Raw genomic sequence first — 230,686 nt, 5'->3', positions numbered from 1 at the left:
TTAATAATGCTATTAGCTCAGGAATTGGAGCAGTTGCTGCTATCCTAAGTCTTGCTCTTCCAGCATTGGCACCAATAGTTAGTGTTGTTGCGGCGCTATTAATTGCGCAATGAAATATCTGACAAGTTCCTGAATATGATAATGGAAATGGTGTCGTTATTGGAATGGCCGGTTTCACACCAACATGAATCGTTCGAATTTCACCACAATAAATAATAATTAATTCAACTTAAAACAGGTCTTTTTAAGACCTGTTTTTTTAATTTTACTTAATTAAATTACATAATTAATATTTACTGGGGGCTGTTCATTTTCAATAATTTTCTTGGCATCTGCTAATTTAATAGCTACCATTTTCGTGATACCTTGATTTTGCATAGTAGTACCATATAAAACATCACAATTTTCCATCGTTCCTGGCCGATGAGTAACAATAATAAATTGTGTATGTTCAGAAAAACGGCGAACATATCTAGCAAAACGTTCTAAATTAGCTGGATCTAATGGTGCTTCAACCTCATCTAAGATCGTTAATGGTAATGGTTTTACCTTTAAAATAGCAAATAATACTGCTAATGCAACTAATGATTTTTCACCACCTGATAATAAATTTAAATTACTAATTCTTTTGCCAGGAGGATTTGCTAATACTTCAATACCAGTATTTAAAATATCATCAGGTGATGTATAACGTAAACTACAAGTACCACCACCAAATAATGTTTGAAATGTTTCAGGTAATACGATATTAATTGCTTTAATTGTTTCATCAAATTGTGTTACCATCACATTATCCATTTCATCAATAGCTGTCAATAATGTTTGTGATGCTGCTTGTAACTCATCATATTTCGTTTTTAAACGTAAATAACGTTCATTTTCATTTTCAAATTCTTCAATAGCATTAATATTAACAAAGCCTAAATCTTCAATTTCATTACGCAATTGTTGGACTAAAATACGTGCTTGTTGTTCATCTGTTAACGGTTCACGATAATGTTCTTTAGCATATTCATAAGTTAAATTATAAGTTTCAACTAAACGTCTTAAGTGTTGTTCTACTTTTGATTCTATTTTTACTTGTTCTAATTTTTGATTATTTAATTTATCACTAATCATAAAATGTTCTTGATTTCAACTATATAATTCATTTTCTAAATTTTGCATTTGTTCTAAAAATTGATGTTTTTGTTTACGAATTAATTGTAGTTCACTCTTGATTGATGTTTGTTCATATTTGGAATTTTCATATTGAATAAAAATATCATTTAATTGATTGGCTGCTTCAATGTCTATTTTTTTGCCAGTTAATGTTTGATATTCGGTAGTTAGTAATTGTGATTGATTAGTGATTTCACTAATTTCAGTAATCAATTTATTTATTGTTAATGTCGCTGTTAATTTTTGCTCTTGATAATTATTTAATTCACTTTCAATGCTTGTTTGCTGCACATTAATATTAACTAATTGCTGTTCTAATGATTTAATTTCTGATTTTAATTCAGAAACTATTACTTTTTCTTTAAAAACATTAATATTATTTTGTTGGTGATAACCCCCGATAATAGCACCACCAGCTTTAATTAGTTGACCATCTAAAGTTACACACTGATATTTGGCAGCAATTAATTGAGAAATATTTCTAGCACTTGCTAAATTTTCACAAACAATAGTCCGTCCTAAAAGAAAATCAACAACTGGTTGGACACTGCTATCAGATGCACTAACTAAATGATGAGCAAAATTCAAAAAACCCGGTTTACTATTAACAATAATTTTATCTTCTTTTGTTGCTGTTCGTACTTGAATTGAATTTAAAGGTAAAAAAGTAGCAATCCCTGCTTTATTTTGTTTTAAAAATTCAACGGCTTTTGTTGCATCTTTATTAGTAGCAATAACAATATTTTTTAAACTATTACCAATTACTTTGACAATTGCTTCACTATAAAGTTCAGGTACTGAAATTAAATCACTTACGATCCCAATAACACCATATAATTTATCTTTATTATCTAAAATTGTTTGGACACCCAAATATTTTTGATTTTGACGTTGCTGATAATTAATTACTGCTGCTAATTGTGCTTTTTTTTCACCTAAAGCACGATGAATATTATTTTGACCTAATATTAGATCTTGATGCTGAATCATTAGTTCTTCATACAAACTATTAATAGTATTAAAACTTGCTTGCTCCTTATTTTGTAAAAGAGTTTTTTGTTCAATAGTAGCAAGTAACATTGCAATTTCTTTTTTTAGTCTTTCAACTTCTGTTTGATCCTTAACTTTACTTTGTTTTACTTTCATTAATGATTTTTGTTGTTCTAAAATTTGTAATAAACTATTAACATTAGATAAATTCATTTCTAAACTATTAATATTTTTATCTAAATCATAACTTTTATTTTTCAAAAATTTTAATTGTTGTTCATTTTTACTAATATTTAAATTAAGTTGTTGCTGCGAAATTTCATTATCATTAATATCAGCAGTTATTAGTTGTAATTGCTGATGATAGGCCGTTACATCTTTAACAATAATTGTAATTTCATATTTTTTTAAACTATCACGTAATTCAACATAAGTTTTAGCTTTTTGTGCTTGTTTTGCTAATGGTTCAATTTTTCTAGTTATTTCACTAATAATATCATTAATTCGAATTAAATTTTCATTAGTACGCTCTAATTTACGTAATGATTCTTCTTTTCGTTTTTTATATTTTGAAACACCAGCTGCTTCTTCAAATAAAGTTCTACGATCTTCTGGTTTAGCATCAGCAAATCGTGAAACATTACCCTGACTAATAATAGCAAGCGAACCTTTAGTTAAACCAGTGCCCATAATAATTTCTTGCACATCTTTTAATCGAACACGAACTTTATTAATATAATACTCATTTTCTGAACTATTACGATAAGCTTTCCTAGCAATTTCTACTTCATTAAAATCTACTTTAAATATTTTATTACTATTATCAAAAACTAAAGTAACTTGCGCATTATTTAATGGCTGTTTATCCTTAGCACCATTAAAAATAATATCTTCATTATTTTCACCACGTAAGGATTTAACTGATTGTTCGCCTAAAACCCAACGGATAGCATCATTAATATTAGATTTTCCAGAACCATTAGGGCCAACAATACCAACAATATTAGTGTCAAATTCGATCGTTAAATGTTCTGCAAATGATTTAAAACCATATGCTTCAATTCTTTTCAAGAATGCCATTTTACCTCACCTATTTAAAAATACTTGTTTATATTTTACCATGAATTAATTTAAGATTTAGTCAAAGCTATTATATTATATTATTAATTTGTTTTTCTTTACTAGTAATTCTTTTATAACAAAATTTATTAATTGCTAAATAAAATAAGGTAGTAATAATAATAGTAGTGATAATTAATAGTCCTCCTAAAATCCTATTAATTCACAATGGAATGGCAATAATTGAATAATTAAAGTCAAGAATATTATAAGGATAAATAAAATTTTTAACATTATTTATCTGTAAAATTGCTACTCTAATATAAATATATATTAGATAAATAATTGGATAAATAACAACCAATGTAAACTGTTTTTTAACATTAATTTGAAATTTATTTTTCTTGAAAGTTAAGATTAAAAAAATAATCATCAATAATGGTGATATTAGATGATCTAAAAATGATAACGATAACGATAAAGTATTTAAGTTTCAAAATCAAGTAAGTCCTAAATTTAATTGAGAAATACTATCAATCAATGTTCCTAATCAAAAAATAAGAGCAGTAATAGTAATATATATTGTTACATTAATTTGCGTATAAATATTAGTAAATTTATTAAATTGTTCGCGTTGATGATAAATTAAAGATCATAAAAACCAAATATTAACAATAAATATTGTTTGTGAAGATCAAAATGATAACATAATATCAAAATTTTGTCATACTAAAGAAATATAAAAATTATCTTTATTACTATTAACATATCAAAAATCAATAAAAACAGAAAAAATAATTGTTAATATTGATAAAATAAAAATTGATATACAACTTAATAACTTATATATAAATCTTCAGTCTTTAATTTTTGATTGATATGATCATAACATAAATTATTCCTCACTAATCAAAAAATAAGCAAATTGATTCAACCAAAGAAGTAATATTTGCCCCACTAAGATGAACTGCAAAGTATATTACAGCCAACCAAAAAGCAGATTGATATTGAATCATTTAATAAATTCATTACTTATATTTCTATAAAATTTTTATTATATATGTTTAATTATAAATTAACTTAAAACATCTATTGATATCATTTTTTAGGACTTATTTTATTTGAATACGCTCTACTTAAATAATTAATTTTTATTTTTATAGTATTGACATTAATGTAAGATTTTATATAGTATTTTGTATTGGTCTTTCTTTTCTAACCTATCAATAATAGTACCATATTCACTAATTCTTTATCTGCAAATAATGAATTATTTTCTCTAACCAATAAAATAATACTAATGTCTTCATTACTTATCGGCAATACTTGTTTTCTACTTTTGAATTTGTAACTTTATCAAAAAATGAAATCAAAAACCCATTTATTTTAATAAAAATAAAACAATGGGTCTTAAAAACTTATTTTTTTCAAATTTTATCTTAAAATATATAAAAGAGTGATTCCCAAATAAATTCGTTAGCAACTCATTTGGGAACCTAATTAACAATTTCTAAAATCTCTTGTTAATTAATTAACAATACGTATAGTTTATAGCTAAATATTAGATATAAACTACTACTAAATACTAGCATTTATAAAATGGATTGCAAATAATATACAAAAAGCACACTTTATATAACATTATATTAATTTTATAAAAAAATTAACACTTTTTTTATGAAATAAATGATATTATGTCAACAAAATAATTTATAATAAAATACTATTTATATATGAAATTATTAATCAACCATGATAAATAGTACTTATCAAAGGAAGGAAAAAATAATGAAAAAATTATTACAAAATTGACACCAAAAAAGATGGTTTTTATATTTCAATTGAATCAATACCATATAAAAATACATGAATGATTTGATCACTTATGAAGATGATTAACAAAAAATTGTCAACCAACCCATGAAGTTTTTGCACAAATACAAATACTATTAATAACTATGAACCAGTAAAAATGATTATTAATGAAACTAACTGAGCTGATGCTCGCAAAATGTTAGATTCAAATATTGCATTAATTGACATTAAATACCAAGATAGTTGCGCATGCGATATGGCACCGATTTATTTAATTAATAAGATATTTATCTGAAAATCGAACATATCATAATATTGGCGCTGAGTATGATATGGTTAATACTGCTGCTTTACGAAATATTCGTTCAATTGAAGACATTTTAATAAAAAATAATAAGTTTAATAATTTAACAAATAAAAAAATATTTTTTAAAAAGAAGAATTAAAAAAACAAAATTTTGAAATTGATGTAACGGAAGTAAAAACAAAACGACCAAAATATAACCAAAAAGATTGATTTTCTGGTAAAAAATGAATGCATACTGTTAAGTTTCAAACCATAATTAATGCAAATACTGATGAAATTTTAAATACTTTTCCTGATATTGATAAAAATCATGATTTTAAAACTTTTAAGAATTCAAAATTAAAATTTTCACCAGAGACTATAATTCTTGCAGATAAAGGTTATCAAAGTTTACAAAAAATTCATGCTAAAACATTTTTACCCTTTACAGCTAGTAAAAATAATTCTAAAACAAATAAAACTAAAATCTTTAATAAGATTATTAATAAAACTCGCAACAAAATTGAACATGTTTTTGCATTTTTAAAATGTTTTAAAATTATTGGTTATAAATTTAGAAAAGGCAGAAAACAAATATTTTTAAGATTTAATTTAATTGCAGGAGTTTATAGTTTATTATTAACACTTAAAAACGTTATGAAGTAAATCTATTAAGCATATTAAAAATTAATTGCAAAAATATTGTAAAATTAATTTAGAAAAAACCAAGAGTTTACAAGATAGGGGTTATATTATATTATGTTTAAAGAAAAAGATAAGAAGAATAAAAAAATAATAAAAACTATTTTATTTATTTTTTTATTCATTTTTTTAATTGGTGGTGCTGTTGCAACTTATTTTTTGGTTAATTTTGAAGCAAAAGTAATAACAATTAAAACACAACAAGATACAATTTATATTGACAAGGAGGGTAAAACAACAACAACTAGTGAAAGAGATTTGTGAAATATAAATAGTAAAGAAGTTATTCAAATTGGATTTTATAAAAATGAAAATAATGAAGTTCAAGCAGTCAGAATGCCAAAAACAATTGAAAAAGTACCTGATCAATTACCACCAAAAATTACATCTTTAAAAAATATGTTTGAACAAGCTTCAAAATTTAATCAAGATATTTCACAATGAAATGTATCAAAGGTAATAAATATGGAAGGTATGTTTGCTGATGCTTCAGCATTTAATAAAGATATTTCACAATGAAATGTATCAAATGTAACAAATATGGTTGCCATTTTTAAAAAAGCTTCAAAATTTAATCAAGATATTTCACAATGAAATGTATCAAAGGTAATAAATATGGAAGGTATGTTTGCTGATGCTTCAGCATTTAATAAAGATATTTCACAATGAAATGTATCAAATGTAACAAATATGGTTGCCATTTTTAAAAAAGCTTCAGAATTTAATCAAGATATTTCACAATGAAATACATCAAAGGTAACAAATATGAGTAATATGTTTTTTTATGCTTCAGCATTTAATCAAGCCCTTTCACAATGAAATACATCAAAGGTAACAAATATGAGTCATATGTTTAATTCTGCAAAATCTTTTAATCAAGAGCTTTCAAAATGAGATACATCAAAGGTAACAAATATGAGTAATATGTTTTTTTATGCTTCAGCATTTAATCAAGCCCTTTCACAATGAAATACATCAAAGGTAACAGATATGAGTCATATGTTTTTTTATGCTTCAGCATTCAATCAGGACATTTCACAATGGGATACTGCCAATGTAACTGATATGGATCATATGTTTTATCGTGCATCATCATTTAATCAAAATTTATCAAGTTGAAATGTAGAAAAGGTAGCAAAACATAATGATTTTGCTAGTAATTCACTAATTGATATTCCTAATAAATTACCAAAATTTAACATTAAGGTAATGTCGGAAGAAACTGAGATTGATGTTAAAAATGAAAAAGTAAAATTCATTATTTAGGAAAACATTATGCAAATAAATCAAGCACAAAACTATGATATTTTTATGGCATTGATTTAACTAAATTGAATTTAGATTTAAGTGCAAATTACAAAGGGAATGGTGATAATACCGTTGGTGAAAAAGTTAACTAGTTATGCAGTAAGGCTAATGATGAAACTAGTAGCGATGTTGATAACTTACTACATATTATTGAGTCTGATCATGTTCTTTTAACATGAATTAATGTTAAAAATGAGCCACAATATAAACATAATTTAGAAGCATTAATTTTCTTAAACAAAGCACAAATGCAAAAGGTCGTAATAAAAATAACTAAATTACATCAGCTAACATCACTATTTATGACTAAATCAGAAGCAGAAAATCGTGAAAAGAGTCCTCGTTTTCCTAATCGTAATGAAAGATTTCGCATGCCAGCCAGCTAGTTATACTAATTTCTATATTGTGAAAGACACAATTATTCTACCAATTGGTAATGAACTTATTTGAAACAAAAAAATGTTAATTAATAGTTTTACAAAATTGTTTTGCTAATTAATACAATTTATTCATGTGAAGTATTATTGGTAATATTCATTGCATAACACAATAAGAATGATAAAACAATTAATAATTTAAAAAAACAATAACTTAAAGTAAGGTAAGATATTAATTCTCTTTCAAAATTGAAAGAAAGTTTTTGTTAAAAACAATGGATTTGAAAAAATTAACTTTTTAAATATTTTATTTTAAAATACACCAAAGAGTAACTATCGAAAAGAATTACTAATAACTCATTTGAAATCTCTTGTAAATTAATATATAAGATTTTTGATTTAGTAAATGAAATTTAAAATAATTATAAGTAAAAATTATACTTTTTAATTGATTTTGATTAAACATTAGTTTTTACGGCATTTATATTTTTTTCAAATAGAAACTTAAATTAAACAAAAAAATTTAATAAACATATTGATAAATTAAAAAAAATTTTGATAAATAAAAAAAGCAGATTTTGGTTATTTTATATGAAGAAAAAATGGAAATAATAACTAGAAAAAAATAAAAGATAACTTTCTTTCCAATTTGGAAAGAAAGTTATCTACTTTATTATTAACTAAATAATTAACATTATAAATACTGATAAAAGCATAAAAAATGATAATAAAATTATCATTAACTTAGTTCATTTTTAAACTCATAAATATGAATATCAGTTTTATCGACAACAAAACCAATAACATAAGAAATACCGCAAAGAAAATCAATAATTCTTCGGCGATCATGTTCAATAGTTGCTGTTAGATTAATTTTAACTGGTTTTTGTAAAATCATTGCATTAGCAATTGATTCAATCTCTTGATAACTTTTAGGTGTAAACTCTTGTGTTTCTTCTTGAAAACTATTTTTATAATTATTAATTTCATCATTTTCTTTATACTTTTTACTTTTTCATCCCATAATAGTTAAACTCCTTTTCGTCTTCGTAAAAATGATGGTAAATCATCATCTACTTCCATTACTGCTTCTTGAACTAAGTTTTGTTGCTTCTCTTCATTTTTCTTTACTTGTTCTTTCATTTCCTCACTTAAGTATTGAGTTTTATTAGTAATAAAATCACGATTATCAATTTTTGAACGATAAGTAAAGTTATTAGTTGTTACATCTTTTTCCTCAAAACCTGTGGCAATAACTGTCACAATCATTTCATCATTTAAATTTTCATTGACAGCAACACCAAAAATAATATTAACATCATTACCTGCAGCATCACGAACTAAATCAACAGCAATATTGGCATCAGTTAATGTCATTGTTGTTCCTCCGGTAACATTAACAATAGCATTTTTAGCACCTTTAATTGCGACATCATCAAGTAAAGGTGAAGAAATCGCCTTTGTTGCTGCTTGTTTAGCCTTATGTTCACCTTTTGACATACCAATACCAAATAAAGCATTACCTTTATTTTCAATAATGGTGCGAACATCAGCAAAATCTAAATTTATTAAAGCAGGAACAGCAATTAAATCAGTAATTGTTTGAACACCTTGTCGTAAAATATTATCTGCTTCTTTAAATGAGTCTTTAAGAGGGATATTACCAATTACTTGTAATAGTTTATCATTGGAAATAATTATCATCGCATCAACTTGTTTTTTTAAATTTTCAATACCAACTACTGCCTGAGCATTGCGATTGCGTCCTTCAAATTTAAATGGCTTAGTAACAATGGCCATTGTTAACGCACCATATTCTTTAGCAATTCTAGCGATAATTGGTGCAGCACCCGTACCAGTACCACCGCCCATACCAGCAGCGATGAAAACCATATCAGCACCATCTAAGGCACGTTTAATATCTGCTTCACTTTCAATAGCTGCTTGTTTACCAATTTCAGGATTAGCTCCTGCTCCAAGGCCTTTTGATAATTCTTTCCCTAAAATAATTTTATTTTCAGCAAGTGAAGCATTAATTACTTGGGCATCAGTATTAGCAACATAAAAATCAACACCTTGTACTTCTGCTTCAATCATTCTATTAACAGCATTGTTGCCAGCGCCACCAATGCCAATAACACGAATTGATGCTAATTGTTCAAATTGTGAATTATTATTAGAACTCATTTTTTCCTCCTAAAATAGTATTCTTCAATTATTTAACTATTTACTACCATCATTATACTGATAATTTGGCTGAAAAGGGGAATTATAATGTTTATTATCATGACTATTAGGTTGTGTATAATGATTTAATTTTGATACAATTTCTGGTTTATATATTGATGAAATATAATTATTATTAAAAACATTTACTAAGTGTTGATAATGAGTATTACCAATTAATGTAGTTCATTGATAACTATATGCACCAGGAGCTTGATTAAGCATATATTTTACTTCTTTTAATTTACTATACTTTTTAAAGTAATTAGCAAAACCACATAAGCCAATGGTAACTCCAGTAAAAATAATTTCCATATCTGAACTATTATTATCACTAACTTCATCAAGAAAATATTCAATACAAGCAATAATTTCATCAATTTGTTTTTTAACTGTTGTTTGTAAATCTGTTTTCGTTAACCGAACAACAGTTTTTGTTTGTTCATCAACATACTTGTCAACAACAACATCACATAAATAATTACTACTTATATTAATAATTTTTTGTAAATATTTTTCAGCTTTATCATAACCACAATGCATTTGTTTCATTAATGATTGAATTATTTGATTTCAACCAATTTTAATATTGGTTGTCGCAAATAATACTGAATTACTAAAAACACTAATTTTAGTACTATTAACATTTCAATCAATTAAAACTGTATTGCGATTAAAATCATTATTTTTGATATTGCATACTAATGCAAATTGATCTAAAGTAACAGTTAATAATTCTGTTTGGGCATTAGTTACTACTGCAAGATGAGAATTATATAAGATTTTCGGTAATGAATAAACTAAAGCTTCAACATGCACAACTTGTCCTTTCTTAGCAATTGGTAACTGTTCACTACCAATACCATGTTCTACTTTAAAGTTGTATGGTTTAGTTAAACAAATAATTTCATTACTATCAATAATAATATTTTTGGCCATCTCAATTACCTTACTACAATCTTCATTAGTAATAATGTGATTAGGATCTTTAAAATCAAGTAATGCTTGTGATTGATAAATTTTTAAGTTATTTGAAGGTAAAGTTAAAGCAATACGTTGCACTTTAATATTTAAAGTATTATTTATTTTATTAATAATTTGTCTTAATAAATGACCAGTAGCAAGTGGATTAATAATGACACCATTTTCCGAAAATTGTTCAGTATCAATAGTTTCTTTATATAAAATTTGAATTTGATTATTAACATAGTTATTAACCATAACTTTTAGACTAAAGTCTTCAATTTGACAAACAACATATAGCTCTTGAAAATTCATTTTGTTCACCTCCAAATAATTTTATAAATCAATATAAGTTATGACTCTTAGTTTTGCACTTCGTGCTCTTGGATTTTTAGCAATTTCATCAGCTTTTGGTACTAATGGTTTTTTAAGTATTAACTGATATTTTGTTTGTCAATTACTGTAAATTGGTAATTTTGCATATACTTGTGCCTGTGGATCAGTTATCGCATTATTGAAAGTTTGTTTAACAATTCTATCTTCTAAGGAGTGAAAAGTAATAACAACAATTCTACCATTAGTTTTTAATAATTGTAAAGATTGTTGTAAAGAAGATTTTAATGATGCTAGTTCATTGTTAACAGCAATTCTTAATGCTTGAAAAGTTTTTTTAGCGGGATGATGATGCTTATTTAATATCCTTACTGGTAATGATTTTTTAATAATTGCAACTAATTGCAAAGTAGTATCAATTGACTGATAAGTTCTTGCTTTAATAATATTTTTAGCAATCCTACTAGCAAATACTTCTTCACCATAATTCTTAATAATACTTTTTAATTGTTGATAACTATAATTATTAACAATCTCTCAAGCATTTAATTCTTGACTTTGATCCATACGCATATCTAACTTAGCATCTTTCATATAACTAAATCCTCTAGTATCATCATCAACTTGTGGTGATGAAACACCCAAATCATATAAAATACCATCAACTTTAGTAACATTTCTTTGTAAAAGTTCAGAACGAATACTAGCAAAATTACTTTTAATTATTTCATAATTATTTTTAAAATCTTTTAAAATAATATTACTATTATCGATAGCAGTTTGATCTTGATCAAAAGCATATAATTTGCCAGAAGTAAGTTTTGATAGTATAACTTTACTATGACCTGCTCTTCCTAATGTACAATCAACATAAATACCATCAGGTTTAATATTTAAAAAATTAATCGCTTCTGTTAGCATTACAGCAATATGTTTAGTATTAATATCATTCATATTTTTTATATCTCATCTAAGGCAGCAGCGGCTGATTCAAATTTATCTTTAGTATTTTGGTTAAAACTATTTCAATTAGTTTCTGATCAAATCTCAATTTTATTAGACAATCCTATCATAATTACTTTTTGTTTAATATCAGCTAATATCAATAATGACTGTGGAATATTAATGCGACCTTTGCTATCAATAGTCAACTCTTCTGAATTAGCAAACACTTGTCTTGCTAAAATTCTTGCTTCTTTTTGACCTTCTGATTGTAACAAAATTTTATTTTGCCATTTAGTAAATTCAATTTCATTTCGAATAACTAAACAACCGTCAAATCCTTTAGAAACAATAACAATTTCATCGTTATGAAAATAATTTCTAAATTTCGAGGGTATTATCATTCGTTTCTTTTCATCTAGCGTTGATACTGATTGTCCTAGTAGCATAATATCACCCACACTTTCCCACCATTACCCATATTATATAATTTTTATTAAATAATTGCAATTGATTACTTTGTATATATCATTAACAAACAAAATAATGAATACTAAATCACCAATATTATTAATTATAAACATCATCATATTAGCATATAAAATTATTTTTTTCCAACTTAATAATGTTAATAAAATAGCAAAAAAAACCTATTTAATTATTACTAAATAGGTTTAATAACTACTTAAATACCTCTTTTGCCTGTTAGTCTTAAATAATAACAAAATAGCAAAATTAATATTGTAATTAATTATAATTTTCTAACATAAATAAAGTTATTTTAAAATCTTTACTTGTTAAAAAATTATCATTTTTAAATATTATATCATAACTTTTATTATCCAAATTATTTTTAATCTGATAACTTAAAATTACACTAACACTACCATCATCATGAACAAACTTATTCATTACAATGTTATTTAAAGTAAAATAAGTACTATTATCAAGATCAAAATATTTACTATACATATCTTTGTATAAATTTTCTTGTTCTATTAACATATTATTAAGAATATCATTTTGTGTTTTATTAGCTATTATATTTAGTAAAGAATTTAAACTACTAGTAGGGGTCTTTAATCAATTAGATAAACTAGCAAGCACACTACCTTCTTTAAAGCTAGTTTCACCATCAAATTGAACACCTAACATTGCTAATATTTCTTTAGCCTTACTATTATTGTTTGTTGGGTGATCAATTATATATTTAAGATTGTTTAATGCTTTAATAAAATCGTTACTACCAAAAGTTAATTTTAAATATGTTGATAAATCTTGTAAATCAATAACTGGATTTATTGTTAAATATTTACTAGTAAAATCAAATATTTTATTAATTGTTTCATTAATTGGAACTTGTTTAATTGTTGTTTCTAGATTATTAACAACTTGTTTAGGAATATCACTAATAGCAGAAATAAAAGAAAACTTATCTTGAATTTCAGGTAGTGTTCAATAAGAATCAGTTCATGCCACAGTAACTTTTGTAATAATGTCTTCACCAAAAGGACCAGTCATTAAATTAGTTACCAGTTTAAGCAAATCAGCTTTTGATGATATTAACTTTTGAAAAACAGTTAATACTTCTTTTAATTGAATTGTATTATTTTTAATTAATGTTTTATCATCTCAAGTAATAGTATTAATACCAAGCGTTGGATTAGTTAATTTTAATACTTCACTTTTAAGGATAGGAATTATTGTTTTTATTAAATAAGGTCATGCTTCTGAATTTATTAAAATTTTATCAAGACTAGCACTAATTGTAGTATTAAAATTAGCAACATTAAAACCAGAAGGAATACCTAAAGTATAAGTAATATTGTCAGTAATCATTTCACCAATATACTTCCCTGATACTAACTTGAATAAATAATTAAAATTAGCACCCGCTATATATTGATAAAATTGATTTCAATTTCAATTACCTGCTCTATCTTTAACATAATATCACTTTTCATTTTTTGGAATATTTCAAGCTTGGGCAAATGTTGCCTTTTTTGCCATATAATCTTCCATTTTTTGTAAAGTAGTATTACCACCAGTAAAATTAGTTTCTTGATCTCAATCGGTCAATAATTGTTGAATAATAGTTGTCACAGCTGGAATATAATTAGCATAAGATAAATAATCATCAATATTTGGAACAATATCTTTAATATTTTTTAATAAATCAACAATATTATCATTCGATAAAAAAGAATTATTTAAGTAATTTTTAATCTGTGGCAAAATACTACAATAATTACGATAATTAGTAATGTTTGCATTAGTAGTGTTAACTATCGACTGATTAATACCATTACGTTGAAATAGAGATTGGATGGTATTAATACTATTACCATCAAGCTTATTAGTTCAGACGTTTATAAAGTCATTGCCAGTATTACCAGCAGTAAGATTATTAATATCAATAGCATGATTTTGACTATACATAATATTTAGTAAATCATTAGTATTAAAGCCTTTATTTTTACCAATTAATAATGCTTTACCAACAATGGAAGTTTCATTAGCATACTTAGTTGCTGTTTCAAGATCAACATTACCATTAGTAAAATTAGTACTAATATTATTTGTATCAATTATAAATGCTAAAACTGATGTACTGGAACTTAATAAAAAACTAGTTGTCAAAAATAAATTTAATTTTCTTCTCATATCTTACTCTCCATTAATAATTTGCTTTTAATATTATTATAAACTATTATCAAAACTTGTACAGAAAATTTTGTTATAACACCAAAAGTAAAAATTTAATAATAAATTTTTTATTTATTTATTTTCTGATAATTTATTAAATTTATAACTAATATCATTAGCTTTACTACATAACTACTTAATTTTTCATTTTTTTGTTATTATTAAAAATATTTAAGGAAAAGATTTATGACATATTTTGTATTAAAAGATAAACTTGATCAATATTTTCGTAAAATAGTGGGTATTAATAAATTAGTTTTTAATGAAATTTTAAATATTTTATTAAAAAACAAAAACTTAAAATTACTATTGGGGCAAACCATATAAAATGTCAATGGAAGATAGACTAGTAATAACTTTAAGATATTTATCTGAAAATCGAACATATCATAATATTGGCGCTGAGTATAATATGGTGTTGATACTGCAGCTTTACCAAATATTCGTTTAATTGAAGACATTTTAATAAAGAATAATAAGTTTAATAATTTAACAAATAAAAATATTTTTAAAAAAAAGAATTAAAAAATAAAACTTTGATAATTGATGTAACAGAAGTAAAAATAAAATGAGCAAAATATAACTAAAAAGATTGATTTTCTGGTAAAAATTAAATCCATGATGTTAAATTTCAAACTATAATTAATACAAATACTAATAAAATTTTAAATATTTTTGCTGATATCGATAAAAATCATGATTTTAATTCAAAGTTAAAATTTTTGCCAGAATTATAGTTTCTGGCAAAAAAAGGTTATCAAGGTTTACAAAATAGTAAAAATAATCCTAAAACAAATAAAAGTAAAATCTTTAGTAAGATTATTAATAAAACTCGCAGCAAAATCGAACATGTATTTGCATTTTTAAAATTAGAAAAGGCAGAAAACGAATATTTTTAAGATTTATTAATAGCAGAATTTTATAATTTATCATTAAAAATTAAAAACGTTATACAGTAAATCTAATTATTTTAAAATTTTTCTGTTGTAATCTTTCATAATTTTTGCCATTTGTTTTATTGATAATTTTTATTGTCGCTTCGTTCATTAATATTTCTTTTTCCTCTTTGTTTGTTGGTGTTAATGCTTGGATTTGATATGATTGCAATCATGAAATTTGTTCTGGTGTAAATGTTTGGATTTGTTGTGTTGTTAATGCTTTAATTTGTTTTGCTGTTAATGTTTGGATTTGTTGTGTTGTTAATGTTTGGATTTGTTGAGGTGTCAATCATGAAATTTGATTTAAAGTTAATGCTTTTATTTCTCATGGTCAAAATGCTTGGATTTGTTCTGTTGTTAGTTCTGAAATTTGTTCTGGTGTAAATGCTTGGATTTGTTGAGGTGTTAATGCTTGGCTTTGTTCTTTTGTTAATGTTTTGGTTTGTTTTGCTGTCAATCATGAAATTTGTTCTGATCAAAAACTTTGGATTTGTTGTATTGTTAAGGCTGCAATTTGTTGTATTGTTAAGGCTGTAATTTGTTCTGACTTTAATGCTTGGATTTGTTGTGGTGTAAATGCTTCGATTTGTTCTGGAGTCAATCATGTAATTTGATTTAAAGTTATTGCTTTTATTTCTCATGGTCAAAATGCTTGGATTTGTTCTGGTGTAAATGCTTGGATTTGTTCTTTTGTTAATGCTTGGATTTGTTGTGGTATAAATCATGAAATTTGTCATGGTAAAAATGTTTGGATTTGTTGCCTTGTTAATGTTTGAATTTGTTGTGGTGTAAATGCTTGGATTTGTTCTGGTGTAAATGTTTGGATTTGTTGTATTGTTAATGCTTTGATTTGTTCTGTTGTTAATTCTTTGATTTGTTGTGGTGTCAATCATGTAATTTGTTCTGCTGTTAATATTTGAATTTGTTGTGGTGTTAATGTTTGGATTTGTTGCCTTGTTAATGTTTGAATTTGTTGTGGTGTAAATGCTTGGATTTGTTCTGGTGTAAATGTTTGGATTTGTTGTGTTGTTAGTTCAGAGATTTGTTGTGTTGTTAATGCTTTAATTTGTTCTGCTGTAAATACTTGAATTTGTTCTATTGTTAAACCTGCAAGTTGTTGTATTGTTAATGCTTTCATTTGTTCTGCTTTCAAAGTTTTAATTTGTTCTTTTGTTAATGCTTTAATTTGTTGTGTTGTTAATGCTTTAATTTGTTTAGGTATCAAAACTTCGATTTGTTGTGGTGTAAGTTTTGAAATTTTTCATGGTCATAATGTTTGGATTTGTTCTGTTGTAAATGCTTGGATTTGTTGTGGTGTAAATGTTTGGATTTGTTCAGGTGTAAATACTTGGATTTGTTCTGGTGTTAATGCTTCGATTTGTTCTTTTGTTAATGCTTGGATTTGTTGTCTTGTTAATGTTTGAATTTGTTGTGGTATTAATGTTTTGATTTGTTTTTTTGTTAATGCTTGGATTTGTTGTCTTGTTAATGTTTGAATTTGTTGTGGTATTAATGTTTTGATTTGTTTTTTTGTTAATGTTTGGACTTGTTGTGGTCAAAATGCTTGGACTTGTTCTGGTGTAAATGTTTGGATTTGTTGTATTGTTAATGTTTGGACTTGTGCTGGTGTCAATCATGAAATTTGTCATGGTAAAATTGTTTGGACTTGTGCTGGTGTAAATGTTTGGATTTGTTCTGGTATCAATCATGAAATTTGTGCTTTTGTTAGTTCTGAAATTTGTTCTGGCTTTAATGTTTGGATTTGTGCTGCTGTTAATGTTTGAATTTGTTGTGGTGTAAATGCTGAAATTTGTTCTATTGTTAAAGCTGCAAGTTGTTGTATTGTTAATGCTTTGATTTGTTCTGCTGTCAAAGCTTGAATTTGTTGTGTTGTTAATGTTTGACTTTGTTTTGGTGTTAATGTTTGGACTTGTTCTGCTGTCAATCATGAAATTTGTCATGGTCAAAATGCTTCAATTTGTTCTGCTGTAATTTGTTCTGGCGTTAATGTTTGGATTTGTTCTGGTATCAATCATGAAATTTGTTCAGGTGTCAATCATGAAATTTGTTCAGGTGTTAATGCTTTAATTTGTTGCGTTGTTAGTTCAGAAATTTGTTGTGTTGTCAAAACTTTAATTTGTACTCGCGTCAAAACTTGAATTTGTTCTTTAGTCAATGTTTTAATTTGTTGTGTTGTTAATGTTTGAATTTGTTCTGATGTAAATGCTTGGATTTGTTGTGGCGTTAGTTCAGAGATTTGTTGCGTTGTTAATGTTTGGATTTGTTCTGTTGTTAAGGTTGCAATTTGTTGTATTGTTAATGCTTGGATTTGTTGTAGTGTAAATGCTGAAATTTGTATTGGTAAAATTGCTTGGATTTGTTCAATTTTCAAATCACTAATTTGATTTAAAGTTAATGCTGAAATTTGTCATGATAAAAATGCTTGGACTTGTTCTTTTGTTAATGCTTGGATTTGTTCTGCTGTCAATCATGAAATTTGTGCTGGTGTCAATCATGAAATTTGTTCAGGTGTAAATTCTTGGACTTGTGCTGTTGTTAATGTTTGGATTTGTTCTTTAATCAATGCTTTAATTTGTTCAGGTATCAAAACTTCGATTTGTTGTGGTGTTAGTTTTGAAATTTTTCACGGTCATAATGCTTTAATTTGTTCTGGTGTTAATGCTAGGATTTGTGCTGTTGTTAATGCTTTAATTTGTACTTGTGTCAAAGTTTGGATTTGTTCTGTTATAAATGTTTGAATTTGTTCAGGTATCAAAACTTCGATTTGTTGTGGTGTTAGTTTTGAAATTTTTCACGGTCATAATGCTTTAATTTGTTCTGGTGTTAATACTTCGATTTGTTGCGCTCAAAATGCTTTAATTTGTTGTGTTGTTAATGTTTGGATTTGTTCTGACTTTAATGCTTTGATTTGTTCTGCTGTTAATGCTTTAATTTGTCATGGTCAGAATGTTTGGATTTGTTCTGGTGTTAATGCTAGGATTTGTGCTGTTGTTAATGCTTTAATTTGTACTTGTGTCAAAGTTTGGATTTGTTCTGTTATAAATGTTTGAATTTGTTGTGGTGTCAATCATGAAATTTGTTCTGGTGTTAATGCTTGGATTTGTTGTAGTGTTAATGCTGAAATTTGTCATGGTGAAAATGCTTGGATTTGTGCTGTTGTTAATGCTTGAATTTGTCGCGGTGTCAATCATGAAATTTGTTTTGGTATAAACCATGAAATTTGCATTGGTAAAAATGCTTGGATTTGTTTTGCTGTCAAATCACTAATTTGATTTAAAGTAAATGCTGAAATTTGTCATGGTAAAAATGCTTGGATTTGTTCTGGTCAAAATGCTTGGATTTGTTCTGGAGTCAATCATGTAATTTGTTGTGGTGTTAATGCTTTAATTTGATTTATGGCAAATGCTGGAATTTGTGTTGCTAAAAATGATTTAAATTCTCCTACTGTCAATTCTTTGATTTGTTGTATTGTTAATGCTTTAATTTGTGCTGTTGTAAATAATGGCAATGGTATTTCTTTATTTTTTAAAATATAATCAGCATGCTCTTTATTAACATAATTTATTAGACAACATGTTTTAATAAATTTTTCAAATTCTGGTTTATTTTTTATTTTTCTTCTGGTTATATTTAATTGGTTACCTATGAAACTTAAAGAATCTTCATTGTCAGTTTTTAATTTTCTAGATTCAAATTCTTTTTCATAAGTATTACGATAGTTCTGCAAATCAGATGAATCCATAATTCTTAATTCCCCTATAATATATTTTAAAGGATTATTATCAAAAAATATGCTTTCAGCAGCGTATCCACCTAAATTAATTTGTAATAAAGTATATAAGTCATCATCACTTATATTTTTAATTTGATTTAAAGGTGGAAGTTCATTAAATACTGTCTGTCCCAAATATTTGGAATTTGAATTAAGAGATTCTAAACTTTCAAACTTATTTTTAAATTTAGAATCTAAAATAATTACTGTATGTCCTGCTTCATGGATACAAGAAACATCATGAAAACCAGATTGTGTACAACCAAAAATAGATATATTTTTAAGTTTTCAATCTCTTTCTTCATTAGCAATTGACTTAGCATTAATACTTTGAATTTTATATTGAAAAATTGGAATAGTTAGTACTCACAACTTGAATCAATAACTTGGATTAAAATATTTCATATTGAATACCCCTTTTTAAATATCAAAAAAATAATTAATTTATTAATCTATAACTATTTTTTAAAATTTTACAATTTTATTCTAATTTTTCTTCTTGTATTCGATGTTGTTGAAGCAAATACATTGTACTATTAAAGATACGACTTATTAATTTACAAAATTATTCTAAACTTTCTTGTTCATTTTGTTCAACTCAATAATTAATACTTTTTTCTTGACATTTTGTTAATTGCTTTTCTAACTCTTTTATTTTATCTTCTAATTTTTGCTAGAACTTGGTAGTAATTTAAATGTGTTATATCAATGCACTTTAATAATTTCTTTTATTTTTATCCCCTTTTAAAAAAACCTATTTACTAAAAATTAAAATCATAGGACAAAAAAAACATATTTTTGTTTATAAATATTATACTTATTTTTTTTGCAAACTAGTTTAAACCTAGAAAATTATTTTATTAATAATTCAAGTATTTTTGAACATGTAAAAGAGAAAATAAAAATGTTTAAATCTAAAAAAGAAAAAAATGCTAATTTACCTAAATATGATAATAATGAAGAAATTGAAATTGCTAATGCTAAACTACCAAGAAAGAAAAGTTTTTTAAAAGAATAAAAAAAATTGTTAATAATTTACCTATTGTTACTGCTAATGTCAGAACTATAGTAACATTAATAACTGTTTTGAGTAGATGGTTTTCACAGTGTAGTGATTTAATAATGCAACTGGAGTAGGTGTATCTAGTGCTATGGTGGATGGTATTGCTAAAGCAACAATTAAGGCAGAAAATGAAAAGAAAAATTTAGCACTCGAACTAGAAGAATAGATTTACTGCATAACTAATTAATTTTTCATTTTTTTATTATTAAAATAAAAGTTAAATAGTTAAGGATAAGATTTATGATATATTTTGTATTAAAAGATAAACCTGATCAATATTTTCGTAAAATAGTGGGTATTAATAAATTAGTTTTTAATAAAATTTTAAATATTTTATTAGAATAACAAAAACTTAAGACTACTATTGTTCATACAATAACAAAGGAGAGTGTTGGAATAATGACTCAATGATTATTTAATCTTACTATTTTAAATAGTAAAAATAATATCCAAAATATTAATCATATTGGTTTTTGATTAAAGGATTTTTGTAATTATTATAATAATAATTTAATTTATTAGTAGATTTTTAAAAATATTTAATTAGAAAAAGTTATTTCATTTTCAATAAAAATAAAAGATATTTGGTGATTTATTTTAGAAGATGATGATTGCATTTTTTTGATATCAATAAATTATTTTTTGGTGTTGAATCATTAATGATTATTTTATTAAAAACATTTATTGATTTAATTGCATTATTATTTTTATGTCTATCATTATCATAGTTTTGTTGAGGACATCTTTGATTATGACAATTATTAAATAAATAATTAATCAAATGTAAAGGATTTAATACATGATGATGGCATAAAATATCAATAATATTTACTAATAAATAATTATCATTGTTATTAGTTTGCAAGTGATATTGTATCGGTTTTTCTAAAATATTAAAAACATCAAAAGTAGCATTATTGTAGTTAACAATATCTTTTGTTTGTAAATACTTTAACATTTCTACTAATGCTTTATCTTTTGCAAAATTATTATCACTTACTTCAATATTATTAATATTAACATTGTTAATATTAGCAACAACTTGTTTTGCACAATAATATTTTACTTTTTTGACATTACTTATTTTCTTTCATAATTTGAATAAAGAAACAAATAATATAATAAAACTGACTAACAAAATAATAATCATAATAATAATTGAAATAATTACTAGTTTCATATAATACTTCCTAACTATGATTTAAAATCATATAACTTAATTTAATATTTTAAGTTTATAAAGTAAAATAAAATTTATTAAAAATAATAACGCTTAGTTGAACCTATTTTTTTTTCAACTAAACTAAATAAGCTAAAAATAAATATAAATCTTAAAACTTCAATACCAATTAAAATAAAAAATACAGGTGCGATATACTTAATAAAATTAGTAATACTTTCTTGATATTCATCAGGTCTTGCTAAATTAGGACTAAAATAAAGCACAACTAAAGTTAAAACAAAAGATAAAGTAGCAATAATAGCATTTAATGGTATTATCACTAATCCAGCACTTACTTTTTTAATAACATCTACTTTTAAATTTTCACCTTTATTACATAATTTAAAAAGATAATAATAAATAACATAAAAAGAAATAATAAATAATATATTAGCAATATCATCAAAGAAAATTTGAACTGGTGGGTGATCGCTATCAACTAAGAAATGCAATCAAGGTTCAATAATACCAATTGCCAATGTATAATATAATCCAATAACAGGCAAAGCAAAAGCAATAATTAATGAATCAAAAATTCTTAATGGTAAAATTACTCCCATAAACTGAATAGGTATTTCAATCAATGAAAAAGCAACAGCTAATCCTAATAAAATACCAGTTAAAGTAATATTAAAAATTTGTTGTTTTGAATTAATCTTTAATTTTTTCTTATTTTTGATATTGATTTGTTCTGGTGTTTTCTTAACACTTTTAACTCTCATTATATTTCTCCTTTTATAATATTTATTTATAAAATTAAATACTTATTTATAAAAATTATAAATTAACTTTTATCAAAATTCAAGTAATTTATCAAAATTTTATAAAAGTCGATACTTATTAAGCAAAAAGATAACTAATAATTTAAAATAAGAATATAATTCAAAAAATATTAATTGTTACTCATGAAGATAGATAATTTGCTATCATTATTAAAATTTAATATAAATATTTTATTTAGAACAACTGACAAAGCAAAATAAAAGAATTACCAATAATCAAAACTCAACAATCAAATAATAAATTTAATGAAATTAAAAACAATATTAGCATTAAAGATTAAAATGTTGAATTAAACTTTGTACTGGCCTAACTAATAGTAAATACAAAAATAAAACTGAAGTAAACTTAATTAAATTAAATGGAATAAATATAATTCAAATCTTATTTTTAAGATATCCTGCTCCATACATATCTAAAATAAAAGCTCAATTATAAAAAGTAATAATTAAGGATACTAAAACACAAGTCATAACAACGGTTGGTATTTCAACAAGCATTAATCGCTTTCAAGAATTACAAGGTTGCTCTTTTCAAAACGGTAATAGTTTAAATAACAATTTAAAGCTACTATACAATAATAATAAAGTAATAGTACTTAACATATAAGCAAATTCACCAATTGGTTCACCATTATTACCAGAAGGAAAATGAGGTAAAATCAAACTCAATCAGGGAACAATGATAGCAATTAATAAACTATAAGGAAGTTTAACAATTAATGTTGCAATTAAATTAATAGTATTACCAAAATCAATCTTTAAAAAATCCAAAAAAATTGGTGGTGTTTCTAATAAAGTCATTAACGTAGTAACTGCTAATAAGACACTAATTAATGCTATCTTATGAGTAGTTAATTTAAATGAATGATTAATATAACTTTTAAATTGTTGTCATTTTTGTTGATATTTTAAATTCATTTGTTACTCCTTAAATACATTATTATTTTAATTATATATAAAAAAAAGTTTATTTATTATATAATAAAATTAATTTTTAAAAGGAGATGAAACATTAATGAATAAAAATAAAAATAATATTATCCAAATGATTGTTGAAATTCCGAAAGGCACTAGTAATAAATATGAATACGATTGAAAAACAAAAACGATGATATTAGATCGTGTCCTTTATGGTGCTAATTTTTATCCTGCTGAATATGGATATATTGCTGAAACTTTAGATTATGATGGTGATCCATTAGATGTTATTAGTTTAATAACTTATCCAACTTTTACTGGCTGCTTAATAGAAGTTAGAATTTTAGGAATGATTAAAATGATTGATGGTGGTGAAGTTGATACTAAATTATTTGGCGTTGTTAATGCTGATCCACGCTTTGATGATTATCAAGAATTAACAGATGTCTCACAACATTTACGTGATGAAATTGTTAATTTCTTTTTACAGTATAAAGAATTACAAAAAAAGAAAGTTATCATTAACGGTTGAGGTGATTTAAAAGAAGCGTTAACTGAACTTACAATATGTAAAAATATGTTTAAACAATTTGAAAACGAAATGAATACTTTACCAAAAACAGAACTAGTAACACTATTAAATAAAAAGTAATAATTTAAAATTAAATTAAGACAACTAAATAAATAACTATTGATAAAAAAATTAAGTAATTTTAAGTTATCCCAATACTTATGATACTGTTGAATATTACATTGAATGATGGAAGTTAAAATTTTGAGAAGGGTAACTAGTAAAACAAATTTAAACGTAGTAGACCTATTTATTAATTTTTTAAAACTAATCTCTAGGTATAAATAAAGGTTAATAAATAATTACGCTATATTTAATAATATATAAATATGATGAAGGTGAGAAAATAATGAGTAAAGAAAAAATAATTTTAAGAAAAATAAATAAGATATATGAATAACGTATATAAAAATAAAAACCTAATTAAAATTTGACAAATAATTTTGATAAATTAGGATAATTAATATATAAAAAAGAAAAAAAGATTAAACTTAATAACAGCAATTAGTGTAATTGGTAGATCATCATTAACTATGATAGCCTGTGGTAGTTGCTAATGCTAATACTACAAACAATAAAGATACGAAAATGCCTGAATGAGACCGACATACCTGTATTACCTATTTCACCAAAATGAGCTAAATTAGAAGTTGATATCAAAAAGGTTTTGAAACATGATGAGAAAATGCTTCTAAATGACAAAAAGCAGTTTTTAAAGATGGTGTAAAACACGAGCAATTAAGTGATGTAGAATTTTATAAGAAAAAGGTTGATGAAAATTGAGGATGATTAACAGACAAGGGATAGTTATATTATTTTTAATTAATCTAAATGACTTGATAAAGGAATGTTAAATTTGAAAACAAAGAAAGTTGAGGATAAGTATGAGTAATCATATACAAAAACTAATTTGCATCTTAATTGTTCCTTTATATGCAGCACTAGTTTTTGCTTTATAAAGAAGCATTAGCAATATTACCAAATATTGAGGTGGTAACTTTTCTATTAGCATTTGCAGCACTAGTTTTTCCATTATATATGTCACTTACGATTCCTTTAATTTTTGCTTCTTTAGAAATCTTACTTTATGGTGCTAATACTTGAATATTTTTATATTTTAGTGCTTGACCAATATTAGTAATAATAATTTGAATATTTCGTCATTTAATTAAAAAGTATTGATGAATTTTTATCATTATTACCAGTTTATGAGGTTTTGCTTTTGGAACATTTGATTCTCTTATTCATTTAATATTATTTGGTAAATCTAGTTTTTATCTTTACTGATTATCTGGTTTAAATTTTGATGCCATTCATGGCATTGTTAATTTTATGTTTAGTAGTTTTTTATATAAACCAATTATAAGTATTTGAAATAAACACTTGCAATATTATATTATTATCAATAATAATCTTGCATAACCAAGTTTGTAGCGGTCCATCCCTTGCCACTTCGTCGCACACCTCCCAGAGAGTGGGTTTTACTCCACTCGGGGGTCTCTCTCGCCCCAACCAAGGTTCTGGTTGACACCAGCCACTAATATAGGTTTGCTCTATACTTTTTTATACTATTCAAAAATAAAACATCGCTAAAAACAGCAAATATAAGCGATGTAAAATGTTCTTTATTATCAATTTATTAATAAAGAATATGAATATAATGGATTATAAATATATGTTTATAATATTAGAAAATTATATTGTGAAAAAACACAAAAAAATAACTATATAGTTATTTTTTATACTATATATAGAAAATTAAAAGTGATTAATAAATAATTAATCACTTTTATAAACTCCATAATAGGAATTAGAAATATAAAATTTATTTTTTTGATCTGTAATTATTGTATTATTACCAAAAAAAAGTTGATTGTTAATCACATGAATATCTTTATTATTTGATAACATTTTATAAACACTAATACCATTATCAATAATATAAATATTATTATTTTTATCCAAAGTAAAATCAATAAAAGGTTTTTCTATTTCTGCAATTTTATTGAAAGTACTTTCTCCTGCTAAACATTTATAAATTTCACTATCTTGTTGAACAATTATACTTAAAAGAAAAATATTATTATTTTTATCAATAACTATTGATGAAATTAGTCTTTGAATATTTGTTACTTCACTAAAAATATTTTCTCCTGCTGAACATTTATATAATTTACCAGTACTAGAACCAGTATAAATATTATTATTTTTATCAACAGTAATACTTCAAATGGATTCATTAAAATTAAATATTTCTTGAAAACTTTCTTCTTTTGCTAAACATTTATAAATTTTTTGATTATTAATAATCAAAAAATTATCATCATTGTCAATCTTAATAATAGTCTTATTATATTCAGTTTCAATATTTATTGTAGCAAACTTCTTAAATTCATTTTCTCCTGTTAAACATTTATAAATATTTCCTTTTTTATCACTAGCATAAAGATTACCTTTAGTATCTACTGCTAAAGCAGTTGCTTCTTTTATTCTATCCATTAACTTAAATTTAACAGTATTTATTGTTGGTATCGGAACATTACTATTATTACATGCAATAATATTAGTACTTGTTGTTATAGTTAAAACTGTCATTGTAAAAATACTTAATAATTTTTTCATAATTTAATACCCCTTAATCTTTCAATTATTATTACTTAAAAATATTTTATAATATTTTTAAGTAATAATTTCAAATTGTTATAAATAACATTCAAACTTTGCTGAATTACATACTGTAATACTTTTTATTAAATAATTATTAAAATATAACTTACCTTAATAATTTTACAACAAAAAAATAATACAATAATAAAAAAAGTTTACTAAAAACAATATTAAAAACACTAACTGAAAATGTTACACCTTAATTATATTTTTCTTTTAATTTTTGTTTTTCTATCATGTTAACATCAATATTTACTTCTTCAACAAAATTCATAGCTTTAAAACTATTTAAAATGATATAAATTTACTTATTTTAAGAGTTACTAATTAATTATTGAAATTATACAATGATTTTAAATATATCAGCAATGGTCTCTTTTAATTTTGTTGAAAATAATTGATAGCATTAAATACTTTTACCATTATCAAATATAAACATTTGTAAAAACCAAAAAATTATGTAAAACTTTTACTTGTATGTAAAAATCAGATAGAAACCATAAATTAAATAAACATATTATTTAAGTAATATTGTTTTTGTTTTGCTAATAAACTTAACTGTTCTTTAACTAATTCTATTTTTTTATCAATAATAGTAAAAAAATGTGCCACTTTTGTTTGTTCATATATATTTGGAAATAAAACATTAATTTCACTTACATATGAAATATAATACCTTTTGTGATCACTAGAAAATAATTTTAAATTTTTTAATAAATTGAAAACATAAAATAAATTAATATTATTATTTTTAGATTTTAAAATCTTAATTGCTGATGATTTAATCATAAATTTAAAATTAACATATTTCATATCCATTGTAAAATCATCAAAAATTATAACTGGTATGTTTTCATAAATGTTTTTTTCATTTACATAACCCAGTACAAATGATTTATTAGCTGTTAATACTGGTATTTTTCCTTGATTTTCAATTTTATCTTTAATTATAAATTTTGTAGGTTGCTGATAATTTAATATTTCTCCTATTTTTTTACTTTCTCATTCATCATTAAATCCTTTAAATCTAATTTTGGGATAACTTTTTTCATTTGCAAACATATTATTTAAGTAATATTGTTTTTGTTTTGCTAATAAACTTAACTGTTCTTTAACTAATTCAATTTTCCTATCAATAATAGTAAAAAAATTACCAATTAAATTTTGTTGGATAATATTAGGAATTTTAACTTGTAAATTTAATAATAATTTTTTTGATAAATTATATCTAGTAAAACCATTAGCCATTTTAATAATTTTTTCCCTATATTGAATTGATAAAAGTAAAAAAAGTAAAAAAATTGAATTTATGACTCTTATATCAATTATTCTAAAACCAGAACAAAAACTATTTAAGTAAACATTGTCAGTATCTGAATTAAAAATAGAACAAAGTCCTACTTCATTATAAGTTTCTGAAGTCATCGTAAATAAAATATCACCTTTAACTAAATGATTTTGATTCTCATTTTTATTAATATTTACATATTTTAAAGAATCAATTTTTATAAACCTATTATTATAAATATTTGTATATGTAACATAGTAAAAATTAGAATTATTTATTTCAAAATCTGCTTTTGTTTTTTTATAAAGCCCACGAAAAAAAATTCCAATATCATTAAGCTTATATTTTTTTCATTCATCATCAAACCCTTTAAATCTAATTTTTGGCACCAGAGATTTATTCATTATTAATCACCAAATCTTTTAACATTAACTTAAATTCTTCATTTAATTCATTATTTTCTTTTCCATTTTTAAATCTTCCTATTAATTTTTATTATAAATATTTAATTAGTTATATTATATAATAAAAAATCAAATTTTTATTAAAGTAATAAAATTAAAATATTATTAGACTTCTTGCATAACCTAGTTAATTGTGGTCAATATTATTTTATATTTTAGAAAAATGTTTATTTTAAAGTTTAATTTGATTGGTGAAATTTTAATTTTCTATTATTTTTATTGGTTATGCAATAAGTTTATTATATTAAAATTGTTAGAGAAAGATAGAAAAATAAGCAATCTTGTTATACTATTTTCTTTTTTCTCTTTTATTTTAGTTCACATATTTTTATCATTCTCTTTCTAAACTACTCACCAAATCGTAACCTTTTTGCATAATCAGATTGATTTTAAAAACCATTTCATTAAATTCTTGTTCAATTAAACTCATATTTTAAAAATCTGCTATTATTGGGTTAGCAATAGTAGTTATAATTTTGTAGTATTTCATTTTTTTCTGCTAAATCTAAATATTTAGTTAATTGGTTTAAAAAATAATCAAACAATTATTTTAAGTGTTAAAATAGCAATTTGAAAAACAATGGATAGTGCTAAAAGACAAAGAGATATTAAGGATATGTATCCAAAAATTAAACATATCTAAGATGACAATCACAAATATTAATTAAACTAATTTAGTAATTACTAATACCATATTACTCCATAAATGACCATAGTTTATATTTTCTAAAGTTTAAAAATCAAGTAATAGCATAAGCAGCAATATAAACAAAAATATTAGTACCAAAAGCTAATAGAAAATATCACCAATGAAAAATAATTGGGTAAAGAATATTATTAAAAGTAAGTAATTGCTCTGCTAACATATTAATTAATAATGGTGTAATAAAAATACTAAAAATTGAAAAGATTAAAATAATAGGAATAATAATTATTATAAAATTATATGTTACTTCCATTGTATTATATCCTAATACTTTTAAAATATTAATTAATATTCAATTATCACGAATAAAAATATTAGTAATCAAAGTCATAATCATAAATGATAATATAATACTACAAATTGCAAAAAAACCAATAAGTAACTGAATAGTTACTTCTTTACTTTCTAATGCTACCTTCTCATTACCAATTGGCACAATACTACTTAAAGAACTAGTAAAACTACTATTAACAACATAATCAGTATTTAAAATTTTAGTTAAATCAATATGATAGTTATTTTTAGTATTAATGAAAGTTAGATAATGTTGTAACTCATTATCATTAAATCTACTCATTTTAGCATTATTAATTAATAATCCCGTTTTCTCATTAATAGCATTATTTAAAAGCAATTGTGATACTAATATTGTTGATGCATCTAAATTAGTAAAACCATCATAAACAATACCAATTAAATAGTTTTTATTACCATTAAAATTAAAATAGGGATATAAAATCACTTTACCAATGTTATTGCCATTACCAGTACTAACATTAGATGTTGGAGCATTAGATGCTACAATTGGTAAAAAAGTAACATTTGGTGCATTAGTACTAGTAATATGCAAGTACTTTTTTACGATATTAATATTTTTTGTAAACTCTTTATCTAGTCAAAAATTAGAATTACTAATATTTTCTAAATTTAAATTAATAAAATTTTCAAATTTACTATTAATTAAATGAGGTTTAATAAAATTACTGCTATTATTACCAATACCATATATATTTTGTCTAATTGTAACTCTATTAGTAAAACATGAAGTATTAAAAGTTTGCGTTATACTATCATAACTATTACCAATATTATTATTATGACTAAAATCTAAATCATAAGAATCTTCAATATCTATTTTAATAAATGGTAACTCATTTTGTTCTTGATACGGAATAGTAGCAAAACTAATTAATAAGTCCTTACTATCATTACCATTAGCATTTGTTAAGTAATTAATAACATTTATTTGCTTCATTCATTGTTTCTTAAATATTGGTGATAATAAATTTCATACTGTAGGTTTTTCAAGATTTTTGCGCATTTTTAATAATTCACTACCTAAAATATATTTATTACGAACATCACGAATAACAGGAGCAGGATTATTAGGATTTGTTAAATATGAATTAATTGCATCTTCTAAATCTTGTTGAAGTGATGTTCCTGATTCTACTTGTGAAATTGAATTCATGCTATAAACTAATTGTTTATTACTATTAATAAAATTCTTTCCAATTTTTTGATAATGATAATTACTTAAATAATTAAAATTAATTCCTTCAAAGCGAATTACCAACATATCATTAACTAATCCACTAGCAGCAACTGCAAATAACATTAATGTTGCTGCAAAAATACTAACAATACTAATAATAACTAATTTACTAAAACTACGCATACTAATCGTTGTTGCTAATTTGTTACGATAACTAATGTTACCAATAACTTGTAAACTAATGAAACTAAAAATTCTACTAATAGTTAAATGATGATGTTTTTTAAAAGTTCTACTACTAATTAAGTCAAGAGGTCTTTTTTGTAAAAATAAATAAACAATAATAAAACTAATTATTACTAACAATAATAAAGGAATCGTAACAATTATTATTGTCATTTCTGCATTTATATACCATCCATAATTAATTAATGCTAAATATAAATTATGACTATTAATAAGAATATGACTAATAAAGACTGATATTGCCACACCAATAATGGCAAAAATAAATAACGGTCAAATAATAGCTAATACTAAAGCTATGGTTAATTGTCAATTATGATAACCAAGTGCTTTTAAAACACCAATTAATTTATGATTATGATGAATCATTTTCCATACGACCATTAAAATAATAATACTAGTAACAATAAAAATTAAAGTTAAAAATATTGTACCAACATTTTGTGTTAATTTAATTCGTTCATTTAAGAAAAAAATAGCATTTTCATTATAAGGTCTTCATCAATAATCGTCATTTGTTAAAATACTAGCAACATAAGCAAAATTTATACCATTATTAAGATTTTGATAATGATGATCATATATTAATTGCTGATGTAAAATATTATACAATCATGAATTTAATCCACATTCAGGATAAACTGGATTAAAACTATTTTTTTGAGTATTGCTATCAATAAATTGCTTAAAATCATTATTAATATTGATCATCGTATTACTATTAACAAAAGCAACAGTTTTATTTTTTGGATCAATGATACCAGCAATATTATTACCAATAAAAGCACTATTACGACTAGTAACAAAACCTCTAATTGTAAAAGTATGATTAACAATATTATATTTATCACTAACTTTCAAATTATTATTATTAGCAAATTGTTCATAAATTAACATTTCATCATCTTGTAATGGTAATTGTTCTAAACTTTGTTGATAATTGCCAACTAACATTGGTGGGTCAATAACATTATTAGCAATCACTTGTGTAAAAAGAAAAGTTTTACCAGTTATTAATAAATCATTGACTAAAGTATATTGATTTCATTCAATATTTTGAAATAACATGCCATTAATAATTAAAAATATAACTGCGATTGTAAATTAATATCAGCAGCAGTATATTGATGATTAGCATATGGTAATTTATGATAAATTTCATCTTGATAAATTTTTAATGCGTTATTATTTAAAATAAAATAATTTACTTGATTAACATTACTTTTACCATCATAAACATAACTATTAATTAAATTGCGCATTGCATTCTTATACTGTTCAGGGTAATCATAACCTTGATGATAATCATTAGGAACTAGTAATTTAAAATCAACATAGTCATGATGATATTTGTGCGCTATATTATTACCAATTTGTAAAAAATTATTAGCATGTGGACTACTTTGTTCACTACTACCATTAAAAATAAAACGATAAGTATCAGTAAGTAGTACTATCAACTAAAATGATTTGAAAAGTTGCATTATGCAACTTTAAAGTATCAATACTATTATCTTGTTGATAGTAAGCCATATTTGCTAATCATAATCCCAAATCAACTTTATAATAATTATATTCTTTTTCAAAACTATTTTCTTCAATTGGCATTTCATTTAATTCTTGAAAATTAGTATTATGACTAATATCATTTAGGTATTGCTTTTGGACATAATCATCAGAAAATTGAATACTTAAAAAAGTTATGATCATAAGCATAACTAAAAACCCTAATCCTAAAACTTGAATTATATTTTTTCTTTGTTCACGCAAATAATTAAAAAATATTTTTACCATTTTCCTAATAACCCCAAATTAATATCTCGCATTAATTTTATCAAGTTAAAAATATTTTTTGAAATTAAAACATTTTAAGTATGCATATTTAGTTTTAATATTTAATAATTATTTAGTTAATGTCATTAACTCCTTATTATTAACATTTAATTTTCAAGTAATAATATATGAAATTAAATAAATGACAACATTAGCACTAATCATCAATGCAAAGTATCATCAACGAAAAACAATAGGAAATCCAATTTTAGCAAAAGTTGCTAATAAATTAGCAAGAATTGTCACTAAGGAAGGAACAATTAACACAGCAAACAGACTACTCATTATTAATGCTGGAATTATTACCAAAAAGAAATTATAAGAAACTTCTAATGAAGTATACCCTAAACTTCGTAAAATATTAATCAATATTAAATTATCCCGAACAGTAATATTAGTTACAATCACAATAATCATTAATGATAAAATAACACTAAACATGCCAAAAAAAGAAATTATTACTTGTAAACTATATTGATTATTTTGGGAGCTTAGCGAAGATGTCTATAACTAATATTTTTGTGTAAATATCTCCTTTCCTTTTTAAATCCTTAAATTAAAATAAATGACAAAAGACGAGAATAAAAATCTTGTCTTTTTTTGTAATTGTAAAATTTTAAAATTTTTATTATTAACACGCTTTAAATATCTACTACATGCAGTGACCAAGTAGGAGAAAGTTAATAATTAATAACCTTCTTTAACACTATTATCAACACGTGTTAGGGAACTAAAACAGTGAACTACACCACAGTTGTTAAAAATAGTAGCTAAAACATGTGGACTTGCATGGATAAATAAAAAGTGGAGTGATACCTAATAAATTATACTAACCATTAAATGGTAATTCTTGGGGGGGGAGCGAATTAGTAATTAGTATATATAGACCTGTTGTAGGGACCTATTATATTAATTCTATTTTTTATTTAACCAACCTTGCCACTCCCCTAGTGAGCGAGTGTTGGTTTTATTTTTTATTTTTTTTAAAATTTTTTGGGCGAGAAAATAAATTTAAAACTTGTAAAAAAAATTAAGCGGTGCCGGTTCAATTAAAATATTAATTTGTTAAACGCAAATTAAATAAATATTGAATCGAATGCCTTAATGTTTTTTAAAATTTTACAATTTATTTTTGAGCCCATTTTTCTAAGAAAAATAATATTAATAGTATTAATAAATAAAAAAAACAAAAATATATGCCATTTATGCTAAAAGCAAACAGGGCATATTTAAAGGATAAAATTAATTATGAAAACAAAAAATATTAAAACTCATGAAATAAAGAAAGAAAAATTTATTGATAAAATTTATAATAATAAATTTGCTTTAACTACTATTGTTGTAATATCTACAATAGTTTTAATGATAACTGTTGCTCTTTTAATTGCTGCATTTACTGTATGAAAATAATATTACTAAGAATATTTTAATTCATAATGAAAAAATATTTTTGTTGAACATGTAAACAATATAAATTAGATTATCTATTTTTTAATACTAATGATATTAAAACAAGAAAATATTTTTTAAGAGATAAAAACGGTAAAGCAATTTGTTATGACTGTATTTTAAATATTAGATTAAGTAGGGGATATAAAAAATAATGCAATATGAATTAATTATTGGTATTGACCCAGCAGGAATAGGTAGTAATGGAATTATTATATATTCAAATGAAACTAATAATATTATTTTTAATGAAACATTTAAAGCAGAAACTGTTTTAGAAAGTAAAAATTTGTTTAAAGAATACTTTTTAACGATTAAACAAGAGTTTAATAATAAAAAAATATTAGTTATTGTAGAAAATTTCTTTTTAAGTGCAAAACAATTATTAACTAATCCATTAGCAACTCCTAAAATTATTGGTGCATTAATGGTGTTAGTACAAGATGTTATGAATTGAGATTATTTAGAAAACCATCCAAAAAATAAAAACAAAATAGAAAATTATAAAGGAAATATAAAATTAACAAAACATGAAGAAGATGCATATAAACATATTCAATATTGTTTAAGGAATTTTAAAAATGAAAGATAAATCAAATTATGTGAAATTAACAGTAAAACTGAGTAACACTATTGAAGCAAAACATTATGAAAAAGGTAATAAAGAATTATATTATAGTGTTCGTGGACAATGAAATGGATTAAACTATGTTACTTTAATTTTTAATAACCCAAAATTTTATAAACGATGTATTTTATTAAACAAAAATGATGAAATTATAGTAAGTGGTCAAATCTTTAATACTTTAAATATTCCTAAAAATCGTGCATTTTGTTCAATTAATGTTAAATGATTTAAAAAATGAAAAGAGTAAAAATGAAGAAATGTAAATATTGTAATAAAAGAATTTGATTAAGTAAAAATTGATGTTTGAAATGTTTAGAAAAAATAGTTAATAATTTAACTAAAAATAAGGAGAATAATAATGAATAAAGAAAAATTAATTAACTATATTAAAAAATCACAAAAAGAATATGAGAATACATAAATAGACTTATTATTAGATATTTTAGTTCAAAAAATAAGAAGTGGTGAGTTTGATAATGAATAAAGACCAAAAAATTATTAATGAATATAATAAAAAACGTAATAAAGAGATAACAGAAGAACATTTGAATAATATAAAAAAAATAAGAGAAGAGTTTAAACAAAAAGTAATCAATAAATATAATGAAAAATTAATTATTTGGTTAAATAAACAAATTAGTATTTGTTTATGTGATTCATTAAAAGAAGCAGGTAAACTTACTGCTTATTATAAAGTAATTGAGTTTATAGAAAATGGAGAATTTCATTAATGATTATATTACCTACTTTATTTGGTGATAAAGATGAAATTGAAATATTATCACCATTTCCCAAAGCAATTCATACAAGTAATGATATTAGAGCAATTATTTTAAGACAATATCCTAATGTTAAATCAAAACACATCATTGTTTCTGACCCTGAAAGTGATGTTGCATTAATAGTTGGTGATAATGATGTTTATCAAGGTTGAATTAAAGTAACAATTAAAAAATTAGAAAATTAAAGGAGATTAAAATGCCAAATATAGAAAATCATTCAAATTATACTTTAACTAAATTAATAAGAACGTGAATTAGTCCTATTTGTGCAATGATTGGTACAAGTGCATATTATGGGCAAGTAATAGCAAATCCAATATTAGGAAGTATTAATTCTTTATTATTTGGTAAAAAATTAGGTTTAGATATCTGAAACTTGAACCAAAAACCAACTACTAAAACTAAATTAATTAATAGTAGTAAAAAAATATTATTAGGATTAGGAACAATGGGTTTAGCAAATTATAGTAAATGAACTGAAAATAATATTAATCCTATTATTCCAACAACACCAATTCCAACTACTACGGAAGGACCGCCATGATTATTATTAGATAAACAAGAAAATCAGTCATTAATTGATTGAGATACTTATATTTCATTAAATGCTTATGGTATCGCCAATGTTATTAATGGTTTAACTGAGTTAATACCTAATAAATTTGCAATGATACAAAAAATAGCAAATATGGCAACTGGTGGTTGTTTAATTAGTAGTGGTGTTGCGATGGGGATTAATAATGATTTTAATAATGCTTATGCAATACCTACTATTATTGCAGGAATAAGTGAAATTATTCATAATTTATTACCTATGGAAACAAATCATAGTATAGAAATGCAAGAAACTTCCTTTACAAATGAAACAACAAGATTAATTAATGATGATAGATTTACTATTAATAGTGAAACAAGTAGTCAATATGGCAGTCATAATTCTAATGTTTCATTAGATTGAGATGATACAGCTAATAATGCTTTACAACGTAGTAATAGTAATCTTACTTTATAAAAAAATGAAAGGAAAATATGGAAATGCAAGAATTTTTAAAAGCACTTGAAACAATTGGAATAAGTACAGGTATATTAATTTGTCGAGAAATTATTGTTTTATTAAAAAGATTTATTACAACTCCAAAACATGTTAGAGCAAATAATAAAATTATAAAACATCAAAAAAAATTAGCAAAACTTAATGAAAAAATTAATAAAGAAATTAAATAATGGGGTACTGTAAATGTTAGAAAATGAAAATAATGTTCAACAAGCAACTGAACCTTTAATTAAAAATAATGATTCTTCACAAGAAATAGAAAATAAAGTTAATGAAGCAGAAAATAAGTTAAATAAATTAAATAACGAAATTAAGGAAAAAGAAATAATTAATATATTTAAAAAATATCAAGTTAAAAGTGAATTTTATGATTATTTAAAATTTAAAACTAATAATATAGAAAATTCAAAAATAGAAGAAGCTATTAAAAAAATGATTAAAGAACAACCAGTATTTAAAGAAATAATAAATACAGGTGGTAAACAACAAACAATAATAACAAATCAACCAAGTTCAATAAAAAGTACTTTATTGGATTATAAAAAGAAAAATAATTTATAACAGAAAGGAAATGAAAAAATGTCAGTACCATTCAATCAAAATTTAGATAATACCGAAAAATTAGTAGAAGCACCAGAGTTTATAGAATTTTATAAACAATCAAATTCACCATGAGCAAGTTTTTTTCCTATTGAAATGGTTAATTCTACAAAAATTGAATTTATAGTTAAAAAACCAAAAAATTCAGAAATTAAAGTATTAAAATGAAATGATAAAAGTAAAGGATTAGATGTTAGTTATGCTGAAACTATTAAAATTTTAAAAGAAATTAAACAAGAAGCAGTTGCAGGTGAAATAATTGCTAATGTTGATTTAAACGCTGAAAATGGACAAAATTTATTAAATACAATGCAATATGAAGTAGCAAATGATTTAGCAGATTATTTAGCAAATAATGATACAACTGTAATTGCAAAATATGCAACTAGATTAGATATTACTGATACAATACCAGTAGGCTATTTAAAATCAATGTTATCTGCTTGAAATACTTTATTTCAATTAAGAAATAGTAATAATTGTCAATTTTTTATTACTAATAATTTATATGATAGTTTAGTTTATTTAGCTGATAATAAAGGTTTAATTACTGATAATCAAATAGCACAACAATTAAGATTAAATGGAACAAATTTATATATCAAAGGTGTATTATGTCAAATTGTAATGGATGACTATATGACTTTTACTGATAATAATGAAACTAAAATTATGTCTTTTGTCTTAGCAACACCAAGAGCAATGAAAAGATATATGTTACAAAATACAGTTGTATATGTACAAGACATAAATGATGGTAAAGTTGGAAGAAGATATTTAGTTGGTGGAGAATTAACTGGTGAAGCAATACCTTATATAACAGATGAAGAAAAAACTTCACGTTGAATGTTATGTGGAATTATTAATACTGATAAAATTGATTTAAAAACTAAAATTACAAGTTTAACAACAAATATTACTGCAAATGTTAATAAAAATAATAATGAATTAGATACAGAAATAAAAAGTACTAATGAACTTAAATCATTAAATCCAAATTTAATAAATCCAAATATTAAATATTTTAGTGATGTTCAAGGAAAAACTAATGTAAGTAATCAAAAACAAAAAGTAGGTGACTTGTATATAACTATTACTGCCAATGTTAATGATATAAATTATAAAGGGTCAACAAATCCAATTAAAATAACTCTTAAATAAAGGAAATTAATATCATGCCAATTGGTACAACTAGTACAGCAATACTTTTAAATATCAATAAACCAAAACATACTAGAATAAGTAAACAACAAGAAAATAAAAGTTTTTGATGAGAAATTTTAGAAATGATTGGTGTACAAGTAATAGCAGTAGCACTTGCTCCTTTTACTGGTGGATTAAGTGAAAGTATAGCACTTGGATTAGGTGCAAGTGATTTACTTGCTAGTATTAGTGCTGTTGGTGTAGAGTTTTTAACTGATTTTACTATTAATCAAGTTTATGATTATTTAAAAGGAAATGTAACACCATTAAATACTTTTTTTAATATCTTACCTGCATTTGCTGGACTTAATAAAATTAGTCGTGGTTATCGTACAACTAAATTTATTAAATTAGCACAAAAAACTAAAACATTAGAACAAATTGGTATTAAAGAAGCAAAAAACTTACAAGAAATTATTAGTCAAGTAAGTGGTAAAGAAATTTTAACAGATAAAATTATTGGTAATAAACGTTATTTATTTAATTATAGTTTTGCTCCTAATCGTGAGACAATAATCCAAAATTTAGGTTATGTTGCTGAAAGACAATATAAAAATAATTTTCAAAAATTAGAAGTACAAGAGTTAAAAGATTATTTATTATTACAAAATACATTAATAAAATTAAGTCCACAATTAACTCCAAAGTTTAAAATTAAAGATATTGAAAAAGCAAATAATTTTTTTAAAAAATATAATACTGATTTAAAAGAAGTATTAAAAATGAATCAACATGATTGATTAAATTTAGTTCATACAATACATACAGATAATAGATATGGTAAATCTTTAATTTTAGATTTACAAAAAATTCGTGCTAATGCTATTAAATTTAATTTTAAAAAGAGTTCAATTCATAAGGTTGTTTTAAAAGCAAATAAAATTTTTAAGTATTTTGATATTAGATTTTATTTAAAAAAAGGTTTAAATAAATTTTGAAAAGATACTCCATATTTTGAAAAATTACGAGAAAGTATATATAAATTACAAGAAAAATTTGAAAAGTTAGAAAAACAAGTATTTGAAAAAATTAATAAATTAAAAGAAAAAGCAACAGATTTATTTACTAGTGCAGAAAAGAAAGCAATTAAACATGCACAATTAATCCCATTAAATTCACCTGTATTTATGGGTTGCAAAATTCAACCTTTATCATTAAGTAAATGTGCAATTACTATTTATCATCGTAATCCTAAATATAAACCAATTATAGTTATTGATAGTATTCTTAAAGCAGAAACTTTTATCACTCAAATACATCCATTCCATTGATATCGCTGATATAGTGGTTGATACATTGGTTATGGAGTTAGTCGTAATAAATGATTAAAAGCAATTGCATTTGCTCCACCAGTTGTTCAACAAGTAATTAGAGATAGTTTTAAAGTTTATAGAGAAATATTTAGAATAGTAAGAACTTACCATAAAGTAGTTAATGTTATTAATAATCCTATTGAAAATATTAATAAATCATTTAAAAGTGTTGGTTTAAAATTTTCAGTTAATACATTATTTGGTACAGGATTATTACATCATTTAGAAAAATTTGTATATAGTCAAGTTGTAGCAAAAGGTAAAAAGAAATTACAAAAAGAAGTTATTCATATAGTGCATAGGAAAACTAAAACAAAAACTAAGCATTATAAAAAAGCATTTTTTAAGGAATGATAAATTATGATTAATAAACTTTGAACTGATGTCAGTTTAGAAAACTATAATAACTGATATCCATTAACTGGAAAAATTATAGAAACACCACAACAATATATAAATACATGACCTAATGTTAAGGATTGATTTACAACTTTTGCTATTCGTGCTCAAAATGATATTAATGCTTATCTTAATTTTATTTTATCTAAATTTCCTTTTGATAGTTTTAAAGATGAATTAATTAAAGAAACATTAAGAGATATGGTTTATGTTTGTGTTGAACATTGAGTATTTAATCGTACACCAATTGAGTTTAATGTTGATGCTACTATTCAATTTAATAATGGTACATCATTTAGTGCAAATAGTATTCCTAGTATTAATGTTTGAGATTTAGCACCTAGTAGAATGAAAATATGAGCAAGATTAACAGAATTAAAACAAATATTTTCAAGTTATAATAATGATGAAATAGATATTGAAAAAATTGATTTAAAAGCATTCTATACTAGAAATCAAGTTGATGAATTAATTAAAGAACAAAAAGCATTTACATTATCAAAGCAAATGAAATTATATGATGATTTAGTTGATGATAATGAAAATGAAATATATAGGGGTCCTGTTAGTAAGTTTGTTAATAAAGGTTATGTAGCAACTGAATATGATAAAGAAACTGAAACAATGATTTTAGATTGACCTGATGAAATTGGTACATTACCACCAGAAGCATTACAAAATAATCCACAAGTTGGTGATTTTACTCATGCTGCAACTGCTGACTTTTCTGCTAAACAACAAAAAAGAATTACTACCAATGAAAATAATATTAAATTATTAGAAAATAAAGTTGATATTAATAAACAAAATATTGATGATATTAAAAATAATTGATTTAATATTGCAACTAGTCCTTTATGAAAAAAAATGTCTTCTATTATTCCTAGTAATGAATTTGGAAAAATATATTTAGCAATATGGGGTTATAGTTACCAATCCACTACTAATCCAACTGATAATTATATATATAGTAATAAAAAAACTATATTTAGTTTAGGTGGAGAAGTTCAAAGAACAACACAAAAAAGTATTAAATTAGATGAATTAATTGTAAATGATAATGTTAAAATACAATTATTATTTACTCAGGAATGAAATGATATTACTGTAACTTCTAATGATGCTAATTATCAACCTATTTCTGTTGAATTATACCAATATATAGGAAAAGGGACACCAACTGAATTTATAGCAGAAGATAGTACAGAACATGATTATTATACAAAACAAGAAACTAATGAATTATTAGATAAAAAACAAAATATAAATGACGATAATTTACAAACAGTTGCTAAACAAATTGTTCCTGCAATTAATGAAAATAAAGTAAATATAGATAAAAAAATGGATGTAGAACAATTTCCATATGCTTTTGCTGTAAATGCTCTTGGTACTGAAAATCCTAATTTAGAAACTACTGATAAAACTATTGTTGGTGCTATTAATGAAATTAAAGCAAATGGTGGGAATATTGATGAAAATAGAATCTTCAATAATAAAGATGATAAAGATAGTACTACAAGATTAGTTAATGAAATTATTAAAACAAATGTTGGTGGTAAAACTTTAATTTATAGAAATAATCCTAATGTAACAGATGATAAAGATATTCCAGATAAAAAATATGTTGATGATGAAATTATAAAAATAAAAGATTTAATTAAAAAACTTGTTGTATGAAAAACAATAGGTGAGCGAATTGATGATAGAACTTGAAGTAATTTTTCACCTAGTTTAAATGCTCTTTATCGTGTATTTTTAATTACTGAAACAAGTATACCTTTACAAAATGGTTATAAAGAAGTTATCTTTTTTACACCTGCACAAGCAATTGGAACTGGTGCTTATCGTATTACTTCTAGAAAAATAGGTAATAGTGATGCTGTTTTAAATATGATTTATGATAATACAAAATGAACTTTAAAATTAGATGGTGGCGATACTGGTGGAGCAATATATAGGCTTGAAGAATTAAAAGCAGAGGATTTATATGAAATTAAAAGTAATACATTAGAAATAAAATCACCAGAAGTAATAGATATTGAAAAGCCTATAAAAATTGATTCAAAAACTTTATTAACAAAAGAAATTAGAGAAAATGAATGAGAAATAAATTTAAAAGAAAGTCCAGCACCAACACCTTATCCAAAATGAAAAGATGTAGCAATATCATTAAGTGGTAATTCTATTCATTCTTATCAATTAAAATCAAATACATTTTATAAAATATTTTATGATTTGAATCCTTTTAGTACGAGTACATTTGGCAAAACTCCAACACAAACAATAGAAATATTTTGACAACCACAAACATCATCAAATTGAGTATGTTTTCTTCCAAGTTTAAAAAGAATTTCATATATTAATATTGTAAATAATAAATTAATAAAATTAATAACTGATCAAGGTTATTTATGAAAATTACAAGAATTACAGGAATAAGATTATGTTTTTTAAAATTTTAAAAATTATTTTAGGTTTAATTGGTTTATTATTATCAGCAGCAACAGCAATTTTAGTTATATTTATTATTGTCAAAATTATGTTAAAAATTAATCAAATATTTTAGAAAGGTGGTGAATATTATGTTAAGTTTCTTTAAAAGAAAAGAAAAAACAAATATTACTGATAATCAAGGTGAAAAATTAAAGTTTTTAACTAATAAAAATAAAAGTACTCATGCTTCTATTTTAAGTTATTTTGGTTTTAATAATTTTAACCATGAAACTTATTTTACTGATTTTGTAGCAGAAAATAACGCTAATTTATATAATGCTCCATTAGATATTAATAATGAAACTATTAAACAATATTTAATTCAACAAGAATTTTATAGAAAAAATTGAAATTCTATTTTTAAATTAAGTAAATTAGGAATTAGTGGTTATTTAATTTATATTGCAAATGATAATTTATATTTTCAAGTAGTTGATATACAACAAAGAGTTTATGATATTACTGGTAAATTAATTCAATGTACTATTTTTTATGATAGTTATGAACAAAATTCACAAACTGTAAGATTATTTGAAGTTTATACATTAAATAATGAACAAGTAACAATTAATCGTGCAATTTATAGTATTAGTGATAATAAAAAACAATTTCCATTAGATTTTAAAACATATATTAATAATCCTAATTTAACACAAGAACAAACATTAAATATTAACTATATACCAATTACAATTATGCGAAATAAAGCAAATGAATTAGCAGATTGTAATAAAGTAATGGATAAAATTAAAGCATTAGATGTTATATTTGAACAAATTGTATTAGATACTATTTTAAACTCACCGAAGTTTATTTTTAGTCAAACTTATGGTAATGTTCAATCTTTAATGGAAGAAGCAGTAAGAACATTAGTTACTAAGAATTATATATTTAAAAGTGCTGGTGATAATAACGAACAAAACGAAAGTGTCAATATGACTAGTAGTAATTTTAAAGGTAAAAATTTAACTGATATATATGACTGATTGGTAAATGAAATATCTAAGCGCTGTGGTATTCATATACCAAGTCAAAAGAAATCTGCACAACAATCAGTACCTGAAAGTACAGCTGTAAATATTTCAACTATTAATTATATTGAACAAAAATTATGACAATTTAATATTGATATTCTTAAATTTATTAAATTGTTAGTAAATTTAGATAAAGATTTATTAAATAGTCAAACATTTAATATTGATGATGAACAAGAAATTAATAATTTAACTGTTAAATTAAAATTATTTAACCCTGAAAATAACCAATTAATAGGAGATAACAATGGAAAACAACAACAAACCACAAACCAAGTTTCCACAGAAACAAAAGCAAACTAAACTTAATCAAGCAGATGTAGAAAATGATTATTTAATTGATAATATTCCTTATGATTTTACTAATATGATGCGTGCTACTAGTGACCCTGATATTAATAGAGCATATGATGAATTTAAAAAAAGAACAATTTATATTTATGAAATTGAGCGTTTATTTAAAAATAATGAAAATAATAGTTTAAAATTTTCAGCAAATACTATTAAAATTGGTTTTATTGATATTGAAAAAGTTTTAAAAACTACTGCTGTTGAAACATCTGACTTTACTATGCAATTAAATCAAAGAGCAAGTACTAATATTAATGATAATACAATTGAATATAGTATGACTGATATTAAAAATTTAATTTTTCAAGAAATAAATTTATTAAATCAATTTAAGTTATATGCAGTTAGTATAAATGAACCATTAACTGAAAATAATATTGATAATTTATATATCATTAATAATTATTCTCAGCCTTATCAAAATCCAAAAACAAGAAGTACTAAAAGTATTACTATTATTAAAATTAAAGATTTTAAAACAAGAGATGGTTATCCAATCATTATTAAATTACAAAAACCATTAGATAAAGATACCAAAGTTATTGGTTTAAAAATTAAAGCACCTAGAAGCATGATTTTCGGCAATATAAAGGTACTTGGTGAAGTTGACAATATGGAAGTATACCCAAAGTTATTTGTTAAAGATAAGATAGCATTTCCGCTGTTATCAATGCCTATTGAAACTCAACCAAAAGTTAGAATATTACAACAATGATTTAGCGAACAAATATTACCTTGAAATTTAGCAAAGCAATTTATAGGACAAGAAAAATCAGTTTTAGATTTAATTGCTATTGGTGGTGGAACTGAAACAAGAAAAGAAATTATTAATAATGCAAGAGTTACATATACTAAATTAGGTTATAAAGTTACTAAGAGTGCACAATTATGACCATTAAATGAAGAAAAAGAATTAAAAGATAATGAAGTATGGCATTTGCCTTGAACAACAGCTGATTGAGTTTTAAATATTGCTACAACAAATAAATTTCATGATGTTGAAATAGAAATAAAAGATAGACCACCAATTGATAGTTTACAAAAAGTATTATTAGATATGTTAACTTATACATATACATATAATAGAAACTTTGATGGGGCAAGTTTAGACCCAACGAAAAAACCAAATGAATTAGATAAATTAAGAGCAAAATTTGAAGGACAAAAACCTGATGAAGTAATTACTAATTTATTCAAACAATGAAAATTAGATTATCCAAATTATATAAATTTACCACAAGTTCAGATTTTTAAACAACTAGTCATCATGTTATCAAGTAATATTTATTCAACAATGTCAATTAATAAAGGTTTAAATGATGATAATAAAATTTTATTACCCTATTATTTTGAATTAAAATCAAATCCTATACATAGTAATTCTGATGAAGTTTGAGAATTTAAAGATGCAAAAGTAATGTTAAAATCAGCATATTTTGACTTTACAGATATGAATAACATTAAACTAAAAAATAATGATATTAGTCAAAATGAATTATTTAAACTTGATGATAATCAATTCAACTGATTATCTATTACAAATGAATTAGAAAGTAACAATATACCGTCATTAATTCCTGCTGATTGAACATTAGGTAATGGTGAATATGGAAAATACTTTACAAAAGCAATTATTAGTAATAATAAAATTGAAAATGCATTAAATTTATATGGTTCAAATAAATCTCAATTACTTTCTAAATTAGAATTTTATAAAGAAATTTCACAAATTGATAATAATAGTGAATTTGAATTACAAATTAAAAATCCGATTAATAACTTAAATCGGATTGAAATTAGTGGTATATTTGGTTCTGGAAATTATGATTTAATTTTAATAACTGATAAACAAGAAATAAATCTAACTAATATTAATTTATTTGATAAATATAATGAAAATATTTCTTATATTAATTTAGAAATTTAATTATCAAAATATCCATAGGGATAATTACCATCTCATTTTTTATCATTCTTATTAGCTGGTTTAATTGCAAAATATAAATCTATTTTATAATGGTCACTTCTCGGACTTTGTCATATAGAAGCCCCCCCAATGCGCATTATAATCGTGGTCTAAAAAATAACTCAAATCATTAGTTTTATGATGTGATATTGAACCAATTATTAAACCTGTTACTCCACTTACTGCACCAATTAGTGCTAATGCTAATGTTATTTTACTTAAATTTGTTTTTATTCATGTTTTCATGATAAATTTCTCCTTTTTTATTTTGTTATTTTTTCTTAATTTTTCACAAGTTTTTAATCATTTTGGTAATAATTCATGTTCTAAATTAATTGTATGATTTTCACAAAGAAAAAGACTAAATGTTGTTGATTTTAATTCTAATAATATAATATTTGTTCATTTTTTATTACAATTTTTATTTTGGCAAATAACGTTCATTTTGTAAAATCTCTTTTAAAGATTTTAATTTATTCATAACTTTTAATTCTTTTTCTTTATTCATCATAATTTACTCCTTATTTCTTAACATCTTATTGTTTAATTGTACTTATTTTTTATTATTTTTACAAGTATACTTTTAAACGCAAAATAACGCCTAAATAAAAGGTGTTTATTTTGTGAGACCTATACTATTAATTTTATGTCACTTGTTTATTATATGGCAAATGTGAAGATGCTTTTTTTCACAGTAGCATTATTTTTACCACGAATTACGTTTTTATATGGATATAGTGCATAAAACAGAGCATCATAAGGATCTTGGTACATATTTTTATCTGGAATGTTAGTTTTTGTTTGGTCATATCTTAACTCTTCTAAACATTGAGTAGTTTTTGGTAAATCATCTTTATTTGCATAAAAGTTTCCATAACTCATAATATTTCTCATTCAAACTACGCGATTAGTTAATCCTGCTTCTTGATTTAGATTTGAAGCATGTTTAATAGCAGTTTGTGTTATTAAAATAGTATTATGTTCATCTATTAATTTTTGATTTAATCAATCCATTGCTGTTCGTGCTTTATCATCATAAAAGTAAACCGTTTGTTCAAAATTTTCAAAATTATCAATTAACCCTAAAATTTCATTAGCATAAGCATTAATCTTTTCATTTTCATTAATAAAGTCATTTGGTGTAACTACTAATTCACAAATAATATAAGCGTCATAATAACCAGTATTATTATATTCTTTAAATCCAACTACCATAAATACAGTATGGTCTTTATGACCAGTTGCTCAATCAATACCAATACTATAAAAATCAAATTTATATATATCTTTTTCTTGATTATAAAATTGTTTTAAATCATATGTTTGTCAATATTTTAATGTTTTTTGAAATGGGAAAATTGTAGCATCACTATCTAAAAATTCAAAACCATAAAAAACAGTATTAAATTCATCGGGATTACTTTTTTTCATTTCTATTAATGTTCTTTTTTGAATTTCTGGTAATTTATTTCAAAACGGTTGAATAGTAAATCTTAAAATAAATAAACCTAAACCACTAAACACTTCTTTATTTTCATAATAAACTTTACCAACTTTTTTAAGATTATCCATAGTTTTATCATTTAATGGTAAAAATGGTGTACAGTACTTTAAATAAAATGGGTGATATTTATCGTATGGATTACATGTAAAAGTAATAAAAAAACTTTTATAAAAATAACGAGTAATCTTTTGTCCAAAAGTAGAACTATATATATTTTTATCAATAAATGTTCAACTTCATTCTTTAATTGGTTCATTTGATACTTTAATACGATTACTTCTAAACATAGAATTTTGTAAGCGTTCATAGCGATATGTTAATTGCTTTTCTGTCAACGTTTCTTTTTCTTCTGCCATAATTATTTCATCTGTACGTGAACCTAAAAAACTTGACCCACCTGCTTCTTTTCCAAAAATTTTATTACCATTAGCATAACCAATAAAATCAATTTGTTGATTATTAGGAAAAATAATACACCCACCATCCTTAGTAATTTTTCATTTAATATCATGGGAATTATTAGGTAATAAATTAATATCATATATATCTAATAAAACTTGACAAACATTCATTAAAGCACCAATAGTGGTTTCACTATGAGTATTTTCATATCGTCTTACTTCTTGTACACTACTATCATTAAAATTACAGCATATAAATAAATCAAATGCTAAACAGTTTCAAGTTTTTCTTGTTCCCCGTGCTGTTGGTATAAAACGATAAAAACAATTAGTAGTAAAATATTCTGCTCATTCATCACCAACAAATGCTTTAAAAATATCTCAACTAAAACCATAATTATTATCACTAAAATTAAGGTCATATTTTTTATTTAATTGTGCATAACTACTAATGAATGGCATATTTACTCCTTAGTTAACATATATAAGTTAAAATTTAATTATTAATAAATTTAGAAAGGAAATAAAGAATGTTATTTTTTCAAAATCATTTTAATTGAGAACAACATTATTTTAATCAAGATGAATTAAATTTAAAACAAACACAAGAATTGTTTAAACAAATAGATGATAAATTATGAAATGAATGTGATAAATCTATATATAAACCATGTAAATTTAGAAAAAGAAAATTAAAAACAAAAAAAGGCCTATTAACTTATAAGCGACGTATTTGTACATATTATAACAAAAAAATACAAAAAATTGAATATGTGTCATTACTAGATATATATCTTGGTGTTAAAAAGTATAGTAAATTAGCACCCGATGTTATTAAACAAATTTTAAAATATTTTACTGACGGAAAAAGGTATCGTGATGTTTGTGATACTTTTATAGAAGACTTAATAAGTAATAGTGCTGTTTTTAGAACATATCAAAAATTTCAATTACAAAAAATAAAAATTCCTAAAATCAAATTAAAACCAAACCAAACTTTATATATAAATATTGATGATGGACATAGAAAATTTAAGTTTAATGATAACCATAATAGTAAAAAATGTAAAAAATGTTCTATGAGATTAATAATATTTTGCATTGGTAAAAAGAAAAATGGCAAATTAATTAATAAAAGAGCTGCATGTAAAATAAGATTATCAAAAACAAAAATTGGTGCATATAAAACTGCACAATTAATTCAAAAATATGGTAGATTATATTATGAAAATTTTGACCAAGCAAATTTAATAATTTGTGGTGATAGTGCAAAATGAATTAGAAAAACTGCTGAAATTTTAAATGCTAAATTTATTTTAGATAAATTTCATGCTTTTCATGTTTTATTTCTTGGAATTATGGCAGGAAGAAGAAAAAATAAAATTGCTAAACTACATTATGAATATGCACAAAATTTATTTTCAAAAGGTCAATATTATGAATTAATTGATTTTTTAAATTCATTAATATTAAAATATCCAAAATTAAAAGTTGGTTATTTCATTAATGCAAAAGATGGCGTATTAAATCAAGCATTAGTTGAAAATATTGGTTGTTTTACTGAAACTAATATTAAACAAATTTTAAAACATATGATTGGAAGTAGAACCTATAATATTGATATGTATTCAAAAATGGTTAATTTTAAATGCTATCAAATAAATACAGAAATACAGTTATTATAAAAAAATCCCTAATTAAAGGGATTTGCCTAAGAGACCACGTACTTAACATACGCTTAGTAATCAAAGGGTATACGGTTTATCTTAAAGGACTTTAATTTATTATAACATACTTAAAAACTTATTAAAAATTATTTTAATAAGAATTTTTGAATTATAAAACTAAGCATTATTGTTGACTTATGTTTTACAAGTGTTAAGATTAATATACAATTGCATATAAAGTCTAAATTATTCTCGTCTAACTTTATAATTTAAAGACAATTAATGAATATTATAGACAACATCGTTATGCTCCCATTATTCATAATATTACGTAAATTACTAATATCATATACCAATGATAAACCAGGACTAATACCTTTATTTTCTAAGTATCCTAATAATGGAATTTGTGCTAAATCAATATTATAATCATTTTTAGTACTAATAATTGGTAAATAATGTTTAAACTCATTATCACTAAATTTACTTAATTTACTATTAGCAAAGTTATTTATTAATAAATTATTTTTACTACCAAATAAAATATCATTTAGTCATGCTTTTGGCATTAATATTATTTTTGGATCTAGTTTACTAACATAATCATAAGCAATGCCAATTATGTACTTTGTTTGGTTATCTAAACCTTTATATGTATAGATAATACTATTATTAAGTGCTTCGCCACCATTATAAACATTACCAATTGAAGGTAAAACAGAAGTTGCCATTGGAATAAATTGAACAGCACTACTATCTGGATTTTTAATTCCTAATGTTGTAATTAAATTATTACGAGTACTAATAAATTTTTTATCTTGTCAATTACTAGAAATTTCCATATCTTTTAAATTTAATCTGCAAAAAGCAGAAAAAGAACTTACACTAAAATTTGGCGATAAAAATTCTCCTAAATTATCATCAATACCATAAGCAATTCTTGATGCAGCTCAATATTTAAAAGACTCTTCTGATAAAGTTTGACTATTATTATCAAAAACAGCACCAGGTTGATTAGGAAATAACTGATTAGCATCATTAAATGCTAATTGTGTATATGGTACTTCATTTTTTTCTTGATAAGGAATTAAACCAAAAGTTATCATTAAATCAGTATTATTTTTACCATCATTATTTGTTAAATAATTAATTAATATTTTATTTTTTGCTAAAAAAGCTTTAATTATTTCAGGAATTTTTTCTGGATTAGCATCAATTCATTGTTTTATTTTTAATAACTCACTACCCATAATATAACGATTTTGAACATTAATCATAATTGATTTATCAGGTTGTTGTGGATCAAATTGTTCAATTGCTGCTAATAATTCTGGATATAATGAAGCTTTGTCTTTAATATTACTAACACTATCAACTTGATACATTAATTTATTTTCTTTACTAATAAAATTATTTTTAATATTATTATCAAACTTATAACTATTTTGATAATTAAAATTAGTTCCAGCAAATTGTGAACCTAACATATTATTAACTAAACCACTAGCTGCTACTGCAAAAAATACTAATGTTGCAGCAAAAACACCAGTAAAACACATAATTAAGACTTTACCAAAACTACGAATTGAAGTGGTAATCGCTAACTTATTGCGATAATTAAAACTACCAATTACATACTTTTTAATAAAACTAAAAGTTAAACTAATATTTATTTTATATTTTTGCTTTGAACTACTATTAGTTATTAAAACTAGTGGTTTATTTCTTAATAAGAATAATACTAATAAAAAACTAATAAAAGTTAAACAAATCATTGGAATAACAAGCACTAATACAGATAAAACAATATTAAAATACCAACCATAACTAATTAAAGCCACAGTGCCAATATTAGTAATATAGATTAAAAAATGAGCAACTGGAATCGCAATTAAAACTCCAATAATAGCAAATATGATTAAAGGAACAATAATTGAAATTACTAATGACATACTCAACTGTCAACTTTTATATCCTGTTGCTTTTAAGACACCAATTAATTTTTTATTATGGTCAATCATCTTAAAAGTAATAATAAAAATAATAATGGTAGTTACAATAAAAATCAAAATTAAAAATAAACTAGAAATTTGAGTAATAATATTAATTCTATTATTAATAGTACTAAATGTTCACTCTTCTACACTAGAATACTGATAAAGAGTATTAATATTTAAAGGCGAAATTATTTTATTATAGTCAATGCCATTATTATAATATTTTGTACTTTTATTATTAGTAGGTGCTTTATAACTGGCATGCAAATAGTTATAAATTCATTCATTATTTATTTGTCAATCAATCTCTTTGGCATGATCAGGATTAAGACCTAAAAAAAAATCAGCAATAATACTACTAAACTGTTGCAAATCAGTTTTAATTTTACGCATTGTATTACCATTAGTAAAAGCAACAGTATTATTTTTTAAATCAAGTGAATTATTAAAATAACGTCCAACAAACGCTGCTAAAGAACTGGTAGCATAACCACGAATAATAAAAGATTGACCAGCAATGACATAAGTTTGGCCAAGATGTAAATTATTTAATTCAGCAAAGCGTTTATAAATTAAAATTTCATTATCTTGTAATGGTTTTTTCTGTTAAACTAGGCCCACCATCGTTAACAATAATTGCTTTATTAATAACATATTCAGATCCTGTTTCAATAAAAGCAAAATTTTTACTAGTAATTAATAAATCATTAACCATAATAGCATGTTGTCATTGAATATTTTGATATAACATTCCCATTGACATGATTTCATATAATTGGGCTTGATTAATAATATCGTTTTCATGATAAGTTCTTTTCGCATATGATAATTTATCTTTAAAATTATCATTATAAAACTGTAGCGCGGTCTCACTAGTAATCATGAAATTAGTTGCATTTGTTGGTTGTGATGAGTCATATAGATATTGATTAATAATATCAGTATATTGTTGTACCGTTGCTTGATGAGTATCATAGTTTGGATAATTAATAGGAATCTTAATTTTAAAATCAAGATAATCATGACCAGTAGCATTAAAAAGATCATCACCAATACCAAAATATTGTTCACTATTATCAGCACCACCATGAAAAGTAAAACGGTAAATATCAGGTCTTGCAAGATATGGTTTTGTTAATTGAAATGTAGCTTTTGCCATTTTTTCTTTATTAATAGTGTTATCTTTGCTGTAATAATTAATATTATTTAAAAAAGAAGCAATTTTACTATTGTCTTCACTATATTTTCCATTAAATTGAACATTTTCGATAGGTAAAAAATATGTATATTGATTAAATTCATTATGAACAATATCATTAACATATTGATTAAATAAATAATTATTAGAAAAATTTAATGATAAAAAAGAAATAATCATAATCATTACCAAAAATCCTAAACCAAACAATTGTAATAAATTATTTTTCTGTTCACGAATATAATTACGCAATAACTTAAACATGATTATCCCTTCTTTATACTGTCACTTACTAATAAATTAGATTTTGATAATTTTGCTAAAGCTGATTTTGCTGCTTCTTGTTCAGCTTTCTTTTTATTTGTCCCTACTCCTTTCCCCATTAATATTTTATTATCTAAATAAACATGAACAATAAAATAAGTAACATTATCTTTTTTAATTTGTTCAACAGTTTTATAATTAATAGGATCACGCTTTTCTGCTTGCACTAATTCTTGTAATTTAGTTTTATAATCAATAATAGTTTCCAATTGATTAGTCTTAATTAATTCAAATAATGTTAAATCTAAAATTTTTTTAACGGCACTATTTCCTAAATCAAGATATACTGCAGCAAGAAATGATTCAAAAACATCTGATAAAATACTTTCACGTTGTTGACCACCTGTATTTTTTTCACCATTTCCTAAAAATAAATAATCTTGTAAACCTAAGGCAATCGCTACTGCTGCCAATGTTTCCTGCCTCACTGCCTTACTACGTAAACTTGTTAATTGTCCTTCATCTTTATTTGGAAATAAATGTCAAATATAAGTTGAAATACTTTCGCCTAAAATTGAATCACCTAAAAATTCTAATCGTTCATATGAATAATCTAAATTATGTTCATTTGAAAAGGAACGATGAGTAAAAGCTTCACGATAATTACGATTAGATTTAATTTTTTCTAAAATAGTTGACTTTAAAATATGTTCAATATTAATCATATTTTTCTCCTTAGTACTTATTATAAATTATAATTCTTGAATTTGTTTAGCTATTTTATTAGTAACATCTTGCTCAATAGCACGAATTAAAAGTTTTAAAGTACTATAATAAGATTTTTTATCACTAGAACCATGCGCTTTAAAAGCAATGCCATTAATACCTATTAATTGAGCACCACCTGTATTTTTATAGTCAAATGTTTTTTTTATATTTTTAAAAATACCAACCGATATCAAAGCTAAGAACTTAGTTCACAAGTTTTTTTTATAACCATTTTTAATTAGTGTAAATAATAATGATGCCATACCTTCTACTGACTTTAAAACTAAATTTCCTGAATAACCATCACAAACAATAATATCAACTTCACCATTTAAAACATTTCGTGGTTCAATATTACCGTGAAAATTTAAAAAATTAAGTTTTTCATTTTTTTGTGTTAATTGTTTTAATTTAGCATATGTTGCTTTTGTAACTTCTGGACCTTTATTTTCTTCAATGCCAATATTCAATAAACCAATCTTAGGTCGTGAAATATTTTGAATAGTTTGAGAATAAATATGTCCCATTAATGCAAAATTTATTAATTCATCAACAGTATTTTCAATATTGGCTCCAACATCCAATAATACTACTTGCCGATCTTTTATTAAAGTAGGCATAATTGGCATAAATGCCGGACGTTTAATGCCTTTAATTTCACCTAATAAAAAATGACAAGCACCAAGATAAGCAGCAGTTGAACCAGAAGTCAAAATACCATCTGCTTTTTTATTTTTAACTAATTGAATTGCTTGACTCATAGAAGAATTACTCATCCTAATCCCAGCAAGTGGACCATCATTCATAGTTATTACTTGGCTTGTTGCTAATATTGTTATTCTTGGTGATAAAGGTTTATTTTTCAACAAAATTTGCAAGTTTCCATTAATTTCTTTTTCATTGCCAACTAAAAAAAATTCAACTTCTTTGAATTCTTTAATAACTTCTAACGCTGCAGCAATAGCAGGTAAACTACCATGATCTGAACCCATTACATCAAAAGCAATTTTCATAGTTCCTCCTAAAAACAAAAAAAATAATGTAAGAAACCTTAAAACTTATAATATTAATAATTTAATTATACGTTAATTTTTTAATAGGGTAAAAATTAATAATCCAACTAATAAGTTAAAATTATTTTTCATTACTCACTAACAAAAATAAAAAACAATTTTTCTATAATTATTTTTTATATTAATTTTCTAAAAAAATAATATAAATATTTAAATTAAATAATTTTATTAATTGTCTTTTAATATTTATATTAGTTTTCTACAAAGACAAAAATCTTTTTAGCAATAAAAAATACTTTAAAATGAAAAACTAATATAAATATTAAATATCTTATCATAGTTTTACTAAAATCAAAAGTAATGAAAGAATTAATAAACTATTAATACATTTATTAATGTTAATTTAGTTAAATAAAATATAAATTTTTAATGTATAAAATTTTCAAAAAATAAAATTTTAATTAAATATATTCTATTGTATTTTATTTAAAAAGTTCTAAGATATAATCGCTTCTTAAATTTTAAGAAGCGATTTGGGGAAAAATCAAAAAAATACGTAATAATACTATTTGCAATTATTAAGTAGTAATTTTTTATTGTCCTATTTTTAAACTCTTACAAATTAATAATATTTTTTAGAAGTATTTAATTCTATTAATAAAATATATTTTAAATTTTATTTTACTTGTAAAAGTAAAATTTTTATAACTGAAAGGAAAAAACAATGAAACATTTATAAAAGAAAAAATTACTAAATAATGTTGGACGATTTGGAGAAAAACAAAAGAATTAAAAGATAATGATAACAACTCATAATATGAAACTGAAATTAGAAATAATTCTCATGAATTACTTTCAAATATCAACAAATATTATATGAAAATAAAAAATAACAAATAATTGAATGTTGAACTAAGAGAACTACTTTTCCAGATAACACAATTATTTTTGAAATATTTTCAATTAAAACTGTTATAAAATTAAAATTATGCCAATAAAATTAATTTGTTACTAGTAAACCTATTAATAAAATTTACTAGTAACATTTTTCAAGATATTATAACTAACAAAATAAATATATTAAATTAAAATCATTAAAAATATTAAGTATAATAAAATTATGAAGTATTTAGGCATTGATTTAGGTAGTAAAACATTAGGACTTGCTTGTGGAGAAGGAAAGATTGCTTTTTCTTGAAAAACTATTCGTTTTCCTGAGCATGATTTTAAAAATGCGATTATGCAATTACAAAATGCAATTAAAGAATATCAACCGAATATTCTTGTTTTTGGTTACCCATTAAATATGGATGGTACTGAAGGTCTTAGTACAAAAATTGTTTTAAATTTTATTGATAATTTTAAATTAATTGAGAATAATGATAAACTAAGTATTATCTTACAAGATGAAAGAAGAACTACTTATTCTTCACAGCAAATACTAATTAAAAATAATGTTTCTAAGAAAAAAAGAAAACAAGTTAAAGATCAATTGGCAGCTGCTATTATTTTACAAGCATATTTTGATAAAATAAATTAATCTTATGTTTATAGGAGATAAGTATGAAAAATAAAAAAATTAATCTAATTGCTATTGCTGGTGGCAGTGCCTCTGGAAAAACAACGGTAGCGGAAAAAATTGCTGAAGCATGTAATAAAAAAAATGTTGTTTTTGTACAAATGGATAATTATTATCATGATCTTAGCATTCTAACACCTGAAGAAAGAAAAAAAACTAATTTTGATCATCCTAATGCGATTGATGTGAGATTATTAATTCATGATTTAAAACAATTATTACTTGGTAATACAATTGAAGAACCAATTTATGATTTTAAAATTAATAGTCGTAGTAAAAATACAGAAATTATTGGTCCTGGTGATGTTATTATTTTGGATGGCATTTTTGCTTTAGAAAATCCTATTATTCGTGAACTAGCTACTATTAAAATTTTTGTTGACACTGATAATGATACTAGATTACTAAGAAGAATCAATCGTGATGTTAAGTCTAGAAACCGTAGTCTTGATAGTGTTTTACAACAATATGCATTAACTGTTAAGCCGATGCATGATGCTTTTGTTGAGCCAACTAAACGTTATGCTGATATTATTATTCCCTTTGATTTTCATAATACAGTAGCTATTGATATTATTGTTACTAAAATTAAAGCAATCATTAAATAATTTATTAAATTTTTGTCCTTATTTTTAAACTGCTAACAAAATGCAATTTATATAATTAATTTTATTTTTGTTCAAAATTAATTGATAATTTTAATAAATATTATCTTATCTTTGTATCACTAAATATCTTACTAAGATTAAATTCTGATAATTAATGATATTTTGATGATAATTATTGCAGGCAATAATGCTTAATTATTAAGCAATTAAAGACACTAAAAAATATTAGTTATTTTTTTATGATAAACTTTTAATTATTCTTGATAAAATTAATTGAATATTATCTTTATAAATTTCTACTCTTGCTTCCATTAAAATCACTTTATTAACTTGCAAATACTCTTGATATATTTGATATAGCCTTTCAAAAACAGTTACTTCAATGACATTACTATCATTTTGGATTTCAAAAAAAGCCATTAATCTTTTATTTTTAGTTCTGATTACTCTAACAGTATTAATGATGCCATACACTCTAACATGCTGACCAACATAATTATTAATATATGCTAAATCAATAGCTTTATTATGAGGATCTAATTGCTCTTTTCATAATATTCTAGGATTAAATTTTAAATAAAGACCTAAAGCACGATGTTCATTAATGCTATTATTATTTCAATCATCTTCTCGCTGCAACATAATTGGTTTAGCAATTAAATTAAAATTCAATGTTATTTCATTACTATTTTCATCTTTTACTTGTACCATATGGGCATAATCTAACCCAGCATCTAAATTTAATAATAACATTGTGCGATTTGGTCCAATTTCATCTAAAGCACCAGCAGCAATTAAATGTTCAATATTTTTTCGGTTTAAACCAATAAATATTGCCCGAGCACAAAAATTAAAAAAATCTTGAAAAAATCCATTCTTGGTACGTTCTTTAATTAAATTACTACAAGTACCTTGACTCATTTGTCTAATTGCTTGCAAACTATAACGAATAGCTTTTTTAGAATTGTCAATTAAAAAATCAATACCAGAAAATTGAACTGATGGTGGCAAAATTTTAATTTGATATTTTTGACATTCATTTAAATATTGTAACATTTTTTGATCATTACCAATGACACTGCTTAATAATGAAACCATAAATGCTAATGGATAATTTGCCTTTAGATAAATCAAATAATAACTAATCAATGAATAGGCAACAGCATGAGAACGATTGAAACCATAGCCAGCAAATTTTTCAATATCTTCTCATATTTTTTTAATAATTTTTGGTGAATAACCTCGATTAATCCCACTCTTAATAAATGATACTGCTTGTTCTTTCATAATTACAGTATTTTTTTTGCTGATGGCACGACGAATTAAATCAGCTTTTCCTAATGAATAACCAGTAATTTTCTGTAAAATTAATAATATTTGTTCTTGATAAATAATAATGCCATAAGTTGATGATAAATAAGGTTTTAAATCTTCATGAAGATATGTAACTTTTTGTTTTTTTAATTTACGATTAATATATTCTTCAATATACTTTTGTGGTCCTGGACGAAATAATGAGGAAGTAGCAATAATATCTTCTAAATTATCAGCTTTCATTTGCATCAAAATTTGACGCATTCCTGAAGATTCTAACTGAAAAATACCGGTTGTATCACCATTCTTAATAATATTAAAAGCTTTTTCATCATTTAACGGTAATTGTGATAATTTTAAATTTAAAAAATAGTGTTCACTTACTTGTTGTAAAATATTTTGTAAAATTGTTAAATTACGTAATCCTAAAATATCCATTTTAATCAAACCAAGAACTTCTAATGTTTGCATTGGAAATTGAGTTTGATAAATACCTTGAAATCCTAATTGTAATGGAACAGTAGTAACTAATGGTGCTTTGGTAATAACAATTCCGGCAGCATGAGTACTAGTTTGACGCGGAAAACCAAGAATTTCTTTAGTTAAAGCAAATAATAATGGATACTTATTGGCATACCAAGCTAATTTTGGTGATTGTTTAACTGCGATATTAATATCAAAATTATATTCAATTGGTATTAATTTTGTTATTTCATTAATATCTTCAATATTAATTGCAAAAACTCTTCCTAAATCACGAATTGCCATTTTACTAGCGATTGTTTGAAAAGTAACAATATATGCAACATGTTCCTTACCATACTTTTGATGAATATAACTAATAACTTCATCTCTTCTAATATCTTCAAAATCAATATCAATATCTGGTAATGATATTCTTTCTGGATTTAAAAATCTCTCAAAAATTAGATTATAAATAATGGGATCAACATCAGTAATACCTAACACATAAGCTACTAAACTACCAGCAACACTACCTCTGCCAGGACCAACCATGATATTTTTACTCTTGGCAAATTTAACATAATCATTAACAATTAAAAAATAATCAGCAAAACCCATTTCATTAATTACTTGTAATTCATATAAAATTCTTTTAACATAAGTTTCAGGAATTTCACGACTTTGAAAACGTCATGCTAATCCTTGTTTACATAATTCTTGTAAATATGAAACACTAGTAAAATTAGCAGGACAAATAAATTTTGGTAAACTTAATTCACCATTATGTGGTTTATTTTTAGGATATTTTAAATTGCATAATCAAATAACTTTTTCAATGTTTTCAATAATATCATTAGGATAATATTTAGCTAATTCTTGTTTAGTTTTATATAAAAACTGATTACTCTTTACTAAATCTTCTGCTTTTAATGTTTTTTGCTCTTTAATAGTTTGCAAAATTTGATAAGTACTATGTTGTTTTTCATCTAAATATAAAACTAAATCAATTGGAACAATATTAGATGTAATTGATTTAAACAATGCAATATTTTCCATATCACTAGGTACTAAACCAAAATAGACTAATTCATGACTTGTTGAATTTAAAATATCATAAATATTTTTAATATATCTAACGTTTTTTTTATTAGCATGAATAATAACTAAAACTTCACGTGTTTCATTAAGATATTTTTTGACATCATTAGTACTAATAATATTATTATTAGTACTAATAGCAGTAGATAATGCCATTAATCGTTGATAACCAGCATATGATGTTGCCATAATTGTTAATTCAACTTTATCAGTAGCACTTTCTCAAATGCAGTTTAAACCAATTAATGGCCTAATGTCATTTTCTATACATAAATTACAAAATTCATAAGCACCATACATTACATTTTTGTCAACCAAAGATAGCACTTTTAAATTATTCTTTTTAGCAAATTCAATATAATCACTTATCTTAATAGTTGATGAAAGAAATGAATAATTAGAACGAACATTTAAATTAACTATATATTTCATATTATCCCCTACAATTCTTGAATGAGTTATATTACAAGTTAATTTTAACATCATTTTTTCTTACTGGCTTATTCTTAAATTATTATTTTTATTATTTAAATAATAAAACACTGAAAATAATTTTTTATTATTACTAATAATATTTTCAGTGTTTTATTAAAAAAATAAGTTTTTTTATTTTTACATGATACAATTTTTTCAAATTTAATTGAAAAACTTTAATGGTAAAATAAATGAGTTTTTAACTTAAAGGGGGAGAAAAATTATGAACAAAAAAAATGAACTTAAATTAATAAATGCTATTAAAAACCAAGATTTAAAAAAAATTAAGAAACTAATAAAAAATGGTGCTAATATAAATGGAATTTGAGATGGTAAAATTCCATTAATATATGCTGCTAAAATTGGTGATGAAGCAATAGTTAACTATTTAATAGCAAATGGTGCTAATGTTAATTATCTAGTTAAACATAATACTCATGATTTAATAGCAAACTTTGAATATTTTTTACAATTATCTGTCAAATATAACTTTTGAAATAAATATAGTCGTTATTTTGATATTATTGATTTTGTTACTAAAGAAGGTGACACACCGTTAACAATAGCTGCCGAAAATGGTTATCCAAAAATAGTTGAAAAATTAGCTTATACAATTTATGAACAAGAAAAATGAAAACGATATCAATGGCAATTACCTAATTTTATTAATATTTCTACTGATAAAAACGTTAAAACACTTCAAGAATTAGCTAATGATGTTCAAAAAACAATAACTGGTATTGATTTTAAAGACCCAAGCCCATATCAAACATTAGAAACAAATTTAAATCTTCTTAAATTAAAAATTAATAATGAAATATTAAATAAAATTAATGAAAGAGTAGAAAAGAAAAAATTTTCCTGAGTGAAAGAAGCAAATGCCATAGATTTCCAAAATGAAGGTGTTAGAAGTAACAAAAATAATTACTGTTCTATTTTATAGTCTTTTCTCAATTTCATTAAAAGTATTTATTAAAATTTGTTCTCAATCAATTAATTGTTTTAATTCATTTTCTAAAAGTTGACATTCCTTAATTTTTGGTTGGGTAACTGGATTTTTTGGCACAAATAATGAACAACAATCAGCAAATGGTAAAATTGATGTTTTATAAGTACCAATCTTTTTAGCAATATTTATAATATCAAATTTGTCTTCAGTAATTAAGCTACGCAAAATTGGTAACGTAGCAACAATGTTAATTGCATTAATACTTGCTAATGTTTGCGAGGCAACTTGACCAAGTGCTTCACCAGTTGCTAATGCTTGAATTTTATATTTTTCGGCAAATAAATTAGCAATTCTAATAAACATTCTACGCATTAAAATAATCCGATAATTTTCCTTTTTAAGATGCGTTAATTCATTTTGTAAATTTGTAAAATTACATATATATAAATTTTTACTACCAGCATTATAAGGCGCTAAAATTTGAACTAAAGTTTCTACTTTTTTTAATGCTGCTGGTAAAGTAAAAGGTGGAGTTGCAAAATGTAAATATTGAACTTGTAATCCTCGCTTCATTAATTTATAGGCAGCTACTGGTGAATCAATACCGCCACTTAATAATAATAATACTTTACCAGAACTACCTACGGGAAGACCACCGGCACCAGTAATTTTATTTGCAAATAAATAAATATCTTCCTTGTTAACTTTAATATTTATTTTTAAATCGGGATTAATAACATTAACTTTTAAATTAGTCCTTTTTAAAATCATTGCTGCAATAATTTTAATAATTTGCTCTGAATTTAAAGGAAAACTTTTATCACTACGACTAACGAAAAGTTTAAATGTTTTAGCATTTGTTAAATCTTGATTTAAAAATAATGACATTACTTTTTCTGATAATACTTCGATGTTTTTATCAATGCTAAAAGCAGGTGACAACGAACTAATACCAAATATTTTCACTAAAATATTAATAACATCATTCATTATCGCCAGAGATAAATTAGTTAATTCTATTCGATCATGAAAATGAATAATTTTTATTTCTTGATAATCACTAAGAGCATACTTAATATTTATTTTTAATTGCTTAATAAAATCAATACGATTTTTACTTTTAGTTGTTAATTCACCATAACGAATAATAATAATTGGTACCATTAGTTTTCCTCTTTTTTAAATTTATTCCATCAACTCTAATAATAATGTTAATGCTTTTTGATTATGATTATTATTAATATTGTTTTCAATTTCATTAAATTTATTATTTAGTTGTTCATTAATTGAACGATGACGATTAGCATAAATAAGAGTTAAATGTGATAATTTATGAATAATAATTTCTATTTTTAATTCAGTATAAAGATGAAAAATTTTATTTTGTAAATCATTAAATTTACTAAAAGCAATACTATCATAATCATTATTTTTAAAATTTAAAATAGTATCATTTATTAAATACTGTAAGTCATTAAATTTTTTTTGATAAACTTCATTTAAATAATAAAAATTAATATTATTTAAAATATTCTCAATTTGCAACATCATTGAATTAATTTTATCAACATAAGTTTTAAATTTAAGTTTTGATTTATTTTGTTCATTCAACAATTTATTATACTCTTTTAAACTATTAAAAACAACAATACTATGCTCAAATAATGCTGCTAATAGCAGCAATAAGGTTTCACAACTAGTAGTTTTTATTGCTTTTTGATGTTCAATAATTAATAAATTATCAAAATGATTAACACTAGTTAACTGTTTATTAACAGTATTCTCTAAATTAATTAGTTTAGCATCTGCTATTATCTTAGAATTAATTTTATTTGAAATAATAATTTCATTTTTAATATTTTGAAATATTTCATTAAAATTAAAATTCATGACCAAAAATTTTTCATAATTTTGTTTAAAAATACGATAGAATATTTGTTCTTTATCAATTTTATCATTAAAGCAAGCAATTAAGTTTAATATTTCTTGCGTTTTAACTTTCGCTTTCTTATATTGTAAATTATTAATTTGCTTATTAACAATATTTAATTTTTCATTAATGTTTGTTACTAATCGTTCATATTGTGAAAGTAAAATATTATTTATTTTTATGATCTGATATCTATTTTTTAATGAAATCATTTTTTGTTCAATATCATATGTAATAATATAACGAAGTGTTGGTAAATTATCTAAAATTTCTGCTAATGTTACAATAGCGATTGCAATTTCACTTAAAATAGTAATAATTTGACTAATATTAATAGCATTAATATTTGTCTCTAATTTTTTAAACATATCATTAATTATTTTAATAATTTCATCTAGTTGTTCTGGATTAAGATCATTTTGCAAATTAAGTTTAATGGTTTGATCTTGTAAATAATTAAAATTTTGTCTAAAAAATAATTGATATTCACGTAATAATTGGTCAATACTAATAAAATAATCGATTTCAATTGTTAATAATTGCAAATAATATTTTAAATTATTACTCTTATTATTGATTCTATATATTAACTTATATGCTTTTCAAAATTCTTTATTTTTTTGTAATTTCAAAACCTGCATATAATTTTTAAAAACTTTATCTAAATCTCTTTTTAAAAAAAGATTATAGCGACTAATTCAAATTCCTAAAACATTAGTATACTGTTGATTTACTTGTACAATCTGATTAATACGATTTAATCTTTCTTTAATATTAACATTTTGCATATATTGTAAATTTTTATAAATCATAAATTGTTTATTTTTATAAGAACTAAATATGACTAATAAACATGTCAAAAAAATAATAGTAAAAATTAATAAACTAATAACAGTCATTGTAATAATTTGGGCAATAGTCAATTGATAAACTTTTATCATTGTCAACATCTTTTATCTTCCTTTCCTGTTTGTAAACATACTAAAAAATTTAAGTTGCTTTCTTATTAGTTTCTAAAGTATTTACAATGGCAATTAAACCTAAAAATAACATTTGTGGTTCATAAATATAAGAAAAATCAAAATAAGATTTTAAAATTGGGACACTACCACCTGTTAAAATAACAGGTAAATTATTAATATTTATTTCATTATGAATTTTCATAACAATACCATTAATCATGGCACTGAATCCATAACCATAACCAATAGATAACGCATGATTAGTATTTTTCCCTAACATTGATTGATAATTTTTAATTTCAAAATTTGAAAGTAAGGCGGCATTGGCAATTAATGCATCCTTGCTCGTTCCAAATCCTGGTCCAATAATAATGCCAACTAAAACATTATTAATAATAATACTATAAGTGGTAGCAGTGCCTAAACTAACAACTATTGCATTATGATACTTAGTATAAGCAGCATATGATAATGCTATTAAATCACTACCTAGTTGCTGATTTTCTAAATTAAGTTGTAACGGCAAAGAAGTTAATAAATTAAAATCAATAATTAATGGTTTTAACTTATATGTGGTAATAATTAACTGCTTTATTATTATTAAAAACTTGGGTACAACACAACTGATAATCGCTGCTTCAAAATATAATTTTTGATTTAACTTAAATGCTCTTTTTAACTGCTCAATTGTATTTTTACTTTTGGTTTCAATTATTGGTCATTCTTTAATAATTTCACTATTGTTAATCATAGCAATCTTAATTAATGTATTACCAATATCTACTAATAATAAGTTTTTCATTATTATACTTCTTGCACCATTTCTTTAGTTGAAGCTAATTCATCATATAATGTACGAACAAGATTATTTAAATTTTCAACTTGTAAAAACTTACCACTACGAGCTATTGAAACTGAACCATTAGTTTCACTAATAACAACTGATACAGCATCAGTTTGTTCTGATATACCAATTGCAGCACGATGACGCGAACCAAATTGACTAGATATTTTTTTATTAGTTAATGGAAAATAAGTAGAAGCACATTCAATACGTCCTAAACGAATAATAACAGCACCATCATGCAATGGTGACCCTTTAATAAAGATAGATTGTAATAATTGTGACGTTACTTCACCATCTATTTTTACTCCTAAGTCAGTATATTCATTTAGTGAAACATTTCTTTCAATAGTAACTAGTGCTCCAATTTTTTCTTCTGCTAATTTAATTACTGCTTCTGCTAAAACACTTGCTAACATTCTCTTTTCTGAAGTTGCTAATAATTTCATATGAGATTTATTCCTTGTTGTTCATCAAACTTTTTTACCACGAATAAAAGTATTCATTACTACTAAAATAAGGATTGTCATTAATAAAGAGATGGTTATTCCAAATAAAATTGCTACTTCAGCAACTATTGTTCCGCTATCTGCTTGAATTATAGTTGAAATATTCCTTAAAAGTAATTCACTCATATTAAAACACCACCATTTTTCTATTTCCTTTTATTATTTAATTATAAAGTAAAAAAATAATTTATGACATTATTAGTATAACAACTAATCATAAATTACAAAATACTACTTTTAATTTTTTTTAAAAATAGTATTTTGCTTTTATATAACTTTATAAATAATATTTTCAAAGTTTTTGAATTTCACTTCAAAGCAGTAACAGCAGGATACTCAGCAACTATTTTATATTAAATGAAAATATTAAAAACTTATACTTAATAAATTAATTATTTTTTTAACTTTGAAATCGAAATAAAAAACTAATTAATATTATTTTTAATAATATCGGTTATTTCTTTAACAGCAATATCTAAATCATCATTAATAACAATATAGTCATATTCATGCTGAACTTTAAATTCTTCTTTTGCTTTATTTAATCTTTTTTCAATAATTTCTTCTGATTCACTAGCACGCATACGAATTCTTTGCGCTAATTCTTGATATGAAGGAGGCATAATAAAAATACTTATAATATCATCACGATATTCATAGTTTTTTAAAACTTGACTAGCACCATCAACCTCAATTTCTAAAATAACATTATAACCTTGATTTTGTAAATTTAAAACATAACGCTTACTAGTACCATAATAATTACCAATAAAATTAGTATATTCTAAAAAATCATTAAGTTTAATATGTTTTAAAAATGTTGAAACATCAACAAAAAAATAATTAATACCTTCTTGTTCTTTATTACGTGGCTTTCTAGTTGTCATTGAAACTGAATATGCTAAATTTAATGATTTATTAGTAAATAATTTACTAATAATTGCACCTTTACCAACACCACTTGGTCCAGAAAGAATAATTAATTTTCCTTTTTTTTGTGCCATTTAAATTCTACCTTCTACTATTCATCAAATTGAATTATTTTAATATATATTTTACCGTATTTTTTATTAGATACTACTTTAAAATGAAAATTTAATTGTAAATCTTCAAGTGGAACATTTGTTTCCAAAATAATTAAAGCATTATTATTAAGTAAATTATTTTTATAAAAAAAATCAATTATTCATTGTTGACAAATAATATTAGCAAAAGGTGGATCAATAAAAACAATATCACAAGGTTTTGTTAATGTTTTACTAAAAACTTGATAATCAAAATTACTTAATTTAACTTGTTTTTGCAAATTACAAGCAAAACAATTTTGGCTAATAATATCACAAGCAGCTTTGTTAATATCATTTGCAAAAGCAAACTTTGCTCCTCGTGATAAACTTTCGAAAATTAAGTTACCACTACCGGCAAATAAATCAACAACAATCTTGTCTTCAAAACAACAATAATTTGTCATTATATTAAAAATATTTTCTTTAATACGATTTAATGTCGGTCTTGTTGATAAACCTTCCAAGGTCATTATTTTTTTTCCTTTTAATTTTCCAGCAATAATTTTCATGTTTTCTCCAAAATTTAGTTTATAATAACTTTATCATTAAATTTAATAAAAGCAAATTTGTGTAATTTAAATTTACACAAACTTTATGAAAGGGCCTGGAATGTTAAAAAAATTACAAAATGAAATACCTGCAGCAAATTGAATTACTGAAGATACAGAACCAAGTTTACTAGAACCATGTGCCGATGTCATTTTACCATTAACACCAAAAGATGAAAAAATTATGAAACGAATGATTGATTGAGTAAAAGCATCACAAAATAAAGTTTTTAATGCTAACAATATTTTAACAGAAGCTATTGGTATTGCTGCCCCCCAAATTGGAGAAAATATAAAAATGTATTATATTTTATTACCAATACCTAATAAAGATGAAACCATTACTTACTATGAACATGCATTAATAAATCCCAAAATTATTGGTAGAAGTAAACAAATAGCTTATTTAAAAAAAGGTGAAGGTTGTTTAAGTGTCACTAATCACCCTCATGAAGGTTTAGTACCACGCAGTTATAAAATCAACGTTACAGGTTATGATTATTTAAAAAAGAAAAAAGAAAATTTAACCGTTAGAGGCTACGAAGCAATTGTTTTTCAACATGAGCAAGATCATTTAGAAGGCAAATTATTTTATCATCATATTAATAAAGATAATCCTTGACTTAATGATGAAAAATGGATTATGATATAAGATAGAATAATAAACTTAGGTTTTTAAGTTACTTTATTATGGTTAATTATAATTTAATAAAATAAGTAAAAATATATTACATTTTTTATGTTATGTTTTAATATTATTTATTTTTAATATTTTAAAATGAAAAAAGGAGAGAAAATATGATTGATACACCAACAAAAAATAATGTACCGATTAAAAAAATCGTTACTAAAGTTTTTGCTCTTGGCGGTCTAGAAGAAGTTGGCAAAAATACTTATGTAATTGAACAAGATAATGAAATTATTATTATTGATGCAGGAGTCAAATTTGCTGATGCTTCCATGCCTGGTATTGAAGCAGTAATTCCAGATTATAGTTATTTAAAAGAAAATAAACATAAAATTAAAGGTATATTTATTACTCATGGTCATGAGGATCACATTGGTGGTATCCCTTATTTATTAAAAGAAATTAGTGATATTCCAGTCATTTATGCTCCCAATTTAGCAGCAGCTTTAATTCGTCATAAAATCAAAGACAAGGGAATAAAATCAAAAATAAAAATAAATGTTGTTGATGGCAATAGTAAAATTAAAACTAACAAATTTATTATTAGTTTTTTTGCTGTTAATCACTCAATTCCTGATGCCTATGGAATTTGTATAGAAAACTCAAATGGCACTGTTGTTACAACAGGTGATTATAAATTTGATTGAACACCTTTAGGTCACAAAGCAGATATTGATAAAATGGCACAAATTGGTCAAAAAGGAGTGACATTATTTTTAGCAGATTCAACTAATGCCGAAGTACCAGGTTATACCATGACAGAAATGATTGTTGTTAAAAGAATTAGCGAAATATTCGCTAAAGCTAAAGGTAGAATTTTAATTTCTACTTTCGCATCTAATGTTCACCGTTTACAACAAATTATCGAAGTTGCAACAAAACATAATCGAAAAGTTATTGTCGTGGGACGAAGCTTAGAACGAATTGTTAATGTGATTCGACAAATGGGGCATTTAAAAGTTCGTGATAGTTCATTCATTAAAGTAGAAGAAGCTAAAAAATATGATAATGATAAAATTGTTATTATTTGTACCGGTTCACAAGGTGAACCAATGGCAGCATTATCAAGAATTGCTAATCGTGAGCATCGTCAAATAAAAATTATTGCTGGTGATACAGTAATATTTTCTTCATCAGCAATTCCTGGTAATCGTGCTGATGTGGAAAGAGTAGTTAATAAACTAACACGACTTAATGCTATTGTTGAAGAAAATTCACCACTAAACTGACTACATACTTCTGGTCACGCTTCACAAGAAGAACAGAAATTAATGTTAAACTTAATAAAACCATCATATTTTATGCCAATGCATGGTGACTATCGAATGTTAAAAGTTCATAAAGAAACAGCAGTTTCAATTGGAATACCTGAAGAAAAAGTATTTATTTGCGCTAATGGTGATCCAATTATTATCGATAGTGGTAAATGTTCTTTAAGTGATAAACGAATTGCTGCTGATCCTATCTATGTTGATGGTGGCAAAGATATGTCTGGAGTAACAACAGCAGCTGTCATCCGTGATCGACAAATTCTTTCCAAAGATGGTTTAATTGCAATTGTTGTTTCAATTGATTCACAAAATAATAAATTACTAGCACCACCAACATTTATTTCTCGTGGTTCTTTCTATGTTCGTGATGCAGCACCTTTGGTATCAGAAGCAATATCATTATTAACAAAAGCTATTAACGAAGTATTAAAAAGCGAAAGACCTACTTTTGCTACAATAAAAAATACTATTAAATCAACCTTAGCACCTTATATATTCAAAAAGAAAAGAAGAAATCCCTTAATTATTCCGGTTATATTAAATAAAAAATAAACTTTAATTTTATATAAAAGAAAAAAATTAGATGGTAATCTATAAAATGATTAAAGAAATAAATCATTAACTTAATAAAGAACAAATAAAATTAAAAGTATAAAATTACTACTGTAAAAATTTATCAAATAAAAATAATGAAAATATTTATAAAATTTGATGATTATTAATACTAATACTTGCTACAAGTTTACTATATGATGATTTTGAATTTATTTCATTTTTATTTTTAATTATTATTTTGAATTTTAAAGAAAAACTTGTAATTGTTTTCAAAAGAGTGATTAAAAGTTAATATTGCAAAGCAACTTCTTAAATTGAATGATATATTCCTGTACTTGTAGAACGTTGATTTTGTAAACCAATTTGATTTGTTGTTATATCACCAGAAAAACTTGAATTTATGTTTAATTTTAATAACTAGCAACTAAAGTATATACTTAAAAATTGAAAAAAAACTGCTCAATTTGAGCAGTTTTAAAATATTAATGCCATATTTCAACACCATTAATGAAAATAAAACAATAGATTAAAAACTATATTTAGTTTATAGAAATATTTAATTCATAATATTAATAAAATTAATATTAACTAATTTAATTGAAATATCAGCAGTTCCATCACCAGAACGAGTAAAAAATCATTTAAAATAAATATTTTCATTATCATGTCAAATATTTAAATCTAGATTTGCATAACCATCAACAGGATATTGACTGCTATCATGACCCATATAAATATTTAAATGATAAAGTGAATTAGTATTTCCAGAACCCTGATTATTTAAAATTTTGTTTGTATTACTATTATTAGAAAATGATTCTGATACATCTTCACTATGAGTTTGTGACCCACCTGATAAAGATAAAGATGATTGATTAAATTTAAAAGTTGGATAAATTTTTAAAAACTCATCTCAATTTTTAGAATATTCGGTTCATTTCAATAGTTTATATGTTCCGGAATTATCATTACTTCATGAATATGAGTCACTTCAATAATAATCTAAGTTATTTTCTATATTATTTTTATTTCATGTATTGTAATAAATATCAATTAGATTATTATTTTCATCAAAAATCCAATTTAATGAATAATTTTTCGCAGTTAGTTGCATTGGTGAATTATATAAAAAATTATAAATTTCTTGATTATTAATAATTAAGTTAACAATGGTAGTAGTTAATTTATCACTAATTTGTCCTTTTAAGCTAGATTGATTAATAAAATATTTGCTTAATTGTTCTGCAATGGATTTATCAATTTTATTATTTATTTCAGCTTTAGCAATATAATATAAACCTAGTGACTCACTTAAACTATTGCTATATTCCACTTTATTAGCACCTGCTTGTTGTGAAATATCAATATGTGTTTCAACTCCACCTTGTTGGATATACTGTCAATTATGATTATCACCACTAAAATATAAGTTAGAATATTCACTTTTACTATATAGATTATACTCATTTTTAATAGTAGTTACTTTTTTGTTGCTAATCATTTCTTGCATTGTATTTCCAATATCTACTTTATCCTTATCAGGAATAGTAATTGCTGGATTATAAACTAAACTACCGGTATTATTTACTAAAAAAATGTTTCGAGCATTGGCAAAACTATAATTTTTTAATGCAGATGTATCATAACTATAATATTTATTATCTATTATTGACTGATTAGTTATTATATCACTATCACTTAAATAACGATATTTATTATTAAATAATGCAGTTTGATTGTTATTATTATTTGTTTGTAAATTGTTAGTAACAGTAGTATTTTGATTAAAATTAGCAAATGTAATGCTTGAAATTGTTAAAGTTGTAATACTACTTAATAAAATTAAAAATTGTTTCATATTTTTAAACTCTTAAAATTAATTTATAATTTTAATAAAGATATAAAAAATATATCATCATTAAAATTATAACGATACTTAATTATATCGTTATGTAAAATTATATTATATTTAAATTATTTTGCAAGAAGTTTATTATATTTGAGCGCATTAACTTAATAGATAGATTTAAAAATAACAAGAACGATATAACTAAAATCGTTCTTTTTTTGTTAAAGAAAGAAATCTATATTTTGTTAAAAATTAAAACTTAATACACTGTCGTAGAAGTCTAATTGTGAGTACTTTATGTAAATACTTCTATATCAGAATAAAAGAGTAATTTATTAATTTTTATTGAATTGTTATTGTATGAAATTGAAATTAAGTTTATATAGAAATGCAATAATCATAAACCCTGTTCTTTAATTATTAATAAATTATTACATATAAAGGGGGTTATATATTATATACACACCTTACCAATTATATATTAACATAAAATAAATTAATTATTAAATATATATTTTTATTTACGTATATGTGCTTCACTTATCCAGAGTGAAAGCACAATATATTACATATACGAATTAATAAAAATATATATAAGCCTTTTATCACTGTGGTGATAAGGCTTATACGTAAAAAATACGTAATAGAAAGGAATATTATATGCCAAATATTAGTTTAGATTTAAAAAGTAAAATAGTAGAAACAAATAATGGTGGAATATTATTAGAAATTGGTGAATATGAAACATGATTTCCTAAACAATATACTACTATTGATGAAAAAAATAAAAAAATAGCATTAAAAATAATTGAAGATTTTAATTATAAATTAGGTAAAAAATCTATTAAAAATAATATTCAAAGTATTAAAGGTAGTGATATTTTAAAATATATTAAAAATATTCCAGATATTATTACAAATGAAAATGAATTAATATCTTGTGAATTTTATGAGCAATATAATGGTTATTATATTTTTATAAATGATAAAAATCAAAAATGTTTTAAATATAACATTACATGAGAAGAAAATAGAAAAAGTTTTAAAATAAATAATCCATATAATCATAATGATTTAGCAATAAATTATATTGTTACACCAATAAAAGATTTAGAAACTCATAATAATAAAATATTTTACTTAAATTATTAAAAAGGAAAAATAAAAATGAAAAAAATAATTAAAAAAATATATGAAAAGAAAACTACATTAATAATAATAAATATAATAGCAATAATACTAATAATAGTAATAACAATAGGATTAATATATGCATTTACAAGAAATTAAAAAAAGAAAGGAATAAATAATTATGTTTAATTTAAAAAAAATATATTTAAAAAATGAAATAAAAATATTTGGTTCATGTGATATTTGTCATAAAAATTCATCATTTACAAATAGAACTTGTAATAAATGTTTTTGAATATTAATAGGTAAAAAATAATGAAATGTAATATACATAATGAAATATATATATGAATTAGTGAAATAGATAATAGTTATTATTGTAATCAAGATATTAATGAATTAATTGAAAATGATATGTATTTAACAAGTGATAATTATGATAGATTATATAACTATTTTATTAATTTATTAGAATTAGAAAATTTTAAAGGAGCATAAATAATATGGATGATTATAATTTTATTTCAAGAGAAAAATTTATTAATTTTTTAGAAGAAAGTGAAAAAAATGGATATGAATTAATTAATATTAGATGATTAAAAAAAGAAATAGAAGATGGAGAGTTTATAGATTAATGAAAAAACAAAATATGCCAAAATGAGCAAATGATTTACAAATGTTTTTTAAAGATATTGAAAATGGTGTATATGGAGACAGTATTAAAAATGCATTTAAAAAAGAAAGTAGTGAATAAATAATGCCAGCACATAAGAAAAAAATAGAAGATTTAATTACTAAACAATTTATTATTAGACTGACTAAAATTGAGCATTATGAATTAAAAAAACTTTGTGTAAAAGAAGAAGTTACTATTAATAATTTTGTAAGAAATTTAATTAAAAATGAAATAACTAGAAAGAGTGATAAATAATGAATTTATATAAAAAAATACTTAAATTACAATTAGAAATTGGAAGTACACCAAAAAATGGTTTTAATAAATTTGGTAATTATAAATATTGATTATTAAGTGATATTTTTAATAAAGTTAAAGGATTATGTAAAGAATTTAATATTGTTATTATACATGAAGATATATTAACTATGGATAAAAAAATAAATTATTTAGATAAAAATGAAGTAGAAATATCTTATTTTAAAAGATATACAATTATAGATTTAGATAATGATAAAGAAAGTAAATATTTTGATATATTAGCATGTGCTAAAAATACAGATATAGCAAAAGCAAAAGGTAGTGCAGAAACTTATGCTTATAGATATTTTTTAATGAATTTATTATTATTAAGTGAAGATGAATTAGATCCAGATAATGATGATATTAATTTAATACAAAATAATAATAAATATCAAAATAATAATGTAAAAATACAAAATGAAAAATGAGAACCAAGTGAAAGACAATTAGATTATTTTGATAAATACATGATTACAAATACAGTTTTATTTGATGAATATATAAGAGAAGATATGGAAAAATTAAATCCAAATAATACTAAAGATTTTTTAATATTAATGGGTGAAAATTATTTAAAAACTTTATTTGATAAATTAAAAGAAATTAGAGAAAGATTTAAAAATTTAAAAAATAATAAAAGTGAATATAAAAATTATGAATAAATGTAAATATTGTCATAAGAGAATTTGATTAACTGAAAATTGATGTATGAAATGTTTAGAAAAAATAGTTAATAATTTAACTAAAAATAAGGAGAATAAAAATGACTAAACATGAATTTAATGAAAAATATAAGAAATACGGAATTAATATTGATAGAGACTTAGACTTATATGTTAATGATACATTTAAGTTTTCAAAAGTTGATATTTTAACAAAAGCAATTGAAGATTATAAGGATTTTATTAACTCTATACCAGTTGAATTAAGAAATTTTATAATTAATTAATGAAAGAAGGTATTATTAATGATTAATATTAAATCATATCATTGTTATTGTTGTTATATTAGAAAAACTTGTCACAAATCATATCTTCTACAAATAAAAATAATTGAAAAAATTAATAAAAGAATTTTACGAACTAAAATAAAATATCATGGAAAGAAGCATTAATAATGACTAATTATTTACTTTCAATTGATCCCTCAATAACAAATACTGGAATAACTTTATGAGAAAATAAAAAACCAATTTTAGTAACAAGTTATAGTTTTAAAAAATTTAATAATGATGAATGAAAAGAATTTAAACATGCAATATATAGAGACCATTTTTGAGAAACAAATTTAATTATAGAACGTGGAACTTTTAATTCAAAAAATGGTATTGGATATGAAACACAAGAACATCTTAGGGGATTTATTGCTGGTCAATTTAATAAATTATTAACAAAAAATATGTTAATAAGTCCTAGTGAATGACAAAATTGATATTTAAAATATGATAAATATGCTTATGGTATGGCATTTGCAAATGGTGTTAGTAATAAAAAAGAAAATTATTGAGATAAAAATAATTCATTAATAATAGGAAATAGATTAATTAAAGATAATAATTGAAATATAAAAGTTAATAATCATGATGAAGCAGATAGTTTATTAATTGGCTGATATTATTTAAATAAAGAAAATAAATAATGAGTAAAGCAAAAATAAAAGAATTACATACACAATCATTATGTGATAATTGAGGGAGAATAATAGTGAAAATTAAATGAAAGAAAATGGGTAAGAAAAAATTACATAAACATAAATTAAAAATTGAAAGAAATAAAAGAAAAGAGAATAAATAATGCAAAAACAAAAACAAGAAAAAGTATTACTTAAATGTATTGTTAAAGAATGTAATAGTAAAATATTAGTTACTTTAAAAACTTTAGATATAGAAAGTAGTGCAGAACAATTTTTTAATATGTGTTATTTTCATAAAAAACAATTTAAAAGTAAAGTTAAAGAAATAAAAGAATATTATAAAAAAGTTTAAACAAGTATAAAAAAAATAATGATGTATAATTTAACCAAACTTAATATAAGTTTTTAACTCATTGCTTTATTTAAAGTAAATGGGTTTTTATTTTTAAAATAAAGAGGTATAAAATTATGAAATATTTTAATCCAAGCTATTGATTTAAATTATGAGTATTATCTGCACCATTATTTAATTCTAAAAGTGAAGGTATATATGCTATGTCAATTGATAATAATCAAAAGATTAAAGATTGAGCTAGCAACAATACTACAAATTTAGATTTAATGAGTAAACAATTAAATTTATCAAATAACAATCAAACAAATTTTATTAATTATCAAAATTACTCAGATATCCAACAAAATAATAATTTAAACACAATTAGTCCATATAAACATCGCCATGAAAAAAGCAGAAATAAACATAAAAGAGGTATAAATGGTGGAAATGAAATAGAGGGAGGAGGATGAACAGGAAAATTATATTGTTCATTTAAACCTGATTGATGAGAAGAAGTAGTTAAAATAAAAATAAAAAATAGTAGAGAAGATTTTAAAGAAAAGTTTACAAATAAATGTTTTAATGGTGTTTGAATGGATAATAGAATAGATAGTGGGAATATAAAAAATTTAGGTAAATGTATATATGATAATTTTTGGACTATTGCTAATAAATTTATAGATAGTTCTAGAAGAGAACGCATAAGAATTGTTGTCTTAATGAAACATACTGGATGAGAAATTTGAAACCATGATGTAGGTATTAGAATAGATGATAGCAGCTATTATTCAAATAAATATCTTGATAATTTACAAAGAGATTTTCCTATTTGAAATTCATATGAAAAATTTAATTTAGGCATCATTATTAATGATGATGACAATGATTTTAAACAGGCAATAAAGCAAAAATATCCTAATTTTAATGTTAACGAAGTTTCAATATTAAATAAAACTGATTATTCACATTTTAATAATATTTTTTCAGCAAAAATATCTGTGAATATAGATAGTCAATATTCTTTTGGAAATTTAAGACCAACTTTTACTTACATAACCCAAACTAAACTTAATGAATTAAATAACAGCATAGCAAATAACGATAAATTTAAACAATGAATAAATCATATAAATGAATGAAATTCTACTTTGCCTCAAGCAATAGAAAATGCTAAAACATTTACTCCTCAAGCATTATATAATTGAAAAAGAAATGAAAAAGAAATAATTAAAGGTTATATAAGAGATTGAAGTTATATATCAACTTTAATTGAACATGAATGAAAAATAGATGAGTTAAACAAAAATGTACAAGGATTAAAAGTAGAATTTGATATTTTAAAAAATAAAGTTAATGATTTAGATAGAAGAGTACAAAATCTTGAAAATCGATCAAATTCAAATTGTGCTAATACAGTAGCAGTTGTAGGAGGTGCTAGTTCCTTAGTGCCTGTAATTGGACCAATAGCTGGTGCTTTTGCAACTGTTACTTCTGGTGTTTGTGCTATTGCTGGTGTATAATTTAAAAAATCTATTAATCATGAACAACATTTAGCTATTGATAATAAAACAAATTTTGTTACAAATAATATAACAAGTTTATAATTAAAATTTAAAAATATAAAAAGTTACCAATTAAGGTAACTTTTTTATTAGGTGCCAACCTAATAATGAAGAGTAAATAATACATATGTTTGGGAAATTATTATTTTATATACTTACACTAATGTAAGTTAATTTATTATATCCTATTTAATAAAAAAATACATTAATATTTAAGATTATGGGGAAATATTATTTTTGTTACTTATGTCTTTTATTTTACTTATTGCACTAAAAAAATTATTATAATTTAAACTAAATTTTTTAGTTAATCACGGAAATAAAGGAGTTATATCAAATTTAGGGTCTACTTCAAATAATAACTTATCATTTTGTAATTTTATTCTTGTTCAATGTTGTTTAACTTTTTTACTTTTAAGAAAAAAATAACCTAATTTTTCATCTGGTTTATTTATTAAATTAAAATCTATCTCTTTTAAGAGAATATTACATTTTCTATGTATTATTCCATTTTTTCAAATAATTGTTATTCATTTTTTCTTTTTTTTATTAAATTTAATCTTACTATGATTATCAATTTCATAATAAATTATATTGTTTTTTTTTCTTTTAAGATAACAAAAAATATTTTTCATAATAGTTAACAACTCCTTATTAGGGGATTATATCATAAAATAATATATTTTTATCTTGAATTTAATACAATTTTTGAAATTGTTAATGTATAATTTTCTACTTGTCTTATTATTCATTGTTCTTTGTATTCTGGAGATAATGGTTCATTAAAATATTCATGAAAAGTAGCATATAAATAAATTGGAAATATTTGTATTTTAAAATTTAATCTGCTATTATCTAAATTTTGAAAACCTAAATATGTTGTAGTAATATCACTAATACTATATTTATGAATAGTTGGATTTGGTTCATTGCTTGCTGTTACAGATGTAATAGCGGTATTATCAAATAAATTATATAATTGATTAATATTATTAACTTTTTTATTAATTGCAGCCAATGCATAATATTCCATAAAATTACCGGCTTGATATGGGTGTATTACATTATTACTTTTAATTTCTAAATATTTATTATCTTTATAATATCTTAAATCTTTTAAATCAAAAGGATACATTTGTGTATGATTTTTTAAAATAAAATCTTCTTTTGTATTTAAAAAATCTGCTTTTCCACCTTTATATTCGTTAGTTTTATAATCTCATGAAATATATAAATCTATTGACTTATAATATCTTTGTAAATCTTCAAAGCTATTAATTAATAATGTAGGGTCTAACTTAGATTTTATATCTAAATTAATTTCTAATGGTTTAATTTTTAAACCAACATTATTAATTCATTTGTCTTCATTATAAATTAATTGATTATTTTCATTTACAACAAATAAATTTTTTATTGGTAAATCAGCACTATATGTAGGATTATCTGGAATAATAATTATTGATTTTGCTATATTTTGTGGACTTGGTGGTAATATTTTTGCTGGATAACTAAAAGTAGTTTCTTCACTTTCACTATATTCATCATGATTTAATTTATACAAAGTTAATCAGTTAAACATGTTACTAGTAAATAATCCCATATTATTATAACGAAATTGAGCAACTGATATTTCATTATAATCACCTTGATAAGTAAAAGGATTATCACTATAAAATGTATGTCTTTCTTCACCTTGATGTAAACTTTGAGTTACTATTGTATCAATAATATAAGCATAATTTGAACCATCAATAACTCCATTACTTGTTGGATTTCATTGACAATCTTTATCTTCATTTGTAAAAGGACTTGCTATATCTAAAAATTCAGTATCTTCTGCTAAAATATAAACTTTATTATTTTTCTTTTGTGATAAATCAACAGTACTTATTTGCTCTTTTGTAGTTAATTTCTTCCCAGTAGTAGGGTCTCATGGATATACTGATACTCTATCACTTAATTTCATAGTCATAGCAGTTGTTGAAACATTAGCACCTAATAATTTACCAATAGTAAAATCATTATCATTTGTAAAAGCATTTAAAGGAATTAATCCACCATTACCAATAATACTTTCTAAATTAGAAGCAAAAAAAGCAGACATAAAACCATTAAAATATAACATTTTTTTATATTGTTGAGAATTTTGAGTAATAACTCAACTACTTCATATACCTAATGTTAAAGCATTTAATAATTTACCAATTAAAGGAATATCACTTAAAGCAAAAGGTAATCATTGATTACTATCATAAGGCATTTGTATTAATGGACTAAATACTACACTATTAAAATTTAATATTGCTGACATATATTTTTGACTGATTTTACTATAATCAACAGTTGGACTTCCTATAATTAAATGAGTATCTGGGTCTTTATATTTAAAATTACTTGACATATCAACATTATAATTACCAGAGATATTATTTATATTTCATTCACTATCTCAAAAGAATTTTGCTTCTCCTATTGCTGTACCATTACTTTTTATTGCTTTATCTTTATCAAAAGAAAGCATACCTTTAAAATCTTTTGTTACAAATAAATTATCTTGAAAATTTAATGAAGTTTTTAATCATTCTGTAAAATTTTTAAAATTAGTAAATCCAGTAGGTTTTGCATCCATAATATTATAAAATGTAGTTTCTGGATGACTACTTGTAGTTATTTTATCATTTATTCCAGCAAGTAAACCACCATTATTTTTAATATCAGTTGTAGAATGGTCATTATTACCAGCAATAAATAATCTTCTTGAAGCAAATACTTTACTTTCAAATATTTCATCATTATTTTGTTGTATTGGTTCTTGTCCTTGAATAATAGGTCTTCCATAATAATAACAACTTGTTAATAATTCTAATCCATAACTTTGTCTATGACTATAACGTACACCAATATCACACATTAAAGTACGATTTAATGTTACTTTTCCTTGTTGAATAGTAGGGAAAGCATAACCACTACCTGGTGAAGCATATTGTACAAAATCAAGTGTATTTTGACCACTACTTATTACTCTATCATTTAAACTACTAAAAGTTAATACTTGCATACTAAATGTACCATTATATGGACTATAATAATTTGTTACATTTGAAATATATAATAATTGTCTATCTTGATTTTTAGTACTATTACCACCTATATTTTCATTTTCATCATTAAATACAACAAAAAATTGTAAATAATCATCAATTGTAATATGTTCTTCAAACATAACTAATGTATATTGTCTTTTAGTTTGTACTGTTTTAAATATTTGATTATTTGGTAAATTACTAAAATCAACACCACTTGTATCATCAATTAAATAAGCATTTCAATAATCACCAATTTTATATTGTTTTGTATAAAATTCATCTTGTGAAGAAACTTTATGAGTATTTGGATTAATAATACCTTTATTTTTTTGATATATTTTTGTACTATTTTTTCAAATACATACAACTGGAGTATTACCAGTTAATATTAATTCATATTGACCAAAATCACTAATTTTACTATTAATTGGTTTATATCCAGTTTCAGTTAAAGGTATTGCACCATTATTTATAATAAATGGAAATATTTTTCAATGACTTTGTCTTTTAATTAATATTTGTTGCATCTTTAATCTCATGTGAGCGTGTTTCATTAGTTGTATTTGTTGATGTCTGCTCATTATTATTACCTCCTAAATCTTTATTTAATTTTTGATTTTCTTTAATAATATTTTCTAATTTATTTTTAGCCATAAGTTGATCAATATTATCATATTCACCAATTGCTTCAATTATTGTCATTGTGCCATTATTTAATCTTGAATTAATAATTTGGTCTTGTATTATTTGGTCTGTCATAGCAATTGGAATAAATTTAAAACTATAAGGTCTTTCACCAATTCCATTTCATTTATTTTCACTAATAAGTAATAAATCAAAAATACGATAAAAATAAGCACTATAAAATGCTATTTTTATTTCTGTTGTTTCCATATCAAATTTATTATTAAACATACTTTGTGTTTTATTAGTATAAACATCATTACCATGTTCATCATAATCATAACCAGCACCATTAAATATTGCTTTAGCAGTACCATTATAATCTAATCAATATTCATTAAATTTTGGGTCACCTTGAATAATTTGCATACCACCATTACCATTTTTATCATAACCAGCACTACCAACATTAACAAACATATCTTTTTTAGGATTTTCTGCAATATTACCATTTTCTTGCATTTCTTTAACTGTTTCATTATCTAATGCAGCAAATAAAGTAGTAACATTTAATTCACGTTCTAATCTTTTTTGTCTAATTACACGATTTAAATCTCAAATTAAATCTCATACTGGTGTACAATCTGGATAAGCATTTAAAGTAGTTGCATTACCATATAAATTTATTATTGGTAAATTAGTAATTTCAAAAATTGGTATATAATTAAATGGATTTTTAATTTCATAAGTTTTTAATGGAATAATATTAGGTTTTAACTTTGTTCTGGTAGAACCTAAAATAATATCTTTATTATTATCTTTATATGTTTCATATTTAACTTTTCCATTTTGTATTGTTACTCATGTTAAAGTTGCACTATCTGCTTGTTCATTAATAAAATAAAATTCTGCTGCTTGTTCTTGTTCATTATATTTAGCAACTCTACCACAAAAACTATTAGGTAATATTTTAAGTGATTTACTATTATCTTCATTAACTATAATCATTATAAATACTTTACCCATTAAACTATTTTGTAAACCAAATTTATAAAATTTTTCTAATCATTTATCTTTTAAATTCATTTCATTTAAATAATCTAATATTTCTTTTTTACTTGAATTAAATAAAAATCCTTTACCTAATCATAATTTAGTTGATTTTTGAGCAATAATCATAGGTATATCAATATATCAATTACTTTTATCACAACTTAAATATTCCATTGTATTTATCATAATTCATCACCATTAAAATTATTTTTATTAATTAATAATTTATTATTAATCCCATTAATTAATCATTTCATTTCATGCATTAAAGCATACATATCACTATCTCAAGTATCATCATGTAAATCTAACATTTTAAGAGTATTATTATTAGTATCTAATTTCTTTTTATCTAATCATTGCATTAAACTATATTGTCTTTTAGTTTCAATACATCTTTCTCAATTAAAACTAATAATATTTTTAAGCATACAAATTGTTGTAAAATCAATTCTATCATTTAAATATAAAGTTGATTTATCTACTGCTATAAATTTTAATCATGTTATATTACGTTTTTTAACTCAACTTTTTAAAACATCAATAAATACTAATCCACCATTACCATAATCAACATAACAAGTAAAGCCAAATAACATTGCTATATAACGTTTACTTTCATTAATATAATAATTAATAATATCATTTGCTAAAGTATCAGTATCTTTATATTGCATAATAGCATTACTATGATAAAATTCACTTTCTTTATGCGCTCTTCTACCATTTTCATTTTCACCAATAAATCATAATGAAGCAGCAGTTGGATGACCACTACTACTTGTTGCCATACCAATATCTAATCCACCAGTTAATCTTTGTACTTGAAAATCTAATTTAGTACCAACTTTATCAAGATATCTTGCAAATATAGCACCAGTAAGAATACTTGGTACACCATAATATCAACTTTGTGCTTTTATAGGGTCTAATACTTTTAATTCTTCTAAATCATTAATCATATCTAATGTAAGATTATGAGCATTTACTTTTCAATTTGAATAATGAAATAATTTAAAGATATTATTATCAAATACTGATTTAATTTGTTCATTTTTAGATTTCATAATTTCTAAATTAAATGGAATAATATTATTCATATAATTAATATAATATTGATAAATATTATCTGGATTACAACTTTTTATTTTAATTCTTTTTTTAGCATTACCTAATGCAAATGTTATTGCTTGAAATTCTTGTTGACTAAATTCATTTGCTTCTTCACATCATTCAATTGCTAAATTAAATCCTTTTATTTCACTACGAGAAAGACCTTTTAAAGGTATTCTATCATTTGAATTACTATATACACCCATTACTCTAATAAATGATTTAGTGCCTTTAAATCTAAAATCTGCTTGTTTATTTGGATATTTTAAAGTAAAATCTTTATAATCATTAAAATTAATTGTTATTAAAGCATTATATATTTCTTTAACTAAATCATTAATATCTTTATTTAATTTTCTAAAACAATATATAGCAATTGATTTATTCACTTTAATTGAAATAGCAATTAATATTGCTAATTCTTCTGCAATACTATATGTTTTACTAGAATATCTACTTCCACTTAAATTATATTCACTATGAGTAAAATCACTTTTATTTAATAATCAATAACTAATTTCATGTAAATAAGTAAATTCTTTATTCATAATCTTATTCCTGTAATTCTTGTAATTTTCATAAATAACCTTGATCAGTTATTAATTTTATTAATTTATTATTTACAATATTAATATATGAAATTCTTTTTAAACTTGGAAGAAAACATACTCAATTTGATGATGTTTGTGGTTGTCAAAATATTTCTATTGTTTGTGTTGGAGTTTTGCCAAATGTACTCAGACTAAAAGGATTCAAATCATAAAATATTTTATAAAATGTATTTGATTTTAATTGATAAGAAGAAATAGAATTACCACTTAATGATATTGCTACATCTTTTCATTTTGGATAAGGTGTTGGTGTTGGACTTTCTTTTAAATTTATTTCTCATTCATTTTCTCTAATTTCTTTTGTTAATAAAGTTTTTGAATCAATTTTTATAGGTTTCTCAATATCTACTATTTCTGGTGATTTTATTTCTAATGTAGTACTTTTAATTTCATACAAATCATCTGCTTTTAATTCTTCCAGCCTATATATTGCTCCCCCAGTATCTCCCCCATTTAATTTTAATGTTCATTTTGTATTATCATAAATCATATTTAATGAAGCATCACTATTACCTATTTTTCTAGAAGTAATACGATAAGTACCTGTACCAATAGCACTTGCTGATGTAAAAAAGATAACTTCTTTATAACCATTTTGTAAAGGGACACTTGTTTCACTAATTAAAAATACACGATAAAGAGCATGTAAACTAGGTGAAAAATTACTTCATGTTCTATCATCAATTCTTTCACCAATTGTTTTTCATACTACTAATTTTTTAATTAAATCTTTTACTTTTATAATTTCATCATCTACATATTTTTTATCTGGAATATCTAAATCATCAGTAACAAATGGGTTATTATAATATGTAGTTTTTGTAACTCCAATTTTAATGACATTATTAACTAAATTAGTTGCATTTTCTTTATCTGTTTTATTATTAAATATTCTATCTTCATCAACATTACCACCACCAGAAGCACTAATAATATTATCTTTAATAGTAATATTATTTCCAGCAGTTAATTTATATTGTAATTTATCATCTGCATATTTTTTAGGTAATAAAGTATAATCAGTATATTCATCAAAATGAAAATCATATTTATACTCAACATGTTTTCATTTATTATTTGGATTTAAAATATCTGCTAAGTGTTCAGTTATTTTTTTATTTAAAAAATTAGTAAATATTCTTTCTTCAATAATTTTATTACTAATATCACTATTAACTACATGATTTTCTTTATCATATTTAATATCAATAGTTTCTTTTGGGCTTTTAAATTCTGGTACTGTAGTACTTGTATTAATACCCCTAGTATCAATATTAACAATTGGTCTTAACATATTTTGTGGATGAGTAATAGTAATTTTAGTTCTAGAATCTAATGATTGTATATTAGTATATGGTATATATGCATTTAATGGACTATCTTCACCACAATTTGAAATAAATTTATTAAATCAATTATTTTTTTGTGGTTCTATACCTTTTAAATTAAAACCTTTAATATTTGGATATTCTTTAATTTTTCTTAAATAATTAAATACTTCTGGTGGTATAAAATAAGGGTCATCTGGATTAGTTTCACTATAAGTTAATCCACCTTGACTAATTGAACCTTGACCACGTAAATAATCAACATCTTTAGTTAATAAAAATCTAACATAATGAGTAGTTGCTGTTTGTATATTATCTGTAAAATCAGTTGGTGTTATTTCTGGTCATTTTTTTGAAATAGTAAAACCACTTAAATAATCAATATTACTACTTGCTACAGATATTGCAAATCAAATTTCATTATCTGGAGTAGTAACTTTATCAAATAATAATTCATTAAAATATTTAGAATTTTTAAATTCTTCAACTGTTATAAATAAAATTGGGTCTTTAATAGCCATAATAATTTACTCCTTAATGTAAAATAAAGGGTATTTAAACCCTTTAAATTTTAAATTTAGTTGCTTTTTGTTTATCTTTTTCTGATAATTCTTTCTTTTTAGATTTTTGTACTAAAACAAAATTGTCTACTTGTTCTTTATTTACATTAAAACTATCAAGTAATTTAGCAGTTGATGTAGTTTCTAATTGTAAATGATTATTTAATTGTTTAATATTTGCTGTAATAAATTCTAATTCTTTATTACGTTTTAATTCTTTTGCTAAATTAGATTGTTTTGATTTTTTAATTGATTTACCAAATAATAGAAATGCTACTGTGATAAATATACCACTAGCTACTGCTCCACCTATTATTGCTGATATTAATTCTATTGAAAAATTCATTTTTTTATTCCTCCAATTGTATTTTATTTGAATGTTGTTTACATAAATTACATTCTTTTTTATGTTTTTTAATATTTTTATATTGATATATTAAATATGGACTTGTAATAATAATTGGTATAGTTATTAATGCATATTTAATTAATTTTCCATAATTCCCTAATTTAGTAATAAGATTTAAACCAATATGACCAAACATAGGAAATAAAGTTAATATTAAATGGTCTGGTCAAGTAAAATTATATTGATTAGTATAATTACCTATTCCTATTGCTATTGGTATTTTAGGTATTAATCATGGTGTTATTGTAAAAAATAATGTTATTAATATACCTATAATATGACTAGTTATTTTTAAAATATTTGATATTAATATTTTTATTTTATCTATATGAGTACTATTTTTATTAAATCAAATCTTATTTAATCTTTTATATTCTTTATTATCTTTTGAAATTGGATTAATAGTATTTCATATCCCAATTGGTTTAATTGGTTTATCTAATTCAATAATAATTAGCACCTACTTTCATGTTTTATATTTACTTTTATTTTTATAAATTGAAATACCAATATTTTTATTTAAATTATTAGTTTTATGAAAAGTTAAATATTCTTTTCTTTCTACTTTTCATGCTCTACTACCTAATTCAGTTTTTGGTAAAGTTTTAAATTCTTTAAGTTTAAAAAATCCACGTTCTAATTTATTAATAAATGCAGTTGTTTTTAAAACATTAATATTTTTTGCTTGTAAAATATAATAACTTTTTCTTCCTTTAGTAATACTTTTCTGTTCTTTAAGTTGTTTCTTTACATATTTACGAATTTGACTTGGTAATCAACTTCTTAAAAAATATCTTCAAAATATTGTACCAGCACCATTACCATTTTTACCTTTTTGAACTTTCATTAAATTTCAAGTTTCTTCTGGTACATTTGGATAAGTATATACACCATATCAACGTTTATTTTTACTTGTATCACTTTGAAATAAACCTTGTAATATTCCTACTTTTAATGATTGATTAGATTTATAAAATAAACCTTTTTTAAATCATGAACTTGATAATATTACTCAACCTTTATCATCTTTATTATCTTTTTCTATATTTTTACCATTAATATCTTTTTTATCTTCTTTAAACAAATTATTAACTTTTTTTATAGGTTTAAATACTAATTTATCTAATTGAGTTTTTAATTCAGTTAATTCATTAGGTTTTAAAATTGATAAAAGTTTTTTAATAATATTTGGATTAAACGTTGAATATGGTTGTCCAAGTTCTTCTTCACTAACATTTTCACTATCTAAAACTGATTTTAAACTTTGATTTTTACTATATAACTTTAATAAACTAATAATTGCAGTTCTAATATCATTAGTTTCTAATGCAGAATAGATAATTCTAATAATTAAAGGTAACATAATTTAATTCTTATAAATGATAATAATTTTCATCAAATTCTAAATTTGCATTAATATTAACTTCACTCATATTATCACTACCATATTGACTAGTTGTTTCACTATTAATAGTAAATCTATTGTCATTATTTATTAATCTTGCTGTTTCATTTGTAAAACTAGTTTCTTGCATTTCTATACTATGATTTGTTTCCATAGGTAATAAATTATGAATAATTTCACTTATTCCAGCAACAATAGTAGGTACTGCATAAGCATTATTAAAATCATTATTAATCCCCATCGCAACTCCACTACTAATCAAGCAACCACCAGTTGCCATATTTGCTATTTTTCTAATAGTTTCAAATTTATTAGGTATTAATTCAGTAATTCCATTAATAAGGTTTGATATACCATAAGCATTTAAACTAATATATGTATCCCAATCCATAAAAGATTGTTTATCATTATTACTAAATAATAAATCTGGTGGAAAAGGGTCTACTGTTGTTGTAGTAATTGGATTTTCTGTTGGATTAGGATTAATGGAAGAGTTAGTAAATTTACTATAATTTGTTAAACCAATTGTTCCTAATCCTAATAATATTTTTTTACTACTATTAATTAATTTAGTTTTAGTGGTTGGTTTTTGATTCAAGTTTCAAATATCTAAACCTAATTTTTTACCAAATAATAAAGAATTAATACTACCTAACACTGGATTACCTATAAGTTGACCATAATATGCAGAAATACCTATCATACCAGATAATGGACTTATTGAAGAACGTATTATTTTTAATAAAGTATAATTATTTGATTGTGTATTCTCAACATGTGGCATTTTTAACATCCTTTAAATTAGTTTGTTTTTTAATTTGAATTCTAACTGTTCCTTGACAATGAATATTATCTCCTACACATATAGCATAATTATCATGTACATCACTGACAATAAAATAATCATTTCTTAATTTAGGATATTCATCTAATAAAATTGCTCTTATATCATTACTTGTAGTTAAATCTTCTGGTTTAGATGAATAAATAGTAATATGTGCTTTTTCATCAAAATATTTATAAATATATTCCATAATTATTTTTTAGTAAATTCTAATTTTACTGTTCCATAATAATCTTTATTATCACCAGTCATAGTAGCACTTGTTGATGTAATATTACTAAATGTTACTTTACCTTTTTCATAACCATTATTACCAATATTTACTATTACAGTTTCTAATTCATCATTAGTAGGAGTTGCACCAGCCATAGTAATTTTTCCTAAATTTTTATAATAAATAACATCTTGTAAATCTAAAATATTCATATTATCATAATCAGTACTTTGATAAGTAGCATTAATATTAGTTGCATCAACTTTATAATTTTTTGTTCTTGCTTCTTTAATTTCATCTACTGTTGGCATTTTTTCTTGAATTATATACATTAAATTAGGTCTTATTGCTGCAGGTAATGAATATAATGCTTTACCAATAATACGAATATTATCTGTAGCATTATCTAATTTATTTCTTACTTTTGTAAATGAAATAGGCATACCTCACATATATCTGTTATAAACTATTCCAAATAAATTTAATAATTTATAATCTTTTTCTAAATGCATACCAGAAACAGTATCATGAATAAAATCTTGTTCTAAATAAAAACTTTCATAAAATTCCATACCCATAATTTGATTTGTATATCTTTTACCAGTTGCTAAAGTATTTGCAGCAATTTGTCCATAATTTAATAATGTAAATGCTTTTGCTAAATTAAAACTACTATCAATACCACAAGCACCAGTTAAATCTGCTTTATTAATACCAACTGTAATATCATCTACTTTTTTAATTAATTTATTATTTCTTTCTCCAATTGTATAATAAGCATTTAATGCTTGTTCTTTAGTCATATTATTTAAATTTAAAGGTAATACTAATGATTTAGCAATTGCATAATCTTTTGTACCTTGTAAAAATATTAATTCAAAATTTTCTCTTAAATTTCTCATAAATGAACTTGTTCAATTTGAAACAATTTGTGTTGCTACATTTGCTGGTGAAGTCATAAATCTTTCAATATCAAATTCTGGAATATTAAAATCAATTGTTAATTCTTTATCAATAATTAATGTTGTTGTTTTAACTGTTCCTTTTTGTCTTTTAGTACCAGTAAATTCATCTCATATTGAACCTCATAAGACACGAACAGTTACTCTATATATTGCCATTGCTACACCACTAATATTTGCTATTTGGTCAGCAGTAACAGTATTTCTCATAAATAAAGTACTTAATTCAGCAGTTAATTCACCACGAACTTGTGCTTCAAGTACACTTAAAACAGCATTTTCAGTAGGAGAATTACCACCAATAATAAATGCTTTAGGTATTTGTGGAATTGCCATTTTATCCTCTTTCTATTTAATAGATTGAAGTGCATTTCCTCTTGCTAAATTTACAAGTTTTTCTAATTCGTTACGGTCAGTAATACCTGTAGTTTTTGCTTTTTCATTTAATTTTCTTTCTAATTCTTCTGGATTAATACTATTTATATGTAAATCTAAAAGAGTTTTAGGATTAAAATCATTTGAATTAGGTTTATTTTCTTGTTTAATAGGTTCTGTTTTATCAATTAAAAAATCTTTATAATCTTCATTTATTTTATTAAATGCTTCTTGTTTTGATAAAGATTTATAATTATCAGTACTCATTAAATTTTTAATTAAATTAACTTTTTTAGTATCTTTAATATTTGAAAATAATTGTTGCTCTTCAAAACTATTAATTTTATTTTCATATTCTTTTAATTTTGTTTCATATTCACTTAATTTAGTTAATTTAGGTTCAATATCTTTTTTACTTTCAGCATATACTACATTTCTATGTTGTTTTAGTAAATTTTTAACATCATCTAAACTATAATTCTCTTTTTCATCAAAAGTAAAATCACTCATACTTTTAATCTCCCTTTTGTTAAATTTTTATTATTTCACTTGGTTAATAGGTCACTTTTATATATGTTATTTAACATATTCACTTTATTAAATTATATCATTTTTCCCTTTAAAATAAAGAAAAAAACCTATATTTATTATAGATTTTTAATCATTATTTTCTATTTTTCTAGGTTCAGAAATATTAATAATTATATTACTATTATTTGTTTCTATAATTTGATTATCTATTAAATCATCAAACATATCTCTATGATTTGTTCTTAAATATAATCATTCATATTGTGCAACTTTAGTTACATTTTTTAATCTTGCTATTCCTATTTTAAGACATGCTTTATCATATTCTTTAATAAAATCTTTTTGTCATTTTGTCGCTCTTCTTCGGCAATCAAATATATATTTATTATCAACATTTAAAATATAATTTAATTCTTGTTTAGTACATTTTTTTAAATTATCTTTATTTTCTCTTAAATATTCTTGTATTTTTTCTTTATAATTTCCTAATTCTTTTCTTTGTTTTGGCATATTATCACCTTTTAAAATCATTATTAATAATAATATTATAACATTTAGATTATATAAAAAAGAAAAGATAACTAATAAAAGTTATCTTTAAACGTTGCAATAGATTTGCTAGTTATTTCAATCGTTCTTTAAAATTATACTTTAAATTAAACATTTTTTCAATAATAAATTAATAAATTTGTTAAAATAGTGAGATAAAAAATAAATAGAAAGGCGTTAAAAAATGTTTAATTATAAAAATAATTTAGAATATGAAATTAATAGAATTATAACAAATCATGTTAATAAAATCCATGATTTTAATGAATATTTTTTTCAAACTAGAAATAAAAATAGATATTTAGTTGCTAAAAAATGTAATCGTAGTATTATTTTTGAATTTGGTAAAATAATTTTTAATCAAAGAGTTTATTGAGATAAATTAAATAAAGAATATTATTATCCCGTTTATGAAGAGTTTAATATTGATAAAAGAGCAAAAATTATTAATTGATTAAAAGAAGAAATAATATCATATTTGGGAAAAAAGAAAAATTATCAAGATATACAAGATATTTTTAAATATACTTATGTTTCAAAAGTTACAATTAGTAAAATTCATAAAAATATAAAAATTAAAGAAATATTACCACAAGAAAAAATTAAGGTAAAAGATAATGAATATATTTATATTAATGTTGATGATTGTTTTGTACCAGTTTGAAATAAAAATAAAAAAAGAAAATTACAAAAAATTAGAAGTATTTCATATAATACTGGTAAAAAACAAATAAGTAAAAATCGTAATAAATTATTAAATAAAAAATATAATTTTATGTTTAATTATAAATCTAATCCTAGACAAGATTATTTTGAAGATAATCCTACTGTGGAAAGTACTTGAAAAGGATTAATAAAATATTATGATTTTTATAATCCAAAATTAGTGGTAGCAGGTGATGGTGCTGGATGAATTAAAAATTTAGCAAAATATTTAGGTGCTTATTATGTTTTTGATAAATATCATGCTTTAAAATATTTATGAAATGAATATAGACCTAATAATTTAGGTAGAAAATTAACATTAAATAAAGAAAAATATAATAATTATAAAATTGCTAAAAATTATTTTATTAATAGTCAATATGATGAATTAATAATATTTTTAATAAAAACTAAAGTTAATAAAAAAACTTTAAATATTTTTAAAAATAATAAACAAGGTATTATTAATCAATCTGCTAGTTGAAATATAGGTTGTAGTGCTGAAAGTGATATATTTCATTTAGTTAAATCTCAAACTAAAGGTGCAAAAACTTATAATTATAAAACATTAAATAATATGTTAATGGCAAAAGTTAATTATTTAAATAATAGAATTTAATTTTTTAAAATTTAATTTTTTTAAAAACTAATTTTAATAAATTAGAATTTTTATATTAATTAAATTAAATATGATTACATATTTTATTTTTTTATGATATAATTAAAGTAACAAATATTTAGATTTGCTAGTTTTATTGTTTGAAGTTAGAAAATCTATCCGTTATATTAATTCGTCTATTATAGAGCGCATTAACTTAATAGATAGATTTAAAAATAACAAGAACGATATAACTAAAATCGTTCTTTTTTTGTTAAAGAAAGAAATCTATATTTTGTTAAAAATTAAAACTTAATACACTGTCGTAGAAGTCTAATTGTGAGTACTTTATGTAAATACTTCTATATCAGAATAAAAGAGTAATTTATTAATTTTTATTGAATTGTTATTGTATGAAATTGAAATTAAGTTTATATAGAAATGCAATAATCATAAACCCTGTTCTTTAATTATTAATAAATTATTACATATAAAGGGGGTTATATATTATATACACACCTTACCAATTATATATTAACATAAAATAAATTAATTATTAAATATATATTTTTATTTACGTATATGTGCTTCACTTATCCAGAGTGAAAGCACAATATATTACATATACGAATTAATAAAAATATATATAAGCCTTTTATCACTGTGGTGATAAGGCTTATACGTAAAAAATACGTAATAGAAAGGAATATTATATGCCAAATATTAGTTTAGATTTAAAAAGTAAAATAGTAGAAACAAATAATGGTGGAATATTATTAGAAATTGGTGAATATGAAACATGATTTCCTAAACAATATACTACTATTGATGAAAAAAATAAAAAAATAGCATTAAAAATAATTGAAGATTTTAATTATAAATTAGGTAAAAAATCTATTAAAAATAATATTCAAAGTATTAAAGGTAGTGATATTTTAAAATATATTAAAAATATTCCAGATATTATTACAAATGAAAATGAATTAATATCTTGTGAATTTTATGAGCAATATAATGGTTATTATATTTTTATAAATGATAAAAATCAAAAATGTTTTAAATATAACATTACATGAGAAGAAAATAGAAAAAGTTTTAAAATAAATAATCCATATAATCATAATGATTTAGCAATAAATTATATTGTTACACCAATAAAAGATTTAGAAACTCATAATAATAAAATATTTTACTTAAATTATTAAAAAGGAAAAATAAAAATGAAAAAAATAATTAAAAAAATATATGAAAAGAAAACTACATTAATAATAATAAATATAATAGCAATAATACTAATAATAGTAATAACAATAGGATTAATATATGCATTTACAAGAAATTAAAAAAAGAAAGGAATAAATAATTATGTTTAATTTAAAAAAAATATATTTAAAAAATGAAATAAAAATATTTGGTTCATGTGATATTTGTCATAAAAATTCATCATTTACAAATAGAACTTGTAATAAATGTTTTTGAATATTAATAGGTAAAAAATAATGAAATGTAATATACATAATGAAATATATATATGAATTAGTGAAATAGATAATAGTTATTATTGTAATCAAGATATTAATGAATTAATTGAAAATGATATGTATTTAACAAGTGATAATTATGATAGATTATATAACTATTTTATTAATTTATTAGAATTAGAAAATTTTAAAGGAGCATAAATAATATGGATGATTATAATTTTATTTCAAGAGAAAAATTTATTAATTTTTTAGAAGAAAGTGAAAAAAATGGATATGAATTAATTAATATTAGATGATTAAAAAAAGAAATAGAAGATGGAGAGTTTATAGATTAATGAAAAAACAAAATATGCCAAAATGAGCAAATGATTTACAAATGTTTTTTAAAGATATTGAAAATGGTGTATATGGAGACAGTATTAAAAATGCATTTAAAAAAGAAAGTAGTGAATAAATAATGCCAGCACATAAGAAAAAAATAGAAGATTTAATTACTAAACAATTTATTATTAGACTGACTAAAATTGAGCATTATGAATTAAAAAAACTTTGTGTAAAAGAAGAAGTTACTATTAATAATTTTGTAAGAAATTTAATTAAAAATGAAATAACTAGAAAGAGTGATAAATAATGAATTTATATAAAAAAATACTTAAATTACAATTAGAAATTGGAAGTACACCAAAAAATGGTTTTAATAAATTTGGTAATTATAAATATTGATTATTAAGTGATATTTTTAATAAAGTTAAAGGATTATGTAAAGAATTTAATATTGTTATTATACATGAAGATATATTAACTATGGATAAAAAAATAAATTATTTAGATAAAAATGAAGTAGAAATATCTTATTTTAAAAGATATACAATTATAGATTTAGATAATGATAAAGAAAGTAAATATTTTGATATATTAGCATGTGCTAAAAATACAGATATAGCAAAAGCAAAAGGTAGTGCAGAAACTTATGCTTATAGATATTTTTTAATGAATTTATTATTATTAAGTGAAGATGAATTAGATCCAGATAATGATGATATTAATTTAATACAAAATAATAATAAATATCAAAATAATAATGTAAAAATACAAAATGAAAAATGAGAACCAAGTGAAAGACAATTAGATTATTTTGATAAATACATGATTACAAATACAGTTTTATTTGATGAATATATAAGAGAAGATATGGAAAAATTAAATCCAAATAATACTAAAGATTTTTTAATATTAATGGGTGAAAATTATTTAAAAACTTTATTTGATAAATTAAAAGAAATTAGAGAAAGATTTAAAAATTTAAAAAATAATAAAAGTGAATATAAAAATTATGAATAAATGTAAATATTGTCATAAGAGAATTTGATTAACTGAAAATTGATGTATGAAATGTTTAGAAAAAATAGTTAATAATTTAACTAAAAATAAGGAGAATAAAAATGACTAAACATGAATTTAATGAAAAATATAAGAAATACGGAATTAATATTGATAGAGACTTAGACTTATATGTTAATGATACATTTAAGTTTTCAAAAGTTGATATTTTAACAAAAGCAATTGAAGATTATAAGGATTTTATTAACTCTATACCAGTTGAATTAAGAAATTTTATAATTAATTAATGAAAGAAGGTATTATTAATGATTAATATTAAATCATATCATTGTTATTGTTGTTATATTAGAAAAACTTGTCACAAATCATATCTTCTACAAATAAAAATAATTGAAAAAATTAATAAAAGAATTTTACGAACTAAAATAAAATATCATGGAAAGAAGCATTAATAATGACTAATTATTTACTTTCAATTGATCCCTCAATAACAAATACTGGAATAACTTTATGAGAAAATAAAAAACCAATTTTAGTAACAAGTTATAGTTTTAAAAAATTTAATAATGATGAATGAAAAGAATTTAAACATGCAATATATAGAGACCATTTTTGAGAAACAAATTTAATTATAGAACGTGGAACTTTTAATTCAAAAAATGGTATTGGATATGAAACACAAGAACATCTTAGGGGATTTATTGCTGGTCAATTTAATAAATTATTAACAAAAAATATGTTAATAAGTCCTAGTGAATGACAAAATTGATATTTAAAATATGATAAATATGCTTATGGTATGGCATTTGCAAATGGTGTTAGTAATAAAAAAGAAAATTATTGAGATAAAAATAATTCATTAATAATAGGAAATAGATTAATTAAAGATAATAATTGAAATATAAAAGTTAATAATCATGATGAAGCAGATAGTTTATTAATTGGCTGATATTATTTAAATAAAGAAAATAAATAATGAGTAAAGCAAAAATAAAAGAATTACATACACAATCATTATGTGATAATTGAGGGAGAATAATAGTGAAAATTAAATGAAAGAAAATGGGTAAGAAAAAATTACATAAACATAAATTAAAAATTGAAAGAAATAAAAGAAAAGAGAATAAATAATGCAAAAACAAAAACAAGAAAAAGTATTACTTAAATGTATTGTTAAAGAATGTAATAGTAAAATATTAGTTACTTTAAAAACTTTAGATATAGAAAGTAGTGCAGAACAATTTTTTAATATGTGTTATTTTCATAAAAAACAATTTAAAAGTAAAGTTAAAGAAATAAAAGAATATTATAAAAAAGTTTAAACAAGTATAAAAAAAATAATGATGTATAATTTAACCAAACTTAATATAAGTTTTTAACTCATTGCTTTATTTAAAGTAAATGGGTTTTTATTTTTAAAATAAAGAGGTATAAAATTATGAAATATTTTAATCCAAGCTATTGATTTAAATTATGAGTATTATCTGCACCATTATTTAATTCTAAAAGTGAAGGTATATATGCTATGTCAATTGATAATAATCAAAAGATTAAAGATTGAGCTAGCAACAATACTACAAATTTAGATTTAATGAGTAAACAATTAAATTTATCAAATAACAATCAAACAAATTTTATTAATTATCAAAATTACTCAGATATCCAACAAAATAATAATTTAAACACAATTAGTCCATATAAACATCGCCATGAAAAAAGCAGAAATAAACATAAAAGAGGTATAAATGGTGGAAATGAAATAGAGGGAGGAGGATGAACAGGAAAATTATATTGTTCATTTAAACCTGATTGATGAGAAGAAGTAGTTAAAATAAAAATAAAAAATAGTAGAGAAGATTTTAAAGAAAAGTTTACAAATAAATGTTTTAATGGTGTTTGAATGGATAATAGAATAGATAGTGGGAATATAAAAAATTTAGGTAAATGTATATATGATAATTTTTGGACTATTGCTAATAAATTTATAGATAGTTCTAGAAGAGAACGCATAAGAATTGTTGTCTTAATGAAACATACTGGATGAGAAATTTGAAACCATGATGTAGGTATTAGAATAGATGATAGCAGCTATTATTCAAATAAATATCTTGATAATTTACAAAGAGATTTTCCTATTTGAAATTCATATGAAAAATTTAATTTAGGCATCATTATTAATGATGATGACAATGATTTTAAACAGGCAATAAAGCAAAAATATCCTAATTTTAATGTTAACGAAGTTTCAATATTAAATAAAACTGATTATTCACATTTTAATAATATTTTTTCAGCAAAAATATCTGTGAATATAGATAGTCAATATTCTTTTGGAAATTTAAGACCAACTTTTACTTACATAACCCAAACTAAACTTAATGAATTAAATAACAGCATAGCAAATAACGATAAATTTAAACAATGAATAAATCATATAAATGAATGAAATTCTACTTTGCCTCAAGCAATAGAAAATGCTAAAACATTTACTCCTCAAGCATTATATAATTGAAAAAGAAATGAAAAAGAAATAATTAAAGGTTATATAAGAGATTGAAGTTATATATCAACTTTAATTGAACATGAATGAAAAATAGATGAGTTAAACAAAAATGTACAAGGATTAAAAGTAGAATTTGATATTTTAAAAAATAAAGTTAATGATTTAGATAGAAGAGTACAAAATCTTGAAAATCGATCAAATTCAAATTGTGCTAATACAGTAGCAGTTGTAGGAGGTGCTAGTTCCTTAGTGCCTGTAATTGGACCAATAGCTGGTGCTTTTGCAACTGTTACTTCTGGTGTTTGTGCTATTGCTGGTGTATAATTTAAAAAATCTATTAATCATGAACAACATTTAGCTATTGATAATAAAACAAATTTTGTTACAAATAATATAACAAGTTTATAATTAAAATTTAAAAATATAAAAAGTTACCAATTAAGGTAACTTTTTTATTAGGTGCCAACCTAATAATGAAGAGTAAATAATACATATGTTTGGGAAATTATTATTTTATATACTTACACTAATGTAAGTTAATTTATTATATCCTATTTAATAAAAAAATACATTAATATTTAAGATTATGGGGAAATATTATTTTTGTTACTTATGTCTTTTATTTTACTTATTGCACTAAAAAAATTATTATAATTTAAACTAAATTTTTTAGTTAATCACGGAAATAAAGGAGTTATATCAAATTTAGGGTCTACTTCAAATAATAACTTATCATTTTGTAATTTTATTCTTGTTCAATGTTGTTTAACTTTTTTACTTTTAAGAAAAAAATAACCTAATTTTTCATCTGGTTTATTTATTAAATTAAAATCTATCTCTTTTAAGAGAATATTACATTTTCTATGTATTATTCCATTTTTTCAAATAATTGTTATTCATTTTTTCTTTTTTTTATTAAATTTAATCTTACTATGATTATCAATTTCATAATAAATTATATTGTTTTTTTTTCTTTTAAGATAACAAAAAATATTTTTCATAATAGTTAACAACTCCTTATTAGGGGATTATATCATAAAATAATATATTTTTATCTTGAATTTAATACAATTTTTGAAATTGTTAATGTATAATTTTCTACTTGTCTTATTATTCATTGTTCTTTGTATTCTGGAGATAATGGTTCATTAAAATATTCATGAAAAGTAGCATATAAATAAATTGGAAATATTTGTATTTTAAAATTTAATCTGCTATTATCTAAATTTTGAAAACCTAAATATGTTGTAGTAATATCACTAATACTATATTTATGAATAGTTGGATTTGGTTCATTGCTTGCTGTTACAGATGTAATAGCGGTATTATCAAATAAATTATATAATTGATTAATATTATTAACTTTTTTATTAATTGCAGCCAATGCATAATATTCCATAAAATTACCGGCTTGATATGGGTGTATTACATTATTACTTTTAATTTCTAAATATTTATTATCTTTATAATATCTTAAATCTTTTAAATCAAAAGGATACATTTGTGTATGATTTTTTAAAATAAAATCTTCTTTTGTATTTAAAAAATCTGCTTTTCCACCTTTATATTCGTTAGTTTTATAATCTCATGAAATATATAAATCTATTGACTTATAATATCTTTGTAAATCTTCAAAGCTATTAATTAATAATGTAGGGTCTAACTTAGATTTTATATCTAAATTAATTTCTAATGGTTTAATTTTTAAACCAACATTATTAATTCATTTGTCTTCATTATAAATTAATTGATTATTTTCATTTACAACAAATAAATTTTTTATTGGTAAATCAGCACTATATGTAGGATTATCTGGAATAATAATTATTGATTTTGCTATATTTTGTGGACTTGGTGGTAATATTTTTGCTGGATAACTAAAAGTAGTTTCTTCACTTTCACTATATTCATCATGATTTAATTTATACAAAGTTAATCAGTTAAACATGTTACTAGTAAATAATCCCATATTATTATAACGAAATTGAGCAACTGATATTTCATTATAATCACCTTGATAAGTAAAAGGATTATCACTATAAAATGTATGTCTTTCTTCACCTTGATGTAAACTTTGAGTTACTATTGTATCAATAATATAAGCATAATTTGAACCATCAATAACTCCATTACTTGTTGGATTTCATTGACAATCTTTATCTTCATTTGTAAAAGGACTTGCTATATCTAAAAATTCAGTATCTTCTGCTAAAATATAAACTTTATTATTTTTCTTTTGTGATAAATCAACAGTACTTATTTGCTCTTTTGTAGTTAATTTCTTCCCAGTAGTAGGGTCTCATGGATATACTGATACTCTATCACTTAATTTCATAGTCATAGCAGTTGTTGAAACATTAGCACCTAATAATTTACCAATAGTAAAATCATTATCATTTGTAAAAGCATTTAAAGGAATTAATCCACCATTACCAATAATACTTTCTAAATTAGAAGCAAAAAAAGCAGACATAAAACCATTAAAATATAACATTTTTTTATATTGTTGAGAATTTTGAGTAATAACTCAACTACTTCATATACCTAATGTTAAAGCATTTAATAATTTACCAATTAAAGGAATATCACTTAAAGCAAAAGGTAATCATTGATTACTATCATAAGGCATTTGTATTAATGGACTAAATACTACACTATTAAAATTTAATATTGCTGACATATATTTTTGACTGATTTTACTATAATCAACAGTTGGACTTCCTATAATTAAATGAGTATCTGGGTCTTTATATTTAAAATTACTTGACATATCAACATTATAATTACCAGAGATATTATTTATATTTCATTCACTATCTCAAAAGAATTTTGCTTCTCCTATTGCTGTACCATTACTTTTTATTGCTTTATCTTTATCAAAAGAAAGCATACCTTTAAAATCTTTTGTTACAAATAAATTATCTTGAAAATTTAATGAAGTTTTTAATCATTCTGTAAAATTTTTAAAATTAGTAAATCCAGTAGGTTTTGCATCCATAATATTATAAAATGTAGTTTCTGGATGACTACTTGTAGTTATTTTATCATTTATTCCAGCAAGTAAACCACCATTATTTTTAATATCAGTTGTAGAATGGTCATTATTACCAGCAATAAATAATCTTCTTGAAGCAAATACTTTACTTTCAAATATTTCATCATTATTTTGTTGTATTGGTTCTTGTCCTTGAATAATAGGTCTTCCATAATAATAACAACTTGTTAATAATTCTAATCCATAACTTTGTCTATGACTATAACGTACACCAATATCACACATTAAAGTACGATTTAATGTTACTTTTCCTTGTTGAATAGTAGGGAAAGCATAACCACTACCTGGTGAAGCATATTGTACAAAATCAAGTGTATTTTGACCACTACTTATTACTCTATCATTTAAACTACTAAAAGTTAATACTTGCATACTAAATGTACCATTATATGGACTATAATAATTTGTTACATTTGAAATATATAATAATTGTCTATCTTGATTTTTAGTACTATTACCACCTATATTTTCATTTTCATCATTAAATACAACAAAAAATTGTAAATAATCATCAATTGTAATATGTTCTTCAAACATAACTAATGTATATTGTCTTTTAGTTTGTACTGTTTTAAATATTTGATTATTTGGTAAATTACTAAAATCAACACCACTTGTATCATCAATTAAATAAGCATTTCAATAATCACCAATTTTATATTGTTTTGTATAAAATTCATCTTGTGAAGAAACTTTATGAGTATTTGGATTAATAATACCTTTATTTTTTTGATATATTTTTGTACTATTTTTTCAAATACATACAACTGGAGTATTACCAGTTAATATTAATTCATATTGACCAAAATCACTAATTTTACTATTAATTGGTTTATATCCAGTTTCAGTTAAAGGTATTGCACCATTATTTATAATAAATGGAAATATTTTTCAATGACTTTGTCTTTTAATTAATATTTGTTGCATCTTTAATCTCATGTGAGCGTGTTTCATTAGTTGTATTTGTTGATGTCTGCTCATTATTATTACCTCCTAAATCTTTATTTAATTTTTGATTTTCTTTAATAATATTTTCTAATTTATTTTTAGCCATAAGTTGATCAATATTATCATATTCACCAATTGCTTCAATTATTGTCATTGTGCCATTATTTAATCTTGAATTAATAATTTGGTCTTGTATTATTTGGTCTGTCATAGCAATTGGAATAAATTTAAAACTATAAGGTCTTTCACCAATTCCATTTCATTTATTTTCACTAATAAGTAATAAATCAAAAATACGATAAAAATAAGCACTATAAAATGCTATTTTTATTTCTGTTGTTTCCATATCAAATTTATTATTAAACATACTTTGTGTTTTATTAGTATAAACATCATTACCATGTTCATCATAATCATAACCAGCACCATTAAATATTGCTTTAGCAGTACCATTATAATCTAATCAATATTCATTAAATTTTGGGTCACCTTGAATAATTTGCATACCACCATTACCATTTTTATCATAACCAGCACTACCAACATTAACAAACATATCTTTTTTAGGATTTTCTGCAATATTACCATTTTCTTGCATTTCTTTAACTGTTTCATTATCTAATGCAGCAAATAAAGTAGTAACATTTAATTCACGTTCTAATCTTTTTTGTCTAATTACACGATTTAAATCTCAAATTAAATCTCATACTGGTGTACAATCTGGATAAGCATTTAAAGTAGTTGCATTACCATATAAATTTATTATTGGTAAATTAGTAATTTCAAAAATTGGTATATAATTAAATGGATTTTTAATTTCATAAGTTTTTAATGGAATAATATTAGGTTTTAACTTTGTTCTGGTAGAACCTAAAATAATATCTTTATTATTATCTTTATATGTTTCATATTTAACTTTTCCATTTTGTATTGTTACTCATGTTAAAGTTGCACTATCTGCTTGTTCATTAATAAAATAAAATTCTGCTGCTTGTTCTTGTTCATTATATTTAGCAACTCTACCACAAAAACTATTAGGTAATATTTTAAGTGATTTACTATTATCTTCATTAACTATAATCATTATAAATACTTTACCCATTAAACTATTTTGTAAACCAAATTTATAAAATTTTTCTAATCATTTATCTTTTAAATTCATTTCATTTAAATAATCTAATATTTCTTTTTTACTTGAATTAAATAAAAATCCTTTACCTAATCATAATTTAGTTGATTTTTGAGCAATAATCATAGGTATATCAATATATCAATTACTTTTATCACAACTTAAATATTCCATTGTATTTATCATAATTCATCACCATTAAAATTATTTTTATTAATTAATAATTTATTATTAATCCCATTAATTAATCATTTCATTTCATGCATTAAAGCATACATATCACTATCTCAAGTATCATCATGTAAATCTAACATTTTAAGAGTATTATTATTAGTATCTAATTTCTTTTTATCTAATCATTGCATTAAACTATATTGTCTTTTAGTTTCAATACATCTTTCTCAATTAAAACTAATAATATTTTTAAGCATACAAATTGTTGTAAAATCAATTCTATCATTTAAATATAAAGTTGATTTATCTACTGCTATAAATTTTAATCATGTTATATTACGTTTTTTAACTCAACTTTTTAAAACATCAATAAATACTAATCCACCATTACCATAATCAACATAACAAGTAAAGCCAAATAACATTGCTATATAACGTTTACTTTCATTAATATAATAATTAATAATATCATTTGCTAAAGTATCAGTATCTTTATATTGCATAATAGCATTACTATGATAAAATTCACTTTCTTTATGCGCTCTTCTACCATTTTCATTTTCACCAATAAATCATAATGAAGCAGCAGTTGGATGACCACTACTACTTGTTGCCATACCAATATCTAATCCACCAGTTAATCTTTGTACTTGAAAATCTAATTTAGTACCAACTTTATCAAGATATCTTGCAAATATAGCACCAGTAAGAATACTTGGTACACCATAATATCAACTTTGTGCTTTTATAGGGTCTAATACTTTTAATTCTTCTAAATCATTAATCATATCTAATGTAAGATTATGAGCATTTACTTTTCAATTTGAATAATGAAATAATTTAAAGATATTATTATCAAATACTGATTTAATTTGTTCATTTTTAGATTTCATAATTTCTAAATTAAATGGAATAATATTATTCATATAATTAATATAATATTGATAAATATTATCTGGATTACAACTTTTTATTTTAATTCTTTTTTTAGCATTACCTAATGCAAATGTTATTGCTTGAAATTCTTGTTGACTAAATTCATTTGCTTCTTCACATCATTCAATTGCTAAATTAAATCCTTTTATTTCACTACGAGAAAGACCTTTTAAAGGTATTCTATCATTTGAATTACTATATACACCCATTACTCTAATAAATGATTTAGTGCCTTTAAATCTAAAATCTGCTTGTTTATTTGGATATTTTAAAGTAAAATCTTTATAATCATTAAAATTAATTGTTATTAAAGCATTATATATTTCTTTAACTAAATCATTAATATCTTTATTTAATTTTCTAAAACAATATATAGCAATTGATTTATTCACTTTAATTGAAATAGCAATTAATATTGCTAATTCTTCTGCAATACTATATGTTTTACTAGAATATCTACTTCCACTTAAATTATATTCACTATGAGTAAAATCACTTTTATTTAATAATCAATAACTAATTTCATGTAAATAAGTAAATTCTTTATTCATAATCTTATTCCTGTAATTCTTGTAATTTTCATAAATAACCTTGATCAGTTATTAATTTTATTAATTTATTATTTACAATATTAATATATGAAATTCTTTTTAAACTTGGAAGAAAACATACTCAATTTGATGATGTTTGTGGTTGTCAAAATATTTCTATTGTTTGTGTTGGAGTTTTGCCAAATGTACTCAGACTAAAAGGATTCAAATCATAAAATATTTTATAAAATGTATTTGATTTTAATTGATAAGAAGAAATAGAATTACCACTTAATGATATTGCTACATCTTTTCATTTTGGATAAGGTGTTGGTGTTGGACTTTCTTTTAAATTTATTTCTCATTCATTTTCTCTAATTTCTTTTGTTAATAAAGTTTTTGAATCAATTTTTATAGGTTTCTCAATATCTACTATTTCTGGTGATTTTATTTCTAATGTAGTACTTTTAATTTCATACAAATCATCTGCTTTTAATTCTTCCAGCCTATATATTGCTCCCCCAGTATCTCCCCCATTTAATTTTAATGTTCATTTTGTATTATCATAAATCATATTTAATGAAGCATCACTATTACCTATTTTTCTAGAAGTAATACGATAAGTACCTGTACCAATAGCACTTGCTGATGTAAAAAAGATAACTTCTTTATAACCATTTTGTAAAGGGACACTTGTTTCACTAATTAAAAATACACGATAAAGAGCATGTAAACTAGGTGAAAAATTACTTCATGTTCTATCATCAATTCTTTCACCAATTGTTTTTCATACTACTAATTTTTTAATTAAATCTTTTACTTTTATAATTTCATCATCTACATATTTTTTATCTGGAATATCTAAATCATCAGTAACAAATGGGTTATTATAATATGTAGTTTTTGTAACTCCAATTTTAATGACATTATTAACTAAATTAGTTGCATTTTCTTTATCTGTTTTATTATTAAATATTCTATCTTCATCAACATTACCACCACCAGAAGCACTAATAATATTATCTTTAATAGTAATATTATTTCCAGCAGTTAATTTATATTGTAATTTATCATCTGCATATTTTTTAGGTAATAAAGTATAATCAGTATATTCATCAAAATGAAAATCATATTTATACTCAACATGTTTTCATTTATTATTTGGATTTAAAATATCTGCTAAGTGTTCAGTTATTTTTTTATTTAAAAAATTAGTAAATATTCTTTCTTCAATAATTTTATTACTAATATCACTATTAACTACATGATTTTCTTTATCATATTTAATATCAATAGTTTCTTTTGGGCTTTTAAATTCTGGTACTGTAGTACTTGTATTAATACCCCTAGTATCAATATTAACAATTGGTCTTAACATATTTTGTGGATGAGTAATAGTAATTTTAGTTCTAGAATCTAATGATTGTATATTAGTATATGGTATATATGCATTTAATGGACTATCTTCACCACAATTTGAAATAAATTTATTAAATCAATTATTTTTTTGTGGTTCTATACCTTTTAAATTAAAACCTTTAATATTTGGATATTCTTTAATTTTTCTTAAATAATTAAATACTTCTGGTGGTATAAAATAAGGGTCATCTGGATTAGTTTCACTATAAGTTAATCCACCTTGACTAATTGAACCTTGACCACGTAAATAATCAACATCTTTAGTTAATAAAAATCTAACATAATGAGTAGTTGCTGTTTGTATATTATCTGTAAAATCAGTTGGTGTTATTTCTGGTCATTTTTTTGAAATAGTAAAACCACTTAAATAATCAATATTACTACTTGCTACAGATATTGCAAATCAAATTTCATTATCTGGAGTAGTAACTTTATCAAATAATAATTCATTAAAATATTTAGAATTTTTAAATTCTTCAACTGTTATAAATAAAATTGGGTCTTTAATAGCCATAATAATTTACTCCTTAATGTAAAATAAAGGGTATTTAAACCCTTTAAATTTTAAATTTAGTTGCTTTTTGTTTATCTTTTTCTGATAATTCTTTCTTTTTAGATTTTTGTACTAAAACAAAATTGTCTACTTGTTCTTTATTTACATTAAAACTATCAAGTAATTTAGCAGTTGATGTAGTTTCTAATTGTAAATGATTATTTAATTGTTTAATATTTGCTGTAATAAATTCTAATTCTTTATTACGTTTTAATTCTTTTGCTAAATTAGATTGTTTTGATTTTTTAATTGATTTACCAAATAATAGAAATGCTACTGTGATAAATATACCACTAGCTACTGCTCCACCTATTATTGCTGATATTAATTCTATTGAAAAATTCATTTTTTTATTCCTCCAATTGTATTTTATTTGAATGTTGTTTACATAAATTACATTCTTTTTTATGTTTTTTAATATTTTTATATTGATATATTAAATATGGACTTGTAATAATAATTGGTATAGTTATTAATGCATATTTAATTAATTTTCCATAATTCCCTAATTTAGTAATAAGATTTAAACCAATATGACCAAACATAGGAAATAAAGTTAATATTAAATGGTCTGGTCAAGTAAAATTATATTGATTAGTATAATTACCTATTCCTATTGCTATTGGTATTTTAGGTATTAATCATGGTGTTATTGTAAAAAATAATGTTATTAATATACCTATAATATGACTAGTTATTTTTAAAATATTTGATATTAATATTTTTATTTTATCTATATGAGTACTATTTTTATTAAATCAAATCTTATTTAATCTTTTATATTCTTTATTATCTTTTGAAATTGGATTAATAGTATTTCATATCCCAATTGGTTTAATTGGTTTATCTAATTCAATAATAATTAGCACCTACTTTCATGTTTTATATTTACTTTTATTTTTATAAATTGAAATACCAATATTTTTATTTAAATTATTAGTTTTATGAAAAGTTAAATATTCTTTTCTTTCTACTTTTCATGCTCTACTACCTAATTCAGTTTTTGGTAAAGTTTTAAATTCTTTAAGTTTAAAAAATCCACGTTCTAATTTATTAATAAATGCAGTTGTTTTTAAAACATTAATATTTTTTGCTTGTAAAATATAATAACTTTTTCTTCCTTTAGTAATACTTTTCTGTTCTTTAAGTTGTTTCTTTACATATTTACGAATTTGACTTGGTAATCAACTTCTTAAAAAATATCTTCAAAATATTGTACCAGCACCATTACCATTTTTACCTTTTTGAACTTTCATTAAATTTCAAGTTTCTTCTGGTACATTTGGATAAGTATATACACCATATCAACGTTTATTTTTACTTGTATCACTTTGAAATAAACCTTGTAATATTCCTACTTTTAATGATTGATTAGATTTATAAAATAAACCTTTTTTAAATCATGAACTTGATAATATTACTCAACCTTTATCATCTTTATTATCTTTTTCTATATTTTTACCATTAATATCTTTTTTATCTTCTTTAAACAAATTATTAACTTTTTTTATAGGTTTAAATACTAATTTATCTAATTGAGTTTTTAATTCAGTTAATTCATTAGGTTTTAAAATTGATAAAAGTTTTTTAATAATATTTGGATTAAACGTTGAATATGGTTGTCCAAGTTCTTCTTCACTAACATTTTCACTATCTAAAACTGATTTTAAACTTTGATTTTTACTATATAACTTTAATAAACTAATAATTGCAGTTCTAATATCATTAGTTTCTAATGCAGAATAGATAATTCTAATAATTAAAGGTAACATAATTTAATTCTTATAAATGATAATAATTTTCATCAAATTCTAAATTTGCATTAATATTAACTTCACTCATATTATCACTACCATATTGACTAGTTGTTTCACTATTAATAGTAAATCTATTGTCATTATTTATTAATCTTGCTGTTTCATTTGTAAAACTAGTTTCTTGCATTTCTATACTATGATTTGTTTCCATAGGTAATAAATTATGAATAATTTCACTTATTCCAGCAACAATAGTAGGTACTGCATAAGCATTATTAAAATCATTATTAATCCCCATCGCAACTCCACTACTAATCAAGCAACCACCAGTTGCCATATTTGCTATTTTTCTAATAGTTTCAAATTTATTAGGTATTAATTCAGTAATTCCATTAATAAGGTTTGATATACCATAAGCATTTAAACTAATATATGTATCCCAATCCATAAAAGATTGTTTATCATTATTACTAAATAATAAATCTGGTGGAAAAGGGTCTACTGTTGTTGTAGTAATTGGATTTTCTGTTGGATTAGGATTAATGGAAGAGTTAGTAAATTTACTATAATTTGTTAAACCAATTGTTCCTAATCCTAATAATATTTTTTTACTACTATTAATTAATTTAGTTTTAGTGGTTGGTTTTTGATTCAAGTTTCAAATATCTAAACCTAATTTTTTACCAAATAATAAAGAATTAATACTACCTAACACTGGATTACCTATAAGTTGACCATAATATGCAGAAATACCTATCATACCAGATAATGGACTTATTGAAGAACGTATTATTTTTAATAAAGTATAATTATTTGATTGTGTATTCTCAACATGTGGCATTTTTAACATCCTTTAAATTAGTTTGTTTTTTAATTTGAATTCTAACTGTTCCTTGACAATGAATATTATCTCCTACACATATAGCATAATTATCATGTACATCACTGACAATAAAATAATCATTTCTTAATTTAGGATATTCATCTAATAAAATTGCTCTTATATCATTACTTGTAGTTAAATCTTCTGGTTTAGATGAATAAATAGTAATATGTGCTTTTTCATCAAAATATTTATAAATATATTCCATAATTATTTTTTAGTAAATTCTAATTTTACTGTTCCATAATAATCTTTATTATCACCAGTCATAGTAGCACTTGTTGATGTAATATTACTAAATGTTACTTTACCTTTTTCATAACCATTATTACCAATATTTACTATTACAGTTTCTAATTCATCATTAGTAGGAGTTGCACCAGCCATAGTAATTTTTCCTAAATTTTTATAATAAATAACATCTTGTAAATCTAAAATATTCATATTATCATAATCAGTACTTTGATAAGTAGCATTAATATTAGTTGCATCAACTTTATAATTTTTTGTTCTTGCTTCTTTAATTTCATCTACTGTTGGCATTTTTTCTTGAATTATATACATTAAATTAGGTCTTATTGCTGCAGGTAATGAATATAATGCTTTACCAATAATACGAATATTATCTGTAGCATTATCTAATTTATTTCTTACTTTTGTAAATGAAATAGGCATACCTCACATATATCTGTTATAAACTATTCCAAATAAATTTAATAATTTATAATCTTTTTCTAAATGCATACCAGAAACAGTATCATGAATAAAATCTTGTTCTAAATAAAAACTTTCATAAAATTCCATACCCATAATTTGATTTGTATATCTTTTACCAGTTGCTAAAGTATTTGCAGCAATTTGTCCATAATTTAATAATGTAAATGCTTTTGCTAAATTAAAACTACTATCAATACCACAAGCACCAGTTAAATCTGCTTTATTAATACCAACTGTAATATCATCTACTTTTTTAATTAATTTATTATTTCTTTCTCCAATTGTATAATAAGCATTTAATGCTTGTTCTTTAGTCATATTATTTAAATTTAAAGGTAATACTAATGATTTAGCAATTGCATAATCTTTTGTACCTTGTAAAAATATTAATTCAAAATTTTCTCTTAAATTTCTCATAAATGAACTTGTTCAATTTGAAACAATTTGTGTTGCTACATTTGCTGGTGAAGTCATAAATCTTTCAATATCAAATTCTGGAATATTAAAATCAATTGTTAATTCTTTATCAATAATTAATGTTGTTGTTTTAACTGTTCCTTTTTGTCTTTTAGTACCAGTAAATTCATCTCATATTGAACCTCATAAGACACGAACAGTTACTCTATATATTGCCATTGCTACACCACTAATATTTGCTATTTGGTCAGCAGTAACAGTATTTCTCATAAATAAAGTACTTAATTCAGCAGTTAATTCACCACGAACTTGTGCTTCAAGTACACTTAAAACAGCATTTTCAGTAGGAGAATTACCACCAATAATAAATGCTTTAGGTATTTGTGGAATTGCCATTTTATCCTCTTTCTATTTAATAGATTGAAGTGCATTTCCTCTTGCTAAATTTACAAGTTTTTCTAATTCGTTACGGTCAGTAATACCTGTAGTTTTTGCTTTTTCATTTAATTTTCTTTCTAATTCTTCTGGATTAATACTATTTATATGTAAATCTAAAAGAGTTTTAGGATTAAAATCATTTGAATTAGGTTTATTTTCTTGTTTAATAGGTTCTGTTTTATCAATTAAAAAATCTTTATAATCTTCATTTATTTTATTAAATGCTTCTTGTTTTGATAAAGATTTATAATTATCAGTACTCATTAAATTTTTAATTAAATTAACTTTTTTAGTATCTTTAATATTTGAAAATAATTGTTGCTCTTCAAAACTATTAATTTTATTTTCATATTCTTTTAATTTTGTTTCATATTCACTTAATTTAGTTAATTTAGGTTCAATATCTTTTTTACTTTCAGCATATACTACATTTCTATGTTGTTTTAGTAAATTTTTAACATCATCTAAACTATAATTCTCTTTTTCATCAAAAGTAAAATCACTCATACTTTTAATCTCCCTTTTGTTAAATTTTTATTATTTCACTTGGTTAATAGGTCACTTTTATATATGTTATTTAACATATTCACTTTATTAAATTATATCATTTTTCCCTTTAAAATAAAGAAAAAAACCTATATTTATTATAGATTTTTAATCATTATTTTCTATTTTTCTAGGTTCAGAAATATTAATAATTATATTACTATTATTTGTTTCTATAATTTGATTATCTATTAAATCATCAAACATATCTCTATGATTTGTTCTTAAATATAATCATTCATATTGTGCAACTTTAGTTACATTTTTTAATCTTGCTATTCCTATTTTAAGACATGCTTTATCATATTCTTTAATAAAATCTTTTTGTCATTTTGTCGCTCTTCTTCGGCAATCAAATATATATTTATTATCAACATTTAAAATATAATTTAATTCTTGTTTAGTACATTTTTTTAAATTATCTTTATTTTCTCTTAAATATTCTTGTATTTTTTCTTTATAATTTCCTAATTCTTTTCTTTGTTTTGGCATATTATCACCTTTTAAAATCATTATTAATAATAATATTATAACATTTAGATTATATAAAAAAGAAAAGATAACTAATAAAAGTTATCTTTAAACGTTGCAATAGATTTGCTAGTTATTTCAATCGTTCTTTAAAATTATACTTTAAATTAAACATTTTTTCAATAATAAATTAATAAATTTGTTAAAATAGTGAGATAAAAAATAAATAGAAAGGCGTTAAAAAATGTTTAATTATAAAAATAATTTAGAATATGAAATTAATAGAATTATAACAAATCATGTTAATAAAATCCATGATTTTAATGAATATTTTTTTCAAACTAGAAATAAAAATAGATATTTAGTTGCTAAAAAATGTAATCGTAGTATTATTTTTGAATTTGGTAAAATAATTTTTAATCAAAGAGTTTATTGAGATAAATTAAATAAAGAATATTATTATCCCGTTTATGAAGAGTTTAATATTGATAAAAGAGCAAAAATTATTAATTGATTAAAAGAAGAAATAATATCATATTTGGGAAAAAAGAAAAATTATCAAGATATACAAGATATTTTTAAATATACTTATGTTTCAAAAGTTACAATTAGTAAAATTCATAAAAATATAAAAATTAAAGAAATATTACCACAAGAAAAAATTAAGGTAAAAGATAATGAATATATTTATATTAATGTTGATGATTGTTTTGTACCAGTTTGAAATAAAAATAAAAAAAGAAAATTACAAAAAATTAGAAGTATTTCATATAATACTGGTAAAAAACAAATAAGTAAAAATCGTAATAAATTATTAAATAAAAAATATAATTTTATGTTTAATTATAAATCTAATCCTAGACAAGATTATTTTGAAGATAATCCTACTGTGGAAAGTACTTGAAAAGGATTAATAAAATATTATGATTTTTATAATCCAAAATTAGTGGTAGCAGGTGATGGTGCTGGATGAATTAAAAATTTAGCAAAATATTTAGGTGCTTATTATGTTTTTGATAAATATCATGCTTTAAAATATTTATGAAATGAATATAGACCTAATAATTTAGGTAGAAAATTAACATTAAATAAAGAAAAATATAATAATTATAAAATTGCTAAAAATTATTTTATTAATAGTCAATATGATGAATTAATAATATTTTTAATAAAAACTAAAGTTAATAAAAAAACTTTAAATATTTTTAAAAATAATAAACAAGGTATTATTAATCAATCTGCTAGTTGAAATATAGGTTGTAGTGCTGAAAGTGATATATTTCATTTAGTTAAATCTCAAACTAAAGGTGCAAAAACTTATAATTATAAAACATTAAATAATATGTTAATGGCAAAAGTTAATTATTTAAATAATAGAATTTAATTTTTTAAAATTTAATTTTTTTAAAAACTAATTTTAATAAATTAGAATTTTTATATTAATTAAATTAAATATGATTACATATTTTATTTTTTTATGATATAATTAAAGTAACAAATATTTAGATTTGCTAGTTTTATTGTTTGAAGTTAGAAAATCTATCCGTTATATTAATTCGTCTATTATATTTTTTTGTCATTATTTAGTGTTAATTTCCTATTAGTTATCGAGTGAAAATTTCCCAAAATAATTTATTTTTTTATTAAAATTAATTTTTAATTAATTACTTTAAACATAAAATAATGAAAATACTATATAACAAGGAATAAATGCTTTAGAATATTTTAATAACAAAACGAGATGCTTTAATTGTAATATCATCAAAAGGTGGTTTTATTGTTTTATTCTTTTTTCCAGACAAAATATAACCGTTTTTGCCATTACGATTTTATTCTCTTAATTCTTGATCAAGGTTTTCATCTTTTTCTTTTAATTTTTGTTTTTCTATCATGTTAACATCAATATTTACTTCTTCAACAAAATTTATAGCTTTAAAACTATTTAAAGTGATATAAATTTACTCCTTTTAAGTATTACTAACTTAATTATTGAAATTATATAATGATTTTAAATAGATGTCAGTAATTGTCTCTTTTAATTTTTGTAGAAAATAATTGATCATATTAAATACTTTTACCATTATCAAATATAAACATTTGCAAAAACCACAAAATTATGTAAAATTTTTACTTGTATGTAAAAATCAATTAGAAACCATAAATTAAATAAACATATTATTTAAGTAATATTGTTTTTGTTTTGCTAATAAACTTAACTGTTCTTTAACTAATTCAATTTTTTTATCAATAATAAATAAAAAAACCAAATTTTTATGTTGTAATAATATTTTAATTTTATTATATTAAAATTGTTAGCGAAAAATAGTGAAGTAAGCATTCTTCTTTCCTTTTTTCTTTTATTTTAAATTAGTATTTACATTTATTATTAATATTTCTTTAATTCAAACAAATAGATTTATCTCTTTTCGTTATTTTAAACAAAATAGTGGATTTAAAATATTATTTTTTCAAAAGTTATTTTCATTATATATTTTTTACATTTAAAAACAATTAATAAAATCAAGCATTAAATGTTAAAAAATAACTTTTAACATCCTATTATCACAAACTATTAAATAAAACTATCAAAGTAATTTTTAAATTTATATATTAATATTATATTTTTTTCTCCATTTTTATTAGATGCTTAATGCCAGCATCTAAAAATGGTACTGAACAAACTTGATAACCTAAACTTTTATAAAAATTTAATGCTTGGATTTGAACACAAAGAATTATAACTTTAAAGTTATTTTCGATTGCCAATTTTTCCATAAACTCCATTAACTTTTTACCAATATGAAATTTACGATACTCTGCTAACACACACACTCTTTCAATCTTTGCTTTACCAGCAACATTTCGCATTCTACTAGTAGCTATTGGTATATTATTATCACTAAAAACTAAAAATGAGTAGCCATTTCTTCAAATTCATCTATCTCTTCAGCAAGTGGAACGTTTTGCTCATCAACAAAAACTTTTTTTCTAATTAAAAATGCTTGTTCTAACATTGTAACATTATTAATAATTTTAATTTTCATCATTTTCTCCTTATATTTAATTATATCAATAATTAAATTATTTGTTTCTTTTGTTTTTAATTTGAAAAAATTTAATATCTTTATTATAATCATCTATTATCTTTTGCTTTAACTTTTCATCAAAATACAAAGGTGAAAAGCTTACAGTTCCATTCAATAAATTGATGACATATTTCTTTTTCAACAATTTTTCTAAATTCAATATTTAAAATATTATTTATATTTAATTCAGATTTTAAGCAATTAAGAAAATTAATATTTTTAATTAATTCGCTTTCAAATTCATTATTCTCTAAAATTTTATTTTTATTAATTAAAATTTTATATTCTGTTCAATTAATTCAAAAATTTCGTAAATCACTGCTTATAATATTTTTTAATTGCTTATCACCAATTATTATTTTCACATTTATTTTCCTCTTCATTTTCTAAAACAAAAAAACTTACATTAAGTTTTAATTAGAATATCATATTTTATTTTTTAAGTTTATTTTTTCTTTAAAATATTATTTAAGTTATCTAAATCAATAAACTTAATATCACTATAAGTCATATCAATACTATTTGCTACTTTAAGGTACTTCTTAGGTGATAATTCACTTTTAATAACTAAATTAATTATACAATTTTATAAAAAATTTAAAGTAATATTTGATAATTATTACCATTAATGAGTGTATTTTAATTAGTGCTATAATTTAAGTAACTAGTTTAATCGTTTATTTTAAGGAGGAATCAGTTTTGGAAAAGCAAAAAAATAAATTAACAGAAAAATTACGACCACGTAATTTTTTAGGAGCACAATATTTTGCCTTATTATTTTTTTGAATAATATTTATTGCATTATTAATGACAGCATTAATTTTATTTTTAAATGAAAGAATAACAATTAATAATGAAAAAGGAGTCGATAAAATCCTAAACGATATTGCTAATGCAACTAATGATGCAGAAAAAACTGCTTTATATAAAAATTTAATGGATATTTATTACCCATTAATTGATTTCTCATTAATGTTATTTGTTTTTTCACAAAACAATAATAATGTTGCAATAAGTGATTGAAAAGCAGCATGAACACAACGATCAAATAGTATTAATACTGCTTATTCATATATTTTTATTACCATTTTAATTGCTTTAATTGCTTTAATTTTTTACATTGTTATTATTATTAAACTTTATCGAAGAAGAGCTTTCCAAAAAAAATATGGTTTAACAACTCAATTTACTAATGATTATCCAATTTATGATATTAAAATGTATTTAGGTTTTATAGTTAACTTAGCAATTGTTTTTAGTTTTTTTAATTTTCTAACAACTCTTATTGTTTTAATTTATGGTGTAATCTTAGTATTAACTTCTTACTTTTTTTGATATATTTTAAAAATTAAAACAGAAATTTTAATTATGCATAAATGATGAAAAACACCAAATTTTGCTTTATTCTCATCAGTTATATTATTTCAAAATGGATATACTTTATTAAAATCAGTATTTGCCCAAAAATTTAACGTTAATTTAGATTTAATTTTATCAATTATCCTACCAATTGGCATAATTACCATTTTCATTACTTTATTAATTAAAAATATGCTAAATTCACAAGTGACAGCAGTAAAAACTGCCCTTAAAACAATTGATGCTAAAACTAGCGTTTTTCAAATTTTTTATTATGCACAACAAGAAAAAGCTTTAGAAGACTATACTTTTGTTAGTCAGTTGCCAACACTTATCCGTATACCATTACAAAATAATAGTATTGATACTAAACAAGCATTATTACTAATGACAACTATTGATGAAGCAATAATTTTTTTCAAAGATCATTTTCATAAACCCAAAGAATTAAACTATATGCTTTTTCACTTATTTAATAGAATAACTGATGTTAAAGAAATTGAAGAAATTAAAAGTAATACTCTTAAAATTGAACAACAATTTAACAAAAGTTAATAAAGCCAACCATCAAATATTTAATACAATAGAAAAAATAAAATTTGTTATAATTAAAGAAAGATAATTATGATAGTTGGAAAGGAAGTTATCTACATGTGACCATTTAAAAAAAAGGATAAAAATGGAGCGCCTAACGAACAAAAAAAATGTGATGGTTGTGATAAGATGAAAGATGCATCTGAGTTTACTAAAACAGCAGATAGTAAAACTTTATGCAAAGATTGCGCTAAATAAGTGTGTTAATTAACACACTTATTTAAATTAAAACCAGAAAGGATAAGCCAATGTGATTCAAAAAAAATAACAATAAAACTGATATTTTCTTAGCAAAAAATAAAAAATGTATGGATTGTGAAGATATGTTTACTCCTTTCGATATCCTTGTGACAAAAAAAGGAAAATCTTTATGCAATAATTGTTTTATTAAAGATGAAGAAAAATAAGTTAATGATGTGTTATTAAACACATTTTTTATTGTTTAAAATAAAAAAAATATTTATTTTTGCTTTAATTTATTATAATATTTATAATGAATTAAAATAATTAAAAGGAGAAAAAATGAACACTTTTACACTAATATTAGGATACATTGCAGCAATTTGTATTCCTTTAGCTTTCTTACCACAAACAATCAAAACTATTAAAACAAGAAAAACATCAGGACTTTCTATTTTTTCATATAGTATTTATCAAATTGGTGGTCTTACTTTTTTAGCATTTGGCATACTTCGCAATGATATTCCGATGATTACTTGCCAAACTATTACTGCAACATTAAATTTCATCATCATTGCTATCATTATTAACAATTTAATTAAACAAAAAACTAAGGAGGCAAAAAATGTCTAATATCGCAGTTGATATCGTTGGCTATATAGGTGCTATTTTTATTTCAATTGCCTTTTTACCACAAACAATTAAATTAATTAAAACTAAAAATACAAAGGGTTTATCACTAATGTCATATAGCATTTATCAAGTAGGATTAACATCATTCATAATTTATGCTAGTTTAATTAACAATATTCCATTATTAGCAGCTAACATTTTTGGAACAGTAATTAATATCATCTTATTAACACTAATAATTTTTAATTTATATTATAATAAGAACAGAGAAAAATAAAATTTGCTTACATAAATTTAAATTTTATTAATAAGTATTTACATAAGAATGGAGAAAACAATGGCACACATTAATTTATTAGGAACATTCATTTTTATTATTATTGGCTATTTAATTGGTTCAATCTCACCTTCCATTATTATTAGTAACCTAAAATTTAAAACTGATGTCAGAGAATACTATTCAAAAAATGCTGGTGCCACTAACTCAACACGAGTTATGGGTAGTAAGTGAGGAGCTGTTATTTTAATCCTTGATGGTGTTAAACCAACTATCCCGATCTTAATTGCATATGGTTTAACATTTATTAATATTACTAATCCTAATTATCAATTAATGTTTAGTCAAGCGTATATTTATCCAACTGGTCTTGCTGCAGTAATTGGTCACTGTTGACCAATATTTTATCATTTTCGTGGTGGCAAAGGAGCTGCTTCTTCATTAGGAGTATTATTAATGATTAACCCTATTTATTGTGTTGTTGCCATTGCTAGTTGATGATTTATTTTATATTTGAGTAGAATGTCATCTCTTGCTTCAATGTTAATGATGTTACTTGCTTTTATTTTATCATGAATACCAAAGATGCCACTCCATGATTTTCTTTCACAACAAGATACTCATTATTATGTTGTTAATATCATTATTGCTTTAATGTGAATATTAATTATTATTCGTCATTGAGATAATTGCAAAAGAATTATTAATCATACTGAACGTAAAGTAACAATTTTTGATAAAAAAAATAAAAATTTAGAAAATGAAAAAAAATAAAAGTTTAGAAAAGGAAAAAATAGCAATTATCTCTACGTCAAATATTTTTCAAAATACTTGTTTTAAACCTAAAATTAATGTACTATTATAATTGTGCTGACTTAACATTGTTAATATTCTCTCCGATATTAGCTTTGCTTAAGCCGAATGACATTAAAGGAGAGTTGCCAAAATATGGAACAAATTAAATATGACGAATTAATTAAAAAATTTCGTCTAAATGCTAAAGATACAGGTTCTTCGGCAGTACAAATTATTAATTCAACAAAAAGAATTTTAGAATTAACAACCCATCTACAAGTACAAAAAAAAGATATTACTGCGAAAAGAAGTTTATTAAAAATGGTAGCAAGAAGAAAACATTTCTTAAAATATTTTAAGATCCAAGATGTTACTACCTATCATAAATTATTAACAGCACTATCACTAAAAGATAACTAATAAAAATCAGTATTAATTAATACTGATTTTTTTATATATTTTTTAATTAAATTTAGCAATCAATATTAAAAAGCATTCTAAAATAATTTAAAAAAAATCAATAATACAATATATAATATTAATATACTTGGAAAAGGAAATTACATATGTTTTAAACATATTTTTAAAAATGCCATCGCAATAATTTCTTAAAGAAAGAACTATATAAATGAAAGATAAACCTAGTAAATTAAAAATAAAACATAAATACTGAAAGAATAATTGAATTTTATTTTCATTTGTGTTTCTATTTTAGGTTTTACATTACTTGATATTTATCATGATAGTTTTTCAATGTTTGTAAAAAATTGAAAAACTATAGTTATCTCATTCTTTTTTTTAATTTTATATTCTATATTTTTTTGTTGCTATATTTTTTACGAAAAAACTAAAGTTAAAACAAAATGAACAATGAAAAAAAAGAATGAAATAAAAGAACTCCAAGAAAAAAATAAAAAAGATGACTTTGTAAATTATAATCATGCAATTGAAGAAATAACATTAAAAATTAATGATTTGTTTAAACATCAAAACAATACAAGATATACAACAAATATTTTAATAATAAAAGGAGAATATGGAACTGGTAAAACTTTTATTATGTCTGAAGTTTTAAAAAAATTTGAAAAAAATGAACAATCACACAGTTATTATATCGACTTATCAACAATTGAAAGTCAATCAAGAACCGATTTTTCAAAATATTTATTTAATGAAATAAGTAAATGCATTTCTTATCAAAAATATTTACAAAAATTATTTAAGTTAAAATTTTTTAAAATATTTGCAAAAAAATTACCATTTAATTTTGTCGAAGAAGAAATCAAACTTAAAATTGATAACGATCATCAACAAATTTTAATAGTACTTGATGAAATAGATAGATGTGAACCTGATAATATCATTAGTACATTTACTATTTTAAAAAATCATTGTTTAAATATAACAAATGTAGTATTTATTATTATTTTAAATGAAAAAGTTATAAAACCAATTGTTGAAGATTATTTTAAAATTCCTAAAGAAAATATTGAACATTATCAATTATTTTTAGAAAAAATAACAAGTAACTCAATTGAAATTAGTAACTTTGTTAATTATCAATTTTATAATTTAAAAATTTTAAAAGATAATAAAATTTTACAATGTTCGAAAGATGAAACAAATAAATATATAAACAAGAAAATTAAAATTCGTAATCAAAGACATATTTTAAGAATTATTAATGATAAAGCATCTTGACAAAAAATACTTAAAGATAAATATTTATTAGAATTAGAAAAAGAAAATTCAAAAAAAATGACATCAGTTGATGCAGCATTATTTGAAATAATTCAATATTTTACTATGCTCTCAATATTATTAAACAAAATTCCAAATAAAATAAATGATTTAACACTATCAAATGTTTCTATAATTAATATCCCTCATCATAGATCACCTATTAGGGATAAATTATTAACTTTGCATTATTCAAATTTCTTTACCCTTAAAAATGAAAAAATTGAAGAAATGAATTTTTTAGATTTTTACTTTATTAAAAATACAAAAACATCTTTTAATTTACATTATATTGATATGAGAAATGTAAATAGCTACTCACAAGAAATTGAAATAGTAAAGCAAATTTTAAATAATATTTACCAAATTCATAAAAAATCAGGTTCAAAATCTAATATTGTATTAATTTTAGAGGACTATAATATTAAGAAATATAAAATAATTTTTGATTTACCAAAAAGTAATTTACTAAACTTTAATAATGATGAAGATATTTGAATAAAACTATCTGAAATTAAAACTTCCAATAAAATATTAGACCATTATGATGAAACTATTCATGATTATATTATTAATTTACTAAAAAATAATGATTGAGAAAACAATTATCAAAACTTAAAAACATATTTATCTAAAATAGAAAAAGAAATAGAAAACGTTGCTTAAAATATTTTAAGATCGAAGATGTTACTACCTATTATAAATTATTAGCACTATTACTAAAAATAAGTAATAGAAAATATCAGTATTTAATAAATACTGATATTTTCTATATATTAATAATTACTTAAAACTAAAGTTACTCTATTTTATTAGTAACATACATTATCGTTTCTTAGTAGTACTTTGTTGACGTTTCATTGCTTGCATTACTGATTTAATTTGTGATTCAGTAGGTTTACGTCCCATTTGTAAATACATTGCACGAATCATATTTTCATTAATAGGAGGATTTTTTTGTAATTGCTTTTCAAAAACTTTTTTAGTAACAATAAAGCCAACTAAACCACCAATTAAAGCACTAGCAATGCCAATGATTAATATTGCTCACCAAACCATCATTATTAATTTCTCCTTACTTACTATTTAAAAACTTATTAATTTTATCACACACTTGATTTGATGTAAAGCCATATTTTTCTAATACTACTTTATCAGGTGCTGAAGCACCAAAAGTATTTACGCCAATAATAAAACCATTACCAGCAATATATTTATATCAAGTATCAGGAAAACCCATTTCAATAACAACTTTGGTAACATTATTAGGTAATATCTTGCTTTGATATATTTTATCTTGTTTATCAAAAATAAAAGGAGAAGGCATGGAAATAACACGACCGTTAATTTTTTTATCACTTCATAACTGTTCTTGACTAGCAATTGCTAATGAAACTTCACTACCAGTAGCAATGATAATTAAATCTAAAGCTTTACTTTTATTTTCTTCACTAATAATATAAGCACCTTTTTGTAGTTGTTCAATATTACTATTTGCTAATTGTGGTAAATTTTGTCTAGTAATAATAATAGCATTAGGATGAGTTTTACTATTTAATGCCAATAAATAGGCACCAATTGTTTCTTTAGTATCAGCAGGACGGATTACATTAAAATTAGGTATTGTTCTTAACATCGCTAATTGCTCAATTGGTTCATGAGTAGGTCCATCTTCACCAACAGCAATACTATCATGACTAAAAATAAATAATGAAGGAATTGCCATTAAAGCTGCTAATCGTAATGCTGGTTTTAGATAATCACTAAACACAAGAAAAGTCGAACCAAAAGCAATTGTCCCTTGATGTAGCGTTATCCCATTAACGAGGGCACCCATAGCAAATTCTCGTACTCCATAATGAATGTGTCTTCCTGTATGATCAAGTGGTAAAAAATCTTTATCTGCCACTGCTGCTTTTGTTGAACCTGATAAATCAGCACTACCACCAATTAATGTTGGACAATGAGATGATAAAATTTTTAAAATATTACCAGAATCTATTCTCGTTGCTTGGGGATTAGTACCAATAATTGTAGTTCAATCAATTTTATTTAATTGATAGTCAGCATTAAAAATTTCATTGTTCAATGCTGATTTAATTTCAGCATATAATTTTGGATATAATTTTGCATACTTTTCAACTTTTTGCTTTCAATTTGCTTCTAATTGGCTACCTTGTTTCAATACTGCTGCAGTAAAATAATTAGTTACTGCAACTGGAACAGTAAATTCAGGATATTCTCATTTTAAATTTTTAGCAACTGTTTTAATATCATCCATTAATGGGGCACCGTGAACACTTGGTGTTCCTTGTTTACTAGCTCCATAACCGATTATTGTTTTAATTTCAATGAAAGTTGGTTTATCACTAGTTTTGGCTTTTGCAATTGCTGCTGCAATTGCTTTATCATCTTCACCAGCTACTACTTTTAAATAATTTCATTGTAATGATTCCATTCGCATTTTTAAGTTTTCTGAAGATACCAATTGCACAACTGAATCTAATTGAATATCATTTGAATCGTGCAAAACAATTAATTTCTTTAATTTAAAATGCCCAGCAAAACTTAGTGCTTCTTGGGCAATACCTTCTTGTAAATCTCCATCACCACAAATTACATATGTATAATGATCAATAATATTAAGGTCTTTTTGATTATATTTAGCACTAAGAAAACTTTCTGACAAAGCCATTCCGACACCATTAGCAAGACCTTGACCTAATGGTCCAGTAGCTGTTTCAACACCATAGTCTAAATGATATTCAGGATGACCTGGAGTATTACTACCTCATTGACGAAATTGTTTTAAATCATTAATTGTATACTGATAACCAGCATGATGTAAGATTGAATATAATAAAGCACTACCATGACCTGCTGATAAAATAAAACGATCACGATTAAATCATTTTGGATTTTCTGGATTAAAAGCTAAATGATTTTTAAATAAAGCAAATGCCATTGGTGCTGCACCTAAGACAATACCAGGATGACCACTTTTTGCAGTATTAACTGCTTGTACTCCTAACATACGAATTGAGTTAATAGTTAATTTATCTAAATTAATTTTGTTTTTCATAATTTCTCCTTAAATTGTTAATAGTTATTCTTTAATATAATATTAACAATTTTCTTAATAAAATAGATAATTTTAAAAAAATAATTAATTAATAATACTAGTTACCTTAATAAAAGCTAATACTACTTCTAAAGCAAATTAATTTTTATTTTTATAAGTAAAAATTAAAAAATAAAATAATCAATCTTTGCTAATTTCAAATAAAATGTTTATAATTAAAATAACACTTTTTATTAACTAAAGTGTAACTACAATTATTAATTTTTATTTTAAATAAAAATTTAAAATAAAAATCGAGGTATCAAATTATGAATAAACATTTAATTTTTTTGCATACAATTATTCCTTTAACATTTTTAGGAAATACAGTTAATACTTCTTTTCATAAAACTATCAATCATGAAAATACAATATTAATAAATGAGACAACTAAAAATAATGCTTCGTTCAATAATCAATTTAACTATTTAAGCACTAGTGATTGAATTACTAATCAATCAACAGTAGATCATAAATTTTACAGTTATAATACATCTGCATTAAAACATTATAGTTTTGCCAATGCAAGAAATGTATTTTTAGTCGATAATACAGGAACTTTAGTTTATAATTCTGGCGTTACTATTCCTGATAAAGATAAAGTAACTATTGCAAATACAAAGCAAGAAATGATTAAAAACAAAAAAGTAAATACTATTAACGATGATTATAATCCATATAGTAAAAGTGAATATTCTAATAAATATTTTAATGGTGACAATAATGATTGACAATATTTACAACAAGGCGATATTGAAAATCATATTGATATTTCACAACAAGTAGGTGGTAATAAAGTTGAATATAGTAATCTAAATGAAACATTAGGTTTATACTATATTGCCAAAGCAGCCCAGCAAAATAAAATTAGCCAAACAATTGCTAATAACTTAGCAATTTATTTTATTAATCAATCTAGCTTAAAAGGACAAATTAGTGATAAATTAACTACTACCATTGTTAACTTAATTATTAATAATCAAGAAATTTATAATTTTTTATATAATTCACCAATGCAACTAACTGCGAAAAATTATTCATTAAATTGAATTTTTGATAAAAATAATAATCTAATTGAGATTTATTATAATAAATGAAGTAATACTAATAATGCTCCTAATGATAAAATAAATTATTCTTTTTCCGACTGATATGCTGGTACATCAATTGCCACTGATAATTCTAATGCTTATAACATTCTTAAATGAAGTGATTATGCAAGAGATTGAAATACATTTGCTAACATGTATCCAACTTTTGCCTTTAGTAATTCATACTTTGAAGCATCAACATCAACAGGAATTAAAAGTAGTCCAACATTATCAAGTAATACTGCAAAAATTGAACAGTATAAAAATCCTGGTAATGCCAATGTCCTTTTTTTCGCATATATTAATACCAAAAATGGTGGATCATGAGGAACAGAAATAGCACTTAACTTAGATCTGTGACATGATAATAATAATATTTATTTTCAATGATATTGTTTTTTAAATTCATCATTTGGTCGTAATACATATGCTAATATCAAATTAAATAACATTAATTTTTATAACATCATGAATAATTAATAATCAAGACAAGATAATTCTTGTCTTGATTTATAACGATAAAACAATAAATTACTACAATACAACTATAACTTTGTAGGTAAATCAATTCTAAAAAATTTATCTAATTTTTCTCATCCAAGATCACGATTTGGTTCAGGAGTAACAATTCAACGAGTAAAAGCTTCAGCAAATAATTCTCAATTAGAAGATGAGGTACTTCTTCCATATAAACTTCTAACAACACCATAAGCTAAAAGTTTTTGATAGGCTTCATTAGTAATTTTTGTATCATTTGCTAATGATGAAATTAAATATTTTCTTGAATCAAAATGTTGATTTTGATTATTTAAAATTTGATTAATTAAAAAATCTAAGATATGACCATATTCATGAATCAACACTTCCATTCCATCCTTTACATTTCAAAAGTTATCAGTATCGAGAATAACTTTAGATTGACACATATTATTACTACAAGAGCCCGAAAATGCTTGTCCTGACAAATTTTTGAGGAGAATTTTCATAAAATTGTTGATCCAATTCAATTTTTTGTAACATTCTTAAAATATTATCTTTGCCATACACTTGTGCCAAAATATTATAAAAACGACACATTGCTGTTTTTAATTGATTAATCTTTGGATTTACATCTATTTGTTGATAATAATTAGTAATTGTGTTAACAAAATCATCTAAATTAATTTTACCATTAAATGAATTATGATGTTGATAAACTTGTTGTTTTAAATCTTCAAAATCTTTAAAATTATCATTATTATTTTCTATTCTTGTAAAAGCATTACTAGCTTCATTATTAGCCTTATATTTAACTTTTTCATTTAATTCATTAATAAAATTATTTACTTCTGGTAAATTTTTAAATTCATCATCACTTAAAATATCATTTTTTGCATTAATAATATCTTCATGATTTTGACAGTAATAACTAGCAACTTGCTGTTTTCTACTATGTAAATTAGGTACTAAATAATCTAAAGTTACAAAAGATGTATCAAGTTGATAGTTAAGGGTCACTGAACCAGTATAAATATGATTATTAAGCGAACTTATTACTGCTTGACTTTGACTACTATCAATTTTAATTGCTATCTCATTGACATCAATATTATATTTATTGCTAAGCATATCAGCAATTGCTGATATGCTTTTTCGCTGATCAACAACTGGCATTTGACCAATATAAACTTTACCTAAATTTCTTTGTCATATTGGTAATAATGTTGTTAAATCTTGACTATTATTTGCAATTTTAAAATACATTGTAATTAGCTTACCTTTGTATTTTGTTGAATTTGCAATTGGTTTAATACTAACCGTTGTATTTTCAATATTTATGATTTCTAGTTGTGATGTATCAATACCTTTTTTAGCAAGCTTCTCTTTAACTTGCCCAACAGTTGGTCTAGATCCATTAGTTGTAATAATTGTTCCCAAATTGTTTTGTGAACCTAACAATAGTGTTGTTAAATCTTGTCGTGAATCAACACTAAAAAACACTGTGATTGCATTACCTCTATATGCTACTGAATCAGCAATTGGGTTAATAATGGCCTTTGTACTTTCAATATTAATAATTTCTACTTGTGATGTATTAACTTGTAATTTAGCAAGTTCAGCTTTAATTTGTTCTGCTGTTGGTTTAACTGTACCATCTGTGATAAGTGTTCCTAAATTTCTTTGTCAATCTGATACTATTCATGATAAAAGTTGTCGATCATCAGAATTAAAATGAACTACAATTGGATTGCCACCATATATTGTTGAACCAACAAGTGGCTTAATAATAGCTGTTTTTAATCTAATTTTTATAACTTCTACTTGTGAGGTATCAATATTTTTTTTAATAAGATTATCTTCAATTTGTTTAACAACGAACTCATTTCCTTGATTTATAACAATATTTCCCAAGTTTCTTTGTGAATCTGGTAATATTGTTGCCAAATCTTGTTGACCATTAATAGAATTCCTTGCTATTGGTTGATTAATAGTTTTAATTGAAACTTTTCTTTTTTTCTCTTTTTCTTCTTTATTTTCTACTTCCATCTCAGAAGTACATAAAATACCAGCAGTAGCACCACTAACTAAAACGACTGAACTAGCAATACCAGCAATAATTTTTTTCTTGGTTTTTCTTTTAGCCATTAATATTTTCCTCCCATATTTTTATTTACAACAAGTTTTCATATATTTAATTTTGTTATTAATATCTTCAATTAGGATTATATTATGTTCTTATTTACTAAAATTTAAGGTAAAAATTATTTTAGGTTGCTAAAACAATTAGTAATTTTATTAACTATTATCATTAATTTTCTTACGACAATTTGGGCAATGATAAACTTTTCTTTTTTTCATCTCTTAGTCTCCTTTATCTTTTTTTAATAATGTTTAAAATTATAACATCATAAAAAAAATATTTTTTTTAATAAAATAGAATGATAATTATACCACTTATCAATTAAATTTTTTCCTAAAATTCACACTATATTATTATTTTTATTATTAATAGTAAAAATAAATTTTGAAATTTATGATAAAAAATTTAGTAATTATTTAATAAATAACTTAATATTATTTTATTTTTAATAAAATCTATAAAAAAAGTTGGAATATATATATTCCAACTTTTTAAATTATTAATAACTAATACTAAACTTATTTACTATTAAAAATTCATAATATAGAACCAAGGGCCATAATGATATGTGGTAAAGCATTAACATAAGTTCATGCTGATTTATAATCAACATCTTTACCAACAAATAAACCGATAACTATTATTAATGAAAGCAATGAAATAAATATTGCTCATAATTTTGCTCACCATCCAGGTTTAACTGAAAAAGGTATTAAAATATAGATTATACCAAATACAATTAAACCAAATCCATTTTCATTTCATCCATAGAAATTATATTTTATAACTCCTGTTGCATATAATAAACTAAAAATAATAATTCATGTTGCACCAGCTAGCATTAATATTTTAGGCAATGTTAATAACTTGACACTCTTCATTTTATCCTCCTTAACATTTTATTACATTAATTGCGATTTTAATATTTTTTTAAGATTAATAATATTATCAATTGTAACATTTTCTTTTGTTCTATTAATTAAAAAACCTTTTTCACGAATATATTTTGGTATGATATGAACATGATAATGAAATACTTCTTGGAATGCCTCGCTACCATTATTAGTTAAAATATTAAATCCTTTAATTTCAGGAATCGTTTTTATTAATAAATTAGCGATTTTATGAACTATCATTGTAACTTCACATGCTAACTTTGGTGGTGTTTCAATAAAATTAGCAAAATGTTTTTTTGGAATAACTAAAATGTGACCATTAGCTACCGGATTAATATCCATGAATGCTGCTGTATTGACATCTTCAAAAATCAAATTATTTGGATCTTTAATAATTGTACAAAAAATACATGATTTATTTGCCATATTTTTCACCTCAACTTATTTTATAAATATAACTTTTAAAATTAATCTAATATTTTAAAAACATATACTTAAGTATATGTTTTTAAAAGCTAAACTATTACTATGAATAATATTGTTTCACTTTACTTCAAAATCCCTCTTCATATATATTATTTTTTGGAATATATGTTGGAAATAAATTTTGAGCAGCAATATTAAAATTAGTAGCTGCTGGTGAATCTTTCTCATCAGGATTAGCAGAAATAGAATATAACATTTGTCAAAATATATTTCATTTTCTTTCTTGAGTAATATCACTTTGCTCTTTATCACCTTTTATATAATTAGAAAATGGTTGACCAATACTAACATTCCCGCTATTATTTCAGTCATGAATTAAATTACTAATTTCTGGAATTCATCCTTCGCTTTTACCTTTTAAAAAACTAAAATCTAAATTTTGAATAAGATTTAAAAAATAAATAGGAGTTGAATAAGTAAAAGTAGCAATATTATTATTGGTAGTATAATGTAAACCACCGTTAGTTACTCAGCGACCAATTTCTTGTTTATTATCAGTTTTATCATTTAAAAAACCATTAATACCAAAGTTAGGATCAATTTCTTTAATAGTTGCAGCACTACCAGTATTTGCTAATTGAGTAAAAAAATCAGGATTTAAACTTTGTACTCCCGAACCTTTATCTTTAACAATTGATTCTCATGTTGGAGGTTGCGAAGGACTAGCATTTCAATCTTTATCAATACTTTGCGCAGTTGCCAAATTAGTAGTAAAATTTCAAGTTATATTATAATTACTTAGTTGTGTCCCATTAGAATGAAAATTAGTACCTTGTAATTGGCTAATGTAAACATTATTTATTGGTGTTGAAATAATAGGTTTAGCTGATCCATTATTTTTAATATCGAGAATATTATCTAAAATGTAAGACATTGTAAATAAGGTTTGATTTAATTTTGGTAATATTTCATATTGGTAATATTGTTGATAACGAAAGCGTAGTCATCATTGGAAACGTTTTAAATATTTTGAATATTGAGGAATATTATTATTTGCAACTTGTTTTTGTGTATTATTAATACCAGCACTACTATTTCACTTCTTAGCATTGTTTGGCAATAAAGCAGTAAGATCAGTACTATAGTTAGCATCTGGATGTTTAGCGATATTAGCTAATTGTGCATCAAAAGCAGCATTTGCTTCATCACTACCATAATCTTGATATAAACTATCTGGAGTAAATATTTGATCAGGATTATTTTCTTTTTTAGTTCCAACATCAACTGTTTTATAAAAATCTACATTTTGATAAATAAATTTGCTTGTTCCATCTTGATGTCAACTTTGATTTTGAAATAATAATTCATTATTATCTGCTGCTGATATTTTATCCAGTGAATTAGCTGTATTAATACCACTTAAATATTTCTGAGTTAATAAATTTAAACCTAAATCATCTTTAAGTTTGATAAATGCCGCATTTACTTCACCAATTTTAATAACTTTGCCATCAGCATCTGTTGTATTCGCAGTATAATTTAACTTATTGTGAAAAAAATCATAGAATTTTTGTTGAGCAATCATTCCTTCAACATCTTGCAAAATAAAATCAAGTCCTTGGGAATAAGTATCTTTAAATTGAGCATCAATAGTTTTATTAAAATTTACACCTAGAAAACTAAACAAAACACGATTTTTATATTGATCAGGAATTTTACCATTAGGTAAATTATTCATATCACGTTCATTATCACAAGCAACTATTAATAATAGTGGACCAGATAACATCGTAAGTGAAGTTAATAATGGTAAAATTTTCTTTATCTTTGTCATTTTTACACCTCCTAACTAAGAACTAATGATACTTGGATCATATCATCATAGTGTTCGTTTTCCAATAACATCTAGATAATTAGCAATAGCAATATCCATACGAGCAACTGGGGCATCTTGTGTTAAAGCATCTCATGCTGCATTTTGCTTTATTACATTATCTTTAAAAGTTGCATTAATATTAATACCTTGTCTATTGTTTCAACGATTTTCTTTTGTTTTATCGAATCAACTTTTCATTTTTTCAGCAAAACTACTAATGTTTTTGTCAGTTGGATCAACTGGACTTGAACCAGTCATTGCTTGGATGTTTCAAGAAATTAAATTTGAATTTTCATTAAAATACAAATTATAATCTCATCAAGTGGCATCACCAATACTACCAGTACCACCCGCTCCACCAGTAAATGTCGTTAAAGCATCATTTAAATCAAAAGTAGGTTTTATATTTGGTGTATATTTTTGTAATAAAAAATCAGTTTGTAAATAATCAAGATAAGGAGAGTCAATTAATCCACCTGGACGTTCAGATAATGGTGCTAAATCGGCTCACTGGTAATTATCTTTTCTATGATTTTTAAAATCTTTAATTATATTATAAGTTGTTTTATTATTTGCTGGTTTGTCTTTTTGTTGATAGGTAATACCTGGTGTTTGAATAAAATGAATACCACCTTTGTCAATAAAAATACCAACACCAGGTCCATTATTAACTGCAGCATCAGGAAGTTGTGGTCCTTTTTTATCTTCCATATAAACTAAATCACTATACTGACTAGTACCATCTTGATTTTCTTTTTTAATATTATCACGATCAATATAAGGAATTAATTTTTCTAAACTTGTTTCAGTAAATTGTGTTAACTTATATGGCTGAATACCAGTAACATTTTTTCCAACACCTTGATAACTAGTAACATAACGATATAAATAATAATAAAAAGGACTATTATCTTGCGAAGATTTAGTAATATCCATTAGTCCTAAATCACCAGTTTTGTTAACATCAGTAGTTGCTTCACCTTTTTCTTCAGTAAATGTCTGATCAAAACCATTATTAGTAATATTGTTTAAAATTTCATTAATTTTAGTTTTATTTTGCGAAAATTGAGAATCGTTAATTTTTTCTTCTAATGGTTTAGCAGTTGAATCAAAAGGAATTACTATTTGTCGAGTTCATATTAATTCTTGATTTCTTAACATTACTTTTGCAATTTTAGATTGATTATCACTCAATAATCCATCAATGGTATTATATGAATCAATTTCATAATTACTATCATTATTATCATCAGTTGTTTTTACAACAGGAAGACTAATACTAACATTAGTTCATGTTGCAGCATTCATAACAGCATTATTTAATTTATCAAAAGTTTTAAGATCAGGATCTAAACTATTGGCATTAGCAACAATTCAAATTTTACTTGCATATTTACCTGGAACAGTAGAACCACCTAGTATACCTTTAACATAATCAAGGACACTTTCATAAATCCCAGTTGGATTATGATTACTGCGTACTTGTTGTCATAAGTCTTTTAATCAAATATTAATTTCATTTTGATTATAATATTTATAATCTTTATAGTTGCTTGTCACATAACTACGTTGAATAATACCTAACGCACTTTTTTTTAAAATATTATCAATGTAAGTATTAACATCATTATCACCTAATGCCTTTTTTCATTGCTTTTCTCATGAACGACCATATTTTGCTTGCAATGATTTTATTGTATTTTCCATTTCAGACTTAGCTGATATTAAAGCAGCAAGATAATCTTCCTTAAATTCGGGAGAGTTTTTTAAAATTGAAAGATTAATATATTGATTAATATCAGTATATAACGTGTTACCTCAACCACTATTAGGATTATTTAACAAATAATTAAAAAAGGTATCAGTAGTAGTATTTGTATCTTTAAAAGCACTACTTCAATCAAAAACATTGGTTGTACCTCTCTCATTTGAGTTATTACAAGCAATAACAGACATAGTTGATGTTGATGATAACGTGAAAGCTGCAATTAAAGCAAGTATATTGCGCACTTTATTCACTCCTTTTAATTTATAGCAAAAAAGAATTTGTATTTTATTTTACTAGAATATCTTAACATAAAATTTATATTTAATGGACAAAATTTTCCAATTAATTTAAAATGAAATAAACAATTTTAAGTTAATATCACTTCAAAAAATATAAAATATTAATTTTTTAATTATTACTAGTACATAATATTTAATAATATTTATTATCATTTTTTATTTTTAAGAAAACTAGCACAAATTTAAGTGTATAATCTATTAGTATAAGTATAATATATTTTGAAAAAATATATAGGAGTAACCATGAACAAAAAAAATACTAATAATAATTTTAAAACTGATTTTCCTTTTTTTAAAAACAACCCTGATTTAGTTTATTTAGATACAGCAGCTTCTTCATTAAAACCACAAGTAGTTATTGATGCTATTAAAGAATATTATGAACAATATTGTATTAATCCCCATAGTCAAGATTATCAACTTGCTATTAAAGGTAATGATATTTTTGAAGATACTAGAAAAATAATTAGTAAATTTATTAATAGTAACGAAAATGAAATAGTTTTCTGTCCCTCAGCAACTTTTGCTTTTAATCAAATTGCTTACGGTTTAGAAAAATATTTACAAGAAAATGATGAAATTTTATTAACTAATTTAGAACATAGTTCATTGCTATTACCATTTTATCGTTTAATCAAAACTAAAAAAATTAAAATAAAATTTTTTGAAACAAATAATCAAGGAGTTATTACTATTGAAAACTTAAAAAAAGTTCTAACGCCAAAAACTAGAATTGTTGCTTTTGCTAATATTAATAACTCGTTAGCAATTGAAAATAATACTGAAAAATTAACTAATTTTATCAAAGATTATGGTCAAAAATATCTGAAAAATAATGATTGAGTATTCAAAAATATTTTAGTTATTATTGATGGGACCCAATCAATAGCGCATACCAAAACTGATGTTAAAAAATGAAATATTGATTTTTTTGCTTTTTCAGGTCATAAAGTTTTTGGACCAACTGGCATTGGTGTCTTTTGGGGAAAAAATGAATGACTAAACATCCTAGAACCATTAATATTAGGTGGTGGCATGAATGATTGCATTGAAACAAATGGTAGATTTAGTTTATTAGCTAGTCCTACTCGCTTTGAAGGAGGAACGCAAAATATTGCTGGTGTCTTTGGTTTAGGAGCAGCTATTAAATATTTATTAAGTATTGGTATGGAAAATATTAAAAATCATCAGATTTCTTTAAAGAAATATGCACTGCAACAACTAACAAAGCATTTAAGTAATAACATTGAAATTTATAGTGATAACATTAATAGTAGTAATATAATATTTAATATTAAAAACGTGTTTGCCCAAGATGTTGCCAATTTTTTAGGAACACAAAACATCTGCGTACGAAGTGGCACCTATTGTGCTAAATTATTAAGTAATACACTTAATACTAGTGCTACTATTCGTGTTAGTTTATATATATACAATTGCAAAAAAGATATTGATTTGTTAGTAACAGCTTTGAAAAAAGGAATTAATGAAGGAGGCGACTTTTTAAATGAATTCTTTTAACAATAATCAAGATTACTATCGCAAACTAATTGTTGAGCACTATAGTAAACCAAAGAATAAAGGTTTTAAAAATCTACCAAATAGTTTAACATATCACCAAACTAGTGAATCATGTGTTGATAATTTTCATATTGAAATTTTTATTAAAAATAATATTATTACTAGTGCTCGATTTACAGGGGTTGGTTGTGCAATTTCAACTGCAGCAATTGATCTATTTTGTATTTTAATTGAAAGTAAGACAATACCACAAGTAAAAGAAATTATTAATAACTATCAAGCAATGTTGGCAGAAAAGGAATTTAATGATAAGATAATTGAAAATATGATTGCTTTTAAAAATGTGCCAAGACAACGCAATCGGATTAAATGTGCTCTGATTGGAATCAATGGCATTAATAAATTAATTGGGAGTGACTATGAAAAATACAGAAATGGAGACTAAAAATAAAAAAAATTTAAGAAAAATCTATTTAAAAACATTAAAAAATGTTTCTAAAAGTACTTACCAAAAATGAAGTAAAATTATTAGTCAAAAATTTAATGACTCACATTATTTTAAACAAAATAATGTATTTGCTGTTTATCATGCTTTGCCATATGAAGTAGCAACAAAAGAAATTATTGAAGTATTATGAAAAAATTTAAAACGAGTATGTTTACCAAGAATCAATAACGAACACTTAGAATTTTACTTTATTAATAGTTGAAATGATATTGTTTTCGATAATGAATTTGCAATTGGACAACCAAATTTAAATTGTCAAAAAGCTAATGGTAGTGAAATTGACTGTATGTTAGTACCTTTGATTGCTTTTGATAAAGATTATTATCGTATTGGTTATGGTAAAGGATTTTATGATCGTTATTTAAATGAAAACAAGTTTAATTTTAATAAACTAGGTCTTGCTTTTGCTATGCAAAAAATTCCCTATATCATTGATCATGATAGTTGAGATGTACCATTAGATTATATTTTTACTAATTAATTATATACACTATTATTGATATCTTAATTTGCTATGCGTTATAAACTTAAAACATTATTTCTCTTTCGGCAATTATATCTTGGTAAGTGACATTTAAAACAAAATTAAATTTAGTCAAAGTAATTTCATAAAAATATCATAATTTTGTATCTGAGTTATTTACATAATAATGTTTTATTTAAATAGTAAACTTTTTCAATACTTTTTTAGTTTTAAATACTTTATATTGATAAAATATCTTACTTTTAAATCAGTTTTAAAAATAAAAAATTATAACCAGCATAGGTGACAACTCCTTTATTTTTAATATTTTCTTACATGTAAGAAAAATTGAAATTATTCTGCTCGCAAATGAAAAAAATCTATTGGTCGAAACCTAAATTCAAAATGTATGCTTTATAATTGAATTTAAAAAATCTATTTTCTTATTCATATTTTTAATTTAACTTTATCAAAAATATCTTATAAAAAATTATTGTATATTTATTTTTTCAAAAGTAAACTTTAAGTGAGATTTAATTGAAAATAACTTTTAAAGTTTATTACTAATTTAGGATAAACTAAGGTTCATTAAAATTAAAACATTAATAGGATTATTAGTATCTGTTATTAATTTTTAATTTATAACATAAAATATTAGACAATAAAAAATTTTAACTAAAAAGATATTTTCAATAAATCTTATTAATAATTTTCCAAATTAAACTTATTTATTATACTATATAATAATTTGTTCAAAAAAAGCTTTATAAGGCTTTTTTATTTAAACCATATAAATTTTTAAAGCATTTGCATATGAGCAAATTAGGTAGCTTCTTATTGATTTTAAAATAGAAAAATTATTGCATAACTTATTCAACTTAAAAAGCACTCATTTAAGAGTGTTTTAAAATATTTTATGTTTTTATATTGTTGGTATATTTGTACTAGAAAAATTTGCTAAAGATTGATTTTGATAATTTATAGAATTTATTGTATTAATATCTAAATTAGGTATAGTAGTATTTATTGTTGAATATGCAAATTTTGCTAGATTAGGTACATGATTATTTTTTTCTAGTTCATCATTATATAATCTAATTCCATTACCAATACCCATAAATAAAGAACCACCATCATTTGCATATCCATTAGATATAACTTGTAAAAAATAATTATTATTTTCTCAGTATCAAGTTAAGCCCAAAGATTGACTTCACTCAAGTCAAGCATTATTTCATCATTTTGTTGTCTTGGGTTGTAATAAAATCGTAGTATAATCAGAAATTTTATCTTTATTTGTTTCATTAAACTTATAATTTTTAATTACTTCATGAAGACTTTTATTGTTAAAATCATTAATTTTTTTCTCACTATAATAAGGTACATTACCTCAGCTTACTCTTGATAATTTAAAATTTTCATCATTACCTAAAAATTCAATTTTATTATACTCAATTGGATTATTTCTTCCTAAATTAAAAGTTTTAATAATTTTATTACCAGTATGATTATAATATCAATCATGTGTATATGTAAAATCATGTTTTTTGTCAGTATCATTATAATATAAAATTAATTCTTTTTCTTTTTGAAAATTTCTATTTAAATTAACATCAATATCATCATTGTATAATCTAATTCCATTTCCCATTTTTATTCAGCAATCAAGCTATGCATATGAAGCTCATCAATTGCAATATTGTAATCCCAATACTTTTATATAATAGTTTTCATTTTTTCAATATCAAGTTAAACCAAATGTTTGCTTAACTAAAATATGAGCGCTTAGACATCAATCTTCGAACGATTGTAAATATTGTTTTTTGTTATTTGAGACCTTATCTTTTGTATTTTCAATAATATCATGAAATTTATTATTTCTATCGCCTCTATATTTCATAAAATAACTAAGATCACAAGTATTTTCTGGTTTATGATGTTCTGGTTTACCATCATAAATTCAAGAACCTCATTGTACTTTAACACCTCAATCATCACCAGCTACATCACCTAAAAATTCTAATTTTTCATAATTATCAATGGGATTAATTTTTTTTAAATTTAAAATTTTGTTCTCATAATTATTTTGTATACTAAAATCAGGTTTTAAATTCATGTTTCAATTATTATTATGATTATAATCATAATATAGCTTTATTTCTTTTTCTAAATTAGAACTTTCAGCATTTCATAATCTTTGTCCAATCAAATTACCATCATTTATAAATTTTGTATTTAAAAAATAAATTTCATTAGTATTTGTTGTAACATAAAAATTATCAAGTCCAAATTTTGTTATAGTTGTTACTTCATTATCAATATTTTCACCTTTAATAACAGCTCCAACAAAATGAACTAAATATAATCCCTTTGTAGTTCCAACAAAAATATCTTCTTTTTTTAAATTATTATTTTTCAAATCTTTATCTAAAATTGATAGTATTGTAATTTCTCCTTGAATTTTATCAATTTGTGGTTTTAAAGCACAAAACTTTTCTTTTCAAAAAATATTTGTTAAACTTCGTTTTAGTTTTTTACAATTTCAACTCCGTAAAGCAAAAGTACCTAATAAAATTCTAACATTACTATTTCCTAATATATTTGCAACTACATTTCTTGGTAAATTCACAATATTTGTTAATAATTGTCGTAAGTATTCTCTACTGTGTGGTCTTAAATATCTATTTACATTAATTGCTGATCTACTATTAAATGGATTTGAAATTCAATCTCTTGCAAGAGATTGAATGATAGATTCATCAGCTCAAGTAGTTAATAAATTATAATAAATATTATTGTTATTGCGTTCTAATATAATACTGCTATTATTATTGATTAATTTTTGAAAAATGTTAGCAGAAATTGATCAAAATCTTAATGCTTCTGCAGTTACAAAAATAACTTGCCCTAAAGATTGAGCTAGTTCCCCTAAAGGTTGCTCTTGACCAATACTTATATTATTAGTTAATCTTAAAAAAGAATTATAAACACTTTGTCAATTAATTTCATTATTATTTGTTGGTAAAAGATCTCTATAATCAGGACTAATATTAGTTAAAGTAATAGAGTTTACTCTTTCAATCTCTGTTAAAAGAGGAACTGAACCATCTCTAACAGCTATAGGTTGCATGTTCATATTAATATTTCTAAAATCAAAATGATAATATTCATAAGTTTCTCCTAGATGAGGAATATATCTAGGAATTATAAATCCTTGAAGATATAAATTATCTGTTCTAAAAACTAATTCTAAATTTCTAGAAAAACTTTGTTGAGTCTCTGCATCAATTCCTCTAATTTCAATTGGAAGTCGAAAATAACCATAATTTTCAGTATTTAAAGTAAAAATACTATTCTCTTCATCAAGATGAAACGGAGGATTAAACAATGAATTTAAGTCAATAGTTTGTCTTAAAATATTATTTCTAATTAATGATTGAATAATATCATGAAAACTATTTCTGTATTGTTGACGATTATTTAAATCAATAATTAATGTTTGATTTAATTTTAAAATTGTTTTACTTCTTGTTGGTTTTAATGTAGATTGTCTTTTATGTTTATTTTTATTTCTACCTTTTTCATGATGATGTTTATTATTAATTATTTCTAGTTTTGTTTGATAAAAGGGGTTAATATTTTGATTTATTTCATTTAAATTATATGGTTGATAATTAATATTTGAATTTATATAACTCATTTCTTGGTTTATTGATTGTAAATTAGTATTGTTACTAACTCAATCTTTAATCTTTTTATTATCAATTGACTTAGCATTAATACCTTGAGTTTTATCATTAAATAATGGTGCAGATAATACTCATAATTTAAATCAATACCTTGGACTAAAATATTTCATTTAAATACCTTTCAGTTTGAAATATAAAAAATCCATTATTTTAAAAATAAAATAATGGATTAAAAATTTTGTAAATTTTTATTTATTATTTTTCTAAACTCTTTAACTCTTTTTATCTGCTTACATTTTACTTTCTTCTAAATTAAAATACAATAAAAATAAAATTATATGCTATCTAATATTTGAGTTTTGAAAACTAGTAACTTTCAATTGAAATGATAACAATGAAATGTTATGTATTTGTATTTAGATTTAATTTAACATAGTTCATATCTTACAAATGAGATGGTAAGATATGGTTTTTTGTTTTTTCACAATATAATTACCTAATATTATAAACATATATTTATATTCATTATATATTCATTTTTACGAATTTTTGAAAAAGGCACATTAAAAATTATCAAAGCAAGTTTTATTGAAGAGTTACTTCAAAAAGCAGGATCATTACCAGCAGCTTAAACTAAAAATTCTTTCTAATTTTTTTTATAACTTAAATCTATAGTTTAAATTATCATTTTAAACTTATATCAACAAAATAATACTGTCATACAAAATATACTTATTTTTAAAAAAAATAAGCAAATTAATAACAAACTTAGTATTTTAATAATTTCTGAAATTAAAGAACAATAAAAATATATCACTTTAATGTGTAGAAATTCATGAAATTAATATTATTAATTTTAACTTCAAGATTAAATATAATGTTATAATGTTCTTATGTATTATTAAATTATACAAAGAAAGAGGAATTAACTTATTATGAGTACAATTATTAAAAATGAAGAAAATGAATCTAGTATTCAACAATTACAGGTTGGTGATGTTATTATGGTAACTCCAACTGGAATAAAGGAATTTGGAGTTTTTTGTAAGTGTCCAAATGGATTTTCTGGTTTAATTCACATTAGTCGTATTACTCCTAAATTTGTTAAAAATGTTAATGATTATTTTACAATTGGTACACCAGTTAAAGCAGAAATAACAGGTATTGATCATACTAAACAACAATTAAGTTTAAGTACAAAAGAACAAGGATTAGTTGCAAAAAATCAATCTTCAATTGAAGAAAATGGGAAAGGATTTGCACCAATAAGAGAAACTGTTGATAATTGATTCAAAAAAGAAGAAAATAATTAAAAACCTATTTTGTTTTAAAAATAAAAAATATTGTTATTAAATAGCAATATTTTTTTGTTTTTTCTTGCAATATTAGATTTTTATAACTATATTTTTATTATAAGTATTAAATAGTACTTATTATAAGTTAGTATTTTAGTCTAAAATAATAAAAAGGTGGTTATAAAATAATGATAAAAACTAATTTAAATTTTACAAATTTAAATGTAAAAGAATTATCAACGTTATATCAAAAAAAAGTGACAGATATTAATAATGAATTAGAAGCTAATGCCAAAAATGAAGATGGTTGATTAGGATGAATTAACTTTCCCTTTGCATACGAAGAAGATATTATTTTCCAAGATTCTTGAAAAAGAATGAAAGCACTAGCATTAAAACTACAAAAAGAAATTCAAGTCTTAGTAGTAGTTGGGATTGGTGGTTCATATTTAGGAGCGCGAGCAGCAATTGATATGATTCAAGGTTTATTTAATAGTACAGCGCCTGTTAAAATAATTTATATGGGTAATACTATGAGTTCCACTTATGTCCGACAAGTTTTATCATATTTAAAAGATAAAGAATTTGCTATTAATGTTATTTCTAAATCAGGAACTACTACTGAACCAGCAATTGCTTTTCGTTTATTAAAAGAACTACTAGTTAAACAAAAGCAAAACAAAACTGTTGTTAATAGTAGAATTATTGCAACAACTGATAAAACAAGAGGTGTTCTTCATGATCTAGCAATTGAAGAAGAATATGAAAGTTTTATCATTCCTGATAATATTGGTGGTCGATATTCTGTCCTAACTCCTGTTGGCATTTTCCCAATGATGGTAGCCGGTATTAATTGTGAAGAAATCATTGCTGGAGCGCAACTAGCTGCTAAAGCATGTAAGAGTGACAAAATTGATATTAATCAGGCATACTTATATGCAGTTACTCGCTATCACTTATATAAAACTAATAATAAAGCAGTTGAAATTTTAGTAAGTTATGAACTACAAATGCAAATGTTTTGTGAATGATGAAAACAATTATTTGGTGAATCAGAAGGTAAAGATGGTAAAGGTTTATTACCAACAAGTGTTATTTTTTCAACTGATTTACATTCAATGGGACAATTTATCCAAGAAGGTTCAAAAATGTTTTTTGAAACAGTAATCAAAGTTAAAAGACCTAATGAAGATATTAACATTCCAATTGATAAAAAAAATAACGATCAATTAAACTATTTAACAAAATATTCTTTACATGATATTAATAATATTGCTTTACAAGGAACTATTGAAGCTCATAGTGATGAAATAGTTGGAAAAACACCAAATATTTTATTAGAGTGAGATACTATGGATAGCAAAATGTTTGGATATGCTAGTTACTTTTTTATGAAAGCTTGTGCTGTTAGCGCCAAATTATTAGGTGTTGATCCATTTAATCAACCTGGCGTTGAAGTATATAAAAAGAAAATGTTTACATTATTAGGTAAAAAATAATTATCTACGCTATTGAAAAATAAAATCATAAAAAACCATTCTAAAAAGAATGGTTTTATTTATTAAAATTATTAATTTTAATAATTTCCTTAATTACTGAGTTTAAAATTCTTAATATTCACTTTTAAATGCTATTATTACTATCATTAAACAATATCTTTAACAACGGTAATACCATTTTTAATCATTGAATATCATGCATATTGATTTAAAATAGTAGCTGAATGTTCCTTTTCATCATAAGTATTTGTCATTGACATTGGTACAATAACATTTACTTCCTTATTATGTTGATTAAATCAAGTCTTACAACTAACAGCAAACTGATAAACACAAATATCAGTGCAGCAACCAACAATAATAATATTGTCTCATTGCAAATTTGGTTTAAAATCAAAAGCAAAAAAACCATTAGTACTATTTTTTTTTATAATTTTAATGTTATTAGATTGTAACTCTGCTACTAATTGTGATTCACTAGTATTTTCTAAACAATGACTAGGAAAAGTATGGAATTCAGGACTATGCTCATTATGAGCATCATTAAAAGCAATAACTTTAGTTTCATTAGTATTTACTTTTGCTAATAATCCCTTAATTGGTTTAATTAGTGATTTTATATTAGATGAAAATAAATTTCCATACTTAGCAAAACCATTAACCATATCAACAATAAATATAATATTATGACCCTTTAAATTTTTAAAATTTAAATTAATTGTGTTATCTAAAGTTTTATTTATTGTTTTGATAAATGTATTATTTCCTTTCATTATTCACCTCTATTTTTTAAAAATTAATCGTTTAATAACAAATCATATTATACTACAACCAGAACAAATGGGCATTAAGAAAATAGTAAAAATAATTCCTATTTTTAGAAAGAAAATATTTACTGTCATACCATAATTACTTTGATAAACTAAACTATTAATAACACCATTTCAATAAATAAAATTAAAACCATTAAAACTATTATCAATTTTAATCGTTGATAGCATAATTAATCCTAATAGTAAAAAAATAAATCCAAAAAAAAATAAAATAGTAATTATTTTTTCATCAAGCGGCAATTTTTTTCATCAACTTTTAGTTACCATTATTATCACCTATTTTCTTAATTATATCATTGTTATATTATCACGATAAATTAAATAAAAAATTAATAATTTTAAAACTACATTAATGATGATAGTATTTGAGTTTAGAACGAATATGTTTTTTATATTTTTTTATAAGTTATAAATTTAATATAATTGAATTTACTTTCTCTATTTTAAAAAGCATGCATTAAAATTAACTACAATAGATATTTTTTTGCTAAGAAATAACATTTATTAAAAAATAAATAAATATTAGCATAAAAAATGCTATTAATAAAAATAAAACTTAACAATAAAATGCTTATTATTTATTTTTATATTTAAAAAATAAATAATTTTACAATTATCTTTAAAAAATAATTGTAAATGCAAAAAATATCAATTATAATAATTAAGGTTTTTTAAGAATAAATAATTCTAATAAACAATAAATTAAGGAGTATTAGCTCAGCTGGGAGAGCAATTGCCTTACAAGCAATAGGTCGGCGGTTCAAGTCCGTCATACTCCACCATTTACCTGCTGATGTGGCTCAATCCGGCAGAGCAACGGTTTTGTAAACCGTAGGTTGCAGGTTCGATTCCTGTCATCAGCACCATTATTATTTTTTTAAACCAATTAATGGAGGGGTAGCAAAGTGGCCAACTGCACCTGGCTGTAAACCAGATCTCTCTCGAGTTCGGGGGTTCGACTCCCTCCCCCTCCACCATTATCTTATTGGGGTGTAGCCAAGCGGTAAGGCAACGGCCTTTGACGCCGTCATGCGTTGGTTCAAATCCAACCACCTCAGCCATATATATTTATTAATTTGTCCTCGTAGCTCAGCGGTAGAGCACTCGGCTTTTAACCGAGGTGTCGCAAGTTCGATCCTTGCCGGGGACACCATTTGATGCCCAGGTGGTGAAATGGTAGACACGTCGGGCTTAAGATCCGATGACTTTTACAGGTTGTGCGAGTTCGAGTCTCGCTCTGGGCACCATTTTATATATTTATTAATGACGAGGAACTACTCCTCATTTTTTATAAGTAAGTAATTGAATTGCCCAGATGGCGAAATGGCAGACGCAGTAGACTCAAAATCTACCGAGAAATCATGCGGGTTCGAGTCCCGCTCTGGGCACCATTCATTAATTAATAATAATTAGTATAAAAAGGTATTCTTAAAAGAATACCTTTTTATTATTTTATAATTTTTGTTTAAAATGAATGTCTAAGTGATATAGGTGCTCTAAATAATTGTTGATTATGTCAACATTCTTCTTCATGATTAACATCTTCTATTTCTTCATCATTAAATGGTTTACTATCAGGATGATTGTCAGTTGCTGAAGTTGATGCTAAGTATTGTTCATCACCATTAATATCTTCTTCACTAGAAGTTAAAGATGATGTTGATGATGAAGCAGAAATTATAATATAGTTATAGTTAGCAGCACCATTTTCTAAATCAAGCTCATCAGTTGTTGTATTTACACATCAATTTTTCCATTCATTTACAGTTTTTATAGATAAACCAAAAGCATCTACTGCTAAACCACCTATTGTTAAATAAAAAGCTGTTGATTCTTTATCAAAAAATGACTTATCATCATCGTTATTAGGATTACTTAGTTTATTATAAGCAAAAAAGCTAACACCAGTAATAGTACTAGCAATTGTAACTAGTGGCAATGAACTTGTTGCTATATTAACTATTTTCTGGCATAAAGTTGGTTGCTGATTTGCTGTATTTTCTTCATCATTATCTGATAAACAACAATCTTTAATCATTTGGGATGTTACGATAATAGTATTTAACCCTGAAGCTGCTGCTGCTGTAATAAAAGCATCTCTGACCGGCATTACCTCTGGTGATCAATTAATTAAAGGGATAGCAGTTGATAAAGATATTGTTGTTGCTAATGAACTTACCACTGCTGAGACAGCATTAACAATTTTATTATTTTTATTTTGATATCGTAATATTAAATTAGTAAGAGCAATTTTTGAATTAATTCCTCCATCAATTATAAAACATAATGCTGGTGCTAAAGGTAATAATCCAACTTTATTTAATAAATAATTACCAGTAGTTACCATTGAATTACCAGCGACGAATAATCCATCGCTTAGATAAGATACTATTTTACTTTTATTATCAGTACTATTTGTTAATATTTGTTCTGAAGAAGAACGACTTATTAATGGTGATGAATTCATACAGTTTCATCCTTTCTAAAATAGTTTAAAAAAGTAATAAAATTAATGCAAAAAAAGCCCATTTTAAGAATTACAATCCTTAATATGAGCTTAACTCCACTCTAGACTTATTACTGTTTGTATTATAACGCTATATTAAATAAATAAAAGTAATATCTATATCAAATCAATATTGATATTGCAAAATTTACAAATACTATTGATATTTTTTTATTTCTCTATTGTATTATTTATTAATAAAATAAAAGATAATAAATTATTTTTCACCAAAAAATATTATTAATTAAAACAATAGAAAAATTTTATTTACTCAAATTAGTTTTAATAAGATATTTTTTTTGTATAATTAAGAGTTATAAAGGAGGACATTATTAATTATGAAAAAACAACGTTTAAATATTTCAAAATTAGGCTTTTTATTATCAGTAACGGGAGCAGCAGTAGGATTGGGTGGTATTTGAGGATTTCCAACTCAAATGTATAAACATCATGGTAGCTTCCTAATTCCTTTTTTAATATGTATGATCATTTGTGCAATTCCTGTACTATTTATTGAGATGATAATTGGTAACAAATATCGTAAAAATCATATTGAATTTTTTAGTGAAATTGGAGGCAAAAAGGGTGCTTTTTTTTCCTGATTACATTCAACCACCGTTATTCTACTAAGTACTTATTATAGTGTTTTAGTAAGTTGAACGCTAATCAATATTATTATTAGCTTTACATCTAATTTAAATAATGGTTCTTATTTTTATCAAGAAATTTTGCATCAAACAAATAACCAAGATATTGGTAGTTTACATAGCTTAGGTAGCTTAAATTGAATGGTACTGCTAGCAACAATTGGTACATGAATTATTTTAGGTATTATTTTACTAGGTGGTGTTGGAAAAGGGATTGATATTGCAAATAAAATTATGATTCCTTTTTTATTTTTAATGATTATTATTTTAGCAATTTATACTAGCACTTTATCAGGTGCTAAATTTGGATTAAATGTCATGTTTGATTTAGATGTTAAACAATTATTAAATCCTGGATTATGAAAAGATGCTTTTGGGCAATCATTCTTTATGTTATCAACATGTACTGGCACTATCTATATCTATGCAGCTCATGCTCCTGAAAAACAAGATAGTACTAACCAAGCTTTTGTTGTCGCATTTGGTACTAGTGTTATTGGCATATTAACAGCAATCATTGTTTTTAGTTCAATGGGGGCTATTGCACAAGATCAAGGTAAAACTAACATTACAGATGTCTTTCAAGAAGGTCCTGCTTTAATTTTTCAAGTAATACCTCAACTCTTTGGCATTATTAATAATCAAGTTCCCATCTTAGGAAATGTCTTGGCAGTATTATTTTTTGTCACACTTTTCTTTGCTGGTATGACTTCGTTAATTGGTCAAGTTGAATCAATGGTAAATGGTTTAGAGTATGAAATTCATTTAAAACGAAAAACAGCACTTGCTTTATCATTAATAGGAGCAATGGTAGTATCAGTGTTATTTACTTTTGATAATTCACCAGCATTATTTAATGGATTAGCAATCTGAGTTGCCCAAATTTGATTATTAATAATTGGGTTTATTTTATTAATTGCGATTGGACCTTATGGTTGAAAATTATATGATACATTAAAGTTATATAATAATGAAAATTCATGAATGAAATGAAATCAAGGGTATAAAATAGTAATTTTAATTATTGCTCCAATTTTAATTTTAATTAATATTGGTACTGGCATCTATGATTTTATTATTAACGCTATCAATGCTACTTTTATCTATGTTACTATTGGATTAACGCTTGGTATCGGTTTAGTTTTAATATTAACATTTATCTTAACTTATCATAAAAATATTCATAATGGTTTTAATAAACTATTTAAAATAAAAACAAAAAGTGAAAGAGGTTAAAAATATGAATGTTGGAGCGATTATTTTAATGGTAATTTCTTTAGTTAGTATTATTGGTTTCTTTATTTTCTTTGTAATAATGGACTTTAAAAGTCATAATAAAAAACAAAAAAAAGCAAAAAGAGAAGAATCATAACTTCTAACTAACTACAACTTTTATTAAAATTAATTTATTTTACAAAGTATTTTAGTATACTTATATTAAAATAGTACAATTTGGTTTTTATCACTTGAAACTAAAGACAAATGATAAATAACTTTTATTAAATAGGTGGTGACAATGGAAAAAAATAAACTAAAACAAATTTTACTAATTAGTAAAATAATACTAACAATTGCTTCATTATTTTTATTTTTAGTTTGATTAATGTTTATGACTAATAATTTTTTTCCTAAATCACAAACTTCACTGGTTGCCAAAATTATGCATACTTCAATTGAAATTATGATTTGACCAATTACTAGTATCATTTTGTTTATTTTTATTATGCCAGTATGAGTCACTAATAAAAAACAAATTTTACTAGTATTTTTAATATTAGCGTTAATTATTACTATATTATCTACAACTTTTCTTTTTAGCTTAAATCTTAATAAATTTTGAATTATGTGATTAATTGCTCATTTTTTAACTATCAGTGCACTTATCTTTGTCATTATTTCTTATTTCTTTCTTGAAAAAAACTATTTTTTAAAAAGAAGAAAAATAAATAGTAACATCGATTAAAAATATTTATTTTTCAACTTGTTTCATAAAAATAGTTGACTTTGATTTTAATAATATGATATAAATACATGGTAACTAACATAACTGCGGGTGTCGTATAATGGTATTATTACAGCCTTCCAAGCTGAAGACGTGGGTTCGATTCCCATCACCCGCTCCATATAAAAAATAAAAGCCGTAATTAATACGCCTTTTTTTATTTTATAATATTTTATATTTTAGGACCCTTATTTTTTGGCACTGTTTTATCAATATTACCTTCACAATCACAATTATTAATTACTGATCATTTTATTGGACAACTTTCTAAAGACATGCCAACAGTTCTTTCTGCTAAAGCTGTTAAATATTCCAGTTTATTTTTTGTGCTTTCTTCTAAATTAATAGTTTTTTCTAAATTTTTTTTTGTCATTAGTTATCACCTACTTCTTTCAAAATTCTACTATTAAAAGCATCTGCTAAGAACTTATAAACTTTTACTTCAGAAATATTTTTTAAATCATAACAATTAATGATATCAGTTAATTTTAGAATCACATCATGATATTTTATAAAGTAAGTTTTATTTTCAACATTTGCTCATTTTTCTAAATTCATTGCATAATAAATTATTCCATCTCTATAAAATTGTGATTTCATATTTCTCACTCCTTTAAATGATATAATAAAACAAAAAACCTAATTTAAATATAAAAAATTTAAATGAGGCTTATAAAAAACCAAAATATTTTGTTCCAAAGTTCCTTTAAAACTTTAATACAATTGTAACTCATTTACAATAAATTCCAAGTAAAATCAATAAAATATTTAATAACTTTAAAATTCTTATATATTATTAAAAAATTATTTATTAACATTAACGTGGTATTTTTAAGTTATAGTATTTTTTTAATTTTTAAATTATAAAATTAAAAGATAAATAAAGATTGCATTTGCAATCTTTATTTATAATTATCATGAAATTATTTTTTTCTTTGAAAAATGATATTCATTGCTTGGAATTTCAGTTTCATTTATTAAATTAATTTCACTTTTGCTTCTATCTAAACTTCATAATACCAAGGAATTACACAAATATTTTCAATCATTTGCTAAATTCTAGCTAGTTTTTTATTTTTTTGTTTTATTTAATTCAATTTTCTTTAGGTATTTCTTTTAATTTTTTACCTTTTCTGTAAAATTTTTAATTTAATAAAAACCTAACATAGATAAATTTCTACATTAGGAATAAACAATTATTAAATTATAAGTAAATAATAACACAAAAAAAATAATATTTAATAAACATTATTTTTAACACTTAATATATTTTTATAAATAATTTTAATCAATATAATATTTCAAAAAAATATTTATGAAAATGATATTAAATTTGTTAATTTCGATAAATTGAATAATATTTGAAAAAATAAATTTACACTTTAAGGAAGTGCTTAAAATTAATATACAAACTTAATATAAGTTTTTAACTCATTATCTTATTTTAAAATAAAATAATGAATTTTCATCTTAGATAAAGGAAAGTGATGAAAATAATAATGAAAAAATAGTAATTGACAAGAGACAGTTAAAAACTGTTAGCAAAAACGATCTACCAAATTTTATAATTGATTAAGCAAAATATAAATAAAACGTTACTAAATAAATGTGAAATTTCAGAAGATGAATAAGATAAAATTCAATTAATTACAAATATTCAATAGTTGACTGCTTTAAAAGATGAAGTAAATACAAATAATATGTTAAATATTGACTTACTAGATATTTTTAATGATATTAGAAAAAAATGTTGAAAAGTAACATATTTTGGATATGATGATGGAATTGGTTATCGGCACTATTTTGATAAAAAATCAAAACAAAAAATACTAAATAAGTATAATAAAGATATTAAATTTTCAAATCAGAAACAAAAAGCACAAATAATTAGTAATCATTTTAAAACTAAACAAAAAAATAATAAAAAAGGAAAAAATTATTTTAAAAATATTAATCAAAAAAAATTAGTAATAGTATATAAAAAGCAACTAATGCTTTAGAATATTTTAAAAATAAAATAAATGATATTGATTTATATAATCAACCTGCAACAAGCCAATATAAATCAATTCTACCAAAAATATAAATAATTATAGTTGCAATAAACCTACTAAAACTATAACTTTAATAACAAGTAACATAATCTGATATACTTCAAATTAATATAAGTTTTTTATTCATTAAAACAAAAAGACTTTTATTTTAAAAGCAGATATTATACCTAATAATAAAAATTTAAAAAATATTATAACAACACCAATAAAACATAAAAAACCAGCATTACCAATAACTATTTCGCTTGCTGAAATATTAATGGAATAATTGCTAATAAAAACTATTAGCAATTAATAATAGTAAATCAGTTAAATTGAAATTTATAAATACGAAAATATTAAAACTAATAAATTATTTAAATTAATATTTGAATTATTTACTATTACCTCTTTTTTATTTTTTAGTTAAAGTTTTATCCTTATTAACTACTAAAATTTATTTTCTTTTTATTTTATAGTATCATTTACCTATAAACCTATTTTTTTTATTATAAAGGAGTTAATAATAATGAAGATATTAAACACATATCAAATTTGAAAACAAAAAAATTTACCAAAATATTTAAAAAAACAATTAATAACAATGTCTAAAAATGAAATTGATGAAGCTTTTGCTACAACTCTAGAATTTGGGACAGCTGGCATGCGTGGTATTATTGGAGTTGGTACTGGCAGAATTAATGAAATTACTATTATGAAAGCAACTGTTGCATTTATTCAACATTTAAAATCTGTTTTTTCTCAACAAGATTTACTTCGTGGCGTTGTTATCGCTCATGATAATCGTCATTTTTCAGCAGAATTTGCAATGTTAACAGCAAAAACGTTAGCTAAACATAAAATTCCTGCTTTTTTATTTAAAAATAACGAATTAAGACCAACTCCAATACTTTCATATAGTATTAGAAAAGTCAGTGCAATTGCTGGAATTGTTATTACTGCCAGTCATAATCCTCCAGAATATAATGGTTATAAAATTTATGATCAATATGGTTGTCAATTTCTTCCTAATGTTACTAATATAATTAGTGATAATATGAAACAATTATCTGATGATTTCCAATTAACATTCGATTATGATGCTGCCTTGATTAAAGAAGTCCCAACTACCATAGAAAATAATTATCGTAACGATATTAAAAGTTTACAATTTTATCCACAAGTTAAAAATCGTAACTTTAAAATTATCTTTTCTAATTTACATGGTACTAGTCGGCAATGAGTTAAACCAATTTTAGAAGAATGTGGTTATGAAGTTATTTTAGTAACGGAACAAGCTAATTATGACCCTGATTTTAAAGGCGTAGTATCACCTAATCCTGAAGTAAAAGCAACATTTGATTTAGCAATTAAATATGCCAAAAAACATGATGCACCATTAATTATTTTAAATGATCCTGATGCTGATCGCATTGGAATTGCTGTAAAACATAATAATAATAATAATTATGTTTTATTAACAGGTAATGAAACAGCACCAATACTATTAGAATATTTATTAAGTCATTATCAACGTAATAACACTATGCCAAAAAATCCAGTTATGTATAATACTTTTGTTACCTCAAATTTATCTGATATGATTGCTAAATCATATGGATGCCAAATCATTAAAACATTAACTGGCTTTAAATGAATTGGTGCAGAAATGTTAAAAGAAAAAACACGCAATATTAACTTTGTTTTTGGTTTTGAAGAAGCATATGGTTATGTTATTAAAGATATTACTCGTGATAAAGATGGTATTCAATCAGCAATAGTAGCAGCAGAGGCAGCTTGATATTACCAAAAGTCACAACAAACATTAGTGGATGTTTTAGAAACTATTTATCAAAAATTTGGATATTATTATTGTTATACTGTTAATCTTGTTTTAAAAGGAATAGAAGGAGAAGCAACAATTAATAATATGTTAGAAACATTAAGAACTAGTAAACTAACAACTCTTAATAATATTAATATTACTAAAGTTGAAGACTATCAAACTGGTTTACATGGTATGCCATCACAAAATTTATTAAAATTTTACTTTACTGATGGTTCATGATTTGCTGTTAGACCTAGCGGTACTGAGCCAAAAATTAAGTTTTATTTCGTTTGTATCGATAAAACTCTTGCTGCTGGACAATTAAAAATGAGAAATATGTATCAAGAATTAGCTACTAAATATTTAAATATCAAAGAGGTAAAATGATAGAAAGGAAGGAAAAATAATGACAGTAATTAAAGATATCAAACCTAATAATGTTTTAAGTTTAGTAGTAATTATTAATCGTGTAATTCAAGGTGTTGCTTCTAATAATACTAACTATTTAAATTTACAATTACAAGATAAAACGGGAACAATTTCAGCAAGAATTTGAGATGTAAATAAAGAAACCATCGCTCAATTAACAACAGGACAAGTTATTAAAATTGAAGCAAATAGCATTAATTATAATAATGAAATCCAACTAAAAATTAATAGTTGAAGTATTATTAATAATCCTAGTGAATATTATGATTTATTACTTACACAAGCACCAATTAACATTATTGAAGCATGAACTGAAATTAGTCAAACAATAAAGGAATTCAAAAACCCAATTTTAAAAAAAGTATTAATTCAATGTTTTAATAAAAAAAATATTGATGATTACAAAAAATGACCAGCAGCAGTTAAAATGCATCATGCTGTCCAAAGTGGTTTATTATGACACTCAGTAACAATGTTAAGAATGGCAAAACAAGTAATTGCACTTTATAATGATCGTAACATTAATAATGAATTATTATATGCGGGAATTATTATGCATGATTATGGAAAACTAATTGAATTAGATAATAATCCAATTAGCTCATATACATTATCAGGGAAAATGATTGGTCACATTTCGTTAGGTGCTATGCAAGTTACACTTGCTTGTAAAGAATTAGATATTAATTTAGAAGAAGAAATTATAGTTTTATTACAACATTTAATTTTAGCAAGTCATGGTAAATATGAATATGGCTCACCTGTTTTACCAAAAACAATTGAAGCTGAAATTTTACATCATCTAGATAATTTAGATGCAAAAATTTATGCAATTGATGAAGCATTAAATAATATTAATATTGGTGAAACAACTGCTCGTATTGCAAGCATTGAAAATAGAATATTTTATAAACATCAAAATTTTAAAGATAAAAAATAAAACAATTACCTTCATTACCAACCCCTTTAAACAACTCAATATTAAACATTCAATATAAATTTATAAGTTAAAACTCCCTTCTTAATTGAGGGGAGTTTTAACTTTAACTTATAACCTATTCTTTTTCATTAATTTTAGTTAATAATTAAGTTATATCTATTCAGATAGGAAAAAAATAACCCTTTTCTGTATTACCATAAAAAATTAATACGGTTGCTTCTTTTCTTGATGCTGGTTTTTCAAATCAATTATTAGCTACTAGTTGCTGATTTGTATCATAAATTTCATTTTCATTTCTAAGCTTAGTTAAATCAATTTTTTCTTGATATATACCACTTAAGATTGATTTAGTCATTGACTCATATTTTTTTTGAATTGCTTTTAAACTTCTTATAACATTGTCAACTGCTTGTTTTTTATCTTTTGTAGCATGAGTTGCAGGATTTTGTGGTATAAAATTCGCTAATGGTACCGTTACCTTAGCAAAATAATTTTGCATATCTTGATCGGTAATAATTGTTTGATTAGTTAAATCAATGTTAGTGGAACCTTGATAATTTTCATCATCAAAACTACTAGTTATTTTAACAATAATTTTAGATACATTTTCAAGTTCTTGTTTATCATTTGTTATATCCTTGTTATTTTCACTATAAAACTGAAGTTGATAACCAACAGCCAATGGCATTAACTTAAATTCATTAAAATTATTTATATTACTAATTAATTGCTTATAAGTTTTACTTGGATTAGCAATAATATCAATTCCACTTAATTTAGTAATAGTGTTTAAATTAATTTTAGTAGAGTTTTCTGTTAAATTTATTTTAATTGGCTTTGTTGAACCCTGATAACTTCCATCATTAACATCTGCAGAAATAATCGTATACAAATTACCTGTTTTTTGTGGCTGATTACTTATATCATTTTTGCATTGTTCATCATTAAAATACTTAATTTGAGGTTTTACTAAATTTGAACTTAAATTCAAATCTTTTATTGCCCTATTTATTAATCGATCTAATTCTTTATTTTTTTTATTAATTTTGGCAGGAATGTTTGTTGATAATTTTGAAACTTTATCATTTAATTTTTGAGTTAATATTTCTAAGTCTACTTTTTGTGTTTCTTTTTTATTATCACAACCAAAAATAGTTAATGGTATTGGGGATGATATTGCTAAAATTGATAATAATTTTATTAAACTCTTCATGTTTTATTTATCTCCTTTAAATACATCATTAATTCAAAATCAATAAAGATTTTAAGTTAATAATATATGAATTATAACTATTTTACAATACAAATTTAATAACAAATTTAATCTTTTTTTACGAAAATAAGTGTTAAAATATTGAATAAAAGTGTATAATTAAATTGTTCTTAATTTATTATTTATAGAACAAAAAAACAAATTAAAACAAATATAATTTAAAGAAAAACACTAATTCAAATCAAACCCTAAAAATCCCAATACGTAGTCCCTTTTAAATAGGGACTTTTTCTAAAATTATTTATATTGACAAAAAAATATTATTGAATTAGCAACTTATGAAACTTTATTAAAAAAATGAAATTAAAGAAAATATTAATTATGAAAAAGAATTAATTGAAAATGTTAAATTTTTCAATATTTTAAAAGAAGATTTAAAACCACAAATGAATAAAAGTCAAGAATTAATAGAGCTGACTTTATAAATATCAATTGAACATTTATTGATCATACTAGACGTTCTTTTAATCATCTATTTATAATAGCTATATCATTAATTTTTATAACTCCTATTATCATTTTGGTAATTTCTATTCCAGTAATACCGTGAATAATGATAACTACTCCCATTTTATCTTTTTTAGCAAAACCTATCTTTGCAACAATTAAAAATAAATTTAGAAAATGAAAAAATAAAAGAAGCAATAATAACAATAAGTTTTTAAAAAAATAATTAAAAAAATTTTTAACATTAAATAAAGTTAAAAGAAAAGAATATAGTGACTTTAAAAAAGAATATTTATTTAACATTTATCAGAAAATGAAAGATAATCAAATTGAAAATAGTAATAAATAAAATCAAAATAATTTTAATTCAGATATTGTTAATGCAAATAAATAAACTAATCAACCAGTGGCTATAAACCATTAAATTCACCAAAAAATATTACTTTTGTTTTAATTACAAAGTAATTAGAAAGCAAAGCCCTTATATATTTGTTTAATAAATTAACAGATTTTTATTTTAAAAGGAAGACAAAGAAACATGTTCAAAAAGAAAAACGATACAAAATATTAAAGATGATTTAAATATAGTTAAACTTTTATCTCCTAAAATTGAAATTTTGATATTATTAAATTATTATAACTAAGGATACTAAATAATTAAAAATCAAAGATATGATACTATTTTGTTAATAATAACTAAAGTTATCATTTTTGAAGATAAAATAAATTTTATTTTTTATCCATATGTTTTATTTTATTAATTATTTGATAATTAATTTGATTAGCAAAACTATTATTTTCATGAACACATTTTCCAACATGAATATCATTAATACCATTTGTTAATAAAATATTAATATTTTCTAAATTAACACCACCACCAGCAAGTATTCTTATTGGTAATTTTAATTTTTTTAACATTTTAAAATTATTAATATTATTGATAATATTGTTTTTACCACCACTAGTTAAAACTGTTGTCACACCTAATTTAACTAATTGTTGTAAGGCTTGTTTTTTATTAGTAATTTCATCAAAAACACGATGAAAAGTTACCTTTAATGGTTTTGCTATTTTAATAATTTCGCTCATTCTTTCAATATCAACACTATTATCTTCAGTTAAGATACCACAAACAATGCCAGATGCATGGGTTGTTTTAATAAACGCAATATCTTTTTTAAAAACTTCAAAATCACTATCAGTAACGTTAAACCTATTATTATTTCTAACCATAACCATTACTGGCTTTAATGAAAGTTTACATGCCTCAGCAATTAATTCATACCTTGGAGTATAACCACCAAATTCCATAGCAGTACAAAGTTCAACTTGATTAGCCTCAGACTTATTAATTTTTTCAATATCTTGCAAAGATGTAGCTATTACTTCTAAAAACATAAATATAACTCCTATCTTATTTCTTTGGTAAAAAATCTTTTAACAAACTAACTCTATCCAATTTCTCCCAAGGTAATTGTAAATCATTTCGACCAAAATGACCATAAGTTGCTAATTGTTGATAATTTTGTTTTAATAACTCTAGTTTATTAATCATCGCACTAGCAGCACAATCAAAAACTTGATAAATAATTTCTATTAATTTTGCTTCTGTTAAACCCGGAACAATAGTTTGATGAGTATTAACAAATATTGCAATTGGTTCAGGAGTACCAATAGCATATGCTAGTTGTACTTCACAAATCTTTGCTAAATTAGCAGCAACAATATTTTTAGCAATATATCTAGCATAATAAGCACCGGTTCTGTCAACTTTTGTCGGATCTTTTCCCGAAAAAGCACCGCCACCATGACAAGCAGCACCACCATAAGTATCAACCATTAATTTTCTTCCTGTTAACCCTGTATCACCAGCAGGTCCACCAATCACAAACTTACCAGTTGGATTAATTAAATATTTAAAATCAAGATTTAAACCATATTTACTAGCTACATATTGCATAATTTCCTCATGAATAAATTGTTTAAATTGTTTTTCATCATAATTTGCTTGATGTTGAATACTCATTAAAATAGTATGTATTTTTAAATTTTTAGCATCTTCTTGATCAATGGTAACCTGGGCTTTCATATCAAGCAAAGCATGTTTAAACTTTTTTTCTTGCCGTAATTTATTAGCTCTTTTAATTAAATCATGAGCTAAAACAATTGCTAATGGCATATATTCTGGTGTTTGTTGACATGCATAACCAAACATAATTCCTTGATCACCAGCACCAATTTGGTGATTTTTTAAATCAATTCCTTGTAAAATATCAGGTGATTGCTCATGAATTAAAACTTTAACTTCGCAAGTAAAGCCATTAAATCCAATTTCATCATTGATATAACCAATTTCAGTAATAACTTTTCGTGCAATATTTTGATAATCAACTTGGGCATGACTATGAACTTCACCACCAATTAAGACAAAGTTTGTTGTAATAAAAACTTCACAAGCTACTTTAGCATGTCGATCTTGTTTTAAAAAAGCATCTAAAATTGCATCAGCAATTTGATCACAAATTTTATCGGGATGGCCAGGAGCAACTGACTCACTAGTAAAGAGTGGATGAGTAAAATTAGGTATTAATTTCATATTTTTTAACCTTTCTCAAGTAAAATATTTTTAGTAATTCATGGCATAATTTGATTATTAAAGATATCTTTAATATTAGGTTCATTAATTAATGCATGTTTACCATCAAAAATAAAAACATAACTATGATGCTTTTTTCAATACTTTTTATTAATTTTAAGTTGATGAAAATCACTAAATACATCATCAGCACTTTGTAAAATTAAGGTTGCAAGTTTGGAATTACTAATTATCATAACACTCTTTTTATTAATTTTTTTAAATTGCATTAAAAAACGTAATGATCAATTTTGCCGATTACTATATCTTTGATTCATATTAGTAATATGAGCACTATTACTAGAAATATCTTTACTTTCAATATAAATTGGCATTTGAATATTACTATTAAAAATAAAAGCAAAACAAAAACGAATAATAAAATTTAGTGAAAATTGATAAAGATTTTTTTTGGTAACTAAATTACTAATGATTAATGCTGACACTTGATCATTATTATTGGTAGCATAACTAGCAATAGCAGCACCTAATGACTCACCACAAACAATAATTTTTTGATTGGGATATTTAGTTTTGACAGCACTTATCACATCTTTTAAGTCATTAATATCAACAGCTAATGACTTAAATTTTCAATCTTGTTCATTTTTACCAATACCCCTGCGATCATAACTAATTAAAGATAATTGCGATTTTTTACAAAAAGAGCTTAATAATTTAAAATCATCTTTTTGTCCTTGCAAACCATGAACACCAATAATAATCACTGTACTTTTGTCAATCATTTGTTTAAATAATTTTACTTGATAACCATCACGTAAAATAATTACTTTTTCTCGCATTTCAGCAGCCTGCTGAACATTAACGTTATCTTTAATTTTTGCTATTACCAAAAGTCTCAAAGTTAATAAAATTATTAATATACTAATACTAATTAAAATTGAATATAGACCATTATTATTAGTAAAAAAATTAAGGTTATTTCATATCATAGTAAAACTAATTCCTTCCTAATTATAACTATTGATAAATTTTAAAATTAGGCGCTTGTGGATGAATAAAAATACGTTCAATTTTTTTGGCTTTATTTGTTTCATCATCAATAGTTAATAAGACAGCTGAAAATTGACCTTCACCATCAGCTGGACTAAATTTTGCTGGCATACTTTTTTTATCACGAATAATAACTTCTTCGGCCTTAGCACCAATAATTGAATAAAATGGACCCGTCATGCCAATATCAGTAATAAAAGCAGTACCTTTTGGTAATAGTCGATTATCTGCGGTTTGCACATGAGTATGTGTTCCAACTACACAAGTAACTTGACCATCAAAATTTCAAGCAAAAGATAATTTTTCCGCTGTTGCTTCAGCATGAAAATCAATAATATGAATATCACTTTGTTCTTCTGTATTTTGTTTATCAAACTTAATAAGTTGTTCAAGAGCAAAATAGGGATTATCAGATTTATCCATGAAAGTGCGACCAATTAAATTTGTTACCCGTACTTTCTTATTACCAACCTTAATTAAAATTGTACCATGACCTGGATGATAAGGATTATAATTTAAAGGTCGTAATAAATCTGGTGTTACACTAATATATTTGGCAACATCAGGATGACCAAAAATATGATTACCAGTAGTAATAATGTCAATACCAATATTTTTTAATTCTTCATAATGTTTTTTACATAATGATTTACCATGAGTAGTATTTTCACCATTAGCAATAATTAAATCAATCTTAAATTCATTTTCATATTCTTTTTTTATTTTACTAATCCAATATTTAACCATTTGCCTGCCAACAATGCTGTAGATATCACCAATTATTAAAATTTTCATTAACTTCCACCTGCTTTATTTATTCTATTTTATCAATTTCTTGTAAAATTTTAATAAAATTATATTTTTCTGCATATTTTTCATATATTACTTTTCGTTGCTTATATTTTTGATAAAGATGTAACTTCTTTTCATATTCATTTAATAAACTAATAACTTTTTGTAAACTATCATGGATAGCTGTTCGTGATACTTTTTGTAAATCAGCAATTTCTTGTAAAGATAAGTTTTCAATAAAATAATTTGTAAAATATTGTTTTTGTTTTGTTGTTAATAAGGGATTATAAAAAGTAAATAAACTATAATATAAAACTTGTTTTTCTAAACTATTCATGTTCATGCTCCGTAAATAGATCACTTGTTAAACTAAAAATATACTTATCTAAATCAAATTCTTCTAAATCATTTATTCCTTCACCAAAACCCATTAATTTAACAGGAATATTTAACTCCTCTTTAATAGCAAGAATAATACCACCCTTAGCAGTGCCATCCATCTTTGTTAAGATAATACCAGTTAATGGCACAATTTTCATAAATTCTTGAGCCTGATTAATACCGTTTTGACCTGTTGTTCCATCAATTACTAACAATGTTTCATTAGCTTTATGTCCTAATTTTTGACTAATAATTTTATTATTTTTTTTTAACTCTTGCATTAAATTAACTTTATTTTCTAATCTACCTGCTGTATCAACAATAATAACATCACATTCTTGCGTTTTAGCAGCTTCAATTCCAGCATAAACAACACTAGCTGGGTCTTGCTTTGCTGTTCCTAAATGACAAGGAATATCAATTCTTTGTGCTCAAATTTGTAATTGTTCAACAGCACCAGCACGAAAAGTATCAGCAGCAATTAAAAATGGTTTTTTTCCCTGTTCTTTTAATTTAGCAGCTAATTTAGCAGCAGATGTTGTTTTACCATTACCATTAACACCAACAATTAAAAATAAACTAATATTATTTTTAGTAAAATTTAATCTTGTTGAAACTAATTGACCATCAGTATAAATGACAAACATTTTGTCAATAATAATATCATTAATATCTTTTGGTTTTGTTAATTTTTGAATTTTAGCTTCATGACGAATTTCATCTGTAATAGTTGCTGCCATTTTATAGCCAACATCAGCTAAAATTAATACTTCTGTTAATTCTTCAAAATATTCTTCATCAAGCTGATGATAACGTGCTGCTAATGCTTTAATTTTTGATGCGAATAATGTTCGTGACTTTTTAAGTCCTTGTTCATATTTAGTTGTCTTTTGACCAAATAATTTAGTTTTTAAATTTTTAAAAAATGTCATACTTTCACCTACATTAGTTATTATATCAATAAATAGTTAGTTATTTATAACATTAATGCTTTAATTTTAATAAAATTAAAATATGATTAATAATTTTTTCGTTAATTTTAACTAAGAAAAATATAATAAAAATAAACTTGTCATTATCAAATAAAAATTTTCCAAGTTAAAATTACTTTATAGTTTATAAAAATTGATTTAAAAAAATCTCTAATTAAAAATTTTTATTTTGTGAATACTATTTAAAAGCATATAAATTTTAAATAGTATTTATTCTTTGTTTGTTATTAACATTATCAGTTTTAACAGACACATCTGTTAAAATTTTAGCAAAATTATCAGTTTTAACAGACACATCTCTCGTTTCTTTAAATATTGTTTTATAATTTTCAATTATTTTAGTTTTTATTTGTGATTTCTTATCATCAAAATGATTAATTTGTCTCCTTAAATTACTAATTTCTTGATTAATTTTTTTCTTTTTAACGAAATTAAATAATCCAAAACTAATTATATTTCTAAAACTATATTTTTTAATTGCTAATTGTTTATTTAAAGCTAACTCTAATTTTTGATGTAAAGGTTTTATTTTTAAAACTATATTTTTTATTTCTTCATCTAATTTCATAATTTCATTTTCAAAAATTTCTATTTCTTGTTGTAAATCTTTTTTTGTATCTTTCATTTAATTATCCTTTCAAAATAAAAAACCCAGTTGCTTTTTATTAAAAAGCAATGAATTAAAAACCTATATTAAGTTTTTAAGTAAAGTATACATTTTTTTTATTAACTTGTTAATATAACAATAAATATTATTTTAGCAACACTTTTTATTGTGATGTTATTCATCAGATTTTAATAATTCAATTAAATTCATTTTATTTAACTCTTTATTATTAATAATAAAGGTTGAGATATAGATACCACCAATTATCGCAAAACTTACTGGTAATATTCATCATGTTATGGTAAATGGTAAGGCCACACCAACAAAATTAGTAAGAATAGTAATTAAACCATAAATAGCAAGGAATCCTAAAGTAACTCCAACAATATAACCAAGTAATGATCAAGGAGTAAAAATACCTAAAGTAAAAGAATTAATTTCTCAATTAGTATAACCTTCTGCTTTCATATGAGCCATAAAACGACGAAATTGATTAGTAAACAAATCAGTAATCATAATAACAATTAAGATTGAACAAATAATAGTTGTCACAATAAATAAAACACTAGCACTAAAAGCAATATCTGACATCTTATTAATCATTGCTTGTTGCCTTGATAATAAATCATTAGACTTTACCATTTCAATATTTTTATTACCACTTAAATTAGTAGTTGCATACATTGTATAATCATCTAAATTTGATTTAAAACTCTTTCTACCAATTAAATCAAAAACATTAGCATTAGCACTTAATTTACCATTAAATCATTGTAAGATATCAGTTCCTTGATAATAAGGATCATTGTTAACATAACTATAACCCATGATCTTATTAGCTCATTTTTGATCAATGTAAGCTTTTGGTTTATCATAAGAATCTTGAATTCCTATTACTTGATATTTATGAAGTGGATTAGAATCACCAGTAATATTTTGTCATCATGTTGGCATATTTTCTTTAATATCTGTTTGTAAAGTTTCAGCATTAATATTATTTTCTTTAGTTAAAATTCCATTATTAACCATACCCATAAATCATTCTGCGGGACGACTTAATAAAATACTTAATGGATCATTAGAATCAAATTCAGGATATGCAGGAACTAAATCATATGAAAAAGGTTTAATTCATTTTTTAGTTGGATCTGAAATATGTTGCAAATCAAAATCAATAGTTGAATTATTATCAGCTGTTGGAATTTTACCCTGCTTAGCATTAAGACTAATATCATCAGGTAATCTTAATCAAATATCATTAACATTATTTCAAGTACTAGGAATATCATTAATAATTGGCTTACCATTAGCATCATACATGCCATTATATCTAGTACCATGGATATCAGTATATTCATCATCAATAGCATTATTAGCATTATTAATAGCTGCTAACTTAATTTCTTGATCACCACGATAATTTCATTTTGTTCCATTTTTTGATCAAATACCACCATTTGCTGTAGTAGAAATAGTTGGTGGTGGAGTTTTACCATAATATCAATTTTCTTTTGGTAAAGGGACACTCTTACCAGCAGTATTCTTATAACTTAAAGTATTTACTTGTGGTACACCACTAAACTCAGAACCAACACGTAATCCAAACTTAGATTGGAAAGCGTGATTAATAACAATTGGAATAGTATTAGCAGTATCACTATACTTTAAATCATTTATTTCCTTATCTTTTAATATTAGCATGGCAGTATTAGGATTAATACCAATAACATCCATAAGTCCTTTTTTGGCAATTGCTTGATCTTCAACACCAACTTTAAATTGGGTTACTAATTCCTCATCTGAACCATTAATATCACCATTATTAACACTCTTAGGATTGAAAGCGATAGTATTGTGACCAATACTAAAATAATCATAAGGGTCTTCTTTTGGATTTTTTCTTGGTAAATTATCAATACTTTGACGAACAAAGCCAGGTAATACTTGTTTTAAAATTTCTTTGATTGCTTCTGGACCAGGTGGCACTCCTGGATTAGGAACTTGCAAAATATTAGGTAATTGACCACTGGCAAAATTAATAATATTATATGAAAACATTTTTCCTGATGTATTATCTTCTTTACTTAAATCAGTTATTAGTTGATTACTAAAAGCCTTACCACCAAGCCAACTGTATGATCAAACCAAATCATTAAGATCTAATGTTCCTGTTGCCTGTTTTTGATAATAAGCTGACATTTTTTTAAAAAAATCATCTTTTTGACTTTCAGCAAAAGTTGAATCAAAAATAAAGATTTTATCAAAATTATTATTAGTCTCATCAATTTTTTTAAAAAATAATGGATTATATCAACCAACTCGTGCATTAGCAGTCTTATCATAAATAATTTTATCTTCAGGTCATGGCATAGCACCATAACTTGGATAATATAGTTCACCATCTGGCCGATCGAAAAAAGTTCATGAATATAACCCATATTTACTCATCGGCATATTAGGCATTGGTGTTTGATATTCATAATAATTTTTATACTTTTGGGTTTTAAAATAATTAGTTTTTAAACTACTAATAGTAGCAGGAACTAATGTTGTTGCAACAATTGACAGTGAAGCTAAAGTAATCACTCCTGAAGTAACTAGAATTTTTTTTCAACTAGTTTTTGATAATGATAATAAAAAACGAAGACGAAAATTATTTTGTAAAAACTTACTACTTTTTTTACCCTTGACAACACCTAATGCTAAATCACTATCTTTTTTAATTAAAGATAACGGATCACTTTTTAAAAGACGAAATGCAGTTAATAAAGTAACAATTGTAATAAAACCAATAATTAAAGCAATTGAAATAAATAATGGCACAACATTAAAATTAAAAACATTATATGGTAAAACAAATAAAGTATTAAAAATTTCAGTTAAATAAACCTGAATTGCCAGTCCAACAATTCAACCGATTGGAATCGCAATTAATAAAGTTAATAATGGATAGGCTAAATAAGAAATCGTGATTTGTCATGTTTTATAACCGATTGATTTTAAAATTCCCATTGAAACTTGACCTTGTTGAATTGCTTTTTTAACAATTAGCGTAGTCATAAAAATCACAACTAATAATAAAAATATTACTCCTGCTATTACTGCATATAAAAAAGCATTTATTGATCAATCAAATATTGATTTTTTACTATTATAAATTTGAAATTGACTATTACTACTTGTCACTACAGGATTTGGATTAATCGTATATTCATAAGATTTTCCCAAATCTTTATCTGTATATTTATCAACCAAATACTTATCATAATCATATTGATATAAATCATTTTCTCCATTGGTACTAAATATTGTTTTTTGAAAAAAATCATTAAATAAATCAATATCAAACTCATGAATACTATTTTTAAGAACACTACTTCATGGGGTAAAATATATTAAAGTATTATCAGTTTTATCTGAACTTTGATATCAATTTTCACCATTTCATGCTGAAGGTGTAACATAAGCAATAAATTCAGTTCGTGTGTTAGGAATTGGATCGAAATCATTAATTGTTGGATAAATATCATAAGCATCACCACCAATACCACTAACAATAAAATCAGTACCATTAATGCTAATGTGATCACCAGGTCGATATGCTTTATTACCATTATTTTTTCTTGCATATTGTGGTGTAATAACTATTTCATTACTGCTTGTTGGTGCAACACCTTCAAATACTGTTAAATTAGTATGATTTAAAGCATTAGATAAGCCCATATTAACAACTTTAACATTAACTTTAACATTATTAACAATACCAGCACTAGCAACAAATTGATTACGAACATATAAATCACGCATTTGTAGTGCTGCTGCTGCTCTAATTAAATATATAGAAAATTGATCTCTTTCGGTACCATCACTAATTACATTATAATTAAAAGGCGAACTATAACCAATAGTACCATTAGTAAAATTAGTAAAAACATTACTATCAGTTTCTGATTGATCAAAATTACGATAAATTCTCATTCATTGACCATTCATACCAAAATCATTACTTAATCGTGGATCAAGATCAGTTATCTTAACTAATTTAGTAAAAAGATGGTTTCTTGCTGTTGTATCTTGTAAATTAACATCATCAGGAATTGTTTCATCATTAGTATCACTACTAAAATTTATTTTATTTTCTAAAATTCAAGTAGTAACTTTATCATTATCATGTTCTTTTAAAATACTATCTGTTAAATTTTTAGCAACTCATACTTTAATAAAAGTAGTAATTGATGTAAGAATATTAGGTGCTGTTTTTTTTAAAAAAATATCACGATATAAATCAGTAGCAGCAGCAATAAAATGATTTTTTAAATTTTGATTAGTAGCACTAGTTGCTTTTAATAATAATTGACCATAAAGGCTTGCTTTAACATTATTATTTTCTAAATTAAAAGTTAAAGGATTATTATCATTGGTCCAATTTATACTATTAACTCCAGTAATATTACCTGTTATGCTATCACGAATATAATCAATAATTATATCGTTTTTAGTAATTGGTAAAATTTCTTGTCTCTTACCAATTCTGGTATCATCAAAATAAAGTGCTTTAATACTTTTACTATCTTTAGTTTGTACATAAAATCTACCTAACCTTAAACTAAAAGCTTGATTAGCAATTTGTTTAATCCCTTGGGGAGCTGGTGAATAAGATAAAACAGAGTCAAACTTAAGATCATTTAATCCTAATTGATTACTACCTTCAATCATTCTAGTATAAGAAATTCAACTGCCAGTAACCATAGAAGTTGCAAAAGCAGTAAGTAATAATAAAATGACTAATTGTAATTTGCTTTTTCAAGTAGCAACTAAAGTTTGTTTTAATAATAAGGCATTTGCAAATAAACTCTTCTTTGGTTTCTGATTAGTAATTACTTTATTATTCGATTTTTTACGTTTATTTAACCTTGCCATTATAGATCTCCCTAATTTCTTAAATTAAAATTTTGCATTTAATTGTAATTATTAAGTTCCAATATTAATTAATAATATCACACCTATACAAAATTAATCATTGGATAATTTTAAAATAAATAATATATCATTGCTAAATTTAATACTGTAAAATGTAATCTTTTTTCTCTGCTTGATATATTATCATATTTAAACTATTTTAGTTAAATAAATTTTTAATTTAAAACAACTAATGATACAATTTTAGACAGCAAGTTTAATTATTTTTAAAGTTAAAAGTATTAAATTTAGTAAAATAAAACTAACGAAAATAACACTTTATTTCTGTAAGGAGAATTAATATGAAAAAGAATTTTACTAAATTGGGAATTGTTTTAATAGCTAGTGCTACTATTTTGCCTTTATCAGCTTGTACTTTTAATTTTTATATTAATCGGGTAACTAATAGTATTGCTAAAAGTTTTGCTGATCAAACATCAGCCTTGATTAAAAGTATGGTGATGTCAAAAGAATTAGATAGTGACACTAATAGTACTAATGATGATATTATGGGACAAATTAAAAATAGTAGTATTAATAATTTAACTAAAAATACTACTTTAGATAATTGAGGTGATTTGCAATCACGTTGGGGAGAAAATGGCAATATTGATATTAAAGGTTTTAATCCTGATGAATTTTTTAAAGCTTCAGGAACAGGACAATTAACTAAAGATATTAATAGTAAAAAGAATATTAATAACATTTTTTCTAATCTTAGTTATGTTTGAACAATATCAATTATGAGCAATCGAGAATTAGTAAATATCATAAAAGGTACTGGTTTCAATCCGATTTCTACTTTCTTAAAAACACTGCAGGGAGATTTAAGTGATAAACCAGCTGCCTTACAATTACTTATTAATCTAATTAATAATTATGGTCCTAACTTTTTAACACCACTTAATAATATTTTTAACAATTTAATTAATGGTAGTTGATCTGATAATCAAGTAACAACTCCAAATAATCTTGAAGAATTAACTACTTTTATGACTAATTGAAAAGATGATAGTGACCAGCCTTACAGTGCTTGAAATGATGGTACAACATGAAAACTAGATCCAAGTATCCTTGTTCCTAGCCACAAAGTAACAGAATGAAAAGCAAAAGAAGATTATGATTTATATCATGGTGGAACTTTAATTAACTATTTATTTTGAAAAATAAGTAAAGATCATGATATTGTTGGCGAAAAAAATAAAAATCCACGTTATTTAGGGGAAATTATTGAAGAACATATCAAAGGTACATACTTTGATGTTAAAGCATTTTTAGTTGATATTCTTCAATATGTTCCTTTCTTAACTACTAACCCACGTTACATCCTCATAATTGTTGAAGCGCTAATTCCAGTTATTAAAAAATGAATATTAGAGATGCCAGATATTACCGAAGGTGTTAAATATTTAACAATTGGCAATGGTTATCCTTCAAATCCAACGACAGGTAGTTACAATTTACTTAATATTACTAATACTATAAAATCTTTACTTAATAATCCAGATAAATTAAAAGAAATACTGAAAATAGCATTCGGTAGACCACCAACAGATAATCCTGGCTTTGATACATTTCTTTATGATGTTAAAGTAAAAATAACATATAATATACTTAGCATAACAACATCTATGGGTGCCCTTTTTGCTAACTTACTTTCTCCCGATCTTTTAATTAACCCAATTATAGAAGCTATTAATAACGATAGTGTTAAAAGTACTATTAATGATGTTGTTGATTTGCTAACTGAAATTTCAAAACAATATCCAAATAATGAAGGTATTAATATTGACTTGGAAAAATTAAAAACCTTCTTGCTTAATAATGAAACAGGTCTTTTAGTAATCCTCAAAAATGATACTATTGTTGTTTTAAAAAATATCATTAAACAATCTGATGTCACATCTTCTGATATTGACGAATTATATCAATCATTAGGAGGGCATGTTAATAAAGAGAATCCAGACTTTCCAATTTTTACTTCAGGGTCAATACTTGATATTTTACAAAAAACTATGTTACAACAAGACAGTGAACTAAATAAAATTTTAAATTTAATGCTTGGTACTACTGATGAAAATCGTAAATTAGGAATTGCTGATATTATTACTGCTAATAATAATAAATGAATTAAAGATAATTATAATGCTTATTTTGATGCTGATAATACAACAGGTATCAATAAAAAAATAGCTAATACCTATAATATTACTATGACTAAAAGTACTACTAATACTATTGAAACAGTTAATCTAAAATATGATTTTGTATACAAAATTAATAATAAAACATATCATTTTATTATTACTGCCATTAATATTGAAAACTTAATTGATTTTCAAGGTATTCGTACTTTTAAATTTAAAAGTATTAGTCTAGTAACATAATTTTACCGAAAATAATTAATTATATTTTTACTACTAATAAGAAAATATGTCACTATATACTATACAATTTTATTTTTAATGCTATACTTAATTGAGTGCTTATTAATTTTCATTATATCAGATATTATTATCCGATTTATCAATTAGGCGCCAGAAAGAAGAGGCATTGTTAATGGAAAACAATCAAACAATCGCAGCATTATTAGAGGAAATTAAAGTTTTAAAAGAAACAGTAATTACTATTAATGCAAGTTTAACAACACTTGTAAAAATCACAGAAGAACGTGAAAAACGTTTTGCCGAACGTGGAGCAAGAACACAAGGAGACAGAAATTCTTCTGACCGTGGACATTTTAGACCACGTTCTGACCGTGGTGATTCTGGTTGAGCAAACAGTGGTGGATTTAACAAACGTGACCGTGACGATCGTAATCGTAACAAAGGATAATCATATATAAATAAAAAAATACTTATAATTAAGTATTTTTTTATTTAACAATATTATAATATCTTCATTCCCTAATTGTTTTTTAATTATATTAATTAATCACTAATATTAGTCTATCTAAAATAATAAAAGGTTATTTGCAAATATTTAGCAAATTTTTTTTACTAATCAATTAATTTTTCAAAATCTAAAATACCATCAACTCAACTATTATTAAAATTAGTATCATGAGTTGTTAATAAAACTGTTCCTTCAAATTCTTGTAATGCTGTCAGTAAAGCTTCTTTAGCTAAAACATCAATATGATTAGTTGGTTCATCTAAAATTAATAAATTATAAGGTTTTAATGCTAATGCTGCTAATCTAACTTTTGTCTGCTCGCCCCCAGAAAGGAAAATCATTGGCTTCATTACTAAATTACTTCGTAACCCAAAACTGGCTAAAATTCTTCTAATTTCAAGATCGTTTAATTTAATATCTAACTCTTTTAAATAGTTAAAAGGAGTAATATTAGTCATTACTTCTGTTTGATGAAAATATGCTATTTGCATGCGATCACCTAAATTAATATTTCCAGCAAGTGCTGGAATGTTTCCAGCCAGTGTTTGCAAAAAAGTAGTTTTACCAATTCCATTATATCCTTTGACAACTCACTTACTACCAGCTTTAATAACAAAAGTAAGCGGTTTAATTAATGGTTTATGATAACCAATTTCAAGATCTTTAGCTTGCACCGCAATTGTGGCTGTTGTTTTATAATACTTAAAATGAAATTTTGGCGGTGTTTGAATTTGCTGTTTTTCTAAAACTTGAATTTTAACTAATTGTTTTCTTCTTGATTCAGCACTTTTAGCAGTAGCAGCACGTACTGCATTTTTACTAATATAAGTTTCTAATTTTTCAATTAATTTCTTCTGATTTGAATAAGCTGCTTGATATTGGCGATGATGTAAACTTTTTTGCTCTAAAAAACTTTCAAAATTACCAACATAACGAGTAATTGTATAATTATCAATGTCAAAAATAATATTACATGTTGTATTAATAAAATTACGATCATGTGATACTAATAAAAAGGCACTAGGGTAATTTTGTAAAAACTTAGCTAACCAATTAATTTGTTCAATATCTAAAAAGTTAGTTGGCTCATCAAGTAATAAGAAATCATCTTCATTTAACAGTAATTTTGCTAAAAGTACCTTTGCTCTTTGACCGCCACTTAAGCTATCTAAGGTTTGTGCTAAAAGTTCTAAATTAATTCCTAATCCATCTACTAACCGCCCAATTTTTTTACTAATAGTATCAAATCCTTGATGCGTTAATTCATCTTGAATTTTCATAGCTTTAGTTAATAATTCTTCACTATAATTTTCGGCCATTTGTGCATATAAGTTTTCCATTTGTTGATGACGTTCAAATAATTTTTGATAACTTTCACGTAAATATTGTAAAACTGTTAACTCTAAATTAACTTCTTGGTGTTGATCTAAATACCCAATTTTAATTTTAGGATGAATATTTAAATCAATATGATCAGCAGAAACCGTACCATTAATAATATTTAATAATGTTGTTTTACCAACACCATTCATACCAATTAATGCCACATGCTCACCTTTATTAACTTGCAAACTAACATTTTTATATAATGCTTTTCCACCATTAGCATGCGTTAAATTTTCAATTGTGACAATACTCATTTTCTACCTCATTAATATTTTTTTACTACTTAGTAATAATAACATGATTATTAAACTTAAAATAAAGAAAAAAGAAATAATAGTAATTTATAAATTTAAAAAAATCAATTAATAAAATACTAACTAATAATTAAGTATCTTTATTTTACACTAAATCATTTACTAATTTTTGGTTATAAAAAGGTAAAAATTTAGAATTACAATTTTAAATTTCCTAAAAAATAATGATAAAAGATAAAAAAGTTAGACAGAGCATAAATATATTTTTTTAAAAAACAATAAAAATACAAATTATTTCTAAAAATAATAACAAATTTCCTTGCATTTTAAAATTTATTTGGTAATATTTTTATAAGGATTTAGATAGCCTAGGTCCTTTAAAATTAAGGTAATATGTCAAAACATTATTCAATTATAATATTTTTAAATGTAAAAAATTTAAAATTAATCTAAAACCCCTAATTTAAACTCTATAACCCCCAATAACCTTAAGTTTTATTTATAAATAACCCCCTTTTTTTTTATAAATGACGTATTACCTTAGCAATAATTCTTGTGTAAACAAGAGCTGAAAAGCTCTTGTTTTTTATATTTTAAAAAAAAGAATATAAAATTAAAAGTTTGAATGTTATAATAATTATTAAGGATCTTATTCATAAAAATCCTTAATAACTTATAATTAAGTTGCAGAACCCTTAATCATTATAAATATAATAATTCTCTTAACATTAACCCTAAAACCTTATATTTATAATGTTTTCTACACAATTAACTCTGTAACTTAATTATTGTTGATAGCAAGAAAAAAATCTTGTTTTTTTTATATAGTAAATTTTTGTAATTTTATATGAAGTTATACTTAGTTATTGTTATAATATTTTTATGAAATTAGGTGAATAAATGAAAAAAGCATTAATAATTGATGGTAATAATTTACTATTTAAAGCATATTATGGAACTGCATATCAAGGAGTTAATCTCCATTCTTTACAAGGTATTCCAACTAATGCTGTCTATGCTTTCATTAGAATGTTAACTAAATACTTAAAATCTAATAACTATAACAGTGTTTTCGTTGCATTTGATGCTGGTCGTAAAACATTCCGTCATGAAATATTAGGGACATATAAAGGAAAACGAAGTGAAACACCAATTGAATTAATTGAACAATTTAAATTAGTCAAAATATATCTTGACATAGCACAAATTCCTTGAGGGCAAGTGACTAACTATGAAGCCGATGATATTATCGCGAGCATTGTTAAAAATAAAATTGCTACTAACTATCAAATTGATATTATGAGTAGTGATAAAGATTTATTACAATTACTAGATACTAATATTAAAATTCTTAATCCACAAAAAGGAATGAGTGATTTAAAAGTTATCACAACATCAACATTTGAAGTAGAATATCAATTATTACCCTATCAAGTTACCGATTTAAAAGGCTTAATGGGTGATAATTCTGATAATTTACCTGGCATTAAAGGTATTGGTCAAAAAACTGCTATTAGTTTATTAAAAGAATATGAGACATTAGAAAATATTATTGTTAATGTTGAAAAATTAAAACCAAATATTAGTAAATTAATTAAAGCTAATACTAATAATGGTATTATTTGTAAGCAACTATCACAACTTGATTTAAATACACCAATTACTGGTAATTTAGAAACTTTTAATTATAATATTGAAAATTTAAATAATGAACAATTGCAAAACTTTTATAAACAATATAATATGAATTCCTTATTAAGAGAAACTATTAAACCTAAAATTAGTAAAACTAATAAATCAGATATCCAAATTATAACTGCATGAAAACAAGAATGAAACTGTGCGACAAATTATTTATGATTAGAAGTTTTTGGTGAAAACTATAATCGCGACAATGTGATTGGTTTTGCCATTAAAAATGAAAAAGGAATATTTTATATTAATAGTGCTAATGCTATTAATTGCTCTAATTTTAAATATTTTCTTGCTAATGAAAAATTACAAAAAATAACTTGAGATTTAAAAAAAGTTATTATTGCTGGATTACGTTTAAATTTAAAAATAAATGGTATTATTTTTGATCATATGCTAGCTGCTTACCTGCTTTATGCTAATGAAAAAATATTACCAGAAAACATCGCTATTATTCTTAATATCAACATGAAAGATAATTTAAATGCTAATGATTTTTATGGTAAAGGTATTAAAAAAAATATTCCTGATAATGAAAAAGAAATTGCTATTTTCTTAGAAAAAAAAATAAGTTTTTTAACTGCTTCTCATCTTATTTTAATCAAAAAATTAAAAGACACTAATAATTGAAACTTATACCAAAAAATTGAATTACCTACTGCTTTTGTATTAGTTAATATGGAACAAAATGGTGTTAAGATTGATAAAAAACAATTACATTTATTAACTGACAAAACATTATTAAAAATCCAAGATTTGGAATTACAAATTAAAAAAGAAAGTAACAGTAACTTAAATCCTAATTCACCAAAACAAATTAGTGATTACTTATTTAAAGATTTAAAACTACCTAATTACAAAAAAGGCAGTACTGCCTTTGAAGTTTTAATTACTTTAAAAAATCAACATCCAATCATTAATATTCTTTTAGAATACCGTAAATTACAAAAATTATATTCTACATATTTACTTGGTCTACAAAAATATATTTTTCATGATGGCAAAATTCATAGTATTTATAACCAAGTAGAAACCAGTACTGGCAGGTTATCTTCATTAGATCCTAATATGCAAAATATTAGTATTCGCGATAAAGCACAAAGAGAGGTACGTAAAATTTTTATTCCCAGCAAACCTCACACTAAAATATTATCTTGTGATTATTCACAAATTGAATTAAGAATTCTAGCTCATATTAGTGAAGATGAAAATTTAATCAAGGCATTCCAACAAAAGCATGATATTCATCGTGAAACGGCAAGTAAAATATTAAATATTCCGCTAACAGCAGTTACTAGTGAACAAAGACAAAAAGCAAAAGCTATTAATTTTGGCATTGTTTATGGCATTTCTAGTTTTGGTTTGGCACAACAATTAGGAATTAAAGTTGAAGATGCCAAAATATTTATTGAAAAATATTTTTCTGTTTTTCCAAAAATTAAAATTTATATTAATACAATAATTGATTTTTGTGAAAAAAATGGATATGTGCAAACTATTTTTAATCGCCGACGAGAAGTAACAGAAATTAATAATAAAAATAAAGTAATACAAAATTTTGGTAAGCGAATAGCAATGAATATGCCAATTCAAGGTAGTGCTGCTGACATTTTAAAATTAGCAATGAATAAAATTTATCAAGAAATTAAAAAGCAAAATATTGATGGAATCTTAACTGCTCAAATTCATGATGAATTAATTTTTGAAGTTGAAGAAACTAAAGTTAATGATGTCATTGCTAAAATTACTAACATTATGAATAATATTACTAAGCTAAAAGTTCCGTTATTAGTTAATACTAGCATTGGTAATAATTGATTTGAATTAAAATAATTTTTTAATATTTAAAAAAAATAGTTTATGATATTTTATTGGAAGGAAAATTAAAATGCCAGAATTACCAGAAGTAGAAATTGTCCGTAAAACTTTACAACCACTTTTAATTAAACATAAAATTATTGGTGTTAGAATTTTTTTAAATAAAATTATCAAAGCACCAACTGTTCAACAATTTTCAAAACAGATTATTGGCCAAACGATAAATGATGTTCAAAGAATTGGCAAGTTATTAATTTTTATCTTAGATGACTATGTATTATTAAGTCATTTACGGATGGAAGGAAAATATTTTTTACAAAAAAATGATGAATTAATAGACTGAAAACATATTTTATTAGTATTAGAATTAAATAATAAATATGAACTACGATATCATGATACAAGGCAATTTGGAACCTTTCATTTACAAAAGATAAATGAATATCAAAAAATAAAACCTTACATTAATATTGGACCAGAACCTTTTGATCAAAAAGTAACTGCTGAATATTTAAAAAATAAATGAAAAAATAAAAATCAAAGCATTAAACCAACATTACTAGAACAAAATATTATGAGTGGTTTAGGTAATATTTATGTTGATGAAGTATTATTTTATGCTAGAATTCATCCTGAGAGTATCACCAAAAATTTAACAATTACACAATTACAAAATATTATCAATAATGCCAAATTTATCCTTAATAAATCAATAAAACTTGGTGGTTCATCAATTAATACTTACACATCAAGTCTTGGTGTCACAGGTTACTATCAACAAGAATTACAAGTTCATACTAGAGTAAATATGCCCTGCTTTAAATGTCATACTACCATTAAAAAAATAAAAGTAAATCTTCGTGGAACTTACTTTTGTAGTCACTGTCAAATTAAATATTAATTGTGGAAAACTTAAAAACATTATATTAATAAAGCATACTTTTAATAATTAATAGTGGATTAAATGTGGATAACTATGTGGTTTAATCATTTTGCTTTATTTATATTCTGGATGTGCATATAATTATCATACCATTAAAGAATGGATAGTAAAAAGAAAGTTAGGGAATTAATATGAACAGAACAATAAAAGATATTGATATTTTTAAGTTGAGCCAATTAGAGCATATCAATAGTGAGGATTATCAAATTTTATTTATGTTATATCAACCAATAATTGGTATTGAAGCAATAAATTTATATTTAACTTTAGTGCAAGAAAAATTACTAACAAAACGTATTAATCTAGATTTTAATCACGGTCGCATTAAATCTTTATTAAAACTAAGCTCGACACAATTGCTTGTTGCCTTTCAACAACTTGAAGCAGCCAATCTTATTAATACTTACTATTACTCTTTAAAATCTACTTATATTTATCAACTACGTTCACCACTATCTGCCGATGATTTTTTTGCTAATACTTATTTAAGTTCACAACTTCTTACACAATTAGGAAGTTTAAATTATGAAAGACAAAAATTTTATTTTTTAAAAAGTGATATTGAAATCACAGAAGATTATGTTAATATTACTCAGCAGGAAAATACAATCCCTCAACCCTTAACATTAAAAACAGCACTCAATAATATTTATTCTGTACAAGAACAAAGTGAAATTCCTAAACCAATTTATTCATTTCAAAATAAAATGCAAAGTCATATCATGAAAGTTAATTTAAGTACTTATGATAATAAAATTGTATCTAAAGATAATTCACAAATTATTAATACTACACTAAATTTAATGCAACAAAAATCACCTGAGGAATACTTAAAAAATTTAACAGGGAAAGCAATAATTAATGATAAAATAAAAACAACATTAGAAACTTTAACTAATAGTTTTCACTTAAATAATGCTGTCATTAACTGTTTAATTGAATATGTCTGATTTAAAAATAATAAACGCTTAGAACCAAACTATATTATTAAAATTGCCGAAACTTTTCAAGAAAATAAAATTAATAACATTGATGATGCTTTACGTCATTTAAAACTTGCTTATGCCCATAGTAAAAAGAATCCACAACAAAAATTTCAACAAGAATCATTATGAGCAGCAACAGAGCAAGCACCAGCAAATAATTTTAATAAAAATTTAATTAAAAACCATAAAGTTGATAATAATAAAAATATAATATTTACTGAAGAAGAAATAAATAATATTTTAAAGGAATTTGATGCTCACTAATTTAATTAACAAAAAAATTATTATTAAGTAAGGAAATGATAATCATGAAACTTAAAGCAACAACTATTTTAAAAGAAAACATTAATAATGCTGAATTTCATGATTTTATAAAAAAAAATAACTTAACTAATAGTAAATTAGAACCATATGTTGAACTATTAAAAAATTATATTAGTAGTTACAATTTATGTAAAAAACGAGAAAATCTTAACAAATGTGAGCAAAATGTTAAAGGATACCGTTATAAATTAGTAATGTTACCTAATAAAAAGATTAGTTTAGTACTAACTGATTGTCTTCACTCTATTAATCGTTCCATTCAAAAACAAGTACATAATAATTTTTTAATTAAATATTATGATGATAAACTTTTATCACTTTCATGGAGTAAAAATTTTAATGCTTCAACTAATGCTAGAAAACAAATAATTCAATATTTACATCATTCTTTAAAACATAAAAGTTATCAAGGTTTATACTTATATGGTGAGACAGGCAGTGGTAAAACTTTTATCTTTATCTTATTTGCAAATAAATTAATTCAAAAAAATCAAACTGTTTGTTTTATTGTATGACCAGAATTTGTTATGGATATTAAAAAAAGTTTTAAGAATGATACTGATAGTAATCAACAAATTGAGCAATTAAAAGCTTGTGATTTATTATTTATTGATGACTTAGGTGGAGAAACGATTAGTGCTTGAGAACGTGATGAACTACTATTTAGTATTCTTAATGCGCGAATTTTACCATTAAAAACTACTTTTATTAATTCTAACTATAGTATTAGTGAATTATATCAACATTATTATTTGCGAAATAATAAATCAGAAGAAATTAAAGTTAAACGGTTATTAGAACGTATTCAAACTTTAACAGTACCAATTGAATTAACTGTTGAAGAAGCAGAAAAAATAGGTGAAAAAAATAATATTAATATTGAAAATAGTAATGATGAAGAAAGAGAATATTCAATTGTAAATAACTAAAAATTTTAATAAAGAAAGATAAACTTTTGCCATATTTTCTTCATTAATAGTATTATTTTTTGCTAAAAGTTTATTGAATTCTATTTTTTTAAACTTATCTAAAAAATCTAATAATTTTACAAAAAGATAATATTAGTACTAATAATTATAGTGTAGGTAAAACCCAACAAGATACTAAATATATTGATAAATTTGATAAAAATAACAACTAATGAAACTAATTTATCAAATACAATTACCAAAAGAAATTACTCAAATTGGATTTTATCAAAATGAAAAAAACGAAATTTAAAGTATTAGCATGTCCGTTTTGTAAAAACCCCATTAAAAAAATATAAAACCATGATAACAATTTCATAATCAAAAATACTAATCATACAGCATATTAATATAAAATTAATACTTTTAATAAAATATTAAAAAAATAAAGAAAATAAATTGTTTATAATAACAAATGTTTTATAAATAAATCAATATTTTATAACAAATATTAACAATATTTGTTTATAATATACTTAGTCATTAATCAATATAAAAAACAAACACTTAAAAGGAGTGATTTAATAATGGCAATTAAAATTGCAATTAATGGATTTGGACGTATTGGTCGCCTTGCCTTTCGTCAATTATTTGACAAAAAAGAAATTGATATTGTTGCTATCAATGATTTAGGAAATGTCGAAGCGCTAGCATATTTACTACAATATGATTCAGCACACAGAACTTGAAAACACGGTAAAATTAAAGCAGATAAAACAAAAAATACTATTAGCGTTGATGGTAAAATAATTAAAGTTTGTCAAGAAAAAGACCCAAAAGCATTACCATGAAAAGCTAATGCTGTCGATATTGTAATTGAAGCAACTGGACGTTTTACAACAAAAGAATTAGCACAAGCACATATTGATGCTGGAGCTAAAAAAGTTGTAATTTCTGCACCTGCTAAAGGTGACCTAAAAACTATTGTTTATAATGTTAACCATGATATGCTAAAAAGCAATGATAATATTATTTCTGCTGCTTCATGTACTACTAATTGTCTTGCTCCTGTTATTCACACTTTAGAATCAGAATTTGGAATTATTAAAGGATGAATGACAACAGTTCATGCCGCAACTAATGATCAACGCTTGCTAGACCTAGAACACTCAGATTTCAGAAGAGGACGTAGTGCCATGTCTAATATTGTTCCTGCAGCAACTGGAGCAGCAGCAGCAATTGGTTTGGTTGTTCCTTCTGTTAAAGGAAAATTAGATGGTTCAGCAATGCGTGTTCCAATTATTACTGGTTCAATTGTTGACTTAACAATTGAATTAAAGAAAAATGTTAGTGTTGACCAAGTTAATGCTGCCATGAAAAAACATAGTAGTGAATCATTTGCTTATAATGAAGATCCAATTGTTTCAACTGATATTATTGGTTCAAGTTTTGGCTCAATTTTTGATGCAACATTAACAAAAATTATTGAAGTTGAAGGTAAACAAATTGTTAAAGTTTTTGCTTGATATGATAATGAAATGTCATATGTTTCACAATTAGTAAGAACAATTCTACACTTTGCAAAACTAAAATAATTTTATTAATAGTTTAATTAAAATGTTAAGCTACAAAAAATGCATCTTGTAATTGGTAAGATGCATTTTTATTAATAGTTTTAAAAATATATTAAAATTATATCAAAATAGTAACACCAAAAAAAGGAGATGAAAATGATATGAATAAAAAAACACTAAAAGATCTAGATTTTAAAAATAAAAAAGTTATTGTTCGTTTTGACTTCAATGTACCATTAGTAAATAATAAAATTACTGATGATACTAGAATTAAGGCAAGTATTGAAACTATTAAATATCTACAAAGTCAAGATGCAAAAATAATTATGCTATCACATCTAGGAAGAATTAAATCAGAAACTGATAAAATAAAAAATAGTTTAGCTCCTGTTGCTAAAAGATTAAGTGAAATTTTGAAAGAAAATGTAATATTCGTTAATGAAACGCGTGGTATTAAACTTGAAACAGCTATTAACAATCTTAAAAATAAAGAACTATTATTAATCGAAAATACTCGTTTTGAGGATTTAAATGATAATAAAGAATCTGGTAATAATCCAGCATTAGGTAAATATTGAGCACATCTAGGTGATATTTTTGTTAATGATGCTTTTGGAACTGCCCATCGTGCTCATGCATCTAATGTTGGTATTGCTACTCACATAAAAAATAGTTGTATTGGTTTATTAATTGAAAAAGAATTAACAATGCTTAATAAGATTACTATTAATCCTGAACATCCTTTTATCGCGGTACTTGGTGGTGCCAAAGTATCAGATAAAATTGATGTTATTAAACAATTACTAACAAAAGCCGATAAAGTTCTTGTTGGTGGTGGTATGGCTTATACTTTTATGAAAGCATTAAACTATCAAATTGGTGATTCTTTATTAGAAAAAGATAAAATTGAAATTGCTAAAGAAATTATTATATTAGGAAAAGAAAAATTAGTATTACCTATTGATTTTGTTGTTGCTCCTGAATTTAAAGATATCAAAGGTAAAATCACTACTAATGAAAATATCGATGATGGATATGAAGGAATGGATATTGGTCCAAAAACAATTAAACTATTTGAAAATGCTTTAATTAATGCAAAAACTGTATTTTGAAATGGACCCTTAGGTGTTTTTGAAATGAGTAATTTTGTCAATGGCACAAAAGATATTTGCAAAAGTATTTCCCAACTAAAAGGAGCCTTTACGCTAATTGGGGGTGGTGATAGTGCAGCAGCAGCCGTTAAATTTGGATATCAACATAAATTTAGCCATATTTCGACAGGTGGTGGTGCATCATTAGAATATTTAGAAGGTAAAGAATTACCAGGGATTAATGCTATAAAAAATAAATAGCAATATCATTAATCAAGATTAAACAACAAGTATTGCTATCATTATTAGTTTATTTTTAGTTAATTATTCTTGGAAAAAATAAAAATAATGATTTATTTTAATAATTATTACTATTAGTTATTTATCATCAATAATATTTTATCAAAAATTAATGGCATTAAATGCATAACTAAGTTATAATCAAAAAAACTATTAAATACACATTATCTTATTTAAATCTTGTTTTCCCCTCCCAGATTTAATGCTTTAAACAAATTGATATTTTACAACAATTTGTTAAAATAGTAAGAAATATTAAAATTATATAAAATCATTTAAGTAACAAATATTTTTAAACCACTACCCAGCGAAAGGAAATAATAAAATAATGTTTAAATGATTTCAAAAAAAGAAACAAAAAAGAAAAATAAAATTAATCAAAGAATATTTAACTATAATTAATATAATAAATTTACTGATAAAAAAAATAGAAAATATTAAAATTAACTTTACTGAAATCACATTTTATTTAAAGGATACCAATTTATTTTTTTATAATCTTAATCAGTATAATCTTGAAAATAATGAAAAAAAATATTCCTTCCAAACAAAAGAAGAAGCAATAAATTTTTTAGAAGAATCCCAAGCAAAATATGAAGAAAAAATAAAGAAAATTAGTAATAAAAATAATAAAAAATATCAAAACTTAATACCATTAAATGAAGAAATTGAAATTAATCAATCAGAAGAATTATCACTAGCAAAAATGATAAAAAATCCAATAACATTAAAAAATAAAAATAATGATTTAATAAAAATTAACTTAAATGATCCAATTGATAATAATATAGATGCCAATTTATTGATAGCAAAAAGTGAAACTGATAGTAACAATGATTTACAATCATCAAATGAACAAGCAAAAACGACAACACTATCTTCTTATGTCTATCATGATAGTACACCATCACTATCACAACAACATTTAAGTTTTTCTTCAACTGAAAATTTAATAAATGAAGATACCGATCACTTAACTAAAAAAGATTTAACCTCTAAAATTAAAAAATATAATATTTTTTAATTTTAACTTCTTTGTTATCAAAATTTAGCAATAATAATTAAAATTACATATCAATATATAATAATTAATGTTCTTCTTTTAAAAAAGAGCATTAATAAACTAGCAACTGGCAACTACTATTAGTGCTTGCTTCATCACTTTCTGATGAATTATTTACGATATTATTAATCTCTCTAACTAATATATAATCATAATCAAGATTAACTAATTCATTAATAACCAAATAACTTAACTTATTTACCAGCTCTTCTAATGGTAATTGACAAGTGATTAACTCTTCTTGACTTTTTAGTTCTGCTTTTTTATTATTTAATTCTGTTAATATGTTTTCTAACTCAACTTTAATATTTTCATTATCACTATTAATAATAGTATCAAAATTATCGCGTAAACTTTTAATATCACTACTAAATTTACTAATATATCTTGCTTCAGCTTGTTTTTGATATCATTCAGAAAATATTATTTTACGGAAAAATGGTGTAACAATACTCAAGGTCAATAATGAACTAGCAATGGCACCTATTAACATACTAATAGGTAATGAAAAAGGACTTTCAGTATCAAGTTCAGTAGTTAATTTTTTATTATAAAGAAATCCTAATCCAATCCCTGGTAATGGACTAAGCAAAAAAATACTGCTAACAATAGCAACTTTTTTTCACGTTGTTACTTTTTGATTTTGATATATTAATTGTATATTTTCAGAAGAAAATATTTCTTGTCTAATCATATTGCTTCTCCTAATTTTAATTTAAATTACTACTAATAATATAATAACAGGATAAATCTTTTTCTAATAATTACTTTAAATTTAATGATAAATATAACTTCACTATAATTATCATATTTTATTTTAAAGTTGCTAACATTACTGCTTTAATAGTATGTAGATGGTTTTCTGATTGTTGAAATATCTTTGATGCTGAAGATTGAAATACTTCATCAGTAACCTCTAATTCACCTGTTCCCCCATATTGTTTAATAATCTCTTGTGCAATTTGTGTTTTATCATCATGAAAACTCGGTAAACAATGCAAAAATATAGCATTTGGTTTAGCAATTTTCATCTTTTCCTTATTAACTTGATATGGTATTAAATCTTTAATGCGTTGTTTTCATATTTTTTTATCCTCACCCATTGATATTCAAACATCAGTAGCAACAACATCAGCATCTTTACTTGCTGTTTTATAGTCTACTGTTAATGTAATAGAACCACCAGTTTCTTGAGCAATATCTTGACATTGTTTTAAAAGTTGTGGATATGGTCATAAATTTTTAGTAGAACAAATTACTAAATTCATTCCTAATTTTGCACTAATAATCATATAACTATTAGCCATATTAAAACGAGCATCACCAAAATAAACAAATTTAATACCTTTAACATCCTTAATTTTTTTACATTCTTGAATTGTCATGATATCGGCTAGCATTTGCGTTGGATGATATAAATCAGTTAAAGCATTCCATACAGGAACACCAGCATTTTGAGCTAAATCCTCAATATCAGTTTGTTTATAACCACGAAATTGAATACCATTATAAATTTTACCAAGAACTTTAGCAGTATCACTAATTGATTCTTTAACTGCAATTTGACTACCAGTCGGTCCAAAATATGTTGAATGCATCCCTAAATCATAAGCTGCAACCTCAAATGCACTTCTGGTACGTCTTGAATCCTTTTGATATAATAAAGCAATATTATAACCTTTTAATGGTTGTTTTTCAGTTCCTTTCTGTTTTGCAATTTTTAAAGTAGCAGATAATTCTAATAAATAATAAATTTCTTCTCGAGTAAAATCTAATAAACAAATAAAATTTCTACCTTTTAAATTAATAGCCATGACTCACTTTCTTCCTTTCAAATTCTAAATATCTTCTTTTCAAATTGGCATTGACATACAATGTGGGGCACCACGACCATCTGATAATTCAGAAATAGCAATCTCATAAACTTTAATATTAAATTCTTTTAATTTCTGAATGGTAGTATGATTACGATCATAAGTAATAATAGCACCAGGAGTAATTGTTAAAATTATTACCAGCATTTCATTGTTCTCTTGCTTGAAGCATTGGTTGTTCACCACTACATTTAATAAATTTAATTGGTTTATTGAGAATAGAACTTAAGTAATCTTTTAATTTTTGTTTTACTTGCTTTTGACCATTTTTAGTAATTTTAAATATTTGAAATTGATTATTAATATCAAAAATAAAAGCATGAACAATAAATTTATCATAATCAATATTAGTAAAAACAGTATCTAAATGTATAAAAGCACGATTTTTAGTCTTTAAATCTAAAACAATAATTTTTTTAAAATTATTTGAACTATCATTAATAAGTTTAGTAGCACAATATTTAATAGTTTCAATACTTGTTCGTTGTGAAACACCAATAATAATATTTTTAACATTTAAAACTAAAATAGCACCGCCCGCAAATGTATTTTTGTTAGAACGATCATATCAGAAATTAACTTGTTTTTTAAATCGAGGATGATGTTTTAAAATTAAATCAACAAATAAAATTTTTCTTCTTCACCTTTCACTACACATATAACTAATTATTATAACATTACCAACACTAACAAAAGGATCTCTTTGAAATAATAAATTTGGTAATGGTTCAATTACTAATGGATATTGATGAACATTTTTAATTACTAATTCAAACTTAGTAACACCAGCAATTATTTTATTAATTAATTGTTGATCTGAAAGTTGAATTAAATAAGAACGTACTTTTTCATCTTGGATAATAACTTCTGCAGCAAGTTTTTCAATGTATAATACTTCAACATCATGTTCTATCAAAATTTTAACAAATTGATGATGTTCAACTTGTGCTATTGATAAATTAGGTGTTAAATTTAATAATTCTTCACCTCGATGATGCAATAAAACAGTTTTTAATTTTCTAATCTCTGAATATACATTAATAGCATACTTACTTTTCATTCAGTATTCTCCTTAACTTAAAAATATTCTTTTTTCTCTCTCATAATTAACATTTAAAACCTTTTTTTATTTTTTTGCAATAAATATACAAAAAATCAGTAAATTTTAAATATATTAACTTATTAGTTTAATATATTTAAAATTTAAAGATAAAATCTTAAGAATATAATAATTAATGTAAATAAAAAATCAACAAATGAAAAACTAAAATATTAATTAAATAATTAAATAAAAAATTTGTACCTATAAATTAGGTACAAATTTTTTATTTTTTATTCTGTTGGATATACATAACAATACGTAAAATAAATTGCAATATTTCATAAATCATACGAATTAAATAATAAATAAATTTAATTTGAAAAATTCAGCCGATAGCACGAATTTCTTTTTCATTTAAAATACCAACTAAATGTTGACAAATTTCTTTCCTTGATTTAGCATAAAAAACCATTTGCATTAAAGAAAAAATAATTAATAAAATACTTCCTAAAACTGATAAAACAATGGAAAATGTATTAGCACCGTTTGCTGATAAAGTAATTCAAGAATTATTAGGAGAAATAGCAAATAAAATAGCAAATATAAAAGGAATTAAAATAAAAAATAATATTATTTTACGAGAAAAGTCTCATCAAAAAGTATTAAAACGGCTACTATTGGAACTACTTACTGCTCAAGTACTTTCCATTGCCATTGCTAAAGTATAAATAGAACGACGATGATAAGTTCATGGTAATAATCTTAAAGTAAAATTACCATTATTAAATAAATATGGTCTTAAATAAAAGAATTTAGACTCAACAGTAATACTATTAACATTACCAAATCCTTTGAACTTTATTCTTTTTGCATTAATACCATATGTTTTTAAATATTTTTGTGATAACTCACCACCAGTTAAATTAGCACTATTTTCACGTTGAAATAACGAATATTTAATTCAAGTAACAAATCAAATCATAGTAACAATAAATAAAATCATACCAACAATAGCTGCTAAACTTGCTAAGACAATTAAACTAGTTGATCAAGTTTTTGGATCATCTGGATTAACTGCTGATAGTAACGAATTAATCATAATATTCTCCTTTCTAAATATTTAAATAGAGTTTACAATATTATAATAACATAGTATTACTCAACAACAAAAAGAAAGTTATAAACTTCTTGATCACCATCAATAAATTCGTACTCAATATCATAATCTTCATCTAAAATTTTTTTTATAAAATTAACTTGATCTTTTGAATAATCTTTACCTTTAAAAATAGTAATTATTTCAGCACCATGTCAAATTAATTTAGCAAATAATCCCTTAATTGTACTATTTAAATTTTCATTTGAAGCAACAATTTTCTCTTTACCATCCTTACGTAAACTAACAGCGGAAAAAAAATGTTTTTTCTCAATTTTAATACCATCTATTTCAACATCACGATCAGCAATCGTTATATAACCAAAAGCAACATTTTTAATTTCAGAACACATAATTTTATTATTTTCTTTTGCACTGAATTCAGGATTAAAGTTCAAAGCAGCACGCATACCTTGTGCAATATTCTTAGCAGGCAATACAAAAACTTTTGATTTTTTTTCTAATTTTCTTGCTTGTTCTGCTGTTAAAAGTAAATTACTATCATTTGGTAAAATAAAAATATTTTTTGCATCAACAATTTCAATTGCCTTTAAAAAATCATCTGTTGATGGATTAATTCTTTTTGAATAAATAATAATATTATTAACTTTTAGTTCTTCTCTAAAAAAAGTTTCAATACCACGACCAGGAACAGCAGCAATTATCGCAAATTTGTTATTTAACTTACGAGTTGGTTTAATAGTTTGGGTATGTGCTTTTGCTTGTTCAGTCATATTTTCAATTTTTACTTTTAAAATTTCACCAAATTTTTGAAAATAATTTAAAATTTGACCAGGTTTCAAAGTATGAACATGAACTTTAATTAAATCTTCATTATCAACTAAAACTATTGATTGACCATCCATTGTTTCTAAATCAGTTCGTGTTTTATTTAAATTAAAATCTAGTTTACTAACCTTGTTTAATTTTACAATAACTTCTGTACAATAACCAAAGTTTTCTTGATTTAAAACCATTTCTAGTTTTGCTGTATCTTGTTGCTCTAACTTTTTCTTAGGAGCAATAGCTTTACCATGTTTTAAACCATAAACCATACCCTCAACAATATAAACTAAACCAGCACCACCCGAATCAACAACTCCTACTTTTTTTAAAATTGGTAATAAATCAGGTGTTCTTTTTAATGATTCATTCATCCCCTCCAATAATTTTTCAAAAATAAAAAGGAAATCTTTACCTGCAATTTCGATTTCATTAATATAATTAGCACCATCTTTAACAATAGTAAGAATAGTACCTTCTACTGGTTTCATAACAGCACGATATGCATACTCTTGAGCACTTTTTCAAGACTTTAATAAATCTTCATTGCTAATAACATCGTTTTTTAAATCTTTTGCTTTTAGAACTTGAAAAAAACCACGAAAAATCTGAGATAAAATAACTCCAGAATTACCACGAGCACCCATCATTAAACCATGAGAAAAAGTGGTTGCAAATGTTTTTAGATTATCATATTCCTTACCATTTAATTCTTTTATCCCGTTCATCATCGTTAAATTCATATTTGTTCCAGTATCACCATCAGGTACGGGAAAAACATTCAACTTATCAACTTCAAAATGATGATTATAAAGATTATTAGCACCACTAATAAGCATAACTTTTAAGATTTTAATATCAATTTTTTTCATTTAATTTCACCTAATATTTTCTTTTACTATTCTTCAATTAAATCATGAACAAGAATGTTAATGACTATATAATCTTGATGTTTAATAATCTTTTCAGTAATATACTTTAATTTTTTTTGGGCTTGATTCATAATATTTCAAATATTATTATTAAAAAAGCAAACTATATTAATATCAACAATTCAACCCAAGTCAGTTTTGTTAACTTTAATTCCGTAGTCACTATCTTTTTCATAAATATTGGCAACACCAGGTACAGATAAAATACTTTCTGATAATGATTTTTTAATAACCTTCATAATATCTTTATCTTTTTCCACATAATCACCCCTATTACATTCATTATAAGCGAAATTTAGAAAAGAAAATTACTTATAATTTTTTATAATCACTTATATTATACCTATTATACCTAATATAATATAGCAAGACAATAAATAATAATGTTAAAGATTTTAATACATATTTATATTTAAACATTATATAATAGAAAATAATAAAATTAGAATATAAAACCATTGCTAGGCAGATTTAATTATTTTTTTACTTATTGTAAATAATATAATTGATTGAAATTTTATATAATATAAAATAATATTTATTTATTAAGATAAAAGTGTTAATTATATTAATAAAAGATAGAAATCATTTTGTAATTAGATATCATTACAAAATGATTGTTTTGAAAGGGATAGTAACATGCTAAAAACTACAATTAATTACTTACCAACTTCGACTCAATATATTAAAACTTTTTGTGATTATATATTCAACATGTTAACAGAGAAAATAGAACATATTTATAACTCGATTAAAAATTTCACAGATAAAAAACTTATTACATTTTTGACCAATGAAAAAATTGCTAATGAATTTAATAAAACAAAAAATATGGAATTAAACTCATTAATAAAAGAATTTTATAATATACATCAAAAAATTAAAATTCCAGTAATAACAGTAAATCAAAAATTAACAATAGAATCAAAAAAAGAAATAAACAAAGTTTTTAATAATGCAATTAGTTTAACAATAATTTTTTATAAAATTTGCATAATTGATGATGCAACTAATAATGATATTAGTGATTTTTTTATTGAAAAATATAGAAAAAAGATTATTAATATTTTTAAAAATTTATATTATGTATATTATCATTATTATTATCTTAAATACTTTAGAATTAAAGATACTAAAAAACAGCAAAAAAATAAAACAAAAAAACAAAAAGATAATTTAGATATTGAATTAATTAAAGAAATAAAAAAAGTCTTCAATATGCTCTTTTAACAATAAATAAGATGGATACAGATATTCATAAACGTAATTTAAAAGTAATGTCAAAAGAAGATTTACAAAAAAAAGCAAAAATGGCAGAAAAAGAAAATAACACATTAATTTCAGATAAAAAAACTAATGTTAATAATTGTTTAATTTCTTAAACATTTTTTCAATTTTAATTATTAATTATCTTCTTCTGTTACATCAATAATAACTTTGCTATTATCATCAAGAATTTCTTTAGTTATAAATTCACTAACACTTTCAGTACTACTAGCAATAGTTTTTAAACGGCTTAATTGCTTTTCTAATGGAACTAACAGTTGATTAATACCAATATAAAGATCATGATTTTCTATTAAACACTGTAAAAAATTATTATTTAATAACTGGATATGAACAGAAATATGATAGGTATGATTACCATTTTTTTCAATACCAACTTTAGCAATCATATCTTCTTTAAGATATTTAGAATATTTTTCTTGTAAATAATTAAAATTCCTATTAACAGCATTTTTAATTTGAGAAGTAATACTAATATTTTTTCCGTGAATAATAACTTGCATGACTAATTGCTCCTATCTTTTAATTATTATATACATTTTCGCATAAACAAATAAAATTTAAAAGATAATAGTGTTTTAATTGTCAATATTTTCTGATAATTAACCTTAAATATATCAATTTATTTTTTATGTTTTCATTTTTTTTGTTTTAAAATATTTTCTTTGCCATTAAAAGTAATAGCTGTTTTTCAACGTGGATAATTATTTGCTTTAGTAATAGCATTAATATTATTCATTGGTTGCAAATTACTAATATCAGAAGTTCCACCATGTGATAGCGGACATTGATAAATAATTGTTCATTTTAAACCTTTAGGATCATCATTAAAATTAATATTATTAATAAAACTATTTTTAAACATTAATGCTCCTGCATAATCTTTTCGGTATAACTGTGGATTATAATTTTCAATGATTTCTCCTTTATTTCATACTGCTTCAATTTGTTGTGATGTTCAGGTTGCTTCATCATTAACAGTACTGTTAGTAGTAGTAGTTGGAATAGGAGTTAGGTTGTTAATTACTTGGGGATCAATTAATTTTGATTGTGACAACGGATTACCAGCAGTATTATTAATAATAATACTAATACCTTGACTTTCATTAGGAAGCCGTTCTGTAAACACAGTTGGTGCAGTAGTTTGTTCAATAAAAGGTGAATTTTGTCTATTATTATTAATAGATACTGCTTCTATTGATAATAACTCTTCATTATCTGCTGTTACTAATTTATTCTTATTTTCTCTTTTTGTTAAGTTAGCAATTATTAATGATAAACAAAAAAATACTAAAAATAAACAGCAAATAATCGCCAAAGCTCATGGCAAAGCAAAAAATAAAATATCACTAATACGTTTGCTCATAACAAAATTATAAAAATTTTGATAACCATAACCGATTAACAATCCCGAACTACCAAGAAAAATTATTGATACTAACATTATCATTAATGATAATAATAAAGTTATTACTCCATACTTAGTTAAAAAAAGAAATGGCAACGTAATAACTATTAAAATTAAAACAGCAAAAATTAAAATAAAAACTGTAAAAAACTGAAAAGTAAGATTAAAGTTAATACCTTGTTCAGTAATTACTCTATTTAAAATAAGTAAAATTTCAGTAATATTAGCACGATAAAATATAAGTCATAATACTCAACTTATAATTAAAGTTACTGCCATTACTCCTGAACTAAAAATAATTCCTCAACGATTATGAGCATTAATGTTTCTATAACTCGCTACTGACATCTCTATATTAAAACTCCATAATTCTAAAATCTTATTAAATCTTATATATTAAATTTTATCATAAATGATGATTACCATGTTTAATGACAATTAAAATACAAACAAAATATTAATAAATTTGTAATTAGCAATCATATTACTATATTGCCAATTAAAAAAAATGGAGGTGTTAAATATGAAAAATGAAATTTCACAAATAAAAAATAAATTAGATGTCCAAAACAATTTTTCTAGACGTAATTACTTAACTGATATATTTGATAATTTTTTTAATGATATTATAGATTTTTCTTATCCTTTAACTTTCAAAAATAACGGGGAGAAAACATTTTTACCAAAAACAGATGTTTTTGAAAATGATTCTGAATACTGTTTAGAAATTGAATTACCTGGTGTTTTACAAGAAAACATTGACTTAAAAATAAATAATAATGTTCTTACAATAGAAACTAAAAAAGAATGTTAATGAAAAAAATAAAAATTTTCATATTCAAAAAAGATATTATGGTTCGTTCTCCCGCTCAATTAGTTACCATCTAATATAAGTGAAGAATTTATAGATGCTAATTTTAAAAATGGTATATTAATTGTTAAAATTCCTAAAAAGAGCAAACAAAAACTAAAGAAATTACAATTAAATAATTAAAAATAAAACTACTCAATTGAGTAGTTTTATTTTTATGTTTTTCATGTTTTAATATTTTTAATATTAATAAATTTGAATATTACTTTTTTAATTTTCACTCTTTAAATTTTGATATCTTTTTTTAACTTCTGCAACTGATTTTTTAAAATTAATAATTTCTGCTACATTTTTTGTTCTTAATAAAAAATGATTGATATAAACAAAATTAGGATCATATTTTTTTGGTGTAAATAAAGGTTAAAAATTCTAATATATTGTTGAGGATCAAATCTTATTCCTGCTACTCATTGTCATAAACATTGATTAATAATTGGAACATAATCAATTAATTTTTGAGCAAAATATTTTTCTTCGCATCTTCAATCAATATTTAAATTTTTTTTACTAAATAAGAGATACAAATCATACGGACACGATTATGCATAGTACTATAATTATTTAATTCATTCATACCAGCAACATTAAATGAATACCAATTTCTCCTTTTGTTTATTTTTTAAAATTTTCCACTTTATTATCTCAACTAATATGATTCATTTTTTTAATTCAATTTGTTCTGAATTTTCATTTTTTCTATCATAGCATTATAAGTGGCTTGATAAAAAAATCTCTTCACATCAGTTGTCTAGAAAAATTATTATCAAAATAACCAAATCTTTCAATTGCTCAAAATGAACTTCACGAATAAAAACTATGCCATAATAGCCGTACTATATAAGAAGTACTATTTTTAATCAAGTAAATTTTATCAAATTCAATGTGATAATCTTTTGATAAACGAGTAACAATAATTTTTATTTTCTCTCTTGTTAATGGCAAATTGAAATCATCAGCTTTCAATTGTCTAATATCTTCCTATTTCTCCTTCTAAGGTTCAAAAATACTTGAATTATTAATAAAATAATTTTCTAAGTTTAAACTAGTTTGCAAAAAAAATAAGTATAATATTTATAAAGAAAAATATACTTTTTTGTCCTATTATTTTAATTTTTAATAAATAGGTTTTATTTTGAAAGGGGATAAAAATAAAAAAAATTAATAAAGTGTATTGATATAACACATTTAAATTACTACCAAGTTCTAGCAAAAATTAGAAGATAAAATAAAAGAGTTAGAAAAACAATTAATAGAATGTCAAGAAAAAAAATGAAAAAGTAGATGAACTAGAAAAGCAATTAACAGAATGTCAAGAAAAAAGTTTTAATTATTGAGTTGAACAAAATGAACAAGAAAGTTTAGAATAATTTTGTAAATTAATAAGTCATATCTTTAATAATACAATGTATTTGCTTCAACAACATCGAAAACAAAAAGAAAAAAATAGAATAAAATTGTAAAATTTAAAAAAATAGTTATAGATTAATAAATTAATTATTTTTTTTGATATTTAAAAAGGAGTATTCAATATGAAATATTTTAATCCAAATTATTGATTCAAATTGTGAGTACTAACTACTCCAATTTTTCAATATAAAATTGAAAGTATTAATGCTAAGTCAAATGATAATGAAGAAAGAAATTGAAAACCTAAAAATATATCTATTTTAGGTTGTCCACAATCTGGTTTTCATGATGTTTCTTGTATCCATGAAGCAGGACATACAGTAATTATTTTAGATTCTAAATTTAAAAATAAGTTTCAAAACTTAGAATCTCTTAATTCAAATTCCAAATATTTGGGACAGATAGTATTTGATGAACTTGTACCTTTAAATCAAATTAAAAATATAAGTGATGATGACTTCTTTATTACAAATTAATTTAGGTGGATACGCTGCTGAAAGCATATTTTTTGATAATAATCCTTTAAAATATATTATAGGAGAATTAAAAATTATGCATTCATCTGATTTGCAGAACTATCATAATACTTATGAAAAAGAATTTGAATCTAGAAAATTAAAACCTGACAATGAAGATTCTTCAACTTTCATAGATAAACAATTAAATATAACAAGAAGAAAAAAAATAATAAACCAGAATTTGAAAAATTTATTAAAACATGTTGTCTAATAAATTATGTTAATAAAGACCATGTTGATTATATTTTAAAAAATAAAGAAATACCATTGCCATTATTTACAAGAGAACAAATTAAAGCATTAACAACAGAACAAATCCAAGCATTGACAGTAGAAGAATTTAAATCATTTTTAGCAACACAAATTCCTGCATTTGACATAAATCAAATTAAAGCATTAACAACAGAACAAATTTCATGATTGACACCAGAACAAATCCAAGCATTAACAACAGAACAAATTTCTAAACTAACAACAGAACAAATCAAAACATTAACAACACAACAAATCAAAGCATTTACTTCTGAACAAATCAAATCATTAACAACACAACAAATTTCACGATTGACAGCAGAACAAATTTCTGAACTAACAACACAACAAATCCACGCATTTTCACCATGACAAATTTCAGCATTAACATTAAATCAAATTAGTGATTTGAAAGTTAAACAAATCCAAACATTTTGACCAATGCAAATTTCATGATTTATACCACAACAAATTTCATGATTGACAGCAAAACAAATCCAAGCATTAACAACAGAACAAATTTCAGAACTAACACCACAACAAATCCAAACATTAACAAGACAACAAATCAAAGCATTTACAACAAAACAAATCAAAGTATTAACATCACAACAAATCCAAGCATTAACAACAGAACAAATTTCAGAACTAACACCACAACAAATCCAAACATTAACAAGACAACAAATCAAAGCATTTACAACAAAACAAATCAAAGTATTAACATCACAACAAATCAAAGCATTTACAACAAAACAAATTTCAGAACTAACACCACAACAAATTTCATGATTTCGTCCATATCAAATCCAAGCATTTTTACCATGACAAATTTCAGCATTAACTTTAAATCAAATTAATAATTTGAAAGTTGAACAAATTTCAGCATTAACTTTAAATCAAATTAATGATTTGACAGCAGAACAAATTCAAGCATTTTCACCAGAACAAATTTCAGAACTAACAACACAACAAATCCAAACATTAACAACACAACAAATCCAAACATTAACAACACAACAAATTACAGCATTTTTATTATGACAAATTTCAGCATTAACTTTAAATCAAATTAATAATTTGAAAATTGAACAAATCAAAGCATTTTTACCATGACAAATTTCAGCATTAACTTTAAATCAAATTAATGCTTTGACAGCACAACAAATCCAAGCATTTACAACAACAAAAAGAAAATTAATGAACGAAGCGACAATTAAAATTATCAATAAAACAAATGGGAAAAATTATGAAAGATTACAACAAAAAAATTTTACAATAATCTAAAAATAATTAAAAAAACCAATTTTAAATGGTAAACAAGAGCGCGTAAAATATTCGGTTGGTGGATAATTTTCCAAAAACTAAGAAAAAGATAGAAATAAAATTCTATCTTTTTTAATTAAATTAAAATTATCGTTAACCTTGCTTAGTTTAAGAAAATAACAGCAAAAACAACCAATTAAATTAAATACTACATGGGATTTCTCTATTTTTCGCTAACAATTTTAAGATATTAAGGTTTTATTAAAATATTATTGCCTTACTAAAAATTTAGTTTTTTATTATATAATTATATCGTAAAAATAATTAAATATTTATCAGCAAAATTACTAACAAGGATTAAAACTAGTTAGCATTAAATATCATTGCTTTAATTAGTGAGTTTGAAAGTTAGGAAAAGATATTATGACAACACATGAAAAACAAAATGTCCAACAACAACTACTATTTTCTAAATTATGAAATATTTCTAATACGCTACGTGGAACAATGGAACCATCCGAATATAAAGAGTATATCTTAGGATTAATATTTTATCGTTATTTATCAGATAATGTCCAATCAATAATAGCAAAAGATTTAACAATGGAGGGGATTGATTATTACACTGCTTTAACTAATAAAAAATATCGCAATGATTTTTTAGAAGTTTTATATGATAATGATAGTGCTGGATATTATATTGAACCAGAATATTTATGACAAGCAATAATTAAAAAAATTAATATTGGAAAATTTGATATCTTCTTATTAAGAAAAGCGTTTAATAAATTAATTGAATCAACAGTTGGTCATGCATCAGCAAAAGAATTTGAAAATTTATTTGATTCTGTTGATTTAGATTCTAGTAAATTGGGAAAAACAGAAACCCAGAAAAGTAACATCATTGCTAAAGTAATGTTAAAAATTAATGAAATTAATTTTGAAATTAACGACGCAGAAATTGATATTTTAGGTGATGCCTATGAATATTTAATTAGTAAATTTGCTTCTGAATCAGTAAAAGCAGCAGGTGAATTTTATACACCACAACCTGTTTCTAAATTATTAGCTAAATTAGTTAGTCAAGGAAAAACAGAAATTAAAACGGTTTATGATCCAACATGTGGTTCTGGTTCATTACTATTAAGAGTATATAAAGAATTAAAAATTGGTCATTTATATGGCCAAGAATTAAAAACCAATTCATATAATATCGCAAGAATGAATATGATGTTACATGGTTTAAAGTATAATAAATTTGATATTTATCATGGTGACACACTAAAAGATGATGGTTTTAAAGGACAAGAATTTGAGGTAATTGTCGCAAATCCGCCATATAGTTCTCATTGAACGGCAAATCAAAAATTTTTAAGTGATGAAAGATTTAGTGCTTATGGCAAATTAGCACCAAAAACAAAAGCTGATTTTGCTTTTATTCAAAATATGATTTATAAATTAGCTGCTAATGGCGTTATGGCCGTTGTTATTCCTCATGGAGTTTTGTTTAGAGGTAATGCCGAATTAATTATTAGAAAATATATGATTGAAAAAAATTGAATTGATACTATTATTAGTTTACCAGCTAATATGTTTTATGGGACATCAATTCCAACTTGTATTATAGTGATGAAAAAATGTAAAATTGATAGTTCCATTTATTTTATTGATGCTTCGAAAGAATTTGCCAAGCAAGGAAATAAAAATACTTTAACCGATGAAAATATTATTAAAATTATTAATGTTTTTAATAACAGAAAAACTATTGCTAAATTTTCTAATTTAGTTGATGTAGAAATAATTAAAGCAAATGATTATAACTTAAATATTGCTCGTTATATTGATAATACAGAAGAAAAAGAAATAATTAATATTAAAAATATGCAAGATAAATTAATTACTAATGAACAAGCAACGCAAAAATTAAATGAAGAATTTAAGTTAATGTTTAAAGATTTGGTGATTAATAATGAAAAAGGTTATCCCCAAATTAGATTTAAAAAGTTTATTAATGAAAATAATTTTCAAAAAGTAAAATTAAAAGAAATTTGTTTAATTCAAAAAGGAAAATCAATATCAAAAGATAAATATGATATTAATGGAAAATATTGTATTTTTAATGGTGGCATTAATAAATCTGGTAGTACAAACTTATTTAATAAAGAAAATTGTATCTCTATAAGTGAAGGTGGCAATTCTTGTGGTTATGTAAATTATATAAAAGATAAATTTTGAAGTGTGGATCATAATTATACTTTATCAAAAGTAAATTTAAATCTTTTTTATCTTTTTTATCTTTTAAAAAATAATGAAATAAATATTAAAAAACTTAGAGTTGGCACAGGATTACCAAATATTCAAAAAAAGATTTAGAAAATATCATAATTTATATAATTCGTAATTTACAAGAACAAAATAAAATTGGTAATTTTTTTACTATTATTGATAAAAAAATAGAATTAGTTAAAGAACAATTAAGTTTATTAACAAAACAAAAACAATATTACTTAAATAATATGTTTGCAAATGAAAAAGGTTATCCCCAAATTAGATTTAAAGGATTTAATGATGAATGAGTTTTAAAACAAGTTCAAGAAGTATTAACAACAATAAAATCTTTAAAAATTAAAAAAAATTTTGAATCAAATACAAAATTACCTTTAATATCACAAAAAAAAGATTTTATTGATTCATATATTAAAAAAGGAAACTTAGTAGAACAATTACCAATCATTCTTTTTGGTGATCATACAACTATTTTAAAATATCTTGATAAATATTTTTTTGTTGCAGATGATGGTATAAAACTTTTAGAACTAAGTAATAGTTTTAAAAATTTTAATTTAAAATTTATTTATTATTCAGTATTATTAAATAATGTTTCACAAAGTGGATATAAAAGGCATTTTTTAATGTTAAAAAATGTTTTTATTTCTTTGACAAATAATATTAATGAACAAACTAAGATTGCACATTTTTTTACCATTATTGATAGAAAAATTGAATTAATTAAAGAACAATTAAGTTTATTAACAAAACAAAAACAATATTACTTAAATAATATGTTTATTTAATTTATGGTTGCTAATTGATTTTTACATGCAAATAAAAATTTTACATAATTTTGTGGTTTTTGCAAATGTTTATATTTGATAATGGTAAAAGTATTTAATATGATCAATTATTTTCTATAAAAATTAAAAGAGACAATTACTGACATCTATTTAAAATCATTAAATAATTTCAATTTAGATCTAATTGCTGCTAGTAATGAATTAATGCTTTACCAATAATACGAATATTATCTGTAACATTATCTAATTTATTTCTTACTTTTGTAAATGAAATAGGTATACCTCACATATATTTGTTATAAACTACTCATTTTTATTTTAAAAAAACTTTTCTTTCTTAGTAATTTATCATATTTAGATAAATTAGCATTTTTTTCTTTTTTAGATTTAAACATTCTTATTTTCTCCTTCACATATTCAAAAACACTTGAATTATTAATAAAATAATTTTCTAGGTTTAAACTAGTTTGCAAAAAAAAATAAGTATAATATTTATAAACAAAAATATGTTTTTTTGTCCTATGATTTTAATTTTTAGTAAATAGGTTTTATTTTGAAAGGGGATAAAAATAAAAAAAATTATTAAAGTGCATTGATATAACACATTTAAATTACTACCAAGTTCTAACAAAAATTAGAAGATAAAATAAAAGAGTTAGAAAAACAATTAATAGAATGTCAAGAAAAAACTATTAATTATTGAGTTGAACAAAATGAACAAGAAAGTTTAGAATAATTTTGTAAATTAATAAGTCATATCTTTAATAGTACAATGTATTTGCTTCAACAACATCGAATACAAAAAGGAAAAAATAGAATAAAATTGTAAAATTTAAAAAATAGTTATAGATTAATAAATTAATTATTTTTTTTGATATTTAAAAAGGAGTATTCAATATGAAATATTTTAATCCAAATTATTGATTCAAATTGTGAGTACTAACTACTCCAATTTTTCAATATAAAATTCAAAGTATTAATGCTAAGTCAATTGCTAATGAAGAAAGAGATTGAAAACTTAAAAATATATCTATTTTTGGTTGTGCACAATCTGGTTTTCATGATGTTTCTTGTATCCATGAAGCAGGACATACAGTAATTATTTTAGATTCTAAATTTAAAAATAAGTTTCAAAACTTAGAATCTCTTAATTCAAATTCCAAATATTTGGGACAGATAGTATTTGATGAACTTGTACCTTTAAATCAAATTAAAAATATAAGTGATGATGACTTATATACTTTATTACAAATTAATTTAGGTGGATACGCTGCTGAAAGCATATTTTTTGATAATAATCCTTTAAAATATATTATAGGAGAATCAAAAATTATGGATTCATCTGATTTGCAGAAGTATCATAATACTTATGAAAAAGAATTTGAATCTAGAAAATTAAAAACTGACAATGAAAAATCTTCAAGTTTCATAGGTAAACAATTAAATATAACCAGAAGAAAAATAAAAAATAAACCAGAATTTGAAAAATTTATTAAAACATGTTGTCTAATAAATTATGTTAATAAAGAGCATGCTGATTATATTTTAAAAAATAAAGAAATACCATTGCCATTATTTACAACAGCACAAATCCAAACATTAACAACACAACAAATCAAAGCATTGACAGTAGGAGAATTTAAATCATTTTTAGCAACACAAATTCCAGCATTTAACATAAATCAAATTAAAGCATTAACAACAGCACAAATTTCATGATTGACAGCAGAACAAATCCAAACATTAACACCACAACAAATCAAAGCATTTTGACCATGACAAATTTCAGCATTAACTTTAAATCAAATTAATGATTTGAAAGTTGAACAAATCAAAGCATTTTGACCATGACAAATTTCAGCATTAACACGTAAACAAATCAAAGCATTTACACCAGAACAAATCCAAACATTAACACCAGAACAAATCCAAACATTAACAACACAACAAATCAAAGCATTTACACCACAACAAATCCAAAGTTTTTGATCAGAACAAATTACATGATTGACAGCAAAACAAATCGAAGCATTAACAACACAACAAATCCAAGCATTGACTAAAGAACAAATCAAAGTATTAACAACACAACAAATCCAAACATTAACACCTGAACAAATCCAAGCATTAACAAAAGAACAAATTTCATGATTGACACCTCAACAAATCCAAACATTAACAACACAACAAATCCAAACATTAACAGCAAAACAAACTAAAACATTAACACCAGAACAAATCGAAGCATTAACAGCAGAACAAATCCAAGCATTAACAAAAGAACAAATTTCTGAACTAACAACACAACAAATCCAAGCATTTTGACCATGAGAAATAAAAGCATTAACTTTAAATCAAATTACATGATTGACTCCAGAACAAAGCCAAGCTTTTTGACCAGAACAAATCCAAGCATTTACACCAGAACAAATTTCAGCATTAACTTTAAATCAAATTACATGATTGACACCACAACAAATCCAAACATTAACAAAAGAACAAATCCAAACATTAACAATACAACAAATCCAAAGTTTTTGATCAGAACAAATTTCATGATTGACAGCAAAACAAACCAAAACATTAACAAAAGAACAAAGCCAAGCATTAACACTACAACAAATCCAAGCATTTACACCAGAACAAATTTCAGAACTAACAACAGAACAAATCCAAGCATTTTGACCATGAGAAATAAAAGCATTAACTTTAAATCAAATTACATGATTGACTCCAGAACAAATCCAAGCATTTTGACCACAACAAATTAAATCATTAACAGCAAAACAAATTAAAGCATTAACAACACAACAAATCCAAACATTTACACCAGAACAAATTTCTGAACTAACAACTCAACAAATCCAAGCATTAAAGCCAGAACAAATCCAAGTATTTACACCACAACAAATTTCATGATTACAATCAAAACAAATCCAAACATTAACATCAACAAAAAAAGAGGAAAAAGAAATATTAATGAACGAAGCGAAAATAAAAATTATCAATAAAATAAATGGCAAAGATTATGAAAAATTACAAAATAAAAATTTTACAATAATCTAAAAATAATTGAAAAAAACCAATTTTAAAATGTTGAACAAGTAAAAAAATATACAAAAATTATTAATAATTAACTCTAATTACTAGGTGATTTTGATAGCAAATTCTAAATTTTGATTTGTATTATTGAAAGTTTTAAAAATTAAAAATGTATTTTTTCATAATTATTGAAATAACAATTACTGGCATTAATTCTTCATTGATTGTTTGTTATATTTTAGCAATAAAATTCATTAACATTATCTGAAGATAAAATAATATTCTTGCTTTTCATTAAAGAAAATTATTGTCTTATTTTTGTAAATTAATATTTCTTTTTCTTCTATTAATCATCTTTGAAAATTGAAAAAATTGAAATATAAAACAAAAAAAGTAAAATAACTAAACCAAAAATAATAAAACTTTAACAGTTAAATATATCACAAAATAAATGCTTTAAAAGGCATTTATTTAATTTAGAAGTTAGCAATGTCAACTTTATCTTTTCGTTTAGGAATATTAATTACTGGTGGTGATTCTGGATATACTTCATTAATAGTATTTGCCAAATTACGTACCCATTTACCGCGATGATAAATAATTCAAACAATAATCATTTTAATAACATCACAAGAGCGCATAATACCATAAATATAAATAATATCTAATGGACTATACTTTATTTGAATAAATAAAATTAACACTGAAAAACACCAAGTAAAACAACTATCAATAAGTAACACTGTAATTGCTAAACTACCAGCACGAAAGGCATAAATACAAGTATACAAAATAGTATAAGCACTAAAAACCATCGCATCAACACGCATCATTCAACTAGAAATTCGTAATGCTTCTGGTGTTGCAGTAAATAATAATTGTGGTAAAAAAAATGATGATAAAACTAATAAACCAGCAAAAAATAATGATACAAAAAAACCCAATCTAATTAAATGTTTAGCATTATATTTAGCACCAACTAAATCATCAGCACCTAAACGATTAGCAATTAATACCGAGGAGGCAATACCAAATCCAATATATAATGTATAAAACATAGTATTAATGGTAGAAGCAATTGCCGAACCACTTAATGCTTCAAAACTTCATTGTGAAATTAATCTAATAATCATTGTTGCAGCAATGGCAAATAATAAATCATTTAACATTAATGGTCATGCTTTAATTATAATTTTTTTAAATAAATCACCTCTAATTTTAAACATTTTTAAAACTTTTGGTTGAAATTCATATTTTTTTCAGATAACAAAACTACTAATTAATAATAATTGAACAATTCTTGCTGTTAAAGTAGCAATTGCTGATCCTCGTGATCCAATTCCAGTAATTGTGCCAATACCGTTAATTAATAATAAATTTAAGAAAAAATTAATAAATACCGAAACAAAAGTTAATAATAATGGAATATAACCACGTTTTGTTTCACGAAAAGCAGAGACAAAAGCAAAATTTATTCCTAGTAATGGATAAGAAAAAACAATTCATTGATTATAATCAATACCTTGATTTGTTGCTAATGTTGCTGAATGTCATTCATAATAACGCAAAATAATTTGTACAAATTGTGGATCATTTTTATCAATATTATGTTTATTAATAAAATCAAGAAGTAAATTTTGATCAAAGTCATGATTATAATTTAAAATATCTTTTAATCGTTCAATATCATTAAGATTCATTCCCTTATTAGCGCATAATTGATTAAACTTATTAATTGCACTATTAGGGTTAGTAGTATAAGAAATTAAATATTCACCTACGGTATAAGCTAAGATAATAACTATTACTCCAATTAAAAAACCAAAAATAATTCTCATTCTTACTGTTTGTCGTAATGAACCATATCTTCCTGCCCCATAAAATTGAGCACCAAAAATACTAACAGCATTAATAAAGCCACCCATAATTGCATAAATAATAACAAAAATTTGGTTAGAAGCAGTAATTCCTGAAACTGCAATTTGTCCGGCTGAATATTGCAGGTGATAAAAATGTTCTAAACCATTATTTATTCATCAATTTTGATTATCTCAAATCCCTAACGTTTTAAAAATATTGTTAATGTGATCATTCATTGGTTTTAAATCACTAATAAAACTATCTTTTAACTGCGCAACCATAATATTATCTAATAAATTCATTGAGGCCGACAAAATTTGTTGCAATACCGCTGGAATAATAATCATTAATGCTAATAAATATCATTTTTTATTAGCAAAAAAATTACTAACTTTATGTGGATTTGTTGTATTATTAATTTTAAATCCACTAACTGTCATTATTTCACCCTTATCAATAATCTTCCATAATGTAATAATTTTACATGATTTAAATAATGATTTTTAAAATTTAAATATAAAAAAATTCAAGATTAAAAATCTTGAATTTTTATGAAAATATTAATTTACTAAGTAAAATCTCGACGATTAAACACTAATCATGAAACGCCTAATAAAATAACTCCTAATAAAATATATACTGTTAATAAAACAGGAAAATTAATAATTTTACTATTTGTTGATTTATTAGTATCAACTTTATAATTTGCACCATCTTTAGTAAAACTAATTAAATAGGGGTCTGCTGCCATTGAATATGCACTTGGACTAGCAAAAATTGAACTTTGTTCAGTAGCAATACCATCTCAAATATATTTTAATTGATAAAATATATTTAAATAACGCATGGCTTTAACTTGCATTGTTTTAGTGTTAAACTTATGATAGTCTGATTCAGATAGTGTCGTATTTAAACCATTAATCATAAATAATACCGAATAATTAACATGATTACTACCAACACCATCTGAACTTTTGGAATCAGAATGATCATCTATTCCAACTTTTACACCTGTCATCAGTTCGGCAAAACTTTGTTCTTTTCATTGACGAAAAACAGTAGCAATATTATAAATATGAGTAACTAATTGTCTAGGAGCATCAGTAGTATCGGGAACTTCACCATTCTTAATTGCTAGCAATTGTTGTTGTTCTTGTTGATAATCATAATTACTAGGATAATTATTAACAGTTGGAATATATGTAGTATAAATACTAACGATAGCAGTTTTAATAGATTGAATAGTATCATTTGGATTAGTTCGATATGTATTATTGATTCAATCAATATCTGATTGATCTAACTTCCCTTTCACATTATTATAGGCCGCTAACGCTTGTGAAGCAACATAATAATTAGGATCTAATGTTACCAAATCATTGATTACTGTTGCAAAAATATTAAATAATGCAGCCATACCAATCATAATTGCAACTAATGTTTTAGCATTAAAGATTAAAGAAAACAAAATAGCAATTGAAGAAATAATTAAATCAAAGATAATTGCAACACCAAATAAAATTCATAAATAAGGAAACACTGCACTATAAATCGTTGTACTACCAACTCCTGGAATAACAATAACAAAACTTGCAATAAAAATAGATAAGAATAAATACAAAATAATCACTACTTGTAAAGATAATAATTTTTCTGCTCAAATTCTAGTTCTACTAACTGGTTTTGATACTAAAATTAATAAAGTACCATCATCAATTTCATCACGAAAAACTTGTGTCGCTTTAACAGCAATGAAAACAAAAATCATAATCGATAAAAGTACAGAAAATGATAACATTTTTCATTGTGGTACATAAAATGCTAATGCTTGATCATAAGTTAATAACTTTATTACATCAGATCCAATAATTAATGAAATTAAAGATCAAGATAAAACAAGAAAAATAATAGTTAAAAGAAAAATAATTCAAGTTGAAGGAGTAGCAATCATCTTTTTAAAAGTATAACGAAATATTGGCATTATTTTTCTCCCTTCTTATTGTCATTAGCTTCCATAACAATTCGTTCATACATTGTTTGTAAATCAACAGTATATGGTTTTAAATAAGTAATGATAATATTATTTTTTAAAGCAATTGTTAGTACTTCTGCCACTTGTGTTTCCGTTTTAACATTTACTAATAAATGACTTTCATTAACTTCTACTATAAAATCTTTAGCTATTAATAATTTAATTAGTTTATCATTATGATTAGAACTTATTTCATACAGTGAATCAGTCTTATTAACTGTTCCTGTATAAACAACCTTACTGTAGTTCAAAACAGTAACCTCATCAGCTAAATGCTGTAATTCAGATAAAATATGTGAAGAAATAAAAACTGTTTTACCTTGTTGTCGTAACTTTCTTAAATCATTAAATAATTCTGTTCTTGCTGTTGGATCTAAATTAGCAGCGGGTTCATCTAAAATCAATACATCGGGATTATTTAATAATGATTGTGCTAATAATACTTTTTTCTTCATTCCCGAAGAGTAAGCGTTAGGATTACGTTTTTTAAATTTTCATAAATCTAATTCTTTTAAGATAACCTCAGTTTTTTCTTTGGCCACTTTATATTTTAAGCCACTAATTTGTCCCATTGAAATCAAATAATCATAAGTAGTAATTCGTTTAGGAAATTTTGCTGCTTCAGGAATATAACCAACTTGTTTTTTCGCTTCAACTGTTCATGAACGCTTGCCATGAATAATTAAATCACCTTTTGTTTCAACCATAGCGCTAATTAAACACTTAATAGTAGTAGTTTTACCCGAACCATTCGGACCAATAAAACCATGAATAGTACCTTTTTTAACTTTAATATTAGCATTATCGACAGCTTTAAATTTTTTAAATTGTTTAGTAAAATCACGAATTAAAATTGCATATTGTCCATCTTCAGCACTAACTACTACGTTACGATTATAACGATTAAATCAGTTTCTAATGTATGTTTTAAAATTGAAGATTTTATATATTTTTTCTTGACTAGTATCATCATCTTTTTTAATCAAAGACTTACTAATAACAGGTTTTAAGATTGCTTTTTCCATACTTATGCTCCTTACTACTTAAACAATTAACTTTTTAAGTTGCAATAATATATAACCAACTTTGATATATTATATATTAATTTATAATTAAAAAGAAAAAAATACTAATATAAAAAACTTTAAGAAAATAAAATAGCTGTTATTCTAATTAAAATTTCTTATTAGTAATAGAATTATTAAAATAGATTTTTATATTTTTGATAAACTAAAATTAGTATTTCTTGTCACTACCAATGATTTTAAAATAAATTAATTTGTTTTTTTATCTTTTATTAAGTTTTTAATTATATTTTATTTTTAATGATAACGTTTTTAGTTTTTTTAAAATAACGCTACTTTTAATGTCATTAATGATACTTCTCATTTTCTCAGCTTTTTATACTTGATTAAGTTTTTCTTTTTCTTTAACAAATTGATAGTGATGGTCTTTACAATTTTTTTATATTAAATAAAAAAAAATAAACAAAATTGTTTATTTAATATCTTATACATAATGGTGGGACTAAATGGACTTGAACCATCGGCCTCACGCTTATCAAGCGTACGCTCTAACCAGCTGAGCTATAGTCCCAAAAAGAACAACAGGAATATTATATATTTGTTCAGTATTGATTGCAATATGTATTAACAATATTTATTAAGTTTTTTTGCTCTTAATTAATGAACATGCTTATATTTTTAAAAATAATATTTTTTTTGTATAATTTATTTATATGAGGTTTTTAATTAAAAAGAGGGGATTAAAAATGAAAAAAATTCAGATACATATTTTAAGAATTGAAAAATGAGAACTAGACTGGGAAAACCAATGAAAACTAGCAGAAAAAATAAACGAAGAAAGTGAAAACTTAGAACAAAGCAATAATGATATTCCCAAAAAAAATACACTTTCATAAAAATAATTTTTCGTAAAAATGAGTTAAGTAAAATGATATAATTTAATTATTAAATTATATAAGTTTGAGAGGTAATAAATGTAATGAATGGTAAAAGTGAAAAAAAAATTAAACTACAAGAAATTTATTTGTTGAAATATAAAACAAATCAAAGTGATGATATGAAATATAAAGCATTTGAAACATTAGAATTAGCAACATTATTTCACCTAAGTTTTAAGGAAATAGTTACAAAACTTGGATATCCTAACCGTGAAATCATTCATCATGAAATTATTGTTATACCATTTAACTTAGATGCAAGCAAAATGTTAAACCAAATAAAAAAAGTAAAATAACAAAATAAATATATTTTAAAAAAGAGCTACTAAAAATAAAATGATTGCTTTAATATTATTTTTATTAGCAAATTACATATATAATCTTATTTAAAAATAATTAAAATTTCATTCATTAATTAATAGTAAAAAACTAATAAATTTGTTATCATCTTTACATAAATAAAATAGTTTTACTGATTATTTTTATTATTTTAAATAATTTTTTATGCTTAAAAGAGGTAACAAAAATGAAAAAAAATAACATATTGCAGTTAATAACCATAATATTATTCGCGATTATAATCTTAATTTTAATTATAAGTTTATACTTAATTTGATTTAGTGATTTTCATATTAACACTGATGACAGTTCTTCAAATTTTAAAAATGGTTTTCAATTATTAAAAGATCTTGGTTTAAGTTATGTTCTTAGTCATTCTGGCAATTTCCTTATCTCATTAGCTCACTATAGTGATAGTAATAATTATTATCCTTGAATTCAATTGCAGATTGGAGTTATTTTTTTTGTAATTATAAACCCAATTTTGCTATATACAACAATTATACTTATAATAAGTATCTTTATTTTCAAAATAAAACGAAAAAATAATAATTTTTGAGATGCACTTCAAAATTGTGAAATAATTAATAATTATTACATTCATTAAACTAATTTATTTTATATTTTAATTAAAATTCACTAATAATCTTTTACTAAAATAATTTTCTTCATAATGCTTATTATCGCTATTATCATAATTTTTACTGCCAAGATATAAATCATTCATATACTTATTAACCATTTATAATATTAAAAAAATATCTAATTTAATATAAAAAACAATAACCCTAAATTTGATTTTACAAATATATAGTGGTAAAATCTTAGTATTCTATAATGTAATTTTACTAAAGGGGAAAAACATGAATAATAATCAAAACATAGGTAGAAAACCAGGTGATGCAATGAAAATAGGAGCAATTATTGCAGTAGTTGTTGGTAGCATTGCTCTCATTATTGGCACATTATTTAGTATTATTACTATATTAATGGTTAGTTTTGCTAATAATACTACTACTGTTGGATTTGATGATTCACCACCTATTCACTCTGGAACATTCCTTTATCAATTCTCTATCTTTATTTTAATATTTTCTTTATTAAATATACCTTCCATTGTTATAAATATTTTATTACTAAATGGAAAATTAAAAAGTTCAATTATTCCAAGCATTTTTGCCATTATTGGTTTAGGTATAGGTCTTATTGGGATTGTTTGTGGAATTCTTATTTTATTAGGTAAATTTGAAGATGAAATAGATGTTAATAGTAATGAAAATTTCTGAAATAAAAATTTTAATATTTCTAAATGAACAACTAAAGCAAAACAAAGAAAAAGTAATTATCAATCAGAACAAAACACAGTAACTGTTCCTAACACTGTTATTAATAACAGTGAATTAAAAGAAATATAGTAAGTAAAGTAAAAAAAGAGTTTCAAACTCTTTTTTCATATATTAACGCTTTGAAAATTGTGGTGCTTTTCTAGCAGCTTTTAAACCATATTTTTTACGCTCTTTTTTACGTGCATCACGAGTTAATAATCCAAACTGTCTTAATAATATTCGATAATCTTTTGACACCTTTACTAAAACATTAGATAATGCTAGACGTGCTGCACCAGCTTGACCAGTTCTTCCTCCACCTTCGACTTTAATATTAATTTCAAAGTTTTCTAATGTATTAGTTACTTTTAAAGGTAACAACATATCTTGAACTAAGATTTCTTGTTCTAAATATTTCAAAGGTTCATAACCATTAATTAATATTTTTGATTGACCAGTGTTTTTTAAGTGAACACGAGCAGTTGACGTTTTACGGCCGCCTGAACTTGAATAAGTTACGGGTTTATTAGATATTGTCATAAAAGTCTACTCCTCTTGGCCTAATATTAAAACTTTAGGGTTTTGGGCTTGATGTTGGTGTTGAACATGGTTATAAACGTGAAGATGTGTAAATTGCTTACGACCTAAAGTCGTATTTGGTAGCATACCTTTAATGGCAATTTCTACTAATTCAGAAGCATTTTTTGCAATCATACTTTGAGCATTACGTACACGTAATCCACCAGGATATTGTGAATGATTATAATACTTCTTATCTTGTAATTTATTACCTGTTAATTTAATTTTGTTTGCATTAATAATAATGATATAATCTCCACAATCTAAGTGTGGTGTAAATGAAGGTTTATTTTTACCACGCAATATCATTGCAACTTTAGTTGCAAGACGTCCTAAAATTAAACCGCTAGCATCAATAACATATCATTTTTTTTCCATGTTACTGACATTCATTGTTGTTTGACGCATTTTTTTCTCCTTACAGTGTAATTTTACCGGGACTACATTGCTTAAAGCACTAATAATTATATAAAAACTTATTTAAAAAAACAAGTTATTATCAAAGATTTAATAATTTTTTTATATAAAATTATATATTATTTATTGTATATTCATTTTTTCAATTATAAACTTAAATTAAGATTTATCTAAGAAATTATTTAAACATATTAATATTTTTATTTAAATTTCTAATTAATACTTAAACATTAAAAAAATATATTTTCAATAAATCTTAACACAAACAATAAAATAATAATTCATTAGAAAATAGTTATTTAAAAAATAACAAGGGGGTTTGATTATGAGAACAGATACAATTTATATTAACCAAAAAGGTGAACAAGTAACTACTAAAGAAAAAAATTTATCAAATATAATTACTAAAGAAATTATGCAAATTGGATTTTATCAAAATGAAAAAGGAGAAATCCAAGTTGTCAAAATGCCAAGAATAATTGAGAAAGTGCCTAATAAATTGCCGCGAGAAATTACATCTTTACAAGAAATGTTTTCTGGTACATTAATATTTAATCAAGATTTATCACAATGAGATACTGCTAATGTAACAAACATGCAATCAATGTTTTCTGTTGCAAAATCTTTTAATGGTAATATTTCATCTTGAAATACTGCTAATGTAACAAATATGCATAATATGTTTGGCATTGCTTCAGCATTTAACCAAGACATTTCACAATGAAATACTACTAATGTAACAAACATGAGTTACATGTTTTATGAAGCAAAAAGTTTTAATCAAGACATTTCATTGTGAAATGTAAATCAAATAAAAGAACACTATGATTTTAGTGTTGATTCAGGAATTCATAATCCTAATAAATTACCGAAAAAATGAGTTATTTTAGGAACTAATGAAAGTAAAATAAAATAAATAATAATTTATTAAACATATTTTAATCAACATTTAAAATAATATTTGACAATTATTATTACTTATTCTATAATTAACAAGCATTCACGAAAGCAGCAAATAAGTATTATTAAGTTGCAAATAGTTTACTCAAAAATTTTTCTTTACTTATTATAGAAAAATATTCTACTAAAATTAATAGTAACCAGCGCTGTTCTGGCGAATTGTAAACTATCTTAATAAGAACTTATTAAAGTCTCTTTGTGTCTGTATACATTCCAAGGAGGTTTTTGTTTTGTCAAGATATACTGGTCCAGTTTACAGAAAATCAAGAAGATTAAACTTCTCAATTCTTGAATCTGGTAAAGAATTTGCGAAAGGTAAAAAGCGAACATTCGCTCCCGGACAACATGGGCAAAAAAGGATTAAACTTTCTAACTATGGATTACAATTACAAGAAAAACAAAAAATTCGTTTTACTTACGGTTTAAATGCTCGTCAAATGAAAAATTTATTTGATGAATCAAAAAAAAGTCATGGTGTTACAGGTACTAACTTATTAGTATTTTTAGAATCAAGGCTAGATAATATTGTTTTTCGTTTAGGTTTATCTTTAACAAGAAAAGGCGCTCGTCAATTAGTAAATCATGGTCATGTTTTAGTTAATAATAAAAAAGTTAATATTCCTTCATACCGTGTTAAAATAGGAGATAAAATCACGATTACTGAAAAAGCACAAAAAAATCAAAAAATTATAGAAGCACTAAATGTTAATGCTTCAACATTACCATTTGTTGAATTCAACAAAAAAACATTTATTGGTACATATATACGTCATCCACTACGTGATGAACTAAATACTGATATCAATGAAGCATTAGTTGTTGAATCATATGGACGTGCTTAGTTAAAAGTTATTATTAATTAATAATATTAATTTCAAATGGTAAATGCTGATAACATTTACCATTTCTTTATTTCCTTTAAAACAAATAACAATAATTTACTAATTACTTTCGATCATTTTAAACTTATGAATTACAACTACTATTTTTAATTAAATTAAATGATATAATCTTAAAGTAAGGAAAGGAAAAAATAGAAATGATAAATAATGAAATTTATGAAAAAATAGTTAGTATCAGCTTTGTGATAGCAATTATGATAATGGCTATTGGTTGACTAGGAGTTAATAAAAATAAAAAAAGATATTTAATTTTATGAATAGGTGTAATTCCAATAATTATTAGTTGTATATTTTTATTTTTTACTAAAAATTATTATCATCATATTTTATTAATATTAATATTATCATTTTCTTACTTAATTTACATAGGTTTTTTAATCGTTAGTACTTGTTGATTTATTAAAATAAAACGAAGAAAAGAAATTAATCAACAAGTAGAAAAAACCTTTGATTCAATTAAAAATAATAATTTATAAAAAGTTACCATTTAAGGATAACTTTTTTATTATTGCTAAATAAAATATTTTAAAAGCAAAGATGTCATTAGAAAAAAATTGGTAATAATTATTATAATTAATTAAATATATTATTACATACATTACAAAATATTATCTTGAAAACTTTAATTGATTCATCAACAAATTTTTTCATACTTTTGAAGAAGAAAAGTAAACTGCTCAATTTGAGCAGTTTTAAAATATTTAAGTTTTACATTTTTTGTAATTTACTACTAGAACTTTGCCCTTTACTTGTTGAAGCTTCGCTATTTATTTTTGATTTATCTTTTTCAAATCCAAGAGCATTAGCAACTCTTTCTCTTCTTTCACGTTCGTTTTTTTCCCCTCAAGCTTTGTTTATTCTATCAGCATTTTTGTCATGTGCATCTTTTGTTGCTTGACTTCATTTTTCACTAGGTTCTCACGGCATGATTTGTTTTTTCCTCTCTTTATTATTTTTGAATACTTTTTTTACCTTTAAAATATCCAATAAAAGTATATATTTTTAAAACAAAAAATGTGTAAAAAATAATAATAAATTACTATTTTTTAAAAATAATGATTTATAAAATAAAATAGATTATGATATTGAATTTGAATGATGTATTTTAGTGGCTGGTGAAGGTAACTCTTGCTGGTTTACTGTATTTCGTATAAATAAATCAAAATTATTATTTATTGTTTTACAACTTATTAGTTCGTCCGAATTTTTAACCTTTCTATTATCTACTTCTTGTTTTAAAATCTTAAATTGCATTTTTAATCTAATTTCTTTTTTATCACTGGTAAGATCTTTAATTATTGATTCGCGTTCTCGTTTTTCGCGTTCGTTTTTTGCTTGATTTTTAAATTTTTTATTATATCATCATGATTCAACTTTTTTTATTGAAGGAGAAACAAACGATGTACCAAGTTTAAAGAGTAAACCAATAACACCCAAAATAAGTATAGGAGGATGAAAAACACCAATAATCAGAGCAATTGTAGGTAATAATACACTAGTAACTCATATAAGCTTTTCTTTTTTAGTTGGTTTTAATTTTAAGTCATTATGTTCTTTTAGTAGGTTTTTAATTGGTGTAAATTTAAATACTTCTTCTTTATTTTCTTTATCAATTAGTAATAAATTTTTTGTGTATTCTTTTATATGCTGGTAATGTTTAGTTTGTTTTACTACTTTGAAATTGTTGTTACCAAAATCATGCAAAAATATTGTTTCTTCACTGATTGATTGATTAGCATGTATAAAAGTTGTGATAAAAAATATTTTATCTTCAATTGGTAAAATTTCTTCGTATATTTTTTCTACTTTTTTACCATCTCATATTTTTATCATTTGATTATCAATTTTATCAATTTTTTTTCGTATTTTGTAGAATTCTTTATCTGTAGTTACTTTTTGCATTTTTTTATGTAACTGTGTTATTTTATTACTTTTATCAATTCAGAGTGCTGGGGGAGTTGCTGGTATACTTAATTCGTTAATATATTTGTCTAATTTTTGATTTAGTTGACATATATTGGATTCAAATTTATTAATTTCATTATTGTTTTTTGTATTTTTTTTAAATAATTCTTTGTTATTTTCTCCAATTCAGAAGACTTTATTTTCTATATTTTTAATATTTTTGTTTTTAAATCATGTTTTATTCCGATCAGTATTATTGGAATTTGATTTATTCTGTATTTCTTTTGAAAGTTCTTTATATTTTATTTTTAAATCAGAATTATTTTTTTGAATTTCTTTAGATAATTCTTCATTATTTTTTCTGACATCGTTTAATGCTTGTTTTAAGTCAAAAATTTTTTTTCTTAATTTACTTATTTTTTTATTTTCTAAAATTGTTACAACACTATTTGCATAGTTTGAAAAATCATCAACACATTTTTCTTCAGTAGTATTGGTTTATGTTGCAACTTCTTTAGTTATTGTTTGAATTTGTGATATTTTTTCCGTATCAAAGTTATCTACAGCATCATAAAATATTTCATTTTGTGATAGATCGTCATTAACCACTATTGGTGATGATTTTTCCTTAGTATCACTAAAAAATTTTATTGTTAATCCGCCATGTCTTTGTTTATCTTTTCCTCTATTATTTTTAAAAGTAACATTTGGTTGATTTAAAATATCTTTTATATCTTGTTGTTCTATGATTTTTTGAAATGTTTGTGATTTTGTTTTGTCAGTCATGTTAATATCTCCTTTTAATATTAATAAAAACCCATTTACTTTTAAAATAAAGTAATGGGTTAAAACTTATATATTGGATAACAACTATATGTTATCAATTTTTTTGTATTTTACAAGTTAAGTTTTAACAAAAATTAACAAATTAGATACAACTTAGGAATCAACATTTATTAAATTTACTAAATAACAGTGGCACATTTTTTTAAAGTGCAAAAATAAATATTTATTTTCTTATCTTTTTTATAAGAACAGATTTAAACATAAAAGATCCCTAATGAAAGGGATTTTTGCCTATAATAGCCCGTTGCTAACAAATAACGGTTAGATTGACTGGAAGTAATACACATTTTATTTGAACAATACTTGGCAAAAATACTTTTATTTTCATGAAATTTTAATATAAAATATGCAATTAAATCAGCACATCTTATATAAACATTTATTTTGGAATCTTTATATTTTATATTAAAAGTAAGTTTTTTTTCTTCATTAAGCATTTTTAAGCATAATTCTTGTTGAAGATATTCTTTTAGTTCATTTCTAAAAGGATTTTTTCCCCTATTATCCAAAAATATTTTAATATCATTATTATCACATTTTATAATTTTATTTTTAATGGAAAATAAAATTAAACATTTTAGCAAATAATTAAATGTTCCATTTTCATTTCATGTTTTTTTAATGCAATGCTTTTTACAAATTACTATTGAAAATGGAATAAAAGTTTTATTATTACTAATAACATCTTGTAAAATTATTGAGCAATCATTAAGAATTATATTAATGCCTTTTATCTCATCAATTTTATTATAATGTTTTGGATTGCTTTAATTTCCAAGTTTTTTTTTAAATATTTAGACAAATAATCCTTTAAAAAGGAACATAAATTTTTTTTAAATTTTCAATGATATGATTTCTTATTGTTACATCTTTAATTGACTCAGTAAATACATCTATTTTAGGTTTTAAAGCACGATAACGATCAACATTTTCTGGAGTATCAGTAGCAACTACTGGCATGTCTTTCATATTATTATCAAATATTTCTACTACTTCTGCGTATAAATTAATAATATTACTATATGAATTAAAAATTGGTACCATATAATTAACATCTAAAAAATCATTATTAGAATGTTGATTTAAATTGTCTAAAATTGTTTTTTTATTAGTAGCAACTTCTCCTGTCATTCGCATGTTATCTAAAGCATCACTAATTTTATTATTTTCAGTTTCTCTTAATGTAATAATCATTTTTAATTTTTCAATAGTATCATTACATTGTTCATAATTTGTATCGGTTTTTAATTTACTAATAGTTTCTCTCAATGTTTGATCATTTTGATATAAAGTAATAATAGTATTAATATCTACTACATTAACATTAAAAAAAGGCAGATTATTATCAATGCTACTAAATACTTTATGAGTAACAGAATTAGTAGGTATTTCATTTTTGATGACACCATAACTTAATAATTTATTACCAAAAATATTACTACCCATCATAATAATTAACATACCACCTAAAATACTCATCCTAATAAAATTAATTAAAATTCCTACTGTCGCATTTATTGCTTTATGTTCAATTTTAATGTTTTTAAAAATAGTAAAATATAAAATAATATAAATTATTCAAAATAAAATATTAACGCTAACAACTCAAATAACAACATATATCAATAAACCAATATTATCAATTAATAAATTTTTAAATGGAGCAAAAGTGCCAGTAAATTCACTAAATCACGGTGACACCATATTTTTAAAAGTATTTATTAACAACGGTCTGAATGCTAACATTACACCAATACTAAGTAAATTACCAGCACTAATAAATGTTAATGCTCTACCTCCAATAAAAAAACCAGTAATAATACCAAAAATAATAATATCTCATAATAGTGGAGAAACATTAACAAATATCATGAACAAATACCTTCCTTATTTATGAACAACTATAAAATAATGACGCTTGCCTTTTTTAATAACTGTTACTTGATTATTGATTGCATTTTTCTTACTAAGAAGAAAGTTAATATCAGTGATTTTTTGACCATTAATAATAATTGAACCCTGGGAAATTAATTCTCTTGCTATCCGTTTTGAATTACAAATTTCACTATTAACCAAAAAATCAACTATTTGCTCATTATGATTAAGATTCAAATGTGGTACATCTTTTAAAACTTGTAAAATTTCAGATGATTTCATTTCATGAATCCGATCATGAAAAAAAGCATTAGTAATATTAATAGCACTAAAATATCCATTTAGTTTATGAATAAATACTGTTAATAAAGCTGCTAAAATTTTTTGACCATAATGCTGTTTAACATTACTATTATGAATTACTAAAATTTTTGCTATTTGTTCTTGATTAAATAAAGTTAAAGAATTAAAAAAAGTAGGTAAATCTTTATCTTCTTGATTAAATAAAAATTGATATAACTCATAAGGTGACGTTTTTTCACTATTTAAAAAAATAGCACCTTTCTCACTTTTACCAAATTTTTCACCATTAGTTTTTGTTAATAAATTAATAGTCAGACCAGCAGCATGATGGTCATCACCTTTTTGTTTTCTAATTAAATCTAAACCTGCTGTAATATTTCCTCATTGATCACTACCACCAGATTGAATATAACATTGTTCTTTTTCATATAAATGATAAAAATCATACCCTTGTAATACCATATAAGAAAATTCAGTATAAGAAATACCAGAATACAAACGATTAGTAATCATTTCTTTTCCTAACATTTGATTAATATTAAAATGTTTACCAACATCACGTAAAAAAGTAGTAATTGTTAATGGTCCTAATCATGTTTGATTATTAATAATTTTAATTGATTTAATTTTATTATTTATTGTTCCCATTGGTAATTTTAAAAAAGCATATCAAATTTCAAGGTAATTATCACAATAATTTAATAATTGTTTAAATGAAAGATTATTTAAATTATTTTTCATCATAATTCATTTTTGATCAAAATTACAAATCTGATATAAAGTTTTTAACAAAGGTACTGGTAAAGCTAATTCTTCTCATGGTAATGGTAATGTTTTTAAAATACTAATTAAAGTTTGTTGATATTGATTATTAGGATTTATACTTTTAATAATCATTTCTAACGTTTCATATTCTTTATTATTTAATAAATCACACGCTTTAATTAGTTCTAATGATGTTATATTAATAATACTTTCATGATTTAATAACATTATTAATTGATCTTTAATTTTTTTAACATTATTTTGTAAAACTTTTTCATCTAATAAATTACGCTCTTTATTTTTACCACTTGGATCACCAATCATTGCTGTGGTACCACCAATAACAGCAATTGGTTGAAAACCAAATATTGCAAAACGATGTAATAAAATAATTTGTAATAAATTTCCCAAATGTAATGAATCATTTGTTGGGTCAAAACCACAATATATTCCTTTTCCTAGTTTTCCAGCATTTATTACTTTATCGATACTGCTAATATCTTTCAAGATATTACGTCATTTTAATTCTTCAATAATATTTGTTTTTAATATGTTATCCATAGTAACTCCTATTTATTTTCATTTAAAATATCATCAATTAATAAATCAATAGTTGTAATAACTGTATCACTATTAGTTAAATTATTAATATTAATAGCTGTATTTTGTTTGTCTATTTTTTCATGAAATGCTAAATAATGTGATGACAAACTATCATATCTTTGTTGTTGTGCTTTATCCTTTTTATTTTGTGCAATTCTAGTATTATCAAGATTACTAAAATTATTATACGCTACTTCTTTTTCTGGAAAAATATTTTCTTGATTTTTTTTATCAACATCTTGTTTAATCGTAATAGAACTACTATTATTTTTTCTAATATTAATTGGAGTTGAAGTTAATTTTTGATAATGAAGACCAAATATCGGAGAAATAATATTACTTAATTCATAACCTTCTTGCTTAACATTTTCATTATTATTAGTAATATTTTTAATTTCAACTTCATTATTTCCTATTTTCATAATAACTCCTTAATGTTAATTAATAATTAATTATATCATTTTTAATGATTAATTAATTTCAATATAAGTTTAATAAAAATAAAGAAAGGGAAGACTATCTATGAATATTGAGGAAACATTAACTATGTTAACAGTAAGAACATTAGCAACAACTAATGTATCAACTATTATTTTAAATAGCAACAGTAATTTCAAAAAACTGAAATTGTTGACTTAGTTTTTGGTTTAACTTTCAAAAATGATAATTTATATGTTGGAACTTGAAATAACAAAATTTATAAAGTTAATTTATAATGCAGTCCTTTTTTAATTTTATTAACATTTTACATTATTTGCATTACTTAAAATTTTAATAATGTTTAGTAATTTAACTAACAAAAATAAGAATATTTAATCAAATATAATAACTATTTAGCAATAAAAAAGTAGTACTTTAAAAGTACTACCTACAACGGATAAAATTAATGTTATTCAACACTAAATGTGTCATATAAATTTGAAGTATCAATATTGTCAAACCCTATTGCAAAAAATTCACTAATAGATGAATCTAGCCCATTAATTATTTTTAATATTGCAACTAAAGAAACATTTCTTGTTCCTCTTTCAGCATCCGAAATATAATTACGATGTAGGCCACTTGCTTCACCAAGTTTTTCTTGAGAAAATTTTTTACCTTTCTGATTACGTAAAGTTTTCATTCGTTTTCCAAAAGCATTTAATAAATCTTGACGACCTTTGCTTAAAATTTCTTTCTTTTTCATTATACGGCCTCCTCTATATACTTTTATTATTAAGTTATAATGTTTCTTGATACTTTTTTTTAATTTCGCGAATTAAATGATTAACTCCAGACTTAGTAATGAGAACACCAGTCTCTTGATAGTAAAGTTCACCTAATTCTGAAAGTGACGCTTCAGGATTTTTTAATCTTAGATTTGAGATAATTTGAGCTTTCAATGATAATGCTTTAAAAAGTTTTTTCTCTTTTAAAATAGAAATCATTGTCACTTGTTGGTCACCAGCATTTAAAATTTTTTGTTGATTAGAAATATCAATATTATTAAAACGATTAATATTATTGAATAATTCTCGTGAAATACGTTTATCTTCAAAAGCGAAAACTGCCTGTGGACAATCAATTATTTTTAAAAAGTCAGAAATTACATTAGATTTTTTTAGATAAAGCACCGTTTTGTTACGACGTTTTATTATTTTAAAATTTAATTTAAAGGTTTGTAATAAAATATTCTTAATTTTCTTTGCCAACATATCATCATGAAATTGTAATTCCAAATGGTAGTTAGGTGTTGAAGGAGAATTGATACTGCCAACTACAAGGAAGATTCCAGCGATATACGCTCTTACACAATGCTCTTTTACTATATGCTGATGTACTGCTTCTTTCTCAATATAAAGACATTTATCTTGAAGCATTAAATCATTAATAATAAAATTAATTTTATTATTAATATGAATATTATACACCTTTGGACGATCAAATTTATTTAAAACATCCACTGTTACTATCAATTTTACATCTTTATATTGATTTTTTAAAAATTTATATATTAATCTAGTAGTTTTGTTATGAAAACTATGAATAATAATCTCATTATTTAATTTATCTGAATTTATAATCTTACCATTAATAAGCGAATATGCTGATAGCAAAGATTTCTGACAACAATTTTTAAAATTTTTTTGACAGATTTCATCTTTTACACTTGTCGTAAATGATATCATTGACTATCACCTCAATTGTACACTTTATTCATTAAGATTATCAATAAAATTTATTAAATATTGTGCTGCAATTGCCCCATCATTAACAGCAGTTACTATTTGTCTTAAATTTTTAGCAATTACATCACCAGCAGCATATAGTCCTGGAATTTTAGTTTGACACTTATCATTAACAATGATATAACCATTGCTATCACAAATATCTAAATCTTTAACAAATTTTGTAACAGGGTCAGAACCAATATAAGGAAATAAAGCATCAGTAGCAATTTCTGTATTTTTTTTGGTTTTAACATTTTGAATTTCTAACTTACCAATTTTTTTCTTATCAGCAGTACCTAATACTTGCAATACCACATGATCCGTTATTAAATTAATATTTTTATTATTTTTAACTTTATTAACAGTTTTATCATCAGCACGAAATTGATCACGACGATGTATAAGATTGACTTTATTAGTAAATCTTGTTAAATATAAAGCTTCTTCACAAGCAGCATAACCACCACCAACAACAGTAATAATTTTATTTTTAAATAAAGCACCATCACAAACAGCACAATATGAAACACCACGATTAGCATACTCTTCTTCGCCAACAGCACCAATTTTGCGTTCTAATGTACCAGTAGCAATAATTACTCCTTTAGCAGTATAAAACTCATCACTAGCTAAAATAACTTTTTTAACTTTATGATCTTTGCTATCTCTAATTTTAGTAACTTCATCACTAATAAATCCAACTTGTAGTTTTTCAACTTGTTTTTTCATTTTTTCTGATAATTCACGACCTAAAATATAATCATAACCTGGGTAATTCTCAATCTCAGAAGTTTTAATTATTTTTCCACCAGCAGCATATTTTTCAATAATTACTGTTTTCAAATTAGCCCTTTGCGCATAAATAGCAGCTGTCATTCCTGCTGGACCACCGCCAATAACTACTAAATCATAATCATATTTATTTTCTTTATTAGTATGACTTTTCATATAATCATTCTCCTTTACGAAATCTTGATGGCGCTATAATTTGGGCAAATATTACTAAAGTTAAACCAAAAACAACTCATATTCCAGAAATTATCATTGAAGTTGAAACATTACCTATCTTCATAATGTCTCTACTATCGCGAAGCGGCTCTAAAATCATTCTAATAATACCATAAAAGACAAAGTATAAACTACCTGATACTCCTGCATATGTTACTCGATAATTATCAGGATTATATATAGCATTTAAAACTTTAGAATGTGGTTGCATATTATATTTAAAACTTAAATATCTTTTTTTTATTTTTGACTTAATTCTTGCATTTTCTTTAATATCTTTTCATGGTATTTTTTTAAAACTGTTAACAAGATGCTTATCAGGTGTGAAATCAAAATACGCTTGTTTTCAACTATCATGTTTAAATTTACGATAATCATGAATTTTTTTAATAACTTTTCATGGCATAATAATATCTTTTCAAACAAAAGGATTAGTTTGTAACGGTGAAGTAAATTGTGCAGAATTTAATTTTCATGGTTTTTTGCTAAATATTTGTCCTGCTTTTGGTACAAAAAATGTTAAGAAACATCAGCCAAATAATGATGAAATTGACTCATATAAAAATAATGGTTGACGATAAACAGCAACTGGATCGGGATTATTACTATTAAACCCATAATGTAAATGGTTATTAATTCATGTTGGTAATCAACTAAAAGGATGTCCAACATCAGCACCTAGTAACTCTTGATTAAAAAAATTACCTCATCTACCAATTGCTTGACCTAGCAAAATATTTGGCACAATACAATCAAGAAAAACTCACATTGAAATTTCTAATTGTTTTGAAGCACGATAAAAGATGAAGAAGCCTACTATCATCGCAACGCTAACTCCTCCTTCAATTGCCATACCACCTCTTCAAACAGCAATGACATCAATTGCACTTTCTATCAAACTAGTATTATTAAGAACATATCACCCTCGCGCTCCAATTAATCCTGCTAAAGCAATAATTAATGTTCCTCATTCTAAAGTTTTAGTGGGAATATTACGACGATATAATTTTACTCATGAAGCAATAACAGCAGTTAAAAAACTTATTGCCATTAATATTGAATAAATATGAATCCCTGTTCCTGGAATATCAGTAATTAAATCATTGTACCCATTGTAATTAGACATATTTTTTCCTTTTTGATAATTTACTAATTAAATTATTTGTTTTTTGTTAAGTCACGAATTATTTGTTTTTCAAAACTAGAAGTAGCATCTTGCCCTTCATTTTTTAATTTTAAACTAATAACTGCCGCTTCAATTAAATCGGCTAAATTTCTTCCTGGGCTAACAGGAATTACTATTTTTGGCACTTTAACTTCAAAAAAAACTTCAAAATTATCATGATTACCAAGGCGATCAACTTTATTTCAAGCATCATTTTCAATTTTAATTAAATTAATAATTAAATTAATTTGACTCTCATGCATTATAACATGATATCCATACATTTTGGTAATATCTAGAATACCAATTCCTCTAATTTCAATCAAATTTTTAATAATAGGATTAACTTTTCCTACTACCTTATTATTAACCTTTAAAATATCAATACTATCATCACCAATAAATAAGTGACCATTGCGTAATAAATCTAATGTTGTTTCTGATTTACCAATACCACTTTCACCTGTTATTAATACACCATAACCAAAAATATTTACCAATGTACCATGTAATCGTTTAGATTCAGCTAAACGTTCAACAATATAAGTAGCAATTGTTGCTGCAAATTCAGAAGTAAAAAATAATACTTCAATAATTGGTACTGTTGAATTAATTTCTTTAGCACAAGCACACAATTCTTTTTTAAATTTAAAATTAGGCGTTATAAAAATAGCAGGAATATGATTACCTAAAATGTTAAAAAAATGGCTTTTAAATTCTATTTTTGCCAAAGAAGAAATGTATTCACTTTCTTTACTACTCAATAAAATTATCCGATGACTACGTGAAACTTGTTTAGTTTTAAATCCTGCTAATTCTAATCCACCACGATTAGTACCAATATTAGTAATACTTCTTTTTGCAATTGGAGATTTAGGATTAGCATATAAAACTGTTAAATTAAATTTTGTTACTATTTCACCAACATTAAGATTTGTCATATTCAATTTCCTGCCTTTTATAATTAAAATTTTAATTAATTTTAATAATTAATTTCAATCACAATATTAATTATATATAATATCGCAACAGAAAGTTTATTATTAACAATAAATATTAAAAAATTTATTGAAAACTACTAATAAGTTATTAATATAATAACTCATTTTAAACAAAAATAAAAATGAATAATAATTATTAATTAGAATTAAAATTCAAGTATTATTCATTTTTTTAATAAATTAAATATTTTTTATTTTATTTATTAATTAAATTCATAATTAATATTTTCATAATCATTATTACTTTTTTCATCATTACTATTACCAATTTTGGATAAATCTAAAGCCTTATATAACCTATAATTGGATACGCTTTATTATTTGATTTCATTTTAATATCAAAATTAACTTGTAAATAATAATATGGATTTTTAGAATTTTTTTCCTTTTATTTTAGCTTTTGGAAAAGACAACGAACTATGACTAACAATAACTTTTTGTGTATCTCAAATTCGACCATGTGATGGATTATTTTTTTTCTAAACAGTACAGTTAACACCATGTTTTTGTAAATATTGTTCAATTATCTCAAATATTTTATCAAAAAATAATTGCTTTTCATTATGAAAAGCATTCCTGAACAAATTATTGAATCATTATCATGATTTTTAATCTTAGTTTTGAAAAATAATCGGTAATTAGCTACTCTCAATTAGGTTATAATTAACTATAATTTAATGTATTCATACCTCAAAGCAACTTTATATTCATAATTTGTTGCATCACGATCCCAAAAATTTGTCATTAAAATTTTTGCCATATTTTTAAAACTAAGCCATCTTTTTCTTTACGTTGCAATAAAAGCATTGATGGTGTTAAAGCAGAAATTTCTTCATTTTAATTAAGAATATGTTTACCATCACGATAATTTTTAATTTTAACTGAATTGTGGTATTGCTTTATCAAGTACTTCCATAATAAATTTGACAACTTCTTTATCATCAGTAATTACTAAATTATCATTACATTTTTCTTTACACTCTTTTAATTTATCTTCTAATTCTTTCTTCTCTTCTTTTATTCAATGACATATTTTTGACAATTATGTATTTCACACATTATTATTACCACTTATCTTCATCCTTTAACTATAATATGTTGTAAGCATCCCTTGTTATAAAAAGCATAACTGCAAAATAAAAATATATAATAAGAATCTGAGTTTTTTATTAGCATTGGTAATATTAGTAATTATTATTGTAAATTTACAATTAAATTGGCTTTTTTAACTTTATTATAAAATATTTATCAAACAAACAGCGATATTAAATTCTAAAAAAATGAAAAAATTCAAGCATTAAAAAAAGATATTGATTATTTTAAAAATAAAATTAATAATATCTATTTATCAATTAATAAAAAAGTTGTTAACAACCTTCAAAAAACAAATTATGGTTGCTAAAGCTTATCAAATAATAAAAAATTAAATGATTGTTAATATCTAATAATTTATTAAATATTAACAATCATTACTTATTCTTAACAATTAATTCAATTAATTCTTGACCAATAATATTATGTGCTCATTTATTAGGATGAATATTATCAAAAAAGAAATAATTATTAATATTTTTCTCATTAACATTTTCATTGAAATGTGGAATAATAATGCCATTATTAATGATTTCACTAAAATCAGTAGTAACTGCGGCATCAGTAATATTATGATTACTATCCAAATTTTTAAACTGATTAATAGCATTTGTTAGTGCACTAAACATGTCATATTTAATAATAATTTTTTTATTTCTGTTTAATGATTCAATAATATTGTCTAATATTTTATTAAATTTATTAGTTAGCAATAAAACACGTTCTTTAATTGTATCTTTATTTTTAAACAAAGGCGTTAAACTAATATTAGCAACATTAGATAAAAAAATACGCTGGGCACCTTTCGTTATTAATTTATGTAAAATATCTTTGATTAAAGTAGTCGCTTCATTAATAACTACTTCTTGATTACTTACTGATAGTTGTTTGCTGGCATATAAAATATCATTACCACCAATTTCAATAAAAATTATATCGTTATTATTAATATGACGTTGACTAATTAAAGCATCTAATTGATGACTAATGTCAAAATGATTAATAATAAAACTTTCTAATGTTAATTCTTTTTTTCTACTAGCTAAGGCACCACTTACTGCATAATTATTACCAATTTGTTCATCAGCTAACAAAAAAAGATCAAATTTTCAAGCAGGTATTAAATTAACATGTAAATAATCAGCAATAATTTGTGCTGCTACTGGACCATTAGAAAAAGAATTTTTATAAAATGGTGGTAACATTTTAACTACTTTTGACATTTTTAAATGCTTAAAAAGTGAGGTTACGCCACCTACTAACGCCCCAGTATCTGATAAGCTATCTCCTAAAACATAAAAGTTACCCATTATTTTTTCACTATTATTCATGATTTCTCCTTTAATAAAATTTAAAACTAAAAATATCATCATTAACTTACGATATTATGTAAAGTAATTAAATCATCATGATTTTTAAATTATTGAATTTCCTCTTCGGCGATAATCTTTAATAATATTAATACTAATCAATTCACAACTTGTACCAATAAGACCAAAACAAAAACTAATAAAATCAAGTGAAATACTAACTTGATCTTTTCGATATAATTTCATATTTTGTTTTATTAAAGTTTTCTTAATTTTAATTAAACGATACATTAAGAAAAAAGGTAAAAAAGCTAAAATAAAACTAGTACTATCAAAGAAAATAGCAACAACAGTTACTCAAAGTGATACTTTTTCACTATTTCAAAACGGTTGTAATGCTAAAATACTTACAATTCCCAAAAATACACCTATTAAGCCAGTAGCAAAGCTTACTAAATCCATTGTAAGTATTTTTTTATTAAACTTTAAAAAATATACTCTTTTTTCCAAAATAACAAATCCTTTCCTGAAATTATGTATAAATAAAATTGTATCATATAAATGAAAAAACGCTCCTTACTTTTTAATAAACGAATAGCAAATTGTTATTTTTGAAATATTAATGATTATAATTGTATCATTAATCTATTATTTTCTGGTACAACTTCATTATTATGAACATTAAATGCATTGATTTCGTTACTAATAACACTAAATTCTTCTTTAAAAGTAACAAGTTGTTGTCTTTTTTTGCTAATTTCTACTGCAATTTCATTTAAGCTTTCTTTAATATTACAAATTTCTAATCCAATTTTAGCAAGCTGTTGTTTTTGCTTTTGTAAAATAAGTTTTTCACATTTTATTTTATTAATTAATTTTGCCGCAAAATTATAACAACCAAAAGTAAAAATATTAACTATTTTACTTTTAAATTTAAAAAATTTACTTATTTTTTGCTTTTGAAAAATTACTAACTTTTGCAGACTGTTATTATGAAAGTTAAGAATATTAATTTGCTGTTCATTCTTTTTATATAATTTTTGTTTTAATTCTAATTTAATATTATATTACTTAATTGACAATACAATTCTATTTTTATTGCTTCAATTTGTGCTATCAATTTACTTTGCTCTTCATATGCCAATGTTAGTTCAAGTAATTCAAACTCTATTTCTTCCTCTCATGAAAAAAAAGTTTCTTTTTCAGCTTTAAAAACAAAAAATTCACTTGCTTTACATTTATTATTCATCGCAATATCTTGATACTTTATTAAAATATTTTGTATTCATTGATATTCTTTTTCTTGAGCTTTTAAATCTTTTGTTAAAAATCAAGTTCAAAAAAATCAAATCAACATTGTAAATATTGTTTATTACAAGCAGTAATAAATATTTCTTTCAGCATAACAATGCTATGTTTAACATTTAATATAGTTCTATTAATAAGTATTTCTTTTAATAAACTTTCTTTGGTTGCTCTTCTCATTTTAATTACTTCACTCCTTTTTTAACTAGTTGTTAAGCATCTTCTACAAAAATTCTTTAAGGTAAATAATGACAAAAATTAAAGAATAATAAATTATTTTCTATTCAAATCACGATTAATGACTACTTTTAAATATTGACCAGTATATGATTTGGAATTTGTTATTAACTGTTCGGGTGTTCCTGTTGCAATAATTTTACCACCAAATTTACCACCCTCCGGCCCTAAATCAATAATGTAATCAGCAACCTTAATTACTTCTAAGTTATGTTCAATAACAACAACAGTATCACCATGATTAACAATTTTATTTAAAACTTGAATTAACCTTTTAATATCATCAATGTGTAAACCAGTAGTTGGCTCATCTAAAATATACATTGTTTTACCAGTAGCACGTTTTTGTAATTCTTTCGCCAATTTCACTCTTTGTGCTTCCCCACCAGATAACTCAGTGGCTGGTTGTCCTAATTTTATGTATCCTAATCCTACTTCTTGGATCATTGCTAATTTTTTATAAATTTTTGGATGATTGGCAAAAAAAGTTAATGCTAAATCAACAGGTAATTCTAAAACATCATAAATGTTTTTATCTTTATATTTAACTTGTAATGTTTCATTATTATAACGTTTACCTTCACATATTTCACAAGTTACATAAACATCAGGTAAAAAATGCATGGCAATTTTAATAACACCATCACCAGTACAACGTTCACATCTACCTCCTGCTACATTGAATGAAAATCTACCTTTAGCATAACCTCTAACTTTCGCTTCTGGCGTTTGCGTAAATAAATCACGAATATCATCAAAAACTGAAGTATAGGTAGCAGGATTACTTCTTGGTGTTCTACCAATTGGCTCTTGCGAAATCGCAACAATTTTATCAATAAATTCAATACCTTTAATTGCTTTATGGGCTCCAGGTCGCTGTCCTTTTAATCCTAAATATTTTTGAATACTAGTATATAAAATATCATTAACAAGTGTTGATTTACCACTCCCTGAAACACCAGTAACACAAATAAACTTGCCTAACGGAAATTTAACATTTATTTTTTGTAAGTTATTAGCTTGTGCTCCTTGAATTTCAATAACTTTACCATTACCGCTTCTTCTTGATTTGGGTAATGGAATAAATTTTTCACCACTTAAATATTGACCAGTAATTGAATTAGGATTGTTAACAACTTGCTGTGGTGTTCCTTCAGCAATTAGTTGACCACCATAAATACCAGCTTGTGGGCCAATATCAATTAATCAATCAGCAGCTCACATTGTATCTTCATCATGTTCTACTACTAACAATGTATTATCAAGGTCACGCATTTGTTTTAACGTTTCAATTAATTTAACATTATCACGTTGATGTAAACCAATTGAAGGTTCATCAAGAACATATAATACTCCCGTTAATTGCGAACCAATTTGCGTTGCTAATCGAATTCGTTGTGATTCACCACCAGATAAAGTTTGTGCCATTCGTGATAAATTTAAATAACCTAAACCAACATTAGTTAAAAAACTTAACCGATTAATAATCTCTACCAATATTAATTTAGCAATTTCTTGTTGATAGGGTAACAATTTAATATTTAACATAAAGGATAAACTTTCTTCAATATCTAAATTAGTATACTCACTAATATTCATCTCTTGATTATGTTCATCTTTAATTTTAACTGCTAACGCAAATTGATTTAACCTTGTTCCTTGACAAGTTAAACAAGTACGTTCACTCATAAACTTACGATAATAATCTCGAGCAAAATCACTAGTTGTTTCTAAAAAACGTCTTTCAATTGCTGTTGCAATTCCTTCAATATAATCATGATTAGGATATTTACGACCATTAGCAGAAGTAATAGTAAAAGTAATAGCTTCACTGCTACCACGCATAATATAATTAATTTGTGCTTTTGTTAAATTTTTTAATGGTTGATTTAAATCAATTAAATAATGGTAACAAAGCACCTTCAATCTTTGTCATTCTAAATTACTAGTACCAATTAAATTTTTAAAATATTCAATGGCACCATCATTAATTGATAAATTTAAATTTGGCATTAATAATTCTTCATCGACTTCTAATTTAACACCTAAGCCTTTACAATCAAAACAAGCACCACTTGGTGCGTTAAAAGAAAATAAACGTGGTTCTAAACTTGGAATGGCAAAACCACAAATCTTACAAGCATATTTTTGTGAAAATAATCAATTTTCATTTTGCTGCGGTAAAATAACTTTTGCTAAACCATTACTATGATTTAATGCAACTTCTAATGCATCATGAACTCGAGAAATTGTATTGTCATCATTAATAAATTTAATTCTGTCAATGACAATATCAATATCATGACGTAATGCTTTATTTAATTCAATTGACTCATCTAAACTATATATTTTATTATCAATTTTAACTCGTAAAAAATTTTCTTGTTTTAATCTTGCTAATAAATCTTGATGACTACCTTTTTTAGCATTAACAACTGGTGCTAAAATTTCAATATTAGTGTTATCTGCTAATGTTTTAATTTTATTAACCATTTCTTTTAAAGTTTGGGTGCTAATTGGACCATGGCCTTTATTACAATATGGTGTACCAATTCGTGCATAAAGCAATCGCAAATAATCATAAATTTCAGTAACAGTACCAACCGTACTACGGGGATTATTACTCGTTGTTTTTTGATCAATAGAAATTGCTGGTGCTAAACCATCAATCGCATCAACATCAGGTTTTTCACTATTACCTAAAAATTGACGAGCATATGCTGAAAGTGATTCAACATATCGTCGTCTACCCTCAGCATAAATGGTATTAAAAGCTAATGATGATTTACCACTTCCTGAGACACCAGTAATAACTACTAATTGATATTTTGGGATTTTAATATTAATATTTTTTAAATTATGTTCACGTGCACCTTTAATAGTAATATATTTTTGATTATCTGCCATTTATTCCTCCACACTTATATACTTTTGCTATTAATTATATACTATATATAATTAACTTTAATAGCATTATTTGTCAATTAACATTGAAAAAATAATATTAAATGCAAGATAATATATTATTATAATTTTTAATTAATATGTATCACAATTATTAAAAATAAAAGAGTTTTAAATAAAAATGAAAGCATTTATTTTTGTTACTTGTACTGTTACATCATTAATATATTTAAATATTTTTATAATTATTTTTCATATAATCAACTATATCAGTACAATTTGAGAGAGATTTAATAGTTGCTCTTTATCTGATTTTATTATAAAGGAATGAGTTTTTTAAATAAAAGTATTTGCTTACAAATTATACAAATTATTTCAGAAATTAAACAGGTTTATATATTTAATATTTGTCTTTTCTAATTTTTTTAATTCTAATATTATTAAAATCGCTTTATTGCAAAAAATATATTATACTAAATTTATTATTTATTAAGTAAGGATTAAAAAATGACAGTAATCAATACTTGTGTTAGTGAAAACATTTTAATCAATGGTTATCAAAAATTTTGTTATTCTTTTAGCAAAATTTTATTAGTTATCTTATTATTTCCTTTTGTCTATTTTTATTCAAAAAAATACCAAAAAAAATTTTTAGCATTTTGTTTTTGCTATCAAAAGAAAGGCAAATTACAAGTTGATAACAAACAAGAAATTGACATTAATAGCTTTGAATATCATAACTATGATTGTCAAAGTAAAAATCTTAAGCAATATGGTTACCCCATTAATTGAAAACAAGAAAATTATCAAGAATTTATCATTAAAAATGATAATAATCAAGATATTAGTTGTCTAACTGTCACCCAAAAAAAGCAAAGCAAGAAATGAGTTATTGGTTTTCACGGTTGAACAGAAAATAAATACTTAGCATTACGACTAGTATCTTGATTTTACCAACAAGGATATAATATTTTAACTTTTGATAGTGTTGCTCATGGTAAAAGTTATGGTCAATATAGTGATATTGGTCTTACTTGTGCCGAAAATATTAATTGTTTAATTAACTGAATAAAAAATAATCAAGAAGTTACTAGTATTGGTCTCATTGGAAATAGTATGGGTGCTGCCACAATTAATTACTATTTATTAAATTATGCATCAAGTAAGGAAATTACTTGAGCAATTATTGATAGCGGCTTTACTAATTTACTTGTTCAATTTCGTTATGTCATGCAATATCGTTATCAAAAACCTTGATGATTAATTAGTAATCGTCTAGCAAAAAGATATCAAAAATTCACAAATTCAAATATTAAAAAATATGATTTATTAAAGAAAAGCAAAAGTGGATTCAAAATTCCAATATTATTAATTCATGGTAAAAAAGATGATTTTGTGCCATTTTTTATGGCTAACATTATTCATAATTATCAAATTAAACTTGATTATCAAAATTATGATTATTTATTTTTAAATAATATTGGTCATATCGAAACTTTACCTAACGCTTATCACAATTATATTAATAAAATAAAAATTTTCATTAATAACCACGAAACAAAAAAGGCAGAGATCGGAAAAGAAGAAATATGAAATTAAAAAAGAAATACTCTTTTTGAGTAATACTAATGATGGCAATTTCAGCAACAGTTGGCTCATCAGTATTGATCTCATTTGGTCAAGTAGCATTCCAAAGTGGATTTAACCCTATTTTAATGATATGTGCTTGAATTTTAGGTGGTATCTTAATTTTGCCAGAAATGTTACTAATGGCAGAAACTGCCATTTCCTTTCCCAGTAATGGCAGTGCCTATTATTGATTAAAAAAAGCAAATTGAATGGCTTGTTCATTTTGATTTGGCTGAATTCTAGTATTAATGGTTAGTGCTACTGCTGTTGCTTCTGCTACTTTAGCATTAGGTAATATCATTAGTACTTTAGCTCATATTAATAACCAATGATTGTCAAAATTATTTGGCATTTTAATTTTACTTGTTCTAGCAATAATGCAAAT

Annotated in this window: 219 protein-coding genes, 9 tRNA genes and 2 pseudogenes (2 of these 230 cut by a window edge); 110 read left to right on the top strand and 120 right to left on the bottom strand. The window is 23.4% G+C overall.

Going from position 1 to position 230,686, the window contains the following annotated elements; genetic code table 4:
* Positions 1–212: the 3' portion of a hypothetical protein gene (locus ACQH25_RS01980; protein WP_425381566.1), read on the top strand. Its footprint begins 181 nt before the window's first position; only the last 212 of its 393 coding nucleotides appear in the window; its start codon lies beyond the left edge, outside the window; it ends in the stop codon at positions 210–212.
* Positions 213–273: 61 nt separating this feature from the next.
* Here ACQH25_RS01980 and ACQH25_RS01975 read toward each other — a convergent pair whose 3' ends face one another.
* Both ACQH25_RS01975 and ACQH25_RS01970 read right to left on the bottom strand, forming a co-directional pair.
* Positions 274–3,231: an AAA family ATPase gene (locus ACQH25_RS01975; RefSeq protein ID WP_425381565.1), complete on the bottom strand. Its 2,958-nt coding sequence runs from the start codon at positions 3,229–3,231 to the stop codon at positions 274–276.
* A gap of 70 nt (positions 3,232–3,301) precedes the next feature.
* A complete protein-coding gene (locus ACQH25_RS01970; RefSeq protein WP_425381564.1) occupies positions 3,302–4,102 on the bottom strand; it encodes a hypothetical protein in 801 nt (266 codons plus the stop codon).
* Between the two features lie 1,365 nt (positions 4,103–5,467).
* Between ACQH25_RS01970 and ACQH25_RS01965 the strand changes: the two genes are divergently transcribed.
* The 3 genes from ACQH25_RS01965 (at position 5,468) to ACQH25_RS01955 (ending at position 7,707) form a co-directional block, all read left to right on the top strand.
* Complete coding sequence (locus ACQH25_RS01965; RefSeq protein ID WP_425381837.1) at positions 5,468–5,977, top strand: transposase family protein; 510 nt, start codon at positions 5,468–5,470, stop codon at positions 5,975–5,977.
* Between the two features lie 93 nt (positions 5,978–6,070).
* Positions 6,071–7,279 (top strand): BspA family leucine-rich repeat surface protein, encoded by a 1,209-nt coding sequence (locus ACQH25_RS01960; protein ID WP_425381563.1) that lies wholly within the window; start codon positions 6,071–6,073, stop codon positions 7,277–7,279.
* Between the two features lie 290 nt (positions 7,280–7,569).
* Positions 7,570–7,707: a hypothetical protein gene (locus ACQH25_RS01955; protein ID WP_425381562.1), complete on the top strand. Its 138-nt coding sequence runs from the start codon at positions 7,570–7,572 to the stop codon at positions 7,705–7,707.
* 730 nt (positions 7,708–8,437) lie between these two features.
* On the opposite strand, the gene sepF is transcribed toward ACQH25_RS01955, so the two are convergent.
* The 7 genes from sepF to ACQH25_RS01920 form a co-directional block, all read right to left on the bottom strand.
* Complete coding sequence (gene sepF / locus ACQH25_RS01950; RefSeq protein WP_425381561.1) at positions 8,438–8,722, bottom strand: cell division protein SepF; 285 nt, start codon at positions 8,720–8,722, stop codon at positions 8,438–8,440.
* 5 nt (positions 8,723–8,727) lie between these two features.
* The gene (gene ftsZ / locus ACQH25_RS01945) at positions 8,728–9,885 is read right to left on the bottom strand and encodes a cell division protein FtsZ (RefSeq protein WP_425381560.1); all 1,158 of its coding nucleotides are present in this window, start codon (positions 9,883–9,885) and stop codon (positions 8,728–8,730) included.
* A 36-nt stretch (positions 9,886–9,921) separates the two neighbouring features.
* On the bottom strand, positions 9,922–11,202 hold the full coding sequence (locus ACQH25_RS01940; RefSeq protein WP_425381559.1) for a hypothetical protein: 1,281 nt from the start codon (positions 11,200–11,202) through the stop codon (positions 9,922–9,924).
* 21 nt (positions 11,203–11,223) lie between these two features.
* Entirely contained in the window at positions 11,224–12,174 is a 951-nt protein-coding gene (gene rsmH, locus ACQH25_RS01935) for a 16S rRNA (cytosine(1402)-N(4))-methyltransferase RsmH (protein WP_425381558.1), read from the bottom strand.
* Positions 12,175–12,179: 5 nt separating this feature from the next.
* Entirely contained in the window at positions 12,180–12,623 is a 444-nt protein-coding gene (mraZ, locus tag ACQH25_RS01930; RefSeq protein WP_425381557.1) for a division/cell wall cluster transcriptional repressor MraZ, read from the bottom strand.
* A 286-nt stretch (positions 12,624–12,909) separates the two neighbouring features.
* Positions 12,910–14,826, bottom strand: a complete 1,917-nt coding sequence (locus tag ACQH25_RS01925) for a hypothetical protein (RefSeq protein WP_425381556.1) — start codon at positions 14,824–14,826, stop codon at positions 12,910–12,912.
* A gap of 990 nt (positions 14,827–15,816) precedes the next feature.
* On the bottom strand, positions 15,817–20,004 hold the full coding sequence (locus ACQH25_RS01920; RefSeq protein ID WP_425381555.1) for a hypothetical protein: 4,188 nt from the start codon (positions 20,002–20,004) through the stop codon (positions 15,817–15,819).
* A 1,057-nt stretch (positions 20,005–21,061) separates the two neighbouring features.
* Between ACQH25_RS01920 and ACQH25_RS01915 the strand changes: the two genes are divergently transcribed.
* Positions 21,062–21,184, top strand: coding sequence for a hypothetical protein (locus ACQH25_RS01915; protein ID WP_425381554.1), 123 nt, complete (start codon positions 21,062–21,064; stop codon positions 21,182–21,184).
* A gap of 70 nt (positions 21,185–21,254) precedes the next feature.
* On the opposite strand, the gene ACQH25_RS01910 is transcribed toward ACQH25_RS01915, so the two are convergent.
* The 3 genes from ACQH25_RS01910 to ACQH25_RS01900 all read right to left on the bottom strand — a co-directional run bounded on the left by ACQH25_RS01910 (position 21,255) and on the right by ACQH25_RS01900 (position 23,584).
* Positions 21,255–21,842: a hypothetical protein gene (locus tag ACQH25_RS01910; protein WP_425381553.1), complete on the bottom strand. Its 588-nt coding sequence runs from the start codon at positions 21,840–21,842 to the stop codon at positions 21,255–21,257.
* Between the two features lie 77 nt (positions 21,843–21,919).
* Positions 21,920–22,606 carry a hypothetical protein gene (locus ACQH25_RS01905; RefSeq protein ID WP_425381552.1) on the bottom strand — a complete coding sequence of 229 codons (687 nt, stop codon included), beginning with the start codon at positions 22,604–22,606 and terminating at the stop codon, positions 21,920–21,922.
* Positions 22,607–22,936: 330 nt separating this feature from the next.
* A complete protein-coding gene (locus ACQH25_RS01900) occupies positions 22,937–23,584 on the bottom strand; it encodes a hypothetical protein (RefSeq protein ID WP_425381551.1) in 648 nt (215 codons plus the stop codon).
* Between the two features lie 97 nt (positions 23,585–23,681).
* Between ACQH25_RS01900 and ACQH25_RS01895 the strand changes: the two genes are divergently transcribed.
* Together ACQH25_RS01895 and ACQH25_RS01890 are read left to right on the top strand one after the other, a co-directional pair.
* Entirely contained in the window at positions 23,682–24,236 is a 555-nt protein-coding gene (locus tag ACQH25_RS01895) for an inorganic diphosphatase (RefSeq protein WP_425381550.1), read from the top strand.
* An 867-nt stretch (positions 24,237–25,103) separates the two neighbouring features.
* Positions 25,104–25,577 carry a hypothetical protein gene (locus ACQH25_RS01890; RefSeq protein ID WP_425381549.1) on the top strand — a complete coding sequence of 158 codons (474 nt, stop codon included), beginning with the start codon at positions 25,104–25,106 and terminating at the stop codon, positions 25,575–25,577.
* Positions 25,578–25,934: 357 nt separating this feature from the next.
* Here ACQH25_RS01890 and ACQH25_RS01885 read toward each other — a convergent pair whose 3' ends face one another.
* The 6 genes from ACQH25_RS01885 to ACQH25_RS01860 all read right to left on the bottom strand — a co-directional run bounded on the left by ACQH25_RS01885 (position 25,935) and on the right by ACQH25_RS01860 (position 33,295).
* Positions 25,935–26,777 carry a lipoprotein gene (locus tag ACQH25_RS01885; protein ID WP_425381548.1) on the bottom strand — a complete coding sequence of 281 codons (843 nt, stop codon included), beginning with the start codon at positions 26,775–26,777 and terminating at the stop codon, positions 25,935–25,937.
* Positions 26,778–27,326: 549 nt separating this feature from the next.
* Complete coding sequence (locus ACQH25_RS01880) at positions 27,327–28,514, bottom strand: restriction endonuclease subunit S (protein ID WP_425381547.1); 1,188 nt, start codon at positions 28,512–28,514, stop codon at positions 27,327–27,329.
* A gap of 755 nt (positions 28,515–29,269) precedes the next feature.
* Positions 29,270–32,089, bottom strand: a complete 2,820-nt coding sequence (locus ACQH25_RS01875) for an ABC transporter permease (RefSeq protein WP_425381546.1) — start codon at positions 32,087–32,089, stop codon at positions 29,270–29,272.
* A gap of 11 nt (positions 32,090–32,100) precedes the next feature.
* Entirely contained in the window at positions 32,101–32,481 is a 381-nt protein-coding gene (locus ACQH25_RS01870; RefSeq protein ID WP_425381545.1) for a hypothetical protein, read from the bottom strand.
* The gene (locus ACQH25_RS01865) at positions 32,441–32,815 is read right to left on the bottom strand and encodes a hypothetical protein (protein WP_425381544.1); all 375 of its coding nucleotides are present in this window, start codon (positions 32,813–32,815) and stop codon (positions 32,441–32,443) included. Before ACQH25_RS01865 ends, ACQH25_RS01870 begins: the two co-directional genes overlap by 41 nt.
* Before the next feature lie 108 nt (positions 32,816–32,923).
* A complete protein-coding gene (locus ACQH25_RS01860) occupies positions 32,924–33,295 on the bottom strand; it encodes a hypothetical protein (protein WP_425381543.1) in 372 nt (123 codons plus the stop codon).
* Positions 33,296–34,102: 807 nt separating this feature from the next.
* Here ACQH25_RS01860 and ACQH25_RS01855 point away from each other — a divergent pair.
* From ACQH25_RS01855 to ACQH25_RS01790, 14 genes are all read left to right on the top strand, one after another.
* Positions 34,103–34,264 (top strand): hypothetical protein, encoded by a 162-nt coding sequence (locus ACQH25_RS01855; RefSeq protein ID WP_425380732.1) that lies wholly within the window; start codon positions 34,103–34,105, stop codon positions 34,262–34,264.
* A 193-nt stretch (positions 34,265–34,457) separates the two neighbouring features.
* On the top strand, positions 34,458–34,895 hold the full coding sequence (locus tag ACQH25_RS01850) for a hypothetical protein (RefSeq protein WP_425380731.1): 438 nt from the start codon (positions 34,458–34,460) through the stop codon (positions 34,893–34,895).
* The gene (locus tag ACQH25_RS01845; RefSeq protein WP_425380730.1) at positions 34,885–35,178 is read left to right on the top strand and encodes a hypothetical protein; all 294 of its coding nucleotides are present in this window, start codon (positions 34,885–34,887) and stop codon (positions 35,176–35,178) included. Before ACQH25_RS01850 ends, ACQH25_RS01845 begins: the two co-directional genes overlap by 11 nt.
* A 229-nt stretch (positions 35,179–35,407) precedes the next feature.
* The gene (locus ACQH25_RS01840) at positions 35,408–35,662 is read left to right on the top strand and encodes a hypothetical protein (protein WP_425380729.1); all 255 of its coding nucleotides are present in this window, start codon (positions 35,408–35,410) and stop codon (positions 35,660–35,662) included.
* On the top strand, positions 35,662–35,898 hold the full coding sequence (locus ACQH25_RS01835) for a hypothetical protein (RefSeq protein ID WP_425380728.1): 237 nt from the start codon (positions 35,662–35,664) through the stop codon (positions 35,896–35,898). The genes ACQH25_RS01840 and ACQH25_RS01835 overlap by 1 nt, the downstream gene beginning before the upstream one ends.
* 11 nt (positions 35,899–35,909) lie before the next feature.
* The gene (locus ACQH25_RS01830; RefSeq protein WP_425380800.1) at positions 35,910–36,725 is read left to right on the top strand and encodes a hypothetical protein; all 816 of its coding nucleotides are present in this window, start codon (positions 35,910–35,912) and stop codon (positions 36,723–36,725) included.
* A 17-nt stretch (positions 36,726–36,742) separates the two neighbouring features.
* Positions 36,743–36,937 carry a hypothetical protein gene (locus ACQH25_RS01825; protein ID WP_425380726.1) on the top strand — a complete coding sequence of 65 codons (195 nt, stop codon included), beginning with the start codon at positions 36,743–36,745 and terminating at the stop codon, positions 36,935–36,937.
* 13 nt (positions 36,938–36,950) lie between these two features.
* Positions 36,951–37,328, top strand: coding sequence for a hypothetical protein (locus ACQH25_RS01820; RefSeq protein WP_425380725.1), 378 nt, complete (start codon positions 36,951–36,953; stop codon positions 37,326–37,328).
* Positions 37,329–37,346: 18 nt separating this feature from the next.
* Positions 37,347–38,528 (top strand): hypothetical protein, encoded by a 1,182-nt coding sequence (locus tag ACQH25_RS01815; RefSeq protein ID WP_425380801.1) that lies wholly within the window; start codon positions 37,347–37,349, stop codon positions 38,526–38,528.
* A gap of 14 nt (positions 38,529–38,542) precedes the next feature.
* Complete coding sequence (locus tag ACQH25_RS01810; protein ID WP_425380802.1) at positions 38,543–40,240, top strand: hypothetical protein; 1,698 nt, start codon at positions 38,543–38,545, stop codon at positions 40,238–40,240.
* A 3-nt stretch (positions 40,241–40,243) separates the two neighbouring features.
* On the top strand, positions 40,244–42,724 hold the full coding sequence (locus ACQH25_RS01805; RefSeq protein ID WP_425381542.1) for a hypothetical protein: 2,481 nt from the start codon (positions 40,244–40,246) through the stop codon (positions 42,722–42,724).
* A gap of 4 nt (positions 42,725–42,728) precedes the next feature.
* Positions 42,729–42,851 (top strand): hypothetical protein, encoded by a 123-nt coding sequence (locus ACQH25_RS01800; RefSeq protein WP_425380902.1) that lies wholly within the window; start codon positions 42,729–42,731, stop codon positions 42,849–42,851.
* A 16-nt stretch (positions 42,852–42,867) separates the two neighbouring features.
* The gene (locus ACQH25_RS01795) at positions 42,868–44,115 is read left to right on the top strand and encodes a hypothetical protein (RefSeq protein ID WP_425381005.1); all 1,248 of its coding nucleotides are present in this window, start codon (positions 42,868–42,870) and stop codon (positions 44,113–44,115) included.
* Positions 44,060–46,090: a hypothetical protein gene (locus ACQH25_RS01790; RefSeq protein WP_425381006.1), complete on the top strand. Its 2,031-nt coding sequence runs from the start codon at positions 44,060–44,062 to the stop codon at positions 46,088–46,090. Before ACQH25_RS01795 ends, ACQH25_RS01790 begins: the two co-directional genes overlap by 56 nt.
* A gap of 84 nt (positions 46,091–46,174) precedes the next feature.
* Here ACQH25_RS01790 and ACQH25_RS01785 read toward each other — a convergent pair whose 3' ends face one another.
* Complete coding sequence (locus ACQH25_RS01785) at positions 46,175–46,573, bottom strand: hypothetical protein (RefSeq protein WP_425381237.1); 399 nt, start codon at positions 46,571–46,573, stop codon at positions 46,175–46,177.
* 216 nt (positions 46,574–46,789) lie between these two features.
* A complete protein-coding gene (locus ACQH25_RS01780) occupies positions 46,790–48,496 on the bottom strand; it encodes a hypothetical protein (RefSeq protein ID WP_425381008.1) in 1,707 nt (568 codons plus the stop codon).
* Between the two features lie 68 nt (positions 48,497–48,564).
* Here ACQH25_RS01780 and ACQH25_RS01775 point away from each other — a divergent pair, with 68 nt between their 5' ends.
* Positions 48,565–49,719: an Mbov_0401 family ICE element transposase-like protein gene (locus tag ACQH25_RS01775; RefSeq protein ID WP_425381009.1), complete on the top strand. Its 1,155-nt coding sequence runs from the start codon at positions 48,565–48,567 to the stop codon at positions 49,717–49,719.
* A gap of 251 nt (positions 49,720–49,970) precedes the next feature.
* On the opposite strand, the gene ACQH25_RS01770 is transcribed toward ACQH25_RS01775, so the two are convergent.
* From ACQH25_RS01770 to plsX, 4 genes are all read right to left on the bottom strand, one after another.
* Positions 49,971–52,091, bottom strand: coding sequence for an ABC transporter permease (locus ACQH25_RS01770; protein ID WP_425381541.1), 2,121 nt, complete (start codon positions 52,089–52,091; stop codon positions 49,971–49,973).
* Positions 52,092–52,281: 190 nt separating this feature from the next.
* A complete protein-coding gene (locus ACQH25_RS01765) occupies positions 52,282–53,160 on the bottom strand; it encodes a hypothetical protein (protein WP_425381540.1) in 879 nt (292 codons plus the stop codon).
* Positions 53,161–53,162: 2 nt separating this feature from the next.
* Complete coding sequence (rnc, locus tag ACQH25_RS01760) at positions 53,163–53,885, bottom strand: ribonuclease III (RefSeq protein ID WP_425381539.1); 723 nt, start codon at positions 53,883–53,885, stop codon at positions 53,163–53,165.
* Between the two features lie 27 nt (positions 53,886–53,912).
* Positions 53,913–54,941 (bottom strand): phosphate acyltransferase PlsX, encoded by a 1,029-nt coding sequence (gene plsX / locus ACQH25_RS01755; protein ID WP_425381538.1) that lies wholly within the window; start codon positions 54,939–54,941, stop codon positions 53,913–53,915.
* A gap of 1,120 nt (positions 54,942–56,061) precedes the next feature.
* Here plsX and ruvX point away from each other — a divergent pair.
* Positions 56,062–56,481, top strand: coding sequence for a Holliday junction resolvase RuvX (gene ruvX, locus ACQH25_RS01750; protein ID WP_425381537.1), 420 nt, complete (start codon positions 56,062–56,064; stop codon positions 56,479–56,481).
* A gap of 17 nt (positions 56,482–56,498) precedes the next feature.
* Complete coding sequence (gene udk, locus ACQH25_RS01745) at positions 56,499–57,128, top strand: uridine kinase (protein WP_425381836.1); 630 nt, start codon at positions 56,499–56,501, stop codon at positions 57,126–57,128.
* A 237-nt stretch (positions 57,129–57,365) separates the two neighbouring features.
* On the opposite strand, the gene ACQH25_RS01740 is transcribed toward udk, so the two are convergent.
* Positions 57,366–60,437, bottom strand: a complete 3,072-nt coding sequence (locus tag ACQH25_RS01740) for a DNA polymerase III subunit alpha (protein WP_425381536.1) — start codon at positions 60,435–60,437, stop codon at positions 57,366–57,368.
* A 265-nt stretch (positions 60,438–60,702) separates the two neighbouring features.
* Between ACQH25_RS01740 and ACQH25_RS01735 the strand changes: the two genes are divergently transcribed.
* Positions 60,703–61,422 (top strand): ankyrin repeat domain-containing protein, encoded by a 720-nt coding sequence (locus ACQH25_RS01735; RefSeq protein ID WP_425381535.1) that lies wholly within the window; start codon positions 60,703–60,705, stop codon positions 61,420–61,422.
* Here ACQH25_RS01735 and thiI read toward each other — a convergent pair.
* The 6 genes from thiI to ACQH25_RS01705 form a co-directional block, all read right to left on the bottom strand.
* On the bottom strand, positions 61,417–62,592 hold the full coding sequence (gene thiI / locus ACQH25_RS01730; protein ID WP_425381534.1) for a tRNA uracil 4-sulfurtransferase ThiI: 1,176 nt from the start codon (positions 62,590–62,592) through the stop codon (positions 61,417–61,419). The two genes, ACQH25_RS01735 and thiI, sit on opposite strands and share 6 nt — an antisense overlap.
* 21 nt (positions 62,593–62,613) lie before the next feature.
* Positions 62,614–64,308, bottom strand: coding sequence for a hypothetical protein (locus ACQH25_RS01725; RefSeq protein WP_425381533.1), 1,695 nt, complete (start codon positions 64,306–64,308; stop codon positions 62,614–62,616).
* A 40-nt stretch (positions 64,309–64,348) separates the two neighbouring features.
* The gene (locus tag ACQH25_RS01720) at positions 64,349–65,122 is read right to left on the bottom strand and encodes a type III pantothenate kinase (RefSeq protein ID WP_425381532.1); all 774 of its coding nucleotides are present in this window, start codon (positions 65,120–65,122) and stop codon (positions 64,349–64,351) included.
* A gap of 2 nt (positions 65,123–65,124) precedes the next feature.
* Positions 65,125–65,799 carry a diadenylate cyclase gene (locus tag ACQH25_RS01715; RefSeq protein WP_425381531.1) on the bottom strand — a complete coding sequence of 225 codons (675 nt, stop codon included), beginning with the start codon at positions 65,797–65,799 and terminating at the stop codon, positions 65,125–65,127.
* A 299-nt stretch (positions 65,800–66,098) separates the two neighbouring features.
* Positions 66,099–66,677, bottom strand: coding sequence for a guanylate kinase (gmk, locus tag ACQH25_RS01710; protein WP_425381530.1), 579 nt, complete (start codon positions 66,675–66,677; stop codon positions 66,099–66,101).
* 17 nt (positions 66,678–66,694) lie between these two features.
* Positions 66,695–67,249 carry an RsmD family RNA methyltransferase gene (locus tag ACQH25_RS01705; protein WP_425381529.1) on the bottom strand — a complete coding sequence of 185 codons (555 nt, stop codon included), beginning with the start codon at positions 67,247–67,249 and terminating at the stop codon, positions 66,695–66,697.
* Positions 67,250–67,349: 100 nt separating this feature from the next.
* Here ACQH25_RS01705 and def point away from each other — a divergent pair, with 100 nt between their 5' ends.
* Both def and ACQH25_RS01695 read left to right on the top strand, forming a co-directional pair.
* The gene (gene def, locus ACQH25_RS01700) at positions 67,350–67,940 is read left to right on the top strand and encodes a peptide deformylase (protein ID WP_425381528.1); all 591 of its coding nucleotides are present in this window, start codon (positions 67,350–67,352) and stop codon (positions 67,938–67,940) included.
* Positions 67,941–68,086: 146 nt separating this feature from the next.
* The gene (locus ACQH25_RS01695; protein WP_425381527.1) at positions 68,087–69,799 is read left to right on the top strand and encodes a ribonuclease J; all 1,713 of its coding nucleotides are present in this window, start codon (positions 68,087–68,089) and stop codon (positions 69,797–69,799) included.
* A gap of 147 nt (positions 69,800–69,946) precedes the next feature.
* On the opposite strand, the gene ACQH25_RS01690 is transcribed toward ACQH25_RS01695, so the two are convergent.
* Together ACQH25_RS01690 and ACQH25_RS01685 are read right to left on the bottom strand one after the other, a co-directional pair.
* A complete protein-coding gene (locus tag ACQH25_RS01690) occupies positions 69,947–70,075 on the bottom strand; it encodes a hypothetical protein (RefSeq protein WP_425381526.1) in 129 nt (42 codons plus the stop codon).
* 283 nt (positions 70,076–70,358) lie between these two features.
* Positions 70,359–71,660, bottom strand: a complete 1,302-nt coding sequence (locus tag ACQH25_RS01685) for a hypothetical protein (RefSeq protein ID WP_425381525.1) — start codon at positions 71,658–71,660, stop codon at positions 70,359–70,361.
* 651 nt (positions 71,661–72,311) lie between these two features.
* On the opposite strand from ACQH25_RS01685, the gene ACQH25_RS01680 reads away from it, so the two are divergent.
* From ACQH25_RS01680 to ACQH25_RS01625, 12 genes are all read left to right on the top strand, one after another.
* The gene (locus ACQH25_RS01680; protein WP_425381524.1) at positions 72,312–72,803 is read left to right on the top strand and encodes a hypothetical protein; all 492 of its coding nucleotides are present in this window, start codon (positions 72,312–72,314) and stop codon (positions 72,801–72,803) included.
* 15 nt (positions 72,804–72,818) lie between these two features.
* The gene (locus tag ACQH25_RS01675; protein ID WP_425381523.1) at positions 72,819–72,941 is read left to right on the top strand and encodes a hypothetical protein; all 123 of its coding nucleotides are present in this window, start codon (positions 72,819–72,821) and stop codon (positions 72,939–72,941) included.
* A gap of 22 nt (positions 72,942–72,963) precedes the next feature.
* Positions 72,964–73,098 (top strand): hypothetical protein, encoded by a 135-nt coding sequence (locus ACQH25_RS01670; protein WP_425381522.1) that lies wholly within the window; start codon positions 72,964–72,966, stop codon positions 73,096–73,098.
* Positions 73,098–73,280: a hypothetical protein gene (locus ACQH25_RS01665; RefSeq protein WP_425381521.1), complete on the top strand. Its 183-nt coding sequence runs from the start codon at positions 73,098–73,100 to the stop codon at positions 73,278–73,280. Before ACQH25_RS01670 ends, ACQH25_RS01665 begins: the two co-directional genes overlap by 1 nt.
* A gap of 5 nt (positions 73,281–73,285) precedes the next feature.
* Positions 73,286–73,417, top strand: a complete 132-nt coding sequence (locus ACQH25_RS01660; protein ID WP_425381520.1) for a hypothetical protein — start codon at positions 73,286–73,288, stop codon at positions 73,415–73,417.
* A 122-nt stretch (positions 73,418–73,539) separates the two neighbouring features.
* Positions 73,540–73,713, top strand: coding sequence for a hypothetical protein (locus tag ACQH25_RS01655; protein WP_425381519.1), 174 nt, complete (start codon positions 73,540–73,542; stop codon positions 73,711–73,713).
* Entirely contained in the window at positions 73,713–74,423 is a 711-nt protein-coding gene (locus tag ACQH25_RS01650; protein WP_425381518.1) for an ERF family protein, read from the top strand. The genes ACQH25_RS01655 and ACQH25_RS01650 overlap by 1 nt, the downstream gene beginning before the upstream one ends.
* A gap of 101 nt (positions 74,424–74,524) precedes the next feature.
* Positions 74,525–74,710, top strand: a complete 186-nt coding sequence (locus ACQH25_RS01645; protein ID WP_425381517.1) for a hypothetical protein — start codon at positions 74,525–74,527, stop codon at positions 74,708–74,710.
* A gap of 167 nt (positions 74,711–74,877) precedes the next feature.
* A complete protein-coding gene (locus tag ACQH25_RS01640; RefSeq protein WP_425381516.1) occupies positions 74,878–75,399 on the top strand; it encodes a hypothetical protein in 522 nt (173 codons plus the stop codon).
* Positions 75,399–75,554, top strand: a complete 156-nt coding sequence (locus ACQH25_RS01635; RefSeq protein WP_425381515.1) for a hypothetical protein — start codon at positions 75,399–75,401, stop codon at positions 75,552–75,554. Before ACQH25_RS01640 ends, ACQH25_RS01635 begins: the two co-directional genes overlap by 1 nt.
* The gene (locus ACQH25_RS01630; RefSeq protein ID WP_425381514.1) at positions 75,554–75,745 is read left to right on the top strand and encodes a hypothetical protein; all 192 of its coding nucleotides are present in this window, start codon (positions 75,554–75,556) and stop codon (positions 75,743–75,745) included. Before ACQH25_RS01635 ends, ACQH25_RS01630 begins: the two co-directional genes overlap by 1 nt.
* A 116-nt stretch (positions 75,746–75,861) precedes the next feature.
* Positions 75,862–77,250: a hypothetical protein gene (locus ACQH25_RS01625; protein ID WP_425381513.1), complete on the top strand. Its 1,389-nt coding sequence runs from the start codon at positions 75,862–75,864 to the stop codon at positions 77,248–77,250.
* A gap of 260 nt (positions 77,251–77,510) precedes the next feature.
* Here ACQH25_RS01625 and ACQH25_RS01620 read toward each other — a convergent pair whose 3' ends face one another.
* From ACQH25_RS01620 to ACQH25_RS01560, 13 genes are all read right to left on the bottom strand, one after another.
* Positions 77,511–77,927, bottom strand: coding sequence for a hypothetical protein (locus tag ACQH25_RS01620; protein ID WP_425381512.1), 417 nt, complete (start codon positions 77,925–77,927; stop codon positions 77,511–77,513).
* Positions 77,928–77,977: 50 nt separating this feature from the next.
* Positions 77,978–80,962 (bottom strand): hypothetical protein, encoded by a 2,985-nt coding sequence (locus ACQH25_RS01615; RefSeq protein ID WP_425381511.1) that lies wholly within the window; start codon positions 80,960–80,962, stop codon positions 77,978–77,980.
* A complete protein-coding gene (locus tag ACQH25_RS01610; protein WP_425381510.1) occupies positions 80,889–82,244 on the bottom strand; it encodes a hypothetical protein in 1,356 nt (451 codons plus the stop codon). The genes ACQH25_RS01615 and ACQH25_RS01610 overlap by 74 nt, the downstream gene beginning before the upstream one ends.
* Complete coding sequence (locus ACQH25_RS01605) at positions 82,238–83,719, bottom strand: hypothetical protein (RefSeq protein ID WP_425381509.1); 1,482 nt, start codon at positions 83,717–83,719, stop codon at positions 82,238–82,240. Before ACQH25_RS01605 ends, ACQH25_RS01610 begins: the two co-directional genes overlap by 7 nt.
* A gap of 4 nt (positions 83,720–83,723) precedes the next feature.
* Positions 83,724–85,631, bottom strand: a complete 1,908-nt coding sequence (locus tag ACQH25_RS01600; RefSeq protein ID WP_425381508.1) for a hypothetical protein — start codon at positions 85,629–85,631, stop codon at positions 83,724–83,726.
* Between the two features lie 43 nt (positions 85,632–85,674).
* The gene (locus tag ACQH25_RS01595) at positions 85,675–86,016 is read right to left on the bottom strand and encodes a hypothetical protein (protein WP_425381507.1); all 342 of its coding nucleotides are present in this window, start codon (positions 86,014–86,016) and stop codon (positions 85,675–85,677) included.
* A 4-nt stretch (positions 86,017–86,020) separates the two neighbouring features.
* Positions 86,021–86,539, bottom strand: coding sequence for a hypothetical protein (locus tag ACQH25_RS01590; RefSeq protein WP_425381506.1), 519 nt, complete (start codon positions 86,537–86,539; stop codon positions 86,021–86,023).
* Positions 86,540–87,442 (bottom strand): hypothetical protein, encoded by a 903-nt coding sequence (locus ACQH25_RS01585; protein WP_425381505.1) that lies wholly within the window; start codon positions 87,440–87,442, stop codon positions 86,540–86,542.
* A gap of 10 nt (positions 87,443–87,452) precedes the next feature.
* The gene (locus tag ACQH25_RS01580; protein WP_425381504.1) at positions 87,453–88,268 is read right to left on the bottom strand and encodes a hypothetical protein; all 816 of its coding nucleotides are present in this window, start codon (positions 88,266–88,268) and stop codon (positions 87,453–87,455) included.
* The gene (locus ACQH25_RS01575) at positions 88,237–88,518 is read right to left on the bottom strand and encodes a hypothetical protein (protein WP_425381503.1); all 282 of its coding nucleotides are present in this window, start codon (positions 88,516–88,518) and stop codon (positions 88,237–88,239) included. The genes ACQH25_RS01580 and ACQH25_RS01575 overlap by 32 nt, the downstream gene beginning before the upstream one ends.
* A 2-nt stretch (positions 88,519–88,520) precedes the next feature.
* A complete protein-coding gene (locus tag ACQH25_RS01570) occupies positions 88,521–89,840 on the bottom strand; it encodes a hypothetical protein (protein ID WP_425381502.1) in 1,320 nt (439 codons plus the stop codon).
* 12 nt (positions 89,841–89,852) lie between these two features.
* Complete coding sequence (locus tag ACQH25_RS01565) at positions 89,853–90,389, bottom strand: hypothetical protein (protein WP_425381501.1); 537 nt, start codon at positions 90,387–90,389, stop codon at positions 89,853–89,855.
* Positions 90,390–90,536: 147 nt separating this feature from the next.
* Positions 90,537–90,920 (bottom strand): hypothetical protein, encoded by a 384-nt coding sequence (locus ACQH25_RS01560; RefSeq protein ID WP_425381500.1) that lies wholly within the window; start codon positions 90,918–90,920, stop codon positions 90,537–90,539.
* Positions 90,921–91,143: 223 nt separating this feature from the next.
* Between ACQH25_RS01560 and ACQH25_RS01555 the strand changes: the two genes are divergently transcribed.
* From ACQH25_RS01555 to ACQH25_RS01495, 13 genes are all read left to right on the top strand, one after another.
* Entirely contained in the window at positions 91,144–92,283 is a 1,140-nt protein-coding gene (locus tag ACQH25_RS01555; protein WP_425381499.1) for an Mbov_0401 family ICE element transposase-like protein, read from the top strand.
* A 692-nt stretch (positions 92,284–92,975) separates the two neighbouring features.
* The gene (locus ACQH25_RS01550; protein WP_425381524.1) at positions 92,976–93,467 is read left to right on the top strand and encodes a hypothetical protein; all 492 of its coding nucleotides are present in this window, start codon (positions 92,976–92,978) and stop codon (positions 93,465–93,467) included.
* A gap of 15 nt (positions 93,468–93,482) precedes the next feature.
* Positions 93,483–93,605 (top strand): hypothetical protein, encoded by a 123-nt coding sequence (locus ACQH25_RS01545; protein WP_425381523.1) that lies wholly within the window; start codon positions 93,483–93,485, stop codon positions 93,603–93,605.
* A gap of 22 nt (positions 93,606–93,627) precedes the next feature.
* Positions 93,628–93,762, top strand: coding sequence for a hypothetical protein (locus ACQH25_RS01540; RefSeq protein ID WP_425381522.1), 135 nt, complete (start codon positions 93,628–93,630; stop codon positions 93,760–93,762).
* Positions 93,762–93,944, top strand: coding sequence for a hypothetical protein (locus tag ACQH25_RS01535; protein ID WP_425381521.1), 183 nt, complete (start codon positions 93,762–93,764; stop codon positions 93,942–93,944). Before ACQH25_RS01540 ends, ACQH25_RS01535 begins: the two co-directional genes overlap by 1 nt.
* 5 nt (positions 93,945–93,949) lie before the next feature.
* Positions 93,950–94,081, top strand: coding sequence for a hypothetical protein (locus tag ACQH25_RS01530; protein WP_425381520.1), 132 nt, complete (start codon positions 93,950–93,952; stop codon positions 94,079–94,081).
* A 122-nt stretch (positions 94,082–94,203) separates the two neighbouring features.
* Positions 94,204–94,377, top strand: coding sequence for a hypothetical protein (locus ACQH25_RS01525; protein ID WP_425381519.1), 174 nt, complete (start codon positions 94,204–94,206; stop codon positions 94,375–94,377).
* Positions 94,377–95,087 carry an ERF family protein gene (locus ACQH25_RS01520; RefSeq protein WP_425381518.1) on the top strand — a complete coding sequence of 237 codons (711 nt, stop codon included), beginning with the start codon at positions 94,377–94,379 and terminating at the stop codon, positions 95,085–95,087. The genes ACQH25_RS01525 and ACQH25_RS01520 overlap by 1 nt, the downstream gene beginning before the upstream one ends.
* A gap of 101 nt (positions 95,088–95,188) precedes the next feature.
* Positions 95,189–95,374, top strand: a complete 186-nt coding sequence (locus ACQH25_RS01515; protein WP_425381517.1) for a hypothetical protein — start codon at positions 95,189–95,191, stop codon at positions 95,372–95,374.
* Between the two features lie 167 nt (positions 95,375–95,541).
* A complete protein-coding gene (locus ACQH25_RS01510; RefSeq protein WP_425381516.1) occupies positions 95,542–96,063 on the top strand; it encodes a hypothetical protein in 522 nt (173 codons plus the stop codon).
* Entirely contained in the window at positions 96,063–96,218 is a 156-nt protein-coding gene (locus tag ACQH25_RS01505) for a hypothetical protein (RefSeq protein ID WP_425381515.1), read from the top strand. Before ACQH25_RS01510 ends, ACQH25_RS01505 begins: the two co-directional genes overlap by 1 nt.
* Entirely contained in the window at positions 96,218–96,409 is a 192-nt protein-coding gene (locus ACQH25_RS01500; protein WP_425381514.1) for a hypothetical protein, read from the top strand. Before ACQH25_RS01505 ends, ACQH25_RS01500 begins: the two co-directional genes overlap by 1 nt.
* A 116-nt stretch (positions 96,410–96,525) precedes the next feature.
* On the top strand, positions 96,526–97,914 hold the full coding sequence (locus ACQH25_RS01495; RefSeq protein ID WP_425381513.1) for a hypothetical protein: 1,389 nt from the start codon (positions 96,526–96,528) through the stop codon (positions 97,912–97,914).
* A gap of 260 nt (positions 97,915–98,174) precedes the next feature.
* On the opposite strand, the gene ACQH25_RS01490 is transcribed toward ACQH25_RS01495, so the two are convergent.
* From ACQH25_RS01490 to ACQH25_RS01430, 13 genes are all read right to left on the bottom strand, one after another.
* Positions 98,175–98,591 (bottom strand): hypothetical protein, encoded by a 417-nt coding sequence (locus tag ACQH25_RS01490; protein ID WP_425381512.1) that lies wholly within the window; start codon positions 98,589–98,591, stop codon positions 98,175–98,177.
* Positions 98,592–98,641: 50 nt separating this feature from the next.
* Positions 98,642–101,626 (bottom strand): hypothetical protein, encoded by a 2,985-nt coding sequence (locus ACQH25_RS01485; protein ID WP_425381511.1) that lies wholly within the window; start codon positions 101,624–101,626, stop codon positions 98,642–98,644.
* On the bottom strand, positions 101,553–102,908 hold the full coding sequence (locus ACQH25_RS01480) for a hypothetical protein (RefSeq protein WP_425381510.1): 1,356 nt from the start codon (positions 102,906–102,908) through the stop codon (positions 101,553–101,555). Before ACQH25_RS01480 ends, ACQH25_RS01485 begins: the two co-directional genes overlap by 74 nt.
* The gene (locus ACQH25_RS01475; protein WP_425381509.1) at positions 102,902–104,383 is read right to left on the bottom strand and encodes a hypothetical protein; all 1,482 of its coding nucleotides are present in this window, start codon (positions 104,381–104,383) and stop codon (positions 102,902–102,904) included. The genes ACQH25_RS01480 and ACQH25_RS01475 overlap by 7 nt, the downstream gene beginning before the upstream one ends.
* A 4-nt stretch (positions 104,384–104,387) precedes the next feature.
* Complete coding sequence (locus tag ACQH25_RS01470) at positions 104,388–106,295, bottom strand: hypothetical protein (protein ID WP_425381508.1); 1,908 nt, start codon at positions 106,293–106,295, stop codon at positions 104,388–104,390.
* Positions 106,296–106,338: 43 nt separating this feature from the next.
* Positions 106,339–106,680, bottom strand: a complete 342-nt coding sequence (locus ACQH25_RS01465) for a hypothetical protein (protein WP_425381507.1) — start codon at positions 106,678–106,680, stop codon at positions 106,339–106,341.
* A 4-nt stretch (positions 106,681–106,684) separates the two neighbouring features.
* On the bottom strand, positions 106,685–107,203 hold the full coding sequence (locus tag ACQH25_RS01460; protein ID WP_425381506.1) for a hypothetical protein: 519 nt from the start codon (positions 107,201–107,203) through the stop codon (positions 106,685–106,687).
* Positions 107,204–108,106, bottom strand: coding sequence for a hypothetical protein (locus ACQH25_RS01455; RefSeq protein ID WP_425381505.1), 903 nt, complete (start codon positions 108,104–108,106; stop codon positions 107,204–107,206). It abuts the gene before it with no gap.
* Between the two features lie 10 nt (positions 108,107–108,116).
* Positions 108,117–108,932 carry a hypothetical protein gene (locus ACQH25_RS01450; RefSeq protein WP_425381504.1) on the bottom strand — a complete coding sequence of 272 codons (816 nt, stop codon included), beginning with the start codon at positions 108,930–108,932 and terminating at the stop codon, positions 108,117–108,119.
* Positions 108,901–109,182: a hypothetical protein gene (locus ACQH25_RS01445; RefSeq protein ID WP_425381503.1), complete on the bottom strand. Its 282-nt coding sequence runs from the start codon at positions 109,180–109,182 to the stop codon at positions 108,901–108,903. The genes ACQH25_RS01450 and ACQH25_RS01445 overlap by 32 nt, the downstream gene beginning before the upstream one ends.
* Before the next feature lie 2 nt (positions 109,183–109,184).
* Complete coding sequence (locus tag ACQH25_RS01440) at positions 109,185–110,504, bottom strand: hypothetical protein (protein WP_425381502.1); 1,320 nt, start codon at positions 110,502–110,504, stop codon at positions 109,185–109,187.
* A 12-nt stretch (positions 110,505–110,516) separates the two neighbouring features.
* Positions 110,517–111,053: a hypothetical protein gene (locus ACQH25_RS01435; protein WP_425381501.1), complete on the bottom strand. Its 537-nt coding sequence runs from the start codon at positions 111,051–111,053 to the stop codon at positions 110,517–110,519.
* A gap of 147 nt (positions 111,054–111,200) precedes the next feature.
* Complete coding sequence (locus ACQH25_RS01430) at positions 111,201–111,584, bottom strand: hypothetical protein (protein WP_425381500.1); 384 nt, start codon at positions 111,582–111,584, stop codon at positions 111,201–111,203.
* 223 nt (positions 111,585–111,807) lie between these two features.
* Between ACQH25_RS01430 and ACQH25_RS01425 the strand changes: the two genes are divergently transcribed.
* Positions 111,808–112,947, top strand: coding sequence for an Mbov_0401 family ICE element transposase-like protein (locus ACQH25_RS01425; protein ID WP_425381499.1), 1,140 nt, complete (start codon positions 111,808–111,810; stop codon positions 112,945–112,947).
* A 1,232-nt stretch (positions 112,948–114,179) separates the two neighbouring features.
* On the opposite strand, the gene ACQH25_RS01420 is transcribed toward ACQH25_RS01425, so the two are convergent.
* From ACQH25_RS01420 to ACQH25_RS01410, 3 genes are all read right to left on the bottom strand, one after another.
* A complete protein-coding gene (locus ACQH25_RS01420; protein ID WP_425381498.1) occupies positions 114,180–114,431 on the bottom strand; it encodes a GNAT family N-acetyltransferase in 252 nt (83 codons plus the stop codon).
* 38 nt (positions 114,432–114,469) lie between these two features.
* On the bottom strand, positions 114,470–114,607 hold the full coding sequence (locus ACQH25_RS01415) for a hypothetical protein (protein WP_425381497.1): 138 nt from the start codon (positions 114,605–114,607) through the stop codon (positions 114,470–114,472).
* An 83-nt stretch (positions 114,608–114,690) separates the two neighbouring features.
* Positions 114,691–115,014, bottom strand: coding sequence for a hypothetical protein (locus ACQH25_RS01410; RefSeq protein ID WP_425381496.1), 324 nt, complete (start codon positions 115,012–115,014; stop codon positions 114,691–114,693).
* A gap of 334 nt (positions 115,015–115,348) precedes the next feature.
* Between ACQH25_RS01410 and ACQH25_RS01405 the strand changes: the two genes are divergently transcribed.
* From ACQH25_RS01405 to ACQH25_RS01370, 8 genes are all read left to right on the top strand, one after another.
* Entirely contained in the window at positions 115,349–116,563 is a 1,215-nt protein-coding gene (locus ACQH25_RS01405; protein WP_425381495.1) for a hypothetical protein, read from the top strand.
* A gap of 69 nt (positions 116,564–116,632) precedes the next feature.
* Positions 116,633–116,800: a hypothetical protein gene (locus tag ACQH25_RS01400; RefSeq protein WP_425381494.1), complete on the top strand. Its 168-nt coding sequence runs from the start codon at positions 116,633–116,635 to the stop codon at positions 116,798–116,800.
* Between the two features lie 50 nt (positions 116,801–116,850).
* Positions 116,851–117,009, top strand: a complete 159-nt coding sequence (locus ACQH25_RS01395; protein WP_425381493.1) for a hypothetical protein — start codon at positions 116,851–116,853, stop codon at positions 117,007–117,009.
* Between the two features lie 115 nt (positions 117,010–117,124).
* Positions 117,125–117,415: a SemiSWEET family sugar transporter gene (locus ACQH25_RS01390; RefSeq protein WP_425381492.1), complete on the top strand. Its 291-nt coding sequence runs from the start codon at positions 117,125–117,127 to the stop codon at positions 117,413–117,415.
* The gene (locus ACQH25_RS01385) at positions 117,408–117,692 is read left to right on the top strand and encodes a SemiSWEET family sugar transporter (RefSeq protein WP_425381491.1); all 285 of its coding nucleotides are present in this window, start codon (positions 117,408–117,410) and stop codon (positions 117,690–117,692) included. Before ACQH25_RS01390 ends, ACQH25_RS01385 begins: the two co-directional genes overlap by 8 nt.
* A gap of 60 nt (positions 117,693–117,752) precedes the next feature.
* Positions 117,753–118,466 (top strand): glycerol-3-phosphate 1-O-acyltransferase PlsY, encoded by a 714-nt coding sequence (gene plsY / locus ACQH25_RS01380; RefSeq protein WP_425381490.1) that lies wholly within the window; start codon positions 117,753–117,755, stop codon positions 118,464–118,466.
* 174 nt (positions 118,467–118,640) lie between these two features.
* Positions 118,641–118,907: a 30S ribosomal protein S15 gene (gene rpsO / locus ACQH25_RS01375; RefSeq protein ID WP_425381489.1), complete on the top strand. Its 267-nt coding sequence runs from the start codon at positions 118,641–118,643 to the stop codon at positions 118,905–118,907.
* Between the two features lie 450 nt (positions 118,908–119,357).
* Positions 119,358–120,893 (top strand): P-loop NTPase fold protein, encoded by a 1,536-nt coding sequence (locus ACQH25_RS01370; RefSeq protein ID WP_425381488.1) that lies wholly within the window; start codon positions 119,358–119,360, stop codon positions 120,891–120,893.
* A gap of 159 nt (positions 120,894–121,052) precedes the next feature.
* On the opposite strand, the gene ACQH25_RS01365 is transcribed toward ACQH25_RS01370, so the two are convergent.
* Together ACQH25_RS01365 and tkt are read right to left on the bottom strand one after the other, a co-directional pair.
* Entirely contained in the window at positions 121,053–121,289 is a 237-nt protein-coding gene (locus ACQH25_RS01365) for a YneF family protein (protein WP_425381487.1), read from the bottom strand.
* Between the two features lie 13 nt (positions 121,290–121,302).
* A complete protein-coding gene (tkt, locus tag ACQH25_RS01360) occupies positions 121,303–123,309 on the bottom strand; it encodes a transketolase (RefSeq protein ID WP_425381486.1) in 2,007 nt (668 codons plus the stop codon).
* A 308-nt stretch (positions 123,310–123,617) separates the two neighbouring features.
* On the opposite strand from tkt, the gene ACQH25_RS01355 reads away from it, so the two are divergent.
* Positions 123,618–124,919 carry a hypothetical protein gene (locus tag ACQH25_RS01355; RefSeq protein WP_425381485.1) on the top strand — a complete coding sequence of 434 codons (1,302 nt, stop codon included), beginning with the start codon at positions 123,618–123,620 and terminating at the stop codon, positions 124,917–124,919.
* A 65-nt stretch (positions 124,920–124,984) separates the two neighbouring features.
* Here ACQH25_RS01355 and ACQH25_RS01350 read toward each other — a convergent pair whose 3' ends face one another.
* The 6 genes from ACQH25_RS01350 to ACQH25_RS01325 form a co-directional block, all read right to left on the bottom strand.
* Positions 124,985–125,365 (bottom strand): hypothetical protein, encoded by a 381-nt coding sequence (locus ACQH25_RS01350; RefSeq protein WP_425381484.1) that lies wholly within the window; start codon positions 125,363–125,365, stop codon positions 124,985–124,987.
* Positions 125,366–125,372: 7 nt separating this feature from the next.
* Positions 125,373–127,064 carry a YlbF family regulator gene (locus ACQH25_RS01345; protein WP_425381483.1) on the bottom strand — a complete coding sequence of 564 codons (1,692 nt, stop codon included), beginning with the start codon at positions 127,062–127,064 and terminating at the stop codon, positions 125,373–125,375.
* A 513-nt stretch (positions 127,065–127,577) separates the two neighbouring features.
* On the bottom strand, positions 127,578–127,940 hold the full coding sequence (locus tag ACQH25_RS01340) for a hypothetical protein (RefSeq protein WP_425381482.1): 363 nt from the start codon (positions 127,938–127,940) through the stop codon (positions 127,578–127,580).
* A 21-nt stretch (positions 127,941–127,961) separates the two neighbouring features.
* Positions 127,962–128,381 (bottom strand): HIT domain-containing protein, encoded by a 420-nt coding sequence (locus ACQH25_RS01335; RefSeq protein ID WP_425381481.1) that lies wholly within the window; start codon positions 128,379–128,381, stop codon positions 127,962–127,964.
* Between the two features lie 100 nt (positions 128,382–128,481).
* Positions 128,482–130,215: a hypothetical protein gene (locus tag ACQH25_RS01330; protein WP_425381480.1), complete on the bottom strand. Its 1,734-nt coding sequence runs from the start codon at positions 130,213–130,215 to the stop codon at positions 128,482–128,484.
* 15 nt (positions 130,216–130,230) lie between these two features.
* Complete coding sequence (locus ACQH25_RS01325; protein WP_425381479.1) at positions 130,231–132,267, bottom strand: hypothetical protein; 2,037 nt, start codon at positions 132,265–132,267, stop codon at positions 130,231–130,233.
* Between the two features lie 300 nt (positions 132,268–132,567).
* Between ACQH25_RS01325 and ACQH25_RS01320 the strand changes: the two genes are divergently transcribed.
* Genes ACQH25_RS01320 through ACQH25_RS01310 form a run of 3 tightly spaced genes read left to right on the top strand, consistent with a single transcriptional unit; the run spans position 132,568 to position 134,834 of the window.
* Complete coding sequence (locus tag ACQH25_RS01320; protein WP_425381478.1) at positions 132,568–133,845, top strand: aminotransferase class V-fold PLP-dependent enzyme; 1,278 nt, start codon at positions 132,568–132,570, stop codon at positions 133,843–133,845.
* Positions 133,832–134,290: an iron-sulfur cluster assembly scaffold protein gene (locus ACQH25_RS01315; RefSeq protein ID WP_425381477.1), complete on the top strand. Its 459-nt coding sequence runs from the start codon at positions 133,832–133,834 to the stop codon at positions 134,288–134,290. The genes ACQH25_RS01320 and ACQH25_RS01315 overlap by 14 nt, the downstream gene beginning before the upstream one ends.
* A complete protein-coding gene (locus tag ACQH25_RS01310) occupies positions 134,265–134,834 on the top strand; it encodes a 5-formyltetrahydrofolate cyclo-ligase (RefSeq protein ID WP_425381476.1) in 570 nt (189 codons plus the stop codon). Before ACQH25_RS01315 ends, ACQH25_RS01310 begins: the two co-directional genes overlap by 26 nt.
* Positions 134,835–135,738: 904 nt before the next feature.
* Here the strand turns inward: ACQH25_RS01310 and ACQH25_RS01305 are convergent.
* Together ACQH25_RS01305 and ACQH25_RS01300 are read right to left on the bottom strand one after the other, a co-directional pair.
* Positions 135,739–136,467, bottom strand: coding sequence for a hypothetical protein (locus ACQH25_RS01305; RefSeq protein WP_425381475.1), 729 nt, complete (start codon positions 136,465–136,467; stop codon positions 135,739–135,741).
* Positions 136,468–136,485: 18 nt separating this feature from the next.
* A complete protein-coding gene (locus tag ACQH25_RS01300) occupies positions 136,486–138,675 on the bottom strand; it encodes a hypothetical protein (RefSeq protein ID WP_425381474.1) in 2,190 nt (729 codons plus the stop codon).
* 765 nt (positions 138,676–139,440) lie between these two features.
* Here ACQH25_RS01300 and ACQH25_RS01295 point away from each other — a divergent pair.
* Positions 139,441–139,818 (top strand): S1 RNA-binding domain-containing protein, encoded by a 378-nt coding sequence (locus tag ACQH25_RS01295; RefSeq protein WP_425381473.1) that lies wholly within the window; start codon positions 139,441–139,443, stop codon positions 139,816–139,818.
* Between the two features lie 170 nt (positions 139,819–139,988).
* Complete coding sequence (locus tag ACQH25_RS01290) at positions 139,989–141,299, top strand: glucose-6-phosphate isomerase (protein WP_425381472.1); 1,311 nt, start codon at positions 139,989–139,991, stop codon at positions 141,297–141,299.
* Between the two features lie 146 nt (positions 141,300–141,445).
* Here ACQH25_RS01290 and ACQH25_RS01285 read toward each other — a convergent pair whose 3' ends face one another.
* Together ACQH25_RS01285 and ACQH25_RS01280 are read right to left on the bottom strand one after the other, a co-directional pair.
* A complete protein-coding gene (locus ACQH25_RS01285) occupies positions 141,446–142,072 on the bottom strand; it encodes an isochorismatase family cysteine hydrolase (protein WP_425381471.1) in 627 nt (208 codons plus the stop codon).
* Between the two features lie 9 nt (positions 142,073–142,081).
* Positions 142,082–142,399: a hypothetical protein gene (locus ACQH25_RS01280; protein WP_425381470.1), complete on the bottom strand. Its 318-nt coding sequence runs from the start codon at positions 142,397–142,399 to the stop codon at positions 142,082–142,084.
* A 439-nt stretch (positions 142,400–142,838) separates the two neighbouring features.
* On the opposite strand from ACQH25_RS01280, the gene ACQH25_RS01275 reads away from it, so the two are divergent.
* From ACQH25_RS01275 to ACQH25_RS01245, 7 genes are all read left to right on the top strand, one after another.
* Positions 142,839–142,914 (top strand) — tRNA-Val (locus ACQH25_RS01275).
* Positions 142,915–142,921: 7 nt separating this feature from the next.
* Positions 142,922–142,998 (top strand) — tRNA-Thr (locus ACQH25_RS01270).
* Between the two features lie 25 nt (positions 142,999–143,023).
* Positions 143,024–143,109, top strand: a tRNA-Tyr gene (locus ACQH25_RS01265).
* A gap of 9 nt (positions 143,110–143,118) precedes the next feature.
* Positions 143,119–143,193 (top strand) — tRNA-Gln (locus ACQH25_RS01260).
* Positions 143,194–143,210: 17 nt separating this feature from the next.
* Positions 143,211–143,285, top strand: a tRNA-Lys gene (locus tag ACQH25_RS01255).
* Between the two features lie 6 nt (positions 143,286–143,291).
* Positions 143,292–143,379 (top strand) — tRNA-Leu (locus tag ACQH25_RS01250).
* Between the two features lie 62 nt (positions 143,380–143,441).
* Positions 143,442–143,523: transfer RNA gene (locus ACQH25_RS01245), tRNA-Leu, on the top strand.
* 74 nt (positions 143,524–143,597) lie between these two features.
* On the opposite strand, the gene ACQH25_RS01240 is transcribed toward ACQH25_RS01245, so the two are convergent.
* Positions 143,598–144,599 carry a hypothetical protein gene (locus tag ACQH25_RS01240; RefSeq protein ID WP_425381469.1) on the bottom strand — a complete coding sequence of 334 codons (1,002 nt, stop codon included), beginning with the start codon at positions 144,597–144,599 and terminating at the stop codon, positions 143,598–143,600.
* 377 nt (positions 144,600–144,976) lie between these two features.
* Here ACQH25_RS01240 and ACQH25_RS01235 point away from each other — a divergent pair, with 377 nt between their 5' ends.
* The 4 genes from ACQH25_RS01235 to ACQH25_RS01220 all read left to right on the top strand — a co-directional run bounded on the left by ACQH25_RS01235 (position 144,977) and on the right by ACQH25_RS01220 (position 147,408).
* A complete protein-coding gene (locus ACQH25_RS01235; RefSeq protein ID WP_425381468.1) occupies positions 144,977–146,521 on the top strand; it encodes a sodium-dependent transporter in 1,545 nt (514 codons plus the stop codon).
* Positions 146,522–146,525: 4 nt separating this feature from the next.
* On the top strand, positions 146,526–146,657 hold the full coding sequence (locus ACQH25_RS01230; RefSeq protein ID WP_425381467.1) for a hypothetical protein: 132 nt from the start codon (positions 146,526–146,528) through the stop codon (positions 146,655–146,657).
* A gap of 144 nt (positions 146,658–146,801) precedes the next feature.
* A complete protein-coding gene (locus tag ACQH25_RS01225) occupies positions 146,802–147,248 on the top strand; it encodes a hypothetical protein (protein ID WP_425381466.1) in 447 nt (148 codons plus the stop codon).
* A gap of 86 nt (positions 147,249–147,334) precedes the next feature.
* A tRNA-Gly gene (locus ACQH25_RS01220) sits at positions 147,335–147,408 on the top strand.
* 51 nt (positions 147,409–147,459) lie between these two features.
* Here ACQH25_RS01220 and ACQH25_RS01215 read toward each other — a convergent pair.
* Positions 147,460–147,660, bottom strand: a complete 201-nt coding sequence (locus ACQH25_RS01215; RefSeq protein WP_425381465.1) for a hypothetical protein — start codon at positions 147,658–147,660, stop codon at positions 147,460–147,462.
* Complete coding sequence (locus ACQH25_RS01210; protein WP_174481002.1) at positions 147,660–147,887, bottom strand: hypothetical protein; 228 nt, start codon at positions 147,885–147,887, stop codon at positions 147,660–147,662. The genes ACQH25_RS01215 and ACQH25_RS01210 overlap by 1 nt, the downstream gene beginning before the upstream one ends.
* Before the next feature lie 1,100 nt (positions 147,888–148,987).
* Between ACQH25_RS01210 and ACQH25_RS01205 the strand changes: the two genes are divergently transcribed.
* From ACQH25_RS01205 to ACQH25_RS01195, 3 genes are all read left to right on the top strand, one after another.
* Positions 148,988–149,287: a hypothetical protein gene (locus ACQH25_RS01205; protein ID WP_425381464.1), complete on the top strand. Its 300-nt coding sequence runs from the start codon at positions 148,988–148,990 to the stop codon at positions 149,285–149,287.
* Between the two features lie 562 nt (positions 149,288–149,849).
* Positions 149,850–151,538 (top strand): phospho-sugar mutase, encoded by a 1,689-nt coding sequence (locus ACQH25_RS01200; RefSeq protein WP_425381463.1) that lies wholly within the window; start codon positions 149,850–149,852, stop codon positions 151,536–151,538.
* Between the two features lie 16 nt (positions 151,539–151,554).
* On the top strand, positions 151,555–152,517 hold the full coding sequence (locus tag ACQH25_RS01195; protein WP_425381462.1) for a 3'-5' exoribonuclease YhaM family protein: 963 nt from the start codon (positions 151,555–151,557) through the stop codon (positions 152,515–152,517).
* 145 nt (positions 152,518–152,662) lie between these two features.
* On the opposite strand, the gene ACQH25_RS01190 is transcribed toward ACQH25_RS01195, so the two are convergent.
* The 10 genes from ACQH25_RS01190 to ACQH25_RS01145 form a co-directional block, all read right to left on the bottom strand.
* Positions 152,663–153,730, bottom strand: a complete 1,068-nt coding sequence (locus ACQH25_RS01190) for a hypothetical protein (RefSeq protein ID WP_425381461.1) — start codon at positions 153,728–153,730, stop codon at positions 152,663–152,665.
* A 405-nt stretch (positions 153,731–154,135) separates the two neighbouring features.
* Entirely contained in the window at positions 154,136–154,540 is a 405-nt protein-coding gene (locus tag ACQH25_RS01185; RefSeq protein ID WP_425381460.1) for a hypothetical protein, read from the bottom strand.
* A gap of 426 nt (positions 154,541–154,966) precedes the next feature.
* Complete coding sequence (locus tag ACQH25_RS01180; protein ID WP_425381459.1) at positions 154,967–155,638, bottom strand: copper homeostasis protein CutC; 672 nt, start codon at positions 155,636–155,638, stop codon at positions 154,967–154,969.
* Between the two features lie 16 nt (positions 155,639–155,654).
* Positions 155,655–156,830 carry a methionine adenosyltransferase gene (metK, locus tag ACQH25_RS01175; RefSeq protein ID WP_425381835.1) on the bottom strand — a complete coding sequence of 392 codons (1,176 nt, stop codon included), beginning with the start codon at positions 156,828–156,830 and terminating at the stop codon, positions 155,655–155,657.
* A gap of 11 nt (positions 156,831–156,841) precedes the next feature.
* Positions 156,842–157,828, bottom strand: coding sequence for a serine aminopeptidase domain-containing protein (locus tag ACQH25_RS01170; protein ID WP_425381458.1), 987 nt, complete (start codon positions 157,826–157,828; stop codon positions 156,842–156,844).
* A gap of 28 nt (positions 157,829–157,856) precedes the next feature.
* Positions 157,857–158,684 (bottom strand): TIGR00282 family metallophosphoesterase, encoded by an 828-nt coding sequence (locus ACQH25_RS01165; protein WP_425381457.1) that lies wholly within the window; start codon positions 158,682–158,684, stop codon positions 157,857–157,859.
* 19 nt (positions 158,685–158,703) lie between these two features.
* Positions 158,704–159,018: a YlxM family DNA-binding protein gene (gene ylxM / locus ACQH25_RS01160; RefSeq protein WP_425381456.1), complete on the bottom strand. Its 315-nt coding sequence runs from the start codon at positions 159,016–159,018 to the stop codon at positions 158,704–158,706.
* Positions 159,011–159,994: a signal recognition particle-docking protein FtsY gene (ftsY, locus tag ACQH25_RS01155; RefSeq protein WP_425381455.1), complete on the bottom strand. Its 984-nt coding sequence runs from the start codon at positions 159,992–159,994 to the stop codon at positions 159,011–159,013. The genes ylxM and ftsY overlap by 8 nt, the downstream gene beginning before the upstream one ends.
* A 259-nt stretch (positions 159,995–160,253) precedes the next feature.
* A complete protein-coding gene (locus ACQH25_RS01150; RefSeq protein WP_425381454.1) occupies positions 160,254–160,679 on the bottom strand; it encodes a hypothetical protein in 426 nt (141 codons plus the stop codon).
* Between the two features lie 156 nt (positions 160,680–160,835).
* On the bottom strand, positions 160,836–165,581 hold the full coding sequence (locus ACQH25_RS01145) for an FtsX-like permease family protein (RefSeq protein WP_425381453.1): 4,746 nt from the start codon (positions 165,579–165,581) through the stop codon (positions 160,836–160,838).
* 341 nt (positions 165,582–165,922) lie between these two features.
* On the opposite strand from ACQH25_RS01145, the gene ACQH25_RS01140 reads away from it, so the two are divergent.
* Positions 165,923–168,007 carry a hypothetical protein gene (locus ACQH25_RS01140; protein ID WP_425381452.1) on the top strand — a complete coding sequence of 695 codons (2,085 nt, stop codon included), beginning with the start codon at positions 165,923–165,925 and terminating at the stop codon, positions 168,005–168,007.
* Positions 168,008–168,179: 172 nt separating this feature from the next.
* A complete protein-coding gene (locus tag ACQH25_RS01135; protein ID WP_425381451.1) occupies positions 168,180–168,455 on the top strand; it encodes a hypothetical protein in 276 nt (91 codons plus the stop codon).
* Between the two features lie 164 nt (positions 168,456–168,619).
* On the opposite strand, the gene ACQH25_RS01130 is transcribed toward ACQH25_RS01135, so the two are convergent.
* The gene (locus ACQH25_RS01130) at positions 168,620–170,155 is read right to left on the bottom strand and encodes an ABC-F family ATP-binding cassette domain-containing protein (protein ID WP_425381450.1); all 1,536 of its coding nucleotides are present in this window, start codon (positions 170,153–170,155) and stop codon (positions 168,620–168,622) included.
* A 900-nt stretch (positions 170,156–171,055) separates the two neighbouring features.
* On the opposite strand from ACQH25_RS01130, the gene polA reads away from it, so the two are divergent.
* The 7 genes from polA to ACQH25_RS01095 all read left to right on the top strand — a co-directional run bounded on the left by polA (position 171,056) and on the right by ACQH25_RS01095 (position 180,815).
* A complete protein-coding gene (gene polA / locus ACQH25_RS01125) occupies positions 171,056–173,680 on the top strand; it encodes a DNA polymerase I (protein WP_425381449.1) in 2,625 nt (874 codons plus the stop codon).
* Between the two features lie 55 nt (positions 173,681–173,735).
* The gene (mutM, locus tag ACQH25_RS01120) at positions 173,736–174,566 is read left to right on the top strand and encodes a DNA-formamidopyrimidine glycosylase (RefSeq protein WP_425381448.1); all 831 of its coding nucleotides are present in this window, start codon (positions 173,736–173,738) and stop codon (positions 174,564–174,566) included.
* A gap of 173 nt (positions 174,567–174,739) precedes the next feature.
* The gene (locus tag ACQH25_RS01115) at positions 174,740–175,858 is read left to right on the top strand and encodes a DnaD domain protein (RefSeq protein ID WP_425381447.1); all 1,119 of its coding nucleotides are present in this window, start codon (positions 174,740–174,742) and stop codon (positions 175,856–175,858) included.
* A gap of 44 nt (positions 175,859–175,902) precedes the next feature.
* Positions 175,903–176,847, top strand: a complete 945-nt coding sequence (locus ACQH25_RS01110; protein WP_425381446.1) for an ATP-binding protein — start codon at positions 175,903–175,905, stop codon at positions 176,845–176,847.
* 566 nt (positions 176,848–177,413) lie between these two features.
* Positions 177,414–178,421, top strand: a complete 1,008-nt coding sequence (gene gap, locus ACQH25_RS01105) for a type I glyceraldehyde-3-phosphate dehydrogenase (RefSeq protein ID WP_425381445.1) — start codon at positions 177,414–177,416, stop codon at positions 178,419–178,421.
* Positions 178,422–178,561: 140 nt separating this feature from the next.
* Positions 178,562–179,752, top strand: coding sequence for a phosphoglycerate kinase (locus ACQH25_RS01100; protein WP_425381444.1), 1,191 nt, complete (start codon positions 178,562–178,564; stop codon positions 179,750–179,752).
* Between the two features lie 367 nt (positions 179,753–180,119).
* Positions 180,120–180,815: a hypothetical protein gene (locus tag ACQH25_RS01095; RefSeq protein WP_425381443.1), complete on the top strand. Its 696-nt coding sequence runs from the start codon at positions 180,120–180,122 to the stop codon at positions 180,813–180,815.
* Positions 180,816–180,906: 91 nt separating this feature from the next.
* Here ACQH25_RS01095 and ACQH25_RS01090 read toward each other — a convergent pair whose 3' ends face one another.
* The 6 genes and pseudogenes from ACQH25_RS01090 to ACQH25_RS01065 all read right to left on the bottom strand — a co-directional run bounded on the left by ACQH25_RS01090 (position 180,907) and on the right by ACQH25_RS01065 (position 186,901).
* Positions 180,907–181,548 carry a hypothetical protein gene (locus tag ACQH25_RS01090; RefSeq protein ID WP_425381442.1) on the bottom strand — a complete coding sequence of 214 codons (642 nt, stop codon included), beginning with the start codon at positions 181,546–181,548 and terminating at the stop codon, positions 180,907–180,909.
* A gap of 118 nt (positions 181,549–181,666) precedes the next feature.
* Entirely contained in the window at positions 181,667–182,668 is a 1,002-nt protein-coding gene (gene argF / locus ACQH25_RS01085) for an ornithine carbamoyltransferase (protein WP_425381441.1), read from the bottom strand.
* 24 nt (positions 182,669–182,692) lie between these two features.
* Positions 182,693–183,788: pseudogene (locus tag ACQH25_RS01080) on the bottom strand (arginine deiminase family protein).
* Between the two features lie 265 nt (positions 183,789–184,053).
* On the bottom strand, positions 184,054–184,869 hold the full coding sequence (locus tag ACQH25_RS01075) for a hypothetical protein (RefSeq protein WP_425381440.1): 816 nt from the start codon (positions 184,867–184,869) through the stop codon (positions 184,054–184,056).
* A 56-nt stretch (positions 184,870–184,925) separates the two neighbouring features.
* Complete coding sequence (locus ACQH25_RS01070) at positions 184,926–186,581, bottom strand: DAK2 domain-containing protein (protein WP_425381439.1); 1,656 nt, start codon at positions 186,579–186,581, stop codon at positions 184,926–184,928.
* Between the two features lie 26 nt (positions 186,582–186,607).
* On the bottom strand, positions 186,608–186,901 hold the full coding sequence (locus ACQH25_RS01065) for a hypothetical protein (protein WP_425381438.1): 294 nt from the start codon (positions 186,899–186,901) through the stop codon (positions 186,608–186,610).
* Positions 186,902–187,355: 454 nt separating this feature from the next.
* Between ACQH25_RS01065 and ACQH25_RS01060 the strand changes: the two genes are divergently transcribed.
* Together ACQH25_RS01060 and ACQH25_RS01055 are read left to right on the top strand one after the other, a co-directional pair.
* Positions 187,356–187,871: a hypothetical protein gene (locus tag ACQH25_RS01060; RefSeq protein ID WP_425381437.1), complete on the top strand. Its 516-nt coding sequence runs from the start codon at positions 187,356–187,358 to the stop codon at positions 187,869–187,871.
* 11 nt (positions 187,872–187,882) lie between these two features.
* Positions 187,883–188,023 (top strand): hypothetical protein, encoded by a 141-nt coding sequence (locus ACQH25_RS01055; RefSeq protein WP_425381436.1) that lies wholly within the window; start codon positions 187,883–187,885, stop codon positions 188,021–188,023.
* Positions 188,024–188,044: 21 nt separating this feature from the next.
* On the opposite strand, the gene hpf is transcribed toward ACQH25_RS01055, so the two are convergent.
* Entirely contained in the window at positions 188,045–188,431 is a 387-nt protein-coding gene (gene hpf / locus ACQH25_RS01050) for a ribosome hibernation-promoting factor, HPF/YfiA family (protein ID WP_425381435.1), read from the bottom strand.
* Between the two features lie 119 nt (positions 188,432–188,550).
* Positions 188,551–189,684: a hypothetical protein gene (locus ACQH25_RS01045; protein WP_425381434.1), complete on the bottom strand. Its 1,134-nt coding sequence runs from the start codon at positions 189,682–189,684 to the stop codon at positions 188,551–188,553.
* Between the two features lie 175 nt (positions 189,685–189,859).
* Here ACQH25_RS01045 and ACQH25_RS01040 point away from each other — a divergent pair, with 175 nt between their 5' ends.
* The 9 genes and pseudogenes from ACQH25_RS01040 to ACQH25_RS01000 all read left to right on the top strand — a co-directional run bounded on the left by ACQH25_RS01040 (position 189,860) and on the right by ACQH25_RS01000 (position 199,790).
* Positions 189,860–190,150, top strand: a complete 291-nt coding sequence (locus ACQH25_RS01040; protein ID WP_425381433.1) for a hypothetical protein — start codon at positions 189,860–189,862, stop codon at positions 190,148–190,150.
* A gap of 63 nt (positions 190,151–190,213) precedes the next feature.
* Positions 190,214–190,330: an Hsp20/alpha crystallin family protein gene (locus ACQH25_RS01035; RefSeq protein ID WP_425381834.1), complete on the top strand. Its 117-nt coding sequence runs from the start codon at positions 190,214–190,216 to the stop codon at positions 190,328–190,330.
* Between the two features lie 1,406 nt (positions 190,331–191,736).
* Positions 191,737–192,090 (top strand): hypothetical protein, encoded by a 354-nt coding sequence (locus ACQH25_RS01030; protein WP_425381432.1) that lies wholly within the window; start codon positions 191,737–191,739, stop codon positions 192,088–192,090.
* Positions 192,065–192,343, top strand: coding sequence for a hypothetical protein (locus ACQH25_RS01025; RefSeq protein ID WP_425381431.1), 279 nt, complete (start codon positions 192,065–192,067; stop codon positions 192,341–192,343). Before ACQH25_RS01030 ends, ACQH25_RS01025 begins: the two co-directional genes overlap by 26 nt.
* 56 nt (positions 192,344–192,399) lie before the next feature.
* Positions 192,400–193,671 carry a hypothetical protein gene (locus ACQH25_RS01020; protein WP_425381430.1) on the top strand — a complete coding sequence of 424 codons (1,272 nt, stop codon included), beginning with the start codon at positions 192,400–192,402 and terminating at the stop codon, positions 193,669–193,671.
* A 402-nt stretch (positions 193,672–194,073) separates the two neighbouring features.
* A pseudogene (locus tag ACQH25_RS01015) lies at positions 194,074–195,615 on the top strand (type I restriction-modification system subunit M); the annotation flags it as partial.
* The gene (locus tag ACQH25_RS01010) at positions 195,595–196,023 is read left to right on the top strand and encodes a restriction endonuclease subunit S (RefSeq protein ID WP_425381833.1); all 429 of its coding nucleotides are present in this window, start codon (positions 195,595–195,597) and stop codon (positions 196,021–196,023) included. The pseudogene ACQH25_RS01015 and the gene ACQH25_RS01010, both read left to right, overlap by 21 nt.
* A gap of 143 nt (positions 196,024–196,166) precedes the next feature.
* Positions 196,167–196,724: a restriction endonuclease subunit S gene (locus ACQH25_RS01005; protein ID WP_425381429.1), complete on the top strand. Its 558-nt coding sequence runs from the start codon at positions 196,167–196,169 to the stop codon at positions 196,722–196,724.
* A gap of 897 nt (positions 196,725–197,621) precedes the next feature.
* The gene (locus ACQH25_RS01000; RefSeq protein ID WP_425381428.1) at positions 197,622–199,790 is read left to right on the top strand and encodes a hypothetical protein; all 2,169 of its coding nucleotides are present in this window, start codon (positions 197,622–197,624) and stop codon (positions 199,788–199,790) included.
* Between the two features lie 452 nt (positions 199,791–200,242).
* Here ACQH25_RS01000 and ACQH25_RS00995 read toward each other — a convergent pair whose 3' ends face one another.
* From ACQH25_RS00995 to ACQH25_RS00980, 4 genes are all read right to left on the bottom strand, one after another.
* Positions 200,243–202,066: an MATE family efflux transporter gene (locus ACQH25_RS00995; protein WP_425381427.1), complete on the bottom strand. Its 1,824-nt coding sequence runs from the start codon at positions 202,064–202,066 to the stop codon at positions 200,243–200,245.
* Between the two features lie 128 nt (positions 202,067–202,194).
* Positions 202,195–203,607 carry an ABC transporter permease gene (locus ACQH25_RS00990; RefSeq protein WP_425381426.1) on the bottom strand — a complete coding sequence of 471 codons (1,413 nt, stop codon included), beginning with the start codon at positions 203,605–203,607 and terminating at the stop codon, positions 202,195–202,197.
* Positions 203,607–204,683: an ABC transporter ATP-binding protein gene (locus ACQH25_RS00985; protein ID WP_425381425.1), complete on the bottom strand. Its 1,077-nt coding sequence runs from the start codon at positions 204,681–204,683 to the stop codon at positions 203,607–203,609. Before ACQH25_RS00985 ends, ACQH25_RS00990 begins: the two co-directional genes overlap by 1 nt.
* Positions 204,684–205,177: 494 nt before the next feature.
* Positions 205,178–205,254, bottom strand: a tRNA-Ile gene (locus tag ACQH25_RS00980).
* Between the two features lie 175 nt (positions 205,255–205,429).
* Here ACQH25_RS00980 and ACQH25_RS00975 point away from each other — a divergent pair.
* The 3 genes from ACQH25_RS00975 (at position 205,430) to ACQH25_RS00965 (ending at position 207,375) form a co-directional block, all read left to right on the top strand.
* Complete coding sequence (locus ACQH25_RS00975) at positions 205,430–205,579, top strand: hypothetical protein (RefSeq protein ID WP_425381424.1); 150 nt, start codon at positions 205,430–205,432, stop codon at positions 205,577–205,579.
* Positions 205,580–205,662: 83 nt separating this feature from the next.
* Positions 205,663–205,917, top strand: coding sequence for a hypothetical protein (locus ACQH25_RS00970; protein ID WP_425381423.1), 255 nt, complete (start codon positions 205,663–205,665; stop codon positions 205,915–205,917).
* Positions 205,918–206,823: 906 nt separating this feature from the next.
* Positions 206,824–207,375 carry a hypothetical protein gene (locus ACQH25_RS00965; RefSeq protein WP_425381422.1) on the top strand — a complete coding sequence of 184 codons (552 nt, stop codon included), beginning with the start codon at positions 206,824–206,826 and terminating at the stop codon, positions 207,373–207,375.
* 42 nt (positions 207,376–207,417) lie between these two features.
* Here ACQH25_RS00965 and rpsI read toward each other — a convergent pair whose 3' ends face one another.
* A complete protein-coding gene (rpsI, locus tag ACQH25_RS00960) occupies positions 207,418–207,825 on the bottom strand; it encodes a 30S ribosomal protein S9 (protein ID WP_425381421.1) in 408 nt (135 codons plus the stop codon).
* 6 nt (positions 207,826–207,831) lie between these two features.
* On the bottom strand, positions 207,832–208,272 hold the full coding sequence (rplM, locus tag ACQH25_RS00955) for a 50S ribosomal protein L13 (RefSeq protein WP_425381420.1): 441 nt from the start codon (positions 208,270–208,272) through the stop codon (positions 207,832–207,834).
* Between the two features lie 334 nt (positions 208,273–208,606).
* On the opposite strand from rplM, the gene ACQH25_RS00950 reads away from it, so the two are divergent.
* The 3 genes from ACQH25_RS00950 (at position 208,607) to ACQH25_RS00940 (ending at position 210,619) form a co-directional block, all read left to right on the top strand.
* Positions 208,607–209,197 (top strand): BspA family leucine-rich repeat surface protein, encoded by a 591-nt coding sequence (locus tag ACQH25_RS00950; RefSeq protein WP_425381419.1) that lies wholly within the window; start codon positions 208,607–208,609, stop codon positions 209,195–209,197.
* Between the two features lie 274 nt (positions 209,198–209,471).
* Positions 209,472–210,083 (top strand): 30S ribosomal protein S4, encoded by a 612-nt coding sequence (gene rpsD, locus ACQH25_RS00945; protein WP_425381418.1) that lies wholly within the window; start codon positions 209,472–209,474, stop codon positions 210,081–210,083.
* 197 nt (positions 210,084–210,280) lie between these two features.
* Positions 210,281–210,619 carry a hypothetical protein gene (locus ACQH25_RS00940; protein WP_425381417.1) on the top strand — a complete coding sequence of 113 codons (339 nt, stop codon included), beginning with the start codon at positions 210,281–210,283 and terminating at the stop codon, positions 210,617–210,619.
* 232 nt (positions 210,620–210,851) lie between these two features.
* On the opposite strand, the gene ACQH25_RS00935 is transcribed toward ACQH25_RS00940, so the two are convergent.
* The 4 genes from ACQH25_RS00935 to ACQH25_RS00920 all read right to left on the bottom strand — a co-directional run bounded on the left by ACQH25_RS00935 (position 210,852) and on the right by ACQH25_RS00920 (position 213,478).
* Complete coding sequence (locus ACQH25_RS00935) at positions 210,852–211,070, bottom strand: hypothetical protein (RefSeq protein WP_425381416.1); 219 nt, start codon at positions 211,068–211,070, stop codon at positions 210,852–210,854.
* A gap of 150 nt (positions 211,071–211,220) precedes the next feature.
* Positions 211,221–212,045, bottom strand: coding sequence for a hypothetical protein (locus tag ACQH25_RS00930; RefSeq protein ID WP_425381415.1), 825 nt, complete (start codon positions 212,043–212,045; stop codon positions 211,221–211,223).
* A 501-nt stretch (positions 212,046–212,546) separates the two neighbouring features.
* Positions 212,547–212,834 (bottom strand): hypothetical protein, encoded by a 288-nt coding sequence (locus ACQH25_RS00925; RefSeq protein ID WP_425381414.1) that lies wholly within the window; start codon positions 212,832–212,834, stop codon positions 212,547–212,549.
* A 254-nt stretch (positions 212,835–213,088) separates the two neighbouring features.
* On the bottom strand, positions 213,089–213,478 hold the full coding sequence (locus ACQH25_RS00920; RefSeq protein ID WP_425381413.1) for a DUF3800 domain-containing protein: 390 nt from the start codon (positions 213,476–213,478) through the stop codon (positions 213,089–213,091).
* A 37-nt stretch (positions 213,479–213,515) separates the two neighbouring features.
* On the opposite strand from ACQH25_RS00920, the gene ACQH25_RS00915 reads away from it, so the two are divergent.
* Positions 213,516–213,647, top strand: a complete 132-nt coding sequence (locus tag ACQH25_RS00915; RefSeq protein ID WP_425381412.1) for a hypothetical protein — start codon at positions 213,516–213,518, stop codon at positions 213,645–213,647.
* Between the two features lie 57 nt (positions 213,648–213,704).
* On the opposite strand, the gene ACQH25_RS00910 is transcribed toward ACQH25_RS00915, so the two are convergent.
* The 14 genes from ACQH25_RS00910 to uvrA all read right to left on the bottom strand — a co-directional run bounded on the left by ACQH25_RS00910 (position 213,705) and on the right by uvrA (position 228,675).
* Positions 213,705–214,766 (bottom strand): hypothetical protein, encoded by a 1,062-nt coding sequence (locus ACQH25_RS00910; protein ID WP_425381411.1) that lies wholly within the window; start codon positions 214,764–214,766, stop codon positions 213,705–213,707.
* 15 nt (positions 214,767–214,781) lie between these two features.
* Entirely contained in the window at positions 214,782–216,398 is a 1,617-nt protein-coding gene (gene tyrS, locus ACQH25_RS00905; protein WP_425381410.1) for a tyrosine--tRNA ligase, read from the bottom strand.
* Positions 216,399–216,406: 8 nt separating this feature from the next.
* Positions 216,407–216,862, bottom strand: a complete 456-nt coding sequence (locus ACQH25_RS00900; RefSeq protein ID WP_425381409.1) for a hypothetical protein — start codon at positions 216,860–216,862, stop codon at positions 216,407–216,409.
* Positions 216,863–217,329: 467 nt separating this feature from the next.
* Entirely contained in the window at positions 217,330–217,626 is a 297-nt protein-coding gene (locus ACQH25_RS00895) for a helix-turn-helix domain-containing protein (RefSeq protein ID WP_425381408.1), read from the bottom strand.
* A 34-nt stretch (positions 217,627–217,660) separates the two neighbouring features.
* Complete coding sequence (gene whiA / locus ACQH25_RS00890; protein WP_425381407.1) at positions 217,661–218,608, bottom strand: DNA-binding protein WhiA; 948 nt, start codon at positions 218,606–218,608, stop codon at positions 217,661–217,663.
* 24 nt (positions 218,609–218,632) lie between these two features.
* Complete coding sequence (gene trxB / locus ACQH25_RS00885; RefSeq protein WP_425381406.1) at positions 218,633–219,598, bottom strand: thioredoxin-disulfide reductase; 966 nt, start codon at positions 219,596–219,598, stop codon at positions 218,633–218,635.
* Positions 219,582–220,784 carry a prolipoprotein diacylglyceryl transferase gene (locus ACQH25_RS00880; RefSeq protein WP_425381405.1) on the bottom strand — a complete coding sequence of 401 codons (1,203 nt, stop codon included), beginning with the start codon at positions 220,782–220,784 and terminating at the stop codon, positions 219,582–219,584. The genes trxB and ACQH25_RS00880 overlap by 17 nt, the downstream gene beginning before the upstream one ends.
* A 32-nt stretch (positions 220,785–220,816) precedes the next feature.
* Entirely contained in the window at positions 220,817–221,764 is a 948-nt protein-coding gene (gene hprK, locus ACQH25_RS00875; protein WP_425381404.1) for an HPr(Ser) kinase/phosphatase, read from the bottom strand.
* Between the two features lie 937 nt (positions 221,765–222,701).
* Positions 222,702–222,866, bottom strand: a complete 165-nt coding sequence (locus ACQH25_RS00870; protein WP_425381403.1) for a hypothetical protein — start codon at positions 222,864–222,866, stop codon at positions 222,702–222,704.
* A gap of 427 nt (positions 222,867–223,293) precedes the next feature.
* Positions 223,294–224,247 carry an SGNH/GDSL hydrolase family protein gene (locus ACQH25_RS00865; protein WP_425381402.1) on the bottom strand — a complete coding sequence of 318 codons (954 nt, stop codon included), beginning with the start codon at positions 224,245–224,247 and terminating at the stop codon, positions 223,294–223,296.
* Between the two features lie 84 nt (positions 224,248–224,331).
* Positions 224,332–224,736, bottom strand: a complete 405-nt coding sequence (locus ACQH25_RS00860) for a hypothetical protein (RefSeq protein ID WP_425381401.1) — start codon at positions 224,734–224,736, stop codon at positions 224,332–224,334.
* 541 nt (positions 224,737–225,277) lie between these two features.
* Positions 225,278–225,583 (bottom strand): hypothetical protein, encoded by a 306-nt coding sequence (locus tag ACQH25_RS00855; protein WP_425381400.1) that lies wholly within the window; start codon positions 225,581–225,583, stop codon positions 225,278–225,280.
* Positions 225,550–225,711 carry a hypothetical protein gene (locus tag ACQH25_RS00850; RefSeq protein ID WP_425381399.1) on the bottom strand — a complete coding sequence of 54 codons (162 nt, stop codon included), beginning with the start codon at positions 225,709–225,711 and terminating at the stop codon, positions 225,550–225,552. The genes ACQH25_RS00855 and ACQH25_RS00850 overlap by 34 nt, the downstream gene beginning before the upstream one ends.
* 93 nt (positions 225,712–225,804) lie before the next feature.
* Positions 225,805–228,675 (bottom strand): excinuclease ABC subunit UvrA, encoded by a 2,871-nt coding sequence (uvrA, locus tag ACQH25_RS00845; protein WP_425381398.1) that lies wholly within the window; start codon positions 228,673–228,675, stop codon positions 225,805–225,807.
* A gap of 504 nt (positions 228,676–229,179) precedes the next feature.
* Between uvrA and ACQH25_RS00840 the strand changes: the two genes are divergently transcribed.
* Both ACQH25_RS00840 and ACQH25_RS00835 read left to right on the top strand, forming a co-directional pair.
* Positions 229,180–230,271 carry an alpha/beta hydrolase gene (locus tag ACQH25_RS00840; protein WP_425381397.1) on the top strand — a complete coding sequence of 364 codons (1,092 nt, stop codon included), beginning with the start codon at positions 229,180–229,182 and terminating at the stop codon, positions 230,269–230,271.
* Positions 230,262–230,686 carry the start of an APC family permease gene (locus ACQH25_RS00835; RefSeq protein ID WP_425381396.1) on the top strand. It continues 988 nt past the right edge of the window, so 425 of the gene's 1,413 nt are visible here — the first part of the coding sequence; the start codon lies at positions 230,262–230,264; the stop codon falls past the right edge of the window. Before ACQH25_RS00840 ends, ACQH25_RS00835 begins: the two co-directional genes overlap by 10 nt.

It is taken from the genome of Spiroplasma endosymbiont of Polydrusus pterygomalis, assembly GCF_964030825.1.
Lineage (GTDB): Bacteria > Bacillota_I > Bacilli_A > Mycoplasmatales > VBWQ01 > Spiroplasma_E.
The sequence above is the reverse complement of the archived record's forward strand: the minus strand, read 5'-3'. Positions and strand labels throughout refer to the sequence as shown.